Annotated in this window: 203 protein-coding genes and 3 pseudogenes (2 of these 206 running past the window's edge); 98 read left to right on the top strand and 108 right to left on the bottom strand. The window is 60.6% G+C overall.

The features are described 5' to 3' along the window. The 10 genes from HBJ59_RS04520 to yaaA all read right to left on the bottom strand — a co-directional run. On the bottom strand, nt 1–1198 hold the 5' portion of the coding sequence (locus tag HBJ59_RS04520) for an MBOAT family protein (RefSeq protein WP_076014359.1). It extends 368 nt beyond the left edge of the window; 1198 of the gene's 1566 nt are visible here — the first part of the coding sequence; its start codon is at nt 1196–1198; the stop codon falls past the left edge of the window. A gap of 208 nt (nt 1199–1406) precedes the next feature. Beyond that, the gene (locus HBJ59_RS04515) at nt 1407–2516 is read right to left on the bottom strand and encodes a mannuronate-specific alginate lyase (protein ID WP_167662866.1); all 1110 of its coding nucleotides are present in this window, start codon (nt 2514–2516) and stop codon (nt 1407–1409) included. An 8-nt stretch (nt 2517–2524) separates the two neighbouring features. Continuing rightward, nucleotides 2525–3973: an alginate O-acetyltransferase gene (locus HBJ59_RS04510; RefSeq protein WP_167663426.1), complete on the bottom strand. Its 1449-nt coding sequence runs from the start codon at nt 3971–3973 to the stop codon at nt 2525–2527. 11 nt (nt 3974–3984) lie between these two features. Continuing rightward, nucleotides 3985–5577, bottom strand: coding sequence for a mannuronan 5-epimerase AlgG (gene algG / locus HBJ59_RS04505; RefSeq protein WP_076014357.1), 1593 nt, complete (start codon nt 5575–5577; stop codon nt 3985–3987). Further along, a complete protein-coding gene (locus tag HBJ59_RS04500; RefSeq protein WP_076014356.1) occupies nt 5577–7064 on the bottom strand; it encodes an alginate export family protein in 1488 nt (495 codons plus the stop codon). The genes algG and HBJ59_RS04500 overlap by 1 nt, the downstream gene beginning before the upstream one ends. Continuing rightward, nucleotides 7061–8485: an alginate biosynthesis TPR repeat lipoprotein AlgK gene (gene algK / locus HBJ59_RS04495; RefSeq protein WP_372241436.1), complete on the bottom strand. Its 1425-nt coding sequence runs from the start codon at nt 8483–8485 to the stop codon at nt 7061–7063. The genes HBJ59_RS04500 and algK overlap by 4 nt, the downstream gene beginning before the upstream one ends. 90 nt (nt 8486–8575) lie before the next feature. Beyond that, nucleotides 8576–9745 carry an alginate biosynthesis protein Alg44 gene (locus tag HBJ59_RS04490; RefSeq protein WP_167662864.1) on the bottom strand — a complete coding sequence of 390 codons (1170 nt, stop codon included), beginning with the start codon at nt 9743–9745 and terminating at the stop codon, nt 8576–8578. A gap of 36 nt (nt 9746–9781) precedes the next feature. Next, nucleotides 9782–11263 (bottom strand): mannuronan synthase, encoded by a 1482-nt coding sequence (gene alg8, locus HBJ59_RS04480; RefSeq protein ID WP_167662863.1) that lies wholly within the window; start codon nt 11261–11263, stop codon nt 9782–9784. An 84-nt stretch (nt 11264–11347) separates the two neighbouring features. After that, nucleotides 11348–12664, bottom strand: a complete 1317-nt coding sequence (locus HBJ59_RS04475) for a nucleotide sugar dehydrogenase (protein ID WP_076014352.1) — start codon at nt 12662–12664, stop codon at nt 11348–11350. Nucleotides 12665–13532: 868 nt separating this feature from the next. Beyond that, nucleotides 13533–14312: a peroxide stress protein YaaA gene (gene yaaA, locus HBJ59_RS04470; RefSeq protein WP_167662862.1), complete on the bottom strand. Its 780-nt coding sequence runs from the start codon at nt 14310–14312 to the stop codon at nt 13533–13535. A 997-nt stretch (nt 14313–15309) separates the two neighbouring features. Here yaaA and HBJ59_RS04465 point away from each other — a divergent pair. The 5 genes from HBJ59_RS04465 to moaE all read left to right on the top strand — a co-directional run bounded on the left by HBJ59_RS04465 (nt 15310) and on the right by moaE (nt 19489). Then, on the top strand, nt 15310–16434 hold the full coding sequence (locus tag HBJ59_RS04465; RefSeq protein WP_167662861.1) for a polysaccharide deacetylase family protein: 1125 nt from the start codon (nt 15310–15312) through the stop codon (nt 16432–16434). Nucleotides 16435–16785: 351 nt separating this feature from the next. After that, a complete protein-coding gene (locus HBJ59_RS04460) occupies nt 16786–18180 on the top strand; it encodes a PhoH family protein (RefSeq protein ID WP_076015692.1) in 1395 nt (464 codons plus the stop codon). Between the two features lie 144 nt (nt 18181–18324). Continuing rightward, nucleotides 18325–18798: a cyclic pyranopterin monophosphate synthase MoaC gene (moaC, locus tag HBJ59_RS04455; protein ID WP_010170404.1), complete on the top strand. Its 474-nt coding sequence runs from the start codon at nt 18325–18327 to the stop codon at nt 18796–18798. Beyond that, nucleotides 18795–19037: a molybdopterin converting factor subunit 1 gene (gene moaD, locus HBJ59_RS04450; RefSeq protein ID WP_076015690.1), complete on the top strand. Its 243-nt coding sequence runs from the start codon at nt 18795–18797 to the stop codon at nt 19035–19037. The genes moaC and moaD overlap by 4 nt, the downstream gene beginning before the upstream one ends. Before the next feature lie 2 nt (nt 19038–19039). Continuing rightward, the gene (gene moaE / locus HBJ59_RS04445) at nt 19040–19489 is read left to right on the top strand and encodes a molybdopterin synthase catalytic subunit MoaE (RefSeq protein ID WP_167662860.1); all 450 of its coding nucleotides are present in this window, start codon (nt 19040–19042) and stop codon (nt 19487–19489) included. Nucleotides 19490–19607: 118 nt separating this feature from the next. On the opposite strand, the gene HBJ59_RS04440 is transcribed toward moaE, so the two are convergent. The 3 genes from HBJ59_RS04440 to HBJ59_RS04430 form a co-directional block, all read right to left on the bottom strand. After that, on the bottom strand, nt 19608–20744 hold the full coding sequence (locus tag HBJ59_RS04440; RefSeq protein WP_076015688.1) for an FAD-binding oxidoreductase: 1137 nt from the start codon (nt 20742–20744) through the stop codon (nt 19608–19610). 127 nt (nt 20745–20871) lie between these two features. Next, a complete protein-coding gene (gene rhlB / locus HBJ59_RS04435; protein ID WP_167662859.1) occupies nt 20872–22359 on the bottom strand; it encodes an ATP-dependent RNA helicase RhlB in 1488 nt (495 codons plus the stop codon). A 96-nt stretch (nt 22360–22455) separates the two neighbouring features. After that, entirely contained in the window at nt 22456–23112 is a 657-nt protein-coding gene (locus tag HBJ59_RS04430) for an alpha/beta hydrolase (protein ID WP_076015686.1), read from the bottom strand. A gap of 347 nt (nt 23113–23459) precedes the next feature. Here HBJ59_RS04430 and HBJ59_RS04425 point away from each other — a divergent pair, with 347 nt between their 5' ends. The 4 genes from HBJ59_RS04425 (at nt 23460) to HBJ59_RS04410 (ending at nt 27628) form a co-directional block, all read left to right on the top strand. Further along, complete coding sequence (locus tag HBJ59_RS04425; protein ID WP_076015685.1) at nt 23460–24491, top strand: amino acid ABC transporter substrate-binding protein; 1032 nt, start codon at nt 23460–23462, stop codon at nt 24489–24491. 72 nt (nt 24492–24563) lie between these two features. After that, nucleotides 24564–25745 carry an amino acid ABC transporter permease gene (locus HBJ59_RS04420; RefSeq protein ID WP_167662858.1) on the top strand — a complete coding sequence of 394 codons (1182 nt, stop codon included), beginning with the start codon at nt 24564–24566 and terminating at the stop codon, nt 25743–25745. 10 nt (nt 25746–25755) lie between these two features. Continuing rightward, complete coding sequence (locus tag HBJ59_RS04415) at nt 25756–26853, top strand: amino acid ABC transporter permease (protein WP_167662857.1); 1098 nt, start codon at nt 25756–25758, stop codon at nt 26851–26853. A 10-nt stretch (nt 26854–26863) separates the two neighbouring features. Next, complete coding sequence (locus HBJ59_RS04410; RefSeq protein WP_003171943.1) at nt 26864–27628, top strand: amino acid ABC transporter ATP-binding protein; 765 nt, start codon at nt 26864–26866, stop codon at nt 27626–27628. 61 nt (nt 27629–27689) lie between these two features. On the opposite strand, the gene HBJ59_RS04405 is transcribed toward HBJ59_RS04410, so the two are convergent. Both HBJ59_RS04405 and HBJ59_RS04400 read right to left on the bottom strand, forming a co-directional pair. Next, entirely contained in the window at nt 27690–28172 is a 483-nt protein-coding gene (locus HBJ59_RS04405; protein ID WP_003216327.1) for a type II toxin-antitoxin system MqsA family antitoxin, read from the bottom strand. Next, the gene (locus tag HBJ59_RS04400) at nt 28169–28480 is read right to left on the bottom strand and encodes a type II toxin-antitoxin system MqsR family toxin (protein ID WP_003216329.1); all 312 of its coding nucleotides are present in this window, start codon (nt 28478–28480) and stop codon (nt 28169–28171) included. The genes HBJ59_RS04405 and HBJ59_RS04400 overlap by 4 nt, the downstream gene beginning before the upstream one ends. A gap of 159 nt (nt 28481–28639) precedes the next feature. Between HBJ59_RS04400 and HBJ59_RS04395 the strand changes: the two genes are divergently transcribed. Then, a complete protein-coding gene (locus HBJ59_RS04395) occupies nt 28640–29299 on the top strand; it encodes a FadR/GntR family transcriptional regulator (protein ID WP_076015682.1) in 660 nt (219 codons plus the stop codon). Next, complete coding sequence (locus HBJ59_RS04390; RefSeq protein ID WP_167662856.1) at nt 29289–30578, top strand: CynX/NimT family MFS transporter; 1290 nt, start codon at nt 29289–29291, stop codon at nt 30576–30578. Before HBJ59_RS04395 ends, HBJ59_RS04390 begins: the two co-directional genes overlap by 11 nt. Here the strand turns inward: HBJ59_RS04390 and HBJ59_RS04385 are convergent. The 8 genes from HBJ59_RS04385 to HBJ59_RS04350 all read right to left on the bottom strand — a co-directional run bounded on the left by HBJ59_RS04385 (nt 30565) and on the right by HBJ59_RS04350 (nt 38335). Then, complete coding sequence (locus HBJ59_RS04385; RefSeq protein ID WP_076015680.1) at nt 30565–31215, bottom strand: DUF1120 domain-containing protein; 651 nt, start codon at nt 31213–31215, stop codon at nt 30565–30567. The two genes, HBJ59_RS04390 and HBJ59_RS04385, sit on opposite strands and share 14 nt — an antisense overlap. An 11-nt stretch (nt 31216–31226) precedes the next feature. After that, nucleotides 31227–32360 carry a DUF1120 domain-containing protein gene (locus HBJ59_RS04380; protein ID WP_167662855.1) on the bottom strand — a complete coding sequence of 378 codons (1134 nt, stop codon included), beginning with the start codon at nt 32358–32360 and terminating at the stop codon, nt 31227–31229. A gap of 10 nt (nt 32361–32370) precedes the next feature. Then, nucleotides 32371–34836 (bottom strand): fimbria/pilus outer membrane usher protein, encoded by a 2466-nt coding sequence (locus HBJ59_RS04375; protein WP_167662854.1) that lies wholly within the window; start codon nt 34834–34836, stop codon nt 32371–32373. A 92-nt stretch (nt 34837–34928) separates the two neighbouring features. After that, nucleotides 34929–35651 (bottom strand): fimbria/pilus chaperone family protein, encoded by a 723-nt coding sequence (locus HBJ59_RS04370; protein WP_076015677.1) that lies wholly within the window; start codon nt 35649–35651, stop codon nt 34929–34931. Between the two features lie 29 nt (nt 35652–35680). After that, complete coding sequence (locus tag HBJ59_RS04365; RefSeq protein ID WP_256670783.1) at nt 35681–36307, bottom strand: DUF1120 domain-containing protein; 627 nt, start codon at nt 36305–36307, stop codon at nt 35681–35683. Between the two features lie 82 nt (nt 36308–36389). Beyond that, nucleotides 36390–37022 (bottom strand): DUF1120 domain-containing protein, encoded by a 633-nt coding sequence (locus HBJ59_RS04360; protein ID WP_167662852.1) that lies wholly within the window; start codon nt 37020–37022, stop codon nt 36390–36392. 40 nt (nt 37023–37062) lie between these two features. After that, on the bottom strand, nt 37063–37680 hold the full coding sequence (locus HBJ59_RS04355) for a DUF1120 domain-containing protein (RefSeq protein WP_076015674.1): 618 nt from the start codon (nt 37678–37680) through the stop codon (nt 37063–37065). A 43-nt stretch (nt 37681–37723) separates the two neighbouring features. Beyond that, nucleotides 37724–38335: a DUF1120 domain-containing protein gene (locus HBJ59_RS04350; RefSeq protein ID WP_167662851.1), complete on the bottom strand. Its 612-nt coding sequence runs from the start codon at nt 38333–38335 to the stop codon at nt 37724–37726. A gap of 424 nt (nt 38336–38759) precedes the next feature. Here HBJ59_RS04350 and HBJ59_RS04345 point away from each other — a divergent pair, with 424 nt between their 5' ends. From HBJ59_RS04345 to dacB, 7 genes are all read left to right on the top strand, one after another. Further along, nucleotides 38760–39581 carry a response regulator gene (locus HBJ59_RS04345; protein WP_076015672.1) on the top strand — a complete coding sequence of 274 codons (822 nt, stop codon included), beginning with the start codon at nt 38760–38762 and terminating at the stop codon, nt 39579–39581. 200 nt (nt 39582–39781) lie between these two features. Continuing rightward, the gene (locus tag HBJ59_RS04340; RefSeq protein ID WP_076015671.1) at nt 39782–40417 is read left to right on the top strand and encodes a response regulator transcription factor; all 636 of its coding nucleotides are present in this window, start codon (nt 39782–39784) and stop codon (nt 40415–40417) included. A 101-nt stretch (nt 40418–40518) separates the two neighbouring features. Next, nucleotides 40519–40998: a nuclear transport factor 2 family protein gene (locus HBJ59_RS04335; RefSeq protein WP_076015670.1), complete on the top strand. Its 480-nt coding sequence runs from the start codon at nt 40519–40521 to the stop codon at nt 40996–40998. Between the two features lie 191 nt (nt 40999–41189). Then, nucleotides 41190–41480: a GIY-YIG nuclease family protein gene (locus tag HBJ59_RS04330; protein WP_318301361.1), complete on the top strand. Its 291-nt coding sequence runs from the start codon at nt 41190–41192 to the stop codon at nt 41478–41480. Nucleotides 41481–41555: 75 nt separating this feature from the next. Continuing rightward, a complete protein-coding gene (locus tag HBJ59_RS04325) occupies nt 41556–42497 on the top strand; it encodes a glutathione S-transferase family protein (RefSeq protein ID WP_167662850.1) in 942 nt (313 codons plus the stop codon). Between the two features lie 221 nt (nt 42498–42718). Beyond that, on the top strand, nt 42719–45145 hold the full coding sequence (locus HBJ59_RS04320) for a TonB-dependent receptor (RefSeq protein WP_167662849.1): 2427 nt from the start codon (nt 42719–42721) through the stop codon (nt 45143–45145). 101 nt (nt 45146–45246) lie between these two features. After that, nucleotides 45247–46707 carry a D-alanyl-D-alanine carboxypeptidase/D-alanyl-D-alanine-endopeptidase gene (gene dacB / locus HBJ59_RS04315; protein WP_167662848.1) on the top strand — a complete coding sequence of 487 codons (1461 nt, stop codon included), beginning with the start codon at nt 45247–45249 and terminating at the stop codon, nt 46705–46707. Nucleotides 46708–46842: 135 nt separating this feature from the next. On the opposite strand, the gene HBJ59_RS04310 is transcribed toward dacB, so the two are convergent. Continuing rightward, nucleotides 46843–47718 (bottom strand): helix-turn-helix domain-containing protein, encoded by an 876-nt coding sequence (locus tag HBJ59_RS04310; protein WP_167662847.1) that lies wholly within the window; start codon nt 47716–47718, stop codon nt 46843–46845. A gap of 137 nt (nt 47719–47855) precedes the next feature. Here HBJ59_RS04310 and HBJ59_RS04305 point away from each other — a divergent pair, with 137 nt between their 5' ends. Continuing rightward, nucleotides 47856–48767, top strand: coding sequence for a DMT family transporter (locus HBJ59_RS04305; RefSeq protein ID WP_167662846.1), 912 nt, complete (start codon nt 47856–47858; stop codon nt 48765–48767). 139 nt (nt 48768–48906) lie between these two features. Here the strand turns inward: HBJ59_RS04305 and norR are convergent, their stop codons facing one another. Continuing rightward, nucleotides 48907–50451 (bottom strand): nitric oxide reductase transcriptional regulator NorR, encoded by a 1545-nt coding sequence (norR, locus tag HBJ59_RS04300; protein ID WP_167662845.1) that lies wholly within the window; start codon nt 50449–50451, stop codon nt 48907–48909. A gap of 147 nt (nt 50452–50598) precedes the next feature. Between norR and hmpA the strand changes: the two genes are divergently transcribed. From hmpA to queC, 8 genes are all read left to right on the top strand, one after another. Beyond that, nucleotides 50599–51780 carry an NO-inducible flavohemoprotein gene (hmpA, locus tag HBJ59_RS04295; protein WP_167662844.1) on the top strand — a complete coding sequence of 394 codons (1182 nt, stop codon included), beginning with the start codon at nt 50599–50601 and terminating at the stop codon, nt 51778–51780. A gap of 236 nt (nt 51781–52016) precedes the next feature. Continuing rightward, the gene (locus HBJ59_RS04290) at nt 52017–52523 is read left to right on the top strand and encodes a disulfide bond formation protein B (RefSeq protein WP_076015661.1); all 507 of its coding nucleotides are present in this window, start codon (nt 52017–52019) and stop codon (nt 52521–52523) included. Nucleotides 52524–53324: 801 nt separating this feature from the next. Next, nucleotides 53325–54266 carry a ubiquinol oxidase subunit II gene (cyoA, locus tag HBJ59_RS04280; protein ID WP_076015660.1) on the top strand — a complete coding sequence of 314 codons (942 nt, stop codon included), beginning with the start codon at nt 53325–53327 and terminating at the stop codon, nt 54264–54266. A 3-nt stretch (nt 54267–54269) separates the two neighbouring features. Continuing rightward, entirely contained in the window at nt 54270–56288 is a 2019-nt protein-coding gene (gene cyoB, locus HBJ59_RS04275; protein WP_076015659.1) for a cytochrome o ubiquinol oxidase subunit I, read from the top strand. Between the two features lie 3 nt (nt 56289–56291). Then, nucleotides 56292–56918 (top strand): cytochrome o ubiquinol oxidase subunit III, encoded by a 627-nt coding sequence (locus HBJ59_RS04270; RefSeq protein WP_008435616.1) that lies wholly within the window; start codon nt 56292–56294, stop codon nt 56916–56918. Further along, on the top strand, nt 56918–57253 hold the full coding sequence (cyoD, locus tag HBJ59_RS04265; protein ID WP_003216374.1) for a cytochrome o ubiquinol oxidase subunit IV: 336 nt from the start codon (nt 56918–56920) through the stop codon (nt 57251–57253). Before HBJ59_RS04270 ends, cyoD begins: the two co-directional genes overlap by 1 nt. Before the next feature lie 11 nt (nt 57254–57264). Next, entirely contained in the window at nt 57265–58152 is an 888-nt protein-coding gene (gene cyoE / locus HBJ59_RS04260; RefSeq protein WP_017480052.1) for a heme o synthase, read from the top strand. 191 nt (nt 58153–58343) lie between these two features. Further along, nucleotides 58344–59036, top strand: coding sequence for a 7-cyano-7-deazaguanine synthase QueC (gene queC, locus HBJ59_RS04255; protein WP_076015658.1), 693 nt, complete (start codon nt 58344–58346; stop codon nt 59034–59036). A gap of 36 nt (nt 59037–59072) precedes the next feature. On the opposite strand, the gene HBJ59_RS04250 is transcribed toward queC, so the two are convergent. After that, entirely contained in the window at nt 59073–59969 is an 897-nt protein-coding gene (locus tag HBJ59_RS04250) for a queuosine precursor transporter (RefSeq protein ID WP_076015657.1), read from the bottom strand. Next, nucleotides 59956–60561, bottom strand: coding sequence for a helix-turn-helix transcriptional regulator (locus HBJ59_RS04245; RefSeq protein ID WP_178124241.1), 606 nt, complete (start codon nt 60559–60561; stop codon nt 59956–59958). Before HBJ59_RS04245 ends, HBJ59_RS04250 begins: the two co-directional genes overlap by 14 nt. 278 nt (nt 60562–60839) lie before the next feature. On the opposite strand from HBJ59_RS04245, the gene glyA reads away from it, so the two are divergent. From glyA to HBJ59_RS04220, 5 genes are all read left to right on the top strand, one after another. Beyond that, entirely contained in the window at nt 60840–62195 is a 1356-nt protein-coding gene (glyA, locus tag HBJ59_RS04240; RefSeq protein WP_167662843.1) for a serine hydroxymethyltransferase, read from the top strand. 256 nt (nt 62196–62451) lie between these two features. Beyond that, entirely contained in the window at nt 62452–62988 is a 537-nt protein-coding gene (locus HBJ59_RS04235; protein WP_178124240.1) for a sugar dehydrogenase complex small subunit, read from the top strand. A gap of 14 nt (nt 62989–63002) precedes the next feature. Continuing rightward, entirely contained in the window at nt 63003–64592 is a 1590-nt protein-coding gene (locus HBJ59_RS04230) for a GMC family oxidoreductase (RefSeq protein ID WP_167662841.1), read from the top strand. 3 nt (nt 64593–64595) lie between these two features. After that, complete coding sequence (locus tag HBJ59_RS04225; RefSeq protein WP_167662840.1) at nt 64596–66038, top strand: cytochrome c; 1443 nt, start codon at nt 64596–64598, stop codon at nt 66036–66038. A gap of 149 nt (nt 66039–66187) precedes the next feature. Next, nucleotides 66188–67264 carry a pyridoxal phosphate-dependent aminotransferase gene (locus HBJ59_RS04220; protein ID WP_076015652.1) on the top strand — a complete coding sequence of 359 codons (1077 nt, stop codon included), beginning with the start codon at nt 66188–66190 and terminating at the stop codon, nt 67262–67264. A gap of 110 nt (nt 67265–67374) precedes the next feature. On the opposite strand, the gene HBJ59_RS04215 is transcribed toward HBJ59_RS04220, so the two are convergent. The 5 genes from HBJ59_RS04215 to HBJ59_RS04195 form a co-directional block, all read right to left on the bottom strand. Beyond that, nucleotides 67375–68079: a hypothetical protein gene (locus HBJ59_RS04215; RefSeq protein WP_076015651.1), complete on the bottom strand. Its 705-nt coding sequence runs from the start codon at nt 68077–68079 to the stop codon at nt 67375–67377. A gap of 102 nt (nt 68080–68181) precedes the next feature. Continuing rightward, the gene (locus tag HBJ59_RS04210; protein WP_167662839.1) at nt 68182–68436 is read right to left on the bottom strand and encodes a Txe/YoeB family addiction module toxin; all 255 of its coding nucleotides are present in this window, start codon (nt 68434–68436) and stop codon (nt 68182–68184) included. Further along, nucleotides 68433–68687, bottom strand: a complete 255-nt coding sequence (locus HBJ59_RS04205) for a type II toxin-antitoxin system prevent-host-death family antitoxin (protein ID WP_076015649.1) — start codon at nt 68685–68687, stop codon at nt 68433–68435. Before HBJ59_RS04205 ends, HBJ59_RS04210 begins: the two co-directional genes overlap by 4 nt. A gap of 77 nt (nt 68688–68764) precedes the next feature. Continuing rightward, nucleotides 68765–69250 carry an N-acetyltransferase gene (locus tag HBJ59_RS04200; RefSeq protein ID WP_076015648.1) on the bottom strand — a complete coding sequence of 162 codons (486 nt, stop codon included), beginning with the start codon at nt 69248–69250 and terminating at the stop codon, nt 68765–68767. A 39-nt stretch (nt 69251–69289) separates the two neighbouring features. Then, entirely contained in the window at nt 69290–70492 is a 1203-nt protein-coding gene (locus tag HBJ59_RS04195) for a pyridoxal phosphate-dependent aminotransferase (protein WP_076015647.1), read from the bottom strand. 223 nt (nt 70493–70715) lie between these two features. Here HBJ59_RS04195 and HBJ59_RS04190 point away from each other — a divergent pair, with 223 nt between their 5' ends. After that, entirely contained in the window at nt 70716–72740 is a 2025-nt protein-coding gene (locus HBJ59_RS04190) for a c-type cytochrome (protein ID WP_167662838.1), read from the top strand. 142 nt (nt 72741–72882) lie between these two features. On the opposite strand, the gene HBJ59_RS04185 is transcribed toward HBJ59_RS04190, so the two are convergent. Then, the gene (locus tag HBJ59_RS04185) at nt 72883–74901 is read right to left on the bottom strand and encodes a TonB-dependent receptor (RefSeq protein WP_167662837.1); all 2019 of its coding nucleotides are present in this window, start codon (nt 74899–74901) and stop codon (nt 72883–72885) included. A gap of 259 nt (nt 74902–75160) precedes the next feature. Between HBJ59_RS04185 and HBJ59_RS04180 the strand changes: the two genes are divergently transcribed. Together HBJ59_RS04180 and HBJ59_RS04175 are read left to right on the top strand one after the other, a co-directional pair. Next, complete coding sequence (locus HBJ59_RS04180) at nt 75161–75397, top strand: VF530 family DNA-binding protein (RefSeq protein WP_003216406.1); 237 nt, start codon at nt 75161–75163, stop codon at nt 75395–75397. A gap of 1 nt (nt 75398) precedes the next feature. Next, nucleotides 75399–76040, top strand: coding sequence for a Pr6Pr family membrane protein (locus tag HBJ59_RS04175; RefSeq protein ID WP_076015644.1), 642 nt, complete (start codon nt 75399–75401; stop codon nt 76038–76040). 71 nt (nt 76041–76111) lie between these two features. On the opposite strand, the gene HBJ59_RS04170 is transcribed toward HBJ59_RS04175, so the two are convergent. Next, nucleotides 76112–76861, bottom strand: a complete 750-nt coding sequence (locus tag HBJ59_RS04170; protein ID WP_167662836.1) for a siderophore-interacting protein — start codon at nt 76859–76861, stop codon at nt 76112–76114. Beyond that, nucleotides 76858–77406 carry a PadR family transcriptional regulator gene (locus HBJ59_RS04165; protein ID WP_076015642.1) on the bottom strand — a complete coding sequence of 183 codons (549 nt, stop codon included), beginning with the start codon at nt 77404–77406 and terminating at the stop codon, nt 76858–76860. The genes HBJ59_RS04170 and HBJ59_RS04165 overlap by 4 nt, the downstream gene beginning before the upstream one ends. Nucleotides 77407–77963: 557 nt before the next feature. Between HBJ59_RS04165 and HBJ59_RS04160 the strand changes: the two genes are divergently transcribed. The 9 genes from HBJ59_RS04160 to HBJ59_RS04120 are packed head-to-tail and all read left to right on the top strand — an operon-like array spanning nt 77964 to nt 85644. After that, nucleotides 77964–78473, top strand: coding sequence for a fimbrial protein (locus HBJ59_RS04160; RefSeq protein ID WP_076015641.1), 510 nt, complete (start codon nt 77964–77966; stop codon nt 78471–78473). Nucleotides 78474–78526: 53 nt separating this feature from the next. Beyond that, nucleotides 78527–79087 (top strand): fimbrial protein, encoded by a 561-nt coding sequence (locus HBJ59_RS04155; protein ID WP_076015640.1) that lies wholly within the window; start codon nt 78527–78529, stop codon nt 79085–79087. Nucleotides 79088–79103: 16 nt separating this feature from the next. After that, nucleotides 79104–81716, top strand: a complete 2613-nt coding sequence (locus HBJ59_RS04150) for an outer membrane usher protein (RefSeq protein WP_167662835.1) — start codon at nt 79104–79106, stop codon at nt 81714–81716. Continuing rightward, nucleotides 81713–82474 (top strand): fimbria/pilus periplasmic chaperone, encoded by a 762-nt coding sequence (locus HBJ59_RS04145; protein ID WP_167662834.1) that lies wholly within the window; start codon nt 81713–81715, stop codon nt 82472–82474. The genes HBJ59_RS04150 and HBJ59_RS04145 overlap by 4 nt, the downstream gene beginning before the upstream one ends. A gap of 21 nt (nt 82475–82495) precedes the next feature. Beyond that, complete coding sequence (locus tag HBJ59_RS04140; protein WP_076015638.1) at nt 82496–83077, top strand: fimbrial protein; 582 nt, start codon at nt 82496–82498, stop codon at nt 83075–83077. A 10-nt stretch (nt 83078–83087) separates the two neighbouring features. After that, nucleotides 83088–83585 carry a fimbrial protein gene (locus HBJ59_RS04135; RefSeq protein WP_076015637.1) on the top strand — a complete coding sequence of 166 codons (498 nt, stop codon included), beginning with the start codon at nt 83088–83090 and terminating at the stop codon, nt 83583–83585. Between the two features lie 26 nt (nt 83586–83611). After that, on the top strand, nt 83612–84091 hold the full coding sequence (locus HBJ59_RS04130; protein WP_076015636.1) for a fimbrial protein: 480 nt from the start codon (nt 83612–83614) through the stop codon (nt 84089–84091). Between the two features lie 11 nt (nt 84092–84102). After that, nucleotides 84103–84636: a fimbrial protein gene (locus HBJ59_RS04125; protein ID WP_076015635.1), complete on the top strand. Its 534-nt coding sequence runs from the start codon at nt 84103–84105 to the stop codon at nt 84634–84636. 36 nt (nt 84637–84672) lie between these two features. Further along, nucleotides 84673–85644, top strand: coding sequence for a fimbrial protein (locus HBJ59_RS04120; RefSeq protein ID WP_076015634.1), 972 nt, complete (start codon nt 84673–84675; stop codon nt 85642–85644). Nucleotides 85645–85668: 24 nt separating this feature from the next. Here HBJ59_RS04120 and HBJ59_RS04115 read toward each other — a convergent pair whose 3' ends face one another. From HBJ59_RS04115 to HBJ59_RS04105, 3 genes are all read right to left on the bottom strand, one after another. Then, nucleotides 85669–90717: an NEL-type E3 ubiquitin ligase domain-containing protein gene (locus HBJ59_RS04115; RefSeq protein WP_167662833.1), complete on the bottom strand. Its 5049-nt coding sequence runs from the start codon at nt 90715–90717 to the stop codon at nt 85669–85671. A gap of 135 nt (nt 90718–90852) precedes the next feature. Further along, nucleotides 90853–93945, bottom strand: a complete 3093-nt coding sequence (locus HBJ59_RS04110) for a transglycosylase domain-containing protein (RefSeq protein ID WP_167662832.1) — start codon at nt 93943–93945, stop codon at nt 90853–90855. A gap of 354 nt (nt 93946–94299) precedes the next feature. Further along, complete coding sequence (locus HBJ59_RS04105; RefSeq protein WP_076015630.1) at nt 94300–94758, bottom strand: transposase; 459 nt, start codon at nt 94756–94758, stop codon at nt 94300–94302. Nucleotides 94759–95395: 637 nt separating this feature from the next. Here HBJ59_RS04105 and HBJ59_RS04100 point away from each other — a divergent pair. Then, entirely contained in the window at nt 95396–96808 is a 1413-nt protein-coding gene (locus HBJ59_RS04100) for an amino acid permease (RefSeq protein WP_167662831.1), read from the top strand. A 45-nt stretch (nt 96809–96853) separates the two neighbouring features. On the opposite strand, the gene HBJ59_RS04095 is transcribed toward HBJ59_RS04100, so the two are convergent. From HBJ59_RS04095 to HBJ59_RS04075, 5 genes are all read right to left on the bottom strand, one after another. Further along, on the bottom strand, nt 96854–97978 hold the full coding sequence (locus HBJ59_RS04095) for an OpgC family protein (protein WP_076015628.1): 1125 nt from the start codon (nt 97976–97978) through the stop codon (nt 96854–96856). 143 nt (nt 97979–98121) lie between these two features. Further along, nucleotides 98122–98418 (bottom strand): cupin domain-containing protein, encoded by a 297-nt coding sequence (locus tag HBJ59_RS04090; RefSeq protein WP_076015627.1) that lies wholly within the window; start codon nt 98416–98418, stop codon nt 98122–98124. Nucleotides 98419–98480: 62 nt separating this feature from the next. Next, on the bottom strand, nt 98481–98765 hold the full coding sequence (locus HBJ59_RS04085; RefSeq protein WP_167662830.1) for a putative quinol monooxygenase: 285 nt from the start codon (nt 98763–98765) through the stop codon (nt 98481–98483). 21 nt (nt 98766–98786) lie between these two features. Next, nucleotides 98787–100406 carry an FMN-binding glutamate synthase family protein gene (locus HBJ59_RS04080; RefSeq protein WP_076015625.1) on the bottom strand — a complete coding sequence of 540 codons (1620 nt, stop codon included), beginning with the start codon at nt 100404–100406 and terminating at the stop codon, nt 98787–98789. 131 nt (nt 100407–100537) lie between these two features. Continuing rightward, on the bottom strand, nt 100538–101302 hold the full coding sequence (locus HBJ59_RS04075; RefSeq protein ID WP_076015624.1) for a LuxR C-terminal-related transcriptional regulator: 765 nt from the start codon (nt 101300–101302) through the stop codon (nt 100538–100540). A 93-nt stretch (nt 101303–101395) separates the two neighbouring features. On the opposite strand from HBJ59_RS04075, the gene HBJ59_RS04070 reads away from it, so the two are divergent. The 3 genes from HBJ59_RS04070 to HBJ59_RS04060 all read left to right on the top strand — a co-directional run bounded on the left by HBJ59_RS04070 (nt 101396) and on the right by HBJ59_RS04060 (nt 104159). After that, nucleotides 101396–102217 (top strand): carbon-nitrogen hydrolase family protein, encoded by an 822-nt coding sequence (locus HBJ59_RS04070; RefSeq protein WP_167662829.1) that lies wholly within the window; start codon nt 101396–101398, stop codon nt 102215–102217. Nucleotides 102218–102460: 243 nt separating this feature from the next. Further along, nucleotides 102461–103786 (top strand): APC family permease, encoded by a 1326-nt coding sequence (locus tag HBJ59_RS04065; RefSeq protein WP_167662828.1) that lies wholly within the window; start codon nt 102461–102463, stop codon nt 103784–103786. Between the two features lie 100 nt (nt 103787–103886). Continuing rightward, the gene (locus HBJ59_RS04060; RefSeq protein WP_076015621.1) at nt 103887–104159 is read left to right on the top strand and encodes a type B 50S ribosomal protein L31; all 273 of its coding nucleotides are present in this window, start codon (nt 103887–103889) and stop codon (nt 104157–104159) included. Nucleotides 104160–104184: 25 nt separating this feature from the next. Here HBJ59_RS04060 and HBJ59_RS31970 read toward each other — a convergent pair. The 6 genes and pseudogenes from HBJ59_RS31970 to HBJ59_RS04040 all read right to left on the bottom strand — a co-directional run. Continuing rightward, nucleotides 104185–104511: pseudogene (locus HBJ59_RS31970) on the bottom strand (sensor histidine kinase); the annotation flags it as partial. Nucleotides 104512–104913: 402 nt separating this feature from the next. Next, nucleotides 104914–104997, bottom strand: a pseudogene (locus HBJ59_RS31965) (hypothetical protein); the annotation flags it as partial. Between the two features lie 156 nt (nt 104998–105153). Beyond that, nucleotides 105154–105477, bottom strand: a pseudogene (locus HBJ59_RS31960) (response regulator transcription factor); the annotation flags it as partial. A gap of 116 nt (nt 105478–105593) precedes the next feature. Then, nucleotides 105594–107399: a DAHL domain-containing protein gene (locus tag HBJ59_RS04050; protein WP_167662826.1), complete on the bottom strand. Its 1806-nt coding sequence runs from the start codon at nt 107397–107399 to the stop codon at nt 105594–105596. Further along, nucleotides 107396–108325 (bottom strand): cytochrome-c peroxidase, encoded by a 930-nt coding sequence (locus tag HBJ59_RS04045; RefSeq protein WP_076015695.1) that lies wholly within the window; start codon nt 108323–108325, stop codon nt 107396–107398. Before HBJ59_RS04045 ends, HBJ59_RS04050 begins: the two co-directional genes overlap by 4 nt. An 84-nt stretch (nt 108326–108409) precedes the next feature. After that, nucleotides 108410–110284 (bottom strand): GGDEF and EAL domain-containing protein, encoded by a 1875-nt coding sequence (locus tag HBJ59_RS04040; RefSeq protein ID WP_167662825.1) that lies wholly within the window; start codon nt 110282–110284, stop codon nt 108410–108412. A gap of 257 nt (nt 110285–110541) precedes the next feature. On the opposite strand from HBJ59_RS04040, the gene HBJ59_RS04035 reads away from it, so the two are divergent. Both HBJ59_RS04035 and HBJ59_RS04030 read left to right on the top strand, forming a co-directional pair. Next, complete coding sequence (locus tag HBJ59_RS04035) at nt 110542–111888, top strand: HD domain-containing phosphohydrolase (protein ID WP_076015618.1); 1347 nt, start codon at nt 110542–110544, stop codon at nt 111886–111888. Nucleotides 111889–111936: 48 nt separating this feature from the next. Beyond that, entirely contained in the window at nt 111937–112347 is a 411-nt protein-coding gene (locus tag HBJ59_RS04030; RefSeq protein ID WP_167662824.1) for an NUDIX domain-containing protein, read from the top strand. Nucleotides 112348–112612: 265 nt separating this feature from the next. Here the strand turns inward: HBJ59_RS04030 and metR are convergent, their stop codons facing one another. Continuing rightward, nucleotides 112613–113530, bottom strand: a complete 918-nt coding sequence (gene metR, locus HBJ59_RS04025; RefSeq protein WP_017480097.1) for a transcriptional regulator MetR — start codon at nt 113528–113530, stop codon at nt 112613–112615. Between the two features lie 383 nt (nt 113531–113913). Between metR and HBJ59_RS04020 the strand changes: the two genes are divergently transcribed. Both HBJ59_RS04020 and HBJ59_RS04015 read left to right on the top strand, forming a co-directional pair. Next, nucleotides 113914–114933: an alpha/beta fold hydrolase gene (locus tag HBJ59_RS04020; protein ID WP_076015616.1), complete on the top strand. Its 1020-nt coding sequence runs from the start codon at nt 113914–113916 to the stop codon at nt 114931–114933. A gap of 62 nt (nt 114934–114995) precedes the next feature. Then, the gene (locus HBJ59_RS04015; protein WP_167662823.1) at nt 114996–115652 is read left to right on the top strand and encodes a DsbA family oxidoreductase; all 657 of its coding nucleotides are present in this window, start codon (nt 114996–114998) and stop codon (nt 115650–115652) included. Nucleotides 115653–116490: 838 nt separating this feature from the next. Here HBJ59_RS04015 and HBJ59_RS04010 read toward each other — a convergent pair. The 9 genes from HBJ59_RS04010 to HBJ59_RS03970 form a co-directional block, all read right to left on the bottom strand. Further along, nucleotides 116491–117255: an ABC transporter ATP-binding protein gene (locus HBJ59_RS04010; protein WP_063032874.1), complete on the bottom strand. Its 765-nt coding sequence runs from the start codon at nt 117253–117255 to the stop codon at nt 116491–116493. A gap of 13 nt (nt 117256–117268) precedes the next feature. After that, entirely contained in the window at nt 117269–118387 is a 1119-nt protein-coding gene (locus HBJ59_RS04005; RefSeq protein WP_167662822.1) for a succinylglutamate desuccinylase/aspartoacylase family protein, read from the bottom strand. A gap of 9 nt (nt 118388–118396) precedes the next feature. Continuing rightward, nucleotides 118397–119107, bottom strand: coding sequence for an ABC transporter permease (locus HBJ59_RS04000; protein WP_076016567.1), 711 nt, complete (start codon nt 119105–119107; stop codon nt 118397–118399). Further along, nucleotides 119104–119832: an ABC transporter permease gene (locus tag HBJ59_RS03995; protein WP_076016568.1), complete on the bottom strand. Its 729-nt coding sequence runs from the start codon at nt 119830–119832 to the stop codon at nt 119104–119106. The genes HBJ59_RS04000 and HBJ59_RS03995 overlap by 4 nt, the downstream gene beginning before the upstream one ends. A 57-nt stretch (nt 119833–119889) precedes the next feature. Continuing rightward, a complete protein-coding gene (locus tag HBJ59_RS03990; protein ID WP_076016569.1) occupies nt 119890–120669 on the bottom strand; it encodes a transporter substrate-binding domain-containing protein in 780 nt (259 codons plus the stop codon). A 423-nt stretch (nt 120670–121092) separates the two neighbouring features. Continuing rightward, nucleotides 121093–122727 (bottom strand): ATP-dependent DNA ligase, encoded by a 1635-nt coding sequence (locus tag HBJ59_RS03985; RefSeq protein ID WP_167662821.1) that lies wholly within the window; start codon nt 122725–122727, stop codon nt 121093–121095. Further along, on the bottom strand, nt 122724–123728 hold the full coding sequence (locus tag HBJ59_RS03980) for a ligase-associated DNA damage response exonuclease (RefSeq protein ID WP_167662820.1): 1005 nt from the start codon (nt 123726–123728) through the stop codon (nt 122724–122726). Before HBJ59_RS03980 ends, HBJ59_RS03985 begins: the two co-directional genes overlap by 4 nt. A gap of 199 nt (nt 123729–123927) precedes the next feature. Beyond that, a complete protein-coding gene (locus tag HBJ59_RS03975) occupies nt 123928–126369 on the bottom strand; it encodes a penicillin acylase family protein (RefSeq protein ID WP_167662819.1) in 2442 nt (813 codons plus the stop codon). A gap of 234 nt (nt 126370–126603) precedes the next feature. Continuing rightward, on the bottom strand, nt 126604–127248 hold the full coding sequence (locus tag HBJ59_RS03970) for a glutathione binding-like protein (protein WP_167662818.1): 645 nt from the start codon (nt 127246–127248) through the stop codon (nt 126604–126606). Nucleotides 127249–127344: 96 nt separating this feature from the next. Here HBJ59_RS03970 and HBJ59_RS03965 point away from each other — a divergent pair, with 96 nt between their 5' ends. After that, on the top strand, nt 127345–127896 hold the full coding sequence (locus tag HBJ59_RS03965; RefSeq protein ID WP_167662817.1) for a cysteine hydrolase family protein: 552 nt from the start codon (nt 127345–127347) through the stop codon (nt 127894–127896). Nucleotides 127897–128052: 156 nt separating this feature from the next. Here the strand turns inward: HBJ59_RS03965 and HBJ59_RS03960 are convergent, their stop codons facing one another. From HBJ59_RS03960 to HBJ59_RS03940, 5 genes are all read right to left on the bottom strand, one after another. Beyond that, the gene (locus HBJ59_RS03960; RefSeq protein WP_076016575.1) at nt 128053–128841 is read right to left on the bottom strand and encodes an ABC transporter ATP-binding protein; all 789 of its coding nucleotides are present in this window, start codon (nt 128839–128841) and stop codon (nt 128053–128055) included. Continuing rightward, nucleotides 128838–129896, bottom strand: coding sequence for an iron ABC transporter permease (locus HBJ59_RS03955; protein ID WP_167662816.1), 1059 nt, complete (start codon nt 129894–129896; stop codon nt 128838–128840). Before HBJ59_RS03955 ends, HBJ59_RS03960 begins: the two co-directional genes overlap by 4 nt. Before the next feature lie 164 nt (nt 129897–130060). Continuing rightward, nucleotides 130061–131176 carry an ABC transporter substrate-binding protein gene (locus HBJ59_RS03950; RefSeq protein ID WP_167662815.1) on the bottom strand — a complete coding sequence of 372 codons (1116 nt, stop codon included), beginning with the start codon at nt 131174–131176 and terminating at the stop codon, nt 130061–130063. A 28-nt stretch (nt 131177–131204) separates the two neighbouring features. Continuing rightward, entirely contained in the window at nt 131205–131885 is a 681-nt protein-coding gene (locus tag HBJ59_RS03945; protein WP_076016578.1) for a Fe2+-dependent dioxygenase, read from the bottom strand. Nucleotides 131886–131888: 3 nt separating this feature from the next. Further along, nucleotides 131889–134270 carry a TonB-dependent siderophore receptor gene (locus HBJ59_RS03940; RefSeq protein ID WP_167662814.1) on the bottom strand — a complete coding sequence of 794 codons (2382 nt, stop codon included), beginning with the start codon at nt 134268–134270 and terminating at the stop codon, nt 131889–131891. 196 nt (nt 134271–134466) lie between these two features. Between HBJ59_RS03940 and HBJ59_RS03935 the strand changes: the two genes are divergently transcribed. Further along, a complete protein-coding gene (locus HBJ59_RS03935) occupies nt 134467–135177 on the top strand; it encodes a response regulator (protein WP_167662813.1) in 711 nt (236 codons plus the stop codon). Continuing rightward, the gene (locus HBJ59_RS03930) at nt 135174–136565 is read left to right on the top strand and encodes an ATP-binding protein (protein ID WP_167662812.1); all 1392 of its coding nucleotides are present in this window, start codon (nt 135174–135176) and stop codon (nt 136563–136565) included. The genes HBJ59_RS03935 and HBJ59_RS03930 overlap by 4 nt, the downstream gene beginning before the upstream one ends. 140 nt (nt 136566–136705) lie before the next feature. Here the strand turns inward: HBJ59_RS03930 and HBJ59_RS03925 are convergent, their stop codons facing one another. The 4 genes from HBJ59_RS03925 to HBJ59_RS03910 all read right to left on the bottom strand — a co-directional run bounded on the left by HBJ59_RS03925 (nt 136706) and on the right by HBJ59_RS03910 (nt 138437). Next, nucleotides 136706–136906 (bottom strand): SEC-C metal-binding domain-containing protein, encoded by a 201-nt coding sequence (locus HBJ59_RS03925; RefSeq protein WP_003213695.1) that lies wholly within the window; start codon nt 136904–136906, stop codon nt 136706–136708. Further along, nucleotides 136903–137403 carry an LEA type 2 family protein gene (locus HBJ59_RS03920; RefSeq protein WP_076016581.1) on the bottom strand — a complete coding sequence of 167 codons (501 nt, stop codon included), beginning with the start codon at nt 137401–137403 and terminating at the stop codon, nt 136903–136905. Before HBJ59_RS03920 ends, HBJ59_RS03925 begins: the two co-directional genes overlap by 4 nt. Before the next feature lie 61 nt (nt 137404–137464). Beyond that, nucleotides 137465–137935 carry a YchJ family protein gene (locus tag HBJ59_RS03915; RefSeq protein ID WP_076016582.1) on the bottom strand — a complete coding sequence of 157 codons (471 nt, stop codon included), beginning with the start codon at nt 137933–137935 and terminating at the stop codon, nt 137465–137467. Between the two features lie 4 nt (nt 137936–137939). Next, nucleotides 137940–138437 carry a DUF6231 family protein gene (locus tag HBJ59_RS03910; RefSeq protein ID WP_076016583.1) on the bottom strand — a complete coding sequence of 166 codons (498 nt, stop codon included), beginning with the start codon at nt 138435–138437 and terminating at the stop codon, nt 137940–137942. 180 nt (nt 138438–138617) lie between these two features. On the opposite strand from HBJ59_RS03910, the gene HBJ59_RS03905 reads away from it, so the two are divergent. From HBJ59_RS03905 to HBJ59_RS03895, 3 genes are all read left to right on the top strand, one after another. Continuing rightward, nucleotides 138618–139313 (top strand): OmpA family protein, encoded by a 696-nt coding sequence (locus HBJ59_RS03905; RefSeq protein ID WP_076016584.1) that lies wholly within the window; start codon nt 138618–138620, stop codon nt 139311–139313. A gap of 128 nt (nt 139314–139441) precedes the next feature. After that, on the top strand, nt 139442–139735 hold the full coding sequence (locus HBJ59_RS03900; protein WP_076016585.1) for a DUF1145 domain-containing protein: 294 nt from the start codon (nt 139442–139444) through the stop codon (nt 139733–139735). Beyond that, nucleotides 139728–140486 (top strand): collagen-like triple helix repeat-containing protein, encoded by a 759-nt coding sequence (locus HBJ59_RS03895; RefSeq protein WP_076016586.1) that lies wholly within the window; start codon nt 139728–139730, stop codon nt 140484–140486. The genes HBJ59_RS03900 and HBJ59_RS03895 overlap by 8 nt, the downstream gene beginning before the upstream one ends. Nucleotides 140487–140621: 135 nt before the next feature. Here the strand turns inward: HBJ59_RS03895 and HBJ59_RS03890 are convergent, their stop codons facing one another. Continuing rightward, the gene (locus tag HBJ59_RS03890) at nt 140622–141086 is read right to left on the bottom strand and encodes a CopD family protein (RefSeq protein WP_076016587.1); all 465 of its coding nucleotides are present in this window, start codon (nt 141084–141086) and stop codon (nt 140622–140624) included. Nucleotides 141087–141185: 99 nt separating this feature from the next. Here HBJ59_RS03890 and dinG point away from each other — a divergent pair, with 99 nt between their 5' ends. From dinG to HBJ59_RS03860, 6 genes are all read left to right on the top strand, one after another. Next, nucleotides 141186–143330, top strand: coding sequence for an ATP-dependent DNA helicase DinG (gene dinG / locus HBJ59_RS03885; RefSeq protein WP_167662811.1), 2145 nt, complete (start codon nt 141186–141188; stop codon nt 143328–143330). A 95-nt stretch (nt 143331–143425) separates the two neighbouring features. Beyond that, nucleotides 143426–145753 carry a beta-galactosidase gene (locus HBJ59_RS03880; protein WP_076016589.1) on the top strand — a complete coding sequence of 776 codons (2328 nt, stop codon included), beginning with the start codon at nt 143426–143428 and terminating at the stop codon, nt 145751–145753. Nucleotides 145754–145845: 92 nt separating this feature from the next. Continuing rightward, nucleotides 145846–146991, top strand: a complete 1146-nt coding sequence (locus HBJ59_RS03875; RefSeq protein ID WP_167662810.1) for a serine hydrolase domain-containing protein — start codon at nt 145846–145848, stop codon at nt 146989–146991. Nucleotides 146992–147133: 142 nt separating this feature from the next. After that, the gene (locus HBJ59_RS03870) at nt 147134–148294 is read left to right on the top strand and encodes an OmpA family protein (RefSeq protein WP_167662809.1); all 1161 of its coding nucleotides are present in this window, start codon (nt 147134–147136) and stop codon (nt 148292–148294) included. Nucleotides 148295–148321: 27 nt separating this feature from the next. Further along, complete coding sequence (gene pdxH / locus HBJ59_RS03865; RefSeq protein WP_076016592.1) at nt 148322–148969, top strand: pyridoxamine 5'-phosphate oxidase; 648 nt, start codon at nt 148322–148324, stop codon at nt 148967–148969. A gap of 281 nt (nt 148970–149250) precedes the next feature. Beyond that, nucleotides 149251–149715, top strand: a complete 465-nt coding sequence (locus HBJ59_RS03860) for a glycine zipper 2TM domain-containing protein (protein ID WP_056857494.1) — start codon at nt 149251–149253, stop codon at nt 149713–149715. 77 nt (nt 149716–149792) lie between these two features. On the opposite strand, the gene HBJ59_RS03855 is transcribed toward HBJ59_RS03860, so the two are convergent. The 4 genes from HBJ59_RS03855 to nhaA all read right to left on the bottom strand — a co-directional run bounded on the left by HBJ59_RS03855 (nt 149793) and on the right by nhaA (nt 152951). Further along, a complete protein-coding gene (locus HBJ59_RS03855) occupies nt 149793–150122 on the bottom strand; it encodes a hypothetical protein (RefSeq protein WP_076016593.1) in 330 nt (109 codons plus the stop codon). A 21-nt stretch (nt 150123–150143) separates the two neighbouring features. Next, nucleotides 150144–150389, bottom strand: coding sequence for a pyocin S6 family toxin immunity protein (locus tag HBJ59_RS03850; protein ID WP_076016594.1), 246 nt, complete (start codon nt 150387–150389; stop codon nt 150144–150146). A gap of 12 nt (nt 150390–150401) precedes the next feature. After that, a complete protein-coding gene (locus HBJ59_RS03845) occupies nt 150402–151607 on the bottom strand; it encodes an S-type pyocin domain-containing protein (RefSeq protein WP_167662808.1) in 1206 nt (401 codons plus the stop codon). Between the two features lie 156 nt (nt 151608–151763). Then, entirely contained in the window at nt 151764–152951 is a 1188-nt protein-coding gene (nhaA, locus tag HBJ59_RS03840; RefSeq protein WP_167662807.1) for a Na+/H+ antiporter NhaA, read from the bottom strand. A gap of 213 nt (nt 152952–153164) precedes the next feature. Between nhaA and HBJ59_RS03835 the strand changes: the two genes are divergently transcribed. Then, complete coding sequence (locus HBJ59_RS03835; protein ID WP_178124256.1) at nt 153165–154262, top strand: PLP-dependent cysteine synthase family protein; 1098 nt, start codon at nt 153165–153167, stop codon at nt 154260–154262. Nucleotides 154263–154396: 134 nt separating this feature from the next. Here the strand turns inward: HBJ59_RS03835 and HBJ59_RS03830 are convergent, their stop codons facing one another. The 3 genes from HBJ59_RS03830 to HBJ59_RS03820 all read right to left on the bottom strand — a co-directional run bounded on the left by HBJ59_RS03830 (nt 154397) and on the right by HBJ59_RS03820 (nt 157622). After that, the gene (locus HBJ59_RS03830; RefSeq protein WP_167662805.1) at nt 154397–156010 is read right to left on the bottom strand and encodes an NAD(P)/FAD-dependent oxidoreductase; all 1614 of its coding nucleotides are present in this window, start codon (nt 156008–156010) and stop codon (nt 154397–154399) included. A gap of 107 nt (nt 156011–156117) precedes the next feature. Further along, nucleotides 156118–156789: a COG3650 family protein gene (locus HBJ59_RS03825; protein WP_076016598.1), complete on the bottom strand. Its 672-nt coding sequence runs from the start codon at nt 156787–156789 to the stop codon at nt 156118–156120. A gap of 233 nt (nt 156790–157022) precedes the next feature. Then, nucleotides 157023–157622 carry a short chain dehydrogenase gene (locus HBJ59_RS03820; protein ID WP_076016599.1) on the bottom strand — a complete coding sequence of 200 codons (600 nt, stop codon included), beginning with the start codon at nt 157620–157622 and terminating at the stop codon, nt 157023–157025. 104 nt (nt 157623–157726) lie between these two features. On the opposite strand from HBJ59_RS03820, the gene HBJ59_RS03815 reads away from it, so the two are divergent. Then, nucleotides 157727–158635 carry a LysR family transcriptional regulator gene (locus HBJ59_RS03815; protein WP_017479366.1) on the top strand — a complete coding sequence of 303 codons (909 nt, stop codon included), beginning with the start codon at nt 157727–157729 and terminating at the stop codon, nt 158633–158635. Here the strand turns inward: HBJ59_RS03815 and HBJ59_RS03810 are convergent. From HBJ59_RS03810 to HBJ59_RS03765, 10 genes are all read right to left on the bottom strand, one after another. Further along, the gene (locus tag HBJ59_RS03810) at nt 158632–159117 is read right to left on the bottom strand and encodes a DoxX family protein (protein ID WP_076016600.1); all 486 of its coding nucleotides are present in this window, start codon (nt 159115–159117) and stop codon (nt 158632–158634) included. The two genes, HBJ59_RS03815 and HBJ59_RS03810, sit on opposite strands and share 4 nt — an antisense overlap. Continuing rightward, complete coding sequence (locus HBJ59_RS03805) at nt 159114–159890, bottom strand: DUF2063 domain-containing protein (RefSeq protein WP_167662804.1); 777 nt, start codon at nt 159888–159890, stop codon at nt 159114–159116. The genes HBJ59_RS03810 and HBJ59_RS03805 overlap by 4 nt, the downstream gene beginning before the upstream one ends. Next, nucleotides 159887–160762 (bottom strand): DUF692 domain-containing protein, encoded by an 876-nt coding sequence (locus HBJ59_RS03800; protein WP_167662803.1) that lies wholly within the window; start codon nt 160760–160762, stop codon nt 159887–159889. The genes HBJ59_RS03805 and HBJ59_RS03800 overlap by 4 nt, the downstream gene beginning before the upstream one ends. A gap of 26 nt (nt 160763–160788) precedes the next feature. Further along, nucleotides 160789–161094, bottom strand: coding sequence for a DUF2282 domain-containing protein (locus tag HBJ59_RS03795; protein ID WP_076016603.1), 306 nt, complete (start codon nt 161092–161094; stop codon nt 160789–160791). Nucleotides 161095–161353: 259 nt separating this feature from the next. After that, entirely contained in the window at nt 161354–162055 is a 702-nt protein-coding gene (locus tag HBJ59_RS03790) for an ABC transporter ATP-binding protein (RefSeq protein ID WP_017479361.1), read from the bottom strand. A gap of 1 nt (nt 162056) precedes the next feature. After that, nucleotides 162057–162824, bottom strand: coding sequence for a high-affinity branched-chain amino acid ABC transporter ATP-binding protein LivG (gene livG / locus HBJ59_RS03785; protein WP_076016604.1), 768 nt, complete (start codon nt 162822–162824; stop codon nt 162057–162059). Continuing rightward, entirely contained in the window at nt 162821–164074 is a 1254-nt protein-coding gene (locus HBJ59_RS03780; RefSeq protein ID WP_076016605.1) for a high-affinity branched-chain amino acid ABC transporter permease LivM, read from the bottom strand. The genes livG and HBJ59_RS03780 overlap by 4 nt, the downstream gene beginning before the upstream one ends. Next, on the bottom strand, nt 164071–164994 hold the full coding sequence (livH, locus tag HBJ59_RS03775; RefSeq protein WP_076016606.1) for a high-affinity branched-chain amino acid ABC transporter permease LivH: 924 nt from the start codon (nt 164992–164994) through the stop codon (nt 164071–164073). The genes HBJ59_RS03780 and livH overlap by 4 nt, the downstream gene beginning before the upstream one ends. Beyond that, nucleotides 164994–165176 carry a hypothetical protein gene (locus tag HBJ59_RS03770; RefSeq protein ID WP_143503643.1) on the bottom strand — a complete coding sequence of 61 codons (183 nt, stop codon included), beginning with the start codon at nt 165174–165176 and terminating at the stop codon, nt 164994–164996. The genes livH and HBJ59_RS03770 overlap by 1 nt, the downstream gene beginning before the upstream one ends. 45 nt (nt 165177–165221) lie before the next feature. Then, the gene (locus HBJ59_RS03765) at nt 165222–166349 is read right to left on the bottom strand and encodes a branched-chain amino acid ABC transporter substrate-binding protein (protein ID WP_076016607.1); all 1128 of its coding nucleotides are present in this window, start codon (nt 166347–166349) and stop codon (nt 165222–165224) included. Between the two features lie 340 nt (nt 166350–166689). Between HBJ59_RS03765 and HBJ59_RS03760 the strand changes: the two genes are divergently transcribed. Then, nucleotides 166690–166992: a DUF2288 domain-containing protein gene (locus HBJ59_RS03760; protein ID WP_076016608.1), complete on the top strand. Its 303-nt coding sequence runs from the start codon at nt 166690–166692 to the stop codon at nt 166990–166992. A 1003-nt stretch (nt 166993–167995) separates the two neighbouring features. On the opposite strand, the gene HBJ59_RS03755 is transcribed toward HBJ59_RS03760, so the two are convergent. Together HBJ59_RS03755 and HBJ59_RS03750 are read right to left on the bottom strand one after the other, a co-directional pair. Next, nucleotides 167996–170173, bottom strand: coding sequence for a hypothetical protein (locus tag HBJ59_RS03755; protein WP_076016545.1), 2178 nt, complete (start codon nt 170171–170173; stop codon nt 167996–167998). Between the two features lie 207 nt (nt 170174–170380). Further along, nucleotides 170381–172642 carry a bifunctional diguanylate cyclase/phosphodiesterase gene (locus HBJ59_RS03750; RefSeq protein ID WP_167662802.1) on the bottom strand — a complete coding sequence of 754 codons (2262 nt, stop codon included), beginning with the start codon at nt 172640–172642 and terminating at the stop codon, nt 170381–170383. A gap of 280 nt (nt 172643–172922) precedes the next feature. Here HBJ59_RS03750 and HBJ59_RS03745 point away from each other — a divergent pair, with 280 nt between their 5' ends. After that, on the top strand, nt 172923–174269 hold the full coding sequence (locus tag HBJ59_RS03745) for an MFS transporter (RefSeq protein ID WP_076016547.1): 1347 nt from the start codon (nt 172923–172925) through the stop codon (nt 174267–174269). Nucleotides 174270–174449: 180 nt separating this feature from the next. On the opposite strand, the gene rapA is transcribed toward HBJ59_RS03745, so the two are convergent. Beyond that, nucleotides 174450–177296 carry an RNA polymerase-associated protein RapA gene (gene rapA, locus HBJ59_RS03740; RefSeq protein WP_076016548.1) on the bottom strand — a complete coding sequence of 949 codons (2847 nt, stop codon included), beginning with the start codon at nt 177294–177296 and terminating at the stop codon, nt 174450–174452. A 216-nt stretch (nt 177297–177512) separates the two neighbouring features. Here rapA and HBJ59_RS03735 point away from each other — a divergent pair, with 216 nt between their 5' ends. Beyond that, on the top strand, nt 177513–177854 hold the full coding sequence (locus tag HBJ59_RS03735; protein WP_076016549.1) for an aspartate-semialdehyde dehydrogenase: 342 nt from the start codon (nt 177513–177515) through the stop codon (nt 177852–177854). Here HBJ59_RS03735 and HBJ59_RS03730 read toward each other — a convergent pair. The 3 genes from HBJ59_RS03730 to HBJ59_RS03720 form a co-directional block, all read right to left on the bottom strand. Beyond that, nucleotides 177851–179047 carry an aminotransferase class V-fold PLP-dependent enzyme gene (locus tag HBJ59_RS03730; RefSeq protein ID WP_372241434.1) on the bottom strand — a complete coding sequence of 399 codons (1197 nt, stop codon included), beginning with the start codon at nt 179045–179047 and terminating at the stop codon, nt 177851–177853. The genes HBJ59_RS03735 and HBJ59_RS03730 overlap by 4 nt on opposite strands. Next, on the bottom strand, nt 179044–179514 hold the full coding sequence (locus HBJ59_RS03725) for a RidA family protein (protein ID WP_167662801.1): 471 nt from the start codon (nt 179512–179514) through the stop codon (nt 179044–179046). Before HBJ59_RS03725 ends, HBJ59_RS03730 begins: the two co-directional genes overlap by 4 nt. Nucleotides 179515–179602: 88 nt before the next feature. Further along, the gene (locus HBJ59_RS03720) at nt 179603–180475 is read right to left on the bottom strand and encodes a LysR substrate-binding domain-containing protein (protein ID WP_167662800.1); all 873 of its coding nucleotides are present in this window, start codon (nt 180473–180475) and stop codon (nt 179603–179605) included. A 51-nt stretch (nt 180476–180526) separates the two neighbouring features. On the opposite strand from HBJ59_RS03720, the gene HBJ59_RS03715 reads away from it, so the two are divergent. Both HBJ59_RS03715 and ccoM read left to right on the top strand, forming a co-directional pair. Next, on the top strand, nt 180527–180769 hold the full coding sequence (locus tag HBJ59_RS03715; RefSeq protein ID WP_167662430.1) for a hypothetical protein: 243 nt from the start codon (nt 180527–180529) through the stop codon (nt 180767–180769). A gap of 143 nt (nt 180770–180912) precedes the next feature. After that, the gene (gene ccoM, locus HBJ59_RS31795; protein ID WP_010176679.1) at nt 180913–181029 is read left to right on the top strand and encodes a cytochrome c oxidase subunit CcoM; all 117 of its coding nucleotides are present in this window, start codon (nt 180913–180915) and stop codon (nt 181027–181029) included. A 987-nt stretch (nt 181030–182016) separates the two neighbouring features. Here the strand turns inward: ccoM and HBJ59_RS03710 are convergent. Together HBJ59_RS03710 and HBJ59_RS03705 are read right to left on the bottom strand one after the other, a co-directional pair. Continuing rightward, nucleotides 182017–183492: an inorganic phosphate transporter gene (locus tag HBJ59_RS03710; protein ID WP_167662799.1), complete on the bottom strand. Its 1476-nt coding sequence runs from the start codon at nt 183490–183492 to the stop codon at nt 182017–182019. A 310-nt stretch (nt 183493–183802) separates the two neighbouring features. Beyond that, nucleotides 183803–184003 (bottom strand): hypothetical protein, encoded by a 201-nt coding sequence (locus HBJ59_RS03705; RefSeq protein ID WP_076016553.1) that lies wholly within the window; start codon nt 184001–184003, stop codon nt 183803–183805. Between the two features lie 618 nt (nt 184004–184621). On the opposite strand from HBJ59_RS03705, the gene pcaR reads away from it, so the two are divergent. From pcaR to pcaC, 11 genes are all read left to right on the top strand, one after another. Further along, entirely contained in the window at nt 184622–185464 is an 843-nt protein-coding gene (pcaR, locus tag HBJ59_RS03700; protein WP_003219833.1) for a pca regulon transcriptional regulator PcaR, read from the top strand. Between the two features lie 148 nt (nt 185465–185612). After that, nucleotides 185613–186959, top strand: coding sequence for an MFS transporter (locus HBJ59_RS03695; protein WP_076016554.1), 1347 nt, complete (start codon nt 185613–185615; stop codon nt 186957–186959). Between the two features lie 256 nt (nt 186960–187215). Beyond that, complete coding sequence (locus tag HBJ59_RS03690; RefSeq protein ID WP_167662798.1) at nt 187216–188073, top strand: CoA transferase subunit A; 858 nt, start codon at nt 187216–187218, stop codon at nt 188071–188073. Further along, nucleotides 188070–188852 (top strand): CoA-transferase subunit beta, encoded by a 783-nt coding sequence (locus HBJ59_RS03685; RefSeq protein ID WP_173860402.1) that lies wholly within the window; start codon nt 188070–188072, stop codon nt 188850–188852. The genes HBJ59_RS03690 and HBJ59_RS03685 overlap by 4 nt, the downstream gene beginning before the upstream one ends. Next, on the top strand, nt 188849–190054 hold the full coding sequence (gene pcaF, locus HBJ59_RS03680; protein WP_173860403.1) for a 3-oxoadipyl-CoA thiolase: 1206 nt from the start codon (nt 188849–188851) through the stop codon (nt 190052–190054). Before HBJ59_RS03685 ends, pcaF begins: the two co-directional genes overlap by 4 nt. A gap of 28 nt (nt 190055–190082) precedes the next feature. Continuing rightward, entirely contained in the window at nt 190083–190787 is a 705-nt protein-coding gene (pcaH, locus tag HBJ59_RS03675; protein WP_076016558.1) for a protocatechuate 3,4-dioxygenase subunit beta, read from the top strand. 1 nt (nt 190788) lies between these two features. Next, the gene (gene pcaG / locus HBJ59_RS03670) at nt 190789–191355 is read left to right on the top strand and encodes a protocatechuate 3,4-dioxygenase subunit alpha (RefSeq protein ID WP_167662797.1); all 567 of its coding nucleotides are present in this window, start codon (nt 190789–190791) and stop codon (nt 191353–191355) included. Between the two features lie 180 nt (nt 191356–191535). Continuing rightward, entirely contained in the window at nt 191536–192831 is a 1296-nt protein-coding gene (locus tag HBJ59_RS03665) for an MFS family transporter (RefSeq protein ID WP_076016559.1), read from the top strand. A gap of 49 nt (nt 192832–192880) precedes the next feature. Further along, complete coding sequence (locus HBJ59_RS03660) at nt 192881–194245, top strand: 3-carboxy-cis,cis-muconate cycloisomerase (RefSeq protein ID WP_167662796.1); 1365 nt, start codon at nt 192881–192883, stop codon at nt 194243–194245. A gap of 10 nt (nt 194246–194255) precedes the next feature. After that, entirely contained in the window at nt 194256–195047 is a 792-nt protein-coding gene (gene pcaD / locus HBJ59_RS03655) for a 3-oxoadipate enol-lactonase (protein ID WP_167662795.1), read from the top strand. Nucleotides 195048–195233: 186 nt separating this feature from the next. After that, nucleotides 195234–195632 (top strand): 4-carboxymuconolactone decarboxylase, encoded by a 399-nt coding sequence (gene pcaC / locus HBJ59_RS03650; RefSeq protein ID WP_017479335.1) that lies wholly within the window; start codon nt 195234–195236, stop codon nt 195630–195632. A 24-nt stretch (nt 195633–195656) separates the two neighbouring features. On the opposite strand, the gene HBJ59_RS03645 is transcribed toward pcaC, so the two are convergent. The 6 genes from HBJ59_RS03645 to HBJ59_RS03620 form a co-directional block, all read right to left on the bottom strand. Continuing rightward, nucleotides 195657–197270, bottom strand: coding sequence for a M91 family zinc metallopeptidase (locus HBJ59_RS03645; protein WP_256670782.1), 1614 nt, complete (start codon nt 197268–197270; stop codon nt 195657–195659). A gap of 110 nt (nt 197271–197380) precedes the next feature. Further along, complete coding sequence (locus HBJ59_RS03640) at nt 197381–198280, bottom strand: polysaccharide deacetylase family protein (protein ID WP_167663421.1); 900 nt, start codon at nt 198278–198280, stop codon at nt 197381–197383. Nucleotides 198281–198358: 78 nt separating this feature from the next. Beyond that, nucleotides 198359–199609, bottom strand: coding sequence for an OprD family porin (locus HBJ59_RS03635; protein ID WP_076016564.1), 1251 nt, complete (start codon nt 199607–199609; stop codon nt 198359–198361). Between the two features lie 188 nt (nt 199610–199797). Beyond that, the gene (adeC, locus tag HBJ59_RS03630; protein WP_076016004.1) at nt 199798–201255 is read right to left on the bottom strand and encodes an AdeC/AdeK/OprM family multidrug efflux complex outer membrane factor; all 1458 of its coding nucleotides are present in this window, start codon (nt 201253–201255) and stop codon (nt 199798–199800) included. After that, nucleotides 201252–204413 (bottom strand): efflux RND transporter permease subunit, encoded by a 3162-nt coding sequence (locus tag HBJ59_RS03625; RefSeq protein ID WP_167662794.1) that lies wholly within the window; start codon nt 204411–204413, stop codon nt 201252–201254. Before HBJ59_RS03625 ends, adeC begins: the two co-directional genes overlap by 4 nt. A gap of 3 nt (nt 204414–204416) precedes the next feature. Then, nucleotides 204417–205565, bottom strand: coding sequence for an efflux RND transporter periplasmic adaptor subunit (locus HBJ59_RS03620; RefSeq protein ID WP_076016002.1), 1149 nt, complete (start codon nt 205563–205565; stop codon nt 204417–204419). A 286-nt stretch (nt 205566–205851) separates the two neighbouring features. Here HBJ59_RS03620 and HBJ59_RS03615 point away from each other — a divergent pair, with 286 nt between their 5' ends. Continuing rightward, nucleotides 205852–206484 carry a TetR family transcriptional regulator gene (locus HBJ59_RS03615; RefSeq protein WP_063032772.1) on the top strand — a complete coding sequence of 211 codons (633 nt, stop codon included), beginning with the start codon at nt 205852–205854 and terminating at the stop codon, nt 206482–206484. A 351-nt stretch (nt 206485–206835) separates the two neighbouring features. Here HBJ59_RS03615 and HBJ59_RS03610 read toward each other — a convergent pair whose 3' ends face one another. The 3 genes from HBJ59_RS03610 to HBJ59_RS03600 are packed head-to-tail and all read right to left on the bottom strand — an operon-like array spanning nt 206836 to nt 209412. Next, nucleotides 206836–207891, bottom strand: a complete 1056-nt coding sequence (locus tag HBJ59_RS03610) for an alkene reductase (protein WP_076016001.1) — start codon at nt 207889–207891, stop codon at nt 206836–206838. Nucleotides 207892–207917: 26 nt separating this feature from the next. Next, the gene (locus HBJ59_RS03605; protein WP_076016000.1) at nt 207918–209084 is read right to left on the bottom strand and encodes an MFS transporter; all 1167 of its coding nucleotides are present in this window, start codon (nt 209082–209084) and stop codon (nt 207918–207920) included. 13 nt (nt 209085–209097) lie between these two features. Next, nucleotides 209098–209412 carry a helix-turn-helix transcriptional regulator gene (locus HBJ59_RS03600; protein ID WP_167662793.1) on the bottom strand — a complete coding sequence of 105 codons (315 nt, stop codon included), beginning with the start codon at nt 209410–209412 and terminating at the stop codon, nt 209098–209100. 156 nt (nt 209413–209568) lie between these two features. Here HBJ59_RS03600 and HBJ59_RS03595 point away from each other — a divergent pair, with 156 nt between their 5' ends. Next, entirely contained in the window at nt 209569–210156 is a 588-nt protein-coding gene (locus tag HBJ59_RS03595) for an ACP phosphodiesterase (protein ID WP_076015999.1), read from the top strand. 77 nt (nt 210157–210233) lie between these two features. On the opposite strand, the gene HBJ59_RS03590 is transcribed toward HBJ59_RS03595, so the two are convergent. Then, entirely contained in the window at nt 210234–211028 is a 795-nt protein-coding gene (locus tag HBJ59_RS03590) for a lysophospholipid acyltransferase family protein (RefSeq protein ID WP_167662792.1), read from the bottom strand. Then, nucleotides 211028–211783, bottom strand: a complete 756-nt coding sequence (gene olsB, locus HBJ59_RS03585; protein WP_010176659.1) for an L-ornithine N(alpha)-acyltransferase — start codon at nt 211781–211783, stop codon at nt 211028–211030. The genes HBJ59_RS03590 and olsB overlap by 1 nt, the downstream gene beginning before the upstream one ends. 1038 nt (nt 211784–212821) lie before the next feature. Between olsB and HBJ59_RS03580 the strand changes: the two genes are divergently transcribed. The 8 genes from HBJ59_RS03580 (at nt 212822) to HBJ59_RS03545 (ending at nt 221200) form a co-directional block, all read left to right on the top strand. Beyond that, the gene (locus HBJ59_RS03580; protein ID WP_167662791.1) at nt 212822–213901 is read left to right on the top strand and encodes a serine hydrolase; all 1080 of its coding nucleotides are present in this window, start codon (nt 212822–212824) and stop codon (nt 213899–213901) included. Continuing rightward, on the top strand, nt 213898–214212 hold the full coding sequence (locus HBJ59_RS03575) for an amidase (RefSeq protein ID WP_167662790.1): 315 nt from the start codon (nt 213898–213900) through the stop codon (nt 214210–214212). Before HBJ59_RS03580 ends, HBJ59_RS03575 begins: the two co-directional genes overlap by 4 nt. A 268-nt stretch (nt 214213–214480) precedes the next feature. Further along, nucleotides 214481–215656 (top strand): M20 aminoacylase family protein, encoded by a 1176-nt coding sequence (locus tag HBJ59_RS03570; protein WP_167662789.1) that lies wholly within the window; start codon nt 214481–214483, stop codon nt 215654–215656. Between the two features lie 58 nt (nt 215657–215714). Continuing rightward, a complete protein-coding gene (locus HBJ59_RS03565; RefSeq protein WP_167662788.1) occupies nt 215715–217025 on the top strand; it encodes a citrate-proton symporter in 1311 nt (436 codons plus the stop codon). Then, nucleotides 217022–218464: an amidase gene (locus HBJ59_RS03560; protein ID WP_167662787.1), complete on the top strand. Its 1443-nt coding sequence runs from the start codon at nt 217022–217024 to the stop codon at nt 218462–218464. The genes HBJ59_RS03565 and HBJ59_RS03560 overlap by 4 nt, the downstream gene beginning before the upstream one ends. A 64-nt stretch (nt 218465–218528) precedes the next feature. Continuing rightward, a complete protein-coding gene (locus HBJ59_RS03555) occupies nt 218529–219299 on the top strand; it encodes a helix-turn-helix domain-containing protein (RefSeq protein WP_063032738.1) in 771 nt (256 codons plus the stop codon). Between the two features lie 160 nt (nt 219300–219459). Next, the gene (locus HBJ59_RS03550) at nt 219460–220041 is read left to right on the top strand and encodes a YceI family protein (RefSeq protein WP_167662786.1); all 582 of its coding nucleotides are present in this window, start codon (nt 219460–219462) and stop codon (nt 220039–220041) included. A 1-nt stretch (nt 220042) separates the two neighbouring features. After that, the gene (locus HBJ59_RS03545) at nt 220043–221200 is read left to right on the top strand and encodes a phosphatidylserine/phosphatidylglycerophosphate/cardiolipin synthase family protein (RefSeq protein WP_167662785.1); all 1158 of its coding nucleotides are present in this window, start codon (nt 220043–220045) and stop codon (nt 221198–221200) included. A gap of 127 nt (nt 221201–221327) precedes the next feature. Here the strand turns inward: HBJ59_RS03545 and bglX are convergent, their stop codons facing one another. Further along, nucleotides 221328–223619 carry a beta-glucosidase BglX gene (bglX, locus tag HBJ59_RS03540; protein ID WP_076015990.1) on the bottom strand — a complete coding sequence of 764 codons (2292 nt, stop codon included), beginning with the start codon at nt 223617–223619 and terminating at the stop codon, nt 221328–221330. A gap of 214 nt (nt 223620–223833) precedes the next feature. On the opposite strand from bglX, the gene HBJ59_RS03535 reads away from it, so the two are divergent. The 4 genes from HBJ59_RS03535 to HBJ59_RS03520 are packed head-to-tail and all read left to right on the top strand — an operon-like array spanning nt 223834 to nt 227075. Then, nucleotides 223834–224442, top strand: a complete 609-nt coding sequence (locus HBJ59_RS03535; protein ID WP_167662784.1) for a LemA family protein — start codon at nt 223834–223836, stop codon at nt 224440–224442. Beyond that, on the top strand, nt 224442–225170 hold the full coding sequence (locus HBJ59_RS03530; protein ID WP_076015989.1) for a YgcG family protein: 729 nt from the start codon (nt 224442–224444) through the stop codon (nt 225168–225170). The genes HBJ59_RS03535 and HBJ59_RS03530 overlap by 1 nt, the downstream gene beginning before the upstream one ends. 28 nt (nt 225171–225198) lie before the next feature. Next, nucleotides 225199–225816, top strand: coding sequence for a TPM domain-containing protein (locus tag HBJ59_RS03525; protein ID WP_063032728.1), 618 nt, complete (start codon nt 225199–225201; stop codon nt 225814–225816). A 41-nt stretch (nt 225817–225857) separates the two neighbouring features. Then, entirely contained in the window at nt 225858–227075 is a 1218-nt protein-coding gene (locus HBJ59_RS03520) for an SAM-dependent methyltransferase (protein ID WP_167662783.1), read from the top strand. Between the two features lie 109 nt (nt 227076–227184). Here HBJ59_RS03520 and HBJ59_RS03515 read toward each other — a convergent pair whose 3' ends face one another. Next, nucleotides 227185–228084: a DMT family transporter gene (locus HBJ59_RS03515; protein ID WP_017479309.1), complete on the bottom strand. Its 900-nt coding sequence runs from the start codon at nt 228082–228084 to the stop codon at nt 227185–227187. A 300-nt stretch (nt 228085–228384) separates the two neighbouring features. On the opposite strand from HBJ59_RS03515, the gene HBJ59_RS03510 reads away from it, so the two are divergent. Together HBJ59_RS03510 and HBJ59_RS03505 are read left to right on the top strand one after the other, a co-directional pair. After that, a complete protein-coding gene (locus tag HBJ59_RS03510) occupies nt 228385–228966 on the top strand; it encodes a DJ-1/PfpI family protein (protein WP_076015986.1) in 582 nt (193 codons plus the stop codon). Nucleotides 228967–228982: 16 nt separating this feature from the next. Beyond that, nucleotides 228983–229300, top strand: coding sequence for a ribbon-helix-helix domain-containing protein (locus tag HBJ59_RS03505; RefSeq protein WP_017479307.1), 318 nt, complete (start codon nt 228983–228985; stop codon nt 229298–229300). A 106-nt stretch (nt 229301–229406) separates the two neighbouring features. On the opposite strand, the gene HBJ59_RS03500 is transcribed toward HBJ59_RS03505, so the two are convergent. After that, nucleotides 229407–230686 carry the 3' portion of a TonB-dependent receptor gene (locus HBJ59_RS03500; protein ID WP_167662782.1) on the bottom strand. 1279 nt of this gene lie beyond the right edge of the window, so 1280 of the gene's 2559 nt are visible here — the last part of the coding sequence; its start codon lies beyond the right edge, outside the window; its stop codon occupies nt 229407–229409.

Here is a 230686-nt window from a genome sequence, read left to right as displayed (position 1 = left end):
TGAGTTCCGAGAGAGACCACTCGCCGAAGCTGAACATCGCGCCGTACATACGGCCGGCGACGTGCAGGTTTTCCGAGCGGAAGATCACCCAGCCCATTACCACCAGCAGGAAGGTGAAGGCCCAGCGCACGACGTTGAAACTGCGCGGTGCAGTGTTGAGGCCGATGGCTTTTTCAATCGCCAGCCACATGCCGTGCCAGGCGCCCCACACGATGTAGGTGATGTTTGCACCGTGCCACAGGCCACCGAGCAGCATGGTCAGGAACAGGTTGCGGTAGGTGGTCAGCGTGCCTTTACGATTGCCGCCCAGGGTGATGTAGAGGTAATCGCGCAGCCAAGTGGACAGGCTGATGTGCCAGCGCCGCCAGAACTCGGTGATCGACTGGCTGATGTACGGCTGCTTGAAGTTTTCCATGAAGCGGAAACCCATCATCAAGCCCAAACCGATGGCCATGTCGCTGTAGCCGGAGAAGTCGAAATACAACTGTGCGGTGTACGCCAGCGCGCCGAGCCAGGCGTCACCCGTCGTAGGGTTTTGCAGGGCGAAGCAATGGTCGGCGACCACCGCCAGGGTGTCGGCGATGAACACCTTCTTGATGAAACCCTGCATGAACCGCGTGCAGCCCTCGGAGAATTTATCGAGGGTGTGGGTGCGGTTGTTGAACTGGTCGGCCAGGTCGCGAAAGCGCAACACGGGGCCGGCAATCAGGTGCGGGAAGATCGCCACGAACGCCGCAAAGTCGATCAGGTTGCGGGTGGCCGGGGTGTCGCCGCGGTACACGTCGATGATGTAGCTGATGGACTCGAAGATGTAGAACGAGATACCGATCGGCAACAGCACGTGGGTCAGGATGAAAGGCTCAAGCCCCGCCGACTTCATCATCAGGTTGATGCTGTCGACGCCGAAGTTGGCGTACTTGAAGTAGCCGAGGATGCACAGGTCGACCGCCACGCCCAACAGCAGCCAGCGCTGGGCCGGCTTGGTGCGCACGCCTGCCGCACCGACCTTGAGGCCGATCCAGTAGTTCCACAGCGTCACGGCGGCGAACAGCGCCAGGAAGTCCACTCGCCACCAGGCGTAGAACACATAGCTGGCAACCAGCAGCAGCAGATTGCGATAGCGTTGCCCGCTCAAGTAGTACAAGCCGAGGAAGATCGGCAAGAACAAAAACAGGAACACATTGGACGAGAAAACCATCCCGATCTCTCCATGTTTAACCAACAGTCAAGGGCCAACGGCCCCCCCAAACCCCCCCACGAATCTGGGAGGGTGTACGCGTTCAGTGTGGGAGCTGGCTTGCCTGCGATGACGGTGTGTCAGTCGACATCAATGCTGAATGTCATACCGCTATCGCAGGCAAGCCAGCTCCCACATTTGGACCGAGTCCAGGTGTGGGAGCTTTGTATCAGCTGCCTTTGTTGCCTTTCTCGTGCGCCGGGTCGTAGACCTTGGTCAGGTCACCCCCGAGGCGGAACGTCTTGAACGGCTGCATCCCGTGCTTGCGCTCGATCACATCCGGCGCGCAGGTGTAGAGGGTGCAGAAGGGCTCAAGCCAGGCAAATTTCATGTCTTCCTTGAGGTCCTTCATGTCTTGTTCCTTGCCGTTCTTCTTCTCGAAGATCTCCGGGTCTTTCACCCCGGCCAGCACGTTGTCGCCCAGGCGTTTCAAGGCACCGTTGTTTTCCTGGCGCAGGTCAACACCGTTGACCAGGGCGAAACTGGCAATCATCGCCAGCGGCGGCAGGGCGTAGTTGTGGTACGACAAAGCCCGTTGCTGACGCTTCAATTCGTTCGGCAGGAAGCCTTGCGCATCGACCTGATTGGCGCCGACCTTGTATTCCTTCACGGCCCAATCAAACAGGTCGCGACGGTTGGTGGCGATGGAGGTCGCCATCACCGACCAGGCGGCCCAGTAGGAGTGGTTGTTGGTTTTATCCAGCGGCAGGTTGTCCCAGTCGCTCACCACCTGGTCGGCCATTTTGCTGAACCAGGCCTCGATCAACTGCGACTCCTGCTGGTGGTTGGCCAGCGGGTGGGAGTCGGAGAACTTCAGGCGTACATAGGCCGAGGCCATGCTGCCCAACGCCCATTTGCGCATGGACTTGCCGGTGTGGTTGAAATCCTTGGACATCAACGCATCCGCCTTGGCCCAACTCGTCAGCCAGTTCAGCGTACATTCCAGCTGCTCCGGGCGACCGTCGCGCATGAATTGCATCACGCGTTTGCTGGTGTCTTTTTCCAGCTTGGTGATGTCGGCGGTGCTGTCGCGAAAGGCTTTTTCGGACTGCACGTTCAACGTGGAGCGAGCCTTGTCCGAACCTTCGTACTTGCTGCGAAACTGCAGCGAACCGGTGTACGGCGCCGGCATGGTGTCGCAGTCATTCTTGAAGTCGCCGGTCTTGAATGCTTCCACCGGGGCGAAATAACCCTGGGGTGGACGCAGTGGCGCGGCGGCATTGACTGATCCGGCGAAGATCGCCATGCCCAGTAATGTTGGAATCAATAGCTTCTGCATAAGTAACCTCATTGCCCGGCAGATGCGGTCTGTTGACCACCGGCGGGGAATACGTTGCGTGTGCAAATTTTCGCTTCGACTTTCTGCGCGGCAGCGCCCGCTTCAGGGCCCTGCACTTCCACGGCCAGCAAGTTTTGCGTGGCCCAGTCTTCATCGGTGCGCAGTTCAAAGGCGAAACGCCCGTCTGTATCGGATGTTTCGGGTTTGTCGATCTTGATGTCCTCGTGGCGCCCGTTCATGTACCAGAGGGTTGCTTGCAGGGTTTTCACCGAAGGGTCGGCGAAGCGGATGTCGACCTGATGGCTGGCGTTGCGCAGGTCTTTGTTCGAACTGTTAACCAGTAATTCGTTCTTGCCGGGTTTCAGCGTGGTGCTGGCGCTCATCTGGGCGGTCTTGCCTTCGCAGCCGTTGTCCAGCAGCGACATCATCTGGCGGTAGATGGTCTCCTGATCGAGGCGATACAGCGGCGAGAATTCCCAGATCAGGATCTTCGGCGGGGTCTTCTGGAATTCGTCGCTGCCCAGGTACTGGATCATCGAGCCTTCGAGACCACCGCCGGGGAAGGCGACGTTGAGAATGTCAGCACCGATTTCCTGTTCCAGGAAGCCGGCGAAGTTGTAGTTCTTGCCGCTGTGGCTGGTACCCACGAGGGTGATCTGCGGGTTGCCGGAATCACCGAACAGGTCGCCGTCCGCCGCTTCGCCCTTGGGCTCGGTGGTGAACTGGTCCATGTACTGGATCGCGTAGCTGGTGCCACACAGTTGCCCGGCCATGTTGTGCAGGGTGCCGGTCTTACCCATGCGCCCGGAACGTTTGGTCTCGAATTCACGCTGCGGGATGCCGGCAAACTCGGGCATCGCGCGCACTTTCGCGCCGACGATTTTGGCGGTGCGCTGGGCGCCGTATGGCGTCCAGTGTTGGTCACCGCGGAAGTAGAAGTCGTGGGCCGGTAATTCATCCGGCAACTGCTCGTTGGTCAGCGGCGACAGGTCCGGCACGACGTAGCCCATCTTGGCGAAACGCCCGAGCATGGTTTTGTAGTTGCCCAGGGCCTTGTCGAAATCGAACTTGGCTTTCTCTTCAGGGTTGAGCTTGTTGCGGTTCACCAAACCACGGGTTGGCTGGTAGACCACCACCAGTTCCACGCCCTTGCTCTTGAACGCATCGTGCAGCTGTTGCATGCGTTTGTAGCCGGCGGGGCTGGTGTCGAATTCGGTGCGCAGGTCTTCCTGGGTACGGAACAACCAATCGCCCTGGGCTTGCACCAGGGTGGTGAAGTTCTGCTGGTAGCGCGTGGTGTAGTTCTTCGCGTCGTGGGCAGCCGGGCACAGGCTGCAGCACGGTTCGGCGCTGAATTTCGGGGCCTGTACTTCGTCGGCACGCACGCCCTGGCTGGCCGCGAGCAGGCCGAGGGTCAAACCCGAAAGGCTGAGCAATTTGATCATGTGTGGGTGCATAAAGGTCATCCTCAGTCCTGCATTTCGGTCTGGCGTTCGACAGGGTCGATCAGCACGGCTTTCTTCTGGCGTACCAGCAAGTCGAGGATCTCTTCCTGGCGATCGCCAAGAACGCCCGAGAAGCTGATGCCACTGGATTTGGTCGGCGCAAGCATCGACACGCGGTACAACTCGACGCTCAAGGGCGAGTCGATGGACAGCGGCCCGCTGCCGTTGGCGGCCAATTCACCGCCCACCACAATCAGCGAGACCTTGGTGTCGAACGGGTCGAGGGCGATGTCGCGGTCGGTGTCGGTCAAATCCTTGATGTGGCCGTACACGCCGGTCAGCCCGTTGGCCATGGCAATGTTCTCGTACAGGCGAATGTTCACGCTGTTACGCACGCGGATGCCGTGGCGACGGTTGCTGATCACCTTGTTGCCCCACAGCAGGTTATCGCCGCTCTCATAGAGGGTGATGCCGTCGGTGTGGTTGCGGTAGATCTCGTTGTCGGCGATCAGGTTGTTGACGCTGTTACGGTCGATCACCAGGCCCGAGAGCTTGTTGTCGAAGCTGCGGTTGTTGAAGATGAAGCTGTCGTTCACTTCCCGGGAAATGATGATGCCGTGCTTCTTCTTCGTGCCGTAGACGGTGTTGTCAGTGATGATCAGGCCGTGTGAACGGTCGTGGGGGTCGATGCCGTAGACGATGTTGTCTTTGTAGGTATTGCCCTTGAGCACAAAGCCGGTGGTTTCGTAGCAGTAGAAGCCGTACCACATGTCCGAGAACTCGGAGTCGACGATCCAGCCCGTCGGCTCGGGGCGCTTGAGCACCTTGGCCATGTTCGGCGTGTACTGGGAAATACTCACGCCATACGACTTACTGTTGGCGTAGCCGAAGCTGGCCATCTTGCTGTTGGCGATGTAGGTCTCGGTGCCGCCCCAGGCCAGCAGGAACGGACGGAATTCCTTGGGCGACTGGAAGGTCGCCGGGCCGTTGGTCTTCTCGCGCCAGCCGGTGATTTTGGTGTCACGCACAAACAGCTGGCCGTCGTTGATCAGGAACGAACCGGCTTCCTGGGACAGGCGCAGCTCTTGAGTCTGCTTGTCGATTTCGAGGATGCCTTTACGGCCCACCACGATCGGCAACTTGGCCAGGAACACACCCGGCGAGGTTTCGCTCAAGTACTGCTTGGGCACTTTCTTCAGCAGGTCCTTGAGGTTCATGTAGCCATCGTCGACAAAGATCGCCTGGGGAATACCGTGCTGGCGCACTACCCATTCGGCCATCTTGTTGTCGCCGCCGATGAAGTCCTTCAGGGCGTCTTCCTGCATCATCCGGCGGATGCTGACTTTGCCAGGTTTGGTGCGCACAATTTTCTTGGCGATATTGGCCGCGGTGTAGCCGGACACGTCCGGCAGCGCAGGCTTGGCCATCTCCAGCGGCGCGGTCGGCGGGCTGGAGATGGTGTAGGTCTTGGCCTGTTGCAGCTCTTTGGCGATGGTCGGCGCCTTGACCTGCTGCGCGACATCGGCGAAGGCCGAAGTGCTGGCCAGCAGCATCGCTGCGACCAGCAGGCTGACCGAGCCTTTGAGGGCTTGAGGGTTCATTGCGCAGGCTCCCATCAGAACTTCCAGATCACGTCGACAAAGGCGCGATGCATGTACGAGTCGACTTGGCTGCCATAGGCGTCGCCCGGTTTGAACACGCCTGCACGGAAGCGCACCAGAGCCGACGGTTCGTCGATCGACTGGCTGAGCCCGGCCGGCAGCAGGCCTTTCTTGAAGTACTTGGTGACCACCAGGTCCATCTCCTGGCCCAGGTCTTTCTTGCCATCTTCAAGCGGCAGGGACGTGCTGGACAGGATCGCGCCGGTCACGTCATCGGTGTTGTTCTGCACGGCGTCGATGCCGTTGCTGCCCACCGGCTTGTTGCCGTCGACGCGCCAGAACTTGTGGTACACCAGGCTGGCGTCATAGTCCTCGCGCAGCTGCCACGAACCGAACAGGCTCATGGACTGCATGTTGTTCATCTCGCCGCGAAACGCTTCGCCGAAACGGTGGACGCGGGACTGGGTACCGGTCCAGTTCGAACGGTTGCTTTGCAGGCCGTTCTGCTCGTATTCGGCGCTGGCGCGGGAGTAGGCGGCGCCCACTTGCCACTGCGGGTCGAGGCGCAGGCGCACACCCAAATCGGTGGCCCAGCCATTCACGTCATCGCTGCGCTTGGCATTGGTGGGACGGGTGCCGTCGGCGTTCAAGGCGTTGACCGTGTCGCGGTCGCCCTGCATGCCGGTGACGCTCGCCCAGTAGTTGACGGTGTTGGTGTTGCGCCAGTTGTAGGCGTCGCTGTTGGCTTCGATGCCGAGCCAGGTCAGGTCGCCGTTCTCGCGCTTGTCCAGCGAATCGGTGGCCACGCCCGGTTCCGGGAAGTCGAGCTTGCCGTCGTCATGGGTGTGGTGAGCGCGCAGGCCGATCCACTGGCCTGGCGTCCACTGATAGGCGGCGTCGGCGTAAAGGTGCTGACGGTCCTTGTCCTTGGGCGACAGTTCCTTGAGGTCGGTGCGGTATTCGCTGAAACGCTCGGCGACGCCGACATTGGCCTTGAGCAAGGTGGTGTCGAAGGTCCAGTTCAGCGCTTCGATATTGGTGTCGCGCCATTGGCCGTCGTCGTTGCGCAGGCGTTGGCGACCGAGCTTGAGGATCTCGCCGGGGTAGGGCGTGAAGCCGCCGTAGGCGACCCAGAACTCGCGCATCGCCAGGTAATTCTTCTTGCTCTTGCGGTCGTCATTGCTGGTCTGTTGGGTGGCGTCATCCGAGGACTGTTGCAGGGTGTCGGTCTCGATGATGTCGCTGGAGGTCACGGCCTGGCCCATGGCGTAGGCGCTCCAGTTGCCGCTCTCACCGTAGATCCACGGGCGCAGGTCAAGGCCGATGCCGTTGACGTCGCCGCCTTTCTGGGTGCCCAGGTCGCGGTCATCTTCGGACTGGCCGGTGACTTTGACTTCCAGGCCGAAGTTCTTGGCTTCGGTCAGCGCGGCCAGGGTCGGGCACGACCACAGCAGGGCGAAGGTCAGGCCGATGCCGGCCTTGACGAATGGATTGAGCTTCATAGGGATTCCTCGCCGTCTTCTTCTTGCAGGGCGTGCAATTGCAGCGTGCTTTGGGCCAGGGTGCCGCGCACGGCCAGTTCCTGTTGCACCAGGCGTTGGCCTTCGGCGCGTTGTTCCGGGGTCAGCGGAGCTTCGAGCTGGGTCGCCAGGTCGTTGGCTTCCGGCGTGTCCTGGGCCTTGGCCAACTGGCTGAAGACATAGGCGTTAAGCGGGTCGGGCTTGGTGCCCTTGCCTTGGGAAAACAGTTGGGCAATCGCGAAGTCGGCGCTGTTCTGGCCGTTGCGCGCAGCGGTCAGCAGATGGTCCAAGGCCTTTTGCGAATAGACCTTGCCCAGGTAGCCACGGCGGTAAATCTGGCCGAGGTAGTAATCGGCAGCCACTTCGCGGCCGACGGCTTTCTGGAAGTGTTCTTCGGCGGCCTTGGCATCTGCCGGGACCCACTTGCCTTCGTAGTAGAGCTTGCCCAGCAACAGTTCGGCGCGGGGCTGGTCGGCGGCGCGGCCGTTGTCCAGGTACTTCATCATCTGGTCGACGTCACCCAGTTCCGGGAAGTCGTAGAGCAGTTGCGCCAGGCTGACCCAGGAGGCCGGGTAAGCAGGGGCGATTTTTTCCAACAGCGCCTGGGCGGTTTTTTCGTCAGTCTTGCCCAGGCTTGCATCACCCAGTACGCGAGCGACGCTGTCGACCCGCTGGGCGGTGACGGTGCCATGGCTGTAGCCGGCTTCCATCTGCTTGAGCAGTTCGGCCTGTTTTTCCGGCTCGGCTTTTTTCTGGTAGACCGTGGCCAACTCGACGTAGCAGATATCGGTGGTGTTCAGCGCGGCCTTGCAGATGCTTTCCACTTCATCCAGATGCTGGTCGTAGGTGTCCTGGGTGCGATACAGCAGCACCTGGGCCAGGCCGGCTTCCGGGTAACCCGAGGCGCGCCATTTGCTGATTTGCTGCTGGGCGTTGATGTTCGGGAAATCATGCGGGTATTGCAGGTACAGCATTGCCAGCGGAATCAGGGTGTTGCCTTCGCCATTGGCAAAGGCTTTTTTCAACAGGCCTTCGGCTTCATGGTGCTCGGCTTCAGTAGCGCCCGGCTTGGCCACCAGCAGGCGACCCAGGCGTGCCTGGGCACGGGGCGAGGTATCGGCGGCCGCGCGATACGTCGCTTCGGCCTGCTTGATTTGCTCGGGGTCGCGGGTGCCGACCTGGATATCCGCCAGGCCCACCTGGGCCTCGCTGTAGCCCAGGTCTGCCAGTTGCTGGTAGTTCTGCTGCGCGGTGACCGTGTCACCACGCTTGAGGGCTTCATTGGCCAGGCGTTGGTCGGGCAGGCCGGCGCAACCGGCGAGGCTGACCGCAACAGCCAGCAACGCCGCAGTTCCCATGTGGGAGCGGGCTTGCTCGCGAAGGGGCCCTGTCAGTTGATGCATGTGTTGGCTGACACACTGCTTTCGCGAGCAAGCCCGCTCCCACAGGGATTGCGGTGTTTTTGAGAGAGTCATCACAGGCATGTCCTCTGCTTACAGACCGTTGGCCATGGCTTTGTCGATCAGCCAATTCAGGGATGGGCCGCGGTCGCTGGTCACTTCAACCGGGCGGCCGGCGTAGGTGCTGTCCAGCGGGGCATCGGGTTTGATCTGCACGCGAATATCGGAAGACATTTCGCTGCTGTTGAGGCTGGTGCTGCTGACGATGGTGCCGGTACGCACCTGCTCTTCATCCGCCACCTGGAAGTTCACGCGGGTACCCGGGCGAACGTCGGCAAACTGGCGATAGGAGAAGCGTGCATCAACGTTGGCCTGGCTGCCGCGCGGTACCAGTTGGAAGATCACATCGCCCTTGCTGGCGTACTGACCGTCGGCGACCAATTGCTGGGCCACGACGCAGTCGCACGGGGAGGTGAGGGTGCCGGTCATTTGTTTGCCGAACAGCTCTTCAACCTTGGCCGGTTGCAGTTGGTCTTCGTCCAGATGGCCCTTGAGCACATCGAGCATGCTGGTGCTGAACGTCGCCAATGGCGCGCCCTTGGCAGCGACCGCGTCACCTTTGATCAGGCTCTGCACGGTGCCGTCGCGAGGCATGGTCACGTTCATTCCGGGCACGCTCACCAGGCCGGACGTGGCGTGGCTGACGAAGTACATGCCGTACACCGATTTGACCACGAAGCCGAATGCCGCCAGGCCCACCACGAAGATCCCGAGGCTGAAGGTCACGGCCCGCAGGCGGCCGCCGACGCTCATGTTGCTGCCGCTGTCCTTGACCTTGCGCGCCTTGGTGAAGTTGTCGCGTTGCAGGGTCGCCAGCACGTCGCCCATGGTCACGATGTCGCCGGACAAGTGCGAGGTGATCAGGTGGCGCAGGGTGGAAATGTCTTGTGCATCGAGGTTCTGGAACTGGCAACCGGTGCGGCCGGTCTGGCGGTCGTAGGAACGAATCTGCAGCTCGACGTCCATCGCCAGGCCCAGGTTATCGATCACGAACTGCAGGCGACCCTTGTGCACATCGCCGACTTTCAGCGGCTGTTGCGGGGCGTTGAACGCCAGGCCGCCGGCGGACAGGTCGATGACCCGCACTTCCATCGGCGTGTGATCGGCGCCGAAGAAGCGCAGCTTGGCCGGGATTTTTACCCGGGCGTGTTGGCGCTGGGCTTCGGATTCGTGGACAACGTTGGCGTTTACTTGGCTATTCATGGTGTTTAGTTCCTAGTTAATTCAGGCTTGGCAGGGTCAAACCATCATCAGCAGCACGGCGACGAAAATGCTGCCGGCGGAGAAGGTCATGGTCCGAGACGACCAGGTGTTGAACCAACGTTGAAAGCTGGCCAAATCGCGGGTCAGTTTGGTGTCCTGGCGTGTCCAGGACTGTTGATCAAGGCGGAAGAACACGTAGATCTTCACCAGCGCGCCCATGATCTGGTTGTAATAGAGAATCACCGGGTAAGCCGGGCCGATCCGGTGACCGGAGCACGACAGCAGCAGGGTCAGAATCAGGCGGGTGATGCCGATCCACAGCAGGTAGGCGAGGATGAACGCGCCGCCGTATTTGAAGGTGGCGATGATCGCCACGGTCAGCCCCAGCAGGGAGGTCCACATCGACACGCGTTGATCGAACAGCACGATGCTGGTGAACAGGCCGAGGCGACGCATCCCCAGGCCGAGGGCACGTGAGTTCTGGCGCAGGTTGTTGCCGTACCAGCGGAACATCAGTTTGCGGCTGGCCTTGATGAAGCTCTTTTCCGGCGGGTGTTCCACGGTGTGAATCGCGGCATCCGGTACGTAGAAGGTGTCGTAGCCCAGGCGCATCAGGCTGAACCAGCTGGACTTGTCGTCACCGGTCAAAAACTTGAAGCGGCCCAGGCGCCAGTGTTGCAGCGAGTCGCTTTCCACGTCGGCGATAAAGCCAGGGTCGGTGACGACGTTGGCGCGGAACACTGACATGCGACCGGTCATGGTCAGCACGCGTTTGGACAGGGCCATGGAGCACATGTTGATGTGGCGCTGGGCGAAGCGCAGCTTGTGCCACTCGCTCATGATGTAGCCGCCGCGCACTTCGCAGAACTCGTTAGTGGTCAGGCCGCCGACATTGCCGAACAGCTGGAACCACGGCACGGTCTTGCGCACGACGCCCTCGGCGAGCACGGTGTCGCCATCGATCACGGCCACTACGGCGCGGTCGTCCGGCAGGTGGCGGGAGATGGCGCGAAAACCGAAGGCCAGGCCGTCACGCTTGCCGGTACCGGCGATCCGCACGAAGTCCAGCTTGACGTGGTCGGGCGGGTTCATCTTGGCCCACAGGCTCTTGACCAGCAGCTCATCTGACATTTCCACCAGGGAGCAGACCACGGTGGTAGGGAAGCCACATTCGATGGCCTCGCGAATCACCGAGCTGTAGACCTGGGCAGTGGTCAGCGCATCGATTCTGAAGCTGGTGACCATCAGGAATACGTGGGACGGGTCTGCCGCTTTGCCCAGCTTGCGCACTTTGCGCCGCAGGTGCGGGTAGACCACGTACAGGAACAGCATGCCGCGAAAGAAATGCGTAGCACCCATCGAGTAGCGCCAGATACCGACGGCACCAATCAGGAAAATAAAATTCTTCGACTCGGAGTCGAACGTACTCGCCGGCAACAGCAGGGCGAGACCCATCAGCAGGCTCAGGAAAAACAGCCAGCCGGCGGATTGGAGGAGTACGTGTTTTAACTTGGACATAGGCGTCATTCCGCAGGTGAAGGAGGCTTCGAGCGGCAAGCGTCGGGGATCAGGACGCTTGCCGCTGGAAACTTGCCGTTGCTGTTACCAGCAAATGCCTTCGGTACGACCGCTCACGCTGGTGGCCTTGGACATGAAGCCCACCAGGTCGACCACTTGCTTGCCGTGGGGTGCGTTATGCGCCAGGGCACGGAACTTCTCATCGCGGTTGCCCAGGATGATCACGTCGGAGTTGTTGATCACTTCGTCGAAGTCCGAGTTGAGCAGGGACGACACGTGAGGGATCTTGCCTTCGATGTAGTCCTTGTTGGCGCCGTGGACGCGAGCGTATTCGACGTTACTGTCGTAGATGCTCAGGTCGAAACCCTTGCCGATCAGCATCTCTGCCAGTTCCACCAGCGGGCTTTCGCGCAGGTCATCGGTGCCGGCCTTGAAGCTCAGGCCCAGCAGGGCGACTTTGCGTTTGTCATGGCTGGAGACGATGTCGAAGGCGTTCTGCACCTGGGACTCGTTGCTGCGCATCAGCGAGTTGAGCAGCGGTGCATCCACGTCGAGGGAGCCGGCGCGGTACGTCAGGGCGCGCACGTCCTTGGGCAGGCAGGAGCCGCCGAAGGCAAAGCCTGGGCGCATGTAGTACTGGGACAGGTTGAGAGTCTTGTCCTGGCAGACCACTTCCATCACTTCGCGACCGTCGACACCTACCGCCTTGGCGATGTTGCCGATCTCGTTGGCGAAGGTCACTTTGGTCGCATGCCAGACGTTGCAGGTGTACTTGATCATCTCGGCGACAGCGATGTCCTTGCGGATGATCGGCGCGTCGAGTTCTTCGTACAGCGACTGCAGGACATCGCCGGAAGCGGTGTCGAATTCGCCGATGACGGTCATTGGCGGCAGATCGTAGTCGGCAATGGCAGTGCTTTCACGCAGGAACTCAGGGTTTACCGCAACGCCGAAGTCGACGCCGGCTTTCTTGCCGGAGCAGTCTTCGAGAATCGGGATCACCACGTTCGCCACGGTGCCTGGCAGCACAGTGCTGCGGACCACGATGGTGTGGCGGGTGGTCTTGTCACGCAGGACAAAACCGATTTCGCGGCACACCGATTCGATGTAGTTGAGTTCCAGGTCGCCGTTTTTCTTGCTCGGCGTGCCGACGCAAATCATCGACAGGTCGGTATCACGGATAGCGTCGGCGAAATTGGTAGTGCCGCGCAGTCGGCCGGTCTGGATACCCTGGCTCAACAGTTCGCCCAGACCCGGTTCAACGATGGGCGATTTGCCCGCGTTGATCAGGTCGATCTTGTCCTTGGAGATGTCTACGCCAATGACCTCATGGCCCCGTGCAGACAGGCAACCGGCACATACCGCGCCGACGTAACCCAAACCAAATATGCTGATGCGCATCGCATTTACCTCATTGTTAATCGTGCCACTAGATGGCCGGAGTTCATGTTTTGAAGCGTCACTCAGGCACTGGAAAGTGCGACGAGTAAACGTCGGTATATCCAGTGCAGGCATACTAAAAGTCGAGTGACTAACTAATGCACTCAAGTTGTGCGCAACGTGGCCTTATTGTTGGGGCTTGCCCTGAAATGCAGCCAGCCTTCCTGGGGAAGGGCCTGGCGCCAGTGCCGCAAGGCGTTGATAGTGGTTTTTAGCCCTTATATATCAACAACTTGGGTTGTCTCACTGACCCATACAGGTGAGCTCAGCCTTGGCCTTGTCGGAGAAAGTAGTGAAAACTTTTCGTCCGCCTTCAACTAATCAGTTGATGATTTGACCATTGAGTCAAAGCTGTATGACAACTTTGCTACTTCCGTTGGTCGCCACGTAAGTCATCTCTTACATCTGCAGAGATAATCGTTACCGGTGGTATGAGCGGTGCTTTAGGACATAGTTCCTGTCCACTCATCCTGTTTCCGGAAATTTCTTGAAATATTAGAAAAGATGGCACTAGTACTATTGTGATAGCACTTGCTATTTGGGCCAGTAGTTGCGGGGAGTTGCGAGGGTTAAATAGTTTTGTGCCACTACTCCTTGAAAAAAGTGGTGCCACTACGAAAAAAATTGACGAATGTCGAGTGAAATAAATGTTAGGGATTCTGAAGAATTATTTTTGACGCCAAATAAATGACGAATTCGGAGTTGGAATGCAAACAAAATGTGGGAGCGGGCTTGCTTGCGAAAGCGGCGTGTCAGGCAACAAAAGCATCGACTGAACCACCGCTTTCGCGAGCAAGCACGCTCCCACATTTGGATCTTCGTTGTCAGGTTATTCCGGGGCGTGATCGCGCAGGAACACCAGGTTATCCGGCTTTGACTGCTCCGCATTGAAGCGATAACCCTGCACGTCAAACTCCTTGAGTTTGGCCGGGTCGTTGATGCGTTCTTCAATCACAAAACGGCTCATCATGCCCCGGGCCTTTTTGGCGTAAAAGCTGATGATCTTGTACTGGCCGTTTTTCAGGTCCTTGAACTCGGTGTTGATGATCCGCGCGTTCAGTGCCTGGCGTTTGACTGCTGAAAAGTACTCGTTGGAGGCCAGGTTGAGCAACACGTCATCACCTTGTTCGGCCAGGGCTTCGTTGAGCCACTCGCTGATGCGGGTGCCCCAGAACGCGTACAGGTCCTTGCCACGGGCGTTGGGCAGCTTGGTGCCCATTTCGAGGCGGTACGGCATCATCAGGTCCAGGGGGCGCAGCAGGCCGTAGAGGCCGGAGAGCATGCGCAGGTGATCCTGGGCGTAGGTGAAGTCGGCGTCCTTGAAGGTTTCGGCGTTGAGGCCGGTGTAGACGTCGCCCTTGAAGGCCAGCAGGGCTTGCTTGGCGTTGGCGGGGGTGAAGGCTGGGGTCCAGCTGCCGAAGCGTGCGGCGTTGAGGCCGCCGATTTTGTCGGAGACGTGCATCAGTTCGCTGATTTGCGCCGGGCTCAGTTCGCGCAGTTGTTCGATCAGTTCCTGGGAGTGGTCGAGGTATTGCGGTTGGGTGAAGCGCGGGGTGACCGGCTTTGACTCGAAATCGAGGGTTTTGGCGGGGGAAATCACCGTCAGCATGAAGTCGTCTCCTTTAATCGTGGGGGGGATTCTAGGGGGTAGGGCGGTTTGACTCCACCTATGAAGGTGATAGATGGCTGGGGGTTTGGGTGTATATCCGTTATTTAGGTAACGGCGGCTTAGGGTTCCGCTCTTACAGCGGGTCACTTTTGGCAAACGCCCGGAATGCCGGCCCAGCCAAAAGTAACCAAAAGGTCTTTGCCCCACCACTCGGTGCCTCGCCTGGGCTCGGCATGCCCGCACTCCGGCCCGGTTCCGCGGGCCGCCGCGACGGGCCATCCATGGCCCGGCGCGGCTAAATCGGCTTCCCTGCCGATTTACCCGCTCCACCGTGCCTACTTGCGGCCATCGTGGTTGACGGGGCCCGCAGATCAAAATCAAAAGCAGATCAAAAGCCAGAGCACAGCGGCCTACCGGCCGGCTTGAGTGTTAGAAGCAGAGGCAAGATCCAGAGCGAAAGCAGAGCTGCTTTTATGTGGGAGCGGGCTTGCTCGCGAAAAACCTGAGGGCGCCGCGTTCATCCAGAATGCCAGCGTCATCGTTAACGACCTTCGCGAGCAAGCCCGCTCCCACATTTGGACCGTGCCCGCTTCTGATTTTGCTGTTGCTGTTGCTTCACCACACTCAAGCCGGCCGGTAGGCCGCTGTGCCCTTGATCTGCTTTTGATCTTGATCTTAGGCGCCCCGTTAAACCACGCTGGCCGAACGCAGGCTTTGGAGCGTGGGTAACCCGGCAGGACGCCGGGTTAGCCGCGCTGGGCCAAGGATGGCCCATCGCGGCGGCCCACGCTCCAAAGCCGGAGTGAGGGCACACCGAGCCTAGGCGAGGTGCCGAGTGGTGGGGCAAGAGCGTTTTGCTTACTTTTGCGCTGTTCAAAAGTGAGCCGCTGTAAGAGCGGAACCATAAGTGGCCGTTACTGCAGCAACGGATATGCACACAAACCAACCCAATGTGATCGGCTATAGTGCCCGACGACTCTGGAAAGGGAGACCCTCCGTGCGAATTGCGCTTTTACTGTCAGCCTGGCTCATCTGCCTGGGCGCCCAAGCCGCCCCCGTGGACGTCGCGACCCTGGACCGCGGCACCTGGCCCGAACGCCTCAGCAACCCCGCCCTGTTCGACGTCGCCTCACGCGCAGAAATCCTGATGTTCGCCCACACCCTGCTGGCCAGCGAAGCCCTCGACGAGCCTGCCCTCAAGCAGCGCCTGGGCCTGAAGATCATCAACCTGGCCGCCATCGACGACCTGCGCCGCCAACTGTGGCAACGGCTATTGGAGAACTACACCTTCGCCCAACAAAGCTGCGAACAGGACGCCTCCTTCTGCTACCTGGTGGAAAACATGGACGACCTGCGCGAACAAGCCGCCAAATTCGAAGTGAACGACGACTCCTTCTATATAGGCTGGGCCGGCCCCAGCCGCACATTCCACGAACGCTACCTGGATGAACAGTTGCGCAAGGCCGCCCTGTTCCCCCAGATCAGCAGCGAAATCGCACGCTTCGGCGATCACGAACGCAACGGCGACGAACTCAACGACCGGATGTTCCTGCTGACCTTCGACAGCGGCCCGTCCCCCGTGAGCGGCAACACCGACTGGCTCACCGACTACCTGCGCAAACAGAAAATGCACGGCCTTTTCTTCGTGCTCGGCAACAGCCTGCAAACCCGCGTCGAGAAAAGCTCGGCCACCGATGTGCAGGCGCTGTACCAAGGCCAGTGCGTCGGCACCCAGGGCTGGCAATACCGCTCCCATAGCCACTGGGTTGACTGGCAGTCCTCCATCACCCGCAGCGCCTCCCTGGCCCAAAGCCTGATGCCGGAAAACTACCAGCCGCTGTTCCGCCCACCCTACGGCCAGCGCCGCTCCGACAGCCAAGGCTTCTTCCAGGCACAAGGGCTGCAAGTGGCGTTGTGGGACATCGACTCGGAAGACGAACCCGGCAAGCTCAAGGCTGATGAGTCGGCCAACCGCGTGCTCACGTTGATGCTGCTGTGGCGGCGCGGAGTGATCGTATTCCACGACACCCAGGACAAGGCGCGCATCGCATTACCCTGGCTTTTACACGCCACGGCAGAAAGTGGACTCGGCTGGCAGGATTGCCGGGAAGCGTTTCGCTGAAAAAAAGCACGAAAAGCCCGGCCCTGTTGGGGCTGAGGTTTTTTAGGGGGGGATTTGGGAGATATTTCGATACAGGCGGACTTCCGACTTTAACGGTGCAATGCCGGCTCGCCTAGTGCTATTCGTCATCCTGAAAAATAAACTTCAAAAAAGCGTCAAAGTGCTTTTTCCTGTCATGTGTTTTGCGGTATTACGAAGACAGACAGCCGAAACCTGCAACACAGGTGGCGTCTTCCAAGACACCTCTTGTGTGCACCGCACTTGACGCCCCTCACGTGCGTTCGACGGTCGAATCGAGGCGCAGCACTGTCGTGGTATTGCGTCGACTGGCTCCCACAAAGGTGACCGAGTATGGATGATCATGGACGTAACCCTTCTTCCGACCAGCCAATCCTTTATGTGCTTGATACCAACGTACTGATTCACGATCCAAACGCACTGCTTAACTTCGAAGAACACCACGTCGCCATCCCGATGATCGTGCTTGAGGAACTCGACAAACTCAAAAGCGGGCACCACAGCGTTGCCGCCGAATGCCGCCAGGCCATCCGCCTGATCGACAAGACCCTCGGCGAAGCCTCCCCCGACGATGTCGAGGTGGGCGTACCGATCCAGCGTGGCAAAAGCGGGCCCAAGGGCTTGCTGTCGATTCTGATGAACAAGCGCGGCGAGCCCAACAGCCTGCTGCCGGAGCATCTGAACGACAACAAAATCATCAACCAATTGATCGACCTGCACGCGCGCGACAAGGACCTGCGCCTGGTGCTGGTGACCAAAGACATCAATATGCGCCTCAAGGCACGAGCGTGTGGGATCGCTGCCGAGGACTACAGTACCGACCAACTGGTCGACGACGTGTCGATGCTGTCTCGTGGTTATCACACCATGACCGGCTCGTTCTGGGATCGCGTCAGCAAGGTTGAAACCCGTCAGGACCATGGCCGCACCTGGCACCAGGTACAGCTGATCGACAACCTGCCGGCTGTGCACATCAACGAATTCATCATCGACGAACAGGGTTTTGTGGGCTGGATCAAAGAGATCCAGGTCGACAAGCTGCTGATCCTCGACCTGCATCAGGAACCCCTGTTGCACCAGGAAGCCTGGGGCCTGAAACCGCGTGATATCTACCAGAGCCTGGCGCTGTATGCCTTGCTTGATCCGGACATCCACCTGGTCAACCTGACCGGCGCCGCAGGCTCGGGGAAAACCATCCTCGCCCTGGCTGCCGCCATCGAACAGACCATGGTTACCAAGCGCTATCGCCGCATCATCGCCACCCGCAGCGTGCAGGGCCTGGACCAGGAAATCGGTTTCCTGCCAGGCACCGAAGCGGAAAAAATGGAGCCGTGGCTGGGGGCGATTACCGACAACCTCGAAGCCTTGCACATGGATGACGAAAACACCCATGGCAGCGTCGACTACATCCTCAGCAAAGTGCCGTTGCAGTTCAAATCCCTCAACTACATTCGAGGTCGCAGCTTCCAGCAAAGCCTGATTTTGATCGATGAATGCCAGAACCTGACGCCGCACCAGATGAAAACCATCATCACCCGTGCGGGCGCCGGTTCCAAAGTGGTGTGCCTGGGTAACCTGGCACAGATCGACACCCCTTACCTGTCCGCGACCAGCTCCGGCCTGACTTACCTGACGGAACGCTTCAAAGACTTCCCGAACGGCGTGCACATCGCGCTGCAAGGGGTACCTCGCTCGATTCTGGCTGAATACGCCGAATCTCACCTGTAACCATTCCTGTAGGAGCGAGCTTGCTCGCGAAGGACGTCAACGAAAACGCGGGGCATCGGGTGCCCCGCGTTGTTCTCTGGTTTTTCGCGAGCAAGCTCGCTCCTGCAGGGTTTACAATCGGGGCTCCTGATCAGGAGTATCCCTGTGCTGACTCATCTCGATTCCCAAGGTCGCGCCCACATGGTCGACGTCACTGAAAAAGCCGTGACGTTCCGTGAAGCCGTGGCCGAAGCGCGGGTGCGCATGTTGCCCGAGACCCTGAAAATGATTGTCGACGGCGCCCACCCCAAGGGCGACGTGTTTGCCGTGGCCCGTATCGCCGGGATCCAGGCCGCGAAAAAAACCAGTGATCTGATTCCCCTGTGCCACCCTTTGATGCTCACCGGGGTCAAGGTTGAACTCAGCGCCGATGGCCTGGACGCGGTGCACATCGTCGCCCGTTGCAAACTCTCCGGCCAGACTGGCGTGGAGATGGAAGCGCTGACCGCGGCCAGTGTCGCCGCCCTGACGATCTACGACATGTGCAAGGCCGTGGACCGTGGCATGACCATCGAAAACATTCGGCTGCTGGAAAAACTCGGCGGCAAGAGCGGGCATTTCAAGGCGGACCAGGCATGAGCATTACCGTACTGTTTTTTGCGCGCTACCGCGAAGCCGTGGACCTGGACTCGCTGGAGGTTGAAGGTGAGTTCGCCACGATCGAAGCCGTACGCCAGGCATTGGCGGGCGACCCCGGTTTTGAAGTACTCAACGAAACTGGCTTGATGTGCGCCCGCAACGAGGAGCTGTGCTCGCTGGACGAGCCCCTCGTTGACGGCGATGAAGTGGCGTTCTTCCCGCCCGTGACCGGAGGCTGATCATGGCGATTCGGGTGCAGGCCGAGGCATTTGACCCCGGTGCTGAAGTCAACGCGATGCATGCGGCCAATGTGGGCGTGGGTGCGGTGGTGAGTTTTATTGGCTATGTGCGCGACTTCAATGATGGCCTGGATGTGGCCGGAATGTTCCTCGAACACTATCCGGGCATGACTGAAAAAGCCCTCGGCAAAATCGCCGTGGAGGCCGAACAACGCTGGCCGTTGCTCAAGCTGGAAGTGCTGCACCGCATCGGCGGCCTGGAGCCGGGTGAGCCGATTGTGTTCGTGGCGGCGGCCAGTGCCCATCGCCAGGCGGCGTTCGATGCCTGCGCCTTTGTGATGGACTACCTTAAGACGCGCGCGCCGTTCTGGAAGAAGGAAAACACCAGTGAAGGGCCGCGCTGGGTGGAAGGGCGCGACAGCGATCACGCTGCCGCTGACCGCTGGAAATAACGTGTGGCGAGGGAGCTTGCTCCCGCTGGGCTGCGAAGCGGCCCCAAAAAAAGTGGGAGCGCTGCGCACTCCAGCGGGAGCAAGCTCCCTCGCCACAGCAAGCCCCTCGCCACACAGGTCAGGTCGAGGCTTGCAGCCGGTGGGGCGACAGCATCGCTTCGGTCAACCCGAACGCCGCCAATGCATCCGGCAACGGCTTGCCGCGCACCAGCGCCGCACTGGCCTGGCCCATCGCCGGAGACGTCTGGATCCCGTAGCCGCCCTGAGCCGCAATCCAGAACAAACCCTCCACCTGTGGATCGAACCCGCAGACCAGATCACCATCGCTGACGAAACTGCGCAGCCCGGCCCAGGTCCGTGCGGGGCGGCGGATGCTCAGGGTGGTGGCTTCCTCGATGTGATAGATGCCCGTGGCGATGTCCAGCTCTTCCGGCTGCACATCGTGGGGCTCCACCGGGTCGGCATTGGCCGGTGAGCCGAGGAACATGCCCGCGTCGGGTTTCATATAGAACGAACCGTCGAGGGCCGCCAGCTCCGGCCATGCGTGAATGTTCAATTCGGCGGGCGGGGCGAAGACGAAGGCGCTGCGACGTTTGGGTTGCAGGCCGATTTTCTGTGCGCCGGCCAACTCACCGATGTGATCGGCCCACGCGCCGGCGGCGTTGATGATCACCGGGGCGCTGAAATGCTGTTGCGCGGTGCGTACCTGCCACACCCCCTGAACGTCGCGGGTCAGTTTCTGCACGTCGTTGTCGGTGTGGATTTCACCGCCATTGCGCCGAATGCCGCGCAGGTAGCCCTGGTACAGCGCATCGGTGTCGATGTCGCAGACAGTCGGGTCGTAGATCCCGCCATGGACTTTTTCCCGGCGCAGGATGGGCATCATGGCCATTGATTCCTCAACGTCGAGCAGCCGCGTTTCCGGCACCAGGGCCTTGGCGCTCAGGTACTGGCGCTGCAGCTCATCGGGGTCGCCGATCAAGTCCACCAACACTTCACCGCGAGGGGTGAGCAGTGGGTGCTCGGCGAAGCCGGTGGGCGGGTGATCGAAGAAGGCGCGGCTGCCGAGGGTAAGGGCGCGCACCTGGGGCGTGCCGTAGGCGGCGATGTACAGGGCGGCGGAGCGACCGGTGGAGTGGTAGCCGGGCATCGACTCGCGCTCCAGCACAATGACGCGGGCATGCTGTGACAGCCAGTAGCCGGCGGATGCGCCAGCGATGCCACCGCCGATGATGAGGTAGTCGGCCTGGTTCATGTGGGCTCTCCTGTAGGAGCGAGCTTGCTCGCGAAAAACTCTGTGGCACCGCGTTTATCCAGGATGCACGCGTTATCGTTAACGTTTTTCGCGAGCAAGCTCGCTCCTACAGAATGCGGCGTAGTCCTTACGGGCGTTTGCGCTCTACAGGGCGCAACAAATGCGTTGGCGGCGTTTCGCAGCTGATCTTGCGACCCAGCAAGGTTTCGATCGACGGCAACTGATACGAATCGTCTTCACCGGCAAAGCTGATGGACACGCCCGCCGCGCCCGCACGGCCGGTACGGCCAATCCGGTGCACGTAGTCGTCCGGCACTTCCGGCAGGGTGAAGTTGATCACGTGGCTGATGCCATCGATGTGAATCCCGCGCCCGGCCACGTCGGTGGCCACCAGCACGCGAATCTTGCCTTCGCGGAAGCCTTCCAGGGTCTTGATGCGCTTGTGCTGCGGCACGTCGCCGGACAGTTGCGCGGCATTCACGCCATCACGCACCAGGCGTTCTTCGATGCGCCGCACTTCGTCCTTGCGGTTGGCAAACACCATGACTCGCTCCCAACCGTTGTCGTTGACCAGGTTGTAGAGCAGCTTGTATTTGTCGGCGCCGGCCACGGCATAGATGTGCTGTTCGACGTTCTCGCTGGCAACGTTGAGTGCCTCGATCTCGACGATGGACGGGTCAGTGGTCCACTGCTTGGCGAGGTTCATCACGTCTTCGGTGAAGGTCGCGGAGAACAGCAGGGTCTGGCGCTCGTTTTTCGGCGGGGTCTGGCGAATGATCTGACGCACTTGCGGGATGAAACCCATGTCGAGCATGCGGTCGGCTTCGTCCAGCACCATCACTTCGACCATGTCCAGGTGCACGTCGCCGCGCTGGTTGAAGTCGAGCAAGCGACCCGGTGTGGCTACCAGGATGTCGCAGTGACGCGCTTCCAGGTGCTTGAGCTGCTTGTCGAAGTCCATACCACCGACAAACGTCATCACGTTGAGGCCGGTGTATTTGGTCAGGTCGGCGGCGTCCTTGGCGATCTGTACCACCAGCTCCCGGGTCGGGGCGATGATCAGGGCGCGTGGCTCACCCATGTAGCGCTCTTTCGGCGGCGGGGTTTCCAGCAGTTGGGTGATGATCGAGATCAGAAACGCGGCGGTCTTGCCGGTACCGGTCTGTGCGCGACCGATGGCGTCTTTGCCGGCGAGGGTGAAGCCCAATACCTGCGCCTGGATCGGCGTGCAGTACGGGAAACCCAGGTCCTGGATGGCGTGCATCAGTTCCGGGGCAAGCTTGAAATCATGAAAGCGGGTTTTGCCTTCCTGGGGCTCGACGGCGAAGTCTTCCAGTTTCCAGGGAATAACCACAGGTTTCGGCGCGCGTTCGCGGCGCGGTTTTTCCTGGCGTGGCTCCTGGCGTGGTTGGTCGGCGGCTGGCTCTTCAGCGACGTTAACCGTGGCGGGTGTGGTCACCGGCTCTTTTTTTGGCGAGGCTACAGGTGCGGTCCGGCCAGGCTGCTGGCCGTCATTGCGGCTGCCTTGAACGTGGGCGGGGGCACTGGAACCTGGCGCGAGCTGCTCAGCCTCGCTTTTACCGAACATCTTTTTGAGTGCTTTGAGCACGGTCATCTCATCAATTGGTTAAGGAATGTACGCCGGCCAGTGTAATGCAAGAATCGGGCGCGGCGTAGTGCGTTGGTCATACGGCTACATAATGTGTGGTTTTCAGCCCAGGCGGGCGGCCAACCAGTCACCAATATCGTGTATCTCCTGGGGTAACACTTCGTGGCCCATTGGGTATTCCTGCCATGCAACGGTGACACCGCGCGACTTCAAATGCTCATAGGCGCTGCGACCCATGGCGTTCTGCACCACGTCGTCGTATTGGCCGTGCAGGCACAGCACCGGAATTCGTTGCTGGCTGGCCGACAATTCAAGTTCGTCGCCAAAGGTGGGAGCGTAGGTGGAGAGGGCAACCACGCCACCCAATGCGCCCTGCCATTTCAGGAAAGCGGTGTGGAACACCACGGCGCCGCCCTGGGAAAAACCGGCGAGGAAAATCCGCGAGGCGTCTATCCCGCTGCTTTTTTGTTCCTTGATCAGGTCAGTGACCATTTTTGCCGAGGCTTCCAGTTCCTCAACGCTGATCGAGCGCGCCGGGCTCATGGCCTTGATGTCGTACCAGCTGGGCATCTCATAGCCGCCATTAATGGTCACCGGGCGTGTCGGCGCCTGGGGCAGCACAAAGCGCGTAGACAGGAGTTTTTCCTGTAGGGCTTCGGCCACCGGCAGGAAGTCGTAGCGATCGGCACCCAGGCCATGCAACCAGATTACGCAGGCGTCTGCGGGCTTGGCGGGCTGAAGAATCAAGGGTTCGGTCATGTCTGCTCCATAAATGTGCGTGCGCTCCGATTGAGTGCGTCGGAACGGTGCGCGACGAGTTGATCTGTTAAGAGAATGTCGCAAGGTTGAATCTTTTGCTCTTGACCATGGGCTGAAACGACTCAGCCACCAGTCTGGTACGGGGCTTGCTATGAGAAACCCGATGTCAAGGCTCACCCCAGGCGGTAACACTATCAGTGACTGACGCCTGGGGGATAGCAACTGGACTTAAAGCAAAAACCTCATGCTGTTTGACCCCAAAAAAAGCCAACACGGGTCGATGTCGCCTCATAAGGGTGCGGTGGGGTTTGAGCTCCGACACAACAAGAGCAAAACTGGAGGTTTGAATGAAGGTATTGAAATCCACCCTGGCCATCGTGACCGCGGCTGCCGTATTGGGTGTCAGTGGTTTCGCCCAGGCTGGCGCCACTCTGGATGCCGTGCAGAAGAAAGGCTTTGTGCAGTGTGGCGTGAGCGACGGTCTGCCAGGCTTCTCGGTGCCGGACGCCAGTGGCAAGATCCTCGGGATCGACGCTGACGTATGCCGTGCTGTTGCCGCTGCCGTATTCGGCGACGCAACCAAGGTCAAATTCAGCCAGTTGAATGCCAAGGAGCGTTTCACCGCGCTTCAGTCTGGCGAAGTCGACATCCTGTCGCGTAACACCACCATGACCAGCTCTCGCGATGCCGGCATGGGCCTGAAATTCCCGGGCTTCATCACCTACTACGACGGTGTTGGCTTCCTGGTGAACAACAAGCTGGGCGTTAAAAGTGCCAAGGAACTGGACGGTGCAACCATCTGCATCCAGGCCGGTACCACCACCGAGCTGAACGTTTCCGACTACTTCCGCGCCAACAACCTGAAGTACACCCCGATCACGTTCGACACCTCCGATGAAAGCGCCAAGTCGCTGGAATCCGGGCGTTGCGACGTACTGACCTCCGACAAGTCCCAACTGTTTGCCCAGCGCAGCAAGTTGGCCTCGCCGAAGGATTACGTGGTGTTGCCGGAAACCATTTCCAAGGAACCTCTGGGTCCTGTCGTGCGTAACGGCGACGACGAGTGGCTGGCCATCGTGCGCTGGGTTGGCTACGCCATGCTCAACGCTGAAGAAGCCGGCATCACTTCGAAAAACGTCGAAGCTGAAGCCAAATCCACCAAGAACCCGGACGTAGCCCGTCTGCTGGGTGCTGATGGCGAATACGGCAAAGACCTGAAAGTGAAGAAGGACTGGGTCGTACAGATCGTCAAGCAAGTGGGTAACTACGGTGAAGTGTTCGAGAAAAACCTCGGCAAAAGCACTCCGCTGGAAATCGACCGTGGCCTGAACGCGCTGTGGAACAACGGCGGCATTCAATACGCACCACCTGTGCGCTGATCGCTGATGGTTCTATCACCCGGTGGGCCAACCGCCGGGTGATGTTCTGTTCCATTATTCCTGGGGCACTTAATGCAAAATCAAATCGGCGCACCAAAACAGAAGCTCAGCTTCAGTGATCCAAAAGTGCGTGCGTGGCTATTCCAGATCATCACGATTGTGGCGGTGGTCTCGTTGGGCTGGTACCTGTTCAACAACACGCAAACCAACCTTCAACACCGGGGCATTACCTCGGGTTTCGACTTTCTTGAGCGCAGTGCCGGCTTCGGCATCGCTCAGCACCTGATCGACTACACCGAATCGGACAGCTATGCCCGGGTCTTTGTGATCGGTCTGCTCAACACGTTGCTGGTGACCGTGATCGGTGTGGTCCTGGCGACCATCCTCGGGTTCATCATCGGCGTGGCGCGCTTGTCGCCCAACTGGATGATCAACAAGCTGGCGACCGTGTATGTGGAAGTGTTCCGCAACATTCCGCCGCTGCTGCAAATCCTGTTCTGGTACTTCGCGGTATTCCTGACGATGCCGGGGCCGCGTAACAGCCACAACTTCGGCGACACCTTCTTCGTCAGCAGCCGTGGCCTGAACATGCCTGCCGCGTTGGCGGCGGACGGCTTCTGGCCGTTTGTGATCAGCGTTGTAGTGGCGATTATCGCCATCGTACTGATGACCCGTTGGGCCAACAAACGCTTTGAAGCCACCGGTGTTCCGTTCCATAAATTCTGGGTCGGCCTGGCACTGTTGGTGGTGATCCCGGCACTGTGCGCACTGGTTTTCGGCGCGCCGCTGCACTGGGAAATGCCGAAGCTGCAAGGCTTCAACTTTGTTGGCGGCTGGGTGTTGATTCCCGAGTTGCTGGCGCTGACCCTGGCCTTGACCGTGTACACCGCGGCGTTCATCGCCGAGATCGTGCGTTCGGGCATCAAGTCCGTCAGCCACGGCCAGACTGAAGCGGCGCGCTCCCTCGGGCTGCGCAACGGTCCGACCCTGCGCAAAGTGATCATCCCGCAAGCCCTGCGCGTGATCATCCCGCCGCTGACCAGCCAATACCTCAACCTGGCGAAAAACTCGTCACTGGCCGCCGGTATCGGTTACCCGGAAATGGTTTCGCTGTTTGCCGGCACGGTGCTCAACCAGACCGGCCAGGCCATCGAAGTCATTGCCATCACCATGAGCGTGTACCTGGCGATCAGCATCAGCATTTCCCTGCTGATGAACTGGTACAACAAGCGCATTGCGCTGATCGAGCGGTGAGGAAACCAGCATGACTTCTCATACTTTCAAACCCGACATGCCGCCACCCAACAAGGTCTTCGGGCCGATGGCGTGGATGCGTGCCAACCTGTTTTCCAGCTGGCTCAACACCCTGCTGACGTTGCTGGCGTTCTACCTGATCTACCTGATAGTGCCGCCGATCCTCAGCTGGGCGATCTTCGATGCCAACTGGGTGGGCACTACCCGCGCCGACTGCACCAAGGAAGGCGCCTGCTGGGTGTTTATCCAACAGCGTTTCGGGCAGTTCATGTACGGCTACTACCCCGGCGACCTGCGCTGGCGCGTGGACCTGACCGTGTGGCTGGCCATCGTTGGCGTGGCGCCGTTGTTCATCTCGCGCTTCACCCGCAAGGCGGTCTACGGCCTGAGCTTTTTAGTGGTGTACCCGATCGTTGCCTACTTCCTGCTCCACGGCGGGATCTTCGGCATGACCAACGTGGCCACCAGCCAATGGGGCGGCTTGATGCTGACCCTGGTGATCGCCACCGTCGGCATTGCCGGGGCCTTGCCGCTGGGCATTGTGCTGGCGCTGGGTCGGCGTTCGAACATGCCGGCGATTCGTGTGGTGTGCGTGACCTTCATCGAGTTCTGGCGCGGTGTGCCGTTGATCACGGTGTTGTTCATGTCGTCGGTGATGTTGCCGCTGTTCCTGCCGGAAGGCATGGGCATCGACAAACTGCTGCGGGCCTTGATCGGCGTGATCCTGTTCCAGTCGGCCTACGTGGCCGAAGTGGTGCGCGGTGGTTTGCAGGCGATTCCCAAGGGGCAGTACGAAGCCGCCGCCGCGATGGGCCTGGGTTACTGGCGCAGCATGGGCCTGGTGATTTTGCCCCAGGCGCTGAAGATGGTGATCCCGGGCATCGTCAACACGTTTATCGCGTTGTTCAAGGACACCAGCCTTGTGATCATCATCGGCCTGTTCGACCTGCTCAACAGCGTCAAGCAAGCCGCCGCCGACCCGAAATGGTTGGGCATGGCCACTGAAGGCTACGTGTTCGCCGCCCTGGTGTTCTGGATTTTCTGTTTTGGTATGTCCCGCTATTCCATTCATTTGGAACACAAGCTGGACACAGGCCACAAGCGTTAGGAGTTTTGTGATGAGTGAAGCGATCAAACAGCCTGTGAGCCCTGAAGGCATTATTCAGATGCAGGGCGTCAACAAGTGGTACGGCCAGTTCCACGTGTTGAAAGACATCAACCTGAACGTCAAGCAGGGCGAGCGTATCGTGCTGTGCGGCCCGTCGGGTTCCGGCAAGTCCACCACCATCCGCTGCCTCAACCGTCTGGAAGAGCACCAGCAGGGCCGCATCGTGGTCGATGGTGTGGAACTGACCAATGACCTCAAGCAGATCGAAGCGATCCGCCGTGAAGTCGGCATGGTGTTCCAGCACTTCAATCTGTTCCCGCACCTGACCATCCTGCAGAACTGCACGCTGGCACCGATGTGGGTCCGCAAGATGCCCAAGCGCAAGGCTGAAGAAATTGCCATGCACTACCTGGAGCGCGTGCGTATTCCGGAGCAGGCCCACAAGTTTCCGGGCCAACTCTCCGGCGGTCAGCAACAGCGCGTGGCGATTGCCCGTGCGTTGTGCATGAAGCCGAAAATCATGTTGTTCGATGAGCCGACCTCGGCACTCGATCCAGAGATGGTGAAAGAGGTGCTGGACACCATGATCGGCCTGGCGGAAGACGGCATGACCATGCTCTGCGTAACCCACGAAATGGGCTTTGCGCGCACCGTGGCCAATCGCGTGATCTTCATGGACAAGGGCGAGATCGTTGAACAGGCGGCGCCGAATGACTTCTTCGACAACCCGCAGAATGATCGGACCAAGTTGTTCTTGAGCCAGATTCTGCATTGATCCATGGGTAATGCTTGAAACAATAAACCCGGCCTGGTGCCGGGTTTATTTTTGCCCTCAATCAAGTTGTGGTCAGGGTCTCGTGTTCTTTATGTACCGTATGCACGGAGTTACGAAGATCTGCGCCTTCACTCAGGATTTTTGCTTCGACCAGCAAGTGGGGGTGACGCTCAAGCAAACGCATCAGGACTACCAGGGACTTGGGGGGCAATACCTCACCGCGCTCGTAACGAGATAAGGCGTTGTGGCCGCCACCCGATAGCAGTTGTACCGTTTCTTTTTGTGAAAGGTGCAGTTTGCGGCGTATGCGCTTCATCTCGGTGCCGACCATCTGCCTGAAACTGTGGACTATTTCATCGCAGTGGTCTGAATAGCGTTCCGCGTCTTCGGGGTCCAGGATCACCTCTCCACATGCCTGGCACTCCCATCCAGACAGATCGTCTATACGGCGATGCAAACCTTTGACTTCCGATGTTTCGCTACGTCCTGAGAAGTGATGCATTCCGTCATGCCTGCCGCAGCTGAAGCATTGCTCTGTTTTCATGGGTTTTTCTCCTTGAAGGAGATCACCGGAGGTTTACCATCCGTGCGGTAGGTCACCTTGATGTAGATCTCCAGATCATGTGAGTGAATGTGATACACATCTTGCCAAACTCGATGGTCGTCATGAGTGGTCATCGACTTGTACAACATCGTGTTTTTCAACTCGAAAATGACCGCCTGCATTTGTTCGATGCTTAAATCAAGATCCTCGCCGCAACGGCGTGCGCTTTGAGTAAATGCTTGCTTTCCAAGCCGCCTGACATCCGCCTTTATCACCGCCAAATCGTAATGAGGTGTGTACTTTTCCATAAGACACCTGAGTCCAATAATTACCCTCTGAGGGTAATTTTACCAATCGAAAATACTGCTCCTTTGCCTCCTCCAGAACCCTAGTGCGTTGCCTTTGTAGGCAACTCCGAATAGGCTGTAGGAAAATTCATCCTATGATTGGATGAAAGGACGAAACCCATGACCGACATCGCCCCCCTGATCAAACGCTCCCTCGTGGATCAAGCCCTCGAACAGTTGCGCCAACGCATCACCCAAGGCGTATGGGCCATCGGCGAGCGCCTGCCCACTGAGCCCGAGTTGTCTGCCGAGTTGGGCATCAGCCGCAACACCGTGCGCGAAGCCATGCGCGTATTGGCGTTCTCCGGATTGATCGAGATCCGCCAGGGCGACGGCAGCTATTTGCGTTCCATGACCGACCCGTTGGGCGCGATGAAAGCCTTGTCCCATTGCACCCTGGTCCAGGCCCAGGAGACGCGGCAGATTCTTGAAGTCGAGGCCATTGGCCTGGCTGCCTTGCGCCGCACCGATGAAGACCTGATCGCCTTGCGCGCGGCACTGAAATCCAGCGGCGACCATTACCACGGTGATCTTGAGCACTACATCAGCTGCGACCTGGTGTTCCACAAACGTCTGGTGGATGCGGCTCACAACCCGGCCTTGAGCGAGCTTTACCAGTACTTTTCCAGCATCGTCGGCGCGCAACTGCGCCAGACCCTGAACATCCAGCCGCGCAGGCAAGCGGTGTTCGACCTGCACGGCGCCTTGCTCGATGCCGTGGAACAACAGGACCCGGAACGTGCCAAGGCGCTTTCCCGGCAGTTGATCAATGAACCTTGAATCCGAGATCCCCATGTCCCGTTCAGAAAACGCCCTTGAAGAACTGCTGATCGACGCCGAAGCCGATGACGATGAATTCCAGCACAGCCCGCCGGTGGTGAGCCGCCCGTGGCTGTTGCTGCTGGGCCTGATCCTGGTGGCGTTGAACCTGCGCCCGGCGCTGTCGAGCATGGCGCCGCTGCTCGCTGAGGTTTCCCATAGCCTGGGTCTCTCGGCCGCCAAGGCCGGGTTGCTGACGACGCTGCCGGTGTTGTGCCTGGGCCTGTTCGCGCCGCTGGCTCCGATCCTGGCCCGGCGCTTTGGCGCCGAGCGCGTGGTGCTGGGGATTCTGCTGACCCTGGCCTGCGGGATCATCCTGCGCAGTTCATTCGGTGAAGCCGGGCTGTTCGCCGGCAGCCTGCTGGCGGGCGCGAGCATCGGCATCATCGGTGTGCTGTTGCCCGGTATCGTCAAACGCGACTTCGCCAAACAGGCCGGCACCATGACCGGCGTGTACACCATGGCGTTGTGCCTGGGCGCCGCGCTGGCGGCCGGCGCCACGGTGCCGCTCAGCCATTACTTCGGCGACAGCTGGAATATCGGCCTGGGTTTCTGGATTCTCCCTGCGCTGGTCGCGGCGCTGTTCTGGCTGCCACAAGTCGGCCAGAAGCACGGCGCCCACCAGGTTGCCTATCGGGTGAAAGGTCTGCTGCGTGACCCGCTGGCCTGGCAGGTGACCTTGTACATGGGCCTGCAATCGTCACTGGCCTACATCGTGTTTGGCTGGTTGCCGTCGATCCTGATCGGCCGTGGCCTGACCGCGACCCAGGCGGGCCTGGTACTTTCTGGTTCGGTGATTGTGCAGTTGGCCAGTTCCCTGGCTGCTCCCTGGCTGGCTACCCGCGGCAAGGACCAGCGCCTGGCCATTGTGGTGGTGATGGTGCTGACGCTGGGTGGGCTGTTCGGTTGCCTCTATGCACCGCTGGACGGTTTGTGGGGCTGGGCGATTCTGCTGGGCCTGGGCCAGGGCGGCACGTTCAGCCTGGCACTGACCTTGATCGTGCTGCGTTCACGGGACTCCCATGTGGCCGCCAACCTGTCGAGCATGGCCCAGGGTATCGGCTATACCCTGGCGTCCATGGGGCCGTTCGCGGTAGGGCTGGTGCATGACTGGACAGGCGGCTGGAACGCCACCGGCTGGATTTTCGCGGTGATCGGCCTGGGCGCGATCATTGCCGGCCTGGGCGCAGGGCGTGCCCTGTATGTCGGCGTCACCAGTGAAAAATCTAGAGGTAGATGACCTCCAGGGTACTGGAGCCATCCATGGTGATCTCGCTGCTCAGGTCCAGGTTCTGCTTGGCGGCGATGACCGTCTCAATCTTCACCCGACTGCTGAGAAACTTGATGGCCGCCGGCCCTGTGGTGCTCCCGGCTTGATCAGTAAACCCCAGGTAGCTGCGCGCGCCGATATCAATCGGGTTGCTGTTGGCGCTGCGCCAGGCCAATCCGCCAGTGGTGGATTCGGTGCCATAGACTTCCAGCAAAGGGCTGGCCTCGGTTTGCGTCGGGTCGAAGCTCAGGGAATAGAGCCCGATCTTGTTGCCACTTTTATCCAGGCCCAGGCCGTAGAAAATCTCGCTGTTGACGTTCGCCGTGCCGTCTCGGTTATCGCGCATGCGCAGGGCAAAGCGACTGTTGCCGTTGCAGTCGACGGTCACGTCCAGGTACTGGATCGGCAGGCGGGTGCCGCGATCAAGGTTCAAGTCTTTCTGGGAAATCTTGCCGTAGTCGATCAGGCCATTACTCGATAGCAGCGGTGTGCAGGCGGTCGGGGAGAGCAAGCCCTCGACGGTCAGGTTGATGGTGGAGGCACCCAGTGCCACGGTGCTCAAACCCAGTGTCGATACTGTCGCGAGCGGGATCAGGAAGCGCTTCATGGAAAAGTCCTCTAGAGGTATTTGATTTCGATCGTGCCTGAGCCGTCGAGCAGTACGTCGGTGCTCAGGTCCAGGTTATTGGTGGGCGCCAGAATCGCCCTGACACTCACTTGGCCACTCAAATGGGTGATGGCCGAAGGCCCCGTGTGGCTGCCCGGGATGTCGGTGAAGCCCAGCCAGCTGTTTTGGCCAATGGGGATCGGGTACGCGTTGGAACTGCTCCAGGCCACACCGCCAGTGGTGGAGTCGGTGCGATAGAGGGTGGGCAGGGTATCGGCCTGCATATCGAAAGGGTCGAAATACAGAAAGTAGCGGCCGATCTTGTTGCGGCTGTTGTCCACGCCCAGGCCGTAGGCTGTCTCGTCGGTGCCGCCCGTGGCGGAGCCTTTGCGGTTGTCGTGCATCAGCAGGGCGAATTGCGTGGGGCCGTCACAGCCAATGCCCAGGGTCAGGTTGCGGGAAGCCAGCGCCGTGTCGCGGTCGGCATTCAGGCTTTTGGCCCACATGCGGCCATAGTCGATTACGCCGCCGTTGGACAGGTTGATTTCGCAGGCCGCCGGGGCGAAATGGGCGTTCAGGGTCATCTCCCGTGCGCGGCCGGTGGCCACCGCGTCAAACAATCCGGAAGCTTCCCAGGTCACGGCGTCGCGCACTTGGGTGGCATCTCCCAACGCCCAGGCACTGACCCGCAGTTGTACCGAAAAGCTGCTGCCACGAGCCGGCAAGCCGTCGCGTAACGGCGCGATCGCCTGGTCCGCGAGCCAGTCCAGCAGGTTGGCGCGGGTGCCAGGTGGTTGCCCCGGGCCGGAGATCAAACCCAACTCCACCGCCTGCCCGTCGAGCACGCCATCGCTTGCCTGCACGGCATAGCTGCCACGGTCACTGAAACGAAAACGTTCGCTGCCGACGGCGGCCAGTGCTCGGTAAAAAATGCTCATGTCCGCGGGCTGTGCGCAGTTGAGATTCAGGCTCAGGTACCGCTCCCCCAACTGGATTTCACGGCTGGCAGGACTGTGGATGACCCGGTTCATCAGGCCGAAGTCCAGGTGTGACTCGCTCAGGGTCAACTGGCAATCGTCCGCCAGTGCCTGGGCCTGGTGGGAGCCAAGCAGGGCCAGCACGCAGATACGTGGTAAGTGCTTCATCGCAGGTTCCTCATGGCGTCAGGCACTGAGCCGCAACGGTCTCGAAATACACTTGGGGATCGGTTTTTTGTTCCAGGCTGAAGTGCAGTTCACAGCGCTTGATGCCGAGGCCCTTGACCCACAGGCGGCGCGGATCCGATACGTTGGGCAGGAACACTTGGCTGCCTTCCTGCACCAGCGTTACAAACTCGCCATCGGCCGTGCTCACCGTGGCTCCACGCGGCAGTGGTTGCCCCTGTGGTGTAGTAACCGTCAACAATGCCCGGCGGGTAACGGCCACGCCGAACTCAACCCTGTCCACGGCGCCTCGCCCAGCGGAAATGACCGCCAGACCATTGCTGATGTCGGCATTGCGCGGCAGCGAACGGGTTTGCACCTCCACTGCGCTACGCCCGTAGGCGGCTACTTGCGAGACCACCGCCTGGCCCAGCCCGTCGGTCCACACCGGGCCACTGGGTGTGCTGAGCTTGATCCCGGCCATGTCCCCCACCGATACCAGTGCGAAGGTGTCGCGTACCGGATAAGGTGAAAAGGTCAGGCCGTCGCCGTGGGCGACGATGGCGCCACGGGCACCGCCCTGGTAACTCGAGCGCTCGGCGTCGGAGCGGCTGTAGTTAAGGTCGAGCTGGCTGTAGCGCGGCAGATAGGACACTCCCAGCGTGGACTCCACTTGCTGGTCGCGGCTGTCATGTTCGGCGCTGACCCGGTAACTCAGTTGGTCGTTGACCTGTTCACTCAAGCCCACGCCGATGCTGTGTTCACCCCCGGAATTACGCATCCAGGTCCGGCCCCTGCGGGTTTCTCCCAGGGGCACGCTGAGGGTCAGGTACACCGCGTTGTCGTCATTTTGACGGCCGCTGACTTGCCATTCCGCACTGGCCGACACCGACACGCCCCGTACACTGGTGCCCCAGGAGGCCAGGGCCCGGCTACTGTTATCGCCGTTGAACGTGCTGGTGCGTGAAACTCCCGCGTTGAATGCGCCGAGCCAGGGGTGCGCCCAACCCAGGGACAGGCTTTGCTGGTCGCGGTAGCGCGAGCGCCGACCGTTGTCGTCCTCACGGTAGTCATAGGCAGTGTCTTCCAACTCGCGGTAACCCGGCGTGCGGTGGGAGGTACCCGCGGTGATCGACCATTGCTGGCCCAGGCGTTGGGACAACGACAGGTCGGTCTGTAGCCCGCGCACGTTTTCCCGGCCGCTGGCGTCGGCCAGTTGAGTGGCCAGTTGCAGTTGGCCGTCCGCCCACGGCAACCAGCCCAGGCTGGCGCCGGTGGAGCGGTAATCCTCCGCCATCAAGGCGCCGGCACCCACGCTGACCAGCGGGTTCAACGCGCCGCTCCACCCGGCACTGACCACCCATGGATCGTCACCTTCAGTTTGGCCGATATTGCGCACACGCCCGGCGCCTACCGAGTAACCCGGAGCCGCCAGCCCGCTGCCGAGCATCGCGGCGGGCACCGTGAACCGGCGCTGTTCGCCGGTGCTTTCCTTGACGGTTACCTCGACATCCGAGCGCGTATTCAGGCGCCGCACATCCGTCAGTGAGAACGGCCCCGCAGGCACGACGGTTGAATGAATCAACGCGCCGTTCTGCCGAACCTCAACCTGGGCCGGGCTGTTGGCGATGCCGGCGATGGTCGCGCCTTGTGCCTGATCCTGCAGGGCCTGTTCGGTGAACACTTGAACCCCGGTGATCTGAGCAGTGGACAGCACCGGGTTGTAGAGCGTCACTTGCCCGGCCTGCAACACCGCCTGCTGCGCAGCAAAGGTGCGCTGGGCGTAGGCTTCCAGGTGGGTGGTACGCGAGCGCTGTTCTTGCCAGGTTTGCACTTGGCGGCTGCGCACGATCCAGTCGCCGGCGTTAAAGCCGACTTCCGTATTGGCCGAACCGAAACGGCTGCTGTCGTCACCGTAGCGGTTGTAGAGCCCGGTCACGTCGTAGTTGAGCAGGCCGGCAAAACCACCCGTTTGGTAGCCAGACAGCTCGCGTTTTCGCGGGCGCAATGCCTCGGTGGGTACTAATAATGAAACGCTGAGGCTTGCTGGGTCTTGTTCGATGACGGTTTGCGGGTATTCGCCAAGAAAGTCATGGCAGCCCGTGCTTGCCAGCGGTGCAGGCACCACCAGGTTCGCGGTGTCCAGCAATGGCCGATCAAAGCACAGCGTGCCCTGGCTGTCGAAGCGCACATCCACCCGGCCGCGCCGTTGACCATTGACGGTCAGGCTCACGGCATGAACGCCGCTGGTATAACGCGGCGCATCCAGCAGCAAGTACGCCAGTTCAGGGTCGATGCCTCGCTGCTGCAGAGTTTGCGGGTCAAAGGATTGTCCGGCGGGCGCAGCCTCGGCCCACGAGGACGTAAACAATAGGACCAACGCTGGTTTCAGGGCGATCCAGGCCAATTGTCTGGGACGCAGGTGTGGAGAAAAACCGCCCACGGCTTTGCCGTCACGGTCGGGAGTTACTGTGTTCACGAGAAGGCACTCGGGTTATGGAAGATGGCCTGTGCAGGCGGTCTTCCCGGTGACGGTCTGGGCAGTCACTTCGTTATAGGTGCGTGGTGGTTTCAGCGTTGGGTAGCGGTATTGATCGGCGCTTCGAATGCCGCCACCGCAAAGCCATAAACCGTCGCCGGTTGCATGCGTACCGAGGTGGCGACCTTGTCCGGAGCCGGCACGCTCAGGGTTTCACCAGGCAGGATGTAGGTTCGAGGCAGTACGGCCTTGTCATTGCCCGGCAACAATTGCAGTTCCTGCGCCATGCGCACCACGTATTTGCTGTCGTTCAATACCCGTAACTGGCCATTGTCCAGGGACCAGGTCAGGCCCTTCCACGGGGTGCGATTTGGCGCCAAGCCCTTGGGATGAAGAATCACCGGCAGGTTCTGGCGTACCGTCACGCCTACTCGTGCATGCCCGGCCTCGGCAGGCGTGCGGTCCTTGGGCATGCCTTCGAAGATCACCCGTTTCAGGCGCTGGGTTTGCAGGGGTTTCTGGTTCTGCAGGATAAACCGCACCAGCTGGCTTTTATCCGCTTCGACCCGCGCCAGGGGAGGGGTCACAAACAGCAGCGGCTCGAGGTCTTCGGGCAGGTCTTCGAGGGTGACGTGCAGCAGCGCGAGCTTGTTGTCGGTGTTGGTCACCGACACCGACGCTTCACCTTCTTCTTCATAGACAATCACCACCGAGGTGTCGGGCACCATGCCATCGGCCCGGGCCTGGGTGCTCAACAGCCAGGCAAGAGCGCCGAGGCTGCCGAGGATCCGGCATAAGGTTGAGTACGTTTTCATGAGGTGCATCCTGATTGAGTGCAGGGCGGTTACAGGTAACGCAAATCCAGGACCAATGAGCCATCGAGCGGCACCTCGTGTTTGAGGGTCAAACGGTGTGCCGGGTTGATAACGGTGTTGGCGCGGATGCGGGTGGTCAGTTCCACGATGTGTTCGGGCAGCGGGCGACCTGGCCGGGAAAAAGCCATCAAGGCCCTGGGGTGAATCGCCTCTTGCGCGGTCCAGGTGGCGCCCTGGTTGGTCGAGGCCATTGATTGCATCGGCTGGGTGTCGGCCAGGGCATTTTCGAACGCCAGCGAGACCGAGCCCAGGTGCTCGTCGGGAGCGTGGGTGTTCTTGCCCAAGCCAAACGCAGTGCCGGGCGCAGGTGATGAGTCTGCTCGATCATCGATGCCCACCAAGGCAAACAGCATGGGGGCAGTGCAGTGGATTTCCAGGTCCAGCCATTGAGTAGGCAGGGCGGTGGGCGTGCCTGGGTTCAGGCCATGGGCGGCGATCTTGCCGTGGTCGATCACACCGTTGCCGGACAGGGTGGCAGTGCAGGAACTGGGAGTGACCAGGCCCGAGACGGTCATGTCGGTGGCGGTGTCGGCGAATACTGTGGAGCCGGTGTTCAGCAGTAACAGCGTCGCGAAAGCGCGTAGGTGTTTGTTCATCATTCGGTCTTCAGTGCGGTCGGTATGAAGAGCGAACGTCGCCTGGATGCGACGTCGCCGTGATGCACGTCCATGGCTTGGGTTACAGGTACTTGACTTCGAACGTGGCGGAGCCGTCGATTTTATGTTCGTCGCTCAAGTCCAGGCTGTCGGCGCGGGCGATAAAACCCCAGATATTCACGTCAGTGGTCACCCTGGCGATCGGGATCGGTAGCCAGACGCCCGATGAGCGATCACCAAAGGCTGCGAGCGAAGACGGGGGGATTCCGGTGGACCCGTCTCGCCATGTGGCGCCGTTGTCGATCGATTCCAGAACTTGAGTCGCGCCGGTCTCGGTGACGGGGTTTGCCAGTGCAACCATGTAATTGCCCAGCTTCTGGTCGTTGTTGATCAACCCCAGGCCGTACGTACGAGCGGAGGGTCCGGAGGCGGAGCCTGCACGATTGTCGGTGCCTTTGATTGCAAACAGCGTGGCACCGTCGCACTCGATAACCATCTGCAAGGTGGTCATCGGCAAGGGGGTCTGTGTGGTCAGGTTCAGGTCCTTGGCCGACAGCTTGCCGTAGTCGACCACTCCGCTTCCAGACAGGCTCGGCGTACAGGCATTGGGGGTGATTGTCCCGGTGACGGTGAGGTCTACCGTGGATGCTGCGAGAGCTTGCGCGCAAGTGCCCAGCAGTAGCGTGGCGATCAAGGCGTTAAGCGTGTTGTTCATGGCTGCAAGGTTCCTTTGGATTGAATCCGGATGACGTGGATTACAGGTACTTCATTTGCAAGGTGGCGTGGCCGTCCAGAGGGATCTCATCCAGTACAGTCAGGCGGTCGGCACTGTCGATCATGGTGTACAGACTCAGGTCGGCGGTGAACCGGGTCACGGCAATCGGTACCAGGCTGTTGCCGGCAGCGCCGATGGCGGTAAGGGACGTGTGGCCGAGGAATACCGAAGGGTGCCAGGTGACGCCACCATCGCCTGAGACCAGTGTCTTGGCGGGGACGCCGTCGGCCACGGCGTTGTAGAGACCGAACCCGGTACTGCCCAGTTTTTCGTCGTCGGGCGTCATGCCCAAGCCGTGCCAGTTCTCGTTGATCGCTGCAGTTCCGGCGCGGTTATCGATGGTGCTGAACGCCAGCAGCGTCTCGTGGTTGCACTCGATGCGCAGTTGCAGTGTCTGGCGCGGCAGCGAGGTGGGTTTGTCAGCGGATAAATCCTTGGCCGTCATCTTTCCGTAATCCACTACACCTCCACCGGAGATCGTGGGGTCGCAGGCATTGGGCGTGATGGTGCCCTTGACGGCGAGGTCGGTACTGCTGGCGGCGAATACGGCCGGGACAAGCAGCAGGGTGGCGAGAAAGACAACGGGCGAGGAATTCATCAGCTGTTTGACCTATGCATTTTCAAGAGCGGGTGGGGAGTGTTTACAGGTAAACCACTTCAATGGTGGCCGAGCCGTCGATGTCGACTTGTCCGCTCAGGTCCAGGCCGTCGGTGCGGTTGATGTAGCCGCTGTACTGGATGTCGGTGATCAGCTCTGCGGTCGGGCGTGGGGTGGTGTCGCCTACTGTGGACACGGAGAGCATCAGTTGGTCTTCAAAGCTGGTGTAACGCTCCCAGGTGGTACCGCCATCGAACGACGCAATGGCTTGCACGGTTTCGTTGTCGGCCACCGGGGCGATCATGTTCAGGCTGTAGGCGCCCAGGGATTTGCCATTGTTGGTGCCGAGGCCGAAGTAACTACCTGTTCCCGACTCACGTCGGTTGTCGGTGGCCTTCAGGGCGAAAGGAGTCGCTGCATCGCAGGTCACGATCATTTGCAGCGTTTGCTGCGGGAGCGGGGTGATCTTGTCGGTGTTCAGATCCTTGGCCGACATCTTGCCGTGGTCGATGATGCCGCCGCTGGACAGGGTCGGGTTACAGGCATTCGGCGTAATGATGCCCTTGACGGTGAGGTCGACGGTGCTGGCGGCAAAAACCGATGAAGTGCCAGTGATCAACAGCGCGCCGGTCAGTGCAATCAGGTGCTTGTTCATGTTGTGTTGTCTCGGTGTGGTAACTGACGGATGCGACTCACCGCAGCGACCCAGCGAATAAAGGCTGGCGCGGTTCGGGTTCAGTCAGTGTCGATGTGTGACCGCCAGGTGAAGTGGCGGGGTTGCCCTCTTGGGGTGGGGCGCAATTTAGCGCTGGTGGGGAGGAGGGGAAATACAAGAATTACGACAATCCAGTTGTGTTCGGGCTGACATACGTCAAGTGGGAATTGGCGTACTGTGGTGTAGGAAAAACTGCCTTTTTCGTAGTTCTTGTATCGTAAACATGACACTCATATGGGTAGTTTGAATCGGTAATGGGCGCCACTTAGGTGGGTTGAAAATTCCCGCTGTGCGCGCCCTCAACTGACGACCTGCCAGGGTCAGCCGATAAACCTGGTAAGTCGGCACCGATATCGAGGTGGCCATGACGCCAAGCGTATTTGCTGACGACGGCCCAAAGCAGCAAACGGTGCCATGGCGCAGTCCCCCTGCTCATTGGAAGCATTTGAGCGTACTGATCGTCGAGGACCATCAGGCCTACCGCGCCCTCATGGGCTGGTTCCTGCAAAAATTCGAAGTCGATCACGAGTTGGTGTGCAACGGACAGGCCGCGTTGACGGCCATCGCCATTCGGCATTTCGATCTGGTGATCAGCGATTGCCGCATGCCGCTGCTGGACGGCTACAGCATGACCCGCGAGATCAGGCGTCGCGAGGCCGCGCACAATCGCCCGCGTGTGCCAATCATTGCCTTGACCGCCAAGCTCTCAACAGATGATGCCCGGCGCTGCCTGGAAGCCGGCATGGATGCCTGGCTGCTCAAGCCGCTGACCCTGGAGCAATTGCGCGAGGTGCTCGAGCAGTGGCTGCCTAAGCCGCTGGGCGCATGTGCGAGCCCGCGCTCCGGCTCACTCCCTGGGGCGGCGTGGCCCACCCGCGCCGAGCTGGTCAAGACATTTGGTGATGAACAGGTGCTGAACCAGATGTTAGGCACCCTGGTGCTGGAGGCCGAGGCAGATTACGCAGGCCTGGTGAATGCCTGCCGTATCCTCGACCGCCACGCGATGATCGATTGCCTGCACCGCCTGACGGGAAGCCTGGCATTTTTTGGCAGCACAGACCTTGATCGCCGGGCTGCGCGACTGATCGAGCAGGTGCGTGATCAAGGCATTCGGCGCAACTGGCGGGCGCTGAAACAGTTCGACCAGGACCTGATGGTGTATCTGCGCTATTTGACAGATTTATGACACTTCCAGCGATCTTGTAGGAGGTGTTACTTATTTGAGTAGTGTTAGTTTGTAAGTTGTTTCCTTTTTTATTGTGGGCAAAAAATCATCTACTTAATAACACGGGGCTCAAGTAAAAACCGCTCTCCGGTGGGCAGTTGTTGCACAGGGCTTACGGGGTTATTTTGCGAAGATCATTTTGCCATCACTCATGGGTTTATATGCTTCGCGTAATAATTGCTGACGATCATCCTATTGTGCGTATAGGGCAAAAGGTGGTTATCGAGGCCAACGGCAAGTGCAAAGTAGTTGGGGAGGCCAATGGGCCCGATGAGCTGCTAAGGGTACTGGGCAGCACTCCCTGCGACGTGCTGGTGACGGATTTCGCCATGCCGGGCGGGCAGCAGGCAGACGGCTATGTACTACTGGGTTTGTTGCGGCGCCAGTATCCCGGGTTGCCGGTCATCCTGGTGACGATGTTTGCCAATATCGCAACGCTGCGCGCCTCGTTCGCCGAGGGCGCCAAAGCCATTGTCGCCAAGAGCGCCTCCGCCCGTGAGCTGCCCACGGCGATCAAGGTGGTCAGTGAGGGCAAGACCTTTGTCAGTGAGTGCTTGCGGGCGCAGCTGGTTCAGGCGGGCACGGGTGACCAGTCACAAACCCCGCAACTGTCCGGCAAGGAGCGGGAAGTGGTGCGGATGCTGGCCAGCGGGATGACGGTCAGCCAGATTGCCGCCCGGGTCAATCGCAGCATATCGACCATCAGCAAGCAGAAGAGCACCGCGATGAATCGGCTGTGCATCTCCACCGATGTCGACTTGTTCGCCTATGCTCGCAGCAGCGGAATGGTTCCCTGAAACCTGTGGGGTGAGATATTCCTGGCGTTGATGCCAGTAGTGTTCCCGGGCCTTGGGGATTATCGTACCGGCCATACCAACCCCTTTTGCGGAACCTGCCCATGAGCGACGCCCATAACGCCCTGATCACCGAGTTCTACAGCGCCTTCCAGCGCCTGGATGCCGAGGCGATGAGCGCCTGCTACACCGACGACGTGGTGTTCAGCGACCCGGCGTTCGGCGAGCTGCGTGGCCGTGATGCCGGCGACATGTGGCGCATGCTGACCACCCGGGCCAAGGACTTTTCCCTGACCTTCGACAGTGTACGCAGCGATGAAATCACCGGCAGCGCCCATTGGGTAGCGACCTACCTGTTCAGCGCCACCGGCAACACCGTGGTCAACGATATCCGGGCGCGCTTTGTGTTTCGTGACGGCAAGATCTGCGAGCATCACGACCACTTTGACCTGTGGCGCTGGTCGCGCCAGGCGTTGGGCACCAAAGGGCTGTTGCTGGGCTGGACGCCGCTGGTGAGAAACGCCGTACGCGCCCAGGCCTTGAAAGGGCTCAAAGCGTTCCAGGCCCGTGGCGAGGGGGCTTGACCTGTGGCGAGGGGGCTTGTCCCCCGTTGGGCTGCGAAGCAGCCCCAGAAAGACAATTGAGGTCTTTCAGAAATACCGCGATTGCTGATTTATGGCCGCTTCGCGGCCTAACGGGGGACAAGCCCCCTCGCCACAGGACGTGGAGGCATTGATAAGATGCGTGTTCTTCTCTTGTGGTGTCGGAACGGATTGTGAATAGCGCTTCTGAATGTGTGCCTGTCGAAGTCAAACCGTGGTTTGTCTACCTGGTACGTGCCGCCAATGGCTCGCTCTATTGCGGGATCAGCAACGACCCGGTGCGCCGCTTCGCCATGCACCAGAGCGGCAAAGGTGCACGGTTTTTTCTCTCAAGCCCCGCCGTGGAGCTGGTGTATACCGAAGCGTGTGCGAGCAAGGGCGAGGCGCTGCGCCAGGAACGGCTGATCAAGAAACTCAAGAAAAGCGCCAAGGAATGCCTGGCGGCTACAGGCCCATCACGCTGACTGATGGGTTCCCATCACGCCAATCAGCGGTTGGGCGCGCTAAGCTGAGCATCCACTTGTTTAGCGGAGTCCAGCATGTCCGAGTTGATTCTTCACCATTACCCGACATCCCCGTTCGCCGAAAAAGCGCGCCTGCTGCTGGGCTTCAAAGGCTTGTCCTGGCGCTCGGTGCACATCTCGCCAGTGATGCCCAAGCCTGACCTGACCGCGCTCACCGGCGGCTATCGCAAGACGCCGGTTTTGCAGGTGGGCGCGGACATCTATTGCGATACCGCGTTGATTGCCCGGCGCCTTGAGCAGGAGAAATCCACGCCGGCACTGTTCCCGCTCGGCCAGGAAGCGATCACCCGCACCTTCGCCGCCTGGGCCGACTCGGTGGTGTTCGCCCATGCCGTCAGCCTGGTGTTTCAGCCGGAGTCGGTGGCCGTGCGTTTTGCCAAGCTGCCGCCGGAAGCGATCAAGGCGTTCATCGCTGACCGCACTGCCTTGTTCAGCGGTGGTTCAGCGACCCGCATCCCGGCGGAACTGGCACGCCACCAATGGCCGGCGATCATGGCGCGGCTGGAGCAACAGTTGCAGCGCGAATCGGGGGATTTCCTGTTTGGCGAGCCGTCGATTGCCGACTTCTCCCTGGCCCATCCGCTCTGGTTCCTCAAGGCCACGCCGGTGACGGCGCCGTTGGTGGACGCTTATCCGGCCGTTTCGGCCTGGCTGGGCCGGGTGTTTGGTTTTGGCCATGGCACCTCCAGCGACATGAGTTCGGAACAGGCGCTGGAGGTGGCCCGCAACGCGGCACCGGCCGCCTTGCCTGAAGAGTTATTCGTCGACCCGAACGGCTTCAAGGCGGGCGAGCAGGTGACTATCTCTGCGACCGATTACGGTGTTGATCCGGTGGCCGGGGAACTGCTGTTTACCGGGAGTGAAGAGCTGATTCTGCGGCGCACCGACGAACGCGGCGGCAGCGTGCACGTGCACTTCCCACGCTTCGGGTTCCGCATCCAACCCCAAATCCTGTAGGAGCGAGCTTGCTCGCGAAAAACCAGAGAGCGCAGTTGGGTGTCAGGTTCCCAGCGTTATCGTTAACGACCTTCGCGAGCAAGCTCGCTCCTACAGGGGGCGGTGTGTTTTCCAGAAATATTTTCAGTTATAGGTGAGGTAAACCTGTCGGCGATCCGTGTAGTGCTTGAAACTGCGATTAATTCGCATTAACAGCGATTTTTACACACGGGTTCTCAAGCATGAAGTCCAGGGCAACGTCGGCGGGTTCGGTTAAACATTGGCTGGGAGCCTCGGTATTGGCGGTTTCGGGGCTGGCGCTGCTGCCCCTGGGCGTGGCGCAGGCGGCTGAGGCGCAGCAGCAGAGCACGTTGTTCAACTTTGCCCTGGCCGCCAAGCCGCTGCCCCAGGCCTTGAGCGACTTCACCCGGGTGACCGGCATCAGCGTGGTCTACACCGACGAAGCACCCTATGCGATCAAGGCCCCGGCGATCACCGGGCAGATGAGCGCGACTCAGGCCATGCAGCGCTTGCTGGGTAATTCCGGCTTCACCTTCCGCCAGATCGACGCCCGTACCCTGGCCCTGGAACCGTTGCCCACCGACGGCGCGCTGAACCTCGGCGCCACCACCATCAACGGTGCCGCCCAGGTTTCGGATACCACCAGCTATCAGCCGCCGCCCACCAGTTCGGTGATGCGTTCCCACGGCCTGCTGCTGGAAACCCCACAAACCGTCAACGTCGTGCCGGCCCAGGTGATTCGCGATCAACAGCCGCGCAACCTCGACGATGCCCTGGCTAACGTCAGCGGCATTACCCAGGCCAACACGTTGGGCAGCACCCAGGACGCGGTGATGTTGCGTGGTTTTGGTGACAACCGAAACGGTTCGATCATGCAGGACGGCATGCCGCTGGTGCAGGGCCGCGCGATGAACTCCACCGCCGAGCGCGTCGAAGTGCTCAAGGGCCCGTCGTCGTTGCTGTACGGCATCCAGGATCCGGGTGGCGTGGTCAACATCGTGAGCAAGAAACCCGAGCTGATTCAATCCACCTCGCTGACGGCGCGCGGCTCGACCTTTGGTGACGGCAAGAACGGCAGCGGCGGTAACCTCGACACCACGGGCCCGATCGGTGACAGCGGGTTGGCGTATCGCCTGATCGTTGACCATGAAGACGAAGATTACTGGCGCAACTACGGTACCCACCGCGAGAGCCTGATCGCCCCGTCGCTGGCTTGGTACGGCGAGAACACCAAGCTGTTGTTTGCCTACGAGCATCGCGAGTTTCTCTCGCCGTTTGACCGAGGGACAGCGATCGATCCCAAGACCAACCACCCGCTTAATATCCCGTCGACTCGCCGCCTGGACGAGCCCTTCAACAATATGGAAGGCCGCTCCGACCTGTACCGCTTCGAGGCCGACCACGACCTGAATGACGACTGGAAGGCCCACTTCGGCTACAGCTGGAACCGCGAGACCTACGACGCCAGCCAGGTGCGTGTGGTCAAGGTCAACACCAACGGCACCCTGACCCGCAGCATGGACGGCACCCAGGGCGCGCTGACCACGGACCGTTTCGCCACCGCCAGCCTTGAAGGCAAGGTAAACGTCGCCGGCATGCAGCACGACCTGACCTTTGGCCTGGACGACGAGTACCGCAAGATCTACCGGGCCGACCTGATCCGCCAGTCGCCCCGTGGCACCTTCAACTACAACGATCCGGTCTATGGCAATGAAGTGGCGGGCAGCAAAGTCAGCGCGCCGGACAGTAACCAGACCGACCTGCTGCGCAGCGATTCGCTGTTTATGCAGGATGCAATTCACCTCACCGACCAGTGGATCCTGGTGGGCGGCGCGCGTTATCAGATGTACGACCAATACGCCGGCAAAGGCGTCCCGTTCACCGCCAACACCGACGGCAATGGCCAGAAATGGGTACCACGGGTCGGCCTGGTGTACCGCTACACCGACGAGCTGTCGTTCTATGGCAGCTACACCGAGTCGTTCAAGCCTAACTCCACCATCGCGCCACTGGCTAACAAAAGCGTGTTGGATGGCAGCCTGGAGCCGGAGCAGTCGAAGTCCTGGGAACTGGGCACCAAACTCGATATGCCGGGACGCATTACAGCCAGCGCCGCTGTGTTCAACATCGAAAAACGCAACGTGCTGGTTCAGGTGGGTGACGGGCTGGCTGCGGTTTACAGCGTTGCCGGGAAGGTGCGCTCCCGCGGGCTGGAACTGGATGCCAGCGGTCAGCTGACGGACAACTGGAGCGTGATCGGCAGCTATGCCTACACCGATGCTGTCGTCACCGAAGACCCGACCTTGAAGGGCAACCGTCTGCAAAACGTTGCAAAGAACACCGGCTCGCTGTCGGCGGTGTATGACTTCGGTAGCATCTTGGGCGGTGACCAGCTGCGGGTCGGCGCCGGAGCAAGGTATGTCGGCGAGCGCTCGGGCGATGCGGCCAACAGTTTCGATTTGCCGGGCTATACCGTGGCCGATGCGTTTGCCACCTATGACACCAAAATCGAGGGGCAGAAGGTCAAGTTCCAGCTCAACGTGAAGAACCTGTTTGACCGTACCTATTACACCTCCGCCGTGAACACCCAGTTCGTGTCCATCGGCGATGCGCGGCAGGTGTCGGTGTCCAGCACCCTGACGTTCTAAATTCGGCTACACCGTAGGGTGCGGTAGCCGGCTACCTCGCCATACGGTTGTCGAGCTGCTAGCGTGGCCGCCATTAATGACTTTGCGGGAACTCGATACCGATGCAGTTGGGACGATGGATACACACCGGCGGACTGCTGCTGGGCTTGAGCGTGTTGCTGGGCGGTTGCGCCACGGCGCCGAAAAATTCCACCAGCGACACCCTCGACCAGTTGCTGGCCGACCCGGCGCTGCACGGTGCCAGCGTGTCGCTGATGGTGCGCGATGCCCGCAGCGGCAACACGCTCTATCAACACAACTCACGCACACGGCTGACTCCGGCTTCCAGCCTCAAGTTGCTGACCACCGCGGCGGCGATGGATGTGCTGGGGCCGCAGTATCGGTTTTCCACGCAACTGTTGAGCGACGGCACCCGCCAGGGCGCGGTGCTTAACGGCAATCTCTACCTGCGCGGCCTGGGCGACCCGACGATCCAGTGGGCGGATTACCAGGCGTTGGCGGCCAGCCTGGCGCAGCAGGGCATCCAGCAAGTGCAGGGCGACCTGGTGTTCGATGACACATTCTTCGACGCCGAGCGTCTGGGCACCGATTGGTCCCAGGACGATGAGAGCACCTACTACGGCGCGCAGATTTCGGCACTGACGGTGTCGCCCAATGACGACTTTGATGCGGGCTCCCTGCTGGTCACGGCCAAGGCGCCGGTTACGGCAGGGCGTCCGGTAACGGTGGATATCAGCCCGGCGACCGATTACGTGCAGATCGGCAACCGTGCCATCAGCGGCGCGGGCAACAGCTACGGGATCAATCGCCAGCATGGCACCAACCTGTTGCGCCTCAGTGGCGCATTGGCGCCGGGCAAGCAGAGTCGGCAATTGGTCAGCGTCTGGGAGCCGACGCAACTGGTGGCCAATCTGTTTGGGCAGGCATTGGCGCAGCAGGGAATTAGCGTGCAGGGGCGTCGGATGATCGGAGGTGTGACGCCGCCCACGGCGACAGTGCTCGCGATGCATGAGTCAGCTCCGTTGCAGGAATTGATCACGCCGCTGCTCAAGCTTTCCAACAACAACATGTCTGAAGCACTGCTCAAGACCATGGGCCGCAAGACGGTGAATGCCGGTACGGCACCTGCTGGTGTGGCGGCAGTAGCGGGGTTTTTGACGCGCCAGGGGATTGATACGAGTACGTTGAACCAGGTGGACGGTTCGGGGTTGTCCCGGCGCAATCTGGTGTCGTCGCAGAACCTGACGGACGTACTGCTGGCCGCCAGCAAACAGCCCTGGTTCAACGCCTGGTACAACGCATTGCCGGTTGCCGGTAATCCGGTCCGGATGGCGGGCGGGAGCCTGCGCTATCGCCTGCGGGGCACGGCGGCGGAAAACAACCTGCACGGCAAGACCGGCTCCATGAGCGGCGTGTCGTCGTTGACCGGTTATGTCACCGATGCCAAGGGACGCAAGTTGCTGTTTTCGATGGTGACCAACAATTACGTGGTCGCAGGTGCGCGGGTCAAGGCGCTGGAAAACCGTCTGGCCACGGCGCTGGCCAACAGCACGGACTATTGAGCACTGAAGATCAAATGTGGGAGCGGGCTTGCTCGCGAAAGCGGTAGATCAGTCAGTACATGTGTTGACTGTCACACCGCTTTCGCGAGCAAGCCCGCTCCCACATTGGTCCTGTGCAGTCAGGCTGATTGCATTTCAAGGCAGGAACGCTTGCCGGTATTCCCCGGGCGTCGCGCCCATCGCCTGGCGGAACCGGTTGGTAAAGTGGCTGGCACTGGAAAACCCGCATGCCAGCGCAATCTCTCCCAGGGGCAATGACCCGCCACGCAGCAACTCCCGGGCGCGGGCCAGGCGCCGCGCCAGTAGGTACTGGTGGGGCGGCAGGCCAAAACTCTCGCGAAACATTCGCGCAAAGTGGTACTCCGACAACGCGCACAAGCCCGCCAGTTGCCCCAGGCTGATCGGCTCGGCCAACTGCTGATCGATGTACTCCACCAATTGCCGACGCTGATGGGCGGCCAGCCCGCCTTTCAAGCGCAAACCCTCACGCATTCCCACCTGGCTGAGCAAGGTATGGCTGAGCATTTCATGGGCCAGGCTGCTGGTCAGCAGGCGCTCGCCGGGCTCTTTCCAGTTCAGGCTGATCAACTGGTGAAAGCGCCGGGCCTGCTGCGCGTCGTCGAGAAACGTGCTCTCACGCAACTGCAACTCGCGGGGTTCACGGTCCAGCAATGTCACGCAGCCCAGGGCGAATTGCTCCGGGCTGAAATACACATGGGCCAGGCGGATCTCGCCGTTGATCACCCACGCCGACTGATGATCGGCCGGCAGGATGCACAGCTTGTCCGGGCCGCCCTTGGTGCCGGGCTGGTCGCGGCGAAAGGTGCCGGTGCCGCCGCCGATGTAGCAGGACAGGGTGTGATGGTCGGGAGCTTCGTAATCCTGGGCGTCGTGATGGTTGCTCCACAAGGCTGCAGACAAGCCGTCACCGAGCTCGGCGCACAGCTCGAGGCGAGCGTTGGGCGAGCGGTTGAGGGATTGAAAGACTTGCAGGGTTTCCAGTGGCGGCATATTCGTACTCTCTGACAGCTTGCATCCTACGCCCAGCGGCGATTCCTGTGATCCCTGCAGCCGACAAAAGCGCAAGAATGTGCAAGAGGCTTGGTGCCGCCCGGGGCGAAACTGTGGCTCAACCTTCGGAGCCCGCCATGAACCTTTTCCTGTATTTACTCACCGTACTGATCTGGGGCACCACCTGGATTGCCCTCAAATGGCAACTGGGCGTGGTAGCGATTCCGGTGTCCATCGTCTATCGCTTTGGCCTGGCGGCGCTGGTGCTGTTCGTGATGCTGCTGCTCAGTCGCAAGCTGCAGGTGATGAACCGCCGTGGGCATTTGATCTGCCTGGCCCAGGGGCTGTGCCTGTTTTGCGTCAACTTCATGTGCTTCCTGACGGCCAGCCAGTGGATTCCCAGCGGCCTGGTGGCGGTGGTGTTCTCCACCGCGACGTTGTGGAACGCGCTGAACGCCCGGGTGTTTTTCGGCCAGAAGGTCGCACGCAATGTGTTGATGGGCGGCGGCCTCGGTTTGCTGGGCCTGGGGCTGTTGTTCTGGCCGGAGCTGGTGGGGCACACCGCCAGCCCGCAAACCTTGCTCGGCCTGGGTTTGGCACTGCTCGGCACCCTGTGTTTTTCGGCAGGCAACATGCTCTCGAGCCTGCAACAGAAGGCTGGGCTCAAGCCGCTGACCACCAATGCCTGGGGCATGGCCTATGGTGCGTCGATGCTGGCGATGTACTGCGCGGTGCAAGGCATTCCGTTCGACATGGAATGGAACAGCCGCTACGTCGGTTCGTTGCTGTACCTGGTGATCCCGGGTTCGGTGATTGGGTTTACCGCCTACCTGACCCTGGTCGGCCGCATGGGCCCGGAGCGTGCGGCGTATTGCACTGTGCTGTTCCCGGTGGTGGCGTTGAACGTCTCGGCGTTTGCCGAGGGCTATCAGTGGACAGCACCGGCGTTGGCGGGGTTGGTGCTGGTGATGCTGGGGAATGTGTTGGTGTTTCGCAAACCCAAGGCTGGCGCGCCAATCAATCCAATCTACAAGGCGAAGCAGGTCTAGTGTGGGAGCTGTCGAGCCCAAGCGAGGCTGCGATGCAGGCGCTGCGGTTTTGCAGGTGCACTGCGGTGATGCCATCGCAGCCTCGCTAAAGCTCGACAGCTCCCACAGTTGAGCTTTTATGTCTGAGAGTCTGCGTTTGTTATTTCAGGCCCAGGCGCTTGGCCATCCGTCCCAGGTTGGCCCGGTCCAGGCCCAGCTCGCGGGCGGCGCTGGCCCAGTTGTGCTGATGGCGTTCCAGACAGGCGCTGATGACCTGGCGCTGGTAGTTCTCGGTGGCCAGGCGCAGGTCGCCGGTGACGTCCGGCACGGGGTCGGGCTGCTCTTCGAGCGGTGGCACGGTGGCGTTCGGCAAGTCCAGGTCCGCCGCGCTAAGGCTGAGAATCTTTGGCCGTTCCCGGCAGTTGCCCAGCGCTTTCAAGGCGCTGCGGCCGATCAAGTGTTCCAGTTCGCGCACATTCCCCGGCCATGTATAAGCCAGCAGTGCCGCCTGGGCATCGCTGGTCAGGCGCAGGCTGCCCAGGCCCATGCGTGAACGGTTCTGTTCAAGGAAAAATCCCGCCAGCAACAGCACATCGCGACCGCGCTCGCGCAAGGCAGGGACTTGCAGCGGGTACACACTCAAGCGGTGATAGAAGTCGGCACGATAACGACCGCTGCGCACTTCTTCGGCCAAATCGCGGTTTGTTGCGGCGATCAGGCGCACATCCACCTGATGCTCCTTGTCAGACCCGAGGCGCTGCAACTGGCCGCTTTGCAGCACCCGCAGCAGCTTGGCCTGCACGGTGAGGGACAACTCACCCACCTCATCGAGAAACAGCGTGCCGCCATTCGCCAGCTCGAACTTGCCCCTGCGTTCGTTCAGCGCGCCGGTAAACGCCCCGCGTACATGCCCGAACAGCTCGCTTTCCACCAGGGTTTCCGGCAGGGCGGCGCAGTTGAGGCTGATCAGCGGTTTCTCGGCGCGGGATGAGGCGGCGTGGATCGCCTGGGCGACCAGCTCTTTGCCGACGCCGGTCTCGCCGGTGATCAACACCGTCAGGTCGCTGCCGCCTACCAGGTTGATTTCCTCCACCAGGCGTTTGTGGGTCTTGCTCTGGCCGATCATCTCCTTGTGCTGCTGGCCGCTGGCCTGGCGGTAGATTTCGGCCCGCTGGTGTTCGTCTTCGGCCCGCAGGGCCAGGCGTTCGATGCGTTCGGCAACATTCACCGTTGCGGCGGCGAGGCTGGCGAAGGCTTGCAGGGCGTCCAGTTCCACCCGTTCGAAACGCTCGGTGTCGAGGGCGTCGAGGGTCAGCAGGCCCCAGGGCTGGTCGTCGACGAACAGCGGGCAGCCCATGCAGTCGTGGACTTCCAGGTGCCCGTGCAGTCCATCCACCAGGCCGTCATAGGGGTCGGGCAGTTCGCTGTCGCTGTCAAAACGGGTCGGGCCGGGGCTGCTCAGCAGCACGGCAAAACGCGGGTGTTCGCTGACCTTGAAGCGCCGGCCGAGGGTGTCGGTGCTCAAGCCATCCACCGCCAGCGGCACCAGCCATTCGCCGTCGAGGCGCAGCAGGGCGGCCGCGTCGCAGGGCAGCAGGGCGCGCATGGCCTGGAGCAGGCGCCGATAGCGCTCGCCTTCGGGCAGTTCGCGGGACAGGTCGGCGACCAGGGGCAGCAGGGTGGTGAGCAGCGGCTTCGCAGTCATAATGACTCCTTGTAGTCATAGTGACTATAATGTGTAGGAGGTCATACTGACTACATTAAATTCAAATTACTGATTTATAAGGTTTTATTAGTTGGCATGAATACTGAGTAACAAAGGGTAATCAGTAAGAAGACTCAGGAGTCTGCCATGCTTAGTGCCCAAGACCGTGCCATCGTCAAATCCACCGTGCCCCTGCTGGAAAGTGGCGGCGAAGCCCTGATCACCCATTTCTACCGGATGATGCTGTCCGAGTACCCGGAAGTTCGCCCGCTGTTCAACCAGGCCCACCAGGCCAGTGGCGACCAGCCTCGGGCCCTGGCCAATGGCGTGCTGATGTATGCCCGGCATATCGACCAGCTGGATCAGTTGGGCGACCTGGTGGCGAAGATCATCAACAAGCACGTGGCTTTGCAGATCTTGCCGGAGCATTACCCGATTGTCGGTACCTGCCTGCTGCGGGCAATTTCTGAAGTGCTGGGCAGCGAAATCGCCACGCCTGAAGTGATGAGCGCCTGGGGCGCTGCCTATGGCCAACTGGCCGACATCCTGATCGGTGCCGAAGCGGCTATCTATAAAGAGAAGGAAGAAGCGCCAGGCGGCTGGCGTGGTGCGCGGCCTTTCACCTTGGTCATGCGGGTGGAGGAAAGCGCGGAAATCATCTCGTTCTACTTCGCGCCTGTGGATAAAGGCCCGATCCTGGCCGCCGAGCCTGGGCAATACATTGGCATGAAGCTGGTGCTGGAGGGCGAGGAAGTACGCCGCAACTATTCCCTGTCGGCGCGTGGCGACTCTGGCCAGTACCGCATCAGCGTCAAGCGCGAGGCCGGTGGCCGGGTGTCGAACTACCTGCATGACCAGTTCCAGGTCGGCGCGACCATCGATCTGTTTCCGCCATCGGGGGAGTTCACGTTGGCGGCCAGCGAAAAGCCATTGGTGTTGATCAGTGGTGGCGTAGGTATCACTCCAACCCTGCCGATGCTCGAAGCGGCCCTGGCCACCGAGCGTCCGATTCACTTTATCCACTGCGCGCGTAATGGTGGCGTGCATGCGTTCCGTGAGTGGGTGGATGGCTTGGCGGCGCAGCACCCGCAGCTCAAGCGCTTTTATTGCTACGCCGAAGATGATGGCGTGAGCCCGGCGGCAGACAAGGTCGGGATGCTGAGCCAGGAGCAACTGGCGGCGTGGTTGCCGCAAGAGCGTGATGTGGATGCGTACTTCCTGGGGCCTAAAGGCTTCATGGCGGCGATCAAGCGTCACTTGAAGGCTTTGGGTGTGCCGGAGCAGCAGAGCCGGTATGAGTTCTTTGGGCCGGCGTCGGCTCTGGAATAACCCACCCTCCCTGTAGGAGCGAGCTTGCTCGCGAAGAACGCAAGGGCATCGCGTATATCCAGAATGTACGCGTTATCGTTGACGTTTTTCGCGAGCAAGCTCGCTCCTACAGGGGGCATTAATCCCCTGTTAACCCTCCTTGTTTAAACCTCCTCACGCCAACTGCTCAACTTTCACCGTCCGCGTGTAAACTTGCGGCCATTGGCACAAACAACATTGGCTAAAGGGAAACGGGGATGATCGACGAATTGCGTTTGGGCAGGGAGCGACGCTTTCTGGTACTGCTGGGCATTATCTGCCTCGCGCTGATCGGCGGGGCGCTGTATATGCAGGTGGTGTTGGGCGAGGCGCCGTGCCCGCTGTGCATCCTGCAACGTTATGCCTTGCTGCTGATCGCGATCTTCGCCTTCATCGGTGCCGCCATGCGCACCACCCGCAGCGTCACGCTGTTTGAAGCACTGGTGACACTCAGCGCCCTCGGGGGTGTCGCCGCCGCCGGCTATCACGTGTACATCCAGTTCTTTCCGAAGGTCAGCTGCGGCATCGATGTGCTGCAACCGATTGTCGATGGCTTGCCGCTGGCTTCAGTGTTCCCCCTGGGTTTCCAGGTCGACGGTTTCTGCGAGACGCCTTACCCGCCAATCCTCGGCCTGTCCCTGGCGCAGTGGGCGCTGGTGGCCTTTGTGCTGACGGTGATCCTGGTGCCACTGGGCATTTACCGGAATCGCCAGAACAAAGCCTGAGCCGTAAACAATCAAACGCCCGGGCCTTCCTAATAAAGAAGGCCGGGGCGTTTTTGTTTGTAGGCATTTTGTGAAGGGACCGTGACGCGGGGCAAGTTTGGGTGCGCGCAGCGTGCGACATGTTGTCACACGGAGGCTGTCGCAGGACGTTTCTCACGCCAGTAAACGCGGCATAAATTTGCACAAGGCGGCGTTTTGTGGCTGTCAGTTCGTCGTTTGGCCGGCGCCGCGAGCAGCGTGAGGTACGCGACATTGCCTGATGTCCGAATGCCTTGTTTTTAGGGGACTTGGATCAGTTTTCGATGCCCTTACAGCCTGTAGGGAATGTGGCAAAACGCCCAATAACACGGCAATTTTTGTGGTTTTTGTCGAGAATCAAACGCGATACGATCGCGGACCTTTGCAATAATGGTGAAGGATTATTGCTGGAAACGATAAAAATTATTTCTGGATAAGACATGGTTTATACATCGCTAGCTAACTACAATCGCCCGCACTGAATGTCCGGTGCTGCTCACCCCTGAGCAAACTAGGGCGGTCGAGAAGCGGATGTAACGTTTCATGCGACCCCAGGTGCCGGCAGCCTTTCAACTATCCGCACCAAATGGAATTGGTCTGTAACAAGGCCTTTGACCAACGAATTCGAATAAGAACTCACCGCTAGCCCGGGACGTGTCGATTCGCGCAAGGTGCGACGGGCAGGCCCTTATTCAATCGAAGAGAAATGCCAACCCTTGGCAGGGTGAAGTGTTGGCGATCAAAACCCAACTGCATTGCGCAAGCTGCTTTAGAGGTCGTGAGATGAGTAAAAACAGGTACCCCCGATTACTAGGCTTTTTGCCGCTGCTCGGCATGATGTTAATGCTGGGAGGCTGCAAGTGGACCTTGCTCGACCCTAAAGGTCAGGTCGGTCTGGATCAACGCAACCTGATCATCACCGCCACCCTGCTGATGCTGTTGGTCGTGGTGCCCGTGATCATCATGACGTTCGCTTTCGCCTGGAAATACCGCGCGTCGAACACCAGCGCGACCTACGCGCCGAAGTGGTCGCACTCCACCAAGATCGAAATCGCGGTGTGGCTGGTTCCGATCCTCATCATCATCGCCCTGGGTTACATCACCTATAAGTCGACCCATGAGCTGGACCCTTACCGTCCGCTGGACTCCGACGTCAAGCCGATCAACATCGAAGTGGTCGCGCTGGACTGGAAGTGGCTGTTCATCTACCCGGACCTGGGTATCGCCACTGTGAACCAGATCCGGTTCCCGGAGAACACCCCGCTTAACTTCCGGATCACCTCCGACGCCGTGATGAACTCGTTCTTCATCCCTGCACTGGGTGGCCAGATCTACGCGATGGCAGGCATGCAGACTCGCCTGCACCTGATCGCGAACGAGAAAGCTGAAATGGAAGGCATCTCCGCTAACTACAGCGGTGCTGGCTTCACCGGCATGAAATTCAAAGCGATCTCGACGAGCCAGGAAGATTTCAACGCCTGGGTAGCCGAAGTCAAGGCCGCACCTAAACAGCTTGATCAAGCTGAATACGATGCCCTTGCCAAACCAAGCCAGAACAACCCAGTCGCCCTGTACTCCACGTACGAGCCGGACCTGTTTCAGAAAATCGTCGACAAGTACGAAGGTATGAAGCCAGGCAAGCCGGTCAAGCACGAGAAGAAAGAAGTGGCCGCGGTTGAAGGTTCTGACACGGGCTCGCATTCAACTGCTGGGGCAGAGGAGTAAACGATGTTTGGTAAATTAAGTTGGGATGCGGTCCCGTTCCACGAGCCGATCGTGATGGTGACCATCGCCATGATCGCGCTGGGTGGTCTGGCACTGTTTGCAGGTATCACTTACTTCAAGAAGTGGACCTACCTTTGGACCGAGTGGCTGACTTCGGTCGACCACAAGAAAATCGGTGTCATGTACGTCATCGTTGCCATGGTCATGCTGCTGCGTGGTTTTGCCGACGCCATCATGATGCGTACCCAGTTGGCCATGGCCACCGAGGGTTCGCCTGGCTACCTGCCCCCTGAACACTATGACCAGATCTTCACCGCTCACGGTGTGATCATGATCATCTTCATGGCGATGCCTTTCTTCACCGGCCTGATGAACCTTGCCTTGCCGCTGCAGATCGGTGCGCGTGACGTTGCGTTCCCGTTCCTGAACTCCCTGAGCTTCTGGCTGCTGGTGTCCGGCGTAGTGCTGATCAACCTGTCCCTGGGCGTCGGCGAATTCGCCAAGACCGGTTGGGTTGCGTATCCGCCGTTGTCGGGCCTGGCCTACAGTCCGGGCGTGGGTGTGGATTACTACATCTGGGCGCTACAGTTATCAGGACTCGGGACGACACTGACGGGGGTCAACTTCCTGGCCACCGTCTTGAAAATGCGCGCCCCTGGCATGAAGCTGATGGACATGCCGATCTTCACCTGGACCTGCACCTGGGCCAACGTACTGATCGTTGCATCGTTCCCGATCCTGGCTGCAACCATGGCGTTGCTGTCGCTTGACCGTTACCTGGATTTCCACATTTTCACCAATGAACTTGGTGGCAATCCAATGATGTACGTGAACCTGTTCTGGGCATGGGGTCACCCTGAGGTGTACATCCTGATCCTGCCAGCGTTCGGTATCTTCTCTGAAGTGATCTCGACCTTCTCGGGCAAGCGCCTGTTCGGTCACCACTCGATGATCTACGCCTCGGGCGCGATCTCGGTACTGGGCTTCATGGTTTGGCTGCACCACTTCTTCACCATGGGTTCGGGGGCCAGCGTCAACGCGTTCTTCGGACTGGCGACGATGCTGATTTCTATCCCGACGGGGGTGAAGCTATTTAACTGGCTATTCACCATCTATCACGGTCGTCTGCGTATCACCAGCCAAGTCCTGTGGACCCTGGGCTTCATGGTGACCTTCGCGATCGGCGGCATGACCGGCGTACTGCTGGCCATCCCGGGTGCTGACTTCGTACTGCACAACAGCCTGTTCGTAATTGCTCACTTCCATAACGTGATCATCGGCGGCGCAGTATTCGGCTACATCGCAGGTTTCAGCTTCTACTTCCCGAAAGCGTTCGGCTTCAAGCTGCACGAAGGCTGGGGCAAGGCTGCATTCTGGTTCTGGATCTCGGGCTTCTTCGTCGCATTCATGCCGCTCTATGCACTGGGCTTCATGGGCATGACCCGTCGTCTGAACGCCACCACCAACCCTGAGTGGGTACCGTACCTGTACGTTGCCATGTTCGGTGCGGTGATGATCGCTGTCGGTATCGCCTGCCAGTTGATTCAGTTGTATGTCAGCGTGCGTGATCGCAAGCAGAACATGTGCGAATCCGGCGACCCATGGAATGCTCACACCCTGGAATGGTCGACCTCGTCGCCACCGCCGTTCTACAACTTTGCCGTACTGCCGAAGGCCGACAGCATCGATCCGTTCACTGAAGCCAAGGAAGACGGTACTGCGTACCAGAAGCCAACGCATTACGAGCCGATCCACATGCCTAACAACACCGCTACCGGCGTTGTGATGGGCGCGCTGTTGACCGTGTTCGGTTTCGCGATGATCTGGCACATCTGGTGGCTGGCCATCGTCAGCCTGGTGGGCACCATCGGCTACTTCATCGTTCACGCTGCCCGTGATGACCAAGGCTACATGGTGCCGGTCGACGTGATCGAACGCATCGAAGCCGAGCAACACGCTCGCCTGGTTGCCGAGAAGAAGATCCCGGCCAACCGTGTTGAAACCTCGTTGGAACAGGCTTAAACCATGTCGAACTTAGTGACCAATGCTGGACACGCCCATGTCGATGACCATGGGCACGATGACCATCACCACGACTCGGGGCCAATGACCGTCTTCGGTTTCTGGCTCTACCTGATGACCGACTGCATCTTGTTTGCGTCGATCTTCGCGGTGTACGCGGTACTGGTAAACAACGTAGCGGGTGGCCCGTCGGGCCACGACATCTTCGAACTGCCCTACGTGCTCGGCGAAACCGCCTTGCTGTTGTTCAGCTCGATCACCTACGGCTTCGCCATGCTGGCCTTCTACAAGGGCAGCAAGAAAGGCGTCCTGAGCTGGTTGGCACTGACCTTCCTGTTCGGCCTGGGCTTCATCGGCATGGAGGTCAACGAGTTCCACCTGCTGATCTCCGAAGGTTACGGCCCGCACCGTAGCGGCTTCCTGTCGGCGTTCTTCACGCTGGTAGGGACCCACGGCCTGCACGTGACTGCCGGTCTGATCTGGATGGCGACCATGATGTATCAGGTCAACAAGCATGGCCTGACCAACACCAACAAGACTCGCCTGAGCTGCCTGAGCCTGTTCTGGCACTTCCTGGACGTGGTCTGGATCTGCGTCTTCACCGTTGTCTACCTGATGGGGACTCTGTAATGGCTAATGCACATTCCCATGACAGCCACGATGACAGCCACGGCAGCGTCAAGTCGTACGCCATCGGCTTCATCCTGTCGGTCATCCTGACGCTGATCCCGTTCGGCCTGGTGATGTACCCGACCTTGCCGAAGTCGATCACCTTGATGATTGTCCTGGCGTTCGCGGTGATTCAGGTTCTGGTTCACCTGGTGTACTTCCTGCACCTGGACCGCTCGAAGGCTCAGCGCGATAACGTGATTGCGTTCGTGTTTGCAGGCTTGGTGATCCTCCTGCTGGTTGGCCTGTCGGTATGGATCATGTTCAGCATCCATACGTTCATGATGGCGAAGTGAGGTAAGACCCGATGTCGCTTAAGCACTTTATCCAAATCACCAAACCGGGGATCATTTTCGGTAACGTGCTTTCTGTGGCAGGCGGTTTCTTCCTGGCCTCCAAGGGGCATGTCGATCTGGCCATTTTCCTGGCAGCGATGATCGGCACGTCCCTGGTGGTAGCTTCCGGTTGTGTATTCAACAACTGCATCGACCGCGATATCGACATCAAGATGGAACGCACCAAGAATCGTGTGCTGGTCCAGGGCCTTATCTCCCTGAAGCTGGCACTGATCTTCGCGACCGTTTTGGGTATCGCCGGCGTGGTGTTGTTGTACAAGGTGGCCAACCCGCTGGCGGCGCTGTTTGCCGTTATCGGTTTTGTCATCTACGTTGGCTTCTACAGCCTGTACCTCAAGCGCAAGTCGGTTCACGGCACGCTGGTGGGCAGTCTGTCGGGGGCGATGCCGCCGGTGATTGGTTATGTGGCTGTGACCAATAGCTTCGACATGGCCGCGCTGGTGCTACTGGTGATGTTCAGCCTGTGGCAGATGCCGCACTCCTATGCCATCGCGATCTTCCGCTTCAATGACTACCTGGCTGCCTCGATTCCGGTTCTGCCGGTCAAGCGTGGCATCAAGGTCGCCAAGAAACACATCCTGCTCTACATCCTGGCCTTCCTCGTGGCGACCTTGATGTTGACCTTCAGTGGCTACGCCGGCATGAGCTACCTCGCCGTTGCCGCCGCCATGGGCATGTACTGGTTGTACATGGCCTGGACCGGCTACAAGGCGGTGGATGACACCGTCTGGGCACGCAAGCTGTTCGTCTTCTCGATCTTCACCATCACCGCCTTGAGCGTGATGATGTCCCTGGATTTCCAGGTGCCGAAAGAGTTGCTGCTGACGTACGCCCACTGAGTGGATGAAGTAGAAAAAGCCCCGCCTTCGTGAGAAGCGCGGGGCTTTTTTGTAGGCGCGAGCTTGCTCGCGAAAAACCAGAAGGCGCCGCGTTAAACCAGATACGCTGCGTTATCATTGACGTTTTTCGCGAGCAAGAACTAGGCGTCCCCCTTGCTCCTACACATGTGATAAATGCAGGAAGCAGAATGATGAAGAAAAAAGCCGTTATCGTATTCAGTGGTGGGCAGGACTCGACAACCTGCCTGATCCAGGCACTGCCGCTGTATGACGAGGTGCACTGCATTACCTTCGATTATGGCCAGCGGCATGTGGCGGAAATCGAAGTCGCACAGAAGCTCGCAAAACAGCTGGGTGCCACCGTTCACAAGGTGATGGATGTCTCGTTGTTGAACGAGCTGGCCATCAGCAGCCTGACCCGCGACAACATCCCGGTACCTACGGTGAACAGCTCAGGCGAGAGTTTGCCGAGCACCTTCGTGCCGGGCAGGAACATTCTGTTCTTAACCTTGGCGGCGATCTACGCCTATCAGGTCAAGGCGGAAACCGTGATCACCGGCGTGTGTGAAACCGACTTCTCCGGCTATCCCGATTGCCGTGACGAGTTCGTCAAGGCACTGAATAAAGCGTTGCAGCTGGGCATGGAATACGACGTGCGCCTGGAAACCCCGCTGATGTGGCTGAACAAGGCCGAGACCTGGGCCCTGGCGGACCATCACAACCAGCTGGACTTGATCCGCAACCAGACCCTGACCTGCTACAACGGCATTATCGGCACGGGCTGTGGCAACTGCGACGCGTGCAACCTTCGCGCACGTGGTCTGAACGACTACCTGGAGAACAAGGCAGCCGTCATGCAGAGCCTGAAAAGCAAACTGGCGTGATGCTGATCGTTCCCACGCAGAGCGTGGGAACGATCATCAGCTGGCGTGTGGTTGGGTCTGGGTATCGCCCGTGATGTAGCGCTTGAACAGCGAGCGGGCGCCATAGGCCGGCAGGATGTTGATGAAGGCAAAGCAGACCTTGATCGCGATCTGCACGTAGATCATGTTCAGGATGTCGCTGGTCTGCATGGCGCCGTAGAACGCGATGAAGCAGAACAGGAAACTGTCGATAATCACCGCGAAGAACGTACTCAGGAAAATGCGCAGGAACAGGTACTTGGAGTTGGTCAGCTCTTTGATCTTGCACAGCAAGTACGAGTTGATGTTCTCCGACACCAGAAACGAAACCGAGGAGGCGATCAGCACCGACGACACCTGGATGATCACGTCGTTATACGGCCCATCGAGTTTCCAGCCTGGCAAGCCGGGGAGGAAGGTCGAGCCGTAGAGCAGGATGATGATCATCGCGTTACTGGCAAACGCAAACAGGATGGCCCTTCTCGCCAGCCGGAGGCCGAATTGTTCGTTGAGCAAGTCCACGATCAGAAACGTCAGCGGGTAGAGAAACGTGCCGGGTGTGACGATGATGCCCAGCGATTCCAGGTAAATAGGTTTGGTCGCTGCAATGCTGGTGAAGATATAGAACGTAAAGAGCAGCAGGTTCAGGATGATATAAATCATCCATGAGTTCTCGTTGCGGTCGTTGATGTCGTACGCGGTGAGCGCTCCGCCTTGCGAATAGAACTTCTTGTACATGTTCTTGACTTCCATTTTATTTAAATTGTCCATGATTTCGCTGTTCAGCACTTCGCTCAGCTTTATCCGAATGATCTTGCCCGTGGCGATCACCATGATCACCGCCAGGCTCTTGTCATTCTCAAAACCCAGTAATTTATATTTACTGTTCTCGACTTCGTTCTCATACGTTGTCATTGAAGCGCTCCTCGATGATATCTCCCACCACACAGATACGATCCGAGCTGATACACGCTTCATCCGTGATAAATAGTTTTTTGCTGACTCTGTCGAAGACCAACTTTTCCTTGTCGTCGCTCGACGTGCCTTTCTGCACGATCAACAAATCCCCCGGCTCGTTGACGCCGGCAATTTCATGCTCCAGCAGCACAGCGATCAAGTTATAGGAAGTGCCGAAGTAGTAAGTCAGCGGGTACAGCGTGGCCAGTTCGCCGATGCGCTTGTCCATGCTTGCCATGACCTGGCTTTGCTTGATGATCGGCACGGCGGCGGGGTTCATATTTCCCTGGGGGGAAATACTGCTGTCGATGATCTCTTTTTCTTCAAAGTCGAGGGTCTCGATTTCTTCATAGGACACGCCAAAGAAATCCGAGATCTTGCGGATGGTGGACTGCTGAACGTTGACGACCTTGCCTTCCAGAATGTTGTAGATCGTGGTTCTGGTCAGGCCGGCCGAGTTGCACAACGACAGCTGCGTTTCTCCGCGGCTTTTGATCAGGTATTTGATATTGCTCTTCAAATACTCGGTGCGTTCTTTTCTGTGAATCAAATGCCCACCACTTCCTTATGTTTTACACAGAGCGTCCATGTTGCGCTGGGTCGCGTGCTTCGCCGCGGCGCGAAGTGTTGCATGCGCCCGCTACAAGAATAAAGACCGTCATCAGTTTTTTGGCGATTGGCCATCACCCAGCCAGGAAATACCGCCTCTTGTCCCCCTGCGTGCAGCCAAAAAGAATCATTTAATTTGGAAAATGTTCATTTTTCTGCTTAATTGCCCTGCGCTGAATGGAAAGGCGAAGTCGATTTTCAGGGAAGGAACCCAAGACTATGACAGTCAACACGCAACCACTTACCCACCAGGCCGGCCTGCTGCAACGAGGGCTGGCGGATCTACGTGCAGAGGACGCGGAGCTGGCGGGGCTGCTGGATGCGGAAGTCATGCGCCAACACCAAACCTTGTCATTGGCCGCTTCGTCCTGTGCAGTGAAACCGCACATCCTGGCGGCGTCCGCCTCACTGCTGGTCAATGTGACCGCCGAGGGCGCCCTTGGCTGGCGCCATCACGCCGGGTGCGAGAACGCCGACCGGGTCGAAGCCCTGGCTGTCCGCCGAGCGTGTGAGCTGTTCGGTGCGCACTACGCCGGCGTGCAATCACACTCGGGGTCGACTGCGATCTACCAGGTGCTGGCGGCCTTGCTGGAGCCGGGAGACACGGTGCTCGGCATGGCCACCGATCACGGCGGGCACCTGAGCCATGGCAGCCCTGTCGCGTTCACCGGGGCGTACTACAAGGCGCTCAGATACGGCACCACCTCCAAAGGCGTTATCGACTACGAACAGGTGCGCACACTGGCGCTGGCCCATCGCCCGCGCGTGATCATCTGCGGGGCGACGGCTTACTCGCACGTCATCGATTTCGAGCGGTTCCGCGGGATTGCGGACGAAGCCGGGGCGATCCTGCTGGCGGACATTTCGAGCATCGCCGGCCTGGTCGCTACCGGGCGTCATCCGAGCCCGATCGACGCGGCTCATGTCACCACGCTGTGCACCCACCAGCAGCTTGGCGGCCCTCGCGGCGGTCTGATTCTTTCCGGTCGCGACGCTGAAACCAAGGTCCCCGGCCTTAAAGCCACCTTCAGTCGTCTCCTCGACCAAGCCGTATTTCCACGAATGCAGGGCGCACCGGCCTTCAACATGATCGCGGCAAAGGCGGCGGCGTTCGGCTACGCCATGTCAGCGGATTTCGACGCCTGGATGGCGCGGGTGCGCACGACTGCCGACGAACTGGCCAATGCGTTTCAGGCCTGCGACTACGAGGTGGTAGGCGGACGCAGTGAAAACCACTCGGTGCTGATCCGCTTGCGTGGTGGCATCACCGGTTCCATCGCCCAGGCGGCCCTGGAGCAGTGCGGCATCATCGTGGATAAACATCGCGCACCGGGGGAGACGCGACCGTCATTCGTCGCCGGCGGGTTGTGTATCGGCACCGGCTCAATGGCGCAACGCAACATAGACGCTCCCGGATGCCGTCAGGTCGTCGAGTTGGTGTGCCGGGTACTCGATGCCGTCACGCCCCTCAACGAGCACAAGTTCACCCTTGATCCCAATGCTCAGGAATCCCTGCGTTTGCAGGCCCAAACCTTGTGCGCGAAGTATCCTCTCGCGGATTACCTGCACAACTGAGCGAATATCCGAGGGGATGTTTCATATTATTGCGGGATAAATTGCTGTACGGTGTTTAAGCGGCTGTTATAGACGGTCGCGTTATTGCTCATATCCATAATTAACAAGCTGCATGACAGCTTGGCGTTCTCCTGGCAGTTATAAAAAGGGCTCTTAAAGTCCGTTCAACCTCCGTGAACGAAGTACCCAGCCTTTTGCAGTGAAGTCGAACTTGGCCTCTGCGCCGATAGTTGTTCGACTCATGAGGAGATACCCCGTGATAACCCGAAGAAAACTCCTGTATTCAGGCGCAGCCTTGACCGGTGCCGGCCTGTTTGCCCCGCTGTGGGCCGGTGTTGCGTTAGCGCAGGAAGTCAGCAGTGCCGCCAGCGACGACATCGAATCCTTCCGCCAATTGTCGATGTTCCTCCTCGAACGCCCGAGCCTGGATGCCGCCTTGTCCTTGCGCATCCTGGCCCAGTGCACCCAGAACGACCCCGAGTTCCCCCAGAAGATGAAAGCCTTGTGGGGGAAGGTTGGCCAGCATCACCTGCGCAGCGTCGGCCAGTTGTCCGGCAGCCCGTTCTACCGCGACCCGGTGATCAAGGATACGACGCAGAAAATCGTTTCGGCCTGGTACCTGGGCTACACCGGCACGCCGGTGTCCCTGCGCGCCACCGACGGCACGCGGCTGGTGACCTTCACCGGCGCGCTGGCCTACCAGCCGACCGCGGACGCCACGGTGATCCCGACGTACTCCCGGGGAAAAACCAATTACTGGGTTAACCCCCCGGCAACGCTGGCCAACGACTAAGACAAGGCACTTATATGAATCAGGATTTTGACGCCGATGTCATTGTGGTTGGCTCCGGCGCATTAGGCAGTAACGCAGCATTTGAATTGGCCAAACTCGGCAAGTCGGTGATTATTCTGGAAGCGGGTGAACATATTCCCCGCTGGAAGATAGTCGAGAACTTCCGTAATTCGTCGAACAAGGGCAATTACAACTCACCGTATCCGAATGAGCCGTGGGCCCATCATTCTTATGATGAGCAATACATCGAGAACACCGGTTCTTTCGAGTTTCGCCCCGGCATGTTGAAACTGGTGGGCGGCACTACCTGGCACTGGGCGGCGGCGTGCTGGCGTTACTTGCCCAACGATATGAAGCTCAAGACGCTCTACGGCGTAGGTCGCGACTGGCCGCTGGAATACAGCGAGCTGGAACCCTATTACGTACGTGCGGAAATTGCCCTGGGCGTGTGCGGCAGTGACACTCAGGACCAGAGCGGGCAGGGCGGCGGCGCTTTCCCGCCGCGCTCAAGCCCCTATCCGATGGCGCCTGAAGGCGATACCTACCTGTTCCAGCGCCTGCGTGAACGCATGGCCCCGGCCGGTTATCACTTTATCCATGAGCCCAACGGCCGTGCCACCGAACCCTACGACGGGCGCCCGGCGTGCAGCGGCAACAACAACTGCATGCCGGTCTGCCCCATCGGTGCGATGTACAGCGGCGACGTGCACGCCCGCCATGCGGAACAGGCCGGCGCCAAGCTGATCACCGACGCCACCGCCTACAAGCTGGAAAAAGGCGCGGACGACAAGATCGTCGCCATCCATTACCGCAGCTCCACCGGCGCCGATGTGCGGCTCACCGCCAAGTACTTCATCGTTGCCGCCCACGGTCTGGAAACCCCCAAGCTGCTGCTGATTTCCGAGGTCGCCAACTCCTCCGACCAGGTCGGTCGCAACCTGATGGACCACACTGGCCAAGGCCTGCAATTTATCGCCGACGAGCCGTTGTGGCCGGGACGCGGGGCAGTGCAGCAGGGCGGGATATTCAATCGGCGCGACGGTGAGTTCCGCAAGGAACGGGCGTCGGTCAAACACTCGATTTCCAACAACGTACCGAACATTGCCGTGGCCAAGCGCCTGATCGCCCAAGGCGTGTACGGCAAGGAACTGGACGAGCGCATCCGCCATGACGCGGCGCGCTGGGTTGATGTCTCCACCGTCTACGAAACCCTGCCGCTTTCGACCAACACCGTGCGCCCGAGTCGCACCCGCAAGGACGCCCTGGGCATTCCGATGCTGGTGGTCAACTACGAGGTGGGCGATTACGTGAAGGCGGCCAAGGCCGGTGTCACCGAAGACTATGCGCACTTTGTGCAGCTGATGGGTGGCACGGTGGTGGAAGACAACACCGGCTACCAGAACCGCGACCACCTGATGGGCACCGTGATCATGGGCGCCAACCCCAAGGACTCGGTGGTCAACCACGAGTGCCGCACCCACGACCACGCCAACCTGTTCCTCGCCACCACCGGGGTGATCCCGGCTTCCGGCACCATCAACCCGACCCTGGCCGGCGTGGCGCTGAGTATCCGTATGGCCGACATCATTGCGCGGGAGGTCTAGGTCATGGGATTGCTTAAATTTCCGCTGCTGGCCTTGCTGCTCACCGCGTTGCCGGTGTTTGCTGCTGAAGATACGGATGCGCTGATCGAGAAGGGCGCCTATGTCGCCCGTGCCGGCGATTGCGAAGCCTGTCACCGCACCGCCGAGCATGGCGGCGCGCCGCTGGCCGGCGGGTATGTGATCGACTCGCCCATGGGCAAGATCATCTCCAGCAACATCACCCCGTCCAAGGCCTACGGCATCGGCGACTACACCGAGCAGCAACTGGCGGACGCCTTGCGCAAAGGCATCAACGCCAAGGGCCAGCACCTGTACCCGGCGATGCCTTACACCTCGTACCAGGGCATGAGTGATGACGACATCCACGCCTTGTACGTGTACCTGCAACAGGGCGTCAAAGCCGTGGACCAGCCGGTGCCGGAAACCCACCTGGCGTTCCCGTTCAACATCCGCCAACTGATGTTTGGCTGGAACCTGGTGTTCCTCGACAGCCAGGGTTTTGTGCCCAAGCCCGGCGCCACCGAACAGACCAGCCGCGGCCAGTACCTGGTGGACAACCTGGCCCACTGCGGCGCCTGCCACACCCCGCGTAATGCCCTGATGGCCGAGGACAACAGCCAGTACCTGGCCGGCGCCAAACTGGGGGGCTGGGTCGCGCCCAACATCACCTCCGACAAGGTCAGTGGCCTCGGCGCCTGGAGCGAGGACGACCTGGTCAACTTCCTGAAAAACGGTCACCTCGCCGACAAGGCCCAAGCGGCAGGCGGTATGGCCGAAGCGGTGGAAAACAGCTTCCGTTTCCTCAGCGACAGCGACCTGCACGCCATGGCCGCCTACCTGCACAGCGTGCCGCCGATCCGCGATCCCGGGCAGACCGAGCGGGTGGTGCGCGACGTCAAGCCGGTGGACATGAGCGCTTTGGAAACCGGCCAGGGCGATCAAGCCTCACTGGCCGATGCCACTGGCCTGGATGGCGCACGCCTCTACAACTCGGCCTGCTCCAGCTGCCACGGTCGCGATGGGCAGGGCTCGGCTGACAAGTTCTACCCGTCCCTGAGCCTCAACACTGCGCTCAACGGCAACCAGGCCAACAACCTGGTGATGGCAATCGTTGCGGGCATCGACCGTAAAGGTGCCGATGGCGCAGTGAACATGCCGGCCCTGGGCGGCGACCTGAACGATGCGCAAATCGCCGCCATCGCCAACTACAGCCTGCAAACCTTCGGCAACCCGGCGCTGAGCGTCAGTTCCGAAGAAGTGACCAGCTTGCGTCGCGGTGGGGACGCGCCGTTGTTGATTACGGCGATGCCGTATTTGCTGTGGGGCGGTGGCCTGGCGTTGCTGGTGCTGATCATCGTGCTGGTGTTGTGGCGGCGTCACCACCAACACCTGCGGGCAGTGGAGGCCAAGCGGATTGCGTTGAACCGGCGTTTTCATTCCAACTAGCCAGAAACGCAAAAGCCCCGCCTTCGGTAAGAAGTGCGGGGCTTTTTGTTGGGCGGGTAAATCACCGGATGTTTTCCTCGTCATACCCAACTGTAGGAACGGGCGCGAATTCCGCACCTGAAGCTGCGAGCCGACAAGGAGAAGTCATCATGGTCAACGTGAGTCGTCGTTCCCTGATCGCACTGGGCGCGGCCTTGCCGTTGCTGGGGCGCCTGGACTGGGCTGAAGCAAGCCCCGCGGTGGCGGCGCCCGAGGTGCTGCTCAACTACAACGAAAGCCCCTACGGTCCTTCGCCGGCCGCGCGGCAGGCGATGCAGCGCGGTATTGCGGCCTCGGGGCGCTACCCTTATCCGGACATGTACGCCCTGGCCGAAGCGTTTGCCCAACAGCAAGGGATTTCGGACGAGCATGTGGCGGTGTTCGCTGGCTCCATGGCCGCGTTGCGTTACGCGGTGCTGGCGTTTACCAGCGAAACCCGCAGCCTGGTGATGGCCACGCCATCCTACGAAGTACCGCGCCAAGCCGCCGAGTCGCGTAAGGCCCCGGTGCACGAAGTAGACCTCACCGCCGACCACGCCCATGACCTCCCCGCGATGCTCGCCGTTGACCGTCAGCCTGGCCTGATCTACCTCTGCAACCCGAACAATCCCACCGGTACCCTCACACCCACCAAGGCCATCGAGCAGGCGCTGGCGAACAAACCCAAAGGCAGCATTTTGCTGGTGGACGAGGCTTACATCGAGTTCAGCGATGCCCCCAGTTGCGTGGCGTGGGTCAAGGAGCATGACGACTTGCTGGTGCTGCGTACGTTCTCGAAAATCTATGGCTTGGCCGGTGCGCGCCTGGGGCTGGCGATCGGTCATCCGGCGCTGCTGGAGCAACTGGCGGTGTTTGGTGGGGATAACGTGCCGGCGGCCGCCAGCTTGCTCGCCGGCCGCGCCAGCCTTGCGGATGCGCAACTGGTGCCGGCGCGCAAGGCGCTTAATACCAGGTTGCGGGATGAAACGGTGGCCTGGTTGAGCGCACGGGGATTCACGTGCACGGCGTCTCACAGCAACTGCTTCATGATTGATGTGGGGCGGCCGGCGGAGCAGGTCATCGAACGGTTGGGCGGGCAGGGCGTGAAGATCGGGCGGGTGTGGCAAAACTGGCCGCAGTGGGTGCGGGTCACCGTGGGGAATGCTGATGAGATGCAGCGGTTTCGCGAGGTGTTCAGTTCCTTGTAGGAGCGAGCTTGCTCGCGAAAAACTTGAGAGCGCCGCGTTAAACCAGACGCGCTGCGTTTTCGTTGACGTTTTTCGCGAGCAAGCTCGCTCCTACAGGGGGCCACCCGATTTTACTGCTGGGCGATGCTGTAGCCATCAAATGCAGTCTGCTGCTGCAGCGCAGTGATGATGCTTTTACGCGTCAGCGGCTGTTCGGCGCCCGAGTTATCCACAAAGGTTTCAACTTCCAATTCAGCCTCATCACCTTCACCGACAAAGCTGAAACCAAGGAACTCAAACGCTTCACGGTCGACGCTCGGCTTGGAACGCGGCGAACGCATCGGCAGGGTGACGCTGATGCCGTCCTTGCTGATGGCGAACACTTCCGCTTCCTTCTTCGGCCGTGAAGCCTTGCCTTTGCCGGCGCTCGGGTTGCTGATGGCCTGGTGGGTCTGGTTCAGCACCTTGAGGGCCAGGCCGTAGACCAGCTCCTGGAACTCCGGGTCGTCCTTGAAGCTGGACAGGATGCGGCTGATGGAGAACTTGGTGTTGAGGTCTTCCAGGGCGGCGTTGTCGGCGGCTTCGGCGTCCTTGAGCTGCTTGAGCTCGCCCATCAGGTCGTAGGCCTTGTCATCGTCGAAGGCATCGTGGGCCTGGCGGATGGCCACGCGCAGCTCGCGGATCTGGTCGCTTTCCTTGGAGGTGTGGAACGCGTCCAGCACCATTTCACTGATGGTCTTGGCCGCCGGCACGTGCTGTGAAAGATTGATGGCGTTTTCGTATTCAGCTTTGGACTGCAAGGCGACTACGGATTCTTCGGTACGGGAATCAGACATTGAAATTTCACTACTTCAGTAAACGGGGAGACGGGAAAAGCGTCGCGCATTTTCAGCGGGGAGGGGGATCAGGTCAAGGCAGGATCCTGACGGTAAATGGCGTCAATAGTGATAGCGACACATGAGGATCTGTATTTCACCATCCTCAATCCCGTACACCAGACGATGTTCCGCTGTGATTCGCCGGGACCAGAAACCACTGAGGATATGTTTGAGTGGTTCTGGTTTGCCAACGCCGTCAAAAGGATCACGCTGGATCGATTTGATCAGTAAGTTGATGCGTTTGAGCCCAGCCTTGTCGTTTTGTTGAAACCAGAGGTAGTCGTCCCAGCCTTCAGGCGTAAAGAGTATTTTCATTCTTCAATCAACTGCCTCGGCTTGGCCTTTCCGGCTCGCAGGCTGTTGATCGATTTGATCAAGCGTTCCGCGTTGTTGGGAGAGCGCAGCAGATAGGCCGTCTCTTCAAGAGCGTTGAACTCTGAGAGAGAGATCATGACCACCGGTTCACCTTTTTGCCGGGTCACCAACAGAGGGGCACGATCTTCGTTTACCCGATCCATCGTGTCCGAGAGATGGGCGCGTGCATTGGTGTAGTTGATAGTTTCCATAATTGAGTCCTCGCTTAATGGCTGAAACGTACAGAAATACGTACAGGTCATCAAGGGGCATCTTACCAACGGTTGATTTAACCGAGGCGCTTGCCCATTTCGAAGGCGCGTTTTTCGTAGCCCAATTCCTCGTACAGCCGCTGCGCCGGTTCGTTGAAGGCCCAGACGGTCAGGCGCAGATCACCGGCGCCCTGGCGGATGGCCCAGCGCTCGGCGAGCGCCATCAGTTCACGGCCAATGCCCTGGCCACGCTGGGCCTCCAGCACGCAGATCGAGCCGATCCTGGCAACACGTAGCGGCTGCAACAACGGGCTGGCGGTCTCGATGATTTGCGCGGTGATAAACCCAACACCAACGCCGTGCTGCTCGGCAAGAAATACCGCCTGAACCCGGCTGGTCAGGCAGGGCCGCCAATGGGACTGGTCGCGCTCCACTTGGTCGGTGGCGTCACGGTAGATATCGGGCCGTTCCTGGTGGTGCAGGCGGTTCAGCGGCTGGCCCAGCACGCACAGGGTGTGCAGGTCGTCCAGGTGGGCCTGGCGATAGGTCAATCCTTGAGACATGGCAGTCCTTCGAACGGGGCAAAAGGCGTTTTATGCCCGTTATCGGCGATCACGTAAAGGCACGGCGTTGGCCCCAAGCCCCTCGACGAAGCCGGCAATGCGCCGGCAAGCTTCCTTGAGGGTGTCATCGGCGACGGTAAACGAAACCCTTACAAACCCTTCGGCGCTGGCGCCAAAGGCCTGGGCATCAAGCACCGATACGCCGGTCTGGCGATACAGTTGCCAGGCGAATTCCCGGCCGGTGAGCCCGGTGCGGCGTACGTCCACCAGCATGAACATGCCCGCCTGGGGGATTCGGCAGTCCAGCTCGCTGATTGCACTCAACTCGTTCACCACCAGATCACGCCGGCGCCGATACACCGCGCGGGCATCGCTGACCACGGCCTCATCCAGTTCCAGTGCCTTGATCGCCGCCGCCTGGATAAACCCTGGCAGGCCATAAATCATGCACAACAGCAAGTTTTCCAGATGGCTTATCAAGGTGGGCGGGCCCGCCACCCAGCCTACCCGCCAGCCGGTCATGGCGTGGCTTTTCGACAGGCTGTTGAGCACCACCGTCCGTTCGGCCATGCCCGGCAACGCGCTGATGCTCAGGTGTTGATCGTCATAAATGAGCTGCCCATACACCTCATCGCAAATCACCCAAAGGTTGTGCTCGCGTGCCACTTCGGCGACGGCTTCCAGTTCTTCGCGGCAGTAGACGTTGCCGGTGGGGTTGCACGGTGTAGCGAGGGCGATGCCCCGGGTCTTGTCGGTAATCGCGGCTTGGAGCGCGGTGCGGGTCAGGCGAAAGCCGTTGGCGGCTGGTTGTTCGACGGTGGTAATGCGTGCCCCCGACGCATGGACACAGGCTTCGTAGGTCAGGTACATCGGCTCCGGCACCAGCACTTCATCGCCGTGGCTGAACAGGCACAAGCAGGCCGCGAACAGGCCATTCTGCGCGCCGGCGACCAGGGCGATATTGTCGGCGTGCACCGCAATCCCTTGCAGCAGGCTCTGCCGTGCGGCGATGGCCTCCCGCAGTTTTGGGCGGCCGAGCACATGGGTGTAGTGGGTGTCGCCAGCGCGCAGGGCGTCCACGGCGGTTTCACAGATCGCGCTGTGTGTGGCGAAGTCCGGGTCGCCGACACTGAGCACAATCACGTCTTCGCCACGCAGTTGAGCTTCGGCGGCGGCGTAGTGAATATCCCAGGCACTGACGGATTCGCCGCCAATGCGCCCCACAAAGGGTGAATAACGCATCCTTGCTCTCCTCGCCGACATCGATGCTCGCGTCAATTAGTCAATTTCAGTTCCACTGTAGAACATGCCGTCTGATCTACATCAAGGGCCACGCGCAAAAAATCCGCTACAACGAAGCTGGGGCTGACCATGCCCCGGTTATCTGCCTGATGACCCAATAAAAACGATTGCAGACCTGCGCCGAGGGGACCGCCCCAGGCCGGGTTATTAAAGGAATAGTGCGATGATTTTTCCCCTGTCACGTCTGGGCCTTGTGGGGGTGGTGCTGTGTCTGTCCCTTCCCCTGCACGCCAACGAAGCCGACCCCACGCTGATCGAACAGGGCAAATACGTTGCCCAACTGGGTGACTGCATCGCCTGCCACACCGCCAAGCAAGGCGCGCAAATGGCCGGCGGGCTTGAGTTGAGCACGCCAATGGGCACGATCTATTCGAGCAACATCACCCCGGACCGCGACACCGGCATCGGCCAGTACACCTTTGAGCAGTTCGACCGGGTGATGCGAGAAGGTGTGACGCCCGCGGGGCAGAACCTGTACCCGGCGATGCCGTACCCGTCGTACGCGAAGATGAGCGAGGTCGACATGCGCGCCTTGTTCGCTTACCTGATACAGGGCGTGGAAGCGGTGAAAAAACCCAATCTGGAAGCGGAGATGGGCTTCCCGTTCAACCAGCGTTGGGGCCTGGCGTTGTGGAACTTTGCGTTCCTCGACAAGCAGCCGTTTGCGCCTGACCCGGCAAAGGATGAAGTGCTTAACCGCGGCGCCTACCTGGTCCAGGGCCTGGGCCACTGCGGTTCCTGTCACACCCCGCGCGGCATTGCCTTCCAGGAAAAAGCCATGAGCGATGCGGGCCGCAGCGGTCGGCATTACCTGGCCGGGGAGACTGTCGAGCACTGGCGCGCCTTGAGCTTGCGCAACCTGTGGACGGTGGACGACACCGTGCAATTGCTCAAGACCGGGCAGAACCGCTTTGCCACGGTCTCGGGCAACATGGCCGATGTGATTCATCACAGTACCCAGCATTTCACTGACGCTGACTTGACGGCCATCGCGACCTATTTGAAATCCCTGCCGCCGGGCAAGGATGACCTGCCGATGCCGGCCGTAGCCCACGAACCTGTTGCACCGCCCAAGGACCTGTTCACCAGCCGGGGTGGCCTGGGCTACATGCAGTTTTGCAGTGACTGCCACCGCAGCGACGGCGGCGGGGTGAAAGGGCTGTTTCCGCAGTTGGCCGGCAACCCGGGCGTGGCATCCAGCAACCCGACTTCACTGCTGCACATCACCCTCACGGGGTGGGAGACCGCTGAAACGGCGACTCATCCACGGGTCTACACCATGCCCGGGTTTGCCCGGTTGGCGGATCAGGAAATCGCTGAAATCCTCAGCTTTGTGCGCAGCAGCTGGGGCAACGAAGGCACGCCCATCAGCGCTACCCAAGTGAAGAAAATGCGCGGCCAGCTCAACCCGGTCACCACCGATTCGTCAGCGTTCGAAACCCCGCGCCTGGCTGAGCTGCTGGCGGCGCCGAATGCCGATCAAGTGGTGCGTGGCATGCGCCTGCACCTGCAGACCAAGGCGCTGCTGCCGAACAACGTGGGCAATGCGTTGAACTGCACCAGTTGCCATCTCAACGCAGGCACCGTGGCGGACGGTTCGCCGTTTGTGGGTGTCTCGGCGTTCTTCCCGAGCTATGCGCCGCGGGCCGGCAAGGTGGTGAGCCTGGAGGAGCGGATCAACGGCTGCTTCCGTCGCTCGATGAATGGCAAGCCACTGCCGCCGGAATCGGCGGATATGCAGGCGATGGTGGCGTACTTCGACTGGATGAAAAACAACACCCAGCCCGAAGATAAAGTCGCCGGGCGTGGCGTGGGCAAGGTCGATCCTGCGATCAAGCCGGACATGGAGAATGGCAAGCAGGTCTACGCCAAGCAGTGCGCGGTGTGCCATGGCGACAATGGCCAAGGGTTGGCGCGAGCGGATGGCGAGTTGGTGTACCCGCCATTGTGGGGCGAGCAATCGTTCAATATCGGGGCGGGGATGGCGCGGCTGTACACGGCGGCGGCGTTCGTGAAACGCAACATGCCGATTGGCTTCCACGAGAAATTCCCGTTGGGCCAGGGTGGTTTGTCGGATCAGGAGGCGGTGGATGTGGCAGCGTACTTCTCCCAACAACCTCGTCCGGATTTCCCGGACAAGGTGAACGATTGGCCTAAGGGGGGTAAGCCGGTGGATGCGCGGTACTAACTCCACAACCTGTTCGAAGTGGGCACAGTAAATGTGGGAGCGGGCTTGCTCGCGAAGACGGTGGGTCAGTCACACATGTCTTGACTGACGCTCCGCTTTCGCGAGCAAGCCCGCTCCCACAGGTTTAACCGAGTGCAGTCAGTTAGAAAGTGGTGCGCAAGCCCACCTGCACACTTCGCCCCGGCGCCGGGGCGATGTCCCGCAGAATCGAGCTGGCATAGCGCACGGTCTGGTTCGTCAGGTTCTCACCGTTGACGAACGCCAGCCACTGGCTGCCGCCGACATTGAAGCGGTAGCCGGCACTGGCGCCCAAGGTGGTGTAGCCGTCGGTCCCGCTTTCGTTATCCGGCACACGCCCCTGGCCCGCCGCGTGCTCGACATCGATCCGCGCCTGCCAGCGGTCCAGTTCCCACAACAAACCGCTGTTCAAACGCAACGGCGCAATCCGTGGCAAGGCTTCACCCGTGTCCAGGTTGGTCGCGCGGGTGTAGTCGCCGGACAGTTCCAACGCGAACTTGCCGTAGGCACCTTCCCCCAGCTTGATGTGATCCTGGGCTTCAAAGCCCGCGAAACGCGCGCGTACGCCTGAGTATTTGTACTCAGGAATACCGCCGGCATCTTCCTCGCCTTCGTCATTCAAGGTGCGACCGCTGCCCAGCAGGCCGATGTAGTTGGAGAAGTGGCTGTAGAACACGCCGAAGCTGCCCTTGTGAGTGCCGTTGTCAAAGCGCAGCGCCAGGTCGCTGGACACCGCTTTTTCTTTCGACAGGTTGGCGTCGCCCAATTCATAGGTGCCGGTGGCGACGTGAGCGCCGTTGGCATACAGCTCGTAGAACGTCGGGGCGCGTTCGGTGTAGCCCAAGGTGGCGGCCAGCGACCAGATCGGGGTCAGGGTGTACACCGCGCCGGACGACAGGCTGCCGGCGGTGAAGTCGGCGGATTTGTTGGCATTGGCAAAGCGCGCGTTGCCTTTGCCGTCCGGGTCGACGTTAGTGTGTTCCAGGCGCCCGCCGAGGCTCAGCTTGAGGCGCTCGGTGGCCTGCATTTCTTCGAGGATAAACAGCGCGCCGGCATTGGTGTCGGTCTGCGGCACGAAGGCTTCTTCACCCAGCGCCGAGAATTCGTTGCGGCTGACCTGTGCGCCCACCACGCCGTTGAATGGCCCGATCGGCAGGTGTCGCGCTTCAACACGCGCTTCATAGCCCTTGTTCTTGAAGGTGGTGCCGGTTTCGCCGCCTTCGATCTCCATGTGCTTGTAGTCGGTATAACCGGCGTCGAGTTTGACCGAGGTGAACGGGCCTTGCAGGTTGCGGATCTCGGACGCAAAGGCGTAGTGATCCTGCTTCATGCGGATGCGCACGTCCTGCTCGGCCGGGGAGCCGTAGTTGCTGTCGTAGTTGCTGTAGGACAGCCCGGCGTAGCCGTCGTCCCACGTGTAGGAACCGCCGACTGCACCACCGTCCTGGCGCCCGTCGCTGTTGCCGAGGCGACCGTTCTTGCCTTCACCGTCTTCGCTTTGCGGTGCATGACGGCTGCGGGCAAAGCCGGGGATTTTCAGGTCGTTGAATTCCCGCGCGCTGGCGTCCAGGTGCAAGGCGAAAGTGCCGTTGCCGGCTTCCAGTTTGCCGGCGCTGCTGCGGGTGGTGTCGGCGCCGCCGTAGCGCAATTCACCGGCCCCGTGAATGCCTTCGATGGCTTCGGTGGGGATGCGGTTGTCGAAGGTGTTCACCACGCCGCCGATGGCGCTGCCGCCGTAAAGCAGGGCGGCCGGGCCGCGCACGATTTCGACGCGGTCGATGTTGACCGGGTCCAGCGGCACCGCGTGGTCATAGGACAGCGACGAGGCATCCAGCGCGCCGACTCCGTTGCGCAGAACGCGAATACGGTCACCATCCTGGCCACGAATGATCGGCCGGCTGGCCCCCGGGCCGAAGTACGACGACGACACGCCGGGCTGCTTGTTCAGGGTTTCACCCAGGCTGCCTTTTTGTTGCAGGGTCAGGTCATCGCCTTCGAGCACGGTGGTGGGCGAGGCGAGGGTTTCGCTGCCCAACGGGTTGCCGGTGATGACTTGGGGTTGCAGCTCCAGGGCGTTGGCCTGGGAGGTGATCAACAGGGCGGCGGCCAGCGGGGAGAGGCGCCAGAGAGAAGAGAGGGACATCGGTCGTTCCTTGGCAAACGGCAAAAAAAGAGAAGGCTGAAAACGGTAAGGGATTCGATACCCTTTGATAGTTATCGTTACAATATAACATCACTTTTTTCTCTGCCAAGGGGAACTTTCCCAAACCCCGCTCGATCACTCCCACGCAGAGCGTGGGAACGATCGAACAGTGGCCTATAGTGAAGGCAGCGCTTCCACCCGCACGGCCCGTCCGCTAAGGTGCGCGGCTTCGTTTTCTTCTTTTCGCAAAAGGCCCGGCATGACCGCGACAAACAAAGACCCACTGCACGGCGTCACCCTGGAACAGGTCCTCACCGCGCTGGTGGCGCATTACCAATGGGAAGGCCTGGCCGAGCGCATCAACATCCGCTGTTTTTCCAGTGACCCGAGCATCAAGTCGAGCCTGTCGTTCCTGCGCAAGACGCCGTGGGCGCGGGAGAAGGTCGAGGGCTTGTACGTGAAGTTGATGCGCACCAAGCGACCGGTCGAGGACTGAGGTGAAACGTCACCTTATCGGCCTGGCAGCCCTCGGCGGCTGGGCTGGCCTGGCGCTGCAGCAGTACATCATTTTCTACTACCGCTGGGTCGATGGCGCGAGCCTGTTGCCGGGCCTGGTGAATTTCTTCAGCTTCTTCACCGTGCTCACCAACACCCTGGTGGCGGTGGTGTTGACCCATGCGTGGGTGCAACGGCCATCTTGCGCGAGTCGATTTTTCCTCAGGCCCGTGGTCAGCAGCGGGATCGCCGTGAGCATTGTCGTGGTCAGCCTCGCCTACAGCCTGTTGCTGCGGCACATGTGGCAACCTGCGGGGGTGCAGTTTGTGGCGGACGAACTGCTGCACGACGTGATGCCGTTGGTGTTTGTCGCGTATTGGTGGTGGTGCGTACCCAAGGGCAGCCTGCGGCTCAAGCACATCGGGCTGTGGGTGATTTACCCGTTGGTGTACTTCGCTTATGTGTTGTTGCGCGGGTATGTGTGGGGGTTGTATCAGTACCCGTTCATCGACGTGGACACCCTGGGTTATCCACAGGTGTTCATCAATGCCGGGGGGATTCTGGCGGGGTTTGTGCTGGTTGCTTTGGTGGTGGTGGGGCTGGATAAAATCAGTAGGAGCAAGCTTGCTCGCGAAGGACGTTAACGATAACGCAGCGTGTCTGGTTTAACGCGGCGCTCTCAGGTTCTTCGCAAGCAAGCTCGCTCCTACACGGATCACTGTTGCCAGTAACCGACGGCCTTGAGGAACGCCTCATTGACGTTGTGCGTGTCCAGCAGCACCCGCCGCACCTGGCGCGACAGTTTGCTCTCGGTAGCGACGAAGCTGTACAGCGAACCGCCCGGCAGCGTCAGGTTCTGCACCGTCTCGAGCAGGTCATCCTGGCCGCGCACCACCCAGATCACTTCTACCTCGGCAGCGCTGTATAGCGGTTGCCGCTCTGCCGCATTGTCGATCTCGATCACCGCCAATACCTTGCGCCCCGCCGGCAATTCATCCAGGCGCCGGGCGATGGCCGGGATCGCGGTTTCATCGCCGATCAACAGGTAGCTGTCGAAGATATCCGGCACGATCATCGAGCCACGCGGCCCGCCGATGTGCAGGTGCTGGCCGACCTTGGCCTGCTCGGCCCAGGTGGAGGCAGGGCCATCGCCGTGCAGCACGAAGTCGATGTCCAGCTCGCCAATGGTCAGGTCGTACCGGCGTGGGGTGTAGTCGCGCATGGCGGGTTGCGGGCCATCGCCGCGCAGGTTGAAGTCGGGGCTGTCCAGTGCCGCTTGTTCGGCGGCGTTCTGCGGGAACAGCAGCTTGATGTGGTCGTCACTGCCCAGGCTGATAAAGCCCGCCAGTTCCGGCCCGCCCAGGGTGATGCGGCGCATGCGCGGGGTGATGTCGACCACGCGCAGAACTTCGAGGCGGCGGCGTTTGATTTCGTGGGTCACGCGGTGAATGGCTTGGGTATTCATTGAGCTTTCCCGTCGGCAATGGCTTGGGCGGTGCTGTTGAGCAGCGCCGCAACACGAACGATTTCTTCCGGGCTCCAGCGCCCGTGGTGCGAATGCAAGGCATGGCGCAGGTTATGTACCGCCTCGTGGATTTCTGGCGGACGGTCCTGGCCGCGCAGCGAACGTTTGCTCACATCCATGCGCAGGCGAATGCCTTCGAGGGCAACTGCTTGTTCGCTTAAGAAGAGACGACCGGCGTCGGTGATTGTGTAGCGTTTTTTTCCGTCTTCGGCATCGCCGGCAATCAATTCGCTTTCTTCGAGAAAGGTCAGCGTGGGGTAGATCACGCCGGGGCTTGGGGTGTAGGCGCCGTCGAACAGGGCTTCGATCCGGCGGATCAGGTCATAGCCGTGGCACGGCTGTTCGGCGATCAGCGCCGGCAGCAGCAGTTTCAGGTCGCCGGGGGCGAAGACCCGTGGGCCTCGGCCACCGCGGTCGCGGCCAGGGCGTTTTTCGAAGCCGTCGCGGTCGTCACCGTGGTCTCGGTGGGGATGATGGTCTCTCATTGGGATGCTCTCGTCTGGTTTAGATACAACGTAAGATATATCTTATGTTGAGGGCAAGCCCGGCAGACGAGCGGTCGACGCTGCGCAGCGGCCTCCAAGCCGCGAGTGTTTTGTTCGCCTGCGTGCGCAAGCCAATCCAGTGGACTCATTTTTAAATTAGTTAGTGGGTTTGGCCCAGTAGTTACTATTGTTTTTTAGAGTTCGTAATCCTATTCTTACGGACTTATCCCTTCTTAAACTATTTCCATTCTCAGCATGTAGTCCGATTCTTACGGACACATTTAAAGTTTTGGCAAAGTGCCATAATCTTCCTATGTGTCTTGGTGTAACCAGGCTACTCAATTCAGCGAATCGGATGGCTTTCTTATTCAAATTCGCAACGGATAATTGCCCGGCGTTGAACGAGTTCCTGAATTGCAATGCAAGTAGTTGGAAAAAATCAAACATTCCAACGTGATCAGGGAATCGTTCGGGCACTTAATAAGTCCTGCGCACAGCTGCGACAGGACTCCGTTGTGATATTGACTATACGTGAGCGTCTGCAAATGAAATCTAAAATGAAAACTGCACTGTTAACTGTCGGCCTGTTGGCAGGTTCGATGTCTGTTGCCCAAGCAGCGGACGGAACGGTCACGTTTTTGGGGTCGGTACATTCGGGTGCTTGCTCTATCAAGCCTGACTCCGTAGATCAGACCGTTCGCCTTGGCGCGATCGCCAAGCATCAACTGCAATCGGGTGGCAAGTCTGAAGCCCGACGTGTGCTGATTGAACTTGAAGGCTGCGATCTGTCCGGCCTCACCGATAACACGGTGACCACTACCTTCACCGGCGCGCCGTCGACCGTTGTTCCGGGTGGGATCGGCACAGTGGGCGGCGCGGGCGGCGTGGGCATCATGATGACCCATGGCGGTCGACCTATTGTGTTGGGTACTCCAACCACCCCGCAGGCTATTGCCTCCGGTAATAACACGCTGGAGTTCGGCGCCTTTGTTCAAGGCCAGGCGACAGGCGACATCGTTCCTGGTGATTTCAGCGCGGTCACCAATTTCACTTTGGCTTATCAGTAAGTTTTTCCCCCGCCACTCTCAAGGTGGCGGGGGGAAGCTGGCGGGAGGTCCAGGTGAAAACATTCATAAGTCTCGCTATTACCTCTTCATTGACGATGTTCATCAGCCCTTGGGTTTTCGCGCAGTCCTCAGCGCAAGGCGATGGAGTCGTCACGCTGGGAGGAGAAGTTGTTGACTCAGCCTGCGGGCTGGAAGCAGCCAGTGCCGATCAAACCATTGAGATGGACCCCGAACCCATAGGCCGGCTCTTGCGGGACGGGGCGGGACAAATACGGCCCTTCCAGTTGCGGCTGGTCAATTGCTCGCTGAGTCGCCCCGACCCGTCACGCCCGGGTGAAAGCCTGCCTGATTGGCAGCACCTGCGAGTGACGTTTGACGGCTCTCCCGATAGAGCAGGACGCTCCTTTGCAGCCTTTGGTGGTTCTCAGGGAGTTGCCTTCGATATTCAGGATATTGATGGCCGGGCGTGTTCACCGGGTGCGCCAGTAGCGCTGTACCCGGTAGTTGAGGGTGACATGATCCTTAACTATACGCTTCGCCTGGTCGGTAACGGCGTGCCGCTCTTGGCTGGAGCTCACCGTGCCGCAGTGCGGTTCAAGTTGGAATACTTTTGAAGATTGAGTTGCGTGTATGTTGAATACGTCGAAAGTCATGAATACGCTGCGCCCCAGCCTCTTTGGCGGGTTGATATCACTGGCGGGAACTGCACTGGGTGCCGGGGATATTGAGTTTAATACCGACGTTCTTGATCTAAATGATCGCACTAATATTGACTTGTCCCAGTTTGCACGCAGTGGCTTTATTCTGCCCGGCAACTACTCGATGCTCGTGCAGATAAATACACAGCCCATCTCTGAGCAATCAGTGGCGTTCTACCCTCCGGATAATGACCCCAAGGGAAGTCAGGCCTGTTTATCGCGGGAGTTGGTGGAACAGTTGGGCCTGAAAGCGTCCGAAACAGCCAAACTCAGGTGGTGGAAAGACGGGCAGTGCCTGGATATCGAAGGCTTGCCTGGCATGGAGGTCAGTGCGGACCTGGCCTCTGCCACGGTGAACATCAGTCTTCCCCAGGCTTATCTGGAGTACAGCGCCATCAACTGGGACCCGCCTTCGCGTTGGGACGAGGGGGTGCCGGGGCTGCTGATTGATTACAACATGACAGCGCAATCGAGCTACCGACGGCATGACGGTATGCGCAATGACGTCAGTGGTAACGGAACCGTCGGAGCGAATGCCGGGGCCTGGCGGCTGCGGGCTGATTGGCAGGGCCGTGTCGAGAAAGACCGCGAGTCGGCGGCAAACCGGCAAAAACTGGAGTGGAGTCGTTACTACGCTTACCGTGCGCTTCCTGCGCTTAAAGCGCGCTTGGTGGTGGGCGAGGACTACCTCTATTCGGACCTGTTTGACAGCTTTCGCTTTACCGGTGCCGCGCTGAAGTCGGATGAAAGCCAGCTGCCACCCAACTTGCGGGGTTACGCACCGGAAGTGGTCGGGGTTGCCAAAACCAATGCAAAGGTCGTCATCAGCCAGCAAGGGCGTGTGCTGTATGAAACGCTGGTCGCAGCAGGACCGTTTCGCATCCAGGATCTTAATGACGCAGTGTCCGGCACGCTGGATGTGCGGGTGGAAGAGCAGGACGGTTCGGTACAAAAATTCCAGCTTGATACGGCAGGCGTTCCCTACCTGACGCGCCCCGGGCAGGTTCGCTACAAGCTGTCGGCTGGGCAACCGTCGAATCTTCAGTATCACGAAGACGGTGCGTTTTTCGGCACCGGCGAGTTCTCCTGGGGTATCAGCAACGGTTGGTCGCTGTTGGGCGGCGGTATTTTGGATAACAACTACCGTGCATGGTCGGTCGGGGTGGGGCGTGATCTGTTGGCGTTCGGGGCGCTTTCTCTGGATGTGACAGAGTCCCGCGCACACCTGTGGAACGAGACACTCACGGGCAAATCCTACCGCCTTCAATACTCCAAGAACTTTGAAGAGTACGACAGCCAGGTGACGTTCGCCGGTTATCGTTTTTCCGAAAAGAACTTCTTGAGCATGAGCCAATACCTGGATGCCCTGCATTACGGTTTGAATGGTGAACTCGGCGGACGCGGCGTGTACGACCAGAACGGTGAGTTCATTGAACACTGGCAACCGATTGGCGGCAACAAGGCACTTTTTACGGTAACGGTTAATAAACAGTTTCGTGATCTGGGCGCCACTGTCTATGCCAGTTACAACAAACAAACCTACTGGAATCGACCGGACACTCAGCGCTGGAACGTGTCTGCATCGCGTTACTTCAATATCGGCACCGTTAGAAACATGAACCTGTCGGTGAATTTATATCGCACCCAAGATTACCAATATAAGGATAACGGCATGTCGCTGACGGTCAGCCTGCCGTTGGGGCCGACCGGCACATTGTCGATGGATGCGAATCGAGCCGCCGGCGAGAACAGTTTTGCAACGCGCTACGCCGATCGCATCGATGCGCGTAACAGCTACCAACTGAGTGCCAGCGACAACTCCGCCAGTGGTTATCTGAGCCACATCGGTGATCTGGCAGACATCGATCTCAGCGCCAGTCAGCAGCAAGGTAATAACCGAACCCTGGGGGCGTCCGTTCGCGGCGGTGGCACGCTTACGCCGTACGGTGGGGCCCTGCATCGCACCAATAGTACGGGCGGCACCCGTCTGATGATCGACACCGGTGGTGTGCCCGATGTGCCTGTGCGCGGTTACGGCACTCCTACCCGCAGCAACGCCTTCGGCAAGGCGGTGATCTCCGACATCAGCAGCTACCAGCGGACGGCGGCCAGTGTTGACCTGGAGAGCTTGCCGAGCGATGTCGAAGCCACCCAATCCGTCACGCAACTGACTCTCACCGAAGGGGCTATCGGTTATCGAACCCTGGAAGTGATTTCCGGCAAGAAAGCCATGGCTGTGCTTCGCCTGCCGGATGGCAGCTCACCGCCCTTCGGCGCGACGGTAAAAAACCTGAAGCTGCAGGACACCGGGGTCGTGAACGATGGCGGGGACGTCTACCTCAGCGGTATCCAGGCTGGCGAGCAGATGACCGTCAGTTGGGGTGGTTCCGAGCGTTGCACCCTCACGCTGCCCGTCATTTTGCCAATTGACGGGTTGAGCGATGCCCTGCAACTGCGCTGCCAGTTGGTAGCCACTGATCAATCCGTGCCCGAGCCAGCAGCGCTGACCGGCAAGCAAACCGATAGGGAGAACACGTCCTCATGAAGCTGAACATACGCCTCACTCAACAGGCTTTTGCACTGCTGGTACTGGGTGTGAGCCTGAATGCCAACGCCGCTGTTGGCCTGGACCGGACCCGAGTGATTTTTGATGGCGGCAAAGACGCCACCAGCGTGAACATTACCAACAACAATACCCAGCTGCCGTATTTGGCCCAGGGTTGGATCGAGGATGAAGCCGGCAAAAAAATCACCACGCCCTTGATCGTACTGCCGCCTGTTCAACGGCTGGAGCCAGGAAAACAAAGCCAGGTAAAAGTACAGGCATTACCCGCGGCCAAGTTGCTGCCGCAGGATCGGGAGACGGTCTACTACTTCAACTTGCGGGAAATTCCGCCGCGCAGCGACAAGGCCAACACCCTGCAAATTGCGCTGCAAACCCGGATCAAACTGTTCTACCGGCCGCAAGCGATTACGCCCACCCAGCAAGACTTGTCCAACCCGTGGCAGGAAAAGCTGACCCTTACCCGCGAAGGCGACCGTTATCGGGTGAATAACCCGACGCCTTACTACGTGACCCTGGTGGACGCGCGTAGCAGCAAGGACGGCAAGACCATACCGGGCTTCGAGCCCCTGATGGTCCCGCCCAAAGGCGTGCAGACCCTTGGCCCGACGGCCAGGGAGCTGGGCACGACACCTTACCTGGCCTACGTGAATGACTACGGCGGACGCCCGCTGCTGGCGTTCAGTTGCAGCGGCGAGACCTGCAAAGTGAATGCGCAAGCATCAGCGCCCAATCAGTAGTGCCTTCTGCCGGAGAACATCATGAAGTTGCACAAAGTGAAGGTCTTGGGCTGCCTGTTACCGGCCTTGATGGGGCAGGCGCACGCCGCGGATGACGAGGATCTGGAGGGCATGGTCGGGATGCTCAATATTCGCGGGTCCATGCACGAAATGCCTTGCAGCCTGGAAATGAACTCCCTGCATCAAACGATTGATTTGGGCGCCGTATCGGCCGGCCAGTTGCAACGGCCCGGCGACCAGGCGACATCCAAGCCATTTCAACTGCAATTCAAGGATTGCCAGCGCACCGCCGGCAGTATCGCGAATGCGCGCACGGGAAATCTCACATGGAGCGCACATCAACCTGTGCTGTCAGTCACGTTTGTTGCGCCCGCCGATGCCGATGATCCACGGCTGGTCAAGGTGCAAGGCATCACCGGGATGGGCCTGCGCTTGACCGATGCCGTGGGACGGGATGTACAGCTGGGCTCACGGGGCGAACCTTTGTTCTTGCCCTTGGGCGCCAGCACTCAAACCTGGAATGTCCAGCCCACGCGCACCTCCGCACCCTTGACCAGCGGGGCATTTCGGGCCGTGGTGGATTTCAGGCTCAACTATGAGTAAGGGCAGAGCAATGAGCAGGTTAACCGGCCCGTGGGCCATTTTTATCGGTGCGGGCCTGCTATGGGCTGTCAGCCTGGATGTGCAGGCCGATACCAACCTGACCATCCGCGCGGTCATCATCGCGCCGCCGCCGTGCGTGATTAACAGTGGGAGCACGCTGAATGTGCCGTTTGGCAACGACCTGCTCACGTCACGAATTGATGGCGTCAATTATCGTCGGGAGGTGCCTTATACCGTCAGGTGTGACCCGCCTGTTTTCAGCAACGCGATGACCCTGGAACTCAAGGGTGCGGGGGCGGCGTTCGATAGCAAAGTGCTCTCCACGCCCAAGACGGATCTCGGGATAAAGCTGTTCGCCAATGGGGCTGACTGGCCCCTGAATACGCCCCTGAGGTTTACCCATCCAACCTTTCCGGCCGTGCAGGCGGTGCCGGTGAAACGCGCGGGCAGCACGCTGACCGGAGGGGCCTTTGCGACTGCCGCCACCCTGGTGATCGAGTACCAATGACGAGCCCAAATAGAGAGGAACGATCAATGACACGTTGGCCGCAGCGAGCGTTGCTCGCCTTGTGTTCCATTGGCCTTTGCAGCGGTGCGTCGGCCAACCTGACGTTCAACGGAACGCTGAACGAGCCGCCGCCCTGCACGATTGATTCGGGCAGCACGATTGAAGTCGATTTCGGGGATGTCGGCACCAAGCGCGTCGATGGCGTGAAATACCGCAAGGGCGTCGGCTACACGATCCGCTGTGGCGCTTCCACGTTGCCGTGGCTGCTGAAGTTGAGCATCAAGGGCACAGAAACGACATTTGATAATTCGGCGGTGCAGACCACTGCGCCTGATCTGGGTATTCGGCTGTATCAAAACAACCTGCCGTTTCGACTCAACACGCCACTGGACATAAGCCTGGCATCGCCGCCGACGTTGGAAGTGGTACCCGTCAAACGGCCGGGTTCAATCCTGGCCCCCACCAGGTTCACGGCGGTGGCCACGCTGTTGGCTGAATACCAGTAGGAGTCGAGTCTATGCGACATGCAGTTATTGATAACGGGCTGGCCCTGTTGCTGACCTTCGGCCTGGCTGCCGCGGCGCACGCGGCGGACAACCTGAGGTTCAAGGGCAACCTGGTTGAACAGGCCTGCACCATCCGCCCGGGCGATGAAGCCATCACCCTGGAACTGTGGGACCTGACCAGCAAGCACCTCTACATCAACACACGCTCGGTGGGCAAACGCTTCACGCTGCACCTGGATGACTGCAATACCACCATCAGCGAGTCAGTCACCGTCCTGTTCGGCGGCGCAGAGAACCGTGCGCTGCCCGGTTTGTTCGCGCTGGATGGCGGAAGTGGTGCCTCAGGTATCGGGCTCGGCCTGGAGACGCTGAGCGATAAGCCTGTACCCGTGAATAAGGTCGGTGACGAACAGAGCCTGACCCCTGGCAACAATGTCATCGAGCTCAAGGCCTACGTGCGGGGAGAGCCGGATGCCCTGCGGGACAAGACCATCGGGCACGGTACTTACAGGGTGACCTCGACTTTTACGCTGGATTATCCATAGCGCCAAACCGTTATTCATAGGAAGAAAGAGAACAACATGAAACGAGCATATGGAGCCATAGTGCTTCTCCTCCTGGTTGGCGTGACTACAACCGCCAAGGCGGCGGATTGCCGTGTAAATGGCGGCGCGTGGCAAAGGGTGAACGTTGGCGGGACTTTAAACCTGCAAGTCCCGGTGAATGTCCGACTCGAGGTGAATCAGCCTCGTATCCTTTTGTCAGGGGTGAGGATCGAATGCCGATTTGAACCCGACGGCAATACCCCGGATGGACGGCAGGATTATTGGGCAACCGGAGCAAGGATCGGCACGGCCTGGACGCCGGGCCCGAAGTTCGTTAGCCAAACCACCGGCCTGCGCATAAACGGAACGTACCGAGACACGCCTGTTCCGAATGGTATTCGAATTGCGACCATGCCTAACAACACGGCCGCCATACCGATCGATGCCATTCCTTATATATTGATACGCAACAACCCGACGAACCCTATCGATATTCGAACAGGTGACACCCTCGGCGTACTACGTCTCGACCAAACCAACAACTATAATGGCGGCTCCACGAGCCTCATGCTCACTTACACCGCCAACAATAACTTCACCATCTCTCCGTCATCGTGCACGATCAACAATAACAACCCGATCGAGATCAACTTCGGCAACGTGCACCAGAGAGCGATAGGTACCGATCCGCTGACCACAACCGTTCGGACAGACCGCACTCTCACCTACAGGTGCCCGGACCCGGGAATTACGACGCCAATCACGATCACTTACAAAGGTGCTCCTTCCTCGTTCAACGCCAACTTGCTGACGATGAGCAATCCGAACGTGGGTACGGCCCTTGTCCGCGCCGGCGCTGCCGTTCGAGTCAACGGCTCGTTCCTGACCCGCATTACCAACAGTTCAGGGAGTGACGAAGTGACATTCACGTTGGTCAAGCGAGTGGGGTCCCTGCCTGTCGAGGGGCCGATAAATGGCAGCGGCGTGCTGGTGATGGGGGTGCCATGACACACCCGTTTCAGGGTGTGGATGTCAGCCTTCGATCGGGACGCGGTTGCGCTCTTTGCCATGTCGTTCCAGAGCCTCGCGGGTCAACTCACGCATCCATTGCTTCTCGCGGTAGCCCAGTTCATTGAGCAACAGGTTGTAGGTTTCGTCTGCCATTGGCCGCCCGGTAAATACCCGCTCGGGCGGCACATCCAGGGCATCGGCGAGGCCCTTCAGCGTGAGCCTCAATGCTTCCTTCTGCTCGTCGGGCAAGCCATTGGCCTGGGCTTCCTGCAGTTCATCCAGGCGTGCGCACTGCTCGTCGAAGTGTCGGGCATTAGCCTCCATCGCCTGCGGGTGGCGGTCGTGCAGGTATTGCTCCCAATAGGGTTCCAGCAGCATCTGGTTCACCAGGCCGTCGCCCTCACCCAGTTCGAGCACCGTGGTGAACGCCTGCTCGATCTGGGCCGGATGCACGTCGCCAGTGATGCGGTACAGCATGTGGTCGGCCAGCCACGGCAAATCCAGGCGCGAAGCCAGGGTGGTCTGGTAACTCAGGTAGATTTCCACGTCGTCGACTTCGCCCGGCAAGCCATCCTCTAACTGCGCGCGCAGGCGCAAGCCGAGGCCGCCATCCTTCACCGGCAACAGGCGGTGCGCGATGTCTTGCGCGGCTACCTTATTCAAGTGCCGCAAGCGTGCGCTGCCCTTTGCCAGGGTCACCAGTTTGCCTTCACGTTCGCTGGCCGACAGCGCGTAGCGCTCGGCTTCGTTGGCCAGCACTTCGATGCCCATGTCGTTGAAAATTTGTGCGCTGCCATCGGCACACAACCCAGGGAAGCTCGACATCTTAAACAGCTTGTCACGTAACTCGCTGTCGGCGTGCACGGCCCGCAGCAGGCGCCACACGTGCTGGCTCAGTTGCAACTGGTTGGCCGCATAGGCTTGATCGTCCTCGGCGGTTTGAATGAACTCCGGGGGCTCCAGCGCCTTGATAATCTCGAACAAGCCCTGGGAGCCATGTTCGTGCTCGACCTCATCCCAAAGCTGCTGATGGGCCTGGCGCTGGGGTTCCTCGATCAGCTCCAGCCAGGGGGCGGCCTCACCTTTGGGTTCATACGCGCGGTTGGGGTCCAGCCCGGCAGCCATTCGGTATTGCTCATACAGCTGGCGTTGATCGTTGCGCAGGTTATTGCGGTCCAGACGTGTTCGGGCGATGGTCAGGGCCTCGTCGCTGCCGGGCGCAAACTCCGGCAGGTGGTCGATCTGCGTGTGGCTCAGGTCCAGCACAAACTCGGCGCTGCGCGGATGGGCAAACAACCCACGTGGCCAGATTGTGATCGGCGTGCGGTCCAGGAACACCCGCTCCAAGTGCGGCATTTTTGACAAGTCCGGTACGGCCTGCAAAGGGTTGTGGTGCAGGTTAAGGCTGCGCAGGTGCCGCAGGTTTTTCAGGCGTATCTGATCGCCGGGCAGCAAGCCGATCTGGTTTTGCCCCAGATTCAGGTGGCGCATGAAACGCATGGTGCTGACGGCTTCCGGGAGTTGGGTGAGGTGATTGTTGCTGATGTCCAGGGAGCGCAATGACGGGAATGCTTGCAAGAACTGCCCGTGGTGATCACGCAGTTCGCTGTGCGCCAGGTCCAGGCGCGTCACGTGTTCGAACCCGCTCTGAAGGCGCGGCAATTCGCCGGGCAGCTGCAGCCCGCCGAGGTCCAGACTGGCGCCGTTTTGTACCTGGCCCCAGTCATCGGCGTGTTCGGCAAGCCGATCTTCCCAACAGCGGTAGAGCCTCTGACTGATGATGTGCTTGTGGCTTCTTTCTTCACGGGCTATCAGGCTGTTTTTGGGGTAGGCACTGGGTACCCGCTTCCAGCTTTCCAGTTCTGTTTGCAGGGCATGTCGCTCGGTCACCAGGCGGTTGAGAGTGTCGTTGATCTCGCCGAGGCCGATGTCATTGATGAAGCGCTCACGACGAGCCTCGTCCAGCGTCGGGAACAGGTGTTCCAGCACCTCTCGGGTATGGACATTGGCCATGGCCTGATGCGAGCGGCGCAAACGGCTATAGGTGGGCCCGCCCAGCAAAGCGTTGGTCTGGCGGTCGGCGATACTGCGCAGCGGCGGTTGTGCCAGGGCCAGGCGGCGTTCGGCCTGCGGCTCCAGGGTTTCCATCAGCCAGTGTTTGAGCCCGGCACCCTGGCCTGGTCGGAAGCCGAGCACGCTGTGCTGATCGTCGGAGAGTGCCCGCAACAGGCATTCGTACAGGCTGTCTGGGCCGTGCAGGCGCTGGCTGGCTTGGTCGAACAACTCGTAATCGCCGCTGTTTTTCCTCACCAGCACCCGGCGACGGCTCGCATCGACCGGCCCAGCTTCACACCGCACGCTACCTTCCGGCGTCTGCTCGCGGATTTGCAGGTACAGGTCACCGAAGCCATCACTGTGGCGCTTGAGGGTGTTGAGCACCAGCCGTTCGGTGCCTTCGGTCACAGGCCACGGTGAGAAAAAGCCGGCGTAGGCGTGAGTGGTGTTCTGGGCGAAGCTCAATTCACGGGCGTGCTGGCGCCGTTCCAGACCCGACGCGTAGCCCTCGACCAGCGCTCGCGCCAGCGGCAAGTCCAGGGGCGCGATGTGCTCGCGTAACTGGCGTATGCGCGGGTCTGTGGTTTGCTCGCGTATTTGATAAATGTAGCCGGTGACGTCGTGGGTCTGGGTGGCCACATAGTCCGCCAGTTGATCGCGCAGCGCCTGGAGCCGTTGCGCCGATGGCGTTTCGCGTCCCACTAGCGGGTTGATCGATGCCTCATCAAGAAAACCCAGTACACGCTCTGGCAACCGGCCGGACATTACGTCGGCGACGCTGATTTGCAAGGTGTCTGCCGGTGGGGCGTCAGGGTTGGCGTACTTGCGCGAATCGCCTGTCAGGTCCGAGCGCACGAACACTTGCAGTGCCTTGTCCTTGGGCCAGCCCGGCAGTTCGGTGATGGTCTGCTCGAACCAGGCCGACGTTGCGTCCAGAGGCAACGGCGCGCCGCTGCGCAGGGTCTGTACGGTCTCAACGGCGGCCCGGTGCGCCTCGTAGCGGTTGAGGGTGGCGTCGAGCAACGGTGGGGTCGGTCGGTTCTGCACGTAGACACCGCGCAACACGTCTTCGTCGGTGCCGCTGATCCGACGGATGCGCTCCAGGTCATGATCGTTGAACGCTTCGGTGCGTGGCCCCAGGCGGCGCATCAGGGTGATGCTGTCCCAGGTGCGGGGCTGTTCGGTCTCATGCACAAAGGCGCCGTCGCCGTTGAAGCGCACCTGGGGTTGATAGGCGTCGGGGCGTTGCGGGTGGAGGATGCGATGGTCGCGGGTGTCGGGGTCTTGTTGTACCTCGAAATGCGCGCCGTCCAGTGCGAGCAACTGCTTACCTTGATGGTTGTGCAAGCCCGTGGCGGCAGGTGGCGAGTCGAGGTTTTTCAGGGCGTAGGGCGCAAGGTCCGGGTGCCACAGGCGGGTGCTGCCATCGGCGCGTTGCACCCGGCGCAGCCCTTCGATGAAGGGGCTGAGGCGTTTGCCCAATTGGCTGGCGGCCCCAAACAGGGCGAACTGAATCACACTGTCAGCCACCCCGACCACCTGCTCGGCAGCCTCGATCCCACGGCCCTGCGCCCAGTCGACGATGCCTTCGAATACCTCGTCGGTGATCTGGTAAAGGCTATAGGCGAGCATCGCCTCACCCAGCAGTGGCACGAACGGGGTGAACACCAGCAAGGCGGCATTGAAGATGTCCGAGAGCATGTTCTCCAGGTTGTCCCACCAGGCCCATCGCGCGTGGCGGTCGGCGGTGGCGGTGGGTACGGCGATGTCGCGTGCGTCGTTGACGATCTTGTTCAGCCGGGTGCGGTATTGGTAACTCCACAGGTCGTTGTCACTCGCCAGCGCAGAGCGATTGACCTGATCGTCGCCGATGGCCTGCACACTGAATTGCAGGTTGGGCTGGCTAATCGGGGTTTCGCGCCAGCTGGGGCGTGGGTCGGTGTGTGCAGTTTGGTGCCAGCGCACATGGCTCAAGCGGGTATCGAGGCCGGTAAAAAACGCACCGCGCTCGGCGTGAGCGATGAACCGGCTGAAGAAGGTCTGGTAGCGCTGTTTGTCTCGTAGCTTTTGGGTGAGGTGGCTGAGGAAGGCGTCGGGCGAAGGGTATTGCTTCAAGGGGTGTTCGGGGTCTTCGGGGATGTACACCACGACCTGTCCGACAGGCCGGTCCCGCTGAGGGACGAACAGCAGCAGGACACCGGTCAATGCCGTATTCATCAGGCTCAGGGAATGGCATTCAAGGGGTAGGCCCTCCAGCAGCGCGGTGCGATCGGCGATCAGGTCGAGCACGGCGCCGTGGGCATCGGTGTCGATATCACGGTTGATCAGGGCCAGGTGGGCTGCCGTCAAAAGAGCCGCTTTCTGACTGGCAGCCACCTGCAGCCGCAGAGCCTGGGTCAACGCAGGGTTATCGAACCCCAACGCCTGCCTGATGCTGGCCTGGTAGCGAGCACCCAGGTCCAGGGTGCGGCAGATCTGCTTGAACTGGCCGGCGGTCAGTACCGCGCCGGTCGTTCCATGGCGCAGTGTCAGCACGTCGCGTTGGCCGAGCGGGTCTTCGGCGGACAGGAAGGCGTGGTCGACGAACGTGTTCGAGGCGGCGAAGTTGGCCAGCGCCGCGTCCAGCAGCGACAAGGTCTTGCTTTGCACGCCTTGCTTGAAATCATGCACCCACCAACCGACGTTGGCGTTCACATACAAGCGCACGAAAGTGGCGTTGACGTTGATGTCGCCGTAAGGCATCAGGGCATTTTTCAGCAGTGGCTCGGCGAAGCTGTACACGTCGGTCAACGGCTGGAATCTTTTCTCCAGTTCATTGTGCTGTTGCCAGTGTTCGGCAATGGCGGGCTTGAGTGCCAGATGCTGGCTGGCGCTGGCATGAGGGTAAGGGCGAATACCTTGGCCGGCGACGGCCCTCAGGGCGGCAAGTCGGTGTGGCGAGGTGGTTTTCAACCAGTTCGGCAAGGCGTTCCGGATGAATGCGTGGTGCAGGGACTGGTCGGGTAGATCGGCCATGGGGGCAACCTGTAGAGCTCAAAAAGAAGGCTTGAGTCTATGCACCGGCACGGCTGCGGATAAGTTTGAAAAGTGGGTGGAAAAGGCGGCGGATCCTTCAGTAATCCGCACGTGAAAAGCGCATGGATAGCCCCTTCAGCGCACGCTGCATAAACTGTTGTTGCCCGGTTGCAGATAGGGCGTAAGAATCGGCGCCATGCCTTTGAGTACCTGCACCGGCAACGCCGAAGTGAACTTGAAACCCTGGGCCGAAGCGCCCGGCACGAAGGCGGTCAACGTGCCGAAATGATGCTCGCCGATGTAGAACACGAAGGTCGCCGTGCGGTTGATCGCCTTGGAGCTGAGAATCCGCCCACCGGCGCCGATGGCTTCGATCCGGTTGTCGCCTGTACCGGTCTTGCCGCCCATGGCCAGCGGCGTGCCGTCAGCCAGTTTGAAACTGCCGGACACGCGCCGTGCGGTGCCCGCATCCACCACTTGGGACAGTGCGCCCTTGAGTGCTGTCGCGACCTCGGAAGGCATCACGCGTTTGCCGCGATCGGGGTCATTGACCAAGCGGGTTTCGTACGGTGTGTCGGCGGCAAAACGCAGGCTGTCGATGCGCAGGGTGGGTTGGCGCACGCCATCATTGAGGATGATCCCCACCAGCTCTGCCAGCGCTGCCGGGCGATCGCCGGAGCTGCCGATGGCGGTGGCGAGCGACGGCACCAGGTGGTCGAAGGGATAGCCGACTTTTTGCCAGCGCTGGTGGATATCGAGGAACGCTTCGATCTCCAGCATGGTGCGGATACGGCTGTCGCGGGCGCTCTTGTGGCGGCTCTTGAACAGCCAGCTGTAAACCTCCTGGCGCTCGTGTTCACTGGCGGCGGTGGCCTGGGTGAAGGTGGCGTCGGGGTTGTTCAGCAGGTAGCCCATCAGCCACAGATCCAGCGGGTGAACCTTGGCGATATAGCCTTGGTCAGGCAGGTCGTAGGCGCCGGGTCCGTAATTCTGGTAGAGCTTTTCGAGGCGCTCGTCGGTGAGCTTTTCAGTGCTTTTGACGCTGCTCAAGTGCGAGCGGACGAAGCTGTTGAAACTCGCCTGACTGGCGTTGGGCAGCAGGTAGCGGTGTACGGCGGCCAGGCGAATAGCCGTGGGGTGCATGCCGTCGAGGAAGGTATCGAGGCGCGCCTGGGTATCTTTGTTGCGGTACTTTTTCCAGAACTTGAGCAGGAATGTGGTGCCCTCGCGGTCAGCAAACTGGGCCAGGTATTCCTGGCGGCGCGGGTCGTTGTCGTCCTTGAGCAACTCGGCGCTGTTGTTCGGGCCTTGGTAGGTCGTGTAACGCACCAGGTCGCGCATCAGGCGAATGAACGGCAAGTTGATCGACTCGCGCAGGGCTTCGATCAACGTGGGATTGCGACCGTTGTCCTGGCTGCGAAAGTTGTGAAAGTGGTGCATGCCGCCGCCGGTGAAAAAACCTTCGCCGGTGTTGGCCGAGTATTGGCGATTGAGGGCTGCGTCGAGCATGGCTGGCAGATTGCGGTCGCTGTTCTGGGCCAGGTAGTCGAGGGCCCAGCGGGTGATGCGGTCCGTGTCGTCGACCGGGACTTTGCGCAGCTCGGCGGCAGGCGTCGCAGCGTATTTATCATGCAGTTCGCTGACGATTTGCAGGTAGGTGGTCATCACCCGCAGCTTGGCGGTGGAACCCAGTTCCAGCTTGCTGCCTTCGTTGATGTCGAATGGCTGGTCGGTGCTGTCGGTTTGCACGCGCACGCGGGCGCCGTCGGGTGTCATCTCGTAGAGGTTGAAACTGTAGCGAACCTGAGCGGTGCTGGCGGGCGTCAGCAGCGTGGGCCCTAGCAGACCGATCTGCGCGGCAAAGGCGGGGTCGGCGAGCTGCTTGAGGTAAGTGCTGGCCTGGCTTTGCAGGTCGGCTTGCAAGGTGCTCGTGGCAGAGAGATCGAGTCGGTCGAGGTCGTACAGCGGCTGGTTGAGCAGAGCGGCCAAGCGCGTGCGGGCGACGCTGATGCCCTTGTTGGTTTCGATCGGCTGGATCGTCGGTTGTTGCTGCCAGTCACGGTAGGTGACTTTGCTGGCGAGGGCAGCGCTGGCCAGCGCCGGGTCGATCACGTTGTTTTGTGCGAGCAGGCGGATGTGGCTGTCGGTGAGGTCTGCCAGTTCCTTGTGGCCCTTGGACAAATAGTGAGACGGGCGGCGCTGGGCGATCATCAGCGACAGCACCTCGCGCAACGCCAGGCCCTTTTGCGGCAGTTGTTGGGGGGCGGTGCTGATGAGCAGTGCGTTTGTCTGGTTGAAGTCGGCGCCGTACCACACGCGCAAGCCTTCGGCCATGCCGTGCACTTCGCCATGGCCGGGTACCGCCGACAGGGGCACGGTGTTGAGGTAGTCGCGCACGATGTCCTGGCGAGCGGCAAGGGTTTGCGGGCCATCCTGATACGCGCGCACGCTGGCAGAAATCATCTGGCGGATTTTCTCGCCGCCGGACAGGGTCAGGCCGTCGGGCGAGTGGCGGTATTTTTCCAGCTGAGTCGCCAGGGTACTGCCGCCAGCGGTCTGGCCGGGCAGGTGCAAGAGCTTCGCCACCTGGGACCAGGCGGCCTTGGCGAAACGCGGCCAATCCACGGCCGGGTTGAGTTGAGGGTTTTTCGGGTCCAGCAGGTCGCGGTCTTCGATAAACAGCAGGCTGCTGACCACCACCGGCGGGATCGCCGCAAAGCTTGGGTAGAACTGTTGTGGATACGTGAACTGATACAGCGGTGCGGCGCGGCAATCGGTGATGGTCAGGCCGGCCTGGATTTTTTCCGGGTAGGGCACGAACAGGCCGCGCTGGGCGTAGGCCATCAGGTCGGGGGAGAAGCGCGCTTGAGCCTGGATCAGGTAGTCACGCTTGATCAGGCGGGGCAGGAACTCACCGAGGGCGCTGTAGCCAAGGCGCTTGTCGAAGGGCCCGGCGCCTGGGTAAACCCGCGCATCGCTGGGGCCCGAGTGCATTTGGTAGGTGAGGGTCGAGGCGATGTCCGTGAACGTTTTGGCCTGCAACCTTGAAGTGCGCATTTCCCGCAGGGCCGCAAAGCTCAAAGCGATCAGCGCAATCAACAGCACCAGCCAGAACAGCCGCCACCACAGTCGTCTGCGGCGGTGAGGGCTTTGTGGCAATGGCTGTTCATCCGGGCTATCGGTGGAGACCGCAGCCTTGGTCGAAGCGTTTTGCCATAAAGCGCCCATAGTCGATTGATCCATTTACGCAGATTGATCGGACTTGGTTGAAGCTTAGACGGTGGTGGGCGAGTGGGAGGGGAATTGTGAGTGTGAGGTTGTTTTTGTGGTGAGGGAGTTTGTTGTGGTGAGGGGGCTTGCTGTGGCGAGGGGGTTTGCTGTGGTGAGGGGGCTTGCTGTGGCGAGGGAGCTTGCTGTGGTGAGGGGGCTTGCTGTGGCGAGGGAGCTTGCTCCCGCTGGAGTGCGAAGCACTCCCAAAAGAACCCACCCCGGTCTAACTGATAAACCGCATGCCCAGGCTTTGGGGCTGCTGCGCAGCCCAGCGGGAGCAAGCTCCCTCGCCACAGTGGTTTCTATTCCGGCTCATAGCCAGCAGGCATCCCATAGAGGGTAATCGCCGGCGCGTTCAACCAGTCCCGCTCTGATGGGATTGGCGATGATGTATCGAGCCAAGTGGCGCAAGTCTTCACCGTCCCTGATTCCCCTGTCGTGATAACCGTTCTGCCAAAAAGCGCCTGTACTATTCCTTGCCCGGTTGATCGTGTGCGTGCTGCGGGATTTAACCGCCTGCATCATTTGGGGCAGGCTGCGTTGCTCAAGCTGGACCAGCCAATGAAAGTGGTCGGGCATGATGACCCAGGCTATGGAGTTCCCCCATTTTTGCTCTTGTGCGCGCCTGAACTCGGCTACCAACAGACGACCCAGACGAAAGTCGGCAAACAGGGGATGACGATTGTGTACGACCGCAGTCACCAGATAAGCCCTGCCGGGCTCGCTGAATCTGCCGGTTCTCAGGCGATGGGATTGAGGGCGTGTTGGCATTCCATTGCATTCCTTGTTGCTCCAGATGAATTGACGCTAGCAGCCAGATAGAGGCTTTGATCCCAGAATTGTTGAGTACGTATTTCCGTGCCTGGAAACTCACTGTGGTGAGGGGGATTGCTGTGGTGAGGGAGATTGCTGTGGCAAGGGAGCTTGCTCCCGCTGGAGCGCGAAGCACTCCCAAAAAAACCGCCTCGGTCTGACTGATAAATCGCATGCTCAGGTTTTGGGTCTGCTGCGCAGCCCAGCGGGAGCAAGCTCCCTCGCCACAATGGGCTTAGGTAGGCAGGAAGCACTGAGCTAGAGCCTCCCCCCACCCGTAAATCCGCCAAAGGTAGGGGCATGACGCTGCACCATTACCGTGCAATACTCGCCGCCGTTTGGTGGCGATGATTCCTACGCTAACCAGGTAATGCTCCTCCGCCAAAGGCGCTTTTGCCGAGAGTTCTCGCTGAATCTTGCTGTTTATAGAGTGAAAACCCCTGGGTTTAGCTTTTTATACTGCACCCCCGCTGATCTGGCCCGGCCAGACCGTTTTACCCAAAAGGTGAACCGGAAACGGCACGCCATGGCAGACCCGCCATGACGCTCCGGACTCGGTGGCTCATATCCAATAACAAGACGAGGTTGTATCCCTATGCCCGCTGGCAATCACCTGCCCCAAGGCGAGACCGCTCAGGGCGGTCCGCTGAAACGCGAACTTGGCGAACGGCATATTCGCCTGATGGCCCTCGGCGCCTGTATCGGTGTCGGCCTGTTCCTCGGTTCGGCCAAGGCCATTGAAATGGCCGGCCCGGCAATCATGCTGTCCTACATCATCGGCGGCCTGGCGATCCTGGTGATCATGCGCGCCCTCGGCGAGATGGCTGTGCATAACCCGGTGGCCGGCTCCTTCAGCCGCTACGCTCAGGATTACCTCGGCCCGTTGGCAGGCTTTCTCACCGGCTGGAACTACTGGTTCCTGTGGCTGGTGACCTGTGTCGCGGAAATCACTGCCGTCGCCGTCTACATGGGCGTGTGGTTCCCCGATGTGCCGCGCTGGATCTGGGCCCTCGCGGCGCTGGTCAGCATGGGCACCATCAACCTGATCGCGGTCAAGGCGTTCGGTGAGTTCGAGTTCTGGTTCGCTCTGATCAAGATCGTCACCATCATTGCGATGGTGATTGGCGGCATCGGCATCATTGCCTTCGGTTTCGGCAACGATGGCGTGGCGCTGGGGATTTCCAACCTGTGGACCCACGGCGGCTTTATGCCCAACGGTGTGCAAGGCGTGTTGATGTCCCTGCAAATGGTGATGTTCGCCTACCTGGGCGTGGAGATGATCGGCCTCACCGCCGGTGAAGCGAAGAACCCGCAGAAGACTATCCCCAGTGCCATCGGTTCGGTGTTCTGGCGCATTCTGCTGTTCTACGTCGGTGCGCTGTTCGTGATTCTGTCGATCTACCCGTGGAACGAAATCGGCACCCAGGGCAGCCCGTTTGTGATGACCTTTGAGCGCCTCGGCATCAAGACTGCCGCTGGCATCATCAACTTCGTGGTGATCACCGCGGCATTGTCGTCGTGCAACGGCGGCATCTTCAGCACCGGGCGCATGCTCTACAGCCTGGCGCAGAACGGGCAGGCTCCGGCCACATTCGGCACCACGTCGAGCAACGGCGTGCCACGCAAGGCGCTGCTGCTGTCGATCTTCGTGCTGTTGCTGGGCGTGCTGCTCAACTACATGGTCCCGGAAAAAGTCTTCGTCTGGGTGACGTCGATCGCCACCTTCGGCGCGATCTGGACCTGGCTGATGATCCTCCTGGCCCAGCTCAAGTTCCGCAAGAGCCTGACCCAGGCCGAACGTGACGGCCTCAAATACCGCATGTGGCTGTACCCGGTCAGTTCGTATCTGGCGCTGGCGTTTCTGGTGCTGGTGGTGGGCTTGATGGCGTACTTCCCGGATACCCGCGTGGCGCTGTATGTCGGCCCGGCGTTCCTGGTGATGCTGACGGTGTTGTTCTACGTGTTCAAGTTGCAGCCGACCCAAGCGGCAGCACGTACGGCGAGCTGATAGTCCTGCGCTCAACAAAAAGCCCCTTTCGGGGCTTTTTGTTTTTCAGGCGGTGGCGGGAGGTGCCGGTTGGGTGAGCCGTTTGTTCAAATCCAGCCAGGCCCCCAGCAGCGCCATCAGCCCGGCGCCTACCAATGCGGTGAAGATTTGCATGGCGAAGGCATCGCCGGTGATCGCATTGATCATGTCCGCCAGCGGTGCCAGCAGCACCCCCAGGCAGAACACCTCCAGGGAGTAGCGGCCCATGCGGCAGGTTTGCTGCGCCAGCCAGTTTTGCGTCCAGGCGTGGCCGGGTAACAGCTTGGCAGTGACATAGGCCAGGGCCAGAAAATGCAGCAGACGCACCGGCGACAGGTCGGTTTTGCTGATGGGGTACAACAGGTCACTGAGTGCCGACGGCATCAGCGCATCGTGGATTTCCGGCCAGCGCCACGAGAGCGTGAGAACCCCCGCCACCAGCGCATATGCCGCCGCAGCGACGAACAACGGCTGACGCAGCAGGCGTCGGGTTTCGACGGGACGTGGTTGCCCGGCATGAATCGCCGCCGCGCCGCCCAGTACAAACAGCAACTGCCAGGTCACCGGATTGAAGTACCACACGCCGTCGGCAATCGCCGCCAGGTTCCAGCCCAGGTGCGGGGCCAGCAAGTACACCGCCAGCGAAACAGCCACCACCGCCCAGGTCTTGCGCAAGAGTAACGGCAACACCAGCGGCAGGCAGCCCAGCAGCACGATGTACAGCGGCAGCGGGTCCATCAGGTTGGGCTTGAAGCGCAGCAGCAGTTCATCCATCAGGGCTTGCTGGGGATGGGTGACGAAGTGCGTCAGGCCCATCTCTTCAACGAGGTCGCGGGTTTCCACATGGCTGTTGGCGAAGAACACGATGCCCATCAGCATTGCCAGCAGGAAGATGTGCACCACGTACAGCACCCAGGTGCGCCGCCAAATCTTCACGCAGGCGATCAGATAACCGTCGCGCTGCAGGATCTTGCCGTAGGCCAGCACCGCTGCATAACCGGCCAGGAACACGAAGACTTCCGCCGCGTCGCTGAAACCGAAGTTGCGCAGGGTGATCTGGCCCAGAGGGTTGTGGGGCACGTGATCCCAGAAAATAAAGATCAACGCCAGGCCCCGAAAAAAATCGATGCGCGGGTCGCGTCCGTTCAACATGGCAGCGGGCTCTTGAACAAGGGGTTTAGTAATGACAAGTGGACGACGGCTTCAGTCGAGCCGTACGTCGGGCGGGCGCAGGTTGGCGGTATTTGTAAGCAATTGCAAAGCTGAGTTTTTTGCTGAATGTCTCATCGCTTCGTTTAAACGTCGATGATCACCAGCGTGCCGTGGCTGCCAGGCAGCACCGCGTGGGCAATACCGGCTTCCACCAGGTACATCTGCCCGGCGCCGACGTCGATGGCCTCCTCGCCGATGGACAGGCGCAAACGGCCGTCGATCACCAATAGGCCTTCGTTGTAGTCGTGGGTTTCTTCTTCATAGGCCTGCGCGTCCATACGCAACACCTTGATCCGCGCCGGGCCGACCTGGCCCAGGCGGGTGGATTTCCAGGTGTCCGGCAGTTGTGTGGCGATGGCGGTGAAATCCAGTAACGGCATGGTGAAGCTCCTTGTTTCAACGATGCCGTTCGGTGGTCCGGTTCAGCGGGAAAGGGGATGGTTTAGAACGCGTCCATCAGCAAAACCCGGCAGGGTTTGGCTTCATATTGGTTGATCTGCGGCACCAGACGGGTGAAGTGTTCCGTCTGGCAGTGCGCATCCAGCGCGGCCTGGTCGGGCCATTGCTCGATAAAGATAAAGTGCCCGGGGTTTTTCTGGTCGACGAACAGGTCGTAGGCAATGCACAGCGGTTCCTGGCGGGTTTTCTCTACCAGTTCGGCGTACCACGGGCGCACGGTGTCGAGGTGTTCGGGTTTGATGAAGTCTTCGGCAATGACTTTCAGCATCGTATCGTTCCGTTAAAAGGATTAAGCCGCCGCTATTTCATTCGGCTCAAAACTGTCCGCCCGCGCCATCTGCCACATGCGCGAATAAAACTCGCCGTTCACTTCGCCGGTGAGCAACTCACCTGGCTTGAGGAACACATGCAGCTGCGAGAACAACTTGATCTCGGTGGCCGACATGCGCCGCACCAAGTGCTTGGCCGACAGTTGCGACGGGTGATCGAGACCGGCGGCGGCGAGCATTTCGGCCAGTGCCTTCAGGGTGTTGCGGTGGAAGTTGAACACGCGCTGGGCCTTGTCCGGCACCACCAGTGCGCGTTGGCGCAGTGGGTCCTGGGTGGCCACGCCGGTCGGGCATTTGTTGGTGTGGCAGCTTTGCGACTGGATGCAGCCAATGGCGAACATGAAACCCCGCGCCGAGTTGGCCCAGTCGGCACCGATGGCCAAAACGCTGGCGATGTCGAACGCGCTGACGATCTTGCCGCTGGCGCCGAGTTTGATCTTGTCCCGCAGGTTCAAGCCCACCAGGGTGTTGTGCACGAACAGCAGGCCTTCGCGCAGCGGCACGCCGATATGGTCGGTGAACTCCACGGGCGCGGCTCCGGTGCCGCCTTCCTTGCCGTCCACCACGATGAAGTCCGGGAGGATGCCCGTTTCGAGCATGGCCTTGGCGATGCCCATGAATTCCCACGGGTGGCCCAGGCAGAACTTGAAGCCCACCGGTTTGCCGCCCGACAGCTCTCGCAGTTGGGCGATGAACTGCATCATTTCGATCGGGGTGGAAAACGCACTGTGGCGCGACGGCGAGATGCAGTCTTCGCCCATCATGATGCCGCGGGTCTCAGCGATTTCCTTGGTGACCTTGTGCTTGGGCAGGATCCCGCCGTGGCCCGGTTTGGCGCCTTGGCTCATCTTGATTTCGATCATCCGCACTTGCGGGTTCTGCGCCTGCACGGCGAAACGTTCCGGGTCGAAAAGGCCGGCGCTGGTGCGGCAACCGAAGTAGCCGCTGCCCAGTTCCCAGGTCAGGTCGCCGCCGTTTTCCCGGTGATACGGGCTGATGCTGCCTTCGCCAGTGTCGTGGGCGAAATTGCCGAGCTTGGCACCCTGGTTGAGGGCGCGAATCGCGTTGGCGCTCAACGAGCCGAAGCTCATGGCCGAGATGTTGAACACCGAGGCCGAGTACGGCTGTGTGCACTGCGGGCCGCCGACGATTACGCGAAACGCGCTGGGGTCGCTCAACGGCGCAGGGCGCATGGAGTGGCCGATAAACTCAAAGCCGGACTGGTACACGTCGATCAGCGTGCCGAAGGGTTTGTCGGCGCTTTCGTTCTTGGCGCGGGAATAGACCAGCGAGCGCTGGGCCCGGGAAAAGGGCAGGGCGTCGCTGTCGGATTCCAGCAGGTATTGGCGGATTTCCGGACGGATACCTTCCACCAGGTAACGGATATTGCCCAGGATCGGGTAGTTGCGGCGCACCGCGTGGGGGCTTTGCAGCAGGTCGAAAATGCCGATCAGGCTGAGAATGCCGGTGACCATCGCGATCGGCCACAGCCATTCGTGTTCGATAAACGGCATGCTGGCGAGGGTGAAAATGACGCAGACGGCAAAGAACGCGTAACGGCTTAACAAGGACAGGCTCATACAGGGTTCCTTAGTTTTTATCCTGTAGCAGCAAGCTTGCTCGCGAAGGTCGTTAACGATAGCGCGGGTTGTCTGGATGACCGCGGTGCATTGACGTTTTTCGCGAGCAAGCTCGCTTCTACTGGGCTCGATCAGGCGTTTTGCGCCTGCAGAAAAATCGAGAACAGCTCCGACTGGGATTTGATCCCTAGCTTGCTGTACATGTGCTTTTTATGGACTTTCACGGTTTCAACAGAGATTTCCAGCTTACGAGCGATTTCCTTGCTGGAGCAACCACTGAGCATCAAACGGCCCACATCCAGCTCCCGCGCGGTGAGTTGCGCGCCCCAGCCATCGTTGTGGATCGGCGGCTCCGGGGCGCTTACCTGGTTGAGTTCATGGGGCAGGCGTTGGCGCAGCAAGCTCAATACCCACGGCTGGATCAGCGACAGCAGGGCAATCTGCTGCGGGTCAAAGCGCTGTTTGGAGCCCAGGGACAGGCATAAGGTTCGCCCGTCCGGCTGCTGGCAATTGAACTGGATTTCATCGGCCACCACGTTCAACCGGAAGTAGCGCTGGTAGTACTCGGTCAGCTCGAAATGCTCCGGGGCCACTTCTGCCAGGCGAAACAGCCCGGTGCGCGAGTGCTCGCGGCTGGCGATGTAGAAGGGGTCGAGCAGGTATAAACCGTTGAGGTAATCCTGGAACAGATGGTCCGGCTCACCGTCCTGGCCCGGGCATTCGGCGAACACCAGGGGCTTGTGCTCGCTGCTGAACAGCAGTACCACCCAACTGTCGAACGGCACATATTGGTCCAGCAACCGGACCAGCTGCGTCCAGAAATTCGGCTGGTCCAGGGCGTCTATCATTTGCCCCACCGAACGGTGCCAGGCGATGTCTTCCAGCGACAATGTCATGCATCTACCCCCATAGGGTTAACCCGGCTGCGTAATTTCCCGAGTGTTCGCGGCTGCGCATACTGCGCCACAGATAAAGAACAAGGAATCACCATGAAGGTCGAATTTGCCCAGCTGGCAGGCCGCGATAACGGCACAGCTTACAACCTTGAGCGCGCGTTGGCGGCAATTGCTGCGTGTGCGGCGGATACCCAATTGGTCGTATTCCCGGAAACCCACCTGATGGGCTTCCCGACCGCCGACACCGTGGCCGATGTGGCCGAGCCGGTGGAAGGCCCCGCCGTCCAGGCGATTATCCAGGCGGCGCGCGCGCGCAATATCGCGGTTGTCATCGGCATGGCCGAGAACGACGCCGGCCAGTTCTATAACACCACCTTGATGATCACCCCGGACGGCATCGCCCTGCGTTATCGCAAGACCCACTTGTGGGCCTCGGACCGCGGCGTGTTCACCCCGGGCGATCGCTACGCCACCTGCGAGTGGAACGGCGTGCGCGTGGGCCTGTTGATCTGCTACGACATCGAATTCCCGGAAACCGCCCGCGCCCTGGCGCAGTTGGGCGCTGAAGTGTTGATCGTCACCAACGGCAACATGGACCCGTACGGCCCCACCCACCGCACCGCGATCATGGCCCGCGCCCAGGAAAACCAGGCGTTTGCGCTGATGGTCAACCGGGTGGAAGAGGGCGATGACGGCCTGATGTTCGCCGGTGGCAGTGCATTGGTGGACCCGTTTGGCACCTTGCTGTTCGAAGCCGGGCGCGAGGAAGGGCAGTTCAGCGTTGAACTGGACCTGGGGCAACTGGCGGCGGCGCGACAGGACTATCGCTACCTGGATGACCAGCGCTTGAAATTGCCGGGGGAGGTGATTGAGCGCGAGGACGGGGCGCGGGAGTTGTTTATCCCGAAACCCTGACCTCGATCTTATGGCAAGGATGCTGTTGTGGCGAGGGAGCTTGCTCCCGCTGGGGCGCGAAGCGGCCCTAGGATTTTGGGGCCGCTGCGCAGCCCAGCGGGAGCAAGCTCCCTCGCCACAACAGGTGTAATCACCACAAAAGTTGCACCCGTTCAAAAAGCTGCTTCAACCATAAAAATTATTGCGTTCGCTGCACCGACTTCAGTTCTGCCATAAATCTAATAATCGCGCGGAGAATCGCTCATGGCTCGTTTGCAACGCACCCTGTCGTTAGGGTCGGTGGTGCTGTTTGGCATCGCCTATATGACACCGATCATTGTCCTGGGCACCTTCGGTATCCTGGCGCAATCCACCGCCGGGATGGTCCCGGCCGCTTACCTGGCCGCGCTGGTGGCGATGTTCTTCACCGCCATGAGCTACGGCCGTATGGCCTCGGCGTTCCCGGTGGCCGGTTCCGCCTACAGCTACGTGCGCAAGGCCATCAGCCCCAAGCTCGGGTTTATCGCCGGGTGGGCGGTGTTGCTCGACTACCTGTTCCTGCCGATGGCCATCTGGCTGATCGGCGCAGCCTACCTGCATTCGGCCTTCCCGGCGGTGCCGCAATGGGTCTGGGTACTGGCGTTTATCGGGGTCACCAGCGTGATCAACATCATTGGCCTGAAACTCGCCAACGGCATCAACGCCTTGCTGATGCTGGTGCAGTTCCTGGTGCTGATCGCCTTCGTCGCGCTGTGCATCCACTACATCGGCGGTGATGCGAGCAAGCCGCTGTGGACCGTCACTCCGTTCTTCAACGGCCAGATGCAAATGCCGTTGATCATGAGCGGCGCGGCGATCGCCTGCTATTCGTTCCTGGGCTTTGACGCGGTCAGCACCCTGACCGAAGAAACCCGCGACCCTCGCCGCACCATTCCCCGGGCGATCATGCTGATCACCCTGATCGGCGGGCTGATCTTTGTCGGTGTGTCGTACTTCGTGCAGATCGCCCATCCATCGTTCGAATTTACCGACGTGGATTCCGCAGCCTACGAGATTGCCCGCAACATTGGCGGCGACCTGTTCGTGTCGATCTTCCTGATCGGCCTGATCGTCGGCCAGTTCGCCTCGGGTTTGTCGGCCCAGGCCAGTGGTTCGCGGTTGCTGTTTGCGATGGGCCGCGACGGGGTATTGCCCAAGTCGTTCTTCGGCACCTTGCATGCGCGCTTTGGTACGCCGGTGAACAGCATCCTGCTGTGCGCGGTGGTGGCGTTACTGGCTCTAAAGCTGGACGTCACCACCTCCACCTCGTTCATCAACTTCGGCGCCTTCCTGGCTTTCAGCCTGGTGAACCTGTCGGTGATCTTCCACTACTGGATCGGCCCCCAGCAGCGCGGGTTGCGGGAGTTGGTGTTGTTCCTGGTGTTCCCGACCATCGGCCTGGTGGCGGATTTGTGGTTGATGGTCAGCCTCGATCACCTGGCGATTTACCTGGGCCTGAGCTGGCTGGCGATTGGCCTGGTGTACCTGGGTTTCCTGACGCGGGGCTTCTCCCGGCAGCCACCGGAAATGGACTTTCAGGAAGCCTCATAGAAGTTCGGGGTCTATTCTTATTGCAATTGGTTCTCGTTTGGGTGCATCATTTGTGTTACTGTATAACACTTAATGTTCACCCAGACGCCCCGGAGGCCTTATGAAACCTGGTATCCACCCCGACTACCGCACCGTGTTGTTCCATGACACCGCCGCCGACGTTTTCTTCCTGATCGGTTCCACCGTGGACACCGACCGCACGCAAAAGCACAGCGACGGCAACACTTACCCTTACGTGCTCCTCGACGTGTCCAGCGCCTCGCACCCGGTGTACACCGGGCAGCAGCGCAAGACCCAGTCCGAAGGCCGCATCGCCGGCTTCAACAAGCGGTTTGCGTCGTTTGGTTCGAGCCCGAAGAACGCCGAAGCCTGAGCCTGTCCCCTGTAGAGGTTTGCCTTTACAGGGGATCTGTCGTCTGGCGAATCGGCAACACCACCCGAAACGTCGTGCCTTTGCCGACTTCGCTGTTCACCGAAATAGTCCCGTGATGCTTCTTCACAATCCCATACGACAGTGACAACCCCAACCCCGTCCCTTCGCCCACCGGCTTGGTGGTGAAGAACGGATCGAAGATTTTCTGCACGCTCTCCGGCGCGATTCCGCAGCCGGTGTCCGCCACTTCCAGCCAGACCTTGTCGCCCTCCACGCCATTGCTGAGGGTGATGGTGCCGCGTTCCGGGCCCATCGCCTGGGCGGCGTTGATCACCAGGTTCATCACCACCTGATTGAGCTGCGAGGCCAGGCATTCAATGTCTGGCAGCACCTGGAAATGCTTGACCACATCGGCCTTGTACTTGAGTTCGCTGGCGACGATATTCAGGGTTGAGTCGATGCCGTGTTGCAGGTTTGCCCACTGCCATTTCTCGTCGTTGTCGACCCGCGAGAAATCCTTCAGGTCCTTGACGATCTGCGCCACGCGACCAATACCATCCTTGGATTCGAGAATCAGAATCGGGATGTCCTCCTTGAGAAACTCCAGGTCCATTGCCTTGCGTAGGCTTTGCAATTGCGTCAGGCATTCGCCGGGTGCGAGGGCTTCTTCGGCCTGCCGATAGGCGTCGAGCATCTGCTGCAACTGTTTGAAGTAGCCGTCCAGGGTGCTCAGGTTGGAGGAGATGAAACCTACCGGGTTGTTGATTTCATGGGCCACCCCCGCCGCGAGCTGGCCCAGGGACGCGAGCTTTTCCGACTGCACCAATTGGCTTTCCAGTTGCTTGCGTTCATCGATTTCCAGCTGCAGCGCCTGGCTGGCCAAGGTCAATGCCTGGGTGCGTTGCTCCACCAGATGTTCCAGGTGACTGGTTTGCAGGGACGCACGCCGGGCCATGTCCCATTTGGCGGCGAGGGTGTTGGCCATCTGTTGGACTTCGATGTTGTCGAAAGGCTTTTTCAGGATCAGCAGGCGGTCATGGGCCTGCAGGCGAAACAGCAGTTCTTCCCAGGAGTAATCGGAGTAGGCGGTGCACACCACCACTTGCAGTTGCGGGTCGACTTTCCATAATTCTTCGATGGTTTGCGCGCCGTCCCAGCCCTGGGGCATACGCATGTCGACAAAGGCCAGGGCGTAGGGGCGCTCTTGTTGCGTGGCCTGGCACAGCAGCTGCAATCCTTCCTGGCCGCCGTAGGCCGAATCCAGTTCAAAAGCCTGGGCCTGGGGTTTGACGCTGGCGCCAAACAGGGCCGTTTCCATCTCGTCCAGTTCCAGGTTCGCGTCCACGGGCGGCATCAGAATCTTGCGAAAGTCTTCATGAATCGACGGGGTGTCATCGATCAATAAAATGCGCCGGTTGGGTGCTTGATTCATGCTCATGTCCGTGCGGGTTCCAGTGGAATATGCAGGGTGAACAGCGCGCCTTTGCCCGGGCCGTCGCTGTGGGCGGTGAGGCGGCCCTTCATTTCCAGGGCGGCCAGGGCGCAGCTGTGCAGGCCAAAGCCGTGGCCTTCCTTGCGGGTGGTAAAACCGTGGGTGAAGATTCGCGTCATGTTTTCCGCGGGTATGCCTTCGCCTTCGTCCTTGACGCTGATCTGCAAGGTCCCGTCGTCCAACGGCATTACCGTCAGGGTCATTTGCCGGGTGCGATCGGTGAGGTTGGACATGGCGTACTTGGCGTTGCTGATCAGGTTCACCAGGATCAGCAGCAACCGATGCTTGTCGGCCATGATCTCGGGGACGTCGTGGTAGTCCTTGACCACCGTCACATGGTGGCGGCTCAGGGCCCCGGAATTCATGCGCAGGGCATCTTCCATCAACGCGCTGATATGCACCGGCTCCAGCAGCGTGGATGCGCCGGCGTAGGACTGCTGGGTGGAAACAATATCCTTGATGTGGTCGACGCTTTTGCTCAGTTGCGCCAGTTCCTCGGTGAGGCCCTGCTGTTCAGTGGCGATGGCTTCGACCAACTGGTTCAGGTAATCGGGCAGCAGCTTGCCTTTTTCATCCTCGGTGAGGAAGGTGCCCAGGTCGCGGCGGTGTTCATTGATCAATTGCATGGCCTTGCCCAGCCCCAACGCCTTGCTGGTGCGCAGCTTGCGCGTCACCAGCTCGGCCGAGATATTCACGCTGTTGAGCACGTTGCCGACGTTGTGCAGCACGTTGGTCGCAATTTCCGCCATGCCGGCCTGGCGGGCGCTGTCCATGAGTTCACTTTGGGCATCCTTGAGTTCCCGGGTACGTTCCTCGACACGTTGCTCAAGGCTTTCGTTGACCACATGCAAGGCCCGGTTGACCCGGTTGATCTCGGCGAAACTGCGCAACAGGCGAATCGCCAGGTACAGCAGCAGTGCCACCAGCAAGGTGGAAAACACCAGCAGGTAGCGATGGTATTTCTGGTCGAGCAGGTCAGACGCGGTCTGGTCCTGATTGAGCTGGTTGGTGAGGTCGTCCAGGCGTTCGGCCAGCGGCACGGCGGCGATGCGTTCGAGCAGGTCGTTGACCAAGGGTTGTTCCCGCAGGATCAGCGCAATGTGATTGCTGAGAATTTCCACCGGCACCTGGAACGACTCGGGCAGGCTCAGTTTATTGATCGCCAGCGTGTTCAGGCCCACCAGAATGTCGGCGGCCTTGTCGTCGCTGGTCACCTGGGCGAATTCGAGGCTGCTCAGGAGCACGTCGTAGGTGTCGGTGGCGATGCTTTGCTGGAGCAGTTTGTCGGCGTTGGTGAGTGCCAGGAACTGCGCCTGGATATCGTCTTCGGCGGTGGGCAGGAAGGCAAGGGAGTTGCGCAGCACGGCGTTATGGGACTTGAACTGGTCCACCAGCCGGGCTTTTTCGTCGATCGCCTGGCGATAGGCGTCCTGGCCGGCCTGCCAGCGGGCGGGGTCTTCGTGACGGTGCTGCGATTCGCGCTGCTCAAGGCTGACCCACAGGCGGTTCATCTCGGTGAGGGGCGCGACCAGTGGGTCGTAGTTGTGGGTCAGGGCAATCCGGGCCTTGAGTACTTCACTGTCCCATTGTGAGTTCAGTTGCTTGATTTCGCGGATCAGGTCGCGGGATTCGGTGTAGGTGCTGGTCTTGTCGCTCGATGACTTGAGGTACAGGAATACCAAAGTCGAGGCGAGTATCAGGGTCATGGCGCTGAGCATGAATTGGGTGGCGCGGCGGGAGAGCCTCATAGTGGTTTGCCTGCCCATTCGCCGGTCAGGGTTTTCAGGAACAGCACGATCAGGGTCTTGTCTTCAGCCGAGGGAATGCGCCCCAGCTGGTACTTGAACATCACGTCGACGGCTTCTTCGAGGGTCTTGGCCGAAGCGTCGTGAAAGTACGGGGCGGTGACCGCCACATTGCGCAGGCTGGGCACCTTGAACACGTTGCGGTCTTCCTCGTCCTTGGTCAGCAGGTAGCGTCCCAGGTCGGCTTCGGTGGGGTTGCCACGGGCCTTGAAGTAGTCATCCATCACGCCGAATTTCTGGTACATGTTGCCGCCGATATTGGCGCCCTGGTGGCAGGCGATGCAGCCGTACTCCTTGAAGCGCTGGTAGCCGTATTTTTCCTTGAGGGTGAGGATGTCGGTGTTGCCTTGCAGGTATTGGTCGAAGCGCGAATTGGGCGTGAGCAGGGTACGTTCATAGGTCGCCAGGGCATTTTGCACAGTGGCGGGCGTGATGCCGTCGGGGTAAATCTGCCGGAACGTCGCCTGGTAGTGAGGAAGTGCCGACAAGGTCTGAATCACGGTTTTCCAGTCGTTGCCCATTTCCATGGGGCTGGTGACCACTTGTTCGACCTGTGCCTCCAGGGTGTCGACCCGTGCGTTCCAGAATTGCTTGAAGTTCAGGCTGGCGTTGAACACGGTCGGGGTGTTGAGCGCCACCGGCTTGCCGTCGAACCCCAGGGAAAACGGCTGATTGTCGACGCCGCCGGTTTGCAGGTCATGGCAGCTGGCGCAGGACTTGGTGTTGTTGACCGACAGTTGTGTTTCATTGAACAACTGGCGCCCCAGCTCCACCGTTGCCGGATCCAGTTGCGGTATTGGCGGCAGCGACTTGAGTGGTTCGTCCAGCGGCGCGGCCATCACCGGCAGGCAGGTCGCCAGCCAAAACAGCGTGGCGAGCCCGGGCGCCCGTGAAGACCGGTGAACGTAGCGTGGCGTGGCGTCGCTCAAGCGATGATTCCTTGGGGCAGAACGTTATTGGCTGGGCATCAGGGTGCGTCGCCCGGCTTGCATGAACTGGGCGAATTCATCGGCGGCCACCGCCTTGCTGAACAGGAAGCCCTGTCCTTCTTCACACTGGTGGGCCTTGAGGAAGTTCAGTTGCTCAACGGTCTCCACGCCTTCGGCAATGATGTTCAGGTCCAGGCTTTTACCCAAGCTGATAATCGCGCTGATCAGTTGCGCGTCCTGGGTGTTTTTACTCAAGCCACGAATGAACGACTGATCGATTTTCAGCACATCAATCGGAAACCGCCGCAGGTAGCTGAGGCTGGAATAGCCGGTGCCGAAGTCATCCACCGCCAGGCGTACCCCCATGGACTTGATCGCCCGTAAGGTCACCAGGGTGTCTTCGACGTTTTGCATCAGCACACTTTCGGTAATCTCCAGCTCCAGCAAGCCCGGCGCGAGGTTGGTGCGCTCGAGGATGGCGGCCAGGTTGGCGATAAAATCCCGCTGGCGAAAATCGATGGCCGAGATGTTCACTGAAATACAGATCGGAGCCAGGCCGGCTGCATGCCAGGCTTGCGCTTGCTCGCAGGCCTGGCCCAGCACCCATTGGCTCAGGAGCACGATCAGGCCGCTGTCCTCGGCCACCGGGATAAAGACCGACGGGTAGATCCAGCCGTGACCGGGCTGGTACCAGCGAATCAGGGCTTCCGCACCGACGATTTGCCCACTGCTCAAGTTCAGTTTCGGCTGGTAGTGCAGCATAAACTCGTTGCGTTGCAGGGCCAGCCGAATCGCGGTCTCCAGGCTTTGCTGTTCCTGGGCGCGGCGGTTCATGTCATCGATGAAAAAGCTGAAGTCATTCGGGCCATGATCCTTGGCGGCGTGCATGGCAGTTTCGGCTTTCTTGATCAATTCCACGGCGCTGAAGCTGTCGTTGGGGTAAATGCTGATGCCCAGGCTGGCGGTGACGCTCAGGTCGTGGCCGGCGACGTAGCGGATGTGACTGACGGCCTTGAGGATTTTTTCAGCGATGTGCTGGGTTTGCTGAGGATGATGAACGTCGTTGAGGATCAGCACGAACTCGTCGGAGCCGTAGCGAAATACCGAGTCTGACTCGCGCACCGTCGCCACCAGGCTTTGGCTGACTTGCTTGAGCACTTCATCACCCACCGGGTGGCCCAGAGCGTTATTGATGCGCTTGAAGCGGTCCAGGCCGATAAACATCACCGCCAACTGGGTGTCATGGCGCCGGCAAGCGGCGATGGCCTGGGTCAGCCGGTCCCCCAGCAGCGTGCTGTTGGGCAGGTCGGTGAGGGCGTCGTATTGCAGCAGGTGCGAGACCTTGAGCAGTTCCTGCACCCGTTCCTCCACCGTACGCTCCAGGCCCATCAGCTTGAGGGCAGCATCCTGTGCAAGCTGCCATTTCCAGGTCAGGGCACTGGCCATCTGGCGGATTTCGAGGTTGTCGAAGGGTTTTTTCAGGATCAGCAGTTGGTCGTCGTATTTGAGGCGCGCTTCGATGGCTTCGAAGGAATAGTCGGAGTAGGCCGTGCACAAGGCGATTTGCAGGTGGGGGTCGACAGCCCACAGTTGCTCGATGGTCTCCAGCCCGTCCCAGCCCGGCGGCATGCGCATGTCGATGAAGACCAGGGCGTAGGGAGTGTTGGCGGCCAAGGCCTTGGTCACCAGGTCCAGCGCTTCCTGGCCTTGGTAGGCCGAGTCCAGCAGGAACGTCTGGCGTGCGGCCGGGGCGGTACCGAACAGGGTCTCTTCGATGCTGTCCAGGGATTGGCCGCCGTTGGGGTCGGCTTCGAGGATTTTGCGGAAGTCTTCGTGGATCGACGCGGTGTCGTCGACGATCAGGATCCGCCGGTTGGCCCTCGCGGAGCGCGGGTTCACGAGCGGTTCCGGGACGCGCTCAACTGCATATTCTGGCGCATATGGCTTCCTTACCTTAAGTGCATCGGTAAACAGGGGCGGTCATGGGCTTCTTGCCACAAGCATAGTTGGCTCCCTTGAATAAGTCGGCCAGTTGGCGTCAAATCAACGCCAGTACCCCCGCATTCATCTAGCGCTCAATGCTCCAGCAAGTACAGCGATTGATGACGACGGGCGCGCAATGGTGCAATTTTGTGTCATTGAAAGGAGGTGTCGCCATGGACGAGCAACTTGCTACGACTGCCCCCTACACCCCCACGATTTTGCTGGTCGACGACGAAGAGTCGATCCTCAATAGCCTGCGCCGTTTGCTGCGAGGCCAACCCTATGACGTGCTGCTGGCCGGCAGTGGCGCCCAGGCCCTCGAAATCATGGCCGCGCGGCCCATCGACCTGGTCATGACCGACGCCCGCATGCCGGCCATGGACGGCGCGATGCTGCTGGCCGAGACCCACCGGCTGTACCCGGCCACCACGCGCATCCTGCTGACCGGCTACGCCGACATGAGCATGATGATCAAGGCGATCAATGAAGGGCAGATCCACCGCTATATCAGCAAACCCTGGAATGACGAGGAAATGCTCCTGACCCTGCGCCAGTCTCTGGAGCACCAGCATTCCGAGCGCGAGCGGCTGCGCCTTGAGCAACTGATCCGGGAGCAGAACGACCAGTTGAAAGCCCTCAACGCCACCCTGGAAAAACGCGTGGTGGCGCGCACCTCCGAGCTGCAGCAGACCGCCGACATGCTCGACCTGGCCTACGATGAACTCAAACGCAGCTACGTAACCGGCACCGAGGTGTTTTCGCTGCTGGCCAACCTGCGGCTGCCCAAGGAAAAACAGACCAACCGCCAACTGATCGAACTGATCCGCGTGTACTGCAAGTTCCACCCCATGGACGAGGCCAGCGCACGCGACCTGACCATGGCCGCCGCGCTCTACAACATCGGCAAGTTAAGCTGGAGCGACAGCATGATGGTCTCTCCCAGCGACCTACTGCACAGCACCGACCGTGAGCGTTATCGGGCGTATCCGACCCAGAGCGAATCGTTGCTGATGACCCTGGAACCGATGAAAGACGCGGCACGCTTGATCCGCCATCACCAGGAACGCTGGGACGGTACTGGCTTTCCCGACCACCTCAAGGGCGATGCGATTCCGGAGGGCTCGCGGCTGTTGAAGCTGGCAGTGGATTTCATCGAACTGCAACGCGGCTTGATCCTTGAACGGCAGATGAACAGCGATGAAGCGCTGATCTACATCCGCAAATACGCCGGGCGCCTGTACGACCCGGAGATGGTGGAGGACTTCATCCAGGCCTGCGCCGCGTTCCTCAGCGACGTGACCCTGGGCGATCCTACGGTGAAAGTCCTGACTACCCGCGAACTGGCCGAAGGCATGGTGCTGGCGCGCAACCTCAACGCCGACAACGGCATGCTGCTGCTCAACGCCGGCAAGGTGTTGAACCTGCCGCTGGTGGACAAACTGATTGCGTTCGAGGCCATGGAAGGCGCGAAGTACAGCGTGTTTATCAAGGAGCCGGATGAAGCGCTGCTTTCGGGTTGAGGCTGGTTCATGGGATCCTTGCACCTTTGTATTCAAGGCAACCTTTCCATGACCTCCACCATTCGCATCGCCGCCGCCCTGCTGATCGGCAGCGACGGCCAGACCCTGCTGGTACGCAAGCGCGGCACCCAGGCCTTCATGCAGCCAGGCGGCAAAATCGACGCCGGTGAGCAACCTGCCGAGGCTCTGCTCCGTGAGCTGCACGAAGAACTGGGCCTGCGGATTGACCCGGCGGCAGCGGTGTACCTGGGCCAGTTTTCGGCCCCGGCGGCGAATGAGCCGGGGTTTGTGGTGCAGGCCGAGTTGTTCCAGGTGCACATCGACGTGGCGGTGACACCGGCTGCCGAGATTGAAGAAGTGCGCTGGATCGACCCGGCCGGCGACGGCGATTTGCAGCTTGCGCCGCTGACTCGGGATTTGATTCTGCCGTTCTACCGCGCCTCGCTGATCCCAGCCTGATCCGGGATTAGGGGGCTTGTCTGTGGTGAGTGGGGTTGCCCTGTGGTGAGGGAACCTTTGTGGCGAGGGGCTTGTCCTGTGGTGAGTGGGCTTGTCCTGTGGCGAGGGGGCTTGTCCCCCGTTGGAGTGCGTAGCGCTCCCGCTTTTTTTGGGGCCGCTACGCAGCCCAACGGGGGACAAGCCCCCTCACCACAGGACAAGCCCCTCACCACAGGACAGGCCCCCCTCACCACAAAGGCCCCTAGCCACAGGGAACCGCTACACGTCAGCGTACGGCGCTGACGCCGTCCAGGGTCGAAAACGAAGTGTCCTTGGCCGTCAGCAAAAAGTCGCGCATGTACGGCGCATCCAGCATGTCGGCGCGAATCCCGGCGTACAGCGTGGCGAACAAGCCTTTCTCTCCCAGCCGCTTGGCCTTCACATAACCCCGGGAGCTGTATTCATGCAGCGCCCAATGGGGCATGCCGCACACGCCACGACCGCTGGCCACCAACTGCATCATCATCACCGTCAGTTCCGAGGTGCGTACCTGGGCCGGTTCCACGTCGGCCGGTTCCAGGAAACGGGTGAAGATGTCCAGGCGATCCCGCTCCACCGGGTAGGTGATCAGGGTTTCGCTGATCAGGTCTTCGGGCACGATGTACGGCTTGTTCGCCAGCGGGTGCTGATTGGCCACGGCGAGCATGGCTTCGTAGGTGAACAACGGCACATAGGTGATGCCCGGCAGTTCCAGCGGGTCGGACGTCACCACCAAGTCCAGGTCGCCACGGGCCAGGGCCGGTAACGGCGCGAAGGCGAAGCCGGAGGCCAGGTCCAGTTCCACTTCTGGCCAGGCGTCGCGGAACTGGTCGATGGTGGGCATCAGCCACTGGAAACAGCTATGGCACTCGATGGCCATGTGCAAACGCCCGGCCGTGCCACCGGCCAGGCGTGCGATGTCGCGTTCGGCGCCGCGCAGCAAGGGCAGGGTGGCGTCCGCCAGTTGCAGCAGGCGCAGGCCGGCGCTGGTGAAGCGCAGTGGCTTGGTTTTGCGCACGAATAACTGCATGCCCAGGCGTTCTTCAAGTTCCTTGAACTGGTGGGACAGGGCCGATTGCGTCAGGTGCAAGCGCTCAGCGGCTTCCACCAGGCTGTCGGCTTCGCGCAAGGCGTGCAGTGTCTTGAGATGGCGGATTTCGAGCACGGGGTCTCCATGAATATAACTTGTGACAAATTCGGATCGGTTGAGTTTGTCTCATGTTGTTATGCCTGTCGACCGTCGTGCTCAAGTTCGGGGGGACCTTCACGCTCGGTCAGCAGCAACGCCAGTTAGCACGTCCCGGCGGGGCGTGCGCCGTTAGAGGTGTGACCGGGTTGAGAACTGCCTCCAACGGCAGGAGTTGCTCGGCACTCAGTTGCCCTTGGGCTTCGGCCAGTTGTCCGCAGTGCGGGAGCAGGCTTTGATAGAGAGGTATCGAGACGACCATTGAGCGGCAGTCACGAAATTGTCACGCAACTGTGGCAGCGCGCTTGTACAAAGTTCATCAGACTCGCGCTCTACTGGGGTTCTGCGTTTCGGTGTTTTTCATGCGCGTGTTGTTTTTCATGGCCGCTCTCTTGTTCGGCCTGCCGTCCTTTGCGGCTTCTCGATGTGATGTAAATGTGCCGACCCAACGGGTCGATCTGGAACAGGTAAGCCTGGCCTACCAGAGCATTGGTCGCGCCTCCGACCCGGCCTTGTTGCTGGTGATGGGCCTGGGCGGGCAGTTGATTCACTGGCCGGACGAAGTGGTGGTGGCCCTGTGTGAGCAGGGCTTTCGGGTGATTCGCTATGACAACCGTGACGTTGGCTTGTCTACCTGGCGCCAGGCACCGGCCAGCGCCAACCTGACGTTCGAAGTCCTGCGCTACAAACTCGGCCTGCCGGTGGCGGCGCCCTACACGCTGACGGACATGGCCGACGACGCGTTGGGCTTGATGGACGGCTTGCACATCCAGCAATTCCACGTGCTGGGCGCGAGCATGGGCGGGATGATCGCCCAGCACCTGGCGGCCATGGCACCGCAACGGGTGGAAAGCCTGACCCTGATCATGACCAGCTCCGGCGCCGAAGGCCTGCCGGCACCGAGTGCGGCGTTGGTGCAACTGTTGTCACGGCGCAGCGCGCCCAATCGTGAAGTGGCCCTGGAACAACAGGCCGACCTGCTGGCGGCGCTGGGCAGTCCTTATGTGAAGGATGATCGCAAGGTGTTGCTGCAGCAGGCGGCGCAGTCTTACGACCGGGCGTTCAACCCCGAGGGTGTGAAGCGCCAGATCATGGCGATCCTCGCTGAGCCCAGCCGGGTGGCGCTGCTCAACCAGCTGCGGGTGCCGACCCTGGTGGTGCATGGCACGGCCGACCCGCTGTTGCCGGTGATGCATGGCGTGCACTTGGCGGCGCATATCCAGGGCAGCCAGTTGCGGCTGATCCCGGGGCTGGCCCATCGGTTTCAGGAGGCGTTCAAGGCGCCGTTGCTGGCGGCGGTTTTGCCCTATTTGCAAGCGCATCGTGAGGACGCGGCGCATTGGGCGCAGATCGACCCGGTGGTACCTGCGAAGGTTTTGTAAGGGCTTGACGGGGTGTATCGTGGGACCTTTCCGGCGTTTAATGCCAGCGAGGTTGCCTAGTCATGAGTACTCCCCTGAAGATCGATTTCGTCAGCGACGTGTCCTGCCCCTGGTGCATTATCGGCCTGCGTGGTTTGACCGAAGCACTGGACCAACTGGGCCCGGAGGTGCAGGCCGAGATTCATTTCCAGCCTTTTGAGCTGAACCCGAACATGGCTGCTGAAGGGCAGAACATTACTGAGCACATCACTGAGAAATACGGCTCCACTGCTGAGCAGTCCCAGGCTAACCGGGCGCGGATTCGTGATATGGGCGCGGCGTTGGGGTTTGCGTTTCGTACTGATGGGCAGAGTCGTATCTACAACACGTTTGATGCGCATCGTTTGTTGCATTGGGCGGGGCTTGAGGGGTTGCAGTACAACCTTAAGGAAGCGCTGTTCAAGGCGTACTTTACGGATCAACAGGACCCGTCGGATCACGGGACGTTGGCGGGGATTGCCGAGGGTGTTGGGTTGGATCGCGTACGGGCTGAAGCGATTCTGGCCTCGGATGAATATGCCGCCGAGGTGCGGGAGCAGGAGCAGTTGTGGGTGTCTCGCGGGGTGACTTCTGTGCCTACGATCGTGTTTAACGATCAGTATGCGGTGAGTGGAGGGCAGCCGGCTGAGGCGTTTGTCGGGGCGATTCGGCAGATTATCAGTGAGGGGGGCAAGGGCTGATCGGTGTACATATCCGTTTCTTCGGTAACGGCTGCCTATGGTTCCGCTCTTACAGCGGGTCACTTTTGAAAAGCGCAAAAGTAACCAAAACGCTCTGCCCCGCCTGTCGGCGCCTCGCCTAGGCTCGGCGTACCCTCACTCCGGCATTACTCCGCGGGCCGCCGCGACGGGCCATCCATGGCCCGGCGCGGCTAAACCGGCGTCCTGCCGGTTTACCCGCTCCGCAATACCTGCGTTCGGCCTCGGGCTGAATGGGGCAGTCAGATCAAAATCAAAAGCAGATCAAAAGCAGAGCACAGCGGCCTACAGGCCGGCTTGAGTGTTAGAAGCAGAGGCAAGATCGAGAGCGAAAGCAGAGCTGCTTTTCTGTGGGAGCGGGCTTGCTCGCGAAAAACCTGAGAACGCCGCGTTGAATCAGGATGCCCGCGTCATCGTTAACGACCTTCGCGAGCAAGCCCGCTCCCACATTTGGACCGTGCCCGCTTTAGCTGTTGCTGTTGCTTCACCACACTCAAGCCGGCCKGTAGGCCGCTGTGCTCTTGATCTGCTTTTGATCTTGATCTTAGGCGCCCCGTTAAACCACGCTGGCCGAACGCAGGCAGTACGGAGCGGGTAAACCGGCAGGACGCCGGTTTAGCCGCGACGGGGCAGGGACGCCCCGTCGCGGCGGCCCGCTTCGTGCTGCCGGAGCTGAGGGCACACCGAGCCCAAGCGAGGTGCCGAGTGGTGGGGCAAGAGCGTTTTGCTTACTTTTGCGCTGTTCAAAAGTGAGCCGCTGTAAGAGCGGAACCATAGGCGGCCGTTACCTAAATAACGGATATGCCCCCACCCCTACCGGCTACTTCAAATTCCCACTCAAAAACTGCTGCAACCGTTCGCTCTTCGGATTACCCAGCACATCCTCCGGCGCACCCTGTTCCTCCACCAACCCCTTGTGCAAAAACAGCACCTGGCTCGACACCTTGCGGGCAAAGCTCATCTCATGGGTCACCATGATCATCGTCCGGCCTTCCTCGGCCAACCCCTGGATCACCTTCAACACCTCACCCACCAACTCCGGATCCAGCGCCGAAGTCGGCTCGTCAAACAGCATCACCTCCGGCTCCATCGCCAACGCCCGGGCAATCGCCACCCGCTGTTGCTGGCCCCCCGACAAAAACGCCGGATACTGATCCGCCACCCGCGCCGGTAACCCAACCTTGTCCAGATACCGACGAGCGCGGTCCTCGGCGTCCTTCTTGCTGCAGCCCAAGACCCGGCGCGGCGCCATGGTGATGTTCTCCAGCACACTCATATGGCTCCACAAGTTGAAATGCTGAAACACCATCGCCAACCGTGTACGCAGGCGCTGCAACTCCGCATCATCCGCCACGCGCATCCCATGGCGGTCACTGACCATACGAATCTGCTGACCATCCAGCGTCATCGCGCCATCATTCGGCTGTTCAAGAAAGTTGATGCAACGCAAAAAGGTGCTTTTGCCCGAGCCGCTGGCGCCGATCAAACTGATCACATCACCGGTCTTGGCCTTGAGCGAGACACCTTTGAGCACCTCATTGTCGCCATAGCTTTTATGCAGGCCTTCAACGGTCAATTTGTACATGGGGCGTGCATCCTCAAGGCGAAAGTAGGTAGCCGCTGCGATAGGCTTCAGTGCCCGCGACATGGGCGATGACCATCCCGGCAGTGGCCATGCGCCGCAGCGAACGGGCGTAAAGCAGGCCGGCATTGCGGCAATGCACCGGCGTTACGCGGTCAGAAATAGGGTCGATGATTTCGGCGATCAGTTGCCCGGCTTCCACGTATTCCCCAGGCAGGGCGCTGAACACCAGCAAACCGCCCACCGGTGTGGCCACCGGCTCGACGCCCGCCAGCGGTGTGGCGGGGTAGGGCAGCGCCGGCAACGGTGCAGGCTCGCCGCTGATCGCGCCGAAGTGAATCAGGTAATCGATGATCGCCTGGCAGTCGAGGCTGGCCAGTCCGTGGTTGACGTCGCCCTGGCCGCGCAACTCGACGGTGACGGAAAAGCTGCCCATCGGGATCGGGAAGCGCTCGCCAAAGCGTTGCTGCAATTGCCACCACACCAGCGTGAAACACTCATCGAACGACTGCCCACCGGAGTCGGTAGCCAACAGGCTGGCTTCGGAGCCGATATAGCGCGCCAACGGCTCCACCCGGGGCCACGCTTCGGGAGTGGTGTACAGGTGCGCCACGGCTTCGAAGTCGCAGTGCAAGTCCAGCACCATGTCGGCATCGCAGGCCAGGCGTTGCAGCACCAGGCGCTGGGATTCCAGTTGCGTGACGGGTGTTTGCGCTGCCAGGGCCATGGTAAGTGCGTCGCGAATCAGTTCGACGTTGTGCTGTGGATCATCCCCCAGCAGTTCTTCAACCTGATTGCCGACGTCGTCGCTCAGGTCGACAAACAGGCGATTGAAGTTCTGCCCGCTTTCCAGCTCGTAGCGGCCCAAGGGGATGTCCATCAAAACCTGTTCCAGGCCGGTCGGGTTGGCGATGGGCACCAGCACGATCTCGCTGCGCAGGCGGTCGGCCGCTGCCAGCTCCGCCAGGCGCACTTTCAAGTGCCAGGCCACCAGCATGCCCGGCAACTCGTCAGCGTGCAGCGACGACTGGATGTAGACCTTGCCTTCAGCCTGCTCCGGCCCGAAGTGGAAGCTGTGGATCTGCCGCGCCGTGCCCGGCACCGGTGCCACGAGTGGGTGAATCTGATGACGCATGAAGGCTCCTTAGTGGCTGGGGCCGAGAAAGGCCAGCCAGCGACGCTCCGCCAGACGAAACAGACCGACCAGAGCAAAGGTCACGGTCAGGTAGATCAGCGCAGCGATACCGAATGATTGAAAGGTCATGTAGGTGGCCGAGTTGGCGTCCCGGGCGACTTTCAGGATATCCGGGATCGTCGCGGTGAAGGCCACCGTCGTCGAGTGCAGCATCAGGATCACTTCATTACTGTAGTACGGCAGCGAGCGGCGCAGGGCCGACGGCATGATCACGTAGGCATACAGTTTCCAGCCGCTCAGGCCGTAGGCTTTTGCCGCTTCGACTTCGCCGTGGGCCATGCTGCGGATCGCCCCGGCAAAAATCTCCGTGGTGTAGGCGCAGGTATTGAGGGCGAAGGCGAGGAGGGTGCAGTTCATCGCATCGCGAAAGAACGCATCCAGTACCGGCTGCGCGCGAACCGCCGCGATGCTGTAGATCCCGGTGTAGCAAATCAGCAGCTGGATATACAGCGGTGTGCCGCGAAACAGGTAGGTGTAGAACTGCACGGGCCAGCGTACCCAGCGATTGCGCGACACCCGGGCGATGGACAGCGGGATCGACACCAGGAAGCCGATGAAGATCGAGGCGCTGAGCAGCCACATGGTCATGGCCAGGCCGGTGATGTGCTGGCCGTCGCTATAAAGGAAGGGGCGCCAGTATTGTTGGATAAGTTCGATCATCGCACTGCCTCCCGGGAGCCTGCGGAGTAGCGCCGTTCCAGGTAGCGCAGGACGAAGTTGGACGCGCTGGTGATCAACAGGTAGATAAACGCGGCGATCACCAGGAAATAGAACAGCTGATAGGTGCTCTTGCCGGCATCCTGTGCGGCCTTGACCAGGTCGGCCAAACCGATGATCGACACCAGGGCCGTGGCCTTGAGCATCACGCACCAGTTGTTGTTAATGCCCGGCAGGGCGAAGCGCATCATCTGCGGGAAGGTCACGAAGCGAAACCGCTGGCCACGCGTGAGTCCGTAGGCCGTGGCGGCTTCCAGTTGGCCACGGGGCACGGCGAGGATCGCACCGCGGAAGGTCTCGGTGAAATACGCACCGTAGATAAAGCCCAGGGTGATCACCCCGGCGCTGAATGGGTCGATCTCGATGTAGTCCCATTCCATAAAGTCGGTAAAGCCGGTCAGCCACATTTGCAGGCTGTAGAAAATCAGCAGCATCAGCACCAGGTCGGGCACGCCGCGAATCAAGGTGGTGTAGATCTGTGCGGGAATCCGCACGAACGCCAGGCTGGACAGTTTGGCAGTGGCGCCGAGCAAGCCCAGCAACACGCTGACGGCCAGGGAAAACACCGACAACTTGACGGTCATCCAGGTGCCTTGCAGCAACAGCGGGCCGAAACCCTTCAAGCTAAAGGCACTGAGCCCCAGGGTTTGCAAAAGATCTTCGAACATAAATCAGGACCTATGGCGATAAAAAAGCGCCCCTCCAGAGGAAGGGCGCCCCAGGCATTATTTGCCGCTGTACAGGTTCAGATCGCCAAAGTGTTTCTTCTGGATGGTGGCGTAGGTGCCATCATCGTGTAACGCTTTGATACCTTTATCCAACAAGGCCTTGAGGTCTTTGTTACCTTTTTTGATACCGACCGCAGTTTTGGACGGCAGCAGTGGATCGTCGATGGCCTTGCTGACTTCATAACCAGCGCCGGCTGGCGACTTCAAAAAGCCCAGTTCGGCTTGCAGCATGTCCTGTACGGAAGCGTCCAGGCGGCCGGAAGTCAGGTCGGCGTACACCTGGTCCTGGTTGGCGTAGGCCTTGGTGGTTACACCGGCCTTGTCCAGTACGGCCTTGGCGTAGGCTTCCTGGATGGTGCCTTGCTCGTAGCCAACGCTTTTGCCCTTGAGGGACTCAGGCGTGGAGAAGTTCGCGCCCTTTTTGAACACCAGGGAAGTCGGGCCGGAGAACAGCTCGTTGGAGAAGTCGATTGCCTTTTCACGGGCTGTGGTGACCGTCATCGACGAAATCACGCCATCAAACTTGTTGGCATTGAGGCCTGGAATCATGCCGTCGAAATCACTTTCGACCCACTTGCACTTGACCTTCAGCTCGGCACAGATGGCATTGCCCAAGTCGATATCGAAGCCCACCAGGCTGCCATCAGCGGCTTTTGACTCAAACGGCGCGTAGGACGGATCGACACCAAAACGCAATTCCTTGTATTCCTTGGCCAGCGCGGAACCGGCGGCCATGCACAGAGCCAGTGCAGAAAGGGTCAGCAATGCTTTTTTCATTATGTAATCCCTGGAAACCAAGATAAGCGCTTGTGGCGCGGTTAGGACTGTTACTGAACGGTGTCAGACCTGACTCAAGTAGCAATTTCTGCACCATAGTTCCGAATGGTCGTTTTAAAAGGTGAGATTAAGGAGTTGTGTCGGTAGGAAATGCCCGAAAATGGGCATTGATAATTACGCGCACTATTTTGAAGCGCATAAGGATTTTAAATCTGGGAGCAATTGTCTTGATGTGCTCGTTCCAACGCTCTGCGTGGGAATGCCGCCCGGACGCTCTGCGTCCAACGGGCAACGCACGGTTCAAGTCTTGCGCAGTGGTGACGCGGGGTGTCACGGGATGCATTCCCACGTAGAACGTGGGAACGATCGCTCAAGCGGGCTTGCCCGCTCCCACATTGATCGGTGGTGTTCGTGAGAGGCGTGTCAGGTCAGTAAATCCTGCAAGGTCGCCAGGTTGTCGGCGTCCTCTACCGACTTGTCCTGGCGCCAGCGCAACATCCTCGGGAAACGCACGGCAATTCCGCTCTTGTGCCGCTTGGACAGGGCGATGCCCTCAAAGCCCAACTCAAACACCAGGCTGGGCGTCACGCTGCTCACCGGGCCGAATTTCTCCACGGTGGTCTTGCGGATGATTCCGTCGACCTTGCGCATTTCTTCATCGGTCAGCCCCGAATACGCCTTGGCGAATGGCACCAGCGTGCGTTCGCTGCCGGGCGGTCCGTCCCATACGGCGAAGGTGTAGTCGCTGTATAGGCTGGCGCGCCGGCCATGGCCGCGCTGGGCATAGATCAGCACGGCGTCGACACTGAACGGGTCGACTTTCCACTTCCACCACACGCCCATGTCCTTGGTGCGGCCCACGCCGTAGAGGCCATCCCGGGCCTTGAGCATCATGCCTTCCACGCCCAGGCTGCGGGAGGCTTCACGTTGTTCCGCCAAGGCCTGCCAGCTGTCGCCGGTCAGCAAAGGCGACGCCCGCAACGTGGGCTGGTCGCAGTCGCTGATCACCTGTTCCAGTTGTGCCCGACGCTCGGCCTGGGTGTGGTTGCGCCAGTCGTCGCCCTGGTGTTCCAGCAGGTCATAGGCCAGTACCGCGACGGGGGCGTCTTCGAGGATTTTCTTGCTCAGGGTTTTGCGGCCGATGCGCTGTTGCAGCAGGGCGAATGGTTGCACCGAGCCCTTCCATACCACGATTTCGCCGTCGATCACCGTGCCATCCGGCAGGCTGTTTTCCAGCTCATGAAGTTCCGGAAAGCGGTCGGTGACCAGTTCTTCGCCCCGGGACCAGATCCACAAGCGGCCTTCGCGCTTGACCAGCTGTGCGCGGATGCCGTCCCACTTCCATTCCACTTGCCAGTCAGCGGGGGCGCCGAGCAAGGCATCAAATTGCTCCACCGGTTGCGCCAGGCCATGGGCGAGAAAAAACGGATAAGGCTGCCCGCCGCGTTGCGCATGCTCGTCGGACGATTCGGCGGCAATCAGTTTCAAATAGCCTTCGGCGGTCGGACGGTTGGACAGGTCGGTGTAGCCCACCAGGCGCTGAGCCACGCGTTTACTGTCGAGCCCGGCCATGGCGGCCAGGGCGCGGGTGACGAGCAACTTCGATACGCCAACCCGGAAGCTGCCGGTGATCAGCTTGATGCACAGCATCAGGCTCGGTTGATCCAATTGTGCCCACAACGCAGGCAGGCGTTCGGCCAACTCTTCTGGCGGCAGGCCGCGCAAGGGCAGAAGCTTTTCTTCGAGCCACACAGCCAAACCGTCGTTGGAGGTGTGGGGCGATTCCGGTAACAGCAGGGAAATGGTTTCCGCCAGGTCGCCTACCGACTGATAACTCTCTTCGAACAACCACGGTTCAATACCGGCGGCTTCGGTGGCCATGTCCCGCAGCAACCGCGTGGGCACCAGTTGCCGCGGGCGGCCACCGGATAAAAAGTACACCGCCCATGCGGCATCTTCCGCTGGCGCTTGTAGGAAGTAAGCCTGCAAGGCCGCGAGTTTGGCATTGCTGGAAGTGGTTGCGTCGAGGTTGGCGTACAGCTCGGCGAAGGCTTTCATGACGCGGCTTCCTCTTCGTCATCGCCGTATTCGGTGGTGAACCCTTGCGCGTCGAGGCCCTTTTCCCGCAGGTGTCTGACCAATACGCCCACAGAACCGTGGGTGACCATCACTCGCTCAGCGCCGGTTTGCTCGATGGCCCACAACAGCCCAGGCCAATCGGCGTGGTCTGAGAGCACAAAGCCGCGATCCACTCCGCGCCGCCGGCGGGTGCCGCGCAGGCGCATCCAGCCGCTGGCGAAAGCGTCGCTGTAGTCGCCGAAACGGCGCATCCAGGTGCTGCCGCCGGCCGAGGGCGGGGCGATGATCAGGGCTTGGCGCAGCAAAGGGGCGGTCTTTTTGAAGTCACCGGCGTAGAGGGTTTCGGGGATATAGATGCCCGCTTCGCGGTATACCCGGTTAAGGGGTTCGACCGCGCCATGGCTGAGGATCGGGCCGATGCTGGCGTCGATGCCGTGGAGAATCCGCTGAGCCTTGCCGAAGGAATAACAGAACAGCACGCTGGCCTTGCCGGCAGCGATATTCGCCTGCCACCAGTCGTTGATCCCGGCAAAAATCTGCGCCTGGGGCTGCCAGCGGTAGATCGGCAGGCCGAAGGTCGATTCGGTGATAAAGGTATGGCAGCGCACCGGTTCAAACGGCGCGCAGGTGCCGTCGGGCTCGACTTTATAGTCGCCGGAGGCGACCCAGACTTCACCCTGGTATTCCAGGCGCACTTGGGCGGAGCCGAGTACATGGCCGGCGGGATGGAAGCTCAAGTTGACGCCGTGATGGCGCAGGGTTTCGCCGTAGGCCAGGGTTTGCAGGTTGATGTCTTGGCCCAGACGCGAGCGCAGGATGCCTTCGCCGGGGGCGGCGGCCAGGTAGTGTTGATTGCCGGTGCGGGCGTGGTCGCCGTGGGCATGGGTAATGACCGAGCGTTCAACCGGGCGCCAGGGGTCGATGTAGAAATCCCCAGCGGGGCAGTAGAGGCCTTCGGGCCGGGCGATAACAAGGTCCATGGGCGTGCCGTGGAGGTGGGCTTGTTAGTTATGAGGCGGGGGCGGGTGGAGAAGTTCTATCGGAATGCACGCAATCAAATGTGGGAGCGGGCTTGCTCGCGAATGCGGTGTGTCAGTCAATATATCTGGTGACTGATCCACCGCATTCGCGAGCAAGCCCGCTCCCACAGTTTGATTCGGTTTTGTCAGGTATATCGGGTTATTTACCCGGTACCAACGTCAACCGCGTCTTCCCATACACCCCGTCAAAGTTCTGCGGCTGCATCGGGAAGCTCAGGTATTGCGCCTTCAGCCACGGGTCGATGCCATTGGCATAGTTCGGGCTGGCCGGGTTGCCGGATTGGCCGATGCCGCCTTGGCCCATCATCGGTTCCACCTGGCCGAAGTCGACAATCATCCGCAGTGCCGGCACCTGGGTCGTGTCGAAACTCTGGCCCCAGCTATACGGTGCGCTGTTTAGCGTGTTGTGATCGCCGCCCGCTGCCAGTGGGCCGCGAATGTTCTGGCCGCTGGTGTTTTTCCAGGTGTAGCTGTGCAATTTGCCCCACTGCCAGGCCTTGTGATCGGCGCCCAGTGCGCTATCGCCTGCGGTGATTGCGGCGGCCAGGCTGCGGGCCAGGATCACCGGTTTGTCGGTTTTCTGCCCGGTGCGCGCATCATTCCAGAACGGGCTGTCTTCGCGCCCCAGCAAGTGGTCGGCCACCGCCGAGTACGACAGGTTGGCGTTGCCGATAAAGGCTTTCCAGGTGGCGCTGTTTTCCGGACCGAGTTCGTCGAGGAAAATTTGCTTGGCGCTTTCCTGCAGGAACAGTTCATAGATCGCTGCGTCGGCAGAGGTGGAGACGAGACGGCCATCGAACGCCATCAGGCGACCCAGGGCTTCCCGCGCCTTGGTCTGGTCTGCCGCCGGCAATCCATCGATCGCCTGTTTCAGCGGCTGGGCCATGCCCGGCGCCTGGAACATGCTCTTGAGCTTGGCAGCAAACGTGGTGGTCTGGTCGTACTGCATGGCGATCATGCTGCGGCTGTCGTGCTTGCCGCTGCCGGCCAGTTGCGCGATACGTTCGGCACGTTCCGGCGCGGCCCAGGAGTTGGACAACTGCATGCCGTAGCCGCGCGGAATGGTGCGCTGGTTGGCGGTACCGATCCAGCCTTGGGCCGGGTCCTGATCGTAAGGGTGCAGCATCGCGTCGGCGTAGCCATCCCAGTCAAAACGCCCGTCCCAGCCCGGCGACGGCACCAGGCCTTCGCCTTCACGGCGGTTCGGGAAGCGCCCGGTCACTTGCCAGCCGATGCTGCTGGCATCGGCGAACACCATGTTCAAGGCAATTGCGCGAATTTCCCGGGTGGCGTCAGACGCTTTACCGGCGGTTTGCGCGCGGGACAGGTCGAAGAACGCGTCCAGGCTCTTGTCGTCCTTGAAATCGGCGGTCTGCAAGGCCAGGCCGTAGCCGCTGCTCAGCGACTGGGCACTATTGAGCAATGGCCCGTGGCGGGTTTCATACACGGCTTCACGAATCGGCCGCTGGCCCTTGGCGAAGTAGGTTTCGTTGCGCACGATGGCCGGCAGCCATTTGCCATTGTTCTCGTAGTACAGCGCGTTGCCCTGGCGCTTGACCTTCTCCAGGAACACATCCTGGGTGTCGCCCGAGACCTGGCTCATGCTCCACGCCACCTTGCCGTTGAAGCCGGAAAGCAGGGTTGGCAGGCCAGCGATCGAAACGCCGGCGGCCTGGTATTTCGGCGAGCGGATCTGCACGTAGTTCCACAGCGACGGCGCCTGCATCGAGGTCGACAGGTCATTGGCCAGCAGGCTTTTGTTGCTGCGGCTGCGCTGCGGGCCGATCGCCCAGTTGCTGGAGCTGGAAGTGCCCAAGGTGTTCAAGGTGCCGAGGTGTTCGCTGAGATTGGTCAACGCGGCGAGGCCCGGGATCTGGCTCAGGTTGATGCCCTTGAGCTTGTCGGACTCGGCCACCGGCAACGGTTCATCCGGGTAGCTTGGGGTCAGCCAGGCGAGTTTGTCGGCGCCGACTTTCTGCGCCAGCACCAACGAGGACAACTCTTCCTGCAAGTTGGTCGACTCGCTGAAATTCAGCAGGCAGAACAGCAGCGCCGAATCTTCCGGCTTCCAGTATTCAGGCTTGTAGCCGGTCTGGGCCAGGTCTGGCGGCAGCTTGTCGCGGTAGCGGAACAGGTAGGCGTTGACCCCGCGCGCATACACCTCAAAGAAGCGCTTGAGGCGCGGCGACGAGGCGTTATACAGCTCGCCGGCGCTCTTGCGCAGGTTGACCGCCCGCATGAATCGGTCGACATCCAGCACTTGCGGCCCGGACATTTCCGCCAGGCGGCCCTGGGCCAACAGGCGCAGGGTGACCATCTGGGTGATGCGGTCGCTGGCGTGCACATAGCCCAGGGTGAACAGCGCATCGTGGAAGGTGCTGCTTTCAATCAGCGGGATGCCCTGGCTGTTGCGGCGCACGGAAACGTTCTGCGCCAGGCCCTTGATGGGCTGCACGCCGGAAACCGCAGGCAATGTGTCCTGGGTGCTTTGTAACTGGCAACCGGCCAGGCCCAAGGCACTGGCAATGGCCGCGGCAACGCCGAACCGGGGAAGAAAATGTGAGAGGGCTGGCGAGGCCATGGCAAAGCTCCTGCGGGGGGTAGCGTCAGTAAAGGCGCTACGTTAGTGAGCGCGGCGAAACGACGCAAGCGGGAGGCGATGCTTATTTCAGGATTTGCGTAAGGTTTTTAGTCGGGCACAAATCAGTGTGGGAGCGGGCTTGCTCGCGAATGCGTTGTATCAGCTAAAAGAGTTGTGGCTGATCCACCGCATTCGCGAGCAAGCCCGCTCCCACATTTTTGATCCCGTTGACCTTCAGGACTTCGGCGGATTGACCTTCTGCACCAGCTCATAAGCACGCACCGTCGCCGGGCGTTGCTTGATGTGGTTGAACCAGCGTTCTACATGTGGGAAGTCTTCCAGCTTCTGGCTCTGCCACTTGTGGGAAACGATCCACGGGTAGATCGCCATGTCGGCAATGCTGTACGCCTCGCCGGCCACGAACTTGCGGTCGGCCAGGCGCCGGTCCAGCACGCCATACAGGCGGGCGGTCTCATCCACATAGCGTTTGATCGCGTAGGGAATCTTCTCCGGGGCGAACTGGCTGAAGTGGTGATTTTGCCCGGCCATCGGTCCCAGTCCGCCCATTTGCCAGAACAGCCACTGCAATGCTTCCTGACGACCGCGCAGGTCCTGTGGAATGAACTTGCCGGTTTTTTCCGCGAGGTACAGCAGGATTGCGCCGGATTCGAACAGGGAAATCGGCGCGCCGCCGTCGGTCGGGTTCTGATCGACGATGGCCGGGATGCGGTTATTGGGGGCGATTTTCAGGAAGTCAGGCTTGAACTGCTCGCCCTGACCAATATTGATCGGGTGCACCTCGTAAGGCAGACCGGCTTCTTCCAGGAACAACGACACTTTGTGACCGTTGGGGGTGGTCCAGTAATACAGGTCGATCATGAAGCTCTCCAAGGGTGGTGATGCTTGAGCGAATGCCTGTAGGTATAGGTGATGTTAGGGTGACGAAAATTCAATGAAACATTTGGGTCTATCGATATGGAAATTCGTGCGGGCGCAGCGTTGGTTTTGATTGATCAGCAAAAAGGCATTCATCATCCCAAGTTGGGGCGGCGCAACAATCCGCACGCCGAGGAGCGTATGCAGGCGTTGCTGGGGTATTGGCGGCGCGAAGATTGGCCGGTGATTCATGTGCAGCATTTGTCCCATTCGCCGGAGTCGGTGTTCTGGCCGGAGCAGGCGGGGGTGGAATTTCAGGAGGCGTTTGTGCCCCAGGCGGACGAGCAACTGATCCAGAAGCGGGTGCCGGACGCGTTTTGTGGGACGGGGCTGGAAGCGAGTTTGCGTGAATCCGGGATTCGGCAAGTGGTGCTGGTGGGCGTGGCCACCCATAACTCGGTGGAGGCCACGGCCCGCAGTGCCGGCAACCTGGGGTTTGAGACGTGGGTTATCGAAGATGCCTGCTACACCTTCGACAAGGCGGACTTCTTTGGACAGATGCATTCGGCGGAGGCGGTGCATGCCATGTCGTTGGGCAACCTCCACGGCGAGTACGCCACCGTCATCTCTTCCAGACAACTGCTGGAGTGATCTTTGTGGCGAGGGAGCTTGCTCCCGCTGGACCGGGCTGGCGCTCCAGTGCGAAGCGCTCCCAAATGCCTCACCCAGGTCCGCCTGAAGACCGCGTGCTCAGGTTTTGGGGCTGCTGCGCAGCCCAACGGGAGCAAGCTCCCTCGCCACAGAAGGCTAAGCCACTGCTCCATCTACCAACACCTGCAACGTCTGCTGCGAACACCGCTCGATGCGGACCTGCACGCCATAGACTTCGGCAAACAGCGCCGCATCCAGCACTTCGTCCGCTGGGCCACAGGCATGTAACCGGCCTTGTCGCAGCACCGCGATATGGTCGGCATAACGCGCGGCGAGGTTGATGTCGTGCAGCACCACCACGGCGATCAGGTTGTGTTCACGGACCAGGCCGCGCACGCAGTCCATGACTTTTAACTGGTAGTTCAAATCCAGCGCACTGGTGGGCTCATCCAGCAGCATCACCTGTGGTCGGCGCGCTATCAGTTGCGCCAGGCTGACCAGTTGCCGCTGACCGCCGGATAACGTGCTCAATAGCTGATCCGCCAGATGAGCGATACCAATCCGCTGCAACGCATCAAAGGCCTCGCGCATGCATGTGTCGCTTGAAAGCGGGATGCCATCGACATTCGCCACTCGCAACGCCGCGATTACGCTTTCCATCACGCTCAGGCTCAACCCCGGTGGCAGGTTTTGCGGCATGTAGGTCACGCGTCGGGCACGCTCGCCGACGGACATTTTCGTCAGGTCCAGGTCACCCAATCTGACAACGCCCTGCATCTTTTCCAGCCCGGCCACCGCTCGCAGCAACGTTGACTTGCCCGCACCGTTCGGTCCGATCAACGCGGTCAAACTGCCGTAGGCCAGGGGCGGCAAACTCAGGTCATGCACAATCTGGCGCCGGCCATAACTGACGTGGGCGTTCTGAATCGACAATCCCGTACTCATAACTGCCTCCCGCGCTTGAACACCAGCAACACGAAAATCGGCACGCCAACCAGTGCGGTGACGATGCCCACCGGCACGATCACGCCGGGCATGATCAGCTTGCTGGCGATGGACGACAGTGACAGCAGCAAAGCACCGACAAGCGCGCTGGCCGGCAGCAGGAAGCGTTGGTCTTCACCCACCAGGATCCGCGCGATATGCGGACCTACCAGCCCGATAAATCCGATGGTTCCCACAAACGCCACGGCGGTGGCCGACAGCAGGCTGATGCGCAGCAACGAGAAAAACCGCAGGCGTTTCACGTCCACACCAAAGCTCTGCGCGCGGTCTTCCCCCATGCGCAGCAAGGTCAGGCGCGGGGCAGCAGCGAAGGAGAAGGGCATGACCACCGCGACCACCAACGCGAGGATGCCGAGCTTGTCCCAGTTGGCCCGGGTCACGCTGCCCAGGGTCCAGAACACCAGTTGTTGCAGCACGTCCTCGGTGGCGACCAGTTGCAACAGCGCGACCACCGCGTTGCAACTGAACACCAGGGCAATCCCGAACAGCACCAGGCTTTCCACTCCGGCACCGCGCAGGCGTGACATGGCTTGCAGCAAAAAGACCGAGGCGGCGGCAAACACAAACGCCGAGATGGAAATCGCCGTATTGGCCGACACCCACAGCGTTGTCACTGGAAACACAATCACCAGGGACGCGCCCAACGCCGCCGCCGAGGAAACCCCCAGGGTAAACGGACTGGCCAACGGGTTGTTGAGGATCGCCTGCATCTCGGCGCCCGCCAGCGAGAGTGCGCAACCGACCAATACCGCCATCAATGCGTAGGGCAGGCGCACGTTCCAGATAATCACCTGGTCGGTAGCGCTCAGGTGGGCCGGGTGCAACAAGCCATCGAGCAAGGCGCCAAGGCCCATGCCCGACGGGCCGCTGGCCAGGTCCACGAGGATCGCGCAAATCAGCGCGCCACCCAGCAGGGCCAGCAGCCAGAAGCGGCGGGCCAGCAGGCGGCGATAGCCTTGGCTGGCGGTGGCGAGGTCGAGGGTTTGAGTGGTCATTGGATTACACAATCTCGAAAACGATGGAGATCAAAATGTGGGAGCGGCGGTGCGACGATTCGACTTGCTCGCGAATGCGGTGTATCAGTCGACATATTCGCTGACGGGTACACCGCATTCGCGAGCAAGCCCGCTCCCACACTTACCGTGTTCCTACAGGAGGATTACTTGGGCTTGCCATCAATCCAGTAGGCACCCTGCAACGGCATGCCGAGGAACTGCTGGTTCATCGCTTCCATGGTCGCCTTCGGGTCCAGCTTCGCGAACAACTCCGGATGCACCCACTTGGCCAGCGCTTCAATCGCCAGCAGGTTGTACGGCGAGTTGTAGAAGTCATGCCACAAGCCGTGGGAATTGCCCTCACGAATCGCCCGAAGGTTCACAAACTCCGGGCGGGCCAGCACGGCGTCAAACGCGCCGCGCGCGTCTTCGTCGCTCACGCCAGCACCCAGAATCAACCCCGGCTTGTGATTGCCGGTGGCCACATACACATCCGGGTCAGCCTTCAGCGCGTACTCGACACTGATGTCCCCCAGCGCACCCGGCACTACGTCGGCGGCGATGTTGCGGCCGCCCACCAGCTTGATCACTTCCCCCATGCCGCTCTTGCCGGTGGTGTGGCCGGGTGCCTGCCAGGCGCCGGCCAGCAATTCCAGGAACACGCTCGGACGCGGGCCGGCCGGCAAGGTGGCGACGGCGTCGGTGATCACCTTGATGTGCTGGTCATAAAAGTCGAGGAACGCCTTGGCCTGGGTTTCCCGGCCGAGAGCCTGGCCCAAGGCGGTCATGCTGGCGTGGGTGCCTTGCACCGGGTTGATGCGGAAGTCGACGAACAACACCGCGATCCCTGCCTTGGCCAACACGTCTGCCACCGGGCTGTGTTCGGTCGGGCCGTGGCCGGAAATGCTGAACACGGCGAGGTCCGGTTTCAGCGAGAGGATTTCCTCGGCGCTGACGCTTTGTTCCGACGCCTGACCAATCAGCGGGATGTCCTTCACCGTCGGAAATTTCGCCACATAGGCGTTGTAGGTGTGGGCGTCCAGCAGCTTCAAATCATTCTGCCAGCCGACAATCCGTTGGAATGGCGTGTCTTTGTCCAGCAAGGCGAAGGCCGAAATCAGCCGGCCTTCGCCGAGCACCACGCGTTGCACGTGGTCCGGCACGTCGACCTTGCGGCCCAGCACGTCGGTGACTTCATGGGCTGCGGCGGTTTCGGCGTGGCCAAGGATCAGCACGGCAAACAGCGCGCCCAGCTTGAGGAGGTTGCGGGGTTTCAGCATGGCGAGAACTCCAGGTGAAGGCGGCGCATCAGACATCGCTCCAGCGCCGCAAAAGGTTGTGATAGGCGCCGCTCAGTTGCAGCAGCGCGTGGTCGTCGGCGTGTTGCGCGGTGAGACGTTGAATCGCCACGTCCATGTCCAGCAGCAGCTGGCGCTGGCTGTCTTCGCGCACCAGGCTTTCGATCCAGAAGAAACTGGCGATGCGTTCGCCTCGAGTGACCGGGTTGATCTTGTGCAGGCTGCTGCCGGGATAAATCAGCAAGTGCCCGGCGGGCAGCTTCACCGCGTGTTCACCGAAGGTGTCGCGGATCACCAGTTCGCCGCCGTCGTAGCTGGCCGGGTCGGCCAGGAACAAGGTGGCGGAGATGTCGGTGCGCACCCGTTCGCGCACACCCTTGAGGCCGCGAATCGCATTGTCGATATGCCAGTCGAAGGCTTCGCCGCCGCTGTAGCGGTTGAACAGGGGCGGGTAGATTTTCTTCGGCAGGGCGGCGGACATGAACAGCGCGTTGTCCGACAGCCGCGACAGAATCTGCTCACCCAGGCGAATCGCGACCGGGGCGTCTTCCGCCAGTTGCCGGTTGTTTTTCGCCCTGGCCGACCGCTTCCCGGCGGTAACCTTGCCATCGACCCATGGTTGATCGAGCAAGGTGGCAACGGCCACCTCGACTTCTTCGGCACTCAACAGGGCCGGGATTTCAATCATCACGGCTTAAAACTCATAGTCGACGCTGGCGGTGAGCGTGCGCCCGGCGCCCGGGATGCCGTAGAGCTGGAAGCCATCCAGGGACGCGCCAATCTGGCTGTAATAGAACTTGTTGAACACGTTGTTGAGGTTGAGGTTGACCGTGGTCTGCTTGCTCACCTTGTATTGCGCGGCCACGTTGTTGAGCCAGTAGCCGGGGGCCTTTTCGTGGTCGCGGGTGTAGATCGCGTACACGCCGGACGGGCCGTTGGCGTAGCTGCTGTTATTGTTCAAACCGCCGACGTATTTGTTGTCGCTGTAGCGGCGGCGTCCTACGTATTGCGCGCCGTAGCTCAGGCTCAGGTCGTCGGTAACGGCGTAGGTGGTCCACAGGTTGGCGGTCAGGTCGGGAACGTTCTTGGCTTCCTCACCTTTGTTGGCGCCTTTGGTCTGGGTGCTTTTGAGCGCCGAGAACCCGCTGTACACCGTCCAGCGCGGGTTGATATTGCCTTGCAGGCCCAGCTCCACACCGTCTACGCGCTTGGCGGGGAGGGCGCGTACCGGGGCGGTTTCGCCGTCCTGGTACTCCCAGGAGTTGTCCAGTTCGGTGCGGAAGATCGCGGCGGTGACGTTCAGCAGGTCGTGGGCAATGTCCCACTTGGTGCCGATTTCGTAGGTTTTCGACTTGGCCGGGGTGTAGTTGCTGGTGTTGGCTGCGCCGTAGATCTGGTTGTTGGTCGAGGCGCCCAAGGCCGACGGTTGTGCCGCTTCACTGTAGGAAGCGTAGATGCTGCCGTTGGGCAACGGCTTGTACACCGCGCCGACGCGTCCGCTCACTGCGCCGTCGGTGCTGCTGATGGTGGCTTGGCCGCGCTGGCTGGTTTCGGCTTGCCAATGGTCATAGCGTAGCGAACCGAGGACTTGCCACTGTTCGTTCAGGGTGAGGGTGTCACCGAGGTAAATACCGGCGTTGTCGATGACCGAGCGCGGGTCGCCCACGCCCTTGACGGTGGTGGTGCTGGCGAAGCTGTGGTTGGGGTCATTCATGTCGAAGAACAGATCGCCCGCAGGCACTTCGGCGTTGCGTTTCAGGCCGCCGTAGGTCTCGTGATAGAACTCAAGCCCACTGACAACAGCGTGCTCCAGGCCGCCGGTATTGAGCTTGAAGCTGAAGTCGGTCTGGTTGTCGAGGATGGTGTAGCGCTTGGACAAACCGAAGTCGCTGCCCCGCAGAATGCCGAAGGCGGTGTTGCCGCTGTTGGCGTATCCCGGGTAGGCATTTACTGTGCTGCCGGGCACCTGGCTGATCGGTCCTGCGCCGGTGTAGCCCAAGGTCGCACAGCGCGTGCCGGTGCAGGTTTTCTGGCCATTGGCGTTGGCAGCAAAGAAACGTGCGGGCGAGAGCACGGCGAAGTTGTCGGTGCGCTCCCACTTGGTCTGGTTTTTCAGGGTCGCTTCGTTCCAGTCGAAGTCATGTTCGAAGCGCGCGGTCAGCGAGGTGGTTTTGGTCTGCTGGGTGTACAGGTGTGAGTCGCCGTACCAGTTGGAGCGTTTAACGCCAGGCATGCGGTCGCCATCGGTGCCGCGCTGGATCGGCACGCCGCCGTCCGGGGTGTTGTCGTCCTTTTGATAGAAGGTGTCGATGAACAGGCGCGTGTCGGTGCCCAGGCCGAAGCCGAGGGAGGTCGCGATGCCCCAGCGGTCGTAGTCCACGTCGTCGCGCTCGGCCACCTGGTTGTAGTGTTTCATCAGGTTGATGCGCAGGGCGGTGGTGTCGTTGAGTTGTTTGTTGAAGTCGCCGGTGAGGCGGCGGTAGCTGTCGGTGCCGATGCCGGCCGAGAGCTTGTTGGCGTCCCCAAGGTGCGCTTCTTTGCTCACCAGGTTGACGCTGCCGCCTACAGCGGAAACGCCGGATTCGATCGAACCGGTGCCCTTGAATACTTCCGCCTGTTGTAGGTTGAAGGTGTCGGTACGGGTGGATTGGCCGGCATCGCGCACGCCGTCGACGGTCAGGCTTTGCTCAGAGGAAAACCCGCGAATCGAAAACAGGTCGCCCCAGCCCAGGTTGCCTTCGCCGGACATGAACGTGATGCCCGGCACGTTGCGCAACACTTCCTGCAAGGTTTGTGCGTTCTGCTCCTTGAGCACTTGCTGGGGGACGATGGTCACGCTTTGCGGCGCGTCCAGCAGCGGCTGGCTGATTTTTGCCGAGGTCACCCGGTCGACCTTGAAGGCTGAGGTGGCTTCGCCATCGATCTTGATTTCCGGCAGGCTCAGCACCGAATCATTGGACGCAGTCACCGGCGTATCGGCCCAGGCAGTAGGCGTCATGCTGCCGGCGGCAAGCAGGCCGAACATCGGCGCAAGGGTAGAGGGCAGCGACAAGGCGCGAGAAGTAGACAATGGCATTCGGAGTGACCTGGGCTAAATTACAATTAATCTCATTTAGATTCGGTAGTCTAAAGACCGATACCGGCCGCCACGCCGTGGCTTTGTAATGGGTATGCGCGATTACCGCTTCCCACAACATTCCATTACATTTGCGTGTACTCCTGGCTGACGTTTCGGCTATCTCCTGCCTTTTGAGTTTCGGACGAGTTGCCCCATGGCCAAGCAAGACCATCTGCTGATCGTTGATGACGACCCGCAAATCCGCCAGTTGTTGTGCGATTACCTGAGTGATGCCGGCTTCCAGGTGTCCACTGCCGGCGACGGCAAGGAAATGCGCCGCCGCCTCGCGCTGAATGTCATCGACCTGATCGTCCTCGACGTGATGCTGCCCGGCGAAGACGGCCTGAGCCTGTGCCGCGAACTGCGAGTCAGCTCCAACACGCCGGTGATCATGCTCACCGCCAAGGGCACGCTGATTGACCGGATCGTCGGCCTGGAAATCGGCGCCGATGATTACCTGCCCAAGCCGTTCGATCCACGGGAGCTGCTGGTGCGGATCAAGGTGGTGCTGCGCCGGGTGCAGAGTTTTCCAGACCGGGCGCGGCTCGATGAAGCACCGAGCATCAGCTTTGCCGGCTGGCAACTGGACACCCGGGCGCGGCAATTGCTCTCGCCGGAAGGCGTGGTGGTGAGCCTTGGCAACTCCGATTACCGCGTGCTGCGCCTGTTGTTGCAGCATCCCAACCGGCCGCTGAGCCGCGACTTTTTGCTCAACCATGTGTTCGACAGAGACAGCACGCCGTTCGACCGCTCGATTGATGTGTGCGTCAGTCGCCTGCGTTCGCAATTGCCGGCCGGGTTGATCAAGACCGTGCGCAACGAGGGCTACATGCTCACCGCCGACGACGTGGCACTGCAATCGTGAAACTGCTGCCGCGTTCGCTGTTTGGCCGGCTGGTGCTGATTCTGGTCAGTGGCATGCTCGCGGCCCAGGCCCTGACCAGCAGCATCTGGTACGACATGCGCCACGGCCAGGTCCTGGAAATCCCCAGTCGGCTGATCGCCACGCGGCTGGCGGACGTGGTACGGCTGGTGCACAGCGATCCGGCGCAGGCTGATGGGCTGATCAAGCTGCTCGATACGCCGCGCTTTCACCTGACCCTGAGTGATCACGCCAGTGAGGTGACAAGCAGCATCAGCGACAGCGACCAGGCCACCGAGCGCTTGCTGAATACAGTGCTGTCGGAGAAAACCGGCTACACGCAGACCCTGCATCTGTTGAGTCTCAAGTTGCTGGATGCCGAGGGCCAACACGCCGGGCTGTCGACCTTGCTCGGTTCCAAGCCAGTGGTGGGGCAGTTCCTGATTGACCTGCGTTTGCCGGACGGGCGCTGGCTGCAGGTGCAGGCCACCGAGGAGCAGGGCTGGACCAGTACCTCGCCGATGGACCTGTTGTTCGACTACGTGATGCGCATTTATCTGCTGCGGGTGCTGGTGCTGGTGATCATTGCCTTGGTGGCGGTTCGTTTAGCCATTCGCCCACTCAATGCCCTGGCCAAGGCTGCCGAAGCGTTGGGCCGGGACATTCAACGGCCGCCGCTGGCCGTCGATGGGCCCACCGAAGTACGCCGCGCCGCCCAGGCGTTCAACGCCATGCAACAGCGGCTGATCGCCAATATCGCCGAACGTACGCGCTTCCTTGCGGCGATTTCCCACGACCTGCGGTCACCCATCACACGCCTGCGGTTACGTACGGAAATGCTCGACGACAACCGCACCAAGGAGCGTTTTCGCAGCGACCTGGAAGAAATGGAGCACATGGTTTCCAGCACACTGGATTTTGTCAGCAGCGGCGAAATCAACGAGAAGCGCCAGAACATCGACATCAACGCCTTGCTGCAGAGCTTGCAGGCGGATCTGCAGGATGTGGGTGAGACGGTCACGATAGAAGGGCGGGCCAAGCAGCCACTGCCGGGGTATGCCCGCAGTCTCAAGCGGTGCGTGCAGAACCTGCTGGAGAACGCGGTGCGGTATGGCAGCGAAGTGGTGGTGCGGGTTGAGGACAGGGCGGACAGCTTGAAGATCGTCATCAGCGACCGTGGGCCGGGGATTCCCCAAGAACAGCTGGAACAGGTGATGGAGCCGTTTTACCGGGTGGAAGGCTCACGTAATGTGGAAACCGGCGGGTACGGGCTTGGGTTAAGCATCGCGCATACGATTGCCAGTGCCCATGACGGGCGGTTGAGCTTGAGCAATCGGGAACGCGGGGGATTGGAGGTGGTGTTGCAGTTTCAGCGCAAATCCCAGCCTTGAAGTGCAGGCTAAATGTGGGAGCGGGCTTGCTCGCGAAAGCGGTGTATCAGTAACAGATAGGTTGACTGACACTGCGCTTTCGCGAGCAAGCCCGCTCCCACATTTGGATGTGCAGTGTTTCGAGAATCTGGTTTCTTAACTCAAGCCCCGTGGCACTTCTTGAACTTCTTCTCGCTGCCGCACGGGCAAGGATCGTTACGACCCACGTCCTTCAAAGTATTGCGCACCGGCTCCTGGTGAGCGTGGCCGCAGTTCGGGCCGTGGACATGGCCGTGGTCGTGATCATGGTGATCGTGATCGTGGTTGCAGTCAGGGCCATGGACATGGGGTTGCTGAGTCATCGATGTCGCTCCGGAATAAAATCGCCGGGGATTATCTCGCCATTGCGCATCACCTGCACGTCGTTCCCGATAAATAAACCGGTTTTCAACTCGCCTTCAAGGCGATAGGGCACGGGGTCGCGCGGGTTTTTCAGCATATCGACCACATCGCGGATTTGTGGCCACAGATTAGTGCGCACCGATACCCGGAAAAAAGCGTGGCTGTGGGGCGGTACGGTCAGCCACTCGTTGGACTCGCCTTCGGTCAGCACCATCGTGCCGAGGCTGACCTTGTAAACCAGGCCGCGCACGGTCAGGTCGTTGTCATCGCGGTTATCCACACGGAAATACAGCTTGAACTTCTGCTCCAGCAACTTGACTCGCACGGGGTCGACCTTGACCAGCCGCACCTCGGGGGCGGGCGCGTCGTCGGCGAACCACGACGCGCAGCCGGAGAGCCCTAGCATCAATGCCAGCAGAAGGCTGTAAGTCCTGAATACCCGTGCCTGAGAAACCATGCCGTTACTCCATGTGAAGAGTCAGCATAGCAAGCGAGAGCCTGCCGGGTATCAATGAATGTCAGAGGTAGCTGGCACAGCACTTCTTGAATTTTTGCCCGCTGCCGCATAAGCAGGCGTCATTGCGCCCAGCCTTAACGTCCACTGTCGGGTCGATAAAGTACCAGTGCTCATTGTTCTGTACGAAAGAGGAACGCTCCCGGTGGCTGTGTTCGCCAGTGCTGTCATGCCAGCGGGCGGTAAAGGTCACGAAGGCATGTTCCGGCTGGCCGCCAAACACCTCGGAGCTTTCCACCGCAAGGCCCAGCCAGGTGCTTTGGGCGCTCCAGGCGCCGATGGCGGCCGTGTCCAGCCCGGCTTGTTGCGCAGGCACGGTGGTTGCCACCAGGTAGTCCACCAGGCCCAGCACGTAGGCGCTGTAGCGCGAACGCATCAACGCTTCGGCGCAGGGGGCCGGGTGGCCGGCGTGATAATGACCGCAGCAGGCATCCAGCAGGTTGCCACTGCCGCAGGGGCAAATGGATGTACTCATCGGGTTACCACCAATACTTTCCAAAGTTTTGCGGGTTGGCCCAGAAGCGGGCGTTCAGCCAATCCGGCACCTGTTTATAGTCAAGCAGATCATAGGTAAACAGCGTCAAAACCTGATCGTCGCGCTGGAAGCGTTCGCTGGCTTGCAGGGCCAGGGAGAAAAAGTCGGTGTCTTTCCAGTGGCAGGCGGCCAGGTCCACCAGCACCGCAATGCGGCTGGCATTGAGGTTGCGAATGCCCCCCAGCAGGGTCAGGCCCGCAGGTTTTGACAGGTGCTCCAGGCAATCGACCACCAGCGCCAGGTCAAAACGCTGGGCCGCAAGCTCGGCGGGCAAGGGGCCGGGCTCGGCGAAGGACACCACGGTATCCGGGTGTGCTTGTTTAAAAGCGTCCAGCGCCGGGAACTGGCTGGCGCCCAATAACAGCAGGCGTTTGGGCGCGTGAAGATCAAGCAGCGCGGCGAGCGCTTGCTGGGGTGTACGGGAAGAAATACCGGCAGTCATCGAAGATCCTCACATCAGGACCGTAGAGACTAGCCTGCCTGAGCGTGCGGGCCTAGAGCGGGCGGCGAGAATAAACCGCCCGGCCCAATGAATACTGGGGTGTGGCACGCTGGCGCAGATGAAAAGAGCCGTCTTTACTCCACTCGTCGGCCCCCGCCGATCCCCTCAGGAGAAAGTCAGATGAGCATCATGCGGACAGCTCTACCCTTGGTTCTGCTAACCGGAGTATTGACAGGTTGCGCAGGCTTGCAAAAAACCGACTGGCCCACCTGCGCCGCGGTCGGCGGCGTGACCGGCGCTGCTATTGGTGCAACCCAAAGCTCTTCCTATGCAGGCTACGGCGCGTTGTTGATCGGCGGCATGGCCGGCGCCTATTGCTGGGTGCATGGCGATGGTGATGAAGACGGCGACGGCGTGCCGGACAGCCGCGACAAGTGCCCTGGCACGCCAAAAGGCGTGCAGGTCGACGCCAATGGCTGCCCTCCGGTGCCGGTAGCGGTGGTTCAAGAAGAGGTGGTGGTGGTCAAGGAAGAAACCATCGTGATTCGTGACGTGCACTTCGAGTTCGACTCCGCCAGGCTGACGGCCGCGGACAAAACCAAACTCGACACCATTGTTACCCGCCTGAAACAAGAAGCCCCAAGTGCGCAACTGCGCGTCAGCGGGCATACCGACAGCGTCGGTAAAGATGCCTACAACCAGAAACTCTCTGAACGACGCGCTCATTCGGTAACCGACTACCTGGTCAGTTCCGGAATACCGCGCAGCAGCTTTGTCTCGGTGACCGGCGCCGGCGAAAGCCATCCGGTGGCCGATAACAAAACCGCTGACGGCCGCGCGCTAAACCGCCGCGTGGAAATTCAGATCAACCGCTGACCAACCCTCACGGCCCCTGTGGGATCCACAGGGGCCCCTTCATCAATTTTTTAATCCTTCACTGGCACAACGCCTGTAGAAGTCGTTACTGTGCGCCCAAAGAATAATGTGCAAGGGGAGCGTGCGGGATGAAGGTGTTTTGGGGGCTGGGGAAGTTTTTGACGTTGCTGTTCTGGGTCGTGGTGGTGGTCAATCTGTTCACGCCGCTGATCAATCCGTTCCACGTGTTGGTCAATCTGGCCGGCAGCTTATTGTTGTTGACCCATATTCTGGAACTGCTGTTATTCAACGGCAGTGTGAAAACCCGTGCCCATCCCTGGCGTGACCGCTTGCAGATCCTGCTGGTGGGTATGTTCCATGTGCAGAGCTTTTCGACGCCGACACCGACTAATGATGTAAACAAGGAGGCCAATCATGCGTAAGGTTTTTCTGTTGGCCCTGCTGGTCAGCCCCATTGCCCTGGCCCAGAGCGTCAGCGTGGAGACCAACTCGTTGATGCGCCTGCCCAACAGCAGCGGCGTTTTGCAGTTGGAGCGACTGGATGTAGCGGATTACGGCACCTTGCTGATTCCCGCCAATATCACCCAGGTGACGGTGGACGAATTGCACCTGGGTCGCGACGCGCGCATCGCCATCGTGCCCGGCAGCACCGCCCTGCAATTGCAGGTGCGCCAGGCGCAGCTGGAGCATGGCAGCCAGATCACCTCGCGCGGTGCTCCCGGTACCCATGAACGTCCGGCCAAGGCGGGGCGTGATTTGGTCTTGCGGATTAACTCGCTGACGGCTGATGAACTGTCGGTGGATGCCCGCGGTGGTGCAGGTGCCCAGGGTTATGCCGGGCTGGACGGTGCCAACGGCGAAGACCCGGGCTGCACCTGGGGCTCGGCCGGTCGCGGTTCCAATGGCGATAACGGCGGCGACGGTCTGCCGGGCGCGTCGGGGGCGCAGGTTCGTGTGGAGTTGCCGCAGGACTTCCCCGCCGAGAAGATCAAAGTCTGGGTGGACGGCGGTGCCGGCGGTTTGGCAGGCACGGCGGGCAAACCGGGTAAAGGCGGGCAGTCCAAGGGTTGCCTGGTGTACCGCGCGGACGGTGGCGAGAAAGGTCGGGCCGGGTTGGAAGGGCAGCCGGGTCCAGCGGGGCCTGCGGGTGCTGTGACCGTCCAAAGGCTTTAACGCTTTACCTGTGGCGAGGGAGCTTGCTCCCGCTGGGCTGCGTAGCGGCCCCAAAAAAACGGGAGCGCTGCGCACTCCAGCGGGAGCAAGCTCCCTCGCCACAGCAAGCTCCCTAGCCACAGGAAATACGGCGCCTCAGAACATCGGCCGTGCCGAAGCAATCGCCACCAGCACCAACCCCACAATCAAGTTAATCCCCACCAATTTACGAATCTGCCCCAACGCCGCAGCCCCGGCCGGCCAATCCTCAGCCGCCACCGCCGTGCGCAGCTCCGGCAACTTCAGTGCCTGGATCCGGATAAACAGCGCGGTCATCACCACATACAACCCCATCATGACCTGCACATAACGCGGCGCGGTCTCAAACCCGCTGAAGCGCAGTTGCAGCAGGCCGACACCGCTGATCGGCAAGACCAGCACCGCGACCCACACCCACACAAAAAAACGTTGAAACACATTTACCCAGAGTTTCAGCCGGGCAGGCCCGTCCAGCGCAGCCATGGCGGCGGGGCGCAGGATCATCCAGGCGAAAAACATACCGCCGACCCATATCAGGGCGGCCAGTACATGCAGGGTATAAGCAAGGCTAAACACGGTCATTGGGGTACTCCGTTCTGCGCGGGATTAATTAGCGGGGTATGATAGCGGCCGATCCGAACCACTGAAAATTTATCCAGCGTTTTTTGCGCCCGACTATCCATGATCAGCACTGAACTCAAAACCACGATCCAGGGCGCCTACTCGCGTTTTCTCGAAGCCAAGAGCTTGAAACCGCGGTACGGCCAGCGCCTGATGATCGCCGAAGTTGCCAAGGTCCTCGGGGATATCGACACCGACGACGAAGGCCGGCGCAGTGGCGACCCGGCAGTGGTCGCCGTCGAAGCCGGTACGGGTACCGGCAAAACCGTGGCCTATTGCATTGCGGCGATTCCCACCGCCAAGGCCGCCGGCAAGCGCTTGGTGATTGCCACCGCCACCGTCGCCCTGCAAGAGCAGATTGTCTACAAAGACCTGCCCGACCTGATGCGCAACAGCGGCCTGAATTTCACCTTCGCCCTGGCCAAAGGCCGTGGGCGCTACATGTGCCTGTCCAAGCTCGACGTATTGTTGCAGGAAGGCCACGCGCAAACCGCTACGGCCTCGCTGTTCGAAGAAGAAGGCTTCAAGATCGAAGTCGATGAAGTCAGTCAGAAGCTGTTTACCAGCATGATCGAGAAACTCGCCGGCAATAAATGGGATGGCGATCGCGACAGCTGGCCGAATGCCCTGGAGGACGCCGACTGGGCGCGCCTGACCACCGACCACAGCCAGTGCACCAACCGTCATTGCCCCAACTTCGGCCAGTGCGCCTTCTACAAGGCCCGCGAAGGCATGGGCAAGGTCGACGTTATTGTCACCAACCATGACATGGTCCTCGCCGACCTGGCCCTGGGCGGCGGCGCCGTATTGCCCGACCCGCGTGACACGCTCTACGTGTTCGACGAAGGCCATCACCTGCCCGACAAGGCCATCGGCCACTTTGCCCACTACACGCGCCTGCGTTCCACCGCCGACTGGCTGGAAACCACCGCCAAGAACCTCACCAAGTTGCTCGCCCAGCATCCGCTGCCCGGCGACCTGGGCAAACTGATCGAGCAAGTCCCGGAGCTGGCGCGGGAGATCAAGACCCAGCAGCAATTCATGTTCAGCGCCTGCGAGCAGGTGGCAGACTTCAAGCCCGGCGAAGACGTGGAAGGCCGTGAACGGCCGCGCCATCGCTTCGTCGGCGGGCTGATCCCCGAGCACATGCGGGAAATGGGCATCGAGCTGAAGAAGGGCTTTTCACGCCTGACCGACTTGTTCACCCGCCTCACCGATTTGCTCAAGGAAGGCATGGATGGCGAGGTCAACATCGGCATCGCCAGCAACCAGGCCGAAGAATGGTACCCGCTGTTTGGTAGCCTGCTGTCCCGCGCCCAGGGCAACTGGGAGTTGTGGACCGCGTTTACCGTCGAAGACCCGGAAGACAACCCGCCTATGGCCCGTTGGCTGACCTTGTCGGAAAGCGGTGCGTTGTTTGATATCGAGGTCAATGCCAGCCCGATCCTGGCCGCAGAAATGCTCCGACGTAACCTGTGGAATGTGGCCTACGGCACCTTGGTCACCTCGGCTACGCTGACGGCCCTGGGCACCTTCGACCGCTTCCGCATGCGCGCCGGCTTGCCGAAAAAGGCCGTCACCGCCGTGGTGCCGAGCCCGTTCCATCACGCCGACGCCGGTGTGTTGCGGGTGCCGGACCTCAAGGCCGACCCACGGGATGTGCCGGCCCATACGGCGGCGATCATTCGTGACCTGCCGTCGTTGGTGGAAGGTTCACGGGGCACGCTGGTGCTGTTCTCGTCCCGCAAACAGATGCAGGACGTGTTCGACGGCCTCGACCGTGAATGGCGCAAGCAGGTGTTTATCCAGGGCAACCTGTCAAAGCAGGAAACCCTGAACAAGCACAAGGCGCGGGTGGATGGCGGCGATTCCAGCGTGCTGTTCGGCCTGGCGAGTTTCGCCGAGGGTGTGGATTTGCCCGGCGCCTACTGCGAGCACGTGGTGATCGCCAAGATCCCGTTCTCGGTGCCGGATGATCCGGTGGAGGCTGCGCTGGCCGAATGGATCGAGGCCCGGGGCGGAAATCCGTTCATGGAAATCTCGGTGCCGGACGCCTCCTTGAAGCTGGTCCAGGCCTGCGGGCGCCTGCTGCGTACCGAAGAAGATCGCGGCACCATCACTTTGCTTGACCGGCGTCTGGTTACCCAGCGCTACGGGAAAGCTATCCTGAATGCTTTGCCGCCGTTTCGGCGGGAAATTTCTTAAGACCCTGTGGGCGAATTCGCCCACTTCGTGGTCTATCTCACCATCGCTTCACGTCATCAGGCCAGTCACCGGCCGTTTGGGAGAACCTTGTTCACATGATTCGCACGCTGCCCGCTGTTTTTGCCTTGTTGTTTGCCGCGCCATTGCTGGCTGCGCCTGCCGGGCAACAAACCCTGTTCAACTTTGTACGGCCCGCCGATGTGGTCAAGGTGGCGACCCAGGACGCCAGCCTGCCGCAATACAACGCCGAACAAACCCCTGAAGGCGAAGTGCTGCGCCGTATCACCTTCAACCCGGCGGCCGAACCGAGCCTGGTGCTCAGCCCGCAGACCGGTGCCTGGGACTGGTCGCAATCCGGCGCCATGAGCCTGCGCATTCAAAGCGCAATGGACTGGGCGCTGACCCTGTACGTCAAGGTGCAGAGCAATGACGGCCGGACGCTGTTCAGCCGTATCGACCTGCCGGCAGGCCCGGCGCAGACGCTGCTGATTCCGCTGCAAGCCAACTCGCCGCTGAGCCAGGGCATGAAAGCCGGCCCGCCGATGCCGATCACCGTCGATGGCCAGCGTGTATTGCTGGCCAGCAGCGAAGGGGAGATCGACCGCAGCCAGATCGTGTCGGTGACCCTGTCGATGATCAAGCCCAATGTCGCTCAAAGCATCCTGCTGGAGCGCTTTGGCGTGCAAGACGTCGAGCCGGTGCTCAAAGCCACCTACAGTGATCTGGTGGACACTTACGGGCAGTCCACCCGCGCCAGGTGGCCGGAGAAAGTCAGCAGCGACGAGCAGCTGAGGGCCGCTGCGGTCAAGGAGCAGCAACAGCTCAAGGGCTGGCTGGCCGAGCGCGACAAGGCGTCCCTGGACAAGTACGGCGGCTGGAACAAGGGCCCGGCCTTTGACGCCAGCGGCTTCTTCCGCACCGAGAAGCGCGACGGGCGCTGGTACCTGGTGACACCGGAAGGCCATCCGTTCTATTCCCTGGGCGTCAACACCGTAGCGCCGGACAACAGCCAGACCTACGTTGCGGGCCGCGAATGGATGTTTGCCGCGCTGCCCAAGGCCGGCGAACCTTTCGACAAATACTATGGAAGCAGCGACAGCCGCAGCGGCAATGGCGCGGATCAGGGGCGCAGCTTTAATGTCGGCCGCTGGTACGACTTCTATGGCGCCAACCTGCAACGTACCTATGGCCAGCCTTGCGTGCCGCCGGCACCTTGTGTTCCGGAAGGTTTCGACCAGAAACGCTGGGTCAGCCACACCCTCGACCGTCTTAAAGCCTGGGGTTTCAACACCGTCGGCAACTGGAGCGCGCCGCAGCTGGCCACCGCCGACCGCGTGCCTTACACCTTGCCCCTGTCGATCGTCGGCGATTACGCGAGCATCAGCACCGGAACCGATTGGTGGGGCGGCATGCCCGACCCGTTCGACCCGCGCTTCGCCATGGCCACCGAGCGTGCGGTGGCGATTGCCGCCCGTGACCATCGTGACGACCCGTGGCTGATCGGCTTCTTTGCCGACAACGAACTGGCCTGGGCCGGTCCCGGTGATGATCCCAAATCCCGTTACGCCTTGGCCTACGGCACCTTGCGCATGACCACCGACGTGCCGGCCAAGCGCGCGTTCCTCAAGCAATTGCGCGACAAGTACCGCAACCAGGACGGTCTGTCCAAGGCCTGGGGCATCGAACTGCCCGCCTGGGAGCTGATGGAAGACCCGGGCTTCGTGCCGCCCATGCCAAACCCCGAGCACCCGGAAATCGAAGCGGACTTCAAATACTTCCAGAAGACCTTCGCCGATGCTTACTTCAAGACCATCTCCGACGCGCTGAAATGGCACGCGCCCAACCAGCTGTTGCTGGGTGGCCGTTATGCGGTCAGCACCCCGGAATCGGTGGCGTCCTGCGCGCAGTATTGCGATGTGCTGAGTTTCAACATGTACACCCTCAAGCCGCAGGATGGTTACGACTTCGCGGCGCTGCGGGCGTTGGACAAGCCGGTGCTGATCACCGAGTTCAACTTCGGCTCGGCGGACCGTGGCCCGTTCTGGGGGGGCGTGACGCAGTTGGCCAGGGAAGAGGATCGCGGGACTGCCTACGCCAACTTCCTCAAGCAGGCCATGGCCGAGCCTTCGATTGTTGGCGTGCATTGGTTCCAGTATCTGGACCAGCCGGTCACCGGTCGTCTGCTGGACGGCGAAAACGGCCACTTTGGCCTGGTAGGCATCACCGATGTGCCGTTCCAGGGCTTTGTCGAGAGTGTGCGTAAAAGTAACCTGGCGGCGGTCGACCAACTGGGCAAAGAGGCCGAGAGGGCCAAGGCGGCTGCCGCGGTTCACACCGGAGAAGGCGGTAAGCCGGGGCATGACGGCAATGCCGCAGGGCCGGGCGCGGGGCATTCCGGCGGGCATTCCGGCAAGGGCCATTGATGGCGCCAGATCGACGAGTGCGGGTTCACAAATCACTCAATGACTGGAACAATGTCGTCCACTTTTTGTAGTACTTTTCCGAGGGGGCTTAGGTGCAGATTCAGGGTCATTACGAGCTTCAATTCGAAGCGGTGCGTGAAGCCTTCGCCGCACTGTTCGACGACCCCCAGGAGCGTGGCGCCGCGCTGTGCATCCAGATTGGCGGCGAAACCGTCGTCGACCTGTGGGCCGGTACCGCCGACAAGGACGGTGCCGAGGCCTGGCACAGCGACACCATCGCCAACCTGTTCTCCTGCACCAAGACCTTTACCGCCGTCACGGCGCTGCAACTGGTGGCCGAAGGCAAGCTGCAGCTAGATGCGCCGGTCGCCAAATACTGGCCGGAATTTGCTGCCGCCGGCAAAGAAGCCATCACCCTGCGCCATCTGCTTTGCCACCAGGCCGGGTTGCCGGCCCTGCGTGAAACGCTGCCCGCCGAAGCGCTGTACGACTGGCAAATGATGGTCGACGCCCTCGCGGCCGAAGCGCCGTGGTGGAAGCTCGGGGAAGGCCATGGCTATGCGGCGATCACCTACGGCTGGCTGGTGGGCGAACTGCTCCGTCGCGCCGACGGTCGTGGGCCCGGCGAGTCCATTGTGGCTCGGGTTGCACGGCCATTGGGCCTGGACTTTCATGTGGGTCTGGCAGACGAAGAATTCCATCGGGTTGCCCATATAGCCCGAGGCAAGGGCAATGTAGGCGATGAGGCGGCACAGCGTTTACTTCAAGTAACGATGCGCGAGCCAATGGCGATGACTACCCGTGCATTTACCAATCCACCGTCTATTCTGACCAGCACTAATAAACCCGAATGGCGGCGTATGCAGCAGCCAGCGGCAAATGGTCACGGTAATGCACGAAGTCTGGCGGGTTTTTATAGTGGGCTGCTTGACGGTAGTTTGCTGGAAGCCGACATGCTTGAAGAGTTGACCCGTGAACACAGTATCGGCCCGGATAAAACCTTATTGACACAAACCCGGTTTGGGCTGGGTTGCATGTTGGATCAACCGCAAGTGCCGAACGCTACGTTCGGCCTTGGCCCACGGGCCTTTGGGCATCCGGGGGCAGGTGGCTCGGTAGGGTTTGCCGACCCGGAACATGATGTAGCCTTTGGTTTTGTGACCAATACATTGGGGCCTTATGTACTTATGGACCCGCGGGCGCAAAAGTTGGTAAGAATATTGGCCGGTTGTCTGTAAATAGCTTGCTGTCTTGCGTTTTTTTGTTACAAAGGCACATACAAAAAGACGCTAGGCGAAATGTTGTAACTTTAATGTTCCAGAAGCGTCTGTTTAACGGGTCATTCAGGCCCCTGATTTTTTCTCATTTTGTGGATATCTCATGTTATCGAACAAGTCCTTGGCACTGGCGCTATGCCTCACTATTACTGGCTGTGCACAAACCCCACAAAATGATGCCGAAGGTGGGCATTGGTGGTCATTTGGCTCTGATAAGGCTGCTACCAAGGACGCAGTGAGCCAAACCGACACCAAGCCGGATGCCAAGCCGGCCGTTGCTGCCAAGGCGCCTGCGCCGGTTGCACCTGCCGCTGCAGCACCTGCACCGGTTGCCAAGGCGGATACCGGCTCCAGCTGGTGGCCGTTCTCGTCGAAAACCGACGATGCCAAGGCTGACCTGAAAGCCGACCTCAAGGCTGCAACGCCTGCCTCCGGCGCACCCACTGCTGCACCGGCTGCCGCACCTGCCGTTGCCAAGACAGATACCGATACCAAATGGTGGTGGCCGTTCGAAAGCAAGCCAAAGCCATTGGCCAAGGTCGACGTTGCCAACATTCCAATGCCTGATCCAAAAATCACCCAGGCCTGGCTGGACGACTACGAGCCGCGCCTGCGCCTCGCGATCAAGGACAGCAACCTGCAACTGGAACGTCGCGACAACGTATTGGTCGTGATTGCCCCGGTTGACGGCTCCTACAACCCGAAACGCCCGGCGATGTTGTTGCCGGTGACCCTGGGTCCATTCACCCGCGTTGCCAAGGCTGTTGAAGGCGATCCGAAGACCGCCGTACTGGTCCTCGGCCACGTCGATACCTCGGGTGCCGAGCCGGTGAGCCAGGCCCTGACCAAAGAGCGCGCGCAGTCCATCGCCTCGATCTTCAGCCTCAGTGGCCTGAAGCAGGACCGCCTGATGCTGCGTGGCATGGGCGACCTGATGCCACGTGCCGCCAACGACAGCACCCAGGGCCGTGCCCTGAACCGTCGTATGGAAATCATGTTCACCCAGCGCACCACCATGCTGGCCTTGCTGAGCAAGTACAACTCGGGTAACCCGCCGAAGGCTGAAATGGTTGCTGTGCAGGACGTTCCTGCTCCCGCCGCTGCTCCGGTCAAAAAAGCTGCTGCTCCGGCGAAAAAAACCGTCGCCAAGAAGGCTGCCGCCAAGCCGGCTGCCAAAAAGGCCCCGGCGAAGCCTGCCGCTAAAAAGCCAGCACCTGCCAAGGCCGCTGCTCCAGCCGCTACCAACGACCAGGCAAAAAACTGATTATTTGAGCAAGAAGGATAAAGCCGCATGACCCAGGCACTGGCCGATATGCGCCGTGACTACACACGGGACGGTTTGAGCGAGGCCCAGGCCCCGGACGAACCGTTTGGCTTGTTCCACCAGTGGTTCGCCGACGCGGTGAAAACCGAGCAGCCGCCGGTGGAGGCCAATGCCATGACCCTGGCAACGGTCGACCAGGACGGTCGCCCGCACTGCCGGATCCTGCTGCTCAAGGGCCTGGACACACAGGGCTTTACCTTCTTCACCAATTATCAGAGTGCCAAGGGCGAACAGCTCGCGGCGCGGCCGTTTGCTGCCATGACCTTCTTCTGGCCGACCCTGGAGCGCCAGGTGCGCATCGAAGGTCGGGTGGTGAAGGTCACTCCCGAGGAGTCGGACGCTTACTTCCAGGTCCGCCCTCTGGGCAGCCGCCTGGGAGCCTGGGCTTCACCGCAAAGCCGGGTCATCAGGGACCGCGAAGAGTTGCAGGACCTGCTCAAGGCCACCGAACAACGCTTCAGCGATACCCAGCCTGACTGCCCCGAGCACTGGGGTGGTTATCGCCTGCTGCCGGAGCGCATCGAGTTCTGGCAAGGCCGCGCGAGTCGTTTGCACGACCGCCTGAACTACCGCTTGCAAGGTGCCGACTGGGCCCGTGAGCGGCTGGCGCCCTGAGCCCACCTTTCGTCACCTCGCCTGAATGTAGCGCTGCACGCCGAAGTCTCTAGTCAGAGGCCTTGGATGGGTAGCGCTGCGCCGCGTTATGCCGCCGTTGGCTACAATGATGAAAGCGTCCATCAAGATCCTGAGGGAGGTGGGATTGCTACCGTTCGTCGAGTTTTTCGGTACAGGTTCTCTGTACTGAGGCTGAATGAAAACAATTTTCTGCCCGGCATGCCGTGACAGGCGGCAAGCCACAGCGGTTTAATGGATACCTGTCCTTTGGAGTTGATGCTATGCGTAAGTCCGTTTTACTAGTTGCCTGCTTTACCACCCTGTCGCTGCTGCTGGGTGGCTGCGCCTCGAGTCTGACCGGCGACTCGTACTCCCGTGACGAAGCCCGTCGTGTACAGACTGTTCGCATGGGCACCATCGAATCCCTGCGTCCGGTGAAAATCGAAGGCACCAAGACCCCAATCGGCGGCGCTGCGGGTGCAGTCATCGGCGGCGTTGGCGGCAGCGCCATCGGCGGCGGCCGTGGCAGCATCGTGACCGCCGTTATCGGCGCAGTCGCCGGCGGCCTGCTGGGCTCGGCCACCGAAGAAGGCCTGACCCGCACCCAGGGCGTTGAAATCACCGTCCGTGAAGATGATGGCAGCATGCGCGCCTACGTCCAAGCGGTTGAAGAGAACGAAATCTTCCGCATCGGTGACCGCGTTCGCATCATGACCGTGAACGGAACCAGCCGCGTTACTCGCTAAGGGTAAGGTTGCAGGAAAAGAAAAACCCCAACCGGGTGACCGGTTGGGGTTTTTTGTTGAGCGTATGTTTCGCGGGATCAGGTGAACATCTGGATATCGTCAAGGGTGTCTTGTACGGCACCACTCAGAAACGGTGATTTTGTTTTTGCTTGTTGCAGTGCTGGCGAAATTTTCGCCATGTCCAGCTGACCGAAGCGCCTCGCGATGTGGCCTATCGCAATGATGGCAGCCGACGCGATGTCCTCGTCGTCATTACTCATATACCGGAGGCAGATTTCTTGTGCCCACGTAGAGTCTGTCTCGTTAAGGCCGATGGATATTAGTGCTTCTGTGACCTTGCTTAGGTCTTTGGTGGTGAGGAAGCTGATAGCTTCATCGTGACTCAAAGACGGGTCGTGATAAATCAAGGCATACCTCTGGTTGTACCGTTATGCGCGTATCCCGATGAAGTATTCCAAGTCATCGGGGAGGTTGATGTTAAGCAACACCGCCAATTGCGTTATCTGACTTTTTGTCAGCTCCAGCTCACCTGGAGCCAGGTTTTCCAGAGGCTTTGACTCTGTGAGTTGGGCAGCAGCCTGATTGAGTTCGGCTCCTTCTATATCGAATTCGAATTGCAACGAATCATCTTGTTTTTCGTCAGGGTAGAAGCCGGTAATTGATAAATGGGTCATGAATCGTTCTCGCTATTGTCGAGTGGTCGTTCTGCCTGGCTTTGCTGGGCCAGTCTGCTCGCCCGTTATATGGTTGAACTCTCCTAGGTGAATCGCAAATCTGTCAAACTTTTCCACGGCGTTGCTTTTATAGTCCCATTCGTAGATTTTCCCTTTCCTATCGACCCACCTTGCTCTCTTTTTTCCTCCACCTTGAACGGATGATTTAGGTTTAACCCTTACTGCGTCGGGAAAGGCCGGAAGTGTTTTAGGGGCCTCATAGTAGTCATGGTCCCCTGGTCTGACGCTGACCACCACGTAGAGTGGCCGAACCCCCGAATCCGCTGGAAATACCAGAATGAAATCCCTGTATTGCGGCGGGTAAATCGGGTCAACGATGATGTTGGCGGCCTTCTCGGTCGGTGGGTACACCCAGATTTGCGGTGCCTGCGGCGCAGCTTCCAGCGCAGGAATACCGAGGGTGTCAGTGGGGTCGACAGCAGGCGTCCAGATCAGCTCGACGCCGTCGCCCAAGTCCGCGACCTGCTGCGTGCCGCGCAGGCCAAACTGCACGACATCAACCATTTCCCAGTCGCGATTTTTCCCGGTGTAGAAGGCGTATCCCTTGAGCGTGCCGTCAGCAAGTTGCTCGATATGCAGGCGTGCCCGGGCGCGTGCCCGTGGCATTGAGCGCAGTTGACGGTCGCTGTAAAGCGCGCTATCGCCCAGGCTGGAGGGCCAGATGAGGGCTGCAACCCCAAGCATCAGTCCGGCCCCAACTGTTCCAACACTCGCTGCGATGCTGGAGGCTCCACTAACCGCTGAGCCACCCAGTGCCAATGTCCCTAGCCCAGCCGGGAGTGCGCTGCCGCTTATTTTTTTGAGTGACAGCAGCCCCTCACTGTCCGTTTCACGGCCACCCAGCAGCACGTGCTCGCCATAGTCTCCTATGGGGTCAAGCGGTATATAGCCGGACGGATTGTTGTAGTCGATGAGGGCGTCCGGCAGATTGCAGGACTTTGCGAATACGCAGCCGACCATGGGCAATGGCGTTGGCGGCGGCTCCACTTTGCGTCTGGCCTCGTAGGCCTCCTGTCGGGCAAGCATGGCTTCGTAGGCTCGCTGCCTGGCATCACGCTCAGCCAGCTCGCGCTCGTTCATGTTCTCGAGCCGTCGGTAACCGCCCGTGCCGGTCCCGTAGCATCGCCAGACTTGGGGTATATCCTTGTTGTTTGCCATCGTGCCCTCCTGGCGTGTTGCCTAACGACGCCCGGCGTTGGAGCCGAGAGCACGACGTTATGGCAAGCAGCGGAGGGTGGATGTAGGACGGTTCTGTGAGATGGCGCCGAATGGGCCTAGAGGAGGTTGGAGCCGGCAAGCCGGCTCCAAAAGCGGTTACGCCTGAATGAGTACCTGCTTACGACTCGCCATCGCCGTCACCGCATACCCGATCAGCGCCGCCAATATCGACCCTGTCAGGATGCCCATCCGGTCCATCCCGGCGTATTCACTGCTGCCTGGCACAAACGCCAGCGAGCCGACGAACAGGCTCATGGTGAAGCCGATGCCACACAGGATTGCCACGCCCAACACCTGACCCCAGTTGGCGCCAGCGGGTAGCGCGGCGAGGCCGGTTTTTACCATGACCCAGGTGAAACCCAGCACGCCAATGGTCTTGCCCAGCAGCAGGCCGGCGGCGATGCCCATCGGTACGTGGTGGGTGAAGCTTTCCAGATTGACGCCGGCCAGCGAAACCCCGGCGTTGGCAAAGGCAAACAGCGGCAGGATCGCGTAAGCCACCCAGGGATGCAGTGCATGTTCCAGGGTCAGCAGCGGCGAAGGTTCGGCGTTTTTGGTGCGCAACGGGATGCAGAACGCCAGGGTCACGCCAGCTAGGGTGGCGTGTACACCACTCTTGAGCACGCAGACCCACAGGATCAGCCCGACAATCATGTAGGGGCCTAGCTTGACCACACCGAGCCGGTTCATCGCAATCAACGCGATCAGGCATGCCGCTGCACCGGCCAACGAGGCCCCGGACAGGTCGGTGGAGTAGAAGATGGCAATGACGATGATCGCGCCAAGGTCGTCGATGATGGCCAGGGTCATCAGGAACAACTTCAGCGACACCGGCAGTCGCTTGCCCACCAAGGCCAATACGCCCAGGGCGAAGGCAATGTCGGTGGCCATAGGGATCGCCCAGCCACCCAGGGCGGCGGGGTTGTCCTTGTTCAGCGCCCAGTAGATCAGCGCCGGCACGACCATGCCGCCGATGGCTGCTGCGCCGGGCAGCACTACTTGCGAAGGTTTGGACAGTTGCCCGTCGAGCAACTCGCGTTTTACTTCAAGGCCGATCAGCAGGAAGAACAGGGCCATCAGGCCGTCATTGATCCACAGCAGCGCCGGCTTGGCGATTTTCAGCGCGCCAATTTGCGCGACTACCGGGACGTCGAGAAAACTCGCGTAAAGGTGCGACAGCGGTGAGTTGTTGATGATCAGCGCCAAAGCTGCAGCGGCGATCAGGAGTAGACCGCTGGCGGCTTCCAGCTGGAAGAAACGGGTGAAAGTGCTACGCAGAGGCAAGGGATGCTCTCCCATCAAAGTTCAGTAGGTGGGTACCCTAACCCGTACCGTTAGTTGTTAAAACAAAAGTTATATTCTTATTTGTTATAAGGGATCGGTCTCATCACTCGAGCGTCAAACTCCGAAAAGTGTGTGTCCAATTGAGTCATGACTGTATCTGTGTGGAGTGTAGGAAACATCCTAAGATCAAGTCTGAAATCCTTAGAGAAACCGATCATGAGCGACAACCGCCAATGGGCCCGCGAAGCCATTCGTATTATTGAAGCGGACTTCCAACGCAGCGCCGACACCCACCTTATCCCCTTGCCGTTGCCGGGTTTGCCGGGCATCGAGCTGTATTTCAAGGATGAGTCCAGCCATCCCACCGGCAGCCTGAAACACCGGTTGGCGCGTTCGTTGTTTCTCTATGCGTTGTGCAATGGCTGGCTCAAACCTGGCGCTCCGGTGATCGAGGCGTCCAGCGGCTCCACGGCGATTTCCGAGGCGTACTTCGCCCGGCTGTTGGGCTTGCCGTTTATTGCGGTGATGCCGGCCACCACCTCCCAGGAAAAGATTGCGCAGATCGCGTTCTACGGTGGACAGAGCCATCTGGTACAGGATCCGACGCAGATCTACGCCGAATCCGAGCGTCTGGCGCAGGAAAGCGGCGGCCACTTTATGGACCAGTTCACGTACGCCGAACGCGCCACCGACTGGCGCGCCAACAACAACATTGCCGAATCGATCTTTCAGCAACTGCGCTTTGAGCGTTACCCGGAGCCGAGCTGGCTGATTTCCAGCCCTGGTACGGGTGGTACCACGGCGACGTTGGGACGTTATGTGCGTTATCGCCAGCACTGCACCCGGGTGTTGTGCGCGGATGCGGAGCGTTCGGTGTTTTTCGATTACTACCTGAGCGGCGATGCCAGCCTGCGTCTGGAGTGTGGTTCACGCATTGAAGGTATTGGTCGGCCACGGGTAGAGGCGTCGTTCTTGCCCAAGGTGATTGATGCGATGGTCAAGGTGCCGGACGCGCTGTCCCTGGCGGCCATGCATTACCTGGCGCAGCGTTTGGGGCGGCGAGTGGGCGGGTCCAGCGGCACCAACCTGATAGGCGCGTTGATCGCGGCACAGCAGATGAAAGCGGCGGGAGAGTCGGGCTCGATTGTGGCGATCTTGTGCGACGGTGGGGAGCGCTATGCCACGACCTATTACGATCAGGCCTGGTTGGCAGGGCAGGGGTATGAGCTTGAGGGTTTGATTGCGGCCGTTGCGGCGAGTGTCGAGCGGGGAGAGGCGCTGCCAGATAGCGTGTTGCGCGCCAATATTTAAACACCGCATAACCATTGTGGGAGCGGGCTTGCTCGCGAATGCGGTGTGTCAGCCAATACATCATTCGGCTGATCCACCGTTTTCGCGAGCAAGCCCGCTCCCACATTTGATCTGCTGCGTTTTCAGCGCAGTGGTTAAGCTTCGATACCCAACATATCCCGCGCCAACGCTTCGGCAATCCGAATCCCGTCGACACCTGCCGACAAAATCCCACCGGCATAACCGGCACCTTCGCCCGCCGGGAACAGGCCTTTTACGTTCAGGCTCTGCATCGAGTCGTTACGGGTAATCCGCAGCGGCGATGAAGTGCGGGTCTCGATCCCGGTCAGCACCGCGTCGTGCAGCGAGTAGCCCTTGATCTGTTTCTCGAACGCCGGCAGCGCTTCGCGGATCGCTTCGATGGCAAAGTCCGGCAACGCCAGGGCCAGGTCGCCCATGGCCACCCCTGGCTTGTAGGACGGTTCCACGGTACCGACGGCGGTGGACGGCTTGCCGGCAATAAAATCACCGACCAGCTGCGCCGGCGCTTCGTAGTTGCTGCCACCGAGGATGAACGCGTGGGATTCCAGGCGCTCCTGCAACTCGATCCCGGCCAGCGGGCCGCCCGGGTAATCGACTTCCGGGGTGATGCCCACCACGATCCCGGAGTTGGCGTTGCGCTCGTTGCGCGAGTATTGGCTCATGCCGTTGGTCACTACGCGGTTCGGCTCGGATGTCGCCGCGACCACGGTGCCGCCCGGGCACATGCAGAAGCTGTAGACCGAGCGACCGTTCTTCGCGTGGTGCACCAGTTTGTAATCGGCAGCGCCAAGTTTCGGGTGCCCGGCGTACTTGCCCAGGCGCGCAGCGTCGATCAGCGATTGCGGGTGTTCGATACGGAAACCCACCGAGAACGGCTTGGCTTCCATGTACACGCCGCGGCCATGCAGCATGCGGAAGGTGTCACGGGCGCTGTGGCCGAGGGCCAGGATCACGTGTTTCGACAGGATCTGCTCGCCGCCATCCACCACCACGCCATTCAACTGGCCGTCTTCGATCAACACGTCGGTCACCCGCTGCTCGAAGCGCACTTCACCGCCCAGGGCGATGATCTGCTGGCGCATGTTTTCCACCACGCCGGTCAGGCGGAAGGTACCGATGTGCGGCTTGCTGACGTAGAGGATTTCGTCCGGCGCACCGGCTTTGACGAACTCGTGCAGCACTTTGCGACCGTGAAATTTCGGGTCCTTGATCTGGCTGTAGAGCTTGCCGTCGGAGAAGGTCCCGGCGCCGCCTTCACCAAACTGCACGTTGGATTCGGGGTTCAGCACGTTTTTGCGCCACAGGCCCCAGGTGTCCTTGGTGCGCTGGCGTACTTCGCGGCCGCGTTCGAGGATGATCGGCTTGAAACCCATCTGCGCCAGCAACAGCCCGGCGAAGATCCCGCACGGGCCAAAACCGACGACGATCGGCCGCTCGGTCAGGCCTTCCGGCGCATGGCCGACGACCTTGTAGCTGATGTCCGGTGCCGGGTTGACGTTGCGGTCGTCGGCGAACTTGAGCAGCAGGGCCGCCTCGCCTTGGACTTCCAGGTCGATGGTGTAGATGAAGCACAGCTCCGACGATTTCTTGCGGGCGTCGTAGCTGCGTTTGAACAGGGTGAAATCGAGCAGGTCATCACTGGCGATGCCCAGGCGCTGCACAATGGCAGGCCGCAGGTCTTCTTCGGGATGGTCGATGGGCAGCTTGAGTTCGGTGATTCGTAACATGACAGGAATCCGGTAGGCGGCGGGCAAAGAGGCCGGCTGTTTTGCAAACCGGCGATTATAAGCCCCAACAGCGGTTTCCCGTCATGTTAAAACAGCGCAGCGGATAATCAGTCGTCTCGGGAGCCGCCGAACGACGCGCAACCGCGCTGCACCTGGCCGTTGACCCGAAGCTCGGCGGACATGTGCTGCAGGCTGCCGCTGACGCTGTCGACGCAGCGTTGCGGGGCCACCCAGAGTTCGATGTGCTGGTTGTTGGCTTCGGTCATCAGGTTGAACCGTCCGTCGCCCGATTGTTCTTCCACATACGGCACGGCCAATGGCGGCTGGCCTTCACGTTCCAGCACCATGCCCTTGGCGGTAACGTTCATCGCCCAGGCCGGTTTGTGGCCGTTGGCCCGCAGGATCATACGCTTGAAATTCGGGTCATCGCAGGCCGAGGTCGAGCGCTCGACGCGGTACACCTGTTGCAGGTCTACGGTACCCTGGGTGCCGCTGGCAACGCCGGAAAACTTGCCGCGCAAGTCGGCAAACAAGGCGCCTTGCTGGCCGGCCAGGGAGGCGGCTTCCTGCAGGATGCTGGTGCCGCCGGTGTCGTTGACCACGTAGTTGCGTTTGTCGTTGCAGGGCTGGAACAGCAGTTTGTCACCCTGCGCGGTCAGCTCGCCCTGCATGCGGGTCAGCCCGGCGAGAGAGGGTTTGGCCGGCTCGTTCTCGAACATCTGGCAGGCGGCGAACAGGGGCAACAGGGCAAACAAAGCTAGGGTACGGGCGGCACGCATTATCGGGTCTCCTGATAAGTGCCGCCACGTTACGCAGGCTGGCGATGCATCACAAGCCCGGGACACAGGTTGAATTGACTGTGGCGAGGGGGCTTGTCCCCCGTTGGGCTGCGTAGCAGCCCCGTAAAATCACTGCGTTCCTTCAGGAAGAACAAGGTCCGTAGATTTTGGGGCTGCTGCGCAGCCCAACGGGGGACAAGCCCCCTCGCCACGACAAGCTGGTCCGTACTACTTTAGCCAACGATAAACGTCTGCCCGGTCTGCAAACCTTCCACGCTTTTCGCGTAGGCCAGCGCCACGTCTGCACCCGGAGCTGGTTTGTAGCCTCGGAAATACGGCGCGTAGCTGCCCATGGCTTCCAGCAGCACGGTCGGACTCACCGAGTTGATACGCAGGCCGCGAGGCAGTTCGATCGCTGCAGCTTTCACGAATGCATCCAGCGCGCCGTTGACCAGGGCCGCCGAAGCACCGGTGCGAATCGGATCGCGGTTGAGAATGCCGCTGGTGAAGGTGAACGACGCACCGTCATTGGCGAACTCGCGGCCAATCAGCAACAGGTTCACCTGGCCCATCAGCTTGTCTTGCAGGCCCAGGTCAAAATCGGTTGCGCTCATTTCGCCCAGGGGCACGAAGTTGACGCTGCCGGCGGCGCAGATCAGTGCGTCGAACTTGCCGGTCTGTTCGAACAGTTTGCGGATCGAGGCGCTGTCGCTGATGTCGACCTGGAAGTCGCCACTCTTGCGACCGATGCTGATCACTTCATGCCGCTGGGACAGTTCTGCCTTGACCGCCGAACCCACGGTGCCGCTTGCGCCAATCAACAGGATTTTCATCGTGCCTTCCTCCAGATGTGTAGGTGAGGTTTCAGTCTAGAGTGATTTTTTGCGCGGATAAGTGCACTAATAGGCAACCTTTGGTTTTCAAATGGAAACAATCCATGAGCGAAATGGATGACCTGGCGGCGTTTGCGGTGTTGATCGAAGCCGGCAGCTTTACCCTGGCGGCCCAGCAGTTGGGCTGCAGCAAGGGGCAGCTGTCCAAGCGCATCAGCCAGCTGGAAGCGCAGTTTTCGGTGGTGTTGTTGCATCGCACCACGCGCCGTTTGAGCCTGACGGCGGCGGGGGCGGCCCTGTTGCCGCAGGCCCAGGCGTTGGTGGTGCAGGTGGAGCGGGCACGTCAGGCACTGGCCAGGCTCAAGGACGATTTGGTCGGCCCGGTACGTATGACGGTTCCGGTTTCCCTGGGTGAAACCTTCTTCGATGGTTTGCTGCTGGAGTTTTCCCGGGAGTACCCGCAGGTGCAGATCGAACTGGAGCTCAACAACCAGTATCGAGACCTGGCGCGGGACGGTTTTGACTTGGCGGTACGCTCCGAAGTCGCCAACGACGAGCGACTGGTGGCCAAGCCGTTACTGGCCTGGCACGAGATGACCTGCGCCAGCCCGGCTTATCTGGAACAGCACGGCGAGCCGCTGACACCGGCGGAACTGGTGGGCCACAACTGCTTGCTGAACAGCCACTACAGCGGCCGTGAAGAGTGGCTGTATCACCAGCAACATGAGCTGCTACGGGTTCGCGTATCCGGGACCTTTGCTTCCAACCATTACAACTTGCTGAAGAAGGCGGCGCTGGTGGGCGCAGGCATCGCGCGTTTGCCTTCCTACGTGTTGCACACTGAATTGGCTGACGGGCGCCTGCGTTGGCTCCTGCGGGATTATCAGACCCGCAGCATGCCGATGTACCTCGTCCATCCGTATCAGGGCGGCCTGCCGCGCCGCACTCAGGTCCTGGCGGATTATCTGGTGGGCTGGTTCAAGCGCAGCGGCGAGGCCCTGGACCGCCTTTAGCGCAAGCGTCGCGCAATCAGGTGATCAATGGAGAAGCAGCCCGGCCCCTTGGCCATCAACAGCAACAGCAGCGCGATCCAGGTGCCGTGGGTCGGGTAAGCGTCCGGGTAGACGAACAGCTGGATGGTCAGGGTCATGCCCAGCAACGCCAGCGCCGAGAACCGTGTGGCAAACCCCACCAGGATCAGCACGGGGAAGAAATGTTCGGCGAACGCGGCCATATGCGCTGCGACTTCCGCTGACAGCAGTGGCACGTGGTATTCGCTGCGAAACAGCGGCAGGGTGGACGGCGCCAAGTGCGGCCAGCCCAGTTGGAACGTGCCGCCGATCAGGTCTACGGCAAAGCCTTCGACCTTGGTCTGGCCGGATTTCCAGAACACTGCTGCAATAGAGAAGCGTGCGACGAAGGCGATCAGGCTGTAGGGGATTTTCTCGAAGAGCTGGATGATCCGTTGGATCAGCCCGGGAGCGGCGGCGTTCATGGCGATACCTTGGGTTCTGTGTGCAAGTGGGTGATGGCGCCGTGGCCGACCAGCAGGGCCAGGCAGTGGTGCAGGTCAAATTCGGCGGCCGCATCGAGGGCGTAGGCCACGGCCATTTCCAGCGGCCAACCGTTGTTCAGGCTGTTGATAAACGCGGCGGCGCCGCTGTCGATGTGAAATACCTGCACGTGCAGGCCGTTGCGCAGTACCAGCGCGCTTTGAGCATGGAAGGGGTCGAGAGTGGCGAGGGATTCGCCCGTCTGGTGCGCAGCCCATAACGCCACCACGGCGTAGGCCGAGTTCAGGATGGCAAGGGATGGATGCAGTTGCAGGCGCAGTTCGCCCAGACCTGACTGTTGTTGCAGGGTGGCGATGACCTCCTGCTGATCCAGTGGCACTGCGTCTGCCGCGTGGTAGGCCCTGACCCGCAGCCGCTCCAGGCGCGCGACGTCAGCCAGGTAGGGCACGCTGGCGGCGGGAGTGAAGCCCTGGATAAAGTCAGCCAGGTCGCCGCCGTACTCGTTGATCAGCGGACTGGTCGGTGGGAAATTCTGGACATACAAGCCGGCCATCGCCCGAAAAAATTCATCACCCACCAGTTGCAGGGTGACCGGGTAGCCAGCGGCCAGGGCGTTGATCAGCGAGCTGTGGACATTGTTGCGGTACACCGCAAAACGACTGGCCGGATCGGCGCCGTTACGGCTGAACACACCTTGCGGGCAGCTTTCGTCGGGCGACAGCAGGGCGCTGGCAAATACATCCTGGCCGCTCATGCGCGCACCTCCAGCAGAAACCGTTCGGCCTCGCGGGCCTCGGCGTGCAGCACGCTGAACGCCGGCACCTGGTTGTCGCGCTCGATCAGCGTGGCGACCGGCCCGGTGCGCGCAAGGACGTGTTGGTAGAGCTGCCATACCGCGTTGTCGATCGGCGCGCCGTGATCATCAATCAGCAAACGATCACCGAGGCTGTCGGTGTCTTCGGCAAACCCTGCCAGATGAATCTCGCCCACGGCGTGCAGCGGCAAGGCATCGATGTACTTCAGCGGGTCTTGCTGATGGTTGATGCACGACACATACACATTGTTGACGTCCAGCAGCAGCCCGCAGCCGGTGCGGCGGATCGCTTCGCTGATGAAGTCGGTCTCTTCCAGGGTGGAACGCTGGAACTGCAGGTAGGTCGACGGGTTCTCCAGCAGCATTGGCCGTTGCAGGCGGGTTTGCACCTGGTCGATGTGTTTGCACACCCGCTTCAGGGTTTGATCGTCATACGCCAGCGGCAGCAAATCATTGAGAAACACCGGGCCGTGGCTGGACCAGGCCAGGTGTTCGGAAAACGAGTGGGGTTGATAGCGTTCGATCAGCGCGGCCAAGCGCACCAAGTGCTCATCGTTCAGCGGACCTTCGCCGCCGATGGACAGGCCTACACCGTGCAGCGACAGCGGGTATCGTTCGCGGATCAAGCCCAGGTAGTGATGGAAAGGCCCGCCGGCCACCATGTAGTTTTCGGCGTGGACTTCAAAAAAACCGATGTCGGGGGCAGTCTCGAGGACTTCGCTGAAGTGCTCGCTCTTGAGCCCCAGCCCGGCCCGATAGGGGAGGCCGGGCGCCTGAGCCTGGGAGATGGAATAGGTGCATGCAAGCGTCATCGTCAGTACTCAGGCTGCGCAGGGATTCAGGACTTGGCGGTGAAGGCGGCTTCCTGGCCGAAGCCGGTTGGCGAGGTGGCGCTTGGGGTTTTCAGGCAGGTGCCGGCCGGGACCAGTTTCCAGGCGTTGGCTTGGTCCTTGACCTTCGAGGTGCCGGCGCAGGAAGTGCCGGCGCCTGCAGCGCAATCGTTCTTGCCGGCTTCGGCCACACCGAAGCATTTTTGCATGTCATCGGCGGCGTGGGCGGTGGAGGTCAGGGCGGACAGACTCAGGGCCGAACCCAGGGCCAGGACGAGGGTGGCAGCGGACAGCGAACGGGTTTTGGTAGTCATGGTGTATCTCCAGCAGTGGGTTGAGTTGGCAAGCGTAGTTGCCTGCTTACACCACTAGAGATAAGGGGAAGGGATTCGTTACAAACCTGGGGAAAATAATTTCAGATTTCGCCAAAGCCTTTGGTCACACAAAACAAATGTGGGAGCGGGCTTGCTCGCGAAGGCAGTGGTTCAGTCACCCAATAAGTTGGCTGATCCACCGCCTTCGCGAGCAAGCCCGCTCCCACAAAAGCCCGCTCATACATTAGCCAGATGGGCATCAACCGCCCAAGTAAGCCTCACGCACTTTCGGATCGGTCAGCAATTGTTCGCCGCTGCCCTGCATCACCACCCGGCCGTTTTCCAGCACATAGGCGCGGTCGGCGATCTTCAGTGCCTGGTTGGCGTTCTGCTCCACGAGGAACACCGTTACACCGTCCTTACGCAGTTGTTCGATGATGTCGAAGATCTGCTGGATGATGATCGGCGCCAGGCCCAGGGACGGTTCGTCCAGCAGCAACAACTTGGGCTTGCTCATCAGCGCACGGCCGATGGCGAGCATTTGCTGTTCGCCGCCGGACATGGTGCCGCCGCGCTGGCTGAAGCGTTCCTTGAGCCGCGGGAACAGGTGCAGCACCTTGTCCATCTGCTCTTGGTAATCGCCCTTGTCGGTAAAGAACCCGCCCATGGCGAGGTTCTCTTCCACGGTCAGGCGGGCAAACACCCGGCGACCTTCCGGAACCACGGCAATGCTCTTGCGCATGATCTCGGAGGAGGCCTGGCCCACCAGTTCCTCACCCATGTAGCGGATGCTGCCGCTATGAGCCTGGGGCGAACCGCACAAGGTCATCAGCAGCGTGGATTTACCGGCACCGTTGGCCCCGATCAGGGTGACGATCTCGCCCTGGCGCACTTCGACGTTGACGTTGTGGAGCGCCTGGATCTTGCCGTAGAAAGTGGAAACGTTTTCGAATTGCAGCATTTTACGCTTCCCCCAAATAGGCTTTGATCACGGCCGGGTTGTCGCGGATCTGCTCCGGCGTTCCGTCGGCCAGTGGCGTGCCCTGGTTGATCACGACGATATGGTCGGAAATGCTCATGACCAGTTTCATGTCGTGTTCGATCAGCAGCACGGTGGCGTTGTTTTCTTCACGCAACACACTGATCAGCGCCTTGAGGTCTTCGGTTTCCTTTGGGTTCAGGCCGGCGGCCGGTTCGTCGAGCATCAGGATCCGCGGACGGGTCATCATGCAGCGAGCGATTTCCAGGCGACGTTGCTGACCGTAGGCCAGGGTACCGGCAGGACGGTTGGCAAACTCGGTGAGGTTGACCTTGTCCAGCCAGTACGCGGCGTATTCCATGGCCTCGCGTTCGCTCTTGCGGAACGACGGGGTCTTGAACAGGCCGGCAAAGAAGTTGGTGTTCAGGTGACGATGCTGGGCGATCAACAGGTTCTCGACCGCTGTCATGTCCTTGAACAACCGCACGTTCTGGAAGGTCCGCACCACGCCCTTGCGGGCTATTTCGTGGCCGGCCAGGCCCTGGATCGGCTGGCCATCCAGCAGGATGCTGCCGCCGCTTGGCTTGTAGAAGCCGGTCAGGCAATTGAACACCGTGGTCTTGCCGGCGCCGTTGGGGCCGATCAGAGCCACGACCTGCTTCTCTTGTACGGTCAGGGCCACGCCGTTGACCGCGAGCAAACCGCCGAAGCGCATGCTCAAATTTTCGACTTTCAGGATCTCGCGGCTCATTTGCGCAGCTCCATGTGTGGACGTTGCATGGGCAGCAGGCCTTGAGGACGCCAGATCATCATCAGCACCATCATGGCGCCGAACATCAACATGCGGTATTCGCTGAACTCACGCATCATTTCCGGCAGCAGGATCATCACGATCGCCGCGAGGATCACACCCAGCTGCGAGCCCATGCCGCCCAGCACCACGATGGCAAGGATGATTGCCGACTCGATGAAGGTGAACGACTCCGGGGTCACCAAACCTTGGCGAGCGGCGAAGAAGCTGCCAGCGAAACCGGCGAAGGTTGCCCCGAGGGTGAATGCCGAAAGTTTGATGACGGTCGGGTTCATGCCTAATGCGCGGCAGGCGATTTCATCTTCGCGCAGCGCTTCCCACGCACGGCCGATCGGCATGCGCAGCAGACGGTTGATCACGAACAGTGCGGCCAGTGCCAGCAACAGCGCCACCAGGTACAGGAACACCACTTTGCTCACCGGGTTGTAATCCAGCCCGAAGTACTCGTGGAAAGTCTGCATGCCTTCGGCTGCGGTGCGGTCGAACGTCAGCCCGAAGAACGTTGGCTTGGGAATGCTGCTGATGCCATTGGGCCCGCCGGTGATATCGGTGAGGTTACGCAGGAACAGACGGATGATTTCACCGAAGCCCAAGGTCACGATCGCCAGATAGTCACCGCGCAAGCGCAGTACCGGGAAGCCCAGCAGGAAGCCAAATGTGGCCGCCGCCATGCCGGCCAGTGGCAGGCAGATCCAGAAGCCCCAGCCCAGGTAATGCGAGAGCAGCGCGTAGGTGTAGGCACCCACCGCATAGAAGCCCACATAGCCCAGGTCGAGCAAGCCGGCCAGACCCACCACAATGTTCAGGCCCAGGCCCAGCAGCACGTAGATCAGGATCAGCGTTGCGATATCCACCGCACCCCGGGAACCGAAGAACGGCCAGATCAACGCGGCCACGATCAGGCCGATGATGATGTAGCGCTGGGTGCGCGGCAGGGTCAGGAACTGGCTGACCTTGGGCGAAACCAACGGCCCACGGTTGGACTTGAGGAGTGCCCCGACCTGCTGTGTGAACAGCACGCGCAGGAACATCAGCACCGAGCACAGGGCAATGATGGTCAATGTGACGGGACCGGTGCCATGCACTTCGAGGTTGATCCCGACAATGCTCAGTTTGAGCCCGAGTACCGGAAAGGCCACGGCCCACACCAGCAAGGCGCTGAAAAACGCCGATTTAAGATATCTGCTCATACTTTCTCAACCTCCGGACGGCCCAGAATGCCGGTCGGCCGGAACAACAGCACCAGAACCAATAGACCGAATGCCACCACGTCCTTGTACTGGTCACCGAACACATCGGCGCCAAAGGCTTCCGCCACCCCCAGCACCAGCCCGCCGAGCATCGCACCCGGAATGCTGCCGATGCCGCCCAATACCGCTGCGGTGAAAGCCTTGAGGCCCACCAGGAAACCGGCGTTGGGGTTGATCACGCCATACTGCATGCTCAGCAATACAGCGGCGACAGCCGCCAGTGCGGCACCGATGACGAAGGTCAGGGCGATGATGTTGTTGGTGTTGATGCCCAACAGGTTGGCCATCTTGATGTCTTCGGCGCAGGCCCGGCAGGCGCGCCCCAGACGGGAGCGGGAGATGAACAGGGTCAGGCCGAGCATTGCCACCAGGGTGACGACGAAGACCAGGACCTGCATGTAGGAAATCAGCACTTCTTGTGCGCCACCTGGGCCGAAGGAGAAGCTCCCCGGGATCAGGTTGGGAATGGATTTGTCCTTGGAATCCTGGGACAGCAATACGGTGTTCTGCAGGAAAATCGACATGCCGATCGCAGAGATCAGCGGGATCAAGCGGTTGCTGCCACGCAAGGGGCGGTACGCCACGCGTTCGATACTGTAGCCATAGGCACTGGTTACGACGATGGACGCCAGGAATGCAGCGGTCATCAACAGCGGCAGGGAGTGGATACCCATCATGGCCAGCCCGGCAAGGGCGATGAAGGCCACGTAGGAACCAATCATGTACACCTCGCCATGGGCGAAGTTAATCATTCCAATGATGCCGTAAACCATTGTGTAGCCAATGGCTATCAAGGCATAGGTGCTGCCAACGGTCATGCCGTTAACCAGCGTTTGGAAAAAATGATAGATCTCAGGCATTACAGCGCTCCTAAAAACCCGATACGCATTTCACTGGTGGAGTCAATTTCCGGCTCGGTGCCCTGTTCTGTGATCAGGTTGCACAAAGCGTTTGCCAGCGAACCGCTGGTGACGGTTTTAAGATTTTCAGGTGAACCCACTCCCGGATCGCGGGTGTCAGGCCCATAAACCTCGTAAAACAAAGCCCACTGCTTGCACAGTGGGCTTGTTGACCAGTAACGCCTGGCTTACTGAGGGGAAACTTCGGTTTTTGGTTTGCCGAAGTGCCATTCGTAGACCACGAACTTGAAGTCCTTCAGGTCGCCCTTGGCGTCGAAGCTCAGGTCGCCGGTTGGGGTCTTGAAGGTACCGGCGTGAATGGCAGCAGCCACTTTTGCGGTGTCTTCGCTCTTCGCGGCAGCGATACCGCCGGCGATCACTTCAACAGCCGAGTAGGCCGGGAACACGAACGGACCGGTTGGGTCCTGCTTGTTCTTGGCGAACTCTTCAACGATTGCCTTGTTGGCAGGATCGGTGTCGAACGACTTCGGCAGGGTAACCAGCAGGCCTTCGGAAGCGCCTTGGGCGATTTGCGAGATGGAGTCGTTGCCGACGCCTTCCGGGCCCATGAACTTGGCGTTCACGCCTTTTTCCTTGGCTTGGCGCAGGATCAGGCCCAGCTCAGGGTGGTAGCCGCCGTAGTAGACGAAGTCGACGTTGGCTTGCTTGAGCTTCTGAATCAGCGAGCCGAAGTCTTTGTCGCCAGCGTTGATGCCTTCGAAGAGGGCAACTTTCACGCCTTTCTTCTCGAGGGTCTGCTTGACGGCGGTGGCGATGCCCTCACCGTACTGCTGCTTGTCGTGGATAACGGCTACGACTTTCGGCTTCACGTGGTCGGCGATGTAGTTGCCGGCGGCAGGGCCCTGGGCGCTGTCCAGGCCGATGGTACGGAAGATCAGCTTGTAGCCACGGGAAGTGATTTCCGGGCTGGTGGCTGCCGGGGTGATCATGATCACGCCTTCGTCTTCGTAGATGTCGGATGCTGGCTGAGTGGAGCTGGAGCAAAGGTGACCGACCACGAACTTGACGCCGTCGTTGACCACTTTGTTGGCTACGGCCACGGCTTGTTTTGGATCGCAAGCGTCGTCGTATTCTTTGGCTTCGAGCATTTTGCCATCGACGCCGCCCTTGGCGTTGATGTCGGCGATAGCCTGTTTGGCGCCCATGAACTGCATGTCGCCGTATTGGGTCACAGGGCCGGTTTTAGGGCCGGCAATACCGATCTTGATGGTGTCAGCTGCGAACGAATGGCTGGCAACCCCGGCCAGGACCATAGCGGCAAACAGTTTGGAAATCTGCTTAGTAGCCTTATTCATAGTGCTCCACTCTTACTGTTGTATTTTTTATAGTTCTAGCGGCCTTGTGAGCTGCAGAACCGGATCAGATATCTCGGATATCCCCCGGCAGCGGCCTGGCAACTGTACCGGTACAGTGTAGAGCGCCGGTTGATCGCTTGAAAAGCTGGCTGCTAGGGGCAAAACCCGGGTGTGTCGCTTAAATGAAAGAAAAAGACAGAATTGCGGCGGGGTGATGCCAGAGTTTCGGGCAATCCTTGGCTTTCCTGACACTTTCGTTCGGTGCTTCATTTGCAACTGGGTTTTTCTGCCTGGTGCTCGACGGTATGATTGCGCCGATTTTTTCTTCAGGTGAACTCCCATGACGCAAGAACCTAGCACCCTCTATGCCAAGCTGCTTGGTGAAACCGCCGAAATTTCCTGGAAGGAGCTTGAGCCGTTCTTTGCCAAGGGTGCCCTATTGTGGGTCGACGCCGGGCTGGATTTGATCGCGGCCGCTGAGGGTATGGCTGAGGATAACCGTGAGAAAGTCGCTGCCTGGCTGGCTGCGGGGAGTCTTGGCGAGGTGTCTGCGACGCGGGCATTGGACCTGGTTGAGCGGGATCCTAGCTTGTGGGCGGTGGTGGTTTCGCCGTGGATTCTGATCCAGGAAAGGGCGGGGTAGGAAATCGCTGCGCGAAAATGGTGCGTGATTTTTCAGGGTTTGAGTGTGTAGCGGGGTAACTGCATTTGCGGTGATGGCACGTTGCCGTAGAGAAAGGTCACAGGCGAGGGTTACGTGCGCGTCATGGGAACAGTTTTGTTCGCGGCGGAATGCGGGGGGAATTGTTTCTGGGTGTGAGTTTTTGGAGTACATATCCGTTATTTCGGTAACGGCTACTTAGGGTTCCGCTCTTACAGCGGGTCACTTTTGAAAAGCGCAAAAGTAACCAAAACGCTCTGCCCCGCCTGTCGGCACCTCGCTTGGGCTCGGTGTTCCCTCACTCCGGCATTACTCCGCGGGCCGCCGCGACGGGCCATCCATGGCCCGGCGCGGCTAAACCGGCGTCCTGCCGGTTTACCCGCTCCGCAATACCTGCGTTCGGCCTCGGGCTGAATGGGGCAGTCAGATCAAAAGCAGATCAAAAGCAAGGCACAGCGGCCTACCGGCCGGCTTGAGTGTTAAGAGCGAAAGCAGAGCTGCTTTTCTGTGGGAGCGGGCTTGCTCGCGAAAAACCTGAGGGCGCCGCGTTCATCCAGAATGCCCGCGTCATCGTTAACGACCTTCGCGAGCAAGCCCGCTCCCACATTTGGACCGTGCCCGCTTCTGATTTTGCTGTTGCTTCACCACACTCAAGCCGGCCGGTAGGCCGCTGTGCTCTTGATCTGCTTTTGATCTTGATCTTAGGCGCCCCGTTAAACCACGCTGGCCGAACGCAGGCTTTGGAGCGTGGGTAACCCGGCAGGACGCCGGGTTAGCCGCGCTGGGCCAAGGATGGCCCATCGCGGCGGCCCACGGTCCAAAGCCGGAGTGAGGGCACACCGAGCCTAGGCGAGGTGCCGAGTGGTGGGGCAAGAGCGTTTTGCTTACTTTTGCGCTGTTCAAAAGTGAGCCGCTGTAAGAGCGGAACCCATATCAGCCCCAACCCAAATAACGGATATACACCCCACCTCAGCAACAAAAGCGCCTACGCAGTCTTCCCAGTATGGTTATTCAGCGAAATAACCTTGGTCTTCCCAATCCGGTGACGATAAATCTCACGCAGGTACTTGATCGCCTTCTTCACACAATCCCGCGACAGCCGAATATCGTTGATCGACACAAACTTGTCCTTGTCGTTGATCAACTCACGATACTTCTTCTCGTACATCGGCTTGATGGCATACCAGTTGGTATCCAGAATCTTCGCCGGGTTCTCAAACTCATTGAGCAGCTCATCAATCCGGTCTTCATCAAAATCCTCATGGATGATGAAATCCAGAATCGAGTTATCCAGCGTGTCATCAAACCGATACGGATTCCTCGCAAAGCAGCGCTTGATAAACGCCACGATCAACGTCAAAAAATCATCCGACAGGCACGGGCTTTTAGCGATCAAGGTCGTGAGCGACAAGTTGGCCGACGCCCCGATCACCAGCGCATACCGCTTGAGCGTGGTGTTGGGAAACAGGCTGTTGAGGTGCGTCTTGAGCCGATTCAGGTCCATATAGGACAGCTTGTAATCCTTGGGCAACGACACAATCGACACCACCGACGAGCAGTTCTTGAAGAAGTGCAGGTCATGCAGCGCCGCCGCGTCATACCCGGAGTTCTTGTACTGCTCCAAGGAGGCCTTGTAGCGCTTGGACTCAATCGGCAACAGGCTGATGCCCTCGATCGCCTGGGTCACCTTGTTGAAGTGCGGCAGATCAATGGAACGGAAAAACAGGTCATCGATATTCAGCCGCTGCGGCTCTTTTTCGAACACCTTGAACTTGTCGCTCGAAGGCGCCGGCGTTTCCGGCACCACCGATTCGGCGTAGGCAATCGCCACCGGGCCGGCCAGGCTCATGAACAGGTCGTTGGCATCCAGGCGGATGGTCTCGCCGATGTCGATCCCGGCCCGACGGAAGTAGTTCTGGTCGTAGTCGGTGGTAACCGCCTGGGCCGTCAGAATGTTGAAGATCTGCTGCGAGATGTATTGGTTGGCGTGCTTCTCCATGGCATTGACATCAATGTTCTGGATATTGCCGTCATCGCTTTCTTCGGCATACCGCATGATGTCGTTGGAGATCAGCATCATCGCGTTCCACGGCCGGATACGGCCTTTCACGCTGGCCTCGCTGCTGTCTTCATTGTCGAAGTTGTACGAGAAATCCCATTCTTCCGAGAGGTATTTGCACAACAGCCGCCCGGCGTTGATGTGCAGCGCCTCGGACATTTCGCTGCGGTGATCGGAGATGTTCGGCAGCACACAAATGCCGCTGGTGAAGATCGGCTCGAACACAAAGGCGTGGCCGCTCTTGCTGTCATGCTCGTCGGCGGGCTTGGTGTCGAACGTCTTGTTCATGTACGAGTGCTGCTGGGCCAGGCCGAATTCCGAGGCCATGCCCGAGCCGGTACCGCCGCCGGCGCTGAAGATCGAGAAGTACAGGCGGGACTGGTTGGCCTTGATGCCGCAGGAGTCGATCAGGTACGAGTGGATCATCTTCCAGTCGGGGCTGGAAAAGCGCTGGGTGTCTTTGTTGAGGATGATCTTGGCCAGGTACTGGCCAAGGATCGGCGCGTTACCGGCGCCACCGGCATGGACTTCCGAGAGGTCCATGATTTTCATCTTGCTGTAGTCCCGCAGGAATCCGCTTTTCTCTCCCTTGCGCGAGAAACGGATGCGCCCGGCGATGTCCTTGTCCAGGTCGCCCAGCATCACCAGCGGCTCGACCAGGAACACCGGCTTGGTGCCTTTGTTCGAACCCAGGCGCAGGTTGTTGCGAATCCACTGGGCGGGGCGGTAGCCCTTATCGGTGGATTTGTCTTCGTTGCTGAATTCGTTGAGGTAGAACTTGCGGGCGTTGTACACCAGCTCCGCCACATCCAGGGCAATGTTCGAGCCGCAGCGGCCCAGGCCGATCAGGCACACCGAGGGGAATTCCTGCTCGTTGCGCAGTTCGCCGTCAACTTCCAGGTGCGGAGCGCGCGGGAACACCATGTCGCGCAGGCCGTCGAGGTTGTCGAGGATGCGGTCGGTGTTGGTTTCGGTGAAGTACAGGTACTGCTGGGTGGCCAGTGGGCGGGCGCTGCTCAATGACTTTGAACCTGAGGGTTTTTCCGCAGGGGCTGTCAGCAACACGTCGGATACCGCGGTGGCAGAGTTATTTTTAGAGGTCATTGTGCGCCATGTGCCTGGACGGATGGCTGAAGAAGTGTCAAATAGCCATCACGGAATGAGAGATCGCGACTTTACAGTGCGTCCTGGTCCGGGGCGATAGGGTTTAACCCTAGGGTTTTAAGGGGGAAATCCTGGCCGGACTCTGATGAATCGGCCGTTCGTCGGGGTTCTTTAGTGAAATGATGGCGATTTGCCAAATAAACGGCGTCAGCGAATTGGCCTGACGATGGACGCCGGGCCTGTGCGCTCCGAAGGCGGGTCTTTCGGCGTGGGTTCACCTCCCGTAAGACCCAGCAGGCTGAACATGTTGTGCTGATCAAGGCCATTGATCACCGCGCCGATATCACTCATCGGCACCGCAGCGCTGAGCAAGTAACCCTGAACGAAATCACAACCGTGTTTTTGCACCACTTCAAACTGTTGCAGGGTTTCCACACCTTCGGTTACCACCTGCAAATGCAGGGTGTGGGCCATGCCGATGATCGCCTGGACGATCTCGATGTCGGCATTGGACTTGGGAATGTCCTGGATAAATGAACGGTCGATTTTCAAGGTGTTCAGCGGCAGGCGCTTGAGGTAGGCGAGGGACGAATAGCCCGTGCCAAAGTCGTCGATGGACAGCGAGACGCCCAAGGCACGGATTTGCCGCAGCAGTGCCAGGGTGCTGCTGATATTGCCCATCAGGGCATTTTCGGTCACTTCCAGTTCGAGGCGGTTGGCGGCAATTCCGCCGAAGCGCAGGGCACTTTCGATTTCATCGGCCAACTCGTCACGGGTCAGGTTCAGGGCCGAGCAGTTCACGGCCATGATCAATTCCGTGTGGCCCTGTTCCGACAGCAGGCTCAGGTCGTGACAGGCCTGGCGCAATACCCAGTGATCGAGTTCGGCAATCAGCCCGTTGTTTTCGGCAATGCTGATGAACCGGTCCGGGGTCAGCAGGCCATGTTGCGGATGTTGCCAGCGCACCAGGGCTTCGAGGCGGGTGATCTTGCCTTTTTTCAGGTCAAGAATCGGTTGGTAAAACAGCACCAGTTCGTTCTTGCCGCGCAGCGCGGCGCGCAGTTCTTCTTCCAGTTGCAGTTCCAGAAAGGCCCGGGTTTTCAGGTTGGAGCTGAAGAAGTTCAGGCTGTTACGCCCGGCATCCTTGGACTGATACAACGCCAGGTCGGCAGTTTTCAGCAGCTCTTCGCTGGTTTTGCCGTCTTCAGGGAAGAGGCTGATGCCGATGCTGGTGGTCATCACCATGCGACGGCCAGCCAACTCTACGGGGTCTTTCATTTTCTGCATGATGCGCTGGGCCATGTGCCGCGCTTCATCGCGATGATGGATGCTGATCAGGATGCAGAACTCATCACCGCCAAACCGCGCGACCACGTCGTCATGGCTGCGCACCGAGCTTTTGATATGGCCGGCCAGTACGGTCAGCAGTTCGTCACCGGCGTCATGGCCGAGGCTGTCGTTGATGCGCTTGAAGTGGTCGATATCCAGGAAGATCACCGCCAGCATGCCGTCGGTGGCGGTTTTCTCTGCGAGCTTCTCGGCGAAGATCTGGTTGAAACCACGGCGGTTGAGCAGGCTGGTCAAGGCGTCGTAATGCGCCACTTGCTGCAGGGAGGCGCGGGCCTGGTCGAGTTCGGTGAGCAGTGCGTTGACCCGGCGCAGGTCGGTTTCCTTGTGTTGCAGTTTTTTGTCTGCCAGGGCGGCGCTGATGCTGCTGCCGATCACCAGCAGGGCGATGACGGCGACCAGCAGGCCCAGTTGGATCGGGTTGTTGTCCACCGGCAACGCCGACGGCACCAAACCCTCGGGCAACAGCAGTTGCATGGCCGCCATGCCGGTGAAGTGCATGCTGATAATCCCGGCGCCGAGCACCAGGCTGGCCGCGTACTTGAGCAATTGATGGAACATGCCGGTGCCGTTGCGAAGGTACAGCGACAGCAGCAACGCGGCCAGGCTGGCGCCGATGGCAATCACCACTGAGGCCAGAAACAATCCGGTCCGAAAGTACACGCCTGCTTCGGATTGCATGGCCGACATGCCAACGTAGTGCATCAGTGCAATGCCCAGCCCCATCCATACCGACGCCAGCACATATTGGTGAAGACGCAGCTTTGGATGACTGAGGGTTTGCATGGCGAACAGCGAGGCAATCAGGGCGATCAGCAGTGAGGCAAACGTCATGATCAATTCGTAGTGAATTGCGATAGGCGCCTGGAAGGCCAGCATGCTGATGAAGTGGGTCGCCCAGATTCCGCCTGCCAGGCAGCCCGCGCCTACCCAGCGCCAGTGCCGTTGAGCCTTGGGGTTGTCGACATGGCCGACACGTTCGGCCATGTCCAGGGTGCCGAAGCCCGCCGCACACGCCACTACGTAAGCCAGTAGCACCAGAAAGGGGTTATGACTGCAATTGAGTAATAAGTGCCCGCTGTCCGGAAGGTCGGTAAAAAAATGCAAACCAAGCCATTCCATAGCATGTCCCGTCACAGAGTCTTTGTCTGACAATGCTTTGAGTATAGAGAGCCTGAGCGGGTTGCAAGGGCTGATGGCAAATTGCTTCTAATTATTTGGCGATGAGTTCATAAACAACTAGAACCAAATGAGTAGGGATGACAGCTCGGGTCGCCCGATGGAGTGACATCAGACTTACGAATCATTACAGACAATCATCACGGGGCTGACTAGATTGCAGGTTCCGGGCTCAGGATGCGTCTGGCATCGCGGCTCACATAACAATAAAAGAGACGGACCCATGCAGAACTCGACCCAAGCGGCGAATGCCTGGCGCATTCTGTTCCTGTTGTTCCTGGCCAACCTGTTCAACTTTTTCGACCGCACCATCCCCGCGATCATCATCGAACCGATCCGTATGGAGTGGCACCTCAGCGACTTCCAGCTCGGCATCATCGGTACTGCGTTTACCATTGTTTATGCGATTGCTGGCTTGCCCCTGGGGCGCATGGCCGATACTGGCTCGCGCAGTAAGCTCATGGGCTGGGGCCTGGCAGCATGGAGCGGCCTGACGGCGGTCAATGGCTTGGTGGGCAGTTTCTGGACCTTTTTGCTGGTGCGCATGGGCATCGGCATTGGCGAGGCCAGTTACGCACCGGCGGCGAACTCGTTGATTGGCGACTTGTTTCCGGCCCACCGCCGGGCGCGGGCCATGGGCATCTTTATGTTGGGTCTGCCTTTGGGCCTGTTGCTGGCGTTCTTCACCATCGGTGCGATGGTCAAGGCGTTCGACAGCTGGCGCGCGCCGTTCTTTATTGCGGCGGTGCCGGGGCTGATCCTCGCGGTGTTCATGTTCTACATCAAGGAACCCAAGCGCGGCGCCGCCGAAACCGTGCAAGTCTCCCAAGAGAAAGTCGACCGCCCGATTCGCCGGGTACTGGCGGTGCCGACGTTCCTTTGGCTGGTGCTGGCAGGCTTGTGCTTCAACTTCGCCACCTACGCCTGCAACTCGTTCCTGGTGCCGATGCTGCAGCGCTATTTTCTGCTGCCGTTGCAGGATGCGGCGGTGGCGACCGGGGTGATTGTCGGGGTGACGGGGTTGTTTGGCCTGACGCTGGGCGGTTGGGTGGCGGACAAGATCCATCAGCGGGTGGCCAATGGGCGGCTGTTGTTCGCGGCCTGCAGCTTGATTATCTCCACCGTGACCACCGCCTGGGCGTTGCATGCCGGGCGGATCGAAATTGGTGTGTTTGTGGCGCTGTTCAGTGTCGGCTGGTTGTTTGCCTATAACTTCTATACCTGTGTTTATACGGCGATCCAGGACGTGGTGGAGCCGCGCCTGCGGGCGACGGCGATGGCATTGTTCTTCGCCGGTTTGTATTTGCTGGGTGGTGGCATGGGGCCGATTGTGGTGGGCGGGTTGTCGGATCATTTTGCCCATTCGGCGATGTATGCGGCGGGGGCGGAGCAGATGACCGAGGCTTATAAAGCCATAGGCTTGCACGACGCCATGTACCTGATTCCGGTGGCGCTGTTTCTGACCATGCTCTTTCTGTTTCAGGCGTCCCGCAGTTTTGTGCGGGATGCCAAGCGGATGAAGGATGGGTTGGGGGTGGTGGAGGTGCCGGCTACGGCGGTTACTGCCTGAATACATAATCCCTGTGGTGAGAGGGCTTGTCCCCCGTTGGAGTGCGCAGCGCTCCCGCTCTTTGGGGGCCGCTACGCAGCCCAACGGGGGACAAGCCCCCTCGCCACAGAGGTTACCGATACCCATAAAAAAGGCCCGCATTGCGCGGGCCTCTTTGTTCAGCAGGGCAGGGCGGCGAGGTTAGCCCGCTACCAGCACCCGAATCGCTTCCAGTCGCAGCGCAGCCTTGTCGAGCATGGCCAGGCCTTGCTCGCGCTGTTGGCGCAGGGCAACCAGTTCGCTGTCACGCACGGTCGGGTTGACCGCTTGCAACGCGGTCAGGCGCGCCAGTTCTTCGTCGGTGTCCGCCGCCAGGCGACGTTGAGCCTCGGCCACGCGCTCGGCGTGACGCGGGGCGATCTTCTCTTCACCGGCGTTGATCCGCGGCGTCAGTTGGTCGCGCTGGGCCTGGACGAACTTGTTGGCGCTGGCCCGCGGCACGCTTTCCAGCTGGTCGTTCAAGGTCAGGAACGAGACGCGGCCCGACAGGTCATTGCCGTTGGCGTCCAGCAGGCAGCGCAGCGCGGCCGGTGGCAGGTAGCGGCCCAGTTGCAGCGAGCGTGGGGCAACCACTTCGCTGACGTAGAGCAGTTCCAGCAACACGGTGCCCGGCTTGAGCGCCTTGTTCTTGATCAGCGCCACGGCGGTATTGCCCATGGAACCGGACAGCACCAGGTCCATGCCGCCTTGCACCATCGGGTGTTCCCAGGTGATGAACTGCATGTCTTCGCGGGACAGCGCCTGGTTGCGGTCGTAGGTGATGGTCACGCCTTCGTCGTCGCCCAGGGGGAAGCTGGCGTCGAGCATTTTCTCGCTCGGCTTGAGGATCAGGGCGTTTTCCGAATGGTCTTCGCTGTCGATGCCGAAGGCGTCGAACAGGGTTTCCATGTAGATCGGCAGGGTGAACTGGTCGTCTTGCTCAAGGATGTCTTCCACCAGCGCATCACCTTCGCCAGCGCCGCCGGAGTTGAGCTCCAGCAAACGGTCGCGGCCGGTGTGCAGCTCGGCTTCGAGGCGCTCGCGCTCGGCACGGGCTTCGTCGATCAGCGCTTGCCACTCGCCGTCGTCGGCATTTTCCAGCAGCGGCAGCAGGCGCGGGCCGAACTGGTGCTGCAAGGCGTTGCCGGTCGGGCAGGTGTTGAGGAACGCGTTCAGCGCTTCGTGGTACCACTGGAACAGGCGCTCTTGCGGGCTGGTTTCCAGGTACGGCACGTGCAGTTCGATCACATGCTTCTGGCCGATCCGGTCCAGACGGCCGATCCGCTGTTCCAGCAGGTCCGGGTGGGATGGCAGGTCGAACAGCACCAGGTGGTGGGAGAACTGGAAGTTGCGGCCTTCACTGCCGATTTCCGAGCAGATCAGCACTTGGGCGCCGAACTCTTCATCTGCAAAGTAAGCAGCGGCGCGGTCACGCTCGAGGATATTCATGCCCTCGTGGAACACCGTGGCCGGGATGCCGGAGCGCACGCGCAGGGCGTCTTCCAGGTCCATGGCGGTTTCGGCGTGGGCGCAGATCACCAGGACTTTGGTGCGCTTGAGCATTTTCAGCTGATCGATCAGCCATTCGACGCGCGGGTCGAAACGCCACCAGCGTTGTTCTTCATCCACATCCGGCTGCGACTGGAAGCTGACTTCCGGGTACAGCTCGGCGTGTTCGCCCAGGGGCAGTTCGAGGTATTCGTCCGGGCACGGCAGCGGGTAGGCGTGCAGCTTGCGCTCCGGGAAGCCTTGCACCGCGGCGCGGGTGTTGCGGAACAGCACGCGGCCGGTGCCGTGGCGGTCCAGCAGTTCGCGTACCAAACGGGCGCTGGCTTCGGCGTCGCCATCGTTGACGGCGGTCAGCAGGGCTTCGCCTTCGTTGCCGAGGAATCCCTGGATGGTCTTGTGGGCGGCCGGCGAGAGGCGGCCCTTGTCCAGCAGCTCCTGAACGGCTTCGGCCACCGGGCGATAGTTTTCGCTCTCGGCGCGGAAGGCGTGCAGGTCGTGGAAACGGTTCGGGTCCAGCAGGCGCAGGCGCGCGAAGTGGCTGTCCTGGCCCAGTTGCTCAGGGGTTGCGGTGAGCAGCAGCACGCCCGGAATCACTTCGGCCAGTTGCTCCACCAGCGTGTACTCGGGGCTGGCTTTTTCTTCGTGCCACACCAGGTGGTGAGCTTCGTCGACCACCAGCAAATCCCAGCCGGCGGCGAACAGCGCGTCCTGGGCCTTCTCGTCGTCCACCAGCCATTCCAGGGCCACCAGCGCGAGCTGGGTGTCTTCGAACGGGTTGGCGGCATCGCTTTCGATAAAGCGTTCTTCGTCGAACAGCGCAACTTGCAGGTTGAAGCGGCGGCGCATTTCCACCAGCCACTGGTGCTGGAGGTTTTCCGGCACCAGGATCAGTACGCGGTTGGCGCGACCCGACAGCAATTGGCGATGAATCACCAGGCCGGCTTCGATGGTCTTGCCCAGGCCCACTTCGTCTGCCAGCAGAACCCGCGGCGCGATACGGTCCGCGACTTCACGGGCGATGTGCAGTTGGTGCGCGATCGGTTGCGCACGCACGCCGCCCAGGCCCCAGAGCGAGGACTGCAACTGGCGGCTGGTGTGTTCAAGGGTGTGGTAGCGCAGGGAGAACCAGGCCAGCGGGTCGATCTGGCCGGCGAACAGACGGTCGCTGGCCAAACGGAACTGGATGAAGTTCGAGAGTTGGGTTTCCGGCAGGGTGACCTGCTCGTTCTGCCCATTGAGGCCGTGGTAGACCAGCAGGCCGTCGACATCGTCGACTTCTTGCACGGTCATTTTCCAGCCTTCGAAATGGGTGATGGTGTCACCCGGCGAAAACCTCACGCGAGTGAGGGGCGCATTCCGTAGCGCATACTGGCGAGTGTCGCCAGTGGCCGGATAGAGCACGGTTAACAAGCGGCCGTCCTGTGCCAGAACGGTGCCTAACCCCAGCTCTGCTTCGCTGTCACTAATCCAGCGTTGCCCCGGTTGATACTGCTGCGCCATGCTGCCTGACTCCCGCCGTGAAAAAGCCGACTATTCTAACGGAACACGGCTTCCAGACCAAAAGGAATAGGTGCAGCTTCAAGCTTTAAGCTACAAGCGGCAAGAAAAAGGGCTGTATGTTCGTCGGATAGATGACGATTAGTTCACAAGTTGGCGGCTTGACGCTCAAGTCGTCACCCACGCAGCCGACAGTCTGCTGAACAGGAGACTATTAATATGCTGCCACCCATGCTGCCCCTGAGTGTTGTGCCGGTCACGTCGCAGCTTGACCCGGTGCGCCAGAAGCCGGATATCCCGCCCGTGGTGCCGGTTCAACCAGGCTCCAACGAAAGCACCATCGACCTGCAAAAGCGCGACCCCGAGGAAGCGGCACTGTTGCTGCGCGAGGAACAGCGACGCCAGCAGGAACAGCAAAAGCGCCGCCGCGAAGCCGATGAGGATCCGCAGGAGCACCTGGCTGTTCCCGGTGACGAACTCAACGCCGACAACACCGTGCCGGTGGTGCCGCTGATTGAAGACGCGCCACGCCAAGGCTTGTGGGTGGACGTCGAGGTTTAATCCTGCAGTTCGTGCAGGGCGGCGATCAGTTGCCCGATGTCTTGTGCCGTGTTGAGGTAGCTCACGGAGATTCGCGCCACGCTGTCCAGCTCGCGGGCTTGCATGTCCAGCGGCGTGTAGGGCACACCGTTGGCACCGATGTTGATTCGCTTGAGCCCCAGGCGGCGCTTTAGCTCGAAGGCGTCCCAGCCGGCGAGGTTGAAGGCGATCAGGCCGGACTGGTTTGCGGCAATACCCAAATCATGCAGGGTAATCCCCTCGATCCCGCGTAGTTCTTCGCGGATCGTGTCGCTTAGAAGCTGGACCGTCCGGCGAATCCGCTCAGCGCCCAGTCGATTGACCTCCAGCAACGCATTGCCCAGGCCTGCCAACAGCGCGAATGACACTTCGCTGGTTTCAAAGCGCCGGGCGTCGTTGCGCAAGTCGAAACCCACAGGGCTCCAGGGCGCAGAAAATACATCGCGTTGGACCGGGTTCAAGCGCTCGAGAAAATCCGGCCGCACATACAGCAATGCGGTTCCCCGCGGGCCTCGCAGATGCTTGCGCCCGGCGCCCTTGAGCACATCGCAGTGCAGTGCTTGCACATCCACCGGCACTTGGCCGAGGGCTTGCCCGGCGTCGATGAAATAAGCAATGCCATGACGCTTGGCCAACGCGCCGATGGCCTCGGCAGGGTTGATCAAGCCGCTGTTGGCGGGGAGCCAGGTCAGGTCGATCAAGCGCACCCGGGCGTCGAGCATGGCTTCCAGGCCGGCGACGGACACCGCGCCGGTTTCATCGCAAGGGATCACCTCTACGTGCGCACCCGCTTGCACGGCTGTCTGCATGCTGGCCAGGTTGCCGCCCCATTCGTGGCGGCCCACCAGAATACGGTCGCCCGGTTTCCACGGCCCCAGCGCCTGGAACGCCATGCTCCAGGCGGTCGAGCCGCTGCTGGCAAAGGCAATCGATGACACCGGCGCGTTGAGCAATTGCGCGGCGGCGCGACGGGCTTTTTCCGCCAATAGTGCACCGTGTTCGCCGGCCTCCATCGGCCCATCCCGGGCTTCGCGTTGCAACTGGTCAATGATTGCGTCGAGCGTCCCTTGGCTCGGCAGGGAGGCCCCGGCGTGGTTGAAGTGGACGATGCCGGACTGGCAGCCCGGCGTTTCGTCCCGCAGTTCCCGGACTTGCGTCAGGGACAGCGCGGTCACGGCTGCAGCTCGAAAATCGCATCGATCTCCACCGCCACACCGCCCGGCAAACTGGCGACGCCCACGGCAGTACGGACATGGCGGCCTTTGTCACCCAGGGCGTTGACCAGCAGGTTCGAAGCCCCATTCGCGACTGCGCCCTGGCGCTGGAAATCACCACTGCTGGCGATAAACACGCCCAACCGAATGATGCGCACCAGCCGCGACAGATCATCGCCCAGGGCATCGCTCAATTGTGCGAGCAGGCCCAGCGCAGCGAGTTCGGCGGCTTTAGCGCCTTCGTCTTCGCTGATGGACTCGCCGAGACGACCGATGTAGGTGGCTTTGCCGTCCAGCAGCGGGATTTGGCCGGAGATGAATAGCTGGTTCTGGCTGATCACGAAATTGACGTAGTTGGCGATCGGCTGGCTGGGTGTGGGCAGGCTCAGGCCGAGGGCTTGCACGCGTTGCGAGATGGAGTGGCTCATGTTGAATCCTCTTGGGAAGAGTCTTCAGCATGGGCGGCGTGGTTTGGGTCGACAAACGGATAGATCTCACTCGACGTATCGAAATAACTCATGCGTCGGCACAGATTTCCCGTAGCCATTCACTGAAACAGGTGGCCGCTTGGCTGGTGTCGCCTTGCGGGGTGATCAGCCAGTAGCCGATCTCGCTGTGGTAGGGCGGCCAGTCGAAGGCTTCCACCAATGTGCCATCCTTCAACCTGCGCTCGATCAGGCGGTGGCGCCCCATGGCGATGCCTTGGCCGGCGACGGCGGCTTCCACCACGATGTTGTAGTCGTGCAACAGTGCCTTGGGGTAATGCTCCACATCCACCTGGTAATGCCGGGACCAGTCGGCCCACTCGAAAGGGCGGTGCGAGGTGGCCATCAACAGCGGGCCGTTCTCCAGTTGGCTGGCCTTGAACGTCGGGCTGCACACAGGTGACAGGGTTTCGCTCATCAGGCGCGTGGCTTGCACATCGGCCCAGTCGCCCTTGCCGTAGCGAATCGCCAGGTCGACCTCGGCGGCGGCGACATCTGCCAGTTGAATTGCGGGCACCAACTCCACCTGGATGTGCGGGTAGCGGCTGAGAAACCCGGCCAGGCGCGGCGCCAGCCACAAGGTGGCGAACGAGGCGAGCAGGCCGACGCGCAGCACGGTGGTGGCGGGCGGGGTTTGTTGCTGGCGGGTAGCGGCGGCGATGACGTCGAGGGCGGGGCGGATTTGGTCGTAGTAGTGTTGGCCGTCTTCAGTCAGATCGATGGCGCGGGTGCGTCGGATAAATAGCGGTTTGCCCAGATGCTGTTCGAGCTTCTGCACTTGATGGCTGAGGGCGCTTTGGGTCACCGACAGCTCGGCGGCGGCCTTGATAAAGCTCAAATGCCGGGCCACGGCCTCAAAGGCGCGCAGGGCCAGGAGTGGGGGAAGGTCCTTGTGCAGTGCCACGTCGAACGCTCTGTGTGAGGGTTTGGATCGGGGATTTTGCGGGCAAATGGGTTGGATGACACCGATTTTGTTTACGCGGGATTGGCGCAGGACGCATTATTGGGGCATCCAAGCCATTACGTAACCCAAGCCATGAGTGACGATGACAAACTGATAGACCTGAATGCCGAACGGGCCAAACGTGTTCATGACCTGAATGACAAACGACTGAATGAAGTGCGCCAGGCGTTTGAGCAGGCGATGCCGTTGGGTAAGCCTAAGAAAAAGTCGAAAAACAAACCGAAAAAGCGTTGATATAGCCTGCATCGTTTGATGCAGGTCAGTTATTTCCCTTCTTTACGCCCCGTTGCGGGCGACATTGATCCTCGTCAATTTCTTCTTTCGTCTTCTTGGTTAACTTAGCCCTATCGCAACAGGGCAAGTGCAGGAGGCCGGTCATGTTTTTCGATAATGTGGTATTTGCCGGAGTGCTGACGGTTGGCCTCATGGTGATGTTCTTTGTAGGGTTTGGAATTTTTATCTGGAAAGACGCTAATAAGCGTAAGAAGCCTTAGGTCTTTTCGGGATACATGAGCACGCAAGGCATTTTGGGCGACTTCGGTCGCCTTTTTTTTGTTTTCGATTTAGTGGGGGTTGAGTACATATCCGTTATTTAGGTAACGGCCGCCTATGGTTCCGCTCTTACAGCGGGTCACTTTTGGCAAACGCCCGGAATGCCGGCCCAGCCAAAAGTAACCAAAAGGTCTTTGCCCCACCACTCGGTGCCTCGCCTAGGCTCGGCATGCCCGCACTCCGGCCCGATTCCGCGGGCCGCCGCGACGGGCCATCCATGGCCCGGCGCGGCTAAATCGGCTTCCCTGCCGATTTACCCGCTCCACCGTGCCTACTTGCGGCCATCGTGGTTGACGGGGCCCGCAGATCAAGATCAAAAGCAGATCAAAAGCAAGAGCACAGCGGCCTACCGGCCGGCTTGAGTGTTAAGAGCGAAAGCAGAGCTGCTTTCCTGTAGGAGCGAGCTTGCTCGCGAAAAACCTGAGACCGCCGCGTTCATCCAGAATGCCAGCGTCATCGTTAACGACCTTCGCGAGCAAGCCCGCTCCCACATTTGGACCGTGCCCGCTTTAGCTTCTGATTTTGCTGTTGCTGTTGCTTCACCACACTCAAGCCGGCCTGTAGGCCGCTGTGCTCTTGATCTGCTTGTGATCTTGATCTTAGGCGCCCCGTTAAACCACGCTGGCCGAACGCAGGCTTTGGAGCGTGGGTAACCCGGCAGGACGCCGGGTTAGCCGCGCTGGGCCAACGATGGCCCATCGCGGCGGCCCACGCTCCAAAGCCGGAGTGAGGGCACACCGAGCCCAAGCGAGGTGCCGAGTGGTGGGGCAAGAGCGTTTTGCTTACTTTTGCGCTCTTCAAAAGTGAGCCGCTGTAAGAGCGGAACCCATATCAGCCATCACCCAAATAACGGATATACACCCAAACCCCAGCCATAAAAAAAGGCGCAACCCTCACAGGTCGCACCTTCTTCACAAGCCAAAGATCTGTCAGCTACCCAAAGCCTTGGAAGCCAACCAGAACAACCCAGCCGAAAGGCCCACAGTTGCCGGCAGCGTCAACACCCAAGCCATCAAAATGGTCTTAACGGTGCCGCCTTGCAGCCCACTCTTGTTAGCCACCATGGTCCCGGCCACACCCGAAGACAACACATGGGTCGTAGATACCGGCAGGCTAAAGATGTTAGCCAGGCCAATCATACTGGCCGTGGTGATCTGCGCCGACATGCCCTGGGCATAGGTCATCCCTTGCTTGCCGATCTTCTCACCAATGGTCAACACCACACGCTTCCAGCCCACCATGGTGCCCAGGCCCAAGGCCAGCGCCACGGCCAGGATCACCCAGAACGGTGCATATTCGGTTGTAGCCGTCAGATCCTTGCGCAACTTGTCCAGGTCCGACTTCTCACGCGCTTCCAGGCCAGGCAACTTGCCTACCTTCTTCGCGGTGTCATCCAGGCACAACAGATAACGACGCACTTCAATCCGGTGCTCGGCAGTCAACGAATGGTAGTCAGAGACACCTTTCAATGTACCCAGCAGGGCGTTGATAGTCGGTTCAGTCTGCTGCGGATTGCACTGGAACTTGCCCGGCAAATCGTCTTTCACACTCTTGCCCAGAGCGAGGAACTCACCGAGAGTTTCGTGATTACGCTGGTAGAACTGATTCAAGTGCAGCGTGGCGTCGCGGGTACGCTCGATCTGGTAAGTGGTGCTGCCCAGGTCCAGTACAAACTGCGCCGGCACGATACCGATCAACACCAGCATGATCAGGCCGATACCTTTCTGACCATCGTTGGAACCGTGCACAAAGCTCACGGCCATTGCCGAAATCACCAGTACCAGGCGGTTCCAGAACGGTGGGTGCTTCTTGTCGTCGAGTTTGCGGCGCTGGTCCGGTGTCTTGTGCATCTTCGACAGCGGGCGCCACCATTTCAGGCCGAGCAGCACCAGGGCTGCCACCACGAAACCAGCCATCGGCGAGAACACCAGCGAGGCGCCGATATCGATCGCTTTCTGCCAGTTCACGCCGTCAGCCAGCGGAATGTCGTTGATCAGGGCGTTGGCCAGGCCGACACCGAGGATCGAGCCGATCAGGGTGTGGGAGCTGGACGCCGGGATCCCGAAATACCAGGTGCCGAGGTTCCAGGTGATCGCCGCGGCCAATAATGAGAAGACCATGGCCAGACCGTGGCCGGTGTTCACATTGATCAGCAGCTCCACCGGCAGCAAGTGCACGATGGCATATGCAACACCGACACCACCGAGCAACACGCCGAGGAAGTTGAACACCCCGGAGAAGAACACGGCCAGATGCGGAGGCATGGCTTTGGTATAGATGACTGTGGCAACCGCGTTAGCGGTGTCATGAAAGCCATTGATGAACTCGAAGGCGAGGACAAAGGCCAGGGCGAGCAACAGGCTCACGAGAACCCAAGCATCCAGTCCGCTGAATAAATCGATCATGAAGGTTTTCTGACCCGGTCGTAAGGGGGCGCGATTATGCCAGAAAACATCGGTAATCAATGCACTAGCTGCTCATCGGTAACATTCTTCAACGAAAAAAAATGAGGGGGAGGGGCGCATCCCGGCGTTTTCGGGGCTTCGGCAAGTGTTTGATTTATAACGAAGATAGCGAAAATAGGCGGGTTAAACCGCCAGAAGGGAACTTCTGAAACAATTGTATGAAATTTCGGTAAGACGCCAGGAGGGAGCTTCTCCCTGCCAGTGCGGTGCTGGCAGAGAGATGGCACCGTGGATGCTCAACCCGAATCGCTTATGGCTCTCCGGCTTTGAGGTCCTGTTCAATCTTATGGATTTCCTGGGCAAAGGCCTGGTCTAGCAGACTGGCTCGTTTGCGCCAGGGCTTGCGTTCAGGTTCTGGCTGGGCGGCGTAGGTGGTGACTTCCCCGCCGTAAACATCCTTGTAACGTTGTTCCTGGCGCTCAAGTTCCGCGCGCAGTTCGTCTTTCGTCACATTGTTACCTAATTGAGTTGAGTTTAATTCCAGTGAAGCGCGATGCAGGGAAGGATCAATCACTTCCTTATTGCATGCGGCCACGGCACCGGAAGAAGAACAGCTGTCGTAGCAACAGTTTCTATTTACAGTCGCAAGCCATTGGCAGCATCTTGCATGAGTGTCAGGTACTTGCGGCGGGGCCTGCGCAAAGGCGATGCGTAGCCCGGTCAGGCTCGGATCGGCGTTTTGAAACGGAGCCGGCCTCGCACAGGATGCATTATAGCCATGCGTTTGAGTAACACTATCACCATCAAGTTAAAAATCGTCAACTTTGTGTGAGGGTTTTGTTACTCAAGCACGTCAGGTAATTGCTCAACTATTGACGTCATAAATTGTGCCGTGTTCTACAGGCGGTAAATAAACCTTAAGTTCTCTCGTACATCAGAAGATTCTGAAAGTCGATTGAGAGGTGGACCAACCTGGGCCGACCGCCGGCGGGCGGTGACTAATTGCGATAATCGAATGACCGTCCGATAATCGCCCAATCTTGCCCGCCTTGCCTTGTGTATCGATTACACGGCGGCTTGTAATAGCGCTCACCCCCGCAGCGGTTAAAAATAAGAGAAAGGACCCCAAATGAACGATCAATTGCGCAACTCCTTCGCGTCAGTGGCGCCGCCGATCGTTGCGTCACCCGCCAAGCGCATCCAGGCGTTTACCGGTGATCCGGACTTCATGACCTCTCTGGCCCGTGGCCTGGCCGTGGTGCAGGCGTTCCAGGAACGCAAGCGCCACCTGACCATCGCCCAGATAAGTCACCGCACGGAAATTCCCCGCGCTGCCGTACGCCGTTGCCTGCATACCCTGATCAAACTCGGCTACGCCACCACCGACGGGCGTACCTATTCACTACTGCCCAAGGTGCTGACCCTCGGCCACGCCTATCTGTCGTCCACGCCCCTGGCGGTTTCCGCCCAGCCGTACCTGGATCGCATGAGCGAGCAACTCCACGAAGCCTGCAACATGGCGACCCTCGAAGGCGATGACATCCTCTACATCGCCCGTTCCGCCACCACCCAGCGCCTGATTTCCGTCGACCTTTCCGTGGGCGGCCGCTTGCCGGCCTATTGCACCTCCATGGGCCGTATCCTGCTGGCCGCGCTGGATGACGCTTCACTGCAGGACTATCTCGACCACGCCGACCTGCAAACCAAGACCAGCCGCACCCTCACCACCCCGCAAGCCTTGCTCGAATGCTTGCAGGAAGTGCGGCAACAAGGTTGGTGCATTGTCGACCAGGAACTGGAACAGGGCCTGCGTTCCATCGCCGTGCCGGTATACGACGCCTCGGGCCAGGTACTCGCCGCGCTGAACGTCAGCACCCATGCCGGGCGGGTCAGCCGCAGTGAGCTGGAGCAGCGTTTCCTGCCGAGCATGCTCAGCGCCAGCCAGGAGCTGAGTGCCCAGCTGTTTGCGTAAGCTGTTCGGTGACCGCACAGATCCCGGCTGGATGAATTGACGGTGTTTCCCAAGGCTTATTAATGTGCGGCAGCGCTTCAAGGCGCCGCCCCAATAATAATGACGACTCAAGGTCGTTCGCCCGCCCATCGGTGTGGAAATAAAAATAATGAATCAGCCTTCACCTGCTGTCGGTACTTGCCTGGACGTTCAGTCCTTCATCAACGCCCAGCCGCTGTCGCGGTATCAGTGGCGGGTGGTGATCCTGTGTTTTCTCATCGTCTTCCTCGACGGCCTCGACACCGCCGCCATGGGCTTTATCGCCCCTGCGCTGTCCCAGGACTGGGGCATCGACCGCGCCAGCCTCGGCCCGGTAATGAGTGCCGCGTTGATCGGCATGGTCTTTGGCGCCCTCGGCTCCGGTCCGCTCGCGGACCGCTTTGGACGCAAGGTGGTGCTGGTGGGAGCGGTATTGGTGTTTGGCGCCTTCAGCCTGGCATCGGCCTACAGCAGTAACGTCGATCAACTGCTGATCCTGCGTTTCCTCACCGGCCTGGGCCTGGGCGCCGGCATGCCGAATGCCACGACGCTGCTCTCCGAATACACCCCGGAACGTCATAAGTCGCTGCTGGTTACCAGCATGTTCTGCGGCTTCAACCTGGGCATGGCCGGTGGCGGGTTTATCTCGGCCAAGTTGATCCCGGCCTTTGGCTGGCACAGCCTGCTGATGATCGGCGGCATCTTGCCGTTGATCCTTGCGGTGGTGTTGTTGTTCTGGCTGCCGGAGTCGGCGCGTTACCTGGTGGTGCGCAATCGCGGCACCGACAAGGTCCGCAAGACCCTCGCGCCCATCGAACCCAGCATCGTCGCCCAGGCCGCAAGCTTCAGCGTGCCCGAGCAAAAAACCGTCAAGGCGCGCAACGTGTTCGCGGTGATCTTCTCTGGCACCTACAGCGCCGGCACCTTGCTGTTGTGGCTGACCTACTTCATGGGCCTGGTGATTGTTTACCTGCTGACCAGTTGGCTGCCGACCCTGATGCGCGACAGCGGCGCCAGCATGGAACAGGCCGCGTTTATCGGCGCGTTGTTCCAGTTTGGCGGCGTATTGAGTGCGGTCGGCGTGGGCTGGGCGATGGACCGGTTCAATCCTCACAAGGTCATCGGCGCCTTCTACTTGCTGGCCGGGGTGTTTGCCTACGCGGTGGGGCAGAGCCTGGGCAATATCACGCTCCTGGCGACCCTGGTGCTGATCGCCGGCATGTGTGTCAACGGTGCGCAATCGGCGATGCCGTCGCTGGCCGCACGCTTCTACCCGACCCAAGGCCGTGCCACCGGTGTGTCGTGGATGCTCGGCATCGGCCGTTTTGGTGCGATCCTCGGTGCATGGATGGGCGCAACCCTGCTGGGTCTGGGCTGGAACTTCGAACAGGTGCTGACAGCCCTGGTGATTCCGGCGGCATTGGCCACCACGGCGGTGGTGATCAAGGGCATGGTCAGCCACGCGGACGCTACCTGAAGCGATTTTTTGCAGGAGCGAGCTTGCTCGCGAAAGTCTCTAGCGATGACGTTGGCATTCTGAACGAACGCGGCGTCTTCAAGTTTTTCGCGAGCAAGCTCGCTCCTACAGGGAAAGATAGCTTGCAAACAATTCGTTCGATAATCGAACACTCAGTCGATTATCGGATTGTTTGGCTTTAACCCCCGGCTTAATCTTCAAGCACTTCGGCGCTGCCTCCAGCGCCTTTTTCGATCGATACCGGGAGCCCAACCCCATGGCTGAAATCCTTTCGCTGGCTGATGCGGTCAAGCAGTTCGTGAATGACGGCGACACCGTTGCACTCGAAGGCTTTACTCACCTGATCCCTACGGCGGCAGGTCATGAAATCATTCGTCAGGGCAAGAAAGACCTGACGCTGGTGCGCATGACGCCCGACCTGATCTACGACCAGTTGATCGGCGCCGGCTGTGCACGCAAGTTGATTTTCTCCTGGGGCGGCAACCCGGGTGTGGGCTCCCTGCATCGCCTGCGGGACGCGGTTGAAAAGCAATGGCCGCAACCACTGGAGATCGAAGAACACAGCCACGCCGACCTGGCCAATGCCTACGTCGCCGGGGCATCCGGCCTGCCATTCGCGGTGCTGCGCGCCTACGCCGGTTCCGACCTGCCCAAGGTTAACCCGCTGATCAAGACCGTGACTTGCCCCTTCACCGGCGAAGTGCTGGCCGCCGTGCCATCGGTGCGCCCGGACATCACCGTGATCCACGCACAAAAGGCTGACCGCAAAGGCAATGTGCTGCTCTGGGGCATCCTCGGTGTGCAGAAGGAGGCGGCCCTGGCAGCCAAGCGCTGCATCGTCACCGTCGAAGAAATCGTCGACGACCTCAACGCACCGATGAATGCCTGCGTCCTGCCGACCTGGGCCCTGACCGCCGTGTGCCACGTGCCAGGCGGCGCGCATCCGTCTTACGCCCACGGTTACACCGAGCGTGACAACCGCTTCTACCAGGCGTGGGACCCGATCGCCCGGGACCGTGAGACGTTTACTGCGTGGATCAACGAATACATCCACGGCACTGCCAACTTCAGTGAATTCCAGGCCAAGCTGGCCGCCGCGCAGGAGGCCAAATAATGGCTTACTCCACCAATGAAATGATGACCGTCGCCGCCGCGCGCCGCCTGAAGAACGGTTCGGTGTGCTTCGTCGGCATCGGCCTGCCCTCCAAGGCCGCCAACCTGGCGCGCCTGACGTCGTCGCCCGACGTGGTGCTGATCTACGAGTCTGGCCCGATTGGCGCCAAGCCATCCGTGCTGCCGCTGTCCATCGGTGACGGCGAGCTGGCGGAAACCGCTGACACCGTGGTGCCGACCGGCGAGATTTTTCGCTACTGGCTGCAGGGCGGGCGCATTGACGTCGGCTTCCTCGGTGCGGCTCAGGTCGACCGTTTCGGCAATATCAACACCACCGTGGTCGGTGACTATCACCAGCCCAAAGTGCGCCTGCCGGGTGCCGGTGGCGCCCCGGAGATCGCCGGTTCCGCCAAGAGCGTGCTGATCATCCTCAAGCAGTCGGCGCGTTCGTTTGTCGACAAGCTGGACTTCATCACCTCGGTCGGCCACGGCGAAGGCGGTGACTCGCGCAAACGCCTGGGTCTGCCAGGCGCCGGTCCCGTAGGGATCATTACCGACCTGTGCATCATGGAGCCGGAGGAGGGCACCCACGAATTTGTCGTCACCGCCCTGCACCCCGGCGTGACCCGTGAGCAAGTGGTGGCCGCCACCGGTTGGGCGATTCGCTTTGCCGACCAACTGACCACCAGCGCCGAACCTACCGAGATTGAACTGACCGCCCTGCGCGACCTTGAGGCACGCACCGCTGCCGCCCACGGCCAAGCCCCCGGAGAAGCCTGATGCGCGACGTATTTATCTGTGACGCCATTCGTACCCCCATCGGCCGTTTTGGCGGCGGCTTGTCCACCGTGCGCGCCGATGACCTGGCGGCACTGCCGATCAAGGCGCTGATGGAGCGCAACCCGTCGGTGGACTGGAACGCGGTGGATGAAGTGTTCCTCGGCTGCGCCAACCAGGCCGGCGAAGACAACCGCAACGTGGCCCGCATGGCAGCATTGCTGGCGGGCCTGCCGGAAAGCATTCCCGGCGTCACCCTGAACCGCCTGTGCGCGTCGGGCATGGACGCGATCGGCACGGCGTTTCGCGCCATCGCCAGCGGCGAAATGGAGCTGGCGATTGCCGGTGGCGTTGAGTCGATGTCCCGCGCCCCGTTCGTGATGGGCAAGGCTGATGCGGCGTTCTCGCGCAACATGAAGCTGGAAGACACCACCATCGGCTGGCGTTTTATCAACCCGTTGATGAAGGCCCAGTACGGCGTCGATCCGATGCCGCAAACCGCCGACAACGTGGCCGACGACTATAAAGTCTCCCGCGCCGATCAGGACGCCTTCGCCCTGCGCAGCCAGCAACGTACCGCTGTTGCGCAGGCTGCCGGCTTCTTTGCTGAAGAAATCGTGCCGGTGCGTGTCGCGCATAAAAAAGGCGAAACCGTGGTCGAGCACGACGAGCATCCACGGGCCGATACCACCCTGGAAGCCTTGACCAAGCTCAAGCCGGTCAACGGCCCGGACAAGACCGTCACTGCGGGCAACGCCTCGGGTGTGAACGATGGCGCCGCAGCGCTGATCCTGGCCTCCGCTGAAGCCGTCAAAAAACATGGCCTGACCGCTCGCGCTCGTGTGCTGGGCATGGCCAGCGCCGGTGTTGCACCTCGGGTCATGGGCATCGGCCCGGTGCCGGCCGTGCGCAAACTGGTGGAGCGCCTGGGCCTGGCGGTCACTGATTTTGATGTGATCGAACTCAACGAAGCGTTCGCCAGCCAGGGCTTGGCCGTACTGCGCGAACTGGGGATTGCCGACGACGCACCCCAGGTCAACCCGAACGGTGGTGCCATTGCCCTTGGCCATCCGCTGGGCATGAGCGGCGCGCGTCTGGTACTGACCGCCCTGCATCAGCTGGAAAAAACCGGTGGCAGCAAAGGCCTGGCGACCATGTGTGTCGGTGTTGGCCAAGGCCTGGCCCTGGCGATCGAACGCGTTTGAGACCCACAAGAATAAAGAGGATTGCTCCATGAGTGACAAGCCCGGATACCGGCGCCCGCAAGCGGGTACTCAGCCTGATTACCTGCACCCGGCCTACCAGTCGACGAACCTGCGTTCGCCGTCCAAGCCGTTGGTGTTCCTGCCCCATTCCTTGTCGGAAATCACCGGCCCGACCATCGGCGCCGAACGGATCGACGAGAAGGACAACGACCTGACCGCCCAGCATGAAGGCGAGCCCCAGGGCGAACGCATCATCATTCACGGGCGCGTGCTGGATGAAAACGGCTTGCCCGTTCCCGGTATCCTCGTGGAAATCTGGCAGGCCAACGCCGCCGGCCGCTACAACCACAAGCGCGACCAGCACGACGCGCCGCTGGACCCGAATTTCACCGGTACCGGGCGCACGGTCACCGACGCCGAGGGCTGGTACCAGTTCCAGACCATCAAGCCCGGCGCCTACCCGTGGGGCAACCACCACAATGCGTGGCGCCCGGCGCACATCCACTTCTCGCTGTTCGGCCCGAGTGTGCTGACGCGGTTGGTGACGCAGATGTATTTCCCCGGCGACCCGCTGCTGGCGTACGACCCGATCTACAACTGCGTCCCGGACACCTCCGCCAAGGAACGCCTGATCGCCAGTTTCGACCTGGAAAAAACCATTCCGCACTATGCCCTCGGCTACCGCTGGGACATCGTTCTGCGCGGCCGCGACGCCACGCCGATGGAGAAATAAGATGAGCCTCAACGCGACTACTTCCCACACCGTCGGGCCGTATTACCACATCGGCCTGACCTGGCTGAACCGCGAAGACCTGACCGTTGCCGCCACCCTCGGCGAGCGCGTGGCGATCACCGGGCAGGTGGTGGATGGCAATGGCGATGTGGTCAACGACGCCATGCTGGAAGTCTGGCAGGCCAATGCGGCCGGCAAGTATGACCATCCTGAAGATGAGCAGGACAAGCCGGTCGACCCGAACTTCGAAGGCTTTGGCCGGGTGCCGGTGGATGCCGAAGGGCGTTTTCGCTTTACCACCATCAAGCCGGGCAGTGTGCCGGGGTTGAAGGGCACGACCCAGGCGCCGCACATGGTGGTGTTGGTGTTTGCCCGTGGGTTGGTGAAGCACCTGCTGACGCGGATTTATTTTGACGGTGAAGCGGCGAATGGCGATGACGCGCTGCTGGCGTGTGTGCCGCAGGAGCGCCGGCGCACGTTGATCGCCAAGGCGGATGCGGCGGGTGTGTACCAGTGGAATGTGATTTTGCAGGGGACAGACGAAGAGACGGTGTTCTTCGATTATTGAGTTGGCTGGGGATCTATCGCGGGCAAGCCAGCTCCCACAGGGGAATGCATTCCAAATGTGGGAGCCGGGTTTGCCCGCGATGAGGCCGGCACAGGCAACAAATATCCAAAAGTCTGCTTGCGGAACATGGTTGTTGCAAAGTATGTCTAGGCTATAACCGTTCCCACTGAGTGAAAAAACATGACAACAAAAACCAGCCATTACACCGGAGAAGAACGCAGCAAAAGGATTTTTGCGATTGTCGGTGCCTCTTCCGGCAACCTCGTCGAATGGTTCGACTTCTACGTCTATGCCTTCTGCGCCATCTATTTCGCCCCGGCGTTTTTCCCGTCGGACGACCCCACCGTGCAACTGCTCAACACCGCTGGTGTGTTTGCCGCCGGCTTCCTGATGCGCCCCATCGGCGGCTGGCTGTTCGGCCGGGTGGCGGATAAACACGGTCGCAAGAATTCGATGATGATCTCGGTGCTGATGATGTGCGCCGGCTCCCTGGTCATTGCCTTTTTGCCCACCTACAAAGACATCGGCGCCTGGGCCCCGGCCTTGCTGCTGGTGGCCCGGCTGTTCCAGGGCCTGTCGGTAGGCGGCGAATACGGCACTACCGCTACCTACATGAGCGAAGTGGCGCTCAAGGGCCAGCGCGGGTTTTTTGCCTCGTTCCAGTACGTGACCCTGATCGGCGGGCAACTGCTGGCGGTGTTGGTGGTGGTGATCCTGCAACAGATCCTCACCGAAGACGAACTGCGTGCCTGGGGCTGGCGGATTCCGTTTGTGATCGGCGCCATTGCGGCGGTGATCTCGCTGCTGCTGCGTCGCACCCTGAAAGAAACCACCAGCAAGGAAATGCGTGAAGACAAGGACGCCGGCAGCATTGCCGCGCTGTTCCGCGATCACAAGGCCGCGTTTATCACCGTGCTCGGCTACACCGCCGGCGGCTCGCTGATTTTCTACACGTTCACCACCTACATGCAGAAGTACCTGGTGAACACCGCCGGGATGCACGCCAAGACCGCCAGCTACATCATGACCGGCGCGCTGTTCTTCTACATGTGCATGCAGCCGGTGTTCGGCATGTTGGCCGACAAGATTGGCCGCCGTAACTCGATGCTGTGGTTCGGCGCCCTGGGCACGCTGTGCACCGTGCCGATCCTGCTGACCCTGAAAACCGTCAGCAGTCCGTTCCTGGCCTTTGTGTTGATCACCCTGGCGCTGGCCATCGTGAGCTTTTACACCTCCATCAGCGGCCTGGTGAAAGCCGAAATGTTCCCGCCACAAGTACGCGCATTGGGCGTGGGCCTGGCGTATGCGGTGGCTAACGCGATCTTCGGCGGCTCGGCGGAATACGTGGCCTTGGGGCTCAAGTCCATGGGCATGGAGAACACCTTCTACTGGTACGTCACGGCGATGATGGCGGTGGCGTTCCTGTTCAGCTTGCGCCTGCCCAAACAGGCGGCGTACTTGCACCACGATCTGTAACCGGCTGGCGCATGCCCCTCTTCGGGTATGCGCCACCTAGGGATGTTTTATGACGATGCGCACGAGCAACCAACTGTTCGACGCCTATTTCACCGCCAACAGCATGGCCGAAGTGTTCTGTGACCAAGGGCGCTTGCAGGGCATGCTGGATTTCGAAGCGGCACTGGCCCGGGCCGAGGCTCAGGTCGGGTTGATCCCGCAAGCGGCTGTCGCGCCCATTGCCCAGGCCTGCCTGGCTTCTCTCTACGACGTTGATGCCCTCGGCGAGGCAATTGCCACTGCGGGCAATTCGGCGATTCCGTTGGTCAAGGCCCTCGGCAAGTTGATCGCCAGCGAAGATGCCGGCGCCGAACGTTATGTGCATCTGGGCGCTACCAGTCAGGATGTGATGGACACCGGCCTGGTGCTGCAACTGCGCAGCGCTGTCGAGTTGATCGAACACGATCTGGCGCGGTTGGGTGGCATCCTGGCCGCGCAGGCTCAACGTTATGCGACAACTCCTTTGGCTGGCCGGACGTGGCTGCAGCATGCAACGCCGGTCACCCTGGGCATGAAAATCGCCGGCTGGCTCGGCGCAGTTACCCGGAGTCGGCAGCGCCTTCGTGAGCTCAAGCCGCGTTTGCTGGTGCTGCAGTTTGGCGGTGCTTCCGGAACCCTGGCGGCGTTGGGCGAACAGGCGATGCCGGTGGCGCAAGCCTTGGCGGCCGAGTTGCAACTGGGCCTGCCGGAACAACCCTGGCACACCCAGCGCGACCGGCTGGTGGAGTTTGCCTCGGTGCTTGGCTTGATCGCCGGCAGCCTCGGTAAACTCGGCCGCGACGTCAGCTTGCTGATGCAGACCGAAGCGGCGGAAGTGTTCGAACCCTCAGCCCCCGGCAAGGGTGGCTCTTCGACCATGCCCCACAAGCGCAACCCGGTGGGCGCCGCCGTGCTGATCAGCGCCGCGACCCGTGTGCCCGGCCTGGTAGCGACAATGTTCAGCGCCATGCCCCAGGAGCACGAACGCAGCCTGGGCCTGTGGCACGCCGAGTGGGAAACCTTGCCGGAAATTTGCCGGTTGGTGTCCGGTGCGTTGCATCAGGCGCTGCTGGTCAGCGAAGGGCTGGAAGTCGACCCCGGGCGCATGTCCCGGAATCTGGATCTGACCCAAGGCCTGGTATTGGCCGAAGCGGTCAGCATCGTCCTTGCCCAGCGCCTGGGCCGCGAAACCGCGCACCATCTACTGGAACAATGCTGCAAGCGCGCCGTCGCCGAGGGGCGCCACCTGCGGGCGGTGCTGGGTGACGAACCGCAAGTGACCGCCGAACTGTCGGCAGACGAACTCGACCGCCTGCTGGACCCGGCGCACTACCTGGGCCAGGCACACACCTGGGTCACCCGGGCCGTGGCCGAACATTTTGCTTTGACTGCCTGAGGAGGCTGCTGTGGGATTTGTACAACTCGCCGATGGCGAACTGAACTACCAACTCGATGGCCCCGAAGACGCACCGGTACTGGTGCTGTCCAACTCCCTGGGCACCGACCTGCACATGTGGGACATCCAGATCGAGGCGTTCACGAAGTACTTCCGGGTGCTGCGTTTCGACACCCGTGGCCACGGCAAATCCCTGGTGACCGAGGGGCCCTACAGCATCGAGCAATTGGGCGGTGACGTGTTGGCGTTGCTGGATGCTTTGCAGATCGAACGCGCGCATTTCTGCGGGCTGTCCATGGGCGGCCTGATCGGCCAGTGGCTGGGGATCAATGCGGGTGAGCGTTTGCGTCGGCTGGTGGTATGCAACACAGCAGCGAAAATCGGTACGCCCGAGATCTGGAACCCTCGGATCGAGATGGTCCTGCGCGACGGTGCGGCAGCGATGGTGGCCCTGCGTGACGCGTCGATCGCCCGCTGGTTCACCGCCGACTTTGCCGAGGCTCATCCTGACCAGGCCAAGCTGATCACCGACATGCTGGCAGCGACCAATCCCCAAGGTTATGCCGCCAACTGCGCGGCCGTGCGCGATGCGGATTTCCGTGAGCAACTGCCGTCCATCACGGTGCCGACCCTGGTGATTGCCGGCACTGAAGATGCGGTCACACCGCCGTCTGGAGGGCACTTTATCCAGGAGCACGTGCAGGGCGCCGAGTACGCCGAGTTCTACGCCGCGCACCTGTCCAACGTGCAGGCCGGTGCGGCGTTCAGCGACCGTGTGCTGGAATTTCTGTTAGCCCGCTGAGTATCGCTAACCTCTGTGGCGAGGGAGCTTGCTCCCGTTGGGCTGCGAAGCAGCCCTGAAAGCCGCAATAGAGATTTTTCAGCAAGTATGCGGTGACCTTATGGGGGCCGCTGCGCGACCCAACGGGAGCAAGCTCCCTCGCCACAGGTTATGTGCCTGTCGTCAACGTTGCATGAGGAGCTTTTTGTGGACGAGAAACAACGTTATGCCGATGGCTTGCAAGTGCGCCGTGAAGTGCTGGGCGACGCCCATGTCGACCGCAGCCTCAACGCCCTGACCGAATTCAACAGCGAGTTCCAGGAAATGATCACCCGCCACGCCTGGGGTGATATCTGGACCCGCCCGGGCCTGCCGCGGCATACCCGCAGCCTGATCACCATCGCCATGCTGATCGGCATGAACCGCAGCGAAGAGCTGAAGCTGCACCTGCGAGCTGCCGCGAGTAACGGCGTGACCCGCGCCGAAATCAAGGAAGTGCTGATGCAGAGCGCGATCTACTGCGGAATTCCGGCGGCCAATGCGACGTTTCATTTGGCTGAGTCGGTGTGGGATGAGTTGGGGGTCGAATCGCGCGATCCAGCCTGATTGAACCCCCGCAGGACGCATCTGCTATGTGTACTGGGTGCGTAACGGGCGGCCCATTTCCTCTCGGAGTGCATTTTCCGTAAAGGGCTTGGGATTGGTTGTCGTGGGTTCGGTTGATCGATGATTGTCGAAGTCAAAAGGCAGCGCAATCGTAGGCAGGCCTACGGCTTGCCGTTCGGCGTTGGGTTCGCCGCCCGGGTTCTCCGGGGTGCCGGTATCGCCTTCGAGAAAGGTTCCCGTGGCACCGTTATAGGCGTGGGCCATTTCATGGTAGAGGGCGTTGACTGGGGCGCTGTCTTCATCCAGTGAGTAGGAGGGGTTGTAGTGTATTTCCCCGCCTGTAGCGACCGCGCCGCGCTGATTATGGGTGATGTAGCCCTGGGCTGCGGGATCCAGCGTTTCAAGGGTATTGCCCGCTGCCAAGTGGTTGCGAACAGCCGCGTTATTGAAAAAGTAACGACCGTTATCTTCAGTCAACTCAGTGATACGAACGGGGGCATCGTTTCGCTGAGCCTTGGCGTCGGCGGTACTGAGCATCTTCTTGCCCTGCATAGACATCCTCAGCAGCTCCATATCGTCTTCTACCTGTTGCTTGAACTCGGTAGAGCCTTCGACGACATAGCCACTTTTACCCGCCTCACTGGGTTGTGTGTGGACGAGTGTGGAGCCTGGGGTGCGATGAATCTGGTCCGAAGGCTTGGCGTAAATGACGGTGTCATCGTTGTCGGACCTGACAATGTTCTTGTCGCGCCCGGTATAAACCGTGGCGGGGCCGTGAGTGACAATCAGGTTTTCACCTTTGCCTCCGTGGATGACCGCCGGAATGTGTGTGTCATTGCGGGTGACAATCATGAAGTCGTGGCCATCACCGCCGTCCATGACCAGGCGGCGCTCCGGGAAACCCTGGCCTGCCTGCATGCGATCGTTGCCGTTATTGCCTTTGAGGATGCCGTTACCTGAGCCGGCGATCAGCAGGTCATCGCCATCATCGCCCATCGCGATGCCGTCGCCGCTCCCGAGCTTGAGCCTGTCGTTACCTGCACCGCCGTATAGCCGGGTACTGCCCGAGCCCGCCTGGGCGTAATCGTCACCAGCACCCAATTCGACGCGAATATTGTTATCAACCAATGGATCGATCAGCACGCAATCGCTGCCGCCATTGGTCCTGATCCGCAGGGGTTGGGTTTCACTGCCATCAGGGGAACGAAGCAAGTTCAGTTGATAGGGCGTGTTGTTGATAATGGCGATCAGATTGTTGTCCGGACTTTTTTTGATGATCACCTTGTCGTCGTGATTGGCGGTCTCGATGATGAATTCGTTACCGGTAGCGCCTACAGGCTTCCCGCCTTTGCTGACGTAGGTGATTTCCTGGTAAATCTTCACATTCTGGTCATGACGCAATATGTCGGTGTTGGTGTATTTTTTTTCGTTTTTGTCGAGGGGGTTCTGATCTTCGGCGAGCTTGGAGAGGGAAGAGAAATACATGAAATCCAGGGGGCTGTCGTGACTGATATACCGGGATGATTTGCTGGTGACTACGACGGGGGCCTGCACAGAGGGAGCAGTGGAAGCCGCTGGCAGGGGCGATGTCGACAGTTGATTGAAGGCAGGCGAAACAAATAGCGAAGGCGTGTTCATGGGGGTATCTCATCGCGGATATACCCCAGTGTGTGGTGCGGGTTTAGCGTGGGTTCCCATGTCGGTCGAGGTTGGACAGCGGCAAATGTTACCTGCTGTCACGCAGGTGATTAATGAGTGTCAGCGTCCCACACCCAATTCCACACCCCCGGCAGATGCACCACTTCGTCGGCGCTCTTCACCGTGCGGGCCATGGCGGCGCGCTGCAAGGTTGCCCGGTCGGTATAGAACGGCTGCGTGGCGACGGGCACGCCGTTGATGCGCGCGCTGTCCATCAGGATTTGCAGGTATTCCTTCAAGTGCCAGGCGGTGTAGCGGTTGATATCGTGAAAGGTCACCACCACCGGGATCACGCCGTCCACGGTGGGTAATTCGCCCCGCGCAATGCGCTCGCGCACCACCGACAGTTGGCGTATCAGGTTCTCCCGTCGACGCGGGCTGCCATTGAACACCCAGATCACCCCATCGTTTGCACTCAGGTCCGTGAGCAGCACATGCATGCCATGCTGCTGATAGGCGGCGAAGGTACGTTTGTCGTAGTTCCAGAACGGCGGGCGTACCAGCGTGGGCGGCTGGCCGATGATTGATTCAAGGGTCGTCGAGCCCAGGCGGAGGTAGTGTTCCAGCTCAGCGGGATTTTGCGAGCGATGGTTGCTGTGCCATGGGGTCGCGGTGTGGAAGCCCAGGATATGACCCGCTGCGTGTTCGCGCTCCATGGTCTTGCGGCCCCGTGGGTTGCCGCCGGAGCGGGGCGCCTCGGTCTGCAAAAAGAACACCGCCTTGATTCCCGGCTGTATCGGGTTGTTCGCCAGGTCTGCCATCACCGAACGGCTGGGGTTCATGAAGCCCGAGGCGCTGGGGCCGTCATCGAAGGTCAGCAAAAAACGGATCGGCGCTTCGGTTTGCAGGCGTTGTTCGGTTTGCGGTGTCAGCGCCAGGGGCGGACCGATGCAGCCGCTTAGACTCAGGGCCAAGGCTAATGCGGCCGATACGATGGCAAAGTGTTTCATGGAGGACTCGAAAGACGTTGGCTGCTGGGGCGGGTCATCCATGACACGCGCGCACCATACAGCAAGTCTGTCGGGGCTTTACAGCAGGCTTATCGGGTAACTGACGATCAACCGGTTTTCATCAAACTCATTGTTGTTGTAATCCCTGCGCATGCTGGAATTGCGCAGGCGCACATTGAGGTTCTTCAATGTTCCGCTCTGCACAACGTAGGCCACTTCAGTTTCCCGTCCCCATTCCTTGCCGTCGGTCACCGTGCCGCTGTGTACGTTACTGCCGCTGATGTAGCGGTTCATCAGCGTCAGCCCCGGCACGCCAAGGGCGGCGAAGTTGTAGTCATGGCGTACCTGCCAGGATTTTTCCTGGGCGTTGTCGTAGCTGGCGTTATAGCTGTCGTTGGCCAGGGTGCCGCCGCTGGTGCCGTTGACGCGCATCCAGGCGCTGTTGCCGGTGAGCTTTTGCAAGCCGACGTAGAAGGTGTTGCCGCCGTATCGGGCCGAGAACAATCCGGACCAGGTCTTGTTGTCGAGGTCGCCGGCGCGGGCGCTGCCGTCGTCCTTGCCATAGAAGAACCCGAGGTTGGCGCCCAGGGTCCAGTCGCCTACGGGCTGGCTGTGGATCAGGTTGAGGTATTGCTGGCTGTAGATGTCCTTGAGCTGGGCGTTCCACACGCCGATCTGGGTGCGTTTGTCGTTGAAGGCATATTCGCCGCCCTGGAAGTTGAAGCGGTCGGAAGTAAACGCGGTTTTCCCGAACATCGACATGTCGGTCATGCTGCTGTCGTCGCGTGGGCTGTTGGCGCGGAACTGGCCGCCGTACAGGGTCAGGCCGTCGATTTCCTTGGAGGTGATTTGCCCGCCGCGCAGGGTTTGCGGCAAGGAGCGGCCATCGTCCGAACGCAGGATCGGCAGCACCGGCATCCACTCGCCGACCTTTACTTCCGTCTTCGAAATCCGCGCCTTGAACGCCACGCCCAAACGCCCGAATTCATCTGCAGGGCGGCCGTCGTGGTCCAGCGGCAACAGCTGGGTGCCACCGGTGCCGCGCCCGCCATCGAGCTTCAATGAGTACAGCCCCAGTACATCCACACCGAAACCTACGGTGCCCTGGGTAAAGCCCGACTTGGCGTCGAGGATGAAACTTTGCGTCCACTCCTGCGCGCCACCCTGGGTTTTGGTGGGGTTGGTGTAATTGCGGTTGAAGAAGAAATTACGCAGGTTGAGGTTGGCGCTGGCGTCTTCGAGAAAGCCGTGTTCTTCAGCGACAACGGGGAGGGCGAGGCTGGCGACAGCGGTTGCCAGCAGGAGCCGGCGCGGGGCGAAAGTGCTCATGGTGTTGGACCTGTTGTTATTGGGGTTATGCAGGTGGCGGCCATGGTGCGGGGCGATGCGGGGGCGATGAAAGTGGGGGAAGGCGGGTTGTGGGCGATGATCGAACGTAAAGTAGGGGCGTAAAAAAACCGCTTCCGGTGAGGGAAGCGGTTTTTGTTTACTGCGCCACTATCTTTACTGCGCCACTATCAGAACAACTTCAAGGCCGGTGCTTCTTCTTTCAACGGCTCGTTTTTCGCGGTTTGTTCGTTCCAACCACCACCGAGGGCCTTGTACAGGTTGACCTCGCTGTTGAGCTGCGCCAGGCGGTCGGTGATCAGCGATTGCTGGGCACTGAACAGTTGGCGCTGGGCATCGAGGAACGTCAGGTTGCTGTCGACACCAATGCGGTAGCGACGCTCGGCCAGGCGGTAGTAATCCTGGTTGGCCGCGACGAAGCCACGTTGGGCGTCCAGTTGCTGCTTGTAGGTCTCACGGGCGGCGAGGCCGTCGGAGACTTCCTGGAAGCCGGTCTGGATCGCTTTCTCGTAGTTGGCGACGTTGATCTCTTTCTGGATTTTCGAGTAATCCAGGCTGGCGCGCAGGCTGCCAGCGTTGAAGATCGGGATGTTGATCTGCGGTGCAAACGACCAGGTGCCCGAACCGCCCTTGAACAGGCCGCCCAGGGTCGGGCTCGCGGTGCCGGCGCTGGCGGTCAGGCTGATGCTCGGGAAGAACGCAGCCCGTGCCGCACCGATGTTGGCGTTGGCCGCCTTGAGGTTGTACTCGGCCTGCAGGATGTCGGGACGACGTTGCAGCAGGTCCGACGGCAGGCCGGCCGGTACTTCGCTCAACAGGTCATCAGCCAATGGCCGGCTGGCGATGTTCGCCGGCAGGCCGGTGCCCAGCAGCAGGGTCAGGCTGTTTTCGTCCTGAGCCACCTGGCGGGTATAGCGCGCCAGTGCAACCCGGGCGTTTTCCACCGAGGTACGGGCCTGGCTCAAGTCCAGCGCCGATGCCACGCCGACTTCGTTGCTGCGTGAGGTGAGCTTGTAGCTCTGTTCGAACGCGCCCAGGGTGTCCTGGGTGAGCTTGAGCAGTTCCTTGTCGGCCTGCCAGGTCAGGTAGGCGTTGGCCACGCTGGCCACCAGGCTGATCTGGGTGGTGCGACGCGCTTCTTCAGTCGCGAAGTATTGTTGCAGCGCTTGTTCGCTCAGGCTACGGACGCGGCCGAACAGGTCCAGCTCATAAGAACTGATCCCGAGACCCGCCGAATATTGGCTGGTGATGCCTGCTTCGCCGGTCTGCGACAGCTTGGCCGGGGTGCGCGAACGGCTGCCGCTGCCCGTGGCCGAGATTGCCGGGAACAGGTCGGCACGCTGGATCTGGTACTGCGCGGCATACGCGTCGATGTTCAGGGCCGCGACACGCAGGTCGCGGTTGTTCACCAGTGCAGTCTGGATCAGCTGTTGCAGGGCAGGGTCATGGAAAAACTGCTTCCAGCCTTGCTCGGCAGCGGCCTGGCCCGGCGCCTGGGCCGACGAATACGCCGGCCCCTGCGGGAACTGCGCGGCTACCGGCGCTTCAGGGCGCTGGTAGTCCGGGATCAGCGAGCAGCCACTGAGCACGAATGCCGTGACAGCTAAGGAAAGTAGCGACTTGCTCATTGGCCAGCCTCTTTAGGAGTTTGCTTGGTTTCAGTCTTTTTACGCTCGCCAGCGGAGGACACGGTTGCGAAGAACAGGGGGACCCAGAAGATCGCGAGGACCGTGGCGGTGATCATACCGCCAATTACGCCCGTACCGATGGCGTGCTGGCTACCTGAGCCTGCACCTGTGGAAATCGCCAGTGGCAGTACGCCGAGCATGAACGCCATGGACGTCATGATGATCGGTCGCAGACGCATGCGAGATGCCTCGATGGCCGACTCGACGATGCCTTTGCCCTGTTCGTGGAGCTCTTTGGCGAACTCCACGATCAGGATGGCGTTTTTCGCCGCCAGACCCACCGTCACCAACAGACCTACCTGGAAGAACACGTCGTTGGACAGTCCCCGCAGGCTGGTGGCGATCAGGGCACCGATCACACCCAGCGGTACAACCAGAATCACCGCAATCGGGATCGACCAGCTTTCGTACAGTGCTGCGAGGCAGAGGAACACGACCAGCAGCGACAGGGCGTACAGCGCAGGTGCCTGAGAGCCGGACAGACGTTCTTCGTACGACAGGCCGGTCCACGCATAACCGACACCCGCCGGCAGGTCCTTGGCAATGCGCTCGACTTCTGTCATCGCGTCACCGGTACTGTAGCCAGGTGCCGGCGTACCGAGGATTTCCATCGCAGCTACACCGTTGTAGCGCGAGAGTTTCGGCGAACCGTAGATCCACTTGCCCGACGAGATGGCCGACATTGGCACCATCTTCCCGGAGGTGCTGCGCACGTACCATTTATCCAGGTCTTCCGGGGACATCCGGCTGGCGGCGTCGCCCTGCACGTACACTTTCTTCACACGACCACGGTCGATGAAGTCGTTGACGTAGCTGCCACCCAGAGCGATGGCCAAGGTCTGTTGGATGTCTGCCAGGCTAACGCCTAGGGCGCTGGCCTTCTCGTCGTCGACGCTGAGCTCGTACTGCGGTTCATCGTTCACGCCGTTGGGACGCACACCTGCCAGTATCTTGCTTTGTGCCGCTGCACCGAGGAACTGGTTGCGTGCAGCCATCAGCTTGTCGTGACCGACGCCGCCCTGGTCTTGCAGGAACACGTCGAAACCGGTGGCGTTACCCAATTCCAGAACCGAAGGCGGCACGATGGCAAATACCATGGCGTCCTTGAACGTCTGGGAGAAGTAACCCTGGGCGCGCTTGGCAATCTCGAATACCGAGTTGGATGCGTCGCGCTCCTCCCATGACTTGAGCATCACGAAGGCCAGGCCAGAGCTCTGACCACGACCTGCGAAGTTGAAGCCGTTTACGGTAAACACCGATTTTACGCCTTTGCCTTCGCCTGGCTCGCCTTCCTTGTCGTTCAGCAGGTAGGCACGCATATCGTCGATGACGGTCTGCGTGCGCTCCGCCGAAGAACCGACCGGCGTCTGTACCTGAGCGAAGATCACGCCCTGGTCTTCATCGGGCAGGAACGCGGCAGGGATGCGCATGAACAGCCAAATCATGCCGGCGAGGATCAGCGCATAGACCAGGAATGCTGGAATCTTGTGCTTGATCATGTTGCCGACGCCGCGTTCGTAGCTCAATACGCCACGGTCGAAGGTACGGTTGAACCAGCCGAAGAAACCGCGCTTGGGTTGGCCGTGTGTTTCCGGGTCGACCGGCTTGAGCATGGTGGCGCACAGGGCCGGGGTGAAGATCAGGGCAACCAGTACCGACAACGCCATCGCCGAAACAATGGTGATGGAGAACTGTTTGTAGATCACACCGGTGGAGCCGCCGAAGAATGCCATCGGCAGCAGTACCGCCGACAGCACCAGAGCAATACCCACCAGGGCGCCCTGGATCTGGCCCATCGACTTGACCGTCGCCTCTTTAGGCGACAAGTGCTCCTCGGCCATTACCCGTTCGACGTTTTCCACCACTACGATGGCATCGTCCACCAGCAAGCCGATGGCCAGGATCATGCCGAACATGGTCAGGGTGTTGATGGTGAAGCCGAACGCAGCCAGGATCCCGAAGGTACCCAGCAACACCACCGGCACCGTCATGGTGGTGATGATGGTGGCGCGGAAGTTCTGCAGGAACAGGAACATCACCAGGAACACCAGCACGATCGCTTCGACCAGGGTGTCAACCACACCGGAGATCGACTCGGTCACTACCGGCGTGGTGTCATACGGCACCACAGCCTTCATGCCAGGCGGGAAGAACGGTTCCAGGGACGCTACGGTGGCGCGGATGGCCTTGCCGGTGTCCAGCGCGTTAGCACCGGCCGCCAGCTTGATCGCCATACCGGATGCCGGCTTGCCGTTGAACTGCGCAGCGATGCTGTAGTTCTGACCGCCCAACTCAATACGGGCGACATCCTTCAGGCGTACCTGTGAGCCGTCGGTATTGACCTTCATCAGGATATTGCCGAACTGCTCTGCAGACTGCAGGCGGGTCTTGCCGATGATGGTCGCGTTCAACTGGGTGCCGGGCACGGCAGGCAGGCCGCCGAGTTGGCCGGTAGCCACCTGCACGTTCTGTGCGGAGATCGCTGTGCTCACATCCACCGGCGTGAGCTGGTAGTTGTTCAGCTTGGCCGGGTCGAGCCAGATACGCATAGCGTACTGCGAGCCGAACACCTGGAAGTCACCTACACCGGCGGTCCGGGAAATCGGGTCCTGGATGTTGGATACGATGTAGTTGGACAGGTCGTCCTTGGTCATGCTGCCGTCTTCCGACACCAGACCAATCACCATCAGGAAGTTCTTCACCGACTTGGTCACGCGGATACCCTGCTGCTGCACTTCTTGCGGCAGCAGTGGGGTAGCCAGGTTCAACTTGTTCTGCACCTGAACCTGGGCGATATCCGGGTTGGTACCCTGGTTGAACGTCACGGTGATGGTCATGCTGCCGTCGGAGTTACTGTCCGAGGAAACATAACGCAGGTTGTCGATACCGTTGAGCTGTTGCTCGATAACCTGCACCACGGTGTCCTGCACGGTTTGTGCGGACGCGCCTGGGTAGGTCACCTGGATATCAATGGCGGTTGGCGCAATGGCCGGGTACTGGTTGATGGGCAACTTCAGGATCGACAGTGCCCCGACCAGCATGATCACCAGGGCAATTACCCAGGCGAAAATGGGACGGTCGATAAAAAATTTCGACATGGATTACTCCCCTTTACCAGCATCGGCAGCAGGCGCTGCAGCAGTGCCGGCGGGTTTAGCGTTGTCAGCGTCCTTGACCTTGACTTCGATGCCCGGCTTGATGAATTGCAGGCCTTCGGTGATCACGCGGTCACCAGCGTCCAGGCCTTTTTCCACCAGCCAGTAGGCGCCGGAAGTGCGGTTGGCCACCAGGACACGTTGCTCGACCTTGTTGTCCTTGTTCACGATCAGCGCCGTCGGTACACCCTTGAGGTCACGAGTGACGCCTTGTTGCGGAGCCAGGATGGCCTTGCTGTTCACGCCGGCTTGCAGTTGGGCGTGTACGAACATGCCTGGCAGCAGGGTGTGATCCGGGTTCGGGAATACGGCACGCAGGGTCACGGAACCGGTGGTCTGGTCGACCGAGACTTCGGAGAACTCCAGCTTACCGTCCAGCTTGTAGTCGCTGCCGTCTTCCAGGGTCAGCTTGACCTTGGCAGCGTTATCGCCGGCTTTTTCCAGCTGGCCGCTTTCCAGGTCACGACGCAGTTTCAGCATCTCGGCGGAGGACTGCGTGACGTCGACGTAGATCGGGTCCAGTTGCTGGATCACCGCCATCGCGTCGGTCTGGCCATTGCTGACCAGCGCGCCTTCGGTGACCGAGGAGCGGCCGATACGCCCGGAGATCGGGGCGAAGACCTTGGTGTAGCGCACATTGATCTGGGCCGTTTGCACATTGGCTTCAGAGGTCATGCGGTTGGACACCGCGGTGTCGTATTCCTGACGGCTGACCGCTTGCTCGTCGACCAATTGCTTGTAGCGATCGGCAATCGACTTGGTCTGGGCCAGGTTGGCCTGGGCGCTTTTCAGGGATGCGTCATACACCGACGGATCGATCTGATAGAGCTGCTGGCCTTCCTTGACGTCGCCCCCTTCCTTGAACAGACGCTTGAGAATGATGCCGTTGACCTGAGGGCGAACCTCGGCAATGCGGTAGGCCGTGGTGCGGCCTGGCAGCTCGGATGTCAGGGTAAAGGCTTGAGGTTGAATAGTGACCACGCCGACCTGAGGGGTTTGAGCGGGCGGAGCCGCTTCTTCCTTTTTACATCCGCTGAGCAGCGATGCCAGGGCGACGGCAGTAACCAGGGCGGTAACAGCTGGCTTAAGTTGCATGAAGATCCTCGGGTCAGGCGCGCAGAGTGCGCACAAGAAGTGTGGAAGGGTAAAAAACAGGCACTGAGTGGATAAGTAGCTTGCTACGCAATATACTTACGTTCATGGTTGTTTGTAAACTCTTGACAGGCTTCGCGGAATGTTGACAAAGCACTGCCCAAAGCCTCGATTCTAGTACGTTCGGCGCCCATGAAGGCGTCGTCCCACAATTATTCAGATGGTCGTTAGCGGCGGTTACGGCTGCGTTACCGATCACCCCAAGTCTCCTGATTGAGGTTTTACTGCCATGGTTCGTCGTACCAAAGAGGAAGCTCAGGAAACGCGCAGCCAGATTCTTGAAGCGGCCGAGCAGGCCTTTTACGAGCGCGGGGTTGCGCGTACCACGCTGGCGGATATTGCCACGCTGGCAGGCGTGACGCGTGGCGCCATCTATTGGCATTTCAGCAACAAGGCCGACCTGGTGCAGGCGATGCTCGACACGCTGCACGAGCCGCTGGATGAATTGGCCAGGGCCAGTGAGAGCGAGGACGAGGTCGATCCGCTGGGTTGCATGCGCAAGCTGCTGATTCATCTGTTCCATCAAGTGGCCCTGGACCCGAAGACCCGGCGCATCAATGAGATTTTGTTTCATAAGTGCGAATTCACCGATGAAATGTGTGATCTGCGCCGTCAGCGCCAGACCGCCAGCCTTGAATGCAACCTGCGCATCGGGCTGACCCTGCGTAACGCGGTCCATCGCGGGCAGCTTCCGGAGAATCTCGACACCGTACGTGCGGCGGTGTGCATGCACGCCTATATCGACGGAATACTCGGTCAATGGCTGCTGGTGCCCGACAGCTTTCAGTTGGCCCAGGATGCAGAGCGATGGGTCGATATCGCGTTGGACATGCTGCGCTTGAGCCCTGGCCTGCGCAATTAAGACAAAATGCGTAATTGCGACCAGTTGTGTCAACAATAAAGACCAAGGGAGATCAACCAGACTGTTCCCTGATTTTGTGGGGTGACTTTATATACGGGCTGGCGGGCGGTTGATAGGTAGTTTGCTAAGTATTTTGTAGCAATATTGTTGCAAGGCTGTGAAGGAATGTTTCCCGCGCCCTCTGTAGGAACGAGCTTGCTCGCGAAGATCGTCAACGATAACGCAGGCATTCTGGATTAACGCGTCACCTGGGCGTTTTTCGCGGCAAGCTCGCTCCTACAGGGGAATGTTTCCCGCAGTCCATAAAAAAGCCCCGGCTCTCGCAAGCCGGGGCTTTTTCGTTTCAGTAGATCAGAGGGCCAGGGTTGGATAGTCGATGTAGCCGACCGGGCCTTTGGCGTAGAACGTCTCTGGGTGTGCTTCGTTCAGCGGCGCATCGGCCTTCAGGCGAGCGGGCAGGTCCGGGTTGGCGATGAACGGCACGCCAAACGCTACGGCGTCAGCTTTGCCGGAGGCCAGCCAGGCGTTGGCGCTGTCCTTGGTGAAGCGTTCGTTGGCGATGTACGGGCCGCCGAAAGCTGCTTTCAGTTGTGGGCCCAGGCTGTCGCCTGCTTCCTTTTCACGGGAGCAGATGAACGCGATGCCACGTTTGCCCAGCTCTTTGGCGACGTAGGTGAAGGTTTCCGACAGGTTGGCGTCGCCCATGTCGTGTGCGTCGGCGCGTGGTGCCAAGTGAACACCGACACGACCGGCGCCCCAGACTTCAATCACTGCGTCAGTGACTTCGAGCAGCAAGCGTGCACGGTTTTCCAGGGAGCCACCGTAGTTGTCGGTGCGCTGGTTGGTGCTGCTTTGCAGGAACTGGTCAAGCAGGTAGCCGTTCGCACCGTGGACTTCCACGCCGTCAAAGCCGGCGGCCTTGGCGTTCTCGGCGCCTACGCGGTAAGCGTCGACGATGTCGGCGATTTCAGCGATTTCCAGGGCGCGCGGGGTAGGGTAGTCGGCCAGCGGACGCACCAGGCTGACGTGGCCCTTGGCCGGGATGGCGCTCGGGGCGACCGGTGCTTCGCCGTCCAGGTACGACTCGTGGGAGATCCGGCCTACGTGCCACAGTTGCAGGAAGATCTTGCCGCCCGCGCCGTGTACGGCCTTGGTTACATTGGCCCAGCCGCGTACCTGGTCGTTGGACCAGATGCCCGGGGTGTCCGGGTAACCCACGCCCATTGGCGTCACGGAAGTCGCTTCGCTGAGGATCAGGCCGGCGGAAGCGCGTTGTACGTAGTATTCAGCCATCAGCGCATTGGGTACGCGACCGGCGTCGGCACGGCAGCGGGTCAGCGGCGCCATGATGATGCGGTTCGACAGTTCCAGGTCGCCCAGTTTGATCGGATCGAAAATAGTCGTCATGGGATAACACCCTTCTCTTTAGTTGATCAGTTAGTCGCGGGGGCCAGGTCGGCATCGCCGCTCTGACGGAAAGTAATCAGGGTCACCAGCAGCGCGAGCACCGCCAGTGCCGCAGCAGCCAGGGGCACGCTGGTCAGGCCGAAACCGTGGGCAATCACGCTGCCACCCACCCAGGCACCGAGGGCGTTGCCGATGTTGAAGGCGCCGATGTTCAAGGTGGAGACCAGGTTCGGCGCCGCTTTACCGAAGGTCACCACGTTGATTTGCAGCGCCGGTACGGCGGCAAACGAGGCGGTGGCCCAGAGGAACAGGGTGATTTCAGTCGGGATCACGGCGACGCTGGTCCAGGTCAGTACCGTGGACACCACCGCCATGCTGATGAATACACCGATCAAGGTGGCGGCCAGGCGCTTGTCTGCCAGCTTGCCGCCGATGATGTTGCCGACGGTCAGGCCCAGGCCGATCAGCAGCAGGGTCCAGGTCACACCTTTGGGCGAGACGCCAGTGACATCCCCCAGCAGCGGCGCGACGTAGGTAAAGAGGGTGAACATCGAGGCGGCGAATAGCGCGGTCATGCTCAGCGACAGCCAGATCCCGGCACCTTTGAGCGCTCTCAGTTCGGCGCGCATGTCGAGTTTTTCCTCGTCACGCTTGGCCGGCAGGAAGCGGATCAGGCCGATCAACGCAATCACACCTATGACTGTCACGGCCCAGAAGGTCGAGCGCCAGCCGGCTTCCTGACCCAGCGCGGTGCCCAGCGGTACGCCGAGCACGTTGGCCAGGGTCAAGCCGGTGAACATCAGCGCCACGGCCGAAGCACGCTTGTTGGCCGGCACCAGGTTGGCGGCGACCACCGAACCGATACCAAAGAAGGCACCGTGGCACAGCGCGGTGACCACACGGGCAAACATCAGCACGTTGTAGTCGCTGGCCAGGGCGCAGAGCAGGTTGCCGACGATGAAGATGCCCATCAACGCTACCAGGGCGGCCTTGCGCGGCAGCTTGGCGGTGGCCAGTGCCATGAACGGCGCACCGATGGCCACGCCCAGGGCGTAACCGGTCACCAGCCAACCGGCGCCGGGAATCGATACACCGAGGTCGGCCGCCACATCGGGCAACAGCCCCATGATGACGAACTCGGTGGTACCGATGGCGAAGGCGCTTAAGGCCAGGATGAGTAGCGAGAGAGGCATGGGTGAGTCCTTGTTACAGCGGTGCGCTGAGTTCTTCGGTGAGCGCTTTGAGGAAGGTTTGGATCACGTCCTCATTGCGTTTGAAAAAGTGCCACTGGCCGGCCTTCTGGCTGCTGATAAGCCCCGCCCGTTGCAGGTTCGCCAGGTGCGCCGAAACGGTGGACTGGGACAGTCCGCAGCGTTGGTCGATCTGCCCGGCGCAAATGCCGTATTCGTGGTTGTGCAACTGCTCGGGGAATTGCACTTTCGGGTCTTTCAGCCAGTTGAGGATGTCTCGCCGTACTGGGTGCGCCAGGGCTTTTATTATTTCGTCGAGGTCAATGGACATGGCAGTGATGCTCAGGTTTGCAAAACGTTATATCGCGATGAGGCGAACTTTAAATCGTTATATCCCGATACACCAATATGATTTTGGTCTTAAGCCAGATTGAATCGGTATATCGGGTTATAACGATACGTTGACGGCAGTGCTAAACTGCGCGCCATGAATTATCTCGCACATCTGCACCTCGGCGGCCAACTTCCTGCTCAATTGCTCGGCAGTCTGTATGGCGACTTTGTTAAAGGTCGCCTGCAAGGCCAGTTCAGCCCGCAAATCGAGTCGGCGATTCAGTTGCACCGCTCAATCGATCGCTACACCGACAGCCATCCACTGATAGGGGAGGCGCTGTCGCGCTTCACACTGACCCGACGCCGCTATGCCGGGATCGTCCTCGATGTGTTTTTCGACCACTGCCTGGCGCGGGATTGGGCGTTGTACGCCGATCAGCCACTCGAGCGTTTTACTTCCCGGGTATACCGGGTGCTCGCCGAAGAGCCGGCGCTGCCGGGGCGGCTGGCGCAGATTGCGCCGTACATGGCGGCGGATGACTGGCTGGGTTCGTATCGGGAATTTGCGGTGATGGAACAGGTACTGCGGGGAATCGGCCGGCGCCTGACACGGCCCGAAGAACTGGGCCATGCCATGCAGGAATTGCGAGCGCTGTATGAGCCGTTGAGTGAGGACTTCCGGATGTTTTATCCGATCTTGCAAACATTCTGTAGGAGCGAGCTTGCTCGCGAAGATCGTTAACGATAACGCAGTGCTCCCGGTCGCCCGTGTCGCCTATCAGCTTTTCGCGAGCAAGCTCGCTCCTACAGGGTATGCATTCAGGCGGCGGCCAGGGTTCCGGCTCGGCGCGGTTCTGCCGGCTGCACCACTTCACCAAACAACGCCTTCTGCACCGCTTGCTGCGCCTGGAACGCCAGCGCCGCACGTTCCTGCCCGGCGCAGGCAATCGGCTTGAGCAGATGAATTTCCACATCGCCCTGGTCATTGCCAAACAAGCGCATCAGGTGCGAGAGCAAATCATCATCGCCAATAAACGGTGCCAGCGGGTCGATTTTGCCGTCGCGCAGGTAACGAATCGCCACCGGTTGCAGCGACACGTCGGCATCAATTGCGCTGGCCAATAACCGCCCATGGAACGTACGCAGGGTGCGGCCGTCGGTGGTGGTGCCTTCCGGGAACATCAACAGCGGGTGTTTTTGTTCCAGGTGACGCGTCATCTGTTTGCGGATCAACTGACTGTCACCCGAACCGCGGCGGATAAACAGGCTGCCGGCCTTGGCTGCCAACCAGCCCGCCACCGGCCAGGTGCGCACCTCGGCCTTGGACAGGAACGACATCGGCGCCACCATCCCCAGCAGCGGAATGTCGGTCCACGACACATGGTTGCTGACCCACAACATGGACTGTTGCGGCAACTCACCGTGAACGGTTACGTGAAAGGGCAGGGCGTTGGTCAACCGTGCCATGAAAAACCGCGACCAGCGCTGACGGCGCACCATCGAGTTGGCCACGCCCAAACGCTCAAATACGCCAAACACACTGGCCATGGTCAAACCCAGGGCCACCACCACCAGCACGCGGGCAATTCGCCCGTACACCCGAAGGCGGCTCATCACATGGCTGCCTTGAAGTGGCGGGCATAACGCGGGCACAACTCGTCGCGCTTGAGCAGGATGAAGACGTCGGCCACCTGGAAGTCTTCGTCCCAGCACGGTTCGCCGCAAATCTTCGCGCCCAGGCGCATGTAGGCCTTGAGCAGGGGCGGCATTTCAGCGATGACGTTGGACGGCAGGTCCAGCGCTGGCAGTGGCTTTTTCGGCTCGGCCCGCAGGTGTTCGTTGCACAGGTAGCGTTCGCGCAGGCGCTGCATGATCGCGTGAGCCTGGATGCCGCCGTCGTGCATCGGGATGCTCGCGCAGCCCATCAGGTAGCTGTAGCCGCCCTGGTTGAGCACCTCGGCCAACTCGCCCCACAACACCGCGATGGTGCCGCCGTTGCGGTAGGCGGGGTCGACGCAGGTGCGGCCGATTTCCAGGATCGGGCCTTTGAGGTGGAGCAGGCCGTGGAGGCTGAATTCTTCTTCACTGTAGAAGCGGCCCAGGGTGCTGGCGGCCTGGTGGTCCAGCAAACGGGTGGTGGCGACGAGTCGACCGCTGTTCAAATCCCGCACGCCGATGTGGCTGCAGTGAACATCATAGTCATCCATGTCCAGGCCCAGTTCAGCGCCTTTCAGCTTGGCGTTGAATTCGCCGCTGAACACGTTGAAGCGCAGGGCCTGGGCTTCCTGCAAAGCCTGAGCGCCGATCAGGCGTTCGGCTTGCAGGCGGCGTTCATTGCCGGTGTCGCTGATGCGGGCGATCTGAGTCATGGCGAGTCTCCGAGTGCCGGCCAGGGTTGCGGCCGGTCGACTTGTTTGTGCCATGTCAGGCTATGTAGGGCCGGTGTCATCTCCATGAAGTTACGGTGACGCTTAGATGACAGGCGTTTCGCCGGTGGGTTGTTGGGTTGTTTGTGTACATATCCGTTGCTGCGGAAACGGCCACTTAGGGTTCCGCTCTTACAGCGGGTCACTTTTGGCAAACGCCCCAAAAGTAACCAAAAGGTCTTTGCCCCACCACTCGGTGCCTCGCCTAGGCTCGGCATGCCCGCACTCCGGCTCGGCTCCGCGGGCCGCCGCGACGGGCCATCCATGGCCCGGCGCGGCTAAATCGGCTTCCCTGCCGATTTACCCGCTCCACCGTGCCTACTTGCGGCCATCGTGGTTGACGGGGCGCCTAAGATCAAGATCACAAGCAGATCAAAAGCTAGAGCACAGCGGCCTACAGGCCGGCTTGAGTGTTAAAAGCAAAAGCAGAGCTGCTTTCCTGTAGGAGCGAGTTTGCTCGCGAAAAACCTGAGACCGCCGCGTTCATCCAGGATGCCAGCGTCATCGTTAACGACCTTCGCGAGCAAGCCCGCTCCCACAGTGGACCGCGTTTGCCGTTGCTTTTGATTTAGCCTTTGCTTCACCACACTCAAGCCGGCCGGTAGGCCGCTGTGCTGTTGATCTGCTTTTGATCTTGATCTTAGGCGCCCCGTTAAACCACGCTGGCCGAACGTAGGCAGTACGGAGCGGGTAAACCGGCAGGACGCCGGTTTAGCCGCGACGGGGCAGGGACGCCCCGTCGCGGCGGCCCGCTTCGTGCTGCCGGAGCTGAGGGCACACCGAGCCCAAGCGAGGTGCCGAGTGGTGGGGCAAGAGCGTTTTGCTTACTTTTGCGCTGTTCAAAAGTGAGCCGCTGTAAGAGCGGAACCCATATCAGCCATCACCCAAATAACGGATATGTACTCCCCCCAGGGCCCGTAACAAAACCGTCATCCCCCTGGGCTAGCCTCGCGGGCTTGAATGCCCTGAGTCTCAAACTCCATGTTCAAAGGCCTGCTCTACGCCGCGCTGCTGTTCACCCTGACGGCCCACGCCGAAACCTGGCCGTCCAAAGACTGGTCCCAAGGCCAGCAACTAACCGGCCCGGCCACCCAGGCCCTGGATGACTACGCGTTCCCACCCCGCGACGACACCACCCGCAAAGGCATCCGCACCGATGCTCTGCTGGTCATCCGCGACGGCCAAATCATCTACGAACGCTACGCCGCCCCCACCACCGCCAACACCCCGCACCTCACCTGGTCCATCAGCAAAAGCCTGATGGCCACGGTACTCGGCGTGGCATTCGGCGAAAACCGCTTCAAACTCTCCGACCCCGCCGCTCGCTTTTACCCACCCATGAAACAACACCCCAGCGTAACCATGGCCGACCTCCTGCACTGGGCCTCAGGCCTCGACTGGCAGGAAGACTACGAATTCGCCCCACTGAAATCCTCGGTGGTCGCAATGCTCTATACCCGCGGCCGCCACGACATGGCCGAATTCACCGCCGACACCGCTACCTTCAGCACCCCCGGCCAGGCCTTCCGCTATTCCAGCGGCGATAGCAATATTTTGTCCGCCACCCTCAAAGGCATGCTCGGCCACAAGGCCTACATCGACTACCCATGGACCGCCCTGTTCCAGCCGCTGGGTATCCGCAACGCCACCTGGGAAAGCGACGCCGACGAAACCTTCGTCGCGTCCTCATACGCCTACCTCACCGCCCGCGACCTGGCGCGCGTAGGCCTGCTGATGCAGCGTGATGGCCGCTGGGGCGATCGCCAACTGCTGCCCAAAGAGTGGGTCACGTTCAACCGCCAACCCTTCGACCGCTACAAGCCCGGCCAGGACGAAGCCGTCCCCGGCGGGCAATGGTGGCTCAACCGCGAAGTGCAAGGCGCCGCCAAACCCTGGCCGGACGCGCCCGCTGACACCTTCGCCGCTCTTGGCCATTGGGGCCAAGCGCTCTACGTGATGCCCGATGAACACCTGGTGATCGTGCGCTACGGCGACGACCGCGACGGTAGCTATCGCCACAACGAACTCCTCAAGCGCGTCCTCGCGGCGGTGCAACCATGATCCGCCGTCATCCCTTCATCAGCCTGTTGGTCCTGCTGCTGCTCGTGTTGCTCGGCTGGGTCTGGCACGAGCGGGTCAACCTGCAAGCCTTCCCCGACATCATCGCCGCCTACACCGCCAAGGAGTACTGCTCGTGCCGGTACGTGGAAGGCAATCCCGCTGATTATTGCCTGGGTTATGTGAAGCAATACGTGCCCACCAGCGCCTTCACCGACAACCCGGAAAAACACCTCGTGACCGCCAGCGGCCTGGGCCGCACCCACAGCGCCCAATGGCTGGGCCAACGCGAGGGCTGCCGCCTCTTGCCCTAATGCAGTCACACCGAACCTGTGGCGAGGGAGCTTGCTCCCGCTGGGTTGCGAAGCAGCCCCAAAACTGGCCAACGAGTATTGTCTGAGGGACCCCGGCGTTCTTGTTGGGGCTGCTGCGCAACCCAGCGGGAGCAAGCTCCCTCGCCACAGGTGGGGCTGAGGTTCCACAGGGTGGAACCACCTTTGATTGTCCTCCTGCGCACATCGCGGTTATCTGGCGGTGTGCAACGAAAAAGAACGGGAACACCCGCCTGCGAGGAGAATCACCATGAGCCCACACCAGCACATCCTGGATTGGCTGAGCGATGTCGCCAGCGACCTGCACGCCGTGCGTCAGGACATTCACGCCCACCCCGAACTGGGCTTTGAAGAAAACCGCACTTCCGCCCTCGTGGCGCAATCTCTCAGAAGCTGGGGCTATGAAGTCCACACCGGCATCGGCCAGACCGGCGTGGTCGGCGTGCTGCGCAATGGCAGCAGCGCGCGCAAGCTGGGGATTCGCGCCGACATGGACGCCTTGCCGATTATCGAAAACACCGGTGCCAGCTACAGCAGCCAACACGCCGGCTGCATGCATGCCTGCGGCCACGACGGCCACACCACCATGCTGCTGGGCGCCGCGCGTTACCTGGCCGCGACCCGGCAGTTCGATGGCACCCTGAACCTGATTTTCCAACCCGCCGAAGAAGGCCAGGGCGGCGCCGAGGCCATGCTCGCCGACGGCTTGCTGGAGCGTTTTCCCTGCGATGCACTGTTCGGCATGCACAACATGCCGGGCTTGCCCGCCGGCCATCTGGGCCTGCGGGTCGGGCCGATGATGGCCTCCCAGGACCTGCTCAACGTGACCCTCGAAGGTGTCGGCGGCCACGGTTCCATGCCGCACCTGACGGTGGACCCGCTGGTGGCCGCCGCCAGTATGGTCATGGCGTTGCAGACCGTGGTGGCGCGCAATATCAATGCCCAGGAAGCCGCCGTGGTGACTGTCGGTGCGCTGCAAGCGGGCCAGGCGGCCAACGTGATTCCCCAACAAGCACTGTTGCGCCTGAGCTTGCGCGCACTGGATGCGAGCGTGCGCGAACTGATGCTGGAGCGGGTCAAGGCGATCATCCTGACCCAGGCCGCGAGCTTCGGCTGCACCGCGCAGATCGAACATCGGCCGGCCTATCCGGTGCTGGTCAACCATCCCGAAGAAACCGAATTCGCTCGCCAGGTCGGCGTCGCCTTGCTCGGCGAAGATGCTGTCGATGGCAACACCAACAAGCTGATGGGCAGCGAAGACTTCGCCTGGATGTTACAACGCTGCCCCGGCAGCTACCTGTTTATCGGCAACGGCGTCTCACGGCCGATGGTCCACAACCCCGCCTATGACTTCAACGACGACATCCTGTTGACCGGCGCCGCCTACTGGGGTGCGTTGGCCGAGAGCTGGCTCAAGCCCGCCTGACGACCTCTCTTTTTCTGCCGCTGGACCCTTTCCCAACAGGTTGAATGGAGTGTTCCTCATGCAGACTTCAAAGCAGGGCGTATCCCGCACCCGCCAGGTAGTAGCGGCGGTGATTGGCAATGCGCTCGAATGGTATGACTTCATCGTGTACGGCTTTCTCGCCAGCATCATCGCCCGGCAGTTTTTCCCGTCGGAGGATGAATACGCCTCGCTGCTGATGGCCTTGGCCACGTTTGGCGTCGGCTTCTTCATGCGCCCGGTGGGCGGAATTTTGCTGGGCATGTATTCGGACCGCAAAGGCCGCAAGGCTGCGATGCAACTGATCATCCGGTTGATGACCATTTCCATCGCGCTGATCGCTTTCGCCCCCAGCTACGCCGCCATCGGCATGGGCGCGCCGATGCTGATCGTGGTCGCGCGCATGCTCCAGGGTTTTGCCACCGGCGGCGAATACGCCAGTGCCACGGCGTTCCTGGTGGAAAGCGCGCCGGCCCACCGCAAGGGGTTGTACGGTTCGTGGCAGTTGGTGGGGCAGTGCCTGGCGGTGTTCGGCGGCGCGGCGATGGTGGCGTTGGTGACGCACTTTTTCGAGCCGCACACCCTTGAGGTCTGGGGCTGGCGCCTGCCGTTCATCTTTGGCTTGCTGATCGGTCCGGTGGGTTTGTGGATCCGCCGGCACATGGAAGATCCCGAGGAATTTATCGAGGCGCGCAAACAGGCCAAGGGTGCGGCACCGAGCTTGATGGACGTTATCCGCGATCACCGTCGCAGCATCCTCGTGTCGATGGGCCTGGCGTGTGGGGCAACGGTGTCGTTCTACGTGGTGCTGGTGAATATGCCGACCTTCGCCCACAAGAACCTCGGCCTGCCATTGGACCAGGTGTTGATGGTGCAAATGTTCGCGGTGGCGCTGATGACCGTGGTGATTCCGCTGTCCGGCCTGTTGTCGGATCGGCTGGGTCGGCGCCCGGTATTGATGGCGTTCACCCTGGCGTTTTTCGTGATGGTGTACCCGCTGTATGTGTGGGTCGCCGCGGCGCCGTCCATCGAGCGTTTGCTGGTGATGCAGGTGATGCTGTGCACCGCCATCGGCGGCTTTTTCGGCCCGGCGCCGACGGCCCTGGCCGAGCAGTTTCCCATCGAAGTACGCTCCACGGGTGTGTCGGTGGCTTACAACGTGGCGGTAATGGTGTTCGGGGGCTTTGCGCCGTTGATCGTCACCTGGCTGAGCAAGGTGTTGGGCACGCCGGTAGCCCCGGCATTTTATGTGCTGTTCGCTTGCGTCCTGACGCTGCTGGGCACTTACTGCATGCATGAGGCGCCACGGGCGAAACGACCGGCGCCGTTTTCCAGCGAGGTGAAACCTTGAGTATTGTTGAACTGGATGCCATCGAACTGTCACGGGCGATCCACGCGCGGCAGGTGTCCTGCCATGAAGTGATGCAGGCGTATCTGGCCCAGGTCGAACGCTTCAACCCGACGGTGAATGCGCTGGTCTCGCTGCGCTCCCATGAGGAGGTGCTGGCCGAAGCGGCGCAGCGTGATCGCGAGTTGGACCAAGGCCAATCCCGTGGCTGGATGCACGGTATGCCCCAGGCGATCAAGGACCTGGCGGCGACCCAGGGCCTGCGCACCACACTCGGTTCGCCGCTGTTCGCCGAGCATATTCCTCAAGAAGATGCGATCAGCGTGGCGCGGGTTCGGGCCAGTGGCGCGGTTATCATCGGCAAGACCAACGTGCCGGAATTCGGCCTGGGCTCGCAGACCTACAACAGCGTGTTCGGCACCACCGGCAATGCCTATGACCCGCGCCTCGTGGCCGGTGGCAGCAGCGGCGGCGCGGCAGTGGCGCTGGCGTTGCGCATGCTGCCGGTGGCCGATGGCAGCGACATGATGGGTTCGTTGCGAAACCCGGCGGCGTTCAATAACGTATTTGGCCTGCGCCCGTCCCAGGGCCGGGTGCCTCACGGGCCGGCGCCGGAGCTGTTCGTCCAGCAACTGGCCACGGAAGGCCCGATGGGTCGCAGCGTGGCGGATGTGGCGCAGTTGCTGAGTGTGCAGGCGGGGTACGACCCTCGGGTGCCGCTGTCGCTCAAGGAGGATCCGGCGGTGTTGGGTGAGCCGTTGCAGCGCGACTTCAAGGGCGCGCGCCTCGGCTGGCTGGGGGATTACAACGGTTATCTGCCGATGGAAGACGGCGTGATGAGCCTGTGCGAATCAGCCCTCAAGGACTTCGCGGCGCTGGGCTGCGAGGTCGAGCACTGCCAACCGGAATTCTCTCTGGCGCGCCTGTGGCAGACCTGGCTGGTGCACCGCCATTGGCTGATCCAGGGCTCCCTCGGCGCGGCCTACGCCGACCCGCAAAAACGCGTGTTGCTCAAGCCCGAAGCCCAATGGGAAGTGCAGGGCGGCTTACAGCTGAGTGCGGCGGATGTCTACCAGGCGTCGGTCAGCCGCAGCGACTGGTACCGCGCCCTCGGCAAGCTGTTCGAACGTTACGATTTCCTGTTGCTGCCCACCGCCCAAGTGTTCCCTTTCGATGCACAACAAGCCTGGCCGCGCCTCGTCGCAGGGCGTGAGATGGACACCTACCATCGCTGGATGGAAGTGGTGATTGGTCCCACGCTGGCCGGTCTACCGAGCATGAGCGTGCCGGTGGGTTTCAACCCGCAGGGCTTGCCCATGGGCCTGCAAATCATCGGCCCGGCCCAGGCGGACAGGGCGGTGTTGCAACTGGCGTACGCCCACGAACAGCTGACTCGCTGGGTGCAGCGGCGGCCGCCTGCTTGCCTCTCGCCGACCGGCTGAGTCGCGACAGGCCTGTATCTTGCTGTGAAATCAGATCATCCATCGGCATCAAGGAGATCGACACATGGGCAGCGACGCCGAGACGGGAACCGTACGCTCAGTGGGGCGCGCACTGGCGATCATCGAATTGCTCGGCGAGCATCAGGCACTGGGGCTGGAAGAGTTGCACTACCTGACTCACCTGCCCAAGGCCACCGTCTCGCGGATGCTGCTGACCTTGCAGGAACAGGGCTGGATTTACCGTGGTCTCAGCGACCGCCGTTACCGCCTGCGGGCCCGGCGCCTGTTCGGTGATACCCAGCAGCGTTTCAAGCGCCAGTTGGTGGAAAGCGCCGCGCCGTGGCTGCTGGATCTCAGCGAGCGCACCGGCCTGGTCGTGGACTTGTCGAGCTTCGACGGCGAACGCCTGGAAGTGATGGAAAGCGCGATTCCCACGGTGTTGCGCAAGCTCTACCCGAACAACTGCCAGATCGTCGGCCAACACGCCAGCTTGTTTCACTCGGCCATGGGCAAAGCGTGCCTGTCGCAACTGTCGGCGGATGAAGTACAGCGCCTGGCCGGCCGTGAGCGGGTGGCGGAGGACGATCAATACCGGGCGTGTGAGCAATCCCAGCACCAGGGTTTCGGGCAGCGCACCGAAGGCTACTGGGAATACCCGGTTCGCCTGCCGTTCCTGATTCGCGCAGTGGCTTTGCCAGTGCGGGCCAACGGGCGGTTGGTAGGCAGCATGGCACTGCATTGGCCGATGGATCAGGCACCGGTGGAACGAGTGCTGAGCCTGCACCTGGCCAGCCTGGAATCGACCATTCGCGATGTGCAGCAGGCGTTGGCCTGACCACCGTTCCCCTGTAGGAGCGAGCTTGCTCGCGAAGAACTCACAGGCACCGCGTTCATTCAGAATGCCCGCGTCATCGTTGGCAACCTTCGCGAGCAAGCTCGCTCCTACAGGAGGTCTTTGTTACTGTTCGTCCAGGTTTTTTGCCCCAAGAGTCTTTATGTCCCTGCTCAAACCCCTGGCCGTCCTGCTGCTGGCCGCTGCCGCCGTGCCTGCCCACGCCGACTGGTACCTGGACAACGAGTCCTCGCGCCTGTCGTTCGTCACCACCAAAAACACCGACATCGCCGAAGTGCAGCGCTTCCTGGTGCTGCACGGCAAGGTCGACAGCAAAGGCGCGGCGCAGTTGGAAGTCGAGCTGGAGTCGATCAACAGCGGTATTCCGCTGCGCGACGAGCGCATGCGCAATCAGCTGTTCGAGATCAAGACCTTCCCGGACGCGGTGATCAGCGCGCAGATCAACCTGCAACCGATCAACGACCTGGCCCCCGGTGCGCAATACGAGCTGCGCCTGCCGCTGTCGGTGACGCTGCACGGCAAGACCCAGACCTACAGTGCCGAACTGCTGGCGACCCGTCTGGATGACCGACGCTTTCAAGTGGTGACGTTGGAGCCGTTGGTGGTGCATGCCGAGGATTTCGATCTGCTGCCGGGTGTGGCCGCGTTGCGCAAGGCCGCCGGGCTGTCGCAGATCAGCCTGTCGGTACCGGTGGGTGCGGTACTGATTTTCACGGCGCGCTGACATGAGCGGCGCAGTGTTCCCGTGGCGCAGCGCCAACCGTTTCGAGTTGATGATCGACGGTCCGAGTTTCTTTCCGCGCATGTTGGAGGGCATCGCCCAGGCCGAGCAGCAAGTCGCGCTGGAGCTGTACCTGGTGGAGGCGGGCGCGTGTGCCGAGGCGATGGTTCAGGCCTTGGTCGGGGCGGCCGAGCGTGGCGTGCGGGTACGTTGCCTGTTCGATGACTATGGCAGCCTGGCGTTTACCCTGGGCCTGCGTCGACGGTTGATCGATGCCGGGGTGGACCTGCGTTTCTACAACCGCCTGAGCTGGCGCCGCTGGATGCGCAACCTCTACCGGGACCACCGCAAGCTGTTGCTGATTGACCAGACCCTCGCTGTGGTCGGCGGCACGGGCGTGACGGATGAATTCTGGACGCCCGGGGAAGACGCCGCCGACTGGCACGAAGTGATGGTGCAAGTCCGCGGCCCGTTGGTGCTGGATTGGCAGGCATTGTTTGATCGCCAATGGCTGGCAAACGACGATCGTAGAGCCTGGAAACCGGCCACGCATTTTGGGCTGCCACGCTTGCCTAAGGTGCCGGCGACAGGGCCGGGGCTGGGGCGTGTGGCCTATGCGGATGCTCGTCAGCATCGGGATATTCTGCAATCGCTGATCCGCGCGCTGAACAGCGGCCACCGGCGTATCTGGCTGGCTACACCGTATTTCCTGCCGACCTGGAGTGTACGGCGTGCTCTGCGCCGGGCGGCGGGGCGCGGAGTGGATGTGCGTTTGCTGCTGACCGGGCCGCGTACCGATCACCCGTCGGTGCGGTATGCCGGGCACCGTTACTACCCGCGTCTGCTCAAGTCCGGGGTGCAGATCTTTGAATACCAGCCGTGCTTCCTGCACCTGAAAATGGTGTTGGTGGACGATTGGGTGAGCATAGGTTCGTGCAACTTCGACCACTGGAATCTGCGCTTCAACCTGGAGGCGAATCTGGAGGCGCTGGACCCGGATCTGACGTTGGCGGTAGCGGGGAGTTTCGAGAGGGATTTTGCCCAGAGCCAGGCGGTGAGCCTGGAGGCGTGGCGGTCGCGGCCATTGTGGCGGCGGGTGAAGCAGCGGGTGTGGGGGTGGATTGATCGGTTGGTGGTTAACCTGCTGGATCGAAGAGGTTAAGGACTACGCAGGTCACTGTAGGAGCGAGCTTGCTCGCGAAGAACTTGACGACGCCGCGTTCATTCAGAACGCCAACGTCATCGTTAACGACCTTCGCGAGCAAGCTCGCTCCTACAGGGGTGTGTATTTAGAGCAGTTCGAAGCTCTGCTGCTTCACATCCTGCGAATCCAACCCGATCTGCACATTGAACTCGCCCGGCTCAGCCGCGAACTTCAGTTGGGTGTTGTAGAACTTCAAGTCTTCCTCGGTGATGGTGAAGTGCACGGCGCGCTCTTCGCCAGCCTTGAGCATGATCTTCTGGAAGTTCTTCAATTCCTTCACCGGGCGGATCATCGAGCCGGCCACGTCCTGGATGTACAGCTGCACCACGGTTTCGCCATCGACCTTGCCGGTGTTTTTCACCACCACGGTGGCGTCGAGCTTGCCGGTCTTGTTCAGGGTGGTGGACGACAGCGCCATGTCCGACAGGCTGAAGCTGGTGTAGCTCAAGCCATAACCAAACGGAAACAGCGGCCCGGTGGTGTCATCGAAGTACTGCGAGGTGTAGTTGCCCGGCTTGCCCGGGGTGAACGGCCGGCCAATGCTCAGGTGGTTGTAGTAGGTCGGAATCTGCCCCACCGAACGCGGGAAGGTGATCGGCAGTTTGCCCGACGGGTTGTAGTCGCCGAACAGCACGTCAGCGATCGCGTTGCCGCCTTCGGTACCGGCGAACCAGGTTTCCAGGATTGCGTCAGCCTGTTCGTTCTCGTCGACAATCGACAGCGGACGGCCGTTCATCAATACCAGCACCAGCGGTTTGCCGGTGGCTTTCAAGGCCTTGATCAGGTCGCGCTGGCTTTGCGGGATGTTCAGGTCGGTGCGGCTCGACGACTCGTGGGACATGCCACGGGATTCGCCCACGGCGGCAACCACTACGTCGGCATCTTTGGCTGCCTTGACCGCTTCGTCGATCATCGCCTGGGACGAGCGCGGGTCATCCACCACTTCCGGGGCATCGAAGTTCAGGAAGTTGAGGTAGTCGACGACTTTCTTGTCATTGGTGATGTTGGCGCCACGGGCATAGATCACTTTGCCTTTTTCGCCGATCACGGCATTCATGCCGTCGAGCAGGGTCACCGATTGCGCGGGTTTACCGGCAGCGGCCCAGCTGCCCATCATGTCGATCGGCGCCTTGGCCAGCGGGCCGACCAGGGCGATGGTCGCGCTCTTTTTCAGCGGCAGGGCGTTGTTCTGGTTTTTCAGCAGCACCAGGCTGCGGCGTGCCACGTCACGTGCGTCGGCGCGATGCAGGCGGCTTTCGGCGTAGGTGTCGACCGGGTCATCCTCGGCCTTGCCGATGCGCAGGTACGGGTCGGCGAACAGGCCCATGTCGTACTTGGCGCCAAGCACTTCGCGCACGGCGTTGTCGATGTCGCTCTGTTCGATCTCGCCGGATTTCAGCAAGCCGGGCAATTCCTTGCCGTAAAGCGAGTCGTTCATGCTCATGTCGATGCCGGCCTTGATCGCCAGCTTGGCGGCTTCACGCCCGTCCTTGGCCACGCCGTGCTTGATCAGCTCGAAGATCGCGCCATGGTCGCTTACCGCCAGGCCCTTGAAGCCCCAGTCCTTGCGCAGCAGGTCGTTCATCAGCCAGGTGTTGGCGGTGGCCGGCACGCCGTTGATCGAGTTCAGCGCAACCATCACGCCACCGGCACCGGCCTTGATCGCGGCGTGGTAGGGCGGCAGGTAGTCCTGGTACATCTTGACCGGGCTCATGTCGACCACGTTGTAGTCGCGACCGCCTTCCACCGCGCCATACAGGGCGAAGTGCTTGACGCTGGCCATGATGCTGTCGGCCTTGGCGGAGCTGGTGCCCTGGAAGGCCTTGACCATGACTTCGGCAATGCGCGAGGTCAGGTAGGTGTCTTCGCCAAAACCTTCGGAGGTACGGCCCCAGCGCGGGTCGCGGGATATGTCGACCATCGGCGCAAAGGTGATGTCGAGGCTGTCGGCAGCGGCTTCCTGGGCGGCGACGCGCCCGGAGCGGCCGATGGCGTCCATGTCCCAGCTGGAGGCCAGGGCCAGGCTGATCGGGAAAATCGTGCGGTGGCCGTGGATCACGTCATAGGCGAAGAACATCGGGATCTTCAACCGGCTGCGCATGGCCGCGTCCTGCATCGGACGGTTTTCCGGGCGGGTGATGGAATTGAAGGTGCCACCGATGCGGCCGGCGGCGATTTCCTTGCGGATCAGCTCGCGGGGCATTTCAGGGCCGATGCTGATCAGGCGCAATTGGCCGATCTTTTCATCGAGGGTCATTTGCTTGAGCAGGTCACTGACGAAGGCGTCTTTGTCCTTGAGTACTGCGGGCTTTGTTTCGGCAAATACGGAATGAGTGGCCAAACTGACAACAAGGCCCAGCAAACACAGCTTCTTCATGAAAATCCTTTCTCGCAGCCTTGGGACCGGAGAGCGTCTATTGTTGTTCGGGTGTTGTTCAGATAAATGCAGCACACTTCTGAACTCTTATTGGCGCTGGGCATCTTTTAGCTGATTGGCTCGATGCAATCCAGTGGGTGGTGGCGGATTATGCCCTAAGCCCGTAGCTAACGCGTCAGTCGGTATATTTCATAGGTTTGGCAGGAGAAACACCATGCAAGCAGCACAAGGTTACCGTTGGGGCTGGAAGGCCGTGGCATTGATACTGGTGAGCACCGTGCTGAACGGTTGCGGCATCAACAAGATCCCGACCCTGGACGAACAGGCCAAGGCGGCCTGGGCCCAGGTGCAGAACCAGTACCAGCGGCGCGCCGACCTGATCCCCAACCTGGTGGAAGTGGTCAAGGGCTATGCCGCCCATGAGCAGGACACCCTGACCGCCGTGATCGAAGCGCGGGCCAAGGCCACTTCGATCCAGGTGGACGCCAGCACCCTCGACAACCCGGAAAAACTCAAGCAGTTCCAGCAAGCCCAGGACGGCTTGAGCGGTGCACTCAGCCGCTTGATGGTGGTGTCCGAGCGTTACCCGGACCTGAAGGCCAACCAGAACTTCCTGGCCCTGCAATCGCAGCTTGAAGGCACCGAAAACCGCATCGCGGTGGCCCGTCGCGACTTTATCCAGGCGGTACAGGCCTACAACACTGAGATCCGTACCTTCCCGGGCCGCCTGTGGCACAGCGTGATGTACAGCGACTTGCCGGTCCGCGCCAACTTCGAGGCCACCAGTGCCGATGCCGATAAAGCGCCGCAAGTGAAATTCTGATGGGCAAGCGCGCTTGGCTGCTGGCGGCGGTGCTGCTGGCCTTTAGCCTGACCGCCCAGGCCGCCCTTAACTTTCCGGCCCTGACCGGACGGGTGGTCGACAACGCCCAGATGATCGACCCGGCCGTGCGCGAGCAACTGACCCAGCAATTGCAGGCGCTGGAGCAGACCAGCGGTGACCAGATCGTGGTGGTCACCGTGCCGGACCTGCAAGGCGTGCCCATTGAAGACTTCGGTTATCAACTGGGCCGCGCGTGGGGCATCGGCCAGAAGGGCAAGGACAACGGCGCACTGCTGATCGTCGCCCGGGATGAGCACAAGATCCGTATCGAAGTGGGTTATGGCCTGGAAGGCGTACTCACCGATGCGCAGTCCTGGGTGATCATCAACCAGGTGATCGCCCCGGCATTCAAAGCGGGCAACTACAGCAAGGGCATCAGCGACGGCGTGGCGGCGATGCTGCAAGTGGTGGGCGGCGATCCGCTGGCGGTGCCGGCGCATGTGTCCGAGGCCAACTTCGCCAAGCAAAACCCCGGCATTTCCATTGGTCTGTTCATCCTGTTGCTGGCGGTGCTGTGGCTGTGCAATCGCATGGGCCTGCCCGTTGGCGCTATCCTGCTGGCGATTCTCAGCAGCAGCGGTCGCGGCGGCGGAGGCGGCGGCGGTGGTGGTGGCTTCAGGGGCGGCGGCGGTGGTTTCGGTGGCGGTGGCGCCTCGGGCGGCTGGTAATGACAATAACGAGAGAGCATCAACAACCATGGCATTACTGAGTCAACACGAGCAACGCCAGGTCGCCGAGGCGATCGCCCGGGTCGAGCAACAGACCGACGCCGAACTGGTGACCGTGCTCGCGGCCCGTGCCGACGATTACGCCTACATCCCGCTGTTGTGGGCCAGCCTGTTGGCGCTGGTGGTGCCGGGGATCATTCACTATCTGTCGGGCTGGCTGACCATGTACACCTTGCTGCTGGCGCAGTGGGGCACGTTTGTGGTGCTGTGCCTGGTGTTCCGGTTGCCCAAGGTGACTACGCGGCTGATCCCGCGCTCGGTGCGCCACTGGCGCGCGTCCAACCTGGCGCGGCGGCAGTTTCTGGAGCAGCACCTGCACCACACGCTGGGCAGTACCGGGGTGCTGATTTTTGTCAGTGAGGCCGAGCGGTATGTGGAAATCCTGGTGGACAAGGGCATTTCCAGTCGCCTGGATGACAGCAGTTGGGATGCGATCGTCAAGCAGTTCACCCAGCAGGTGAAGCAAGGCCAGACGTTGGCCGGGTTTATCAGCTGCATTGAAGCCTGCGGGGTGTTGCTCAAGGAGCATGTGCCGGTGACCCACGCGCGCAATGAGTTGCCGAATCGGTTGGTGGTGTTGGAGTAGTGTAAAATTCCCGGCATTCCCTGCCCGAGGCGTTTTTGTTCATGTCTGCCACCGCTAAACCTGCCAGCCCCGCGCCGGATCATCACGCGCAGTTCCTCGAACTGCTGAGCGCGAGCCTTGAGCAAAACGCCTTTATCAAGCTGGTGCTGGCCAAGTACGTCGGCACCGAGCCTGATCTTCAGAAGCTGATCATCAAGCAGCTGACGGTCAAGGATCAGCCTTGCCTGTCCTTCGTCTACCGCTACAAGACCCGCGACATCACCAAGAACTTCTCGCTGGAAGACGGCGTAGCGGCGATTGCCGAGCTGTTGCCGGCCTCGTTCAAGAACGCGCACCTGCTGTCGGTGACCGACGAAGCCCAGCTGGAATACAGCAAAAAGAACAAAAGCTCGCTGTTCAAAAGCAAGCCGCAACAACTGCGGGAGGCGCCGTCTGCCGAGCACAACCGCGAGAAGAATCGCTTTCTGGACCTGTCCCGGCCCTTTCTCGCTGACCTTGGCGTGACCAACGCCAAGCACGAACTGATCCCGGCGATGTCGCGCAAGTGGAAGCAGATCAACAAGTTCATCGAAGTGTTCAGCCATGCGCTGACCACGTCACCGCTGAAGCTGGACCAGCCGGTGCGCGTCGCGGACTTTGGTTCGGGCAAGGGCTACCTGACGTTTGCCATCCACGACTACTTGCGCAACACCCTCAACGCCGAGGGTGAAGTGACCGGTGTGGAACTGCGCGAAGACATGGTGACCCTGTGCAACAACGCCGCCGCCCGCCTGGATCACCCGGGGCTGGTGTTCAAGTGCGGTGATGTGCGCAGCGTCGCGCCCAGCGAACTGGACGTGATGATCGCCCTGCATGCCTGCGACATCGCCACCGACTACGCGATTCATACCGGCATCCGCTCCGGGGCGTCGATCATCATGTGCTCGCCGTGCTGCCATAAGCAGATTCGCCTGCAGATCCAGAGCCCGGCGCTGCTCAAGCCGATGCTGCAATACGGTTTGCACCTGGGCCAGCAGGCGGAAATGGTCACCGACAGCTTGCGTGCGTTGTTTCTCGAAGCCTGCGGTTATGAGACCAAGGTGTTTGAGTTCATCTCGTTGGAGCACACCAACAAGAACAAGATGATCCTTGCCGTGAAGCGTGCCGAGCCGGTGGATAACGCTCAGCTCCTGGTGAAAATCCAGGAGCTGAAAGCGTTCTACAACATCACTGAGCATTGCCTCGAAACCCTGCTGCGGGCGGATGGTTACCTGGCCTGAGTACGACGCAAATCAAAAATGTGGGAGCGGGCTTGCTCGCGAAAGCGGTGTGTCAGTCACCTGATGTATCAACTGATCCACCGCATTCGCGAGCAAGCCCGCTCCCACATTAGACTGCGCTGGGCTTGGGAGCTGGCGCAGGCTTCACACTGGTCTTGCGCCCCAACATCACCGTCACAATCACCCCGCAGGCAAACAGCCAGGTAATCGGCTCGATGTGCTCACCAAAAAACAGCGCGGAAAACGCGATGGTGAAAAAGATCTGCAACAGCTGAATCTGGCTGACCCTAGCGATGCCGCCCATGGCCAAGCCGGCGTACCACGCAAAGAACCCCAGGAACTGCGAAAACAGCGACACATAACCAAACGCCCACCAGGTGCGCATGGAAATCGGTCCTTCGTGTTGCAGCGCCAGGTACGCCACCGGCCCGATCAATACCGGCGTCGACAGCACCAGCGCCCAGCAGATCACCTGCCAGCCGCCCATCTCCTTGGCCAACCGGCCGCCCTCTGCGTAACCCAGGCCACCCACGGCAATCGCCCCGAGCATCAACAGATCGCCCGCCTGGATACTGCCGGCTCCGGTGATCAACGCGTAACTCAGCACCAGCGCACTGCCCAGCGCCGCGCAGGCCCAGAACGCCTTCGACGGCCGCTCATGGGACAGCCACGCCGCATACAGCGCCACGCACAGCGGCTGCAAACCGTTGACCAGTGCGCCATGGGACGCGGGCAAGGTTTGCATGGCCCAGGCCGACAGCACCGGGAACCCCAGGATTACCCCGGCAATCACCAACGTCAGCCCGCGCACCTGGCGCCAGGTGGGCCAGCGCTCGCGGCGCCAGAGCAACAACGCCGCCGCCGGCACCGCTGCAAACAACGCCCGGCCCAGGCCATTGAGCAGCGGGTGGATTTCCTGCACCACGATACGGGTGAAGGGCAGGGTGAGGCTGAAGATGACGACGCCCAGCAGGCCGAGGGCCATGCCGGTATTTTCGCGGGAGCTCATGGAAGGAACCAGAATCGAATGGGCCGGAAGTGGACGTTCATCTAGCCACAAAGCCCCGCAAACGCGCGCTTACAGCTGGGTGCAGATTGGACCGTACAGTTTGTGTAGGAGCGAGCTTGCTCGCGAAAAACCTGAGAGCGCTGCGGGCTGTCTGGCTTCCCGCGTTATCGTTAACGTTCTTCGCGAGCAAGCTCGCTCCTACACCGCAATGATGTAGTAGCGGGCCATTACCCGGCTCATCGGCACAGGTCTATCTTGGCTACTCCTGTCTGCCCAACCGTTCAACCGGAGGAATGCCCCATGGCCGCGAAGAAAATCCTGATGCTGGTCGGCGATTACGTCGAAGACTATGAAGTGATGGTGCCGTTCCAGGCGCTGCTGATGGTGGGGCATACCGTGCATGCCGTGTGCCCGGACAAGTCCGCCGGCCAGACCGTACGCACGGCGATCCACGACTTCGAAGGCGACCAGACCTACAGCGAAAAGCCCGGGCACCTGTTCGCCCTGAACGCGGATTTTGCCAAGGTCGACGCCGCCGACTACGACGCGTTGCTGGTGCCCGGCGGCCGTGCGCCCGAGTACCTGCGCCTGAACGAGAAAGTCCTGCAACTGGTCAAGGCGTTCGACCAGGCCGGCAAGCCCATCGCTGCGGTATGCCACGGCGCACAATTGCTGGCGGCTGCCGGGATTCTGGAAGGCCGTGAGTGCAGCGCTTACCCGGCGTGTGGGCCGGAAGTGCGATTGGCGGGTGGCACGTTCATCGATATCCCGGTGACCGACAGCCATGTTCAAGGCAATCTGGTGACTGCACCGGCGTGGCCGGCGCACCCAAGCTGGCTGGCGGCTTTCCTCGGCCTGCTGGGCACCCAAATCATCCTGTAAAGCGGAGGTCATCGCCATGTGCGAGCTGTACGTCAAGGCCGACCCGATTCTCTACGAATCCCGCTCGCGCTCCCTGCGCATCTGCGGCGTGGTGACCACCGTGCGCCTGGAAAACCAGTTCTGGGACATCCTCAGCGAAATCGCCGAGGTGGATGGCATGACCACCAATCAGCTGATCGCCAAGCTGTATGAAGAGGTGATGGACTACCGCGGCGAAGTGGTGAATTTTGCTTCGTTTTTGCGGGTGAGTTGCACGCGGTATCTGAGCAAGCAGCGGGTTCAGGCCCCAGAGCTCAGCCTTGTGAATACAAGAAATGGCGCGCAGAAGATCTAAATGTGGGAGCGGGCTTGCTCGCGAAAGCGGTGTGTCAGGTAACTCATGTACCGACTGATCCACCGCCTTCGCGAGCAAGCCCGCTCCCACATCGATTAGGTGGGGGTCAGAAGAACCGCGTCACGCTGATCTTCGCATCCCGCCCCTTGGTGTAGGCGCGGTCGCCGCTCAGGGCCGGGCGGAAGTTGTTGTTGAACAGGTTGTCCACGGTGAAGTTGACTTCGGTGCCCTTGAGGTAAGCCTGCTGCGGCTTCCAGCTGGCGAACAGGCCCTGGGTGTTATAGCGCTTGTTGCCGTACTGATCGTAGAACAGGTCGCCGATACTGGTACCCGGGCCGCCGGAATACTTGTCGCTTGGCAAACGGCTGGTGGCGCCGACGAACTGCCCTTGCCAGCCCACCTGAGCGTCCAGGCTCGGGATCTTGGTGCCGAGCACGATCACCCATTTGGTCGGCGGAATGTCCCGCGCCCAGACGTCCGGACCCCATGGGTTGGTGTAGGCGCCTTCGTGTTTGCCGGTGGTGTAGGCGAAGGACACCGAGCCGAACACGTAGGTGGAGTCGTAGAAACTCTCGGCCTCAAAGCCCTTGATGGTCATGCCGCCGATGTTGCGGTAGTTGGACATCGCCCCCGGCGGGCAGGCGCTGGAAATCGTCCCGCCATTGACCGCCTGGTTCTGGCAGCCCACGCCCGTGGCCTTGAAGATCTCGTCTTCGACTTTGTTGTGGAACAGCGTGGTACGCAGTTGCAAGTTGTCGCCGTGGGTGAACACGTCGCCGAAGCTGGTGACGTTGCCCAGGGTGATGGAGGTGATGCGCTCCGGGTCCAGGTCCAGGCTGGTGGCGGTGCGGCTGCCCAGGCCCTGGACTTCATACTGCTCGTCGATCACCGGGGCGCGCCAGGTGCGGCTCCAGTTGGCAAACAGCGCCACGTTCGGGGTGATGGTCCAGTAGGCCGCGAGGCGCGGTGACCAGCCGGTGTAGGTGCGGTCGCTGTAGTCGTGGCCGATGGCCGGGTCAGGGTTGCTGTAGTACGGCGCGTCGTTGGCTTCGCCGCGGTTGCGTACGTGGTCATAGCGCATCGACGGGGTGATGGTGACATCGCCCAGCGTCACCGCGTCCTGGATAAAGAAGCTGTTGGTGTCGACCTTGCCATGGGGCATGAAGCCCGGCTGGAAGTGCCCGTAGTTGTATTTCGGGGTGTTGTAGGTGGCGCCGGGCATCCACATTTCGGTTTCCCGGGTGTGCTTGCGGATCTGCACCCCGGTGGTCACCGCGTGTTGCAACACACCGGTGGAAAACAGGCTGACGTTGCGTACGTCGAGGTTTTTGTCGTTGTAGGAGGTGTCCATCTTGCGCCCGCCAGTGGCCAGCTGGAAAAACGCCG

Source organism: Pseudomonas sp. AN3A02 (assembly GCF_011765255.1).
In the GTDB taxonomy this organism is placed as follows: Bacteria; Pseudomonadota; Gammaproteobacteria; order Pseudomonadales; family Pseudomonadaceae; genus Aquipseudomonas.
The sequence above is the reverse complement of the archived record's forward strand: the minus strand, read 5'-3'. Positions and strand labels throughout refer to the sequence as shown.

Coding starts and splice junctions, on each gene's coding strand:
- HBJ59_RS04515 (WP_167662866.1), bottom strand. CDS start 2,516: ATGCAGAAGCTATTGATTCCAACATTACTGGGCATGGCGATCTTCGCC.
- HBJ59_RS04510 (WP_167663426.1), bottom strand. CDS start 3,973: ATGCACCCACACATGATCAAATTGCTCAGCCTTTCGGGTTTGACCCTC.
- algG (WP_076014357.1), bottom strand. CDS start 5,577: ATGGGAGCCTGCGCAATGAACCCTCAAGCCCTCAAAGGCTCGGTCAGC.
- HBJ59_RS04500 (WP_076014356.1), bottom strand. CDS start 7,064: ATGAAGCTCAATCCATTCGTCAAGGCCGGCATCGGCCTGACCTTCGCC.
- algK (WP_372241436.1), bottom strand. CDS start 8,485: ATGCATCAACTGACAGGGCCCCTTCGCGAGCAAGCCCGCTCCCACATG.
- HBJ59_RS04490 (WP_167662864.1), bottom strand. CDS start 9,745: ATGAATAGCCAAGTAAACGCCAACGTTGTCCACGAATCCGAAGCCCAG.
- alg8 (WP_167662863.1), bottom strand. CDS start 11,263: ATGTCCAAGTTAAAACACGTACTCCTCCAATCCGCCGGCTGGCTGTTT.
- HBJ59_RS04475 (WP_076014352.1), bottom strand. CDS start 12,664: ATGCGCATCAGCATATTTGGTTTGGGTTACGTCGGCGCGGTATGTGCC.
- yaaA (WP_167662862.1), bottom strand. CDS start 14,312: ATGCTGACGGTGATTTCCCCCGCCAAAACCCTCGATTTCGAGTCAAAG.
- HBJ59_RS04460 (WP_076015692.1), top strand. CDS start 16,786: ATGGATGATCATGGACGTAACCCTTCTTCCGACCAGCCAATCCTTTAT.
- moaD (WP_076015690.1), top strand. CDS start 18,795: ATGAGCATTACCGTACTGTTTTTTGCGCGCTACCGCGAAGCCGTGGAC.
- moaE (WP_167662860.1), top strand. CDS start 19,040: ATGGCGATTCGGGTGCAGGCCGAGGCATTTGACCCCGGTGCTGAAGTC.
- HBJ59_RS04440 (WP_076015688.1), bottom strand. CDS start 20,744: ATGAACCAGGCCGACTACCTCATCATCGGCGGTGGCATCGCTGGCGCA.
- rhlB (WP_167662859.1), bottom strand. CDS start 22,359: ATGACCGTGCTCAAAGCACTCAAAAAGATGTTCGGTAAAAGCGAGGCT.
- HBJ59_RS04430 (WP_076015686.1), bottom strand. CDS start 23,112: ATGACCGAACCCTTGATTCTTCAGCCCGCCAAGCCCGCAGACGCCTGC.
- HBJ59_RS04425 (WP_076015685.1), top strand. CDS start 23,460: ATGAAGGTATTGAAATCCACCCTGGCCATCGTGACCGCGGCTGCCGTA.
- HBJ59_RS04420 (WP_167662858.1), top strand. CDS start 24,564: ATGCAAAATCAAATCGGCGCACCAAAACAGAAGCTCAGCTTCAGTGAT.
- HBJ59_RS04415 (WP_167662857.1), top strand. CDS start 25,756: ATGACTTCTCATACTTTCAAACCCGACATGCCGCCACCCAACAAGGTC.
- HBJ59_RS04410 (WP_003171943.1), top strand. CDS start 26,864: ATGAGTGAAGCGATCAAACAGCCTGTGAGCCCTGAAGGCATTATTCAG.
- HBJ59_RS04405 (WP_003216327.1), bottom strand. CDS start 28,172: ATGAAAACAGAGCAATGCTTCAGCTGCGGCAGGCATGACGGAATGCAT.
- HBJ59_RS04400 (WP_003216329.1), bottom strand. CDS start 28,480: ATGGAAAAGTACACACCTCATTACGATTTGGCGGTGATAAAGGCGGAT.
- HBJ59_RS04395 (WP_076015682.1), top strand. CDS start 28,640: ATGACCGACATCGCCCCCCTGATCAAACGCTCCCTCGTGGATCAAGCC.
- HBJ59_RS04390 (WP_167662856.1), top strand. CDS start 29,289: ATGAACCTTGAATCCGAGATCCCCATGTCCCGTTCAGAAAACGCCCTT.
- HBJ59_RS04385 (WP_076015680.1), bottom strand. CDS start 31,215: ATGAAGCGCTTCCTGATCCCGCTCGCGACAGTATCGACACTGGGTTTG.
- HBJ59_RS04380 (WP_167662855.1), bottom strand. CDS start 32,360: ATGAAGCACTTACCACGTATCTGCGTGCTGGCCCTGCTTGGCTCCCAC.
- HBJ59_RS04370 (WP_076015677.1), bottom strand. CDS start 35,651: ATGAAAACGTACTCAACCTTATGCCGGATCCTCGGCAGCCTCGGCGCT.
- HBJ59_RS04365 (WP_256670783.1), bottom strand. CDS start 36,307: ATGAACAAACACCTACGCGCTTTCGCGACGCTGTTACTGCTGAACACC.
- HBJ59_RS04360 (WP_167662852.1), bottom strand. CDS start 37,022: ATGAACAACACGCTTAACGCCTTGATCGCCACGCTACTGCTGGGCACT.
- HBJ59_RS04355 (WP_076015674.1), bottom strand. CDS start 37,680: ATGAATTCCTCGCCCGTTGTCTTTCTCGCCACCCTGCTGCTTGTCCCG.
- HBJ59_RS04350 (WP_167662851.1), bottom strand. CDS start 38,335: ATGAACAAGCACCTGATTGCACTGACCGGCGCGCTGTTGATCACTGGC.
- HBJ59_RS04345 (WP_076015672.1), top strand. CDS start 38,760: ATGACGCCAAGCGTATTTGCTGACGACGGCCCAAAGCAGCAAACGGTG.
- HBJ59_RS04340 (WP_076015671.1), top strand. CDS start 39,782: ATGCTTCGCGTAATAATTGCTGACGATCATCCTATTGTGCGTATAGGG.
- HBJ59_RS04335 (WP_076015670.1), top strand. CDS start 40,519: ATGAGCGACGCCCATAACGCCCTGATCACCGAGTTCTACAGCGCCTTC.
- HBJ59_RS04325 (WP_167662850.1), top strand. CDS start 41,556: ATGTCCGAGTTGATTCTTCACCATTACCCGACATCCCCGTTCGCCGAA.
- HBJ59_RS04320 (WP_167662849.1), top strand. CDS start 42,719: ATGAAGTCCAGGGCAACGTCGGCGGGTTCGGTTAAACATTGGCTGGGA.
- dacB (WP_167662848.1), top strand. CDS start 45,247: ATGCAGTTGGGACGATGGATACACACCGGCGGACTGCTGCTGGGCTTG.
- HBJ59_RS04310 (WP_167662847.1), bottom strand. CDS start 47,718: ATGCCGCCACTGGAAACCCTGCAAGTCTTTCAATCCCTCAACCGCTCG.
- HBJ59_RS04305 (WP_167662846.1), top strand. CDS start 47,856: ATGAACCTTTTCCTGTATTTACTCACCGTACTGATCTGGGGCACCACC.
- norR (WP_167662845.1), bottom strand. CDS start 50,451: ATGACTGCGAAGCCGCTGCTCACCACCCTGCTGCCCCTGGTCGCCGAC.
- hmpA (WP_167662844.1), top strand. CDS start 50,599: ATGCTTAGTGCCCAAGACCGTGCCATCGTCAAATCCACCGTGCCCCTG.
- HBJ59_RS04290 (WP_076015661.1), top strand. CDS start 52,017: ATGATCGACGAATTGCGTTTGGGCAGGGAGCGACGCTTTCTGGTACTG.
- cyoA (WP_076015660.1), top strand. CDS start 53,325: ATGAGTAAAAACAGGTACCCCCGATTACTAGGCTTTTTGCCGCTGCTC.
- cyoB (WP_076015659.1), top strand. CDS start 54,270: ATGTTTGGTAAATTAAGTTGGGATGCGGTCCCGTTCCACGAGCCGATC.
- HBJ59_RS04270 (WP_008435616.1), top strand. CDS start 56,292: ATGTCGAACTTAGTGACCAATGCTGGACACGCCCATGTCGATGACCAT.
- cyoD (WP_003216374.1), top strand. CDS start 56,918: ATGGCTAATGCACATTCCCATGACAGCCACGATGACAGCCACGGCAGC.
- cyoE (WP_017480052.1), top strand. CDS start 57,265: ATGTCGCTTAAGCACTTTATCCAAATCACCAAACCGGGGATCATTTTC.
- queC (WP_076015658.1), top strand. CDS start 58,344: ATGAAGAAAAAAGCCGTTATCGTATTCAGTGGTGGGCAGGACTCGACA.
- HBJ59_RS04250 (WP_076015657.1), bottom strand. CDS start 59,969: ATGACAACGTATGAGAACGAAGTCGAGAACAGTAAATATAAATTACTG.
- glyA (WP_167662843.1), top strand. CDS start 60,840: ATGACAGTCAACACGCAACCACTTACCCACCAGGCCGGCCTGCTGCAA.
- HBJ59_RS04230 (WP_167662841.1), top strand. CDS start 63,003: ATGAATCAGGATTTTGACGCCGATGTCATTGTGGTTGGCTCCGGCGCA.
- HBJ59_RS04225 (WP_167662840.1), top strand. CDS start 64,596: ATGGGATTGCTTAAATTTCCGCTGCTGGCCTTGCTGCTCACCGCGTTG.
- HBJ59_RS04220 (WP_076015652.1), top strand. CDS start 66,188: ATGGTCAACGTGAGTCGTCGTTCCCTGATCGCACTGGGCGCGGCCTTG.
- HBJ59_RS04215 (WP_076015651.1), bottom strand. CDS start 68,079: ATGTCTGATTCCCGTACCGAAGAATCCGTAGTCGCCTTGCAGTCCAAA.
- HBJ59_RS04210 (WP_167662839.1), bottom strand. CDS start 68,436: ATGAAAATACTCTTTACGCCTGAAGGCTGGGACGACTACCTCTGGTTT.
- HBJ59_RS04205 (WP_076015649.1), bottom strand. CDS start 68,687: ATGGAAACTATCAACTACACCAATGCACGCGCCCATCTCTCGGACACG.
- HBJ59_RS04200 (WP_076015648.1), bottom strand. CDS start 69,250: ATGTCTCAAGGATTGACCTATCGCCAGGCCCACCTGGACGACCTGCAC.
- HBJ59_RS04195 (WP_076015647.1), bottom strand. CDS start 70,492: ATGCGTTATTCACCCTTTGTGGGGCGCATTGGCGGCGAATCCGTCAGT.
- HBJ59_RS04190 (WP_167662838.1), top strand. CDS start 70,716: ATGATTTTTCCCCTGTCACGTCTGGGCCTTGTGGGGGTGGTGCTGTGT.
- HBJ59_RS04185 (WP_167662837.1), bottom strand. CDS start 74,901: ATGTCCCTCTCTTCTCTCTGGCGCCTCTCCCCGCTGGCCGCCGCCCTG.
- HBJ59_RS04180 (WP_003216406.1), top strand. CDS start 75,161: ATGACCGCGACAAACAAAGACCCACTGCACGGCGTCACCCTGGAACAG.
- HBJ59_RS04170 (WP_167662836.1), bottom strand. CDS start 76,861: ATGAATACCCAAGCCATTCACCGCGTGACCCACGAAATCAAACGCCGC.
- HBJ59_RS04165 (WP_076015642.1), bottom strand. CDS start 77,406: ATGAGAGACCATCATCCCCACCGAGACCACGGTGACGACCGCGACGGC.
- HBJ59_RS04160 (WP_076015641.1), top strand. CDS start 77,964: ATGAAAACTGCACTGTTAACTGTCGGCCTGTTGGCAGGTTCGATGTCT.
- HBJ59_RS04150 (WP_167662835.1), top strand. CDS start 79,104: ATGTTGAATACGTCGAAAGTCATGAATACGCTGCGCCCCAGCCTCTTT.
- HBJ59_RS04145 (WP_167662834.1), top strand. CDS start 81,713: ATGAAGCTGAACATACGCCTCACTCAACAGGCTTTTGCACTGCTGGTA.
- HBJ59_RS04140 (WP_076015638.1), top strand. CDS start 82,496: ATGAAGTTGCACAAAGTGAAGGTCTTGGGCTGCCTGTTACCGGCCTTG.
- HBJ59_RS04135 (WP_076015637.1), top strand. CDS start 83,088: ATGAGCAGGTTAACCGGCCCGTGGGCCATTTTTATCGGTGCGGGCCTG.
- HBJ59_RS04130 (WP_076015636.1), top strand. CDS start 83,612: ATGACACGTTGGCCGCAGCGAGCGTTGCTCGCCTTGTGTTCCATTGGC.
- HBJ59_RS04125 (WP_076015635.1), top strand. CDS start 84,103: ATGCGACATGCAGTTATTGATAACGGGCTGGCCCTGTTGCTGACCTTC.
- HBJ59_RS04120 (WP_076015634.1), top strand. CDS start 84,673: ATGAAACGAGCATATGGAGCCATAGTGCTTCTCCTCCTGGTTGGCGTG.
- HBJ59_RS04115 (WP_167662833.1), bottom strand. CDS start 90,717: ATGGCCGATCTACCCGACCAGTCCCTGCACCACGCATTCATCCGGAAC.
- HBJ59_RS04110 (WP_167662832.1), bottom strand. CDS start 93,945: ATGGGCGCTTTATGGCAAAACGCTTCGACCAAGGCTGCGGTCTCCACC.
- HBJ59_RS04105 (WP_076015630.1), bottom strand. CDS start 94,758: ATGCCAACACGCCCTCAATCCCATCGCCTGAGAACCGGCAGATTCAGC.
- HBJ59_RS04100 (WP_167662831.1), top strand. CDS start 95,396: ATGCCCGCTGGCAATCACCTGCCCCAAGGCGAGACCGCTCAGGGCGGT.
- HBJ59_RS04095 (WP_076015628.1), bottom strand. CDS start 97,978: ATGTTGAACGGACGCGACCCGCGCATCGATTTTTTTCGGGGCCTGGCG.
- HBJ59_RS04090 (WP_076015627.1), bottom strand. CDS start 98,418: ATGCCGTTACTGGATTTCACCGCCATCGCCACACAACTGCCGGACACC.
- HBJ59_RS04085 (WP_167662830.1), bottom strand. CDS start 98,765: ATGCTGAAAGTCATTGCCGAAGACTTCATCAAACCCGAACACCTCGAC.
- HBJ59_RS04080 (WP_076015625.1), bottom strand. CDS start 100,406: ATGAGCCTGTCCTTGTTAAGCCGTTACGCGTTCTTTGCCGTCTGCGTC.
- HBJ59_RS04075 (WP_076015624.1), bottom strand. CDS start 101,302: ATGACATTGTCGCTGGAAGACATCGCCTGGCACCGTTCGGTGGGGCAA.
- HBJ59_RS04070 (WP_167662829.1), top strand. CDS start 101,396: ATGAAGGTCGAATTTGCCCAGCTGGCAGGCCGCGATAACGGCACAGCT.
- HBJ59_RS04065 (WP_167662828.1), top strand. CDS start 102,461: ATGGCTCGTTTGCAACGCACCCTGTCGTTAGGGTCGGTGGTGCTGTTT.
- HBJ59_RS04060 (WP_076015621.1), top strand. CDS start 103,887: ATGAAACCTGGTATCCACCCCGACTACCGCACCGTGTTGTTCCATGAC.
- HBJ59_RS04050 (WP_167662826.1), bottom strand. CDS start 107,399: ATGAGGCTCTCCCGCCGCGCCACCCAATTCATGCTCAGCGCCATGACC.
- HBJ59_RS04035 (WP_076015618.1), top strand. CDS start 110,542: ATGGACGAGCAACTTGCTACGACTGCCCCCTACACCCCCACGATTTTG.
- HBJ59_RS04030 (WP_167662824.1), top strand. CDS start 111,937: ATGACCTCCACCATTCGCATCGCCGCCGCCCTGCTGATCGGCAGCGAC.
- HBJ59_RS04020 (WP_076015616.1), top strand. CDS start 113,914: ATGCGCGTGTTGTTTTTCATGGCCGCTCTCTTGTTCGGCCTGCCGTCC.
- HBJ59_RS04015 (WP_167662823.1), top strand. CDS start 114,996: ATGAGTACTCCCCTGAAGATCGATTTCGTCAGCGACGTGTCCTGCCCC.
- HBJ59_RS04010 (WP_063032874.1), bottom strand. CDS start 117,255: ATGTACAAATTGACCGTTGAAGGCCTGCATAAAAGCTATGGCGACAAT.
- HBJ59_RS04005 (WP_167662822.1), bottom strand. CDS start 118,387: ATGCGTCATCAGATTCACCCACTCGTGGCACCGGTGCCGGGCACGGCG.
- HBJ59_RS04000 (WP_076016567.1), bottom strand. CDS start 119,107: ATGATCGAACTTATCCAACAATACTGGCGCCCCTTCCTTTATAGCGAC.
- HBJ59_RS03995 (WP_076016568.1), bottom strand. CDS start 119,832: ATGTTCGAAGATCTTTTGCAAACCCTGGGGCTCAGTGCCTTTAGCTTG.
- HBJ59_RS03990 (WP_076016569.1), bottom strand. CDS start 120,669: ATGAAAAAAGCATTGCTGACCCTTTCTGCACTGGCTCTGTGCATGGCC.
- HBJ59_RS03985 (WP_167662821.1), bottom strand. CDS start 122,727: ATGAAAGCCTTCGCCGAGCTGTACGCCAACCTCGACGCAACCACTTCC.
- HBJ59_RS03980 (WP_167662820.1), bottom strand. CDS start 123,728: ATGGACCTTGTTATCGCCCGGCCCGAAGGCCTCTACTGCCCCGCTGGG.
- HBJ59_RS03975 (WP_167662819.1), bottom strand. CDS start 126,369: ATGGCCTCGCCAGCCCTCTCACATTTTCTTCCCCGGTTCGGCGTTGCC.
- HBJ59_RS03970 (WP_167662818.1), bottom strand. CDS start 127,248: ATGATCGACCTGTATTACTGGACCACCCCCAACGGTCACAAAGTGTCG.
- HBJ59_RS03965 (WP_167662817.1), top strand. CDS start 127,345: ATGGAAATTCGTGCGGGCGCAGCGTTGGTTTTGATTGATCAGCAAAAA.
- HBJ59_RS03960 (WP_076016575.1), bottom strand. CDS start 128,841: ATGAGTACGGGATTGTCGATTCAGAACGCCCACGTCAGTTATGGCCGG.
- HBJ59_RS03955 (WP_167662816.1), bottom strand. CDS start 129,896: ATGACCACTCAAACCCTCGACCTCGCCACCGCCAGCCAAGGCTATCGC.
- HBJ59_RS03950 (WP_167662815.1), bottom strand. CDS start 131,176: ATGCTGAAACCCCGCAACCTCCTCAAGCTGGGCGCGCTGTTTGCCGTG.
- HBJ59_RS03940 (WP_167662814.1), bottom strand. CDS start 134,270: ATGCCATTGTCTACTTCTCGCGCCTTGTCGCTGCCCTCTACCCTTGCG.
- HBJ59_RS03935 (WP_167662813.1), top strand. CDS start 134,467: ATGGCCAAGCAAGACCATCTGCTGATCGTTGATGACGACCCGCAAATC.
- HBJ59_RS03925 (WP_003213695.1), bottom strand. CDS start 136,906: ATGACTCAGCAACCCCATGTCCATGGCCCTGACTGCAACCACGATCAC.
- HBJ59_RS03920 (WP_076016581.1), bottom strand. CDS start 137,403: ATGGTTTCTCAGGCACGGGTATTCAGGACTTACAGCCTTCTGCTGGCA.
- HBJ59_RS03915 (WP_076016582.1), bottom strand. CDS start 137,935: ATGAGTACATCCATTTGCCCCTGCGGCAGTGGCAACCTGCTGGATGCC.
- HBJ59_RS03910 (WP_076016583.1), bottom strand. CDS start 138,437: ATGACTGCCGGTATTTCTTCCCGTACACCCCAGCAAGCGCTCGCCGCG.
- HBJ59_RS03905 (WP_076016584.1), top strand. CDS start 138,618: ATGAGCATCATGCGGACAGCTCTACCCTTGGTTCTGCTAACCGGAGTA.
- HBJ59_RS03900 (WP_076016585.1), top strand. CDS start 139,442: ATGAAGGTGTTTTGGGGGCTGGGGAAGTTTTTGACGTTGCTGTTCTGG.
- HBJ59_RS03895 (WP_076016586.1), top strand. CDS start 139,728: ATGCGTAAGGTTTTTCTGTTGGCCCTGCTGGTCAGCCCCATTGCCCTG.
- HBJ59_RS03890 (WP_076016587.1), bottom strand. CDS start 141,086: ATGACCGTGTTTAGCCTTGCTTATACCCTGCATGTACTGGCCGCCCTG.
- dinG (WP_167662811.1), top strand. CDS start 141,186: ATGATCAGCACTGAACTCAAAACCACGATCCAGGGCGCCTACTCGCGT.
- HBJ59_RS03880 (WP_076016589.1), top strand. CDS start 143,426: ATGATTCGCACGCTGCCCGCTGTTTTTGCCTTGTTGTTTGCCGCGCCA.
- HBJ59_RS03870 (WP_167662809.1), top strand. CDS start 147,134: ATGTTATCGAACAAGTCCTTGGCACTGGCGCTATGCCTCACTATTACT.
- pdxH (WP_076016592.1), top strand. CDS start 148,322: ATGACCCAGGCACTGGCCGATATGCGCCGTGACTACACACGGGACGGT.
- HBJ59_RS03860 (WP_056857494.1), top strand. CDS start 149,251: ATGCGTAAGTCCGTTTTACTAGTTGCCTGCTTTACCACCCTGTCGCTG.
- HBJ59_RS03850 (WP_076016594.1), bottom strand. CDS start 150,389: ATGACCCATTTATCAATTACCGGCTTCTACCCTGACGAAAAACAAGAT.
- HBJ59_RS03845 (WP_167662808.1), bottom strand. CDS start 151,607: ATGGCAAACAACAAGGATATACCCCAAGTCTGGCGATGCTACGGGACC.
- HBJ59_RS03830 (WP_167662805.1), bottom strand. CDS start 156,010: ATGTTACGAATCACCGAACTCAAGCTGCCCATCGACCATCCCGAAGAA.
- HBJ59_RS03825 (WP_076016598.1), bottom strand. CDS start 156,789: ATGCGTGCCGCCCGTACCCTAGCTTTGTTTGCCCTGTTGCCCCTGTTC.
- HBJ59_RS03820 (WP_076016599.1), bottom strand. CDS start 157,622: ATGAAAATCCTGTTGATTGGCGCAAGCGGCACCGTGGGTTCGGCGGTC.
- HBJ59_RS03815 (WP_017479366.1), top strand. CDS start 157,727: ATGAGCGAAATGGATGACCTGGCGGCGTTTGCGGTGTTGATCGAAGCC.
- HBJ59_RS03810 (WP_076016600.1), bottom strand. CDS start 159,117: ATGAACGCCGCCGCTCCCGGGCTGATCCAACGGATCATCCAGCTCTTC.
- HBJ59_RS03805 (WP_167662804.1), bottom strand. CDS start 159,890: ATGAGCGGCCAGGATGTATTTGCCAGCGCCCTGCTGTCGCCCGACGAA.
- HBJ59_RS03800 (WP_167662803.1), bottom strand. CDS start 160,762: ATGACGCTTGCATGCACCTATTCCATCTCCCAGGCTCAGGCGCCCGGC.
- HBJ59_RS03795 (WP_076016603.1), bottom strand. CDS start 161,094: ATGACTACCAAAACCCGTTCGCTGTCCGCTGCCACCCTCGTCCTGGCC.
- HBJ59_RS03790 (WP_017479361.1), bottom strand. CDS start 162,055: ATGCTGCAATTCGAAAACGTTTCCACTTTCTACGGCAAGATCCAGGCG.
- livG (WP_076016604.1), bottom strand. CDS start 162,824: ATGAGCCGCGAGATCCTGAAAGTCGAAAATTTGAGCATGCGCTTCGGC.
- HBJ59_RS03780 (WP_076016605.1), bottom strand. CDS start 164,074: ATGAGCAGATATCTTAAATCGGCGTTTTTCAGCGCCTTGCTGGTGTGG.
- livH (WP_076016606.1), bottom strand. CDS start 164,994: ATGCCTGAGATCTATCATTTTTTCCAAACGCTGGTTAACGGCATGACC.
- HBJ59_RS03765 (WP_076016607.1), bottom strand. CDS start 166,349: ATGAATAAGGCTACTAAGCAGATTTCCAAACTGTTTGCCGCTATGGTC.
- HBJ59_RS03760 (WP_076016608.1), top strand. CDS start 166,690: ATGACGCAAGAACCTAGCACCCTCTATGCCAAGCTGCTTGGTGAAACC.
- HBJ59_RS03755 (WP_076016545.1), bottom strand. CDS start 170,173: ATGACCTCTAAAAATAACTCTGCCACCGCGGTATCCGACGTGTTGCTG.
- HBJ59_RS03750 (WP_167662802.1), bottom strand. CDS start 172,642: ATGGAATGGCTTGGTTTGCATTTTTTTACCGACCTTCCGGACAGCGGG.
- HBJ59_RS03745 (WP_076016547.1), top strand. CDS start 172,923: ATGCAGAACTCGACCCAAGCGGCGAATGCCTGGCGCATTCTGTTCCTG.
- rapA (WP_076016548.1), bottom strand. CDS start 177,296: ATGGCGCAGCAGTATCAACCGGGGCAACGCTGGATTAGTGACAGCGAA.
- HBJ59_RS03735 (WP_076016549.1), top strand. CDS start 177,513: ATGCTGCCACCCATGCTGCCCCTGAGTGTTGTGCCGGTCACGTCGCAG.
- HBJ59_RS03725 (WP_167662801.1), bottom strand. CDS start 179,514: ATGAGCCACTCCATCTCGCAACGCGTGCAAGCCCTCGGCCTGAGCCTG.
- ccoM (WP_010176679.1), top strand. CDS start 180,913: ATGTTTTTCGATAATGTGGTATTTGCCGGAGTGCTGACGGTTGGCCTC.
- HBJ59_RS03710 (WP_167662799.1), bottom strand. CDS start 183,492: ATGATCGATTTATTCAGCGGACTGGATGCTTGGGTTCTCGTGAGCCTG.
- pcaR (WP_003219833.1), top strand. CDS start 184,622: ATGAACGATCAATTGCGCAACTCCTTCGCGTCAGTGGCGCCGCCGATC.
- HBJ59_RS03695 (WP_076016554.1), top strand. CDS start 185,613: ATGAATCAGCCTTCACCTGCTGTCGGTACTTGCCTGGACGTTCAGTCC.
- HBJ59_RS03690 (WP_167662798.1), top strand. CDS start 187,216: ATGGCTGAAATCCTTTCGCTGGCTGATGCGGTCAAGCAGTTCGTGAAT.
- pcaH (WP_076016558.1), top strand. CDS start 190,083: ATGAGTGACAAGCCCGGATACCGGCGCCCGCAAGCGGGTACTCAGCCT.
- pcaG (WP_167662797.1), top strand. CDS start 190,789: ATGAGCCTCAACGCGACTACTTCCCACACCGTCGGGCCGTATTACCAC.
- HBJ59_RS03665 (WP_076016559.1), top strand. CDS start 191,536: ATGACAACAAAAACCAGCCATTACACCGGAGAAGAACGCAGCAAAAGG.
- HBJ59_RS03660 (WP_167662796.1), top strand. CDS start 192,881: ATGACGATGCGCACGAGCAACCAACTGTTCGACGCCTATTTCACCGCC.
- HBJ59_RS03645 (WP_256670782.1), bottom strand. CDS start 197,270: ATGAACACGCCTTCGCTATTTGTTTCGCCTGCCTTCAATCAACTGTCG.
- HBJ59_RS03640 (WP_167663421.1), bottom strand. CDS start 198,280: ATGAAACACTTTGCCATCGTATCGGCCGCATTAGCCTTGGCCCTGAGT.
- HBJ59_RS03635 (WP_076016564.1), bottom strand. CDS start 199,609: ATGAGCACTTTCGCCCCGCGCCGGCTCCTGCTGGCAACCGCTGTCGCC.
- adeC (WP_076016004.1), bottom strand. CDS start 201,255: ATGAGCAAGTCGCTACTTTCCTTAGCTGTCACGGCATTCGTGCTCAGT.
- HBJ59_RS03625 (WP_167662794.1), bottom strand. CDS start 204,413: ATGTCGAAATTTTTTATCGACCGTCCCATTTTCGCCTGGGTAATTGCC.
- HBJ59_RS03620 (WP_076016002.1), bottom strand. CDS start 205,565: ATGCAACTTAAGCCAGCTGTTACCGCCCTGGTTACTGCCGTCGCCCTG.
- HBJ59_RS03615 (WP_063032772.1), top strand. CDS start 205,852: ATGGTTCGTCGTACCAAAGAGGAAGCTCAGGAAACGCGCAGCCAGATT.
- HBJ59_RS03610 (WP_076016001.1), bottom strand. CDS start 207,891: ATGACGACTATTTTCGATCCGATCAAACTGGGCGACCTGGAACTGTCG.
- HBJ59_RS03605 (WP_076016000.1), bottom strand. CDS start 209,084: ATGCCTCTCTCGCTACTCATCCTGGCCTTAAGCGCCTTCGCCATCGGT.
- HBJ59_RS03600 (WP_167662793.1), bottom strand. CDS start 209,412: ATGTCCATTGACCTCGACGAAATAATAAAAGCCCTGGCGCACCCAGTA.
- HBJ59_RS03595 (WP_076015999.1), top strand. CDS start 209,569: ATGAATTATCTCGCACATCTGCACCTCGGCGGCCAACTTCCTGCTCAA.
- HBJ59_RS03590 (WP_167662792.1), bottom strand. CDS start 211,028: ATGAGCCGCCTTCGGGTGTACGGGCGAATTGCCCGCGTGCTGGTGGTG.
- olsB (WP_010176659.1), bottom strand. CDS start 211,783: ATGACTCAGATCGCCCGCATCAGCGACACCGGCAATGAACGCCGCCTG.
- HBJ59_RS03580 (WP_167662791.1), top strand. CDS start 212,822: ATGTTCAAAGGCCTGCTCTACGCCGCGCTGCTGTTCACCCTGACGGCC.
- HBJ59_RS03575 (WP_167662790.1), top strand. CDS start 213,898: ATGATCCGCCGTCATCCCTTCATCAGCCTGTTGGTCCTGCTGCTGCTC.
- HBJ59_RS03570 (WP_167662789.1), top strand. CDS start 214,481: ATGAGCCCACACCAGCACATCCTGGATTGGCTGAGCGATGTCGCCAGC.
- HBJ59_RS03565 (WP_167662788.1), top strand. CDS start 215,715: ATGCAGACTTCAAAGCAGGGCGTATCCCGCACCCGCCAGGTAGTAGCG.
- HBJ59_RS03555 (WP_063032738.1), top strand. CDS start 218,529: ATGGGCAGCGACGCCGAGACGGGAACCGTACGCTCAGTGGGGCGCGCA.
- HBJ59_RS03550 (WP_167662786.1), top strand. CDS start 219,460: ATGTCCCTGCTCAAACCCCTGGCCGTCCTGCTGCTGGCCGCTGCCGCC.
- HBJ59_RS03545 (WP_167662785.1), top strand. CDS start 220,043: ATGAGCGGCGCAGTGTTCCCGTGGCGCAGCGCCAACCGTTTCGAGTTG.
- bglX (WP_076015990.1), bottom strand. CDS start 223,619: ATGAAGAAGCTGTGTTTGCTGGGCCTTGTTGTCAGTTTGGCCACTCAT.
- HBJ59_RS03535 (WP_167662784.1), top strand. CDS start 223,834: ATGCAAGCAGCACAAGGTTACCGTTGGGGCTGGAAGGCCGTGGCATTG.
- HBJ59_RS03530 (WP_076015989.1), top strand. CDS start 224,442: ATGGGCAAGCGCGCTTGGCTGCTGGCGGCGGTGCTGCTGGCCTTTAGC.
- HBJ59_RS03525 (WP_063032728.1), top strand. CDS start 225,199: ATGGCATTACTGAGTCAACACGAGCAACGCCAGGTCGCCGAGGCGATC.
- HBJ59_RS03520 (WP_167662783.1), top strand. CDS start 225,858: ATGTCTGCCACCGCTAAACCTGCCAGCCCCGCGCCGGATCATCACGCG.
- HBJ59_RS03515 (WP_017479309.1), bottom strand. CDS start 228,084: ATGAGCTCCCGCGAAAATACCGGCATGGCCCTCGGCCTGCTGGGCGTC.
- HBJ59_RS03510 (WP_076015986.1), top strand. CDS start 228,385: ATGGCCGCGAAGAAAATCCTGATGCTGGTCGGCGATTACGTCGAAGAC.
- HBJ59_RS03505 (WP_017479307.1), top strand. CDS start 228,983: ATGTGCGAGCTGTACGTCAAGGCCGACCCGATTCTCTACGAATCCCGC.